This is a genomic window from Pseudomonas sp. TMW22090, assembly GCF_022496665.1.
Lineage (GTDB): Bacteria > Pseudomonadota > Gammaproteobacteria > Pseudomonadales > Pseudomonadaceae > Aquipseudomonas > Aquipseudomonas gregormendelii.
Genome location: NZ_SCFH01000001.1, coordinates 113,044 through 339,127, shown reverse-complemented (window position 1 = coordinate 339,127; position 226,084 = coordinate 113,044). Strand labels below are relative to the sequence as shown.

The window sequence follows — 226,084 nt, the reverse complement described above, 5'->3', positions numbered from 1 at the left end:
TTGCCTGCGGGGGTGGCGGTGTCGACAAGCGGCGCCACAGGTGGATTCGAACTCATAACTTCACCCTTGGATCGAACAGCGGATAAAGCAGATCCACACAAAGGTTGACCAGCACATAGATGAAGGTGATCAGCAGCAGGCAGCCCTGCAGCACCGGATAGTCGCGGGCGAAGATCGCGTCCACCATCAGCCGGCCAATGCCCGGCAGGGTGAACACGGTTTCCAGTACCGCAATGCCGCCCAGCAGGTTGCCAAGGATCAGCCCGACCAGGGTCCAGGTTGGCGCAAAAGCATTGGGCAAGGCGTGCCGCCAGAGAACCGCGCGTTCCGACAGCCCCTTGGCGCGGGCATGGGCAATGTATTCCAGGCGCAGGACTTCAATGGTGCTGGCCCGGGCCATGCGAGTGATCGCGCCCAGCTCCACCAAGGTCAGGGTGACGATCGGCAGTACCAGGTAACTCATGGCCTGCCAGGGTGCCTGGGCAAAGCTGACGTACCCCACCACCGGCAGCCAGCCGAGCTTGATGCCGAACGCGTGGAGCAGGAGCAAGCCAAGCCAGAAGCTGGGAATCGACAGCAGCAAGGTGGCAGTGGTCACCAGCCCCAGGTCCAGCGCGCTGTTCTGTTTCCAGGCGGCGATCAGCCCCACCGGCACCGCGATGAGCGTGGCCAGCAGCACCGACACCAGGACGATAATCGCGCTGACGCTGAAACGCTCCAGAATCAGCGGCAATACCGCCTGTTTAGTACTGATGGAGAATCCCAGGTCACCGCTGAGCACGGCCTTGATCCAGATGAGAAACTGGGTCACCAGGCTGTTATCCAGGCCCAGGTTGCGGCGCATGTCGGCCAGGCTCTGGGGGTCGGCCATGTCGCCGAGCATCAGCAGCGCCGGATCACCGGGAATCAAGCGGATCAACGCAAACACCATCACCGAAATCAGCAACAGGGTCGGTATCGCCATCCCGAGTTTTTGCAGGATAAAACGCAACATGATCAGACTCCGCCTTACTGAGCCGAGAGGCTCACGCCCCACAGGCGTGGCTTGGCCACCGGCCAGGAGTGGTAGCCACGGACGCTGTCGCGCAACGCGCCGATAATGGTGCCGTTGTAGATGATCACCATCGGGGTGTCCTCAATCATCATCTTGTGCAGTTGATCGAACAAGGCCTGGCGCTTGCCCGTGTCACTCTCGCGCACGGCCTCGCGCAGCAAACCCTGGGCCTGGGGGTTGTCCCACACCTTGCGCGGCTCCTTGCTCTTGTCGCCCATCAGCGAATCAAAACCCAGGGCCGGGTCCAGTCGCGATGAGTAGGAGAACGACATCATCTGGTAGTTGCCGCTCTGGTAACGCTCCAGCTGGGTCCCCCACTCCAGGGTTTCCATCTCGATATTCAGGCCGCTGCCCTGGGCCATGGCCTGGCTCAGTACGCCCATGTCGAACATCTGCTGATAGCGCTTGTTGACGATCATCTTGATCGGCTGGCCTTTGTAACCGGCCTCTTTCAACAGACGCTGAGCCTGCTCTGGGTCATATTTGTAGCCTTGTTTCGCCGTGGCGTCGTAGAAAGCACTGGTCTGCGGTATTGCCGAATTGTTCGGCTCGGACAGGCCGTTGGACAAGGCCGTGACCATCTGTCCGTAGTCCAGTGAATGAGCGATGGCCTGGCGAATGCGCACGTCCTTGAGCAGAGGATCGTTGGTCTGGAACAGCAAACCGCAGATCGCCATGATCGGGCTGACCGACACCTGCACGCCCGGCAGTGCCTTGAGCTCCTGGGCATCGCTGGCGGTGACGTCCGGCAGCAGGTCGATGTTGTTCGACAGCAGCGCCGCCTTGGCCGAAGACGCATCGGGAATGATCATGAAGCGCAGCACATCGACCAATGCCTGTTTCTTGCCGGTGAAGCCATCCGGGCCGGCATCGTCACGGGCGCTGTAATCCTTGAAGCGAGCCAGCTCCACCGACTGCCCGGGTTTCCACTCGGCCAGGGTAAACGGGCCGGTACCGATCGGGGCTTTCCACTTGCCATCCGCCGCCACTGAGTCCGGGTGCAGAATGCCACCACCGCCGCAATCAGGACGGGCCATGGAGGCCAGAAACAGTCCGCTCGGCTGATCAAGGGTGAAGACCACAGTCAGCGGATCGGGTGTGGCGATATCGGTGATCTTCGCCCCGCCGCGACCATCGAACTCCGCCAGGCAGCGCCACTGGGTCTTGGGATTGAGGTAGTGCTCCCAGGTCCACTTGACATCAGCCGCCGTCAGCGTCGCCCCATTTTGAAAACGGACCCCGTCGCGCAGCTTGAAGGTATAGGTCTGGCCTTCGTTGGAAACCTGGACTTCCTTGGCCAGCAACGGGCCGACCGATGCATCCTCGCGATGGGCCACCAGGCCCTCGACGATGTGCAGCATCACGGTATCGGTATTCTCGTCACGGTTGACCCCAGGCTCGGTGCTGCGGATATCGGCGTTGAGGCCAACTCGCAAGGTGCCGGCGGCCTGGGCCTGCGCAAAGGCTGCGCCGAGTGCAACCACACTGAGGGCTTGCAGGGTGACGCAGAGGGATCTGTTCAATAAGCGATGCACGGGAGAGGTTCTCCTTCGCTGAAAAGTCCGGCCAGGGGCAGTGCCGGCTTCAAGCCTGTGTTTATGTCGTTTTTGTTATGGCCTGATTGGAATCAGTGCCGCATGCGATTTTGTTTTTTTAAATTCGCACGAACATAATCACAGCATGCATTCTGCTTGTAAATGTTTTTTTATGCATCTAAAAACATTAGATGCATTTTTGGGTGAGACGTCGGTTCAAAAGATCGCGGGCTGTGCCAGCGCCTGCCGCGGCTTCAAAGCCGGAACCTGTTAACCGACTGCGACAACTGCCCTGCCAGGCTCGCCAGCTCATCAGTAGTGTTGGCCGTCTCGCCAATCACACGGCTGTTGCCCTCTGACATCCCGGCAATCATTTCCACCTGATGGGCAATTTCGTTGCTGGCCAGGCTTTGCTCGCCAATGGTGCGAGTGATGTCGTTGACCAGTTGGGTGGTATTGAGCGTGGCATCGAGAATTTCCCGGATCGCCCGCTCGACCTCGGCGGTCACCGCCATCCCCTTGTCGACCTGAGCCACCCCCGCTTCCATGCTGCTGACCGCTTCCCGGGTGCTTTGCTGGATGCGCGCAACCATGCCGGCGATTTCCTGGGTCGACGCACTGGTACGCCCCGCCAGGCTGCGCACTTCGTCAGCGACCACGGCAAAACCACGGCCCTGCTCTCCGGCGCGGGCGGCTTCAATCGCGGCGTTCAGTGCCAGCAGGTTGGTCTGGTCGGCAATGCCCTTGATGACCTGGATGATGCTGAAAATCCCTTCGGACTCTTTGTCCAGGGTGCGGATGACCTGCGCCGACTGCTGCGCCGAGCGAGCGATGCCATCCATGTCGCTGACCACTTGATGGATCACCCGGCCGCCTTCCTTGGCCAGGTTTTCCGCCTGGTTCGCCATGTTCAGCGCACGCTCGGCATGCCGGGTGATCTCCTCGATGCTGGCGGTCATTTCGCTCGCGGCTGCGGCCATGGTACTGGCGGCACTGCTTTGCTGTTGACTGCTGTCAGCGACCTCATGGCAGCCATTGCTTAACCGTTCGCTCATGCCGCTCACGCCGTGGGCGTTGCTGCGCACGACCTCGATCATGCCGCGCAAGTCGCGCTGCATGGTCGCCAGGCTGCGAATCAGGGCGCTGGCTTCATCTTTGCCGGCAGGTTCGGCAATTGCCTCGCTCAGGTGGCCGTGGGCGATGCTGTTGGCGATGCGACTGGCGGTTTGCAGCGGGCCCATGATACTGCGCAGCACCCAGCGCCCCTGCACCAGTAGCAACAACAGGCTGGCGATCAGCACACCACCGAGGGCAAAATTGGCGTTACTGATGGCCTGTTGCGTACCGACGCTGGTGTGCTGGGTATCGGTTTCGATCAGTTCGCTGAGCGCAGCCATCTGGTCTTCGAGCTGGCTGAATGCGGCATTAAAAGTGCCGAGTTCCTGTTGCGCAGCCGAAGGATTTTCCAGCGCCAGCCCGACAATCCGCTCCGCGGCGCTGATGTAGGTATCGAGGCTCGGCTTGATCTGATTGAGGCCAGCCTGGAGGGTGGGGTTGACCGGCAGCTTGAGGTTGTTGCCCAGCACTTCACGGAAACGTCCCGCGTGCTCATCGATGGAGTTGCGCACCTCGGCCTGGCTGCTGTTGCTCTTTCCCAGGCCGACCAGCATCGCCGACAACACGTCGGCGCGCAGGGCGTCATGCATCATGTCGGCTTCAAGATGATTGCGCAGCGCGGCCATGCTGACTTCGTTATCGCTCACCGCCTCCGCCATCTGCGTGTTTCCCATATAACTGACCAGGCTCATGATCAAGGCCGTCAGCAAGCCGGTACCAATCAGCAGTATCAAACGTAATTTTATCGACACTCTGTGCATCCCCGATCAGTTGGGTGCAGCCATGCTGCAGATGGCTGTTCTGATCAGGTTATCGACTGCGCGAAGCGCTAATTGAAGGCTATTTGCAAACGAGCGTTTTGTTGCTCGCCGGGGTGAGTAACGATTGCAGGGCCAAGGCATTGCCCACGGCAAATCCGCTGGCGGTATTGTCAAAGATGCACCAGGCCTCGCGTCCTGCCTGGGTCGCCAATTGCACCTGCTGCGCCAGTGCCTGCAGTCGCGGGATATCGTAGGCGCTGTGGTAAATACGGGGCGAGCCGTGCCAGCGCCAATACTCAATCCCCCGCCAGCCACCCGGCACGTCACCGCCAGGAATGGCCGCTGGATCAGCCGCCACCTGCCCGACCTGCTGCTCGACCAACAACGCCTGAGCGTTTTGCCAACTGGCATGCCGAGGCTCAAGCACCAGGGCCCCGCGGTAACGCAGGCGCAAGGCGCTGAAAAATGCCGTGGCCATGGCTTCGTCGTACGCCAGGGAGGGCGGTAGCTGCACCAGCAAACAGCCCAGGGCATCGCCCAGTGCCGTGCATTGGCCGAGAAACTCGTCCAGCAGCGGCTCGCAATCCTGCAAGCACAGAACATGGGTTATCCGCTTGGGCAGCTTGACCGAGAATCGAAACCCCGCAGGTACCGATTCGGCCCAGCGCTGATAAGTCTTCGGCCGATGGGAGCGATAGAACGAACTGTTGATTTCGACGGCCGTCAGCTGCGATGCATAACGCTGCAAATGAGTGCCTTCAGCAGCAAACATCGGCCACTGGTCTCGGGGCAGATTCCAGCCGGCGCAGCCGATGCAGGCCTGGTAGCGGCTCATTGGCGCGACGCTGCGGTTTCTACATCGATGGTTGCGTGCATTGCGCCCTCCTCGCTATGTGCATCCTTGTTCTTGGAGGAAAGCGGATCAGGCAAGTTCGTTTTTTCCTGCCTCAAACAGCCGGATAGACAATTTCCAGCCAAGGCCAGCGCGCCTGATAGCTGAGCGCTTTCTTTTCGAACAGATCAAATTGATGGTTCACCGGATTGTTTCGCAACAGCCCCTGCTCGATATCATCCAGGCCATAAGGCGCATACACCTCGCCGGTCAGCACATCCACGCCCACGCAGGTGCCCTCGATCAGGTAGCGATCAATGCCCTCCTTTGCGCAATTGAGCTGCGGATACACCCCGCCGAAGCGCTCGCCGTACCACAGGTGGACTCGGGCCTGATTCTTGATTTCAATATTGAGGTCGAGGTCTTGAAACAGCGCCTTGGCCGCCAGGATGACCTCGTTCTCCGCCTCCCAGGACAAGTCCTGGTCAAAGTAGAAGACGTCGTAATCCTTGATGCCCCACGCGGCGGGTTTTGCGTCGTGATGGTTCCACACGGCCTGGAACAGGCAGCCGGCAGTGAGCATGCACTGCTGCAGGCCAAGGGCCGGCAGACGGTCGAGGATCTCGACGTTGGCCGGGTTGGTGCGGGCGATTTTCATCAGACGATCGGGTGTCAGTACCATGGTGAACTCCTTGTCAGCGATCTGATCCCTGGAGTGCGACGATACCGCAGAACAAGCGAGCTTTTCATCCGTGAGGTCTCAAATCAGGGGCAAGGTCACCACAAACTCGCTGCCCTGGCCATCGCCTTCGCTGCGACCGGTCACGCGCCCTCCGTGTGCCTCGACCAGATCGCGCACCACCGTCAGGCCGATACCCAGGCCGGCGCTGTTGAAGCCCATGGCATGATTGTCTTGCACGAACGGTTCGAAGATAAACGGCAGCGCCTGGGCGGAAATACCGATGCCGTTATCACGAATACGGATGATCAGGTTGTGGCCCTGGGCTGTGACGCCCAGCGTGACGACGCCGCCCGCCGGGGTGTACTTGGCGGCGTTGCCCAGCAGGTTGTCGAGGATTTGCGTCAGGCGCACGGCATCACCCTTTATCATCTGGGGCTGCTGCGGCACATCAGCCGTAAAGTGCAGACCGCGATCGGTCATCAACGACCGGCACATTTCGACGGCGTCTTCGATGACCGGGACGATATCAATCAGGCTGCAGTCCAGACGCAGCTTCCCGGAAGTGGCGCGGGAGACATCGAGCAAGTCCTCCACCAGCCGTGACATGTGCTTGACCTGCCCCTCGATCAAGTGCTGCATGCGTGGCAGCTCTGCACTTGGCACCCTCGCCAGGCGCCCGGCAATCATGCTGATGGGCGTCAGCGGGTTGCGCAACTCGTGGGCCACCACCGCCAGGGTGTTGCGTTGCTGCAGCAGCGTGTGTTCGGCCGAGGCTTGCAGTTGTTGCGCGCTCAGGGCGGCAATCACCAGTTGCTCGTTGGCTTCGCGCATCTCCACGAACAGCCGCTGCTCGCGGTCGGTACGCTCGGTGTTTTGGGCGTCGGACTGCGCTGACAAGATTGCCAGCACCAGTTGTTGATTGGCCTCGATCAATTGCTCGACCTGCTGATTGTCCATCAGCTGCGTGTTGGCGTCGCTCAGTTCCTTTTGCAGGGCCCCCAGCACCGCGCGCGCTTCAACGGTCTTCTGACCCAGCACGAACAATTCGCGAGCGGCAGTCGCCAGCGCTTTTTCGTGTCGGCCATCAGCCTCGCTCATGATAATGCTCATCCATTGTCGGGGCCCGAGTGGCGCCGGGTTGGGCGGCCGCCGAGCAAACCTTCCTGATCCGGCAAGCGATCGCCGATCTGCAGCCCGTCGTTGTCTATGCGGTACAGGCGCAGCTCGTCGGAGTGCGCACTGGAACGCACCTTGACCACCGCCATGATGCACAGCAGGCGGCTCTGCACTTCGATGTAGCGCTGCACGATGATCGCGTCGGTGAGAAATGCCGTGCCATAAGGGCTGAATCGCAGGTCGGTGTAGCGGTCTTCCAGCTCGGAAGTCATCAGCACGCTGACCCCGGCACCGGTCAACGCAGTGACCATCCGCGACAGCGACTCGCGGAAATCTTCGCGAAAGGTCGGCGCCAGCGCCAGCTCGAAACCTGACAATGAATCGATCACCACCCGGGTGGCCTTCAGGCGACGGATTTCGCTAAGCAGCAAATGCACAATCTCATCGATGGACAGGTCCGGCGCGCGGCTATCCACCAGGCCGACCTTGCCCGCCTCGATCAGGCCCGCCAGGGTGGCGTTCTGCGAATGATTGGGGCGCTGTTCAAAGACGGCAATCACCCCGGTTTCGCCATTGCGCGCACCTTCTGCCAGGAATGTCGCGGCGAGGATGCTCTTGCCCGAACCCGAAGGGCCGGCCACCAGCAGTGAATAGCCCCGCGGCAGGCCACCGCCGAGCATCTCGTCAAGTTGCGGCACACCCATTTTCAGGCGCTCGCCGACAGGTGGCCGAGCGACCTCGAAGTGCTCGGTCGCAACCGGTGCGAAGACCTTGATCCCCGACGTGGCGATACGGAAGGTGTGCAGTCCAGGCAGCGTCGGCTGGCCGCGCATCTTCATGATTTCCATCTTGCGCACCATGGAGTTGCGCTGCACGCTTTGGCGCAACCAGATCAGGCCGTCGGCCACGGTGAAAATCGGATTGGTATCGGTTTCGGTGAAATACTCGCCAATCAGGAAGGTCGTCGCCTGCCAGGTGGTCATCAACATGCCCAGTTGCTGGACAAACTGCGGCAGGTTGTTGTTCGGGTTGTCCTGGGTCTGGCTGGCCAATACCACCGAGCGGAACGAGTCGACAAAGACCAGGGCCGGCGAGTGGGTTTGCACCTCGCTGACAATGCGCCGCAGCACTTCATCCAGGTCCCCGGCCAGGGTGTCGTCAGCCAGGTTGATATAGCGCACCGAGTGGTTGATAGCCTCACTGTCGAAGAAGTCGAACTGCTGTTGATAGCGCAGCATCTTCAGCGGTGGTTCGCCAAGCACGGTGAAGAACAGCGCCGGTCGCTCAGGGGTGGCCAGGGCGAACATCATCTGATGCGCCAGGGTGGTCTTGCCGCAGCCCGGAGGGCCGGCGATCAGGTTGAACGAAAATTCCGGCAGTCCTCCGCCCAGCACCTCGTCCAGTCCTGGCACGCCCGTGGCCAGACGGTTGATAGTTACTTTGGTGCTCATGGCGAAATTTCCTGCGAAGGGGTGTCGCTCAAGGAAGGTCCCCACACGTCACGAAGCAAACGTGCGGTGAGCGAGGGCCCGATCAGCGTGGTCAACAGCTCGTAGACAGTTGTCAGCATGACTTCGCTGAAGAACAACGCTTGGGCATCGCTCTGCTCGACGAGCACTGACTCGAGGGCAAGCACATCCAGCGACTGCGGAACACTGGCACAAATGACGGCCAAGTGCGGGTGCCTGGCGGTGCAAAGATGCACGCTGCGGCAGTAAAGCGCGACAACCCCCTGCTTGCCGATGATCGGCGCGAGGGCTGCGTCCATATCCTGCAAAGTGGTGGCCAGCGCCTGGGCAATCCTTGCGGAGTCGGCGTCGGGGCCCACACGGTGCGCCAGAGAAGCTACGATCTGGCGGCTCTCTTGGCTTTGCGTGGTCATGGCAAACTGATATCTGATGAGCAGACCTTGATGGTACACCCTATGGACGCGCCGGGAGTCAATTAAGCGCGAGGCTGGCGGGGGATGCCGCATTAATGGGTGACAGCGGCCCATTTAAGCGGCGCCTTGATCTGTAGACGCAAAAAGACTATAACTTGATCTGTAGATTATCAAGTGAGGTGGATTTCATGGCCAACGCCCTTCCTGCACAGGCCTTTTCCAAGGATCAATGCGTGGCCGGCCTGCGGGCGGCAGTCGGGATCATTGAAAAATGGGCAGCGTCCAGCGAGCAGGCCTGCCGGATCCTGCGTATTTCCCGCAGCACCCACACCCGCGCCAAACAGCGTGACGCTGACTGGTCGGTGGCGCTGGATGCCGATCAGATGCAACGCATCAGTTTTATCCTCAACATCCACGCAGCGCTACGCCTGGTATTTGATAACCCGGACAATGTTTATGGCTTCCCCGCCATGGCCAATCACAACGAGTTCTTCAACGGCCGCTCGCCCCTGGAGATCATGTCCCAAGGGGACATGGTCTCGCTCTATGAGACCTTCCGCCGGATCGACGTCCTGCGGGGTGCACAATGGTGACCCTGGACCTCTTGCCGACTCTTGCCGGGGAGCCGGTGCAAGCTTATCGCCTGGTCAATTCGAAGTTCCCGCCCATCGACTTGTTCGATGACGTGGCCGACGCCCGGGAGTTCGAAGCGCTCTATCAGATCCAGGCACTGACCAACCCCAGGCTCAGGAACGAACTCGGTCAGCTGGAGATGATTGCGCGTAGCGAAATCCCCTTCGGCATTCCCGGCTGCTCCTACGCCACTGCCCCCTTCACCCACGTCAACCCGGCCGGCTCGCGCTTCAGCGATGGCAGCTTTGGCGTGTTGTACCTGGCTGCCTCGATGGAAACTGCCCTGGCGGAAGTGCAACATCACCAGAGCCTGTACTGGTCGAACGTCCATGGTTTGAACTATGAACGTTTTGTGTTCCGTGGGTTGTCCTGTTCGTTCGTCGATGCGGCGATGAAAGATGCCGCCACCGTGGCGATGAACGATGCGATTTACGCGCCCGACGATTACGCGTCATCCCAGCGCCTGGGCAAGGCCGTGAAGCTGGCAGGTTGTCCCGGCTTGCGCTACCGGTCGGTGCGCTTGCAGGGTAACCACTGCTGGGCACTGATGACCCCAAGGCCGGTGTTGTCGATCATCCAGACCGCCCATTACGAGATGATCTGGAACGGGCAGATCACCGGGGTCAACCAGATACACGAGGCCTGATCACTGACAGGTCGATACTTGCATCCCGCTCGGTAGAAAGCCGTTCGACGCTATCCGGAAAATGCTGATCACTGTCCATATTCTGCGCACTTTTTTTCCCCGAATCGAACCTCGCAAAAAACAGCAAAAGCCGTGCGATTACCGGTCATTGGCCTTTGCCGCTGCGCGCGCGAGCCCATACCCTTGGGTGCGGCAATGTCTGCCGGATAATAAAAACACAGTGAGAACCTCACCTTGAAACGTCCGATCCTAGCTCCCCTGTACCTGGCATTGTTGACTGCACTTGGCGCCCCTTCGAGCCAGGCGACTGACCTGGACTGGGTGGATTCCGCAGTCAGCTCGGTCAACCAGCAAGTCATCGATCTGCGCCGCACCATTCACCAGCATCCCGAGCTGGGCAACCAAGAGGTCAAGACGGCTGCCCTGGTCGCCGCTCAGCTCAAGGCCTCGAACATCGAAGTGCGCACCCAGGTCGGCAAGACGGGCGTGGTCGGCGTGCTCAAAGGCGCACTGCCTGGGCCCGTGGTGGCCCTGCGCGCCGACATGGATGCGCTGCCGGTCAAGGAGGCGACCAACCTGCCTTTCGCCAGCCAGGCCACCGGTGTGCGGCTGGGCAAGACCGTGCCGGTGATGCACGCTTGTGGCCATGACACCCACACCGCCATGCTGCTGGGTGCGGCCAAGGTACTGGCCGAGCATCGCGAGCAACTGCGCGGCACTGTCGTTTTCCTGTTCCAGCCCGCCGAAGAAGGCGCGGCCGATGTGGACGAGTTCCAGACCGATACCTTGATCGGCGCCCAGGCAATGATTCGCGATGGCGCCATGGACTCGCCCAAAGTCGAGGCGATATTTGCCCTGCACGTGATGGCGGGCTACCCGACCGGGCACCTGTTCTACAAGGCCGGCACGGTGCTCAACAGCAGCGATTCATTCCGCATCCAGCTCAAGGGGCAGCAGACCCATGGCTCTGCTCCCTGGAGCGGCAACGATCCAATCGTCACCAGCCAGGGCATCATTGCCGCGATGCAGACGCTGGTCAGTCGACGCATCGATCTGACCAAGGGAATGGGGGTCATCAGTGTCGGCACGATCAATGCCGGCTCGGCGGCGAACATCATCCCCGAAACCCTGGAGATGACCGGGACCATCCGCACCAACAACGCCGACATACGCGACAGCATCCTGCAGAAAATGCCTCCGCTGGTCAGTGGCATCGCCAGCGCTTATGGAACCGAAGCCAAGTTGCTGCTGGTCAACAATGCCCCGGTGACCATCAACGACCCGACCCTCACCGAAGCCATGGTGCCGGCAATGAAGCTGGCAGCGCCAGGCAAGGTCCAGCGGCTTGAGTCGTCGTTGTCGCCCAGCGAAGACTTTTCCTACTACGCCCAGAAGGTACCCGGCCTGTTCGTATTCCTGGGCGCCACCCCTGAAGGCCAGGACATGTCCAAAGCGCCCAACAACCACAGCCCCTACTTCACCGTCGATGAAGCCACCTTCGCGACCGGGGTGAAGGCGCACGTGCAATTCGTGCTGAACTATCCCGATCGCGTAAAGGGCAAATCCTGAAAATTCACCGCTGAAATCAGGTGACCGAGGCGGCCTCATCGCGGGCAAGCCTTGCTCCTGCAGGGTTATGTGCCACACAAGGTTACGCATGCCCCTGTGGGAGAACGATGTAGTCGTTCCCCTGGATGATCCCGCCGTGCTCACCCTCGACCAGATGGATATACCGCCCGCCCACCAGGTCGATCGGCAGGCAATCATCCACGTCCATCAGCGCATCGGTATGCGACTGGGTCCAGTGTGCCGGCAGTTGGCGCTTGCCCTTGGCAGCGGCTTCTTTCCTGTTCCGGGCGACCACCAGCAGGTAATGGTGAGCTTCACCAAACACCGATGTTTCATAACCACCCAGGTTGATGAAGTACAGGCGTGGTGAATCCGCTGCCGGTGCCAGCGGACTCAACTCGACTTTCCAGCCTTCCACACCATCAACGCGCATCCACGAGTCGATGTGCACGCCGGCTGGATGGCCAAACCAGCCTTCTCGCAATTGCCCATAGGTACCCTGAAGGTCGTCCGCAACGGCAAACACAACATCATGAACCTCAATCCGCGCCCTGGGATGTTTGCCTCCCAGCATCACCACAAACAGCATTACCGTCCTCCTGATTACGCCAGACTACCGCTCCCCTGAGGCGCCGCAGTTGCTATTGCTCAAAGCGTCCAGAAGACTCCCGATCCTGTTCATAGTGCCTGTCCAGCGCAAAGGCGGGCAACCACGACTCACGACGCGAGGTCCAGCTTTCGTAAGTGGGCAGCAGTTGATCAGGGGCGTCCAGGGAGCCCAGGTTCACCTCGATCTCATCAGCGCTGCGGGCGAACACCGATGAACCACAACGCGGACAGAAAAACCGTCCGGCATAGTCGCCGGTTTCGCCCTGGATGGTCACGGCGTCCTCTGGAAATATGGCCGAGGCATGAAACAACGCGCCGTGGTGCTTGCGACAATCGAGGCAGTGGCAGAGGCCGACGCGGTAGGGCCGCCCTCTCGCCTCAAGCCGCACGTTGCCACACAGGCAACCGCCAGTGAACCGGTCCATGTTGCATATCCTCTGAATGCGTTCCTGAAAAAGTAGCAGCTGCGCGCATCACAGCCAGGTTCTTCCCCACACGCCAGCGGCTGTGTACTATCAGCGCGGGCCGATGCTGCCCGCCGCTCGCTTCCGCAAGGAAGGGTGAAAGCATGTATTCATTACCCAAATCCAGTCGCAACTCTTGACGGTCGAGGTTTGGCAACGCGAGCACCAACATGCCTTGATCAAAGGAGCTGTGATGATTTCTATCGAACAAGCCAAGCAAATGGCCAAGCGCCTGCGCGCCTCACTGCAAGCGCACGACCAGCAAGCGTCCCATTCCATGGCGCTGGAACTGGTCGCCCACCAGTTGGGCTACAAGGACTGGAACACCGCTGCGGCGCTGCTGCCTGCGCAAGTCCCGCAAACGGCGGTCACCTTCACTAAAGCCATTCCGATCCTGCGAATGTTCGACGAAACCAAGGCGCGGGAGTTCTACCTCGACTTCCTGGGCTTCAGCGTGGAGTTCGAGCATCGTTTTGAAGCGGACCTGCCCCTGTATCTGGGGATCCAGCGCGGCAGTCTGCAACTGCATCTCTCGGAGCATCACGGCGATGCGAGCCCGGGCGCGACGACCTTTGTCCCGATGGACAATATTGAAATGTTCCGTGACGAACTCCAGGCCAAGCGCTACGGCTATGGCCGGCCCGATATCGTCGAGCAAGGCTGGGGCAAGATCCTTGAAGTCCATGACCCGTTCGGCAACCGCATCCGGTTTTGCCAGGACTGACACTGCCACGGCGGGCCGCTGACAGCGGTCCGCTTCCTCACTGATTCGCCGCGTCGAGACCCGAATCCGGAACATTGAGAAAGGCATTCCACAGCTCATAAGCGTCGTGGTGCCTTTGGGTCGCTTCATCCCACGCAGGCCCGGAAACGCATCGAGCAGATACCAGCAGCATCATGCCCATCGTTGCCGCGTCCAGTTCGATCAGGAGCGCGTGCGATTGTATTCTGAAGTCTTCGACCGATGTCATTGATTGAACCCCGGGCGGATAGCACCGCCATTGCAGAGCAAAGCCCTGTGGAACATCGAGTGCGGGCATCGTGCAAGATTCAACCGGCCTGACCGCCGGTACCCTGCATGCCAGCGCGGCTATTGCCACAACCCGTCCGTGCGCCCCGTGGTTGCCAACCACGCCATCCCGACCTATGGTCCTTTCCATACCTATCGCGATCCACTCACTGACCCTCCATTGCCAATAAACGAGCGAGGTGATGACATGCCAAGCGACTCACGCCCTGCCGTGCTCGAACTGATCGGTAACACGCCCCTGGTGCGTGTCAGCCGATTCGACACCGGCCCCTGCACCCTGTTTCTCAAACTCGAATCCCAGAACCCCGGCGGCTCGATCAAGGACCGCATCGGCCTGGCCATGATCGACGCGGCCGAGCGTGACGGGCGCCTCAGGCCCGGCGGCACGATCGTCGAAGCGACTGCCGGCAACACCGGGCTCGGCCTGGCACTGGTAGGCCGCGCCAAAGGCTACCGGGTGGTACTGGTGGTGCCGGACAAGATGTCTACCGAGAAGGTCCTGCACCTCAAGGCCATGGGCGCCGAGGTGCACATCACCCGTTCCGATGTCGGCAAGGGCCATCCGGAGTACTACCAGGACGTGGCCGCACGCCTGGCCAAGGACATTCCCGACGCGTTCTTCGCCGATCAATTCAACAATCCGGCCAATCCCCTGGCCCATGAATGCAGCACCGCGCCGGAAATCTGGGCGCAAACCCAGCACGACCTGGACGCCATCGTCGTCGGCGTTGGTTCGGCCGGCACCCTGACCGGCCTGACCCGCTTTTTCAAACGGGTGCAACCGGACCTGGAAATGGTCCTGGCCGACCCCGCAGGCTCGGTCATGGCCGAATACAGCCGCAGCGGCACGCTCGGCACGCCCGGGTCGTGGGCCGTGGAAGGCATTGGCGAAGACTTCATCCCCTCCATTTGCGACCTGTCCAGCGTGCGCAAGGCCTACTCGATCAGCGACGAGGAAAGCTTCGATCACGCGCGCCAACTGCTGCGGGTCGAAGGCATTCTCGGCGGATCGTCCACCGGCACCCTGCTCGCTGCCGCACTGCGTTACTGCCGCGAACAAACCCAGCCCAAGCGCGTGGTCAGTTTCGTCTGCGACACCGGCACCCGCTACCTGTCCAAGGTCTACAACGACCAGTGGATGAATGATCAGGGCCTGCTTCAGTACAAACGCTACGGCGACCTGCGCGACCTGATCGCGCGGCGTTTCGAAGACGGCCGGGTGATCAGCGTGGGCCCGGACGATACGTTGCTCACCGCCTTCCAGCGCATGCGCCTGGCCGATGTCTCACAACTGCCGGTGCTGGTGAACGGCAAGCAACTGGTGGGCGTCATCGACGAATCCGACATCCTGTTCGGCATGCAGGAGGACCCCTCGCACTTTCGCCTCAGCGTCGCCAGCGCCATGACCGACAAAGTCCAGACCCTCGCACCCGCTGCCAGCCTGGCGGAACTGCAAGCCGAGCTCGACCGCGGGCTGGTGGCGATCATCGCCGACGCCTCGGGCTTCCACGGCCTGATCACCCGCTTCGACCTGCTCAACCACCTACGGAGATCCCTTGCATGAGCCAGCATGACGAAAACGCCCCGGCCCAAGCCTTCGCCACTCGCGTGATTCACGCGGGGCAGACGCCGGACCCATCCACCGGGGCGTTGATGCCGCCGATCTATGCCAACTCCACTTACCTGCAACAGAGCCCCGGCGTGCACAAGGGCCTGGATTACGGCCGTTCCCACAATCCGACGCGCTTTGCCCTGGAGCGTTGCGTCGCAGACCTCGAAGGTGGCACCCAGGCATTCGCCTTCGCCTCGGGGCTGGCGACCATCTCCACGGTGCTCGAACTGCTCGACGCCAACGCCCACATCGTTTCCGGCAATGACCTGTACGGCGGCACCTTCCGCCTGTTCGACAAGGTTCGCAAACGCAGCGCCGGGCACCGCTTCAGCTTCGTCGACCTGACCGACCTGGCCGCCTTCGAAACAGCCCTGCAGGACGACACGCGGATGGTTATGGTCGAGACGCCGACCAACCCGCTGCTGAGCCTGACCGACCTCACCGCGATTGCCCGCATCTGCCGCGCGCGAGGCGTCATCTGCGTGGCCGACAACACTTTCGCCAGTCCGTGGATCCAGCGCCCGCTGGAACTGGGCTTCGACATCGTGCTGCACTCGACCACCAAATACCTCAACGGCCACTCGGACGTCATCGGCGGCATCGCCGTGGTCGGCCAGAACCCTGAACTTGCCGAGCGCCTGGGCTTCCTGCAAAACGCCGTCGGCGCCATTGCCGGCCCGTTCGACGCGTTCCTCACCCTGCGCGGCATAAAAACCCTGGCCCTGCGCATGGAGCGCCACTGCAGCAACGCACTGGACCTGGCGCAGTGGCTGGAACACCAACCGCAAGTCGCCCGCGTCTACTACCCCGGCCTGCCTTCACATCCCCAGCACGAGCTGGCCAAACGCCAAATGCGCGGCTTCGGCGGCATGATCTCCATCGACCTTAACACCGACCTGGCCGGCGCCAGGCGCTTCCTGGAGAACGTTCACATCTTCGCCCTGGCCGAGAGCCTGGGCGGTGTAGAAAGCCTGATCGAACACCCGGCCATCATGACCCACGCCACCATCCCGCCCGAAACCCGGGCACAACTGGGCATCGGCGATGGGCTGGTGCGCTTGTCGGTGGGGGTTGAGGACGTGGAGGATCTGCGTGCGGATCTGGCTCAGGCGTTGCAGAGGATCGACAACCCAATATAGAAGCTAGCTTGCTCGCGATGTGAGCAAGAGCGATGTGGAAATTCAGGTACGCAGCGCCAGCGTTAACGCCCATCGCGAGCAAGCTCTTACAGTCGATGGGTGCGTCTGTGCAGTGGAATATGAATCAGAAAAATGGCAGGGGCGGCTGGATTCGAACCAACGCATGGCAGGATCAAAACCTGCTGCCTTACCGCTTGGCGACGCCCCTGTATCGATCGCGACGAGTGCTGGGCACTGTCTTTTTTGATGGTGAAGCGGGTGAGCAACGGCGGGCGTTGCTACGTTCGCTGCCAGTCCGCTGAGGCCCTGTGCAGGAATGGGCGCAAATTTACCAACTTCTGCGCCATGTTGGAAGCATAAAGTGGAAATAATTTTGTTTTAAAACAGCTGCTTATCGTATTCGCAGGTTTGCACCGGCGACCTGGCTCATTTGACCAGGCCGCCGGACCGATCGGATTCAGCCCTTGGCCGCCATCGCCGTGACTTCCACGCGCATCCCTTCCACCGCCAGCGAGGCCACGCCGACAGCGGCGCGTACGGGCCATGGCTTGGCGAAAAAGCGCTTGTAGACTTCGTTGAAGGCGGCGCGATCGGCCATGTCGGTGAGGTAGATGGTCAGGTGCAGGACGCGATCCATCGAACTGCCGGCGCGCTCCAGCGCAACCTTGAGTGCCTGCAGGGTGCATTCGCTCTGGCGGGTGATGTCACCCAGCTCCAGACTGCCATCGGCGTGGGTCGGGATCTGCGTGGAAACCAGCAGACCGCCGAAACCGGCCACATCGGAGGAGATGGAATCGGCGTCAGGATCAGGGACGAAGGTGATGTCTTGGTTGGCCATGGGGGTCTCTTTCATGAAGTGATCGGCTGGGGTACGCCTTGAGCGGGCATAGTCTACAGCGGCTGCGCTGTGGTGTGGATGGTTGACGCGGTCGCTCCCACGGGAGACTACGAACGATTAAAGCGTCCACTTCAACGAGAACATCACATTGCGCGGGTCGCCATATGTGCCGCTGCCACTGGCCGTAGGGATACCCTGCCAGTACTTCTCGTCGAACACGTTGTTGAGATTCACCCGCGCATCCCAATGCTCATCCAGGCGATAACCCGCCATCAACCCGAACACCCCGTACGCATCCTGCTCCGCATGACCGGTACCGACCCGGCCGTAGGTCGCGCTCTGTGCAAGTACATCAGCACCAATGCGCATTTTTTCCAGGTTGCCGGTCAAGTGGTAAGTGGTCGCTGCCTTGAACAGGTGCTTGGGCTGACCCGGTGCAAACAACTCGCCTTTCTGATACGTGCGGTCCTTCACGTACTGGCTCAGGACCAGGGTGTAGGCCGCAGACGCCTGCCAGTTCTGCGTCAACGCGCCGCTGATTTCGGTGTCGATACCGCGACTGCGCACTTCACCCGCCGCTTCGTAGCAGGTGCGATTGGTCGCGCGGCAGCTGTCCGGTTGATCCGGGATGGCGTAGGCGCGGTTTTCCTGGGTCATGTCGAACAGTGCCACCGACGCATTCAGCCCACCGTCGAAGTACTCGCCCTTGATGCCGATCTCGTAGCTCTCGCCGGTCATCGGATCCAGCACAGCCCCGGCCACGTCTTGCTGGGTCTGCGGCTTGAAGATTTCGGTGTAGCTGGCATAGACCGAGTAAGTGTCGTTCAGGTCATAGATGATGCCCGCGTACGGGGTGACTTCCTGGGTGACCTTGTAGTCGCCGGGTCCCGAGCGATTGTCGTAGTCGTACCAGCTCAGGCGGCTGCCGAGAATCACATGCAGCGGGTCGATCGGGTTGAAGCGGGCCGCCGCGTAGACGCCCTCCTCGGTCGCGGTGTTTTGGCTCGCGTACGGCGTGCGATCCCCGGCATCCGGCTTGGGAATCACGCCCGGATCGAAGTTGTAGATATCCACGGGAGTGCCGGCGCTCCAGAAGCCGCCTTTCTGGTCAAACTTCTCCTGGCGACGGCTCGCGCCGACGGTCAACTCGTGCTCACGTCCGAACAGTTTGAACGGACCGGACAGCGAGCCGTCAAGGTTGGTCTGCACGTCCGTGGTGTCGTACTGGCCCGAAGCCTGGGTGAAGCCACCGCCTCGGGCAGCGCTGAGGTAGCTGGAGAACGTATGAGACTCCGCCCAGATCCTTGCCATGGCCAGCCTGGAAGTCCAGCCATTGTCAAAGTGCGTGGTCAGGTCGGTGAACAGGGTGACGTTGTCCCGGTCCCAATAGGCCCAGTCGTTGCTCAGGAAGGTCGACCGTGGCAGGTGCAGGTCCTCGCCATTCGGCCCCGCCGGCAGGCTGCCCCAGTCGGAGGTGGCATCGTCACGCTGCTTGGACGCGCCAATGGTGAAGGTGGTCGAGTCGCTGAGGTCGGCTTCGAGGACGCCGTAGAAAGTCTGGCGCTGCTTGTCGCGAACGTCGATGTAACTGTTGCCGTCTTCATAGGCGGCCACTACACGACCGCGCAGCGTCCCGGCCTCGTTCAACTTGTTGGAGGCGTCCACTTCAGTGCGATAGCGATCCCAGCTGCCGGCGCTGGTGGTGATGCTCACCTGCGGAGTCGCGGTGGGCCGCTTGCGCACCAGGTTCAGGGTTGCCGAAGGGCTGCCAGCGCCGGTCATCAGGCCGGTCGCACCGCGCACTACTTCGACCCGGTCGTACATCGCCAGGTCGGCGCCACTGATGGTGTCCAGGGTGAAAGTGCTGAGGCTGGTCGGCAGGCCGTCGTACATCAGGTTGTCGACGGTGAACCCGCGGGCGAGGAACTGCTGGCGATCGCCGCCGAACTTGCGCAAGGTGATGCCCGGCGCGTACTTGACCACGTCATTGAGGTTGTTCATGCCCTGGTCGTCCATGCGCTGGCGTGTGATCACGCTGACCGATTGCGGCGTCTGGCGGATCGACAACGGCAGGCCGGTGGCCGTGCTCATGGCCCCGGTGGTATAGGAGCCGCTGCCCTCGGTGGTGGCGGTGCCGGCAATGCCACCGACCGCGTCGATGTTGACCGCGCCCAGATTCACTGTGCCGGCGTCGGGCTGATACACCGAAGCCGAATTACCCTGCACCGAAGCGCTCAGGCCGCTGCCTGCCAGCAGTTGGTTCAACGCTTGTGCGGGTTCCAGATTGCCCTTCAATGCGGGTGCCTGTTTACCAGCGACCGACTGGGTATCGAAGCTCATCCGAAGACCACTGGCCTGCCCCAACTGGGTCAACGAAGTCGACAGTGGCTGGGCCGGCAGATTCAGGTTGACCGGTGTTGCCAGAACGGCAGTTGAAAGACCCAGAGCCAAGGCACCGGTCAACGTGGGCATAAAAGGACGAAGCATCTCTTGAATCCTGTTCAGGGAATGGAGACGTATCGGCTTTGCTGGGCAGCAAACTCGCATTGAAGGGCGATCGGCATATGGCAAAGAGCTACGACTGCGCGGGATAGTAGCGAATAGATCGCATTTGTAAATAGCAATGATTCACAGATACGTATACGTCTTGTTACATTTATCGCCCTGAAAATCGCCCACAGTCCAGCCCTGCGCGGCTTGCGCCAGAGCGCACAGGGAGGACAGAACAGGAAAAAAATTACGGGAAAAGTAGAACAATTCTGGCAACAGCGGACAGATCAGCCCTTAAGTGCCGCTTCGATCCCGGCAACGTCGATCTTGCCCATTTGCATCATCGCTTCAAATGCGCGCTTGGCTGCTGCCGGATCAGGGTCAGTGATCGCGGCCGTGAGGATGCGCGGCGTGATCTGCCACGACAGCCCCCACTTGTCCCTGCACCAGCCGCATACGCTTTCTTCGCCGCCATTACCGACGATGGCATTCCACAGGCGATCGGTTTCCGCCTGGTCGTCGGTGGCCACCTGGAACGAAAACGCCTCGGTGTGCTTGAACGCATCGCCGCCATTCAACCCCAGGCACGGGATGCCCATCACGGTGAACTCCACGGTCAGCACATCGCCTTGTTTGCCCGACGGGTAATCGCCAGGCGCATGGTGGACGGCAACCACGGCACTGTCCGGGAATGTCTGGGCGTAGAAGGTGGCGGCGTCCAGCGCGGTGCCGTTATACCAGAGACAAATCGTGTTCTTGCTGATCATCATGGCTCTCCAGAAGAAGGTTCTCCAACAAAGGATTAGCCGATTGAGTCTAGCAGCGCGGAGTCATGGCCTATCCTTCCACTCAATTGATCACTGCGAGTAGCGTCATGACCACCCCTGAGTCCGCCCTGCTGCAAAGCTGGCACCACAACGCCCGCGCCTGGATCGACGCTGTCCGCAGTGGCTCGATCGAAAGCCGCCGCCAGGTCACCGACCAGGCCATTTTATTGGCAATCATGGGCCGCCAGCCTGAGCGATTGCTGGACCTGGGCTGTGGCGAAGGCTGGTTACTGCGGGTGCTGGCTGAACGCGGGATCACTGCAGTTGGAGTGGACGGCGATACGACACTGGTCGAGGCCGCGCGGACGGCGGGCAGCCCACAGGTCTACCTGGCGAGCTATGAAACCCTGGTCGATGCGAAGGTCGACATCGGCCGCGACTACGACCTGATCGGCGCCAACTTTGCCCTGCTGCATCAGGACATCATCCCGCTGCTCAGCGCCATGAACGCCCTGCTCGCCCCTGGCGGCGCGCTGGTGATCCAGACGCTGCATCCCTGGGCTGCGGCGGCAGGCGACTATCAGGATGGCTGGCGATCAGAAACCTTCGCCGGGTTTGCCGGGCACTGGCAACCCATGCCCTGGTACCTGCGCACCTTGTCCAGCTGGTTCAACGCGCTGGACATGGCGGGCTTTCAACTGGTGGGCCTGCAAGAGCCGCAGCACCCGCAAAGTCCGGTGCCGCAGTCGTTGCTGATGGTGGCTGAACAGCGTCTCCCGGGCGTTTAAATGGACAGGCGGACCAGCGCGCCGGTCAATTGACCCCGCGTTGGGTCCTGAACTCACTGACGATTAACACCGCCGCCCCGGCCATGATCGCGATATCGGCAATATTGAACACGCCGGTATGCACCGACCCAAGATTGAGGATCAGATAGTCGACCACATGCCCTTCACGAAACACCCGGTCGATCAGGTTGGAGGCGCCGCCCAGGGCAATGACATAAAGCGCCGCGGCCTTGCGTGGCGATTGCGTCCAATGGCGGAAGGCCCACCAGATGGCCCAGCACACCACTGCGCCTACGCCCAGGATGAAAATCAGCTGCTTGATGCCCGGTGCCAGCCCCGCGCCCAGGCTCAGGAATGCGCCAGGATTCAGGCTCAGCGCGACGTCAAGCCAGGCAACGCTGCTGCCAAACCTGAAGCTGTCCATTTGCAGAGAATGCAGTGCCAGAAGCTTCACCAACTGGTCAACGGCAATGAAGACAATGCCGGTCAGCACTGCAAACAACCGGATTCTTGCGATTTGTTCCATGAACGATCCTTTTTCATCACCGCCAATTTAATGCCTGGAACTGCCTGGTGTTAGCGGCGGCAAGATAACGCAGCTCAATCGTCGGGTCTAGCGGCATTGCCACCCTCCACGACCGCCCGGCGCAAGGGCTTTGCTCAAGGTCGTTCATGTTGTTCTTTGCCAGTGCAACTCATTGTGGCCACAGATCGACCGGAAAATATTTCTGCGAGATTTGCGTGTACTTACCCGACTCATGCAATTGCGTGAGTGCCTGGTCGATGCGCTCCTTTAGCGCGGTATCGCTTTTGCGCAGCCCGGCGCCGACGCCCAGGCCGTACAGCAAGGGGTCCATTTTCACGCTGCCGGTGCCTTTCTCTTCATATGCCGCGCCATCTGCGGAGCTCAGAAAAGCAATATCGCCGAGCTTGTCGAGAAACATGACGTCAATACGCCCGGCCAGCAGGTCCGCGTTGCAATCATCCTGGGTGGCATAGATGCGAATCTCGGAGTCCTTGCCGTAGGCGCTGCGGATGAACTCGGCGTTGGTGGTGGAACCCTGCACGCCGATGGACTTGCCGGCCAGGCCTTGTGGGGTCAGCGTCAGCCGGGTGTCCTTGGCCGCGACGAAAATCCCTGTGGTTTCGTAGTACGGACGGGAAAAGGCAATCACCTTCTGCCGTTCCGGGCTGATGCCCATGGAGTTGAACAACACGTCGAACTTGTTGGCGAGCAACGCCGGAATGATGCCGTCCCACGCCACCTCCTTGATCTCGCACTCGGCTTTCATCTGCTCGCACAGTGCCCGGATCAGGTCGGGTTCAAAGCCGGTGAATTGCCCGGTGGGCGTCTTCACCAGGAATGGCGGGTAAGGCTCGGCGGCCACACCAAAGCGCAGCTTGTCCTCGGCTGCACTGGCGGGAGCCGCGAAGGAGCATAACGTCATGCCGACGGCAGCCAACAACGTCAAATTGCGCAGCATTGATTTCATGGTCAGTCCTTTTTTCTCAGGAAAATGGTTCGATAGCACGGCTGGCTACACCCCGGGTGACGGCAATGGCAGCCAGCCCTGGATGTTTTGCCAGTCCGCTTCGAGGGCGGCAAAACGTGACAGCGAGAAGCTCGAGATGTCGGCAAAACTGCAACGCCCGTCGACCACCAGATCGCGAATCGCATGACCGCTCGCCGGCGACAGGCCGAACCCGACCCCCGACATGGTGGCCACCGTCACATTATCCAGCGCGGCGGGCCGGTCGATCACCGGGCGCCCGTCGGGGGTATTTTCGATGAACCCGGCCCAACTGCGGATCACCCGCTTGTGCGCCACTTTGGGAAACAGTTCGGCGAGCCGTCGGGCAATATTGCATTGCAGCGGAGTCGACTGCGCACGGTTGCGGCTGACGTCGCGCAGGTCGACCCACTCATGCGGCCCGCCGCCATACGCCAGGTTGCCGCGCAGGGTCTGACGACCGTACAGGCCATTGCCATCCACCCCGCCCACCTCCAGTAGCGGCAGCGGCTCGGTAACGATCATCTCGGCGCGGGCAGTCACCAACGGAATCTCGACGCCGAGCTGAGCGGCCAGTTCACCGGTATGCGGGCCTGCGGCGATCACCAACTGGTCGCACGAAATCAGCCCCTGGGCAGTGCGCACGCCGGTGACACGGTTACCCTGACGCTCGATGGAAAGAACCGGCGAGTGCTCGAGCAAACGGCCACCCAGATTCTTCAGTGCCCAGGCATAGGCCTGCAAGGTGCGATGCGGATTGGCGTGGCCGCCAAAATGGTAGTAGTAGCCGGCCAATACGTTGTCGCCGGCAATGGGCACCACGTCACGCACCTGTTGGGGGTCGAGCCGGTCGACGCGCAACCCGTACCAGGCGGCTTCGTCGACAACCTTTTCATCGATCGAGACCTGATGCTCGGTCAGATCGATACTGATGCGATCCGGACGATATTCGGTGGGATAACCGAGCAGTTCGTCCATCAGTGGCCACAGCCGTTGCTCTTCGACGAACAGCGGACTGTGGTGGTGGGAACAGCCGCCGCCATTACGGCCCGAGGCGCCCCAACCGATCAGGCCCGCTTCAAGTACCAGCACGTCAACCCCATCGCGGGCCAGCCACCAGGCGGCACTCAGGCCTGTCACTCCTGCGCCGACGACGATCACGGATGCACGGTTGGACGATTTCTTCACTGCGCGCATGGTGTCAGCCCTCCACAGGTGGCGTATGGGTGGTGCCCGTCGGGCGCCGGGCCACTGTTTGTTGCCCGGTGCACAGCCAGAACGGCGTCCACTGGGACGGCATGTCGAACCAGGCATCCCAATGACCGAGCATCTGCGGCGTTTCCTCGACCTGACCCATCTGTCGCATCGACAGCGGCCGCACGGGCGGGCGAAAAGAGGCCAGTGCGATACCGTCGACACTCAAGCCGGCACCGATCCCCAGCAAGGTCGCCACCTGTTCGCGGCAGCGCCGCCCCTGGCACGGGCCCATGCAGGCGCGGGTCAGGCGCTTGGTCACGTCCGGATTCGGCAGCGACGAAGTCATCGCACTCTGCACGGCAGCATCGGCCGGTATCCATTGCAGATAGCGCGGCGGTTGCTGGCCTACAATTTCACTGGCTGTGACCTCTTCGCACAGGCATACGTAAGGCTCATTGCGGGCATGCACAGTGGATGCGCGGACCCACGCAGCACGAATTGCGGCGACATCGAAGACGGGGCCGTCCGGCAATGGCGCGGGCTCGGGCGAAGGTGTGACTACGCCCAGGGCCGCCAGCGCGGTATGCGCAGCCACCCGGCCTTCATGCCTTGCGATGGCATCGTCGAGGCTTTTCGCCGTCCAGGTTCCAGCACAGTCCCCGGCCACCAGGATAAACGGCAACGACGAGCGCTGCGCCCGATCAATGTCGGGGACATGCCCGCCGCGTCCGGCCTGGAAGGAGGTGCGGCAGCCGGCTGCTTCGACCAGTTCGATCGCCGCAATAGCGGCCACGCCGAGCAGTACCGTGTCACATTCAAACTCTGTTGCAACCCCGGGCAGTGGACGCCCCGCCCCATCGATCGCAACAGCAGTGATCCCCTGCACGCCGCGCGCATCTGCGCGCGCCTCGCCAATCACATGCCCGCTCAACACCTGGGCGCCTTGTGCCACCAGCAGGTCGAGTAGCGCAGGGTCAGCGCTGACCCGGTCAGCCTGCTCCACGATGGCCACGATCTGCACACCCTTGGCGATCAGCGCATGGGCCGAGACCAGCGCCTGGGTGTCGCTGCCGAGCAACACTGCACGTTTGCACTCCAGCGCGTCATAGACAGTGGCCAGCCGATGCGCAGCGCTGACCCCCATTACGCCGGGGTGATGCCAGCCGTCAAACGCCAGGCCCATGTCCCGTCGTCCGGCGGCGACTATCACTTGCCTGAAGCGCAGCAGACTGGCGTTGTCTCCGTCGGCCAGGCCGGCAATCGAGCCTTCGATCCAGGCGGTGGTGCGCTGTTGCGGGAACAACCCCCACACCGCTGTGCCCAGTCGCACATCGACCCCGGCGTCGAGCGCCTCGGCGATCTGCGGACGCGCATCAAGCAGGGTCTGCAGCACGCTATTGCGATTGGCGACTGCGGCGCCCATACGGCCACCGAAATGCAGCGGCACTTCTTCTCCCATGGTCTCCAAAGGCAATGGATTTTCGTCTACCAGCGTCACGCGCAGGCCATGCCCGGCCGCAGCCAGGGCGGCAGCGAGCCCTGCGGGCCCCGCGCCAACGATGAGGATATCGGTCTCGTCGCGGACCGGCGGAGCCTTGCCGGCCACCGAAGCGGGATCGTAATAGGTGTCTGGATCGAGAGGTTTTGTCATCGTTGTACCCTCGCAAGGACGTGCACAGTAATTGACTAGAACAGCGAAGAAGGCGGCTTGACATCGCCCTCGGCAAATCGCGACAGGCGCAGCTGGCGCATGTCCAGGCCCGGATTGCCCGAGTCGATCCAGTCCGCCAGGATCTTGCCGACGATGGGCCCCATGGCAAACCCGTGGCCGCAGAAGCCGGTGGCCACTGCCAGGCCGCGGGGCGAGGTGTGCGCGTCGATCACCGGAATACCGTCCGGCAACACATCGATGCCACCGGCCCAGCGATCAACGATCTGCGTATTCACCTGATCGGGAAACGCCGCCTTGAGCGCGCGCATCGCGCTTCCCAGGCCCTTTTCATTGGGCTGCAGCAATGGATTGCGCTGGTGAATCCCGACGCCCAGCCGCGATGCCTCGGACCACGGCATGCGCTGGTGCAGATCGCTCAGGCAGGCGCCGTTGAGGTTGAAGCGAAACGATTTGCGGTGTGCCCACAGCGAAGGCGCATACCAATGCAATGCCCGCAGATGGCCAAGCGTCATGTCGACGTCGACATGAGCGTCGTCAGCCACGTTGAAGCTGCCGTCCAGCCGCTGGCGGAAGCCCACACCGTTGGCAATCGTGGAGATACCGCTCAGGGTCGGCCCGGCGTTGGTACGCGCCACCGTGCCCCGTACCAATTGCTGCGGCAGGGAAATACCCAGCATTTTCAGCAGTCGAAAAGTGCTGGCACCGGCCGCGCACACCACGGTTTTCGCCTTGACGTAGCCACGCTCGGTTTCCACTCCCACCACCTGGCCGGCAGCGACGTCGATGCCTTTGGCACCGCACTGTTCAATGATCTGCGCGCCGAGTTCCCGGGCGCGCACTGCGAAGGCGCGGGCCACACGTGTAGGTTCGGCCTGACCATCGCTGGCGGTATACAGACCGCCAAGCTGCGGCATCGCGTAACCCGGCAGTTTCTGTTGCACCTCCCGAGGCGAAAGCATCACCGTATCGACCGAGAAACTGCGCGCCACTGACAGCCAGGAGGCATAGCCCTCGCGCTCGACCTCGTTGCCAGCGACGAACAGGCAGCCGTCATTGCGCCAGCCCAGGTCGGTCTGCAGGTCGTGCTCCAGCGAACGCCAAAGCCCGATACTGGCCTGCATCAACGGCACTTCGGCTTCGTCACGGGACTGCTGGCGAACGAATCCCCAGGCCCGCGAAGATTGCTGCCCGGCAATGATGCTTTTATCAATCAGCAGAACCCTGGCCCCCGCTTTGCTAAGGTAGTACGCACAGGCACACCCCATCAGGCCGCCGCCGATGATCGCCACGTCGACTGAATCCGGCAGGCGCTGGTCCTGGGGCGCCGAGCGGCTATCGAATGCCATTGCTGGAGTGTTCATGAGGGCCACCGTTCGCTGGAAAAAAGACGCGTAGCGCCGCGTCGTTGTTTCAATCAAGAATGTGCCCCGTACTGGCGAAATAACAGTGATGTATCTGCATTAATCCCATGTGAGGAGCGCATAGAACATGAGCCGCCAACTGCCATCCATCGAGCTTCTGCAGGCCTTCCTGACGGTGGCGAAGACCGGCAATTTCGGCAAGGCTGGCGAGCAGCTCAACCTCAGTCAGAGCGCGGTAAGCCGCCAGGTTGCGCAACTGGAGGCACGCCTGGACAGCCGCCTGTTCGAACGCCACACCCGCAGGATCGTCCTCACCGCCGAGGGCCGCTCGCTGGTGCCGGTGGCCGAACAGGTCATCGGCCTGCTCTGCGATGCCTCGCACATGCTCGCCACCGTCGGCCGTAGTGTCAGCCTGCGTGCTCACCCGACCATGGCAGCGCGTTGGCTGATCCCGCGGCTCACGAGGTTTTATGGTATGCACCCGCAAGTCACCGTGAGCGTGGATACGGTGTATCACCGCTTCCCCGACTTCGCGTTCGAATCCATCGACGCCATGGTCGCCTACGGCACCGCCACCTGGCCGGACTTCGAAGCGTTGCAATTGTGGGAAGAAGAACTGATCCCTGTGTGCTCCCCGGCCTTGCTCGCCGGGACCACTGCGCAAGAACTGCTCAAGAATGCGCGGCTGGTAGACTCGAGCATGGACCGTCTGGATTGGCGGCGCTGGGCTGAGTACTACCCGGACTCAACCGGCACCGATAACGCCCATTTGACCTTTGATACGCTGGAGTCGGCCATCGTCGCGGTGAAATGCGGCCAGGGCATTGCGCTGGTTGATGCGGTGCTGACCGATGACGAGTTGCGCAGTGGGCAGTTGGTGCGAGTGCATTCGGGCCGCATCGTGACCGGGGGGCGGTACACGCTGGTATATCCGCGGCGGGTCAAGCATTCGAGTGGGTTTTCGGAGTTTCTGGCGTGGTTGGGGCAGGAAGCGGGTCTCGACGTTGCCCGCACCTGAGATCCGCTGGCGAATCAGCGATTGCGACCGACCCTTGCAACTCAGTCACGATCCTTCGTTGTGCGGATCAGGTTGTTCCGCAGCTTCACTATCGCTTTCTGCATGTTCACGAAATCCTCCGGATCAAGCCCCGTCTGCGGGAAGCCATCTTTCGACAGCCCTTCACGCAACTTGCGGCCTTCACTGGTCAGATTGATGCGCACCTGGCGTTCATCTTCCGGATCGCGTTGACGGCGCAGATAACCCATGGCTTCGAGCTTCTTCAGGATGGGGGTCAGCGTATTGGATTCCAGAAACAGTTTCTCGCCAAGGCTGCCAACGGTCTGGTTATCCTCCTCCCACAGCGCAACAAGCGTGATGTATTGCGTGTAGGTCAGCCCCAGCCGTTCAAGCATTGGCTTGTAGGCTTTACCGAAGGCCAGGTTGGAGGAATACACGGCAAAGCACAGGAAGTCGGAAAGCTTCAGATCAAGGGCGGCGGTCTTTTCATCGGATTTCATCAGCATTCTCGGTGGTCAGCGACGGAAGGGCACATGCCTGGACTATACATCGCATGCGATGGTGTCGGTAGTGCTCCCCTCCTCCCAGGTCTGAGCGCAATGCGCCAACACCGGCCCGCCAGAATCGATCCTGGCGAGCCGGCGTTGCGGTGGGTTACTCAGTGCGCACGTTGATAGCGACCTCAATGTTGCCGCGGGTGGCCTTGGAGTACGGGCAGATGGCATCGGCGTTATGCGCCAGTTCGGTGGCCACCTCGTGCGTCAAACCGGGTACCCGCAGGGTCAGTCGGGCTTGCAGGAAGTAGGCTGCGCCGGTCTGGCCCAAGTCCACTTCGAGGTCGACGGCCGTATCGGCCGGCAGGGTTACTTTCATTTGCTGGGCGGCCAGGCCTACCGCTGCGATGTAGCAGGCCGACCAGGCGCCGGCGAACAGTTGCTCGGCCTTCGGGTGCGGCTGGACGCCGGTGAACACGTGCTCAGGGGTGGCGTTCGTGGGGGACGACAATTCGATGTCGAGGTTGCCCTTGTTACCGTTGTAGGTGGTGTGGGTTTTGCCGGTGACCAGCACTTTTTCGATCTTGCTCATGATTGAATCCTCAGGACTTTATGTATTTGTACGATTTAATCGCATGCGGTGTATATGACAGAGCTTAAACGGCGGTTCCGATGATCCAGTTATTGCCGTTGTGGCCACGAACAGCAGGGTGAGTGCAGATGGGGCAGTAGCAGGTTCTTTTCGTGTTCATGACCGAGTCTCCAGCGATTGGGTTATTTTCAATCGCTTTCGACTTGGTCGCATGCGATGTAGTTATATTCACGTAAAGCCCCATTGTTGTCAAAGCCTATTTTAAACATCGACGACGAGCGGTCGGCGCGCAACTTTGGCTGCGCGCACTCCACTTGCGAGTTACACCGTTGACTGCAGGGCCTTGGCCGGACGCCCTTTGAAGGCCAGGCCGAAGCAAAAGAATATCGCCAGCGCAAACCCGGCCGGAAACAGCCAGATGCTCGTCCAGTCATGGCCGCCCGTCAGCGCAAAGTGATCCGTCACCTGCCCCGCCACCCAGAAGCCAATCAACATGCCCACACCGTAAGTGGCCAGCGTGATCAGCCCCTGGGCCGAACTCCTGTAACGCTCGGGGGCCTTGGCGTCGGTGTAGATCTGTCCGGAGACGAAGAAGAAGTCGTAGCAGATGCCGTGCAACGCAATGCCGGTGAACAGCATGAACGCCAGGTCGCCGTTGTTGCCGTAGGCGAACAACAGGTAACGCAGCGCCCAGGCGAGCATGCCCACCAGCAGGGCGATCTTGATGCCGAAGCGCTGGATGAACAGCGGCAGGAGCAGCATGAACAACACCTCGGAGACTTGTCCGATGGCCATCTTGGCCGTCGGGTTGGTCACGCCGATTTCGGCCAGGAACGGATTGGCGTTCTGGTAATAAAACGCCAGCGGAATGCAGATCAGGATCGAAGCAATGAAGAACACCAGGTAACTGCGATCCTTCAACAGGCCCAGGGCATCCAGGCCGAGCATCTGCTTGATGCCGCCCTTGCCCGCCTCCGGCTTGAGGGGCGCGGTGCGCGGCAAGGTGAAGCTGTAGAGCCCGAGCACCAGCGAGGCAATCGCCGACATCAGGAAGGTGTTGCGCAGCCCACCCGTGGCGATCATTTCCCGGGAATCCCAGGCAAATACAAAGCTGATCACCAGGCCCGCGACAATCCAGCCGACAGTCCCCCACACGCGGATGCGCGAAAACTCCATGGCCGGGTCGCGCATCTGGCGAAACGCAACCGAGTTCACCAGGGCCAGGGTCGGCATGTAGATGATCATGTAGGCCAGCACGAACGGATAGAACGCGCTGAAGTCCGGGGCCCGGTAAAGTTGATACAGCAGAACCGCGCCCACCAGGTGCAGGACGGCAAGAATGCGCTCGGCATTGAAGTAGCGGTCGGCGATCAGCCCGATCACGAAGGGGGCAATGATCGCACCCCAGGATTGGGTCGAGAACGCCATGCCCACCTGCCCGCCACTGGCGCCCAGGTTGCTGGCGAGGAAGGTGCCGAGGGTGACGAACCAGCCGCCCCAGATAAAAAATTGCAGGAACATCATGGCGCTCAGGCGCGCGTTCATCTTGGTCATAACTGTCAGAATCCTATTGTTGTTTTTGTTGGCGCGCACAGCGAACAGCGGTGTGATTAGGCGTCCGGCAACCCGAGTAATCGGCGATTGGAGCCCGCGTCAGACTGCACACTGGCGAAGTCGTCAAAGGCCTTCTGCGTCCTGGTAATCATCTGCCGCTCGATGAATGCCGCGCCTTCGGCTGCGCCCTGGGCTGCGTCCTTCAGGCAGCACTCCCACTCGAGCACGGCCCAGCCGCTGAAGTTGTATTGGGTCAACTTGCTGAAGATCTGCTTGAAGTCGATCTGACCGTCACCCAGGGATCGGAACCGCCCCGGGCGCTCGACCCAGCCTTGATAGCCGCCGTACACGCCCGATCGGGCATCCGGGCGGAACTCGGCGTCCTTGACGTGGAACATGCGAATGCGCTCGTGATAGCGGTCGATGAAACCCAGGTAGTCCATCTGCTGCAGTAACAGGTGGCTTGGGTCGTACAGGATGGCGGCTCGGGGATGGTGATCAACCGCGTCGAGAAACCGCTCGAAAGAGGCGCCATCGTGCAGGTCTTCGCCTGGGTGAATTTCGTAGCACAGGTCCACACCGGCTTGCTCGAAGCAATCCAGGATCGGCAACCAGCGCCGTGCCAGCTCTTCAAAACCCTGCTCAACCAACCCGCTCGGCCGTTGCGGCCATGGGTAGATAAACGGCCATAGCAAGGCACCGGAAAACGTGGCGTGGGCCTTCAAGCCCAACCGTTGGCTGGCCCGCGCTGCCAGCTTCAATTGCTCGATGGCCCACTCGGTGCGAGCCTGGGGCTGGCCGCGCAGGTGCGTGGGGGCGAAGTCGTCGAACAGGCTGTCGAACGCCGGATGCACGGCGACCAACTGCCCCTGCAAGTGCGTCGACAACTCACTGATCTCGACGCCCGCTTGTGCGCACACAGCGATCAGTTCGTCGCAGTAATCCTGGCTTTCGGCGGCGCGCGCCAGGTCGATGAACTGGGTGCCCAGGGTCGGCAACTGAATCGCCTTGTAGCCTTGGGACGCCGACCAGCGGGCGATATTGGCCAAGGTGTCGAAAGGTGCTTCGGCGGCCATGAATTGCGCGAGGAAAATCCCCGGGCCGCGCATGCCGGTTTGCGAAGGATTGTTCACAGGCAGGTTCTCCAGGTTCATTCAGGGCAGACCAGTGCGGTCCATTTGCTGTCGCCGCGGTGATTGGCCACCGCGGCTTCAATGAAGGCCATGCCACGCAAGCCGACGTCGACACCCGGTACTCCGGGGGCCGCATTGCCTTCGCCTGGGTTGCGAATCGCCCAGGCAAAATCGCCGTAGAGGTTGGCCATCGCCTCCAGATAGCCCTCGGGATGCCCGGCCGGCAGGCGCATGCGCCGGCTCGCGTCAGCGCACAACCAGGGTTGACCGACGCCGGATCGCAGCACCCGCATGGGTTGATCCAGGGCGCGATGGATCAGGCTCGACGGTTCCTCCTGGCGCCACTCCAGGCCGCCCCTGTCGCCGTAGACGCGGATCTTCAGCGGATTCTCCTCGCCCGCGCAGACCTGGCTGGCAATCAACACCCCGCTGGCACCGTCGGCCATCTTAAGCAGCATCGCAGCATCGTCATCCAGTTGCCGGCTGGCCACGTGGGTATTCAACATCGCGCACAGGTGACTGACCGGTTGGTCTGCAACGAATTCGGCGAGGGAAAAGGCATGAGTACCGATATCGCCGATGCAACCGCCCAACCCGGACTGCTCAGGCTGATCGCGCCAGGTGGCCTGCTTGTTACCCTGGCCCGCGACATCCTCGCTCAACCAGCCCTGGGGGTACTCGACCAGCACTTTTCGAAGGGTGCCGATCACCCCGTCGCGCACCATCTGCCGGGCCTGCCAGACCATCGGATAACCCAGGTACGTGTGGGCCAGGCCATAAAGACGATCGCCCGATTGCAGCACCTGTTTGAGCGCCAGCAACTCGGCCAGGCTCAATGCCGCCGGTTTCTCGCTGAACACATGAAACCCAGCCTTCAGCGCTTCACTGGCAATCGGCGCATGCAGGTGGTTGGGGGTGACGATGATCAGCAATTCCATGCGCTGATCGGCGGGCAACCCGCGCTCGACCTCAAGCATCTGCTGCCAGTCGGTGTAGCAGCGGGAACCTGGCAGGCCCAGAGCAGCGCCGGTGTCCTGATTGTTGCGGGCGTCGCGACTGAACGCACCGCACACCAGTTCAAAACAACCGTCGAGTCCGGCGGCCTGGCGGTGAGCCCGGCCAATGAACGCGCCCTGCCCGCCACCGACGAAGCCCATTCTTATTTTTGCCCGTGCATCGTTCATCGCAACGCTTCTCTGCAGGTATTGAATTTGAGTGATGTAACCGGTTACATCGCTGCCGAAATTTAGGCGCTGGCAGGCGAAGTGTCAAACCCCTGAATCAATTCCAGGAAAATTTCAGACCACGGCCCACCTGCGCTAAGCTCGCCGCTGCACAGTTCGATAAAGAGGTGGTCTTGTCCAATATCCGCGAAGTAGCCAGGCTGGCCGGGGTTTCCGTTGCCACGGTGTCCAGGACCCTGCGGTCGCCTGAGCGGGTGCTCCCCGACACCCGCGACAAGGTCAACGCCGCCGTGGAACAAGCCGGTTACCGACCCAACCTGATGGCCGTGCAGTTTCGCTCCCGGCGCACCGGCAACCTGGTGATCCTGGTGCCCACCATCGCCAACAGCTTTTTCGCCAAGGTCATCAGCGGTGCGCAACAGGCCGCCCAGCTCGCTGGCTACCGGCTGTTGCTGTGCGATACCCAGGGCCGCGAGGCCATCGAGCGCGAGTTTGCCGAGCTGGTGTACGCCCACCAGGCCGACGGCGTGATCCAGTTGCGCGCCTATGACCCTTTTGCAGCGCCCTTCCCCGGCGCCGCACTGCCGCCGATCGTCAATGCGTGCGAGGTGATCCACAACGGTCGTCACCCCAGCATCAGCCTCGACAATCGAGCGGCGGCCAAGGCCATGACCGAGCACCTGATCGAGCTGGGTCACCGCCGCATCGGCCTGATCAAGGGCCCGAAAAGCAGCCCGCTGACCCGCGATCGGGTCGCCGGGTATCAGGATGCATTAAACCAGGCCGGCATCGAGGCCGACCCCGCGCTTGTCTGCCATGGTGATTTCAGCCTCAAGGCCGGTGATGACGGAGCCGCAGCCATGCTGGCACTGCCCGACCGCCCCACAGCGCTGTTTTGCGAGAACGATGAAATGGCCATCGGCGCATTAAAACGCATCAGGCAATCGGGCCTGCGGGTCCCCGAGGACATTTCCCTGGTGGGCTTTGACGACATCCCGTTTGCGGCGTATTGCGATCCACCGCTGACGACCATCTCGCAGCCGGCCGCAGCCTTCGGCCAGCGCGCCGTCGAGATGCTGATTGCGCTGATCGAGAAAAAACCGCTGGCCGAACGGCACGTGGTGTTGCCGTTTGAGTTGACCTTGCGCGAGAGCACTGCGCGGGTTCGACAACACTGACCCTCAGCGCCACTCCATATGGGTGGTTTGCCACTGCGGGTCGGGGTCCACGGCGATCACCCGAAAATCACGCTTGCGCCAGAAGTCGATGGCACCCGGCAGGAAGGGATGCGTGTGCAGGTAGATCACCTCGACCCCGGCCTGCACCGCCAATGCCTTCAACGCACTGTACAGCTGGCTGGCCAGCCCCGAACGGCGCAACCCTGGCTGCACGAACAGCCGCACCACTTCCACCACCTTGAGGCCGCGGTACTCGAGTTGTTGAAAACGGTGGTCGTAGGGCAGATAACCAATGGAGGCGACGATCCGGCCTTCATCACGGACCAGCAGAAACTGCCCCCCGCCCTTGAGATAAACCTCTTCGAAATTCAACAGGTCCGCAGGAGTGCCGGTACCACTGAGCTTTGGGAACAGCTCGGCGCGAGCCTGCATGAGGAAGGTTTCGAGCTCGGGAATGTCGGCCCGGGTGGCGGGCTCAATGTTGGCTTGTAGATGCGTGGTCAACTTATGCGCCTTGTCTTAATGCCCATCTTGAGTGCCGGGGTACGTTAGATTTCGGATAGGAAATCAATGGGAAACCACACTGATCCACCGGATGGATCTAGCGCCCGGCAAGTCGGCGGCAGATACCGAATGCCGGCTACAACGAACCAGTGGGAAGCAACTTTTCGGAACGAAAAACGGCGAAAACCGAAAATCTTGAGCGAACTATTCTGGCGAGTTCTGGCGGATCTTGTATCAGTCTACGGGAAGTGGCAGGCGATCATGCGCAAGCGTCAGCAAGGGTTGCAAACCAAGCCTGGGGACTCGATGAGAATCGACCGGCATTCGATCATAAATCACCTGGCGCGCATTGAAGATCGCAATCACAGACACGCAGAAGGCTGGGCGAGTCTGAGCGTTGTATCAGCAACCCGCGTCAATTAACTGCTACTCAACTGAGATTACAAGCCCCAGCAGTAGGGCAACACATCGACTGCGTAGACGTTACTCTGTGAGAGTTGTCGTAGGAAATATCCCTCACAGAAAAAGGAAAACGGACAGCAAATTCCGGACCAATCCTACTTAACAACCATCTCAAATAATGAATAATAATCTCAAATTGAAAGGATGTTATAAATTAAAAGGACGCCCGCATGAATATTAAAGAAGCAACTTTACTAGAGCATGAAATATGCGCAGCAATTGCTGCATGCAAATCAGTTGAAGATTTAAACGAAAAATGTATTGAAGTGACAAAGCGGATGAACTTTGACTATTTTCTGTATCGCATTCAATATCCAACTCCTTTCACAAACCCTCGAACCAAAATATTGGGAAACTACCCCCTTGGAAAACCTACGCCCAAAGCAACCAACCACAGGACTACGGGCCATCTGAAAATAGATTCAGAACAACTGAAATCGTTTAACTCGATGCCAATCACATCGCGTAAAATAGAGTCACACAGTAAAATATACTTTTTTACTCAATCCGCACAGAAGAACGACGGCATACACGAGCAAACCATTATAGCAAGGACCGGCCGTAAGATCACACAACCAGAGCTAGTAGCCGTTCGAGCACTAATTAACAGCATTACGACTGAAATATACAACAAGCTTCTTGCGATTGACGGCCAAAACTCAAAAGCCGTGGTTTTGACGCCGAGAGAGAAGGAAATATTACTCTGGGGAGCAGATGGAAAAACCTCAGAAGAAATCGCAATGATTTTAGGACTTTCGCAAAACTCAGTAAACTTTCACCACAAGACAATTCAGAAAAAACTTGGCACCTCTAATAGGGCGCAAGCAATTGCTCATGCAATAATCAAAGGATACTTATGATCACATGCCGCGAAGACACTATAGACATTCCAAATTTTATTCCTTTCGATAGATCCAAGAGTATTGGTAGGTTTTCTGTTCAACCCTGTGGGTTCGACGCCTGTAACTACCCCAGTCTTGGCCGGAACAGTAAGTGCATATCCCTGTTGTTTGAGTTTGCATACCATCCAATCCTTCGGCTTCTAGCAAATAAAAACAATACATCGGGAGATCCAACCATGCCTCGCCATGGCTGACCGGTGCTCGAAGCCCGCTGTCAACCAATTTTGACCGTTGAGGTTCACGTGACCAAGGTGCTGACCTGCCACACCACAGATGCCCATGTATCTGCTCTATTTTATCAACAAGTTGTGCCCCGACCTCATAGCAACATGATTGTATAGAAGGACCAAACGCAACCCGCAGGCCGCCTAAGGAGACGCCGGCGTGTCGGAAAGTACTGAAGGAATTCTCGATAATTCCAGCCGCCAGTCCTTGCCAACCACCATGTATTGCTGCAACAAACTCATCCGTTTGAGAAGCTATAAGAATGGGCAAACAATCTGCCGTCACAATGCCGATAGGCCGCCCCGTGCGTGTGAACACAGCGTCACCTGCAATGGTACCCGCAGTCTCCTCCTCACCTACTTCAATTACGATAGCACCATGTTTCTGAGCGCAATAGAAAAGTCCCGTAGGCGTACAATTATCACGCACAGCTCCAAATGAATGAGCAACAGGTAAAGCGTTAAGATTATCAGCGAAAAAAGCCATCTTCAACTCCCATTAGAGCCTCAGCCGTATTTATAACAGTACTGGAACTCAGAATCAAAACAGAATTTCCTGTAGACCCGTGCCGTCAGGCGCGAATATACAATTCCAACCAAACTTCAATGCTTGCTCATTGCGCTCGCACAAGTCGTGCCAAACTCAACTACCAAATCTTGTAGGTGCAGCCTCACTGAACTGCATCTATAAACCTACTTACACAAGCAGACCCTGACAATCTTGGTGATATTGACAAAGGTGCAAGGAAGTCCTATGACCCAACATATAGAAAATTTCAAAATACGTTGTGGAAATGTGACGTTGCGCGGCCAGCGTTGGACCTGCAAGAAGCCGAAGAAAATACTGTTGATTATGCACGGAGCAGGAAACTCAAGTGGCAAGGGTTTCTACAACCTCCAAACATACCTACACAGCCACAATTATGACTCGATTACATTTGATTTTCTTGGTCATGGAGAAACCGGTGGAAAACTTAAAAATTCTAGCTTGGAGAGGCGTACGGAACAGGCGTTAGCAGTCGTCCATAGATTTAACCTATACACAGATCTCAACGTCATCGGCTTCAGCATGGGGGCGCATAACGCACTACATATCGCAGCCCAGGCCTACGCGACCCGTTTAGGGCTGGCAATACCAGCAGTATATTCAGAGCAAGCGGAGAAACTGACGTTCGGCGCATCTTTTTCTTCGTGCATTCGTCGCCATCGTAGCTGGGAGGACAGCAAATGCTTTTCCATCATTGAGGACTTTAAAGGCAAATTACTCATTATTTCCGCTGAAAAAGACACCATTATTCCTGCTGAAATTCCTTGCAAACTCATTGAGCGAGCAAGAAATTGCCATGATGCCGAACACCACTGCATCCGTCATGCCGGTCACGATCTGGGCACTCATTTCAGCAAACACCCGCAGAGCAGACACCTAACATTAAATAGCATTCTAAGATGGCTTGCGTAAATTTATTAAGGCTCACCAATGAAAAACACCTTTGACGAACTCTATTTGTATTTTTCGGCAAGCTATTTGACCCATGAGCGAACCCAAAAAGAATGCGATTTGATTGAGCAACTTTGCCGACTCAAGAAAGGTGATCACATACTGGATATTGGTTGCGGACATGGCCGAATCGCTAATGAACTGGCGCGCCGTGGCTATCAGGTAACGGGTATTGACTGGAGCCAGAGTGCATTGGACTTAGCTGCACGAAATGCACATGCCGACAAACTTGATGTCCGCTATGAAAACAAGAATTTTCTGGAGGCAGTGTGGACGGATACATTTGACTGTGCGTTAAGTTGGTATACTTCCTTTGGCTATGCCGATGACGAGACCAGCAACTCGCAGCTGAGAGAAATTTACGCATCATTGAAAAAAGGTGGTCGCCTTTTGATTGATCATATCAATCGAGACCGCTGCCTTAAAGCGCTGCCTGCTTCAACCATTCAAGAGAAAGACGACAATTTCATGATCGACCATTTCAATTACGATACTGAAAACGATCGACTTCAGATCCGACGCCGATTCATCAAGAGCGGAGTAGTAACAGAAGCACCCTATAGCATCCGCCTACTTCCCTACACGGAAATCAAGGGATGGATGAGACAGGCAGGATTCAACAATATTGAAGGATATAATATACAGGGTCAACCCTACAGAATTGATGGCGAAAGAATGATTCTAATTGGAGTAAAATAGCTCATGAAGTTCATTTTCTCAGAATCAAACCCAGACTATAAGAATTACACGTTTCCTTACGCTGTTTGGGCGATCCCGGAATCTGTGAAGGAGGCCGTTGAACTCTACAGCCGTGGTTTTTTACCTACACGCAAACCGATGTTCTGCCTAACTCGAAGCACAAGGGTAGTGCTCGACAGGTTCGAAAACAGCTACCGGAACCGGCAAACACTGAAGCGCTGCGAGGATGTGGTGGTGTCGCTGGTTGCAATCTCAGATGTTGTCATCACTGATGCAATCAAAACCATGTGCCTTAAATGTGCGGACTCAAGATTTGGTAAAGGTGTCGTGGATGAGGAGCGACTTGCTCGGATTTTGCAACCAGACAATGCCACAAGCATTATGCATTTCGCCATTGGCGGGAACACTGTTGGACTGGTCAGCATGAATGTCTTGGATCAGATAGCGCAGTATAATTTTGCTTTTTACGATATCTCCCGCACCGCTAAATCGCTGGGTACTTTCATGATGACTGCAACGATTAACCACTTCAAGGCACGTCGCTACACTCATCTCTATATAGGCACCTGTTACAGCCGAAACTTTTTGTACAAAACACGCTTCTTGGGATTTGAGTTTTTCAATGGCGCTAACTGGTCCTCAAACATAGACGAACTGCAGTTCTTGATTGATCGCCCGCAACAGACAAGACATTTATTTGAGTCAAGTGATTACCTTGAAAAATTTTACACAACGAAACCAGATATCGAGACTGCTGAAGTTGGCAGCGAATACCTGAGCTTCACCGCACTTGGTTTATCGATCAAATTCGAGACTGAAGAATGAAGCACATTTCAGCCCCTCTGTACGCCACTGCCGTTTTTTTCTCAAGAATGGGTTCCGGCTTGTTCTTTTTTATCAATACATGGATCGTCATTCATCTTACAGGAAACTCCGCCAGCGCAGCAATAAGCCTTTTAATTGCGGTGATCCCGAGCATATTTCTTTCAATTATAATTGGCAGTATCGCGGACAAATTCCCGGCGATAAAATTGGTGCTCTCCTCAGAAATCATGCGGTTCTTTATACTTTTTTCATATGCTTCATTGTTTTTTGCCGAGTACGCTACCCCGTTGCTTGCGTACTCCGTCAGTTTCTTTATGTCGATCTGCGCAGAGATACAACTGATGTCTTGGCGGGTGATTTTGGCGAAACACACCAGTCACGAAAATAACTTTAAGCTCAATGCTCTCTCCGTCACCAGTGGCCAAGCAGGCGTAGTAGCGGGTGCAACCTGCTCTGGAATACTTTTTGTATATTTTGGTACCTCGCTGACGATTTACATCGCCAGCGGTACTTTCTTCATATCGAGTATTTGCATTGCTTATCTTGCCAGCACCCTCTACACCCCACGGCCCGAAACAGATATCAAAATAGACGTGCTGAACTCGATATTCTATCACCTGCGATCCATACGAGATGGCTTTGAGTATATCGCCGGACAACCCAACCTAATCGGTTACTATCTTTTGATGCTGTTGAATATAAATATCCTCTATATGTCCAACGCACTGCTGGCGCCATTTGTCAAAGGACCACTCAATCTCACTGCGGAAGCGTATGGAAAGATTGACGCGGCTTATTCTATAGGCGCCATCGCCGGGGGATTGTTCATCGTACGACTCACTCGCCGCCTAGGAGCATTGCGCATAACTTTGCTAGGGCTGGCAATCATGGCCGCGTCGTTATTTAGCTTTGCGCGCTCCGATGATTTTCTCGTAGCCTTTTGCTCATATATTGGCATCGGACTTGGCTGTCAAACCTCTATTGTCAGTCTTAGTCGCGCGCAAAGAATTACCGCCACCGGACTTCACGGTAGATCTTACGCCACGTTCAACACCGTAACCGGTTGCTTTGGTGTAGTGGTCTTTATGTTAAGCACCCAATTTAGCACACCTGAAGAGCTACGAAATATCTTTGAATACCAGGCTATCGCTGTGGTAACGGTTCTACTGATAATAGGCTGTTCAAAAAAATTCAAAAATGCTCTGAACTGAATACAGCGCCTGACATTCCATAGTATGACAACACTTGTACTCGCATCCACTTCAACAGCGAGGTTGAAACAGGGCCAATGGTTGGCGGTCACATCGCAGTACTCGCCAGTCGGGAGGGAAGTGAATGGCCGTTGCGTCCACAAGGTGCGATTGTTTTGCTCGAAGATGTAACGGAACACTCCTTTCGTCTGGATCGATTTTTCCTCCAACTGTCCGCTAGCGGCACACTTGCAGGTGTATCAGCAATCGTGCCAGGTAAGTTTAAGAGGTGTTATGTGCCTGCGGATGCTGTTACACGCCAGCGAACTGGTCTGCGATTTTTTGTGCCTCCTACTATATATTTACCGATCCTCACGGGTGCGAAATTTGAACACGGCATGACTAACCCACCTTGGCCGTATGGCCGCATGGTGACGTTGTCCGATGCGTCTATCATTTTTAGCGGCCATTGAAAATTCCGAGGGCTAGAGTCCGCTGGTGAAAACGCAGAGGTCTATCCGACAACTCGCAATTGCGGGGCAGACATAGTATTTCTGGTAACGTATCGCCTTAGCCCTTCCTATAGCGCCCCCCGAACAAGCACGTATCAACACCACGAGAATACTGCTGAACGACACCAAACCCACGGCAGATCGATATCATCAACGCGACAACCGAGGGGCACAGTATCACCAAAAGATCATTGCTCTCCCCTTCCGCTTCGATCCATACCCGTCGCTTTGCCGTGCTGGATGTGTGAGTTGTGCCGCGTGCCCCTCGCTGCTGGCGCAAAGAATTCGCCCGCGCTCGAATTGTATACGGATCACATTGGGCAAGCTTTTGAACGAGCTTCCAAACAGCGCAGGTTGAATGAGTAAATCTGACTATCGATCAAGAAATTACGATGTGCTTGTCATTGGCCTCTTGGCAACAAGGACGTTGAGATTCTCCACTCTACTGGATCATGCTGAAGGGCATAATTTTAAATTTCTGAGCATTTACCGACAGGAAAACGCGATACAAGGATCAGTCACAGAGCCCCTCACCCAGCACCCTCAGCCCAACAACCAGCGCATCAACCAACACCCGAACCTTGGGCAGCGCCTCGCGACTTTTGCTCCAGGTCAGGTGGATCTCCATCCCGTCGCAGGCCAATTGCGCAAGCACCTCGACCAAGGTCCCGTCTTTGAGCTGCTGCTCCACCAGCCACCGTGGCAACTGCGCGATGCCGCAGCCGGCCAGCGCAGCCATCCTCAAGCCCTCGCCATTGCCCACCACCAGAGGCGGGTTTACCTGGCTCCTGTGCGTTGCGCCCTGTTCGCCCGCAAAGCTCCAGGGATGGATGCTTCCATCCACCCAGCCATAGGCAATGCACTGATGCTTCTCAAGATCGTGTTCGTACAGCGGAGTGCCATGGCGGGCCAGATAGTCGGGGGATGCACAAAAAATATGCCACTCGCGCCCCAGCAGGCGATGCCCGACCGATTCCGGCCAGGTGTTCGCGCCCCCGATGCGCAGCACAACATCCGCGCCTTCCTGCAGCGGATCGATAAAACCATCGCTGAAGGAAATGTGCGGCGTCAGCAAGGGATGATCCTTCGCAAACTGCAAGAGGATCGGCAGCACCCGGGTGCGCCCAAATGCACCCGGCAGGTCAAGGCGCACACGGCCGCGAGGCTCGGTGTTTTCGCTCTGGAGTGACAGCTCAGCCTCTTCGAGATCGGCAAGCACGCCCTTGCACGTACGCAGGAATGCGACGCCTGCGTCGGTCAGCGACAGCCGCCTCGTTGTACGGTGGAACAGTTGCACCCCCAGGCGTTTTTCCAGCCGGGCGATGCCTTTGCTGATGGCCGAGGCCGTCAGGTTCATTTTCTCCGCAGCCGCCGTGAAACTGCCGAACTGTGCGACGCACACAAATACATCGATACCTTTCAAGCGTTCGGAGGAAAACATATGCACCTTGTATTCATGAATTCAGTTCATGTGCCTCGATAAAAAGCATCCTAAATCAGAACCCAGGGCAACAGTAAACTGGGAATCAACACATTGATGATGATTCTCGAATGCTGGCCACGCTTAAACGCTATCCCTCCTCCATTAACCTGCTGCTGGGCGCGTCACTGGTGTTGACCCTTGCCCGCGCCATTACCCTGCCCTATCTGGTCATTTACTTGTCGGGCCACTTTAGCTTGAGCGTCGCCGATATCGGCCTGGCGATCGGCAGCACGCTGATCATCGGCTCGCTGCTGAGCCTGTATGGCGGCTTCCTGGTGGACAGGATGTCCAGTTACCAGCTCATCCTCATATGCTGCGGTGTGTTCAGCGGCGGATTTCTCGGTGCGTATCTGGCACCCGTCCTCTGGCTGTTCTACCTATGCCTGGTGCTGATCAACCTGGCGTATGCCGTTATCGACATCGCAGTGAAATCCGGATTTGGCAGCCTGCTCCCCATGGACCGCCGCAGCGAAGCGTTTTCCATCAAGTACACACTGACCAATATCGGCTACGCCGTCGGGCCATTTCTGGGAGTCGGGGTGGCGGCCCTGGACATCAGCCTGCCCTTTTTGCTGTCGGCGGGACTGGGCGTCGGTTTTTCTCTGGTCTACTTCGTGTGGGGTGACCGGCGCCTGGCGAAGGCCGGGACGAGCCTGCAGCCGACGCCATTCCTGGCAGTCGGCAAGTTGTTGCTGCGTGACTACCGGCTGGTGTGCTTCACCTTCGGCGGGTTGCTCAGTGCCGTGGTTTTCGGCCAATTCACCGCGTATCTCTCGCAATACCTGGTGGTCACCACCACGCCCCAAGAGACGTACAGGATTATCAGTACGGTAGTGGCGACCAACGCCTTGATGGTGATCAGCTTGCAATACAGCATCGGCAAACGGATCAGCCACCGACACCTGAACCTGTGGCTGGCAGGGGGCCTGGGCATGTTCATCCTGGGGCTGGCAGGTTTTGCACTGTCGACCACTTTGCTGCTATGGGTCCTTTCCATGGCCATTTTCACCGTCGGTGAAATCATCGTATTCCCGGCGGAGTACATGTTCATCGACAACATCGCACCGAGTCACCTGCGGGGCATGTACTACGCAGCTCAGAACCTGAGCAACGTCGGCGCAGCACTCGGGCCGGTACTTTGCGGAATGGTTCTGGCAATGCAACCTGCGCACTACATTTTCTACATGCTCGCGATGTTCGTGATAGCCGGTGGAATGCTCTACTTGCTGGGGGTATCCATTTCAGCAGGGGTTACGACCGAAGTTGAGAATTAAATGCCCAAAACCTGCACAATCACCGGCTTTTTTCTCGACAGGAAAACCCCCATGCAAAGGATTGTGATTCTGGGCAATGCCGGTAGCGGCAAATCCACTCTGGCCCGCGCTTTAGGCCAACAGTTGAGCTTGCCCGTTGTGCACCTGGACAAGCTGTTCTGGGAACCCGGCTGGGTCGAGCCAGATGCCGGTCAGTTTCGCGAACGGGTACGGGAGGCGATCGCCACGGATGCCTGGGTGTGCGAAGGCAACTATGCGCGGCGTACCTTTGACCTGCGCTTGCCTCGGGCGGATCTGATCATCTGGCTCGACACGCCGCGCCTCACCTGTTTCAACCGGGTGATTCGGCGCAGTGTCATGAACCGTCCTCGTGCCGACATCCCCGCCGGCTGTTCAGAAAAGCTCGACCGGGAGTTTCTGACCTTCCTCAAGTTCGTGTGGAATTTCGATCGTGGCTATCGCCCCGGCATCGAGGCGGTACGCCTGGCCATAGCACCGCAGATTCCAGTCGTGCACTTGCGTGGTGCCGGGCAAATTGAAGCATTCCTTCATACCCTGGACGCTGCCCCAGGTACCTGCCGCGTTACAACCCGATAGGGCTGCCGCCTGGCAGCTTCAGCGGGCTGGATCGAACCCCTTCCCGCTCCACGGGTCTGCTCTTGTATCACTCCTTTGGAATCACACCCATGTCCGCTCACCAGAGCCTCGTCGTCCTTGCACGGGGCGGTTACGCCGCTCGAGGCGTCATCTATTTGATCATTGGCATCTTCGCCCTGCTCGCCGCCCAGGACTCGACAAAACCCAAGGACAGTCACCGCAGCCTCGAGGCATTGCTGAGTCAGCCATTCGGTTATGTACTGGTCGGCCTGGTGGTGGCCGGACTGCTTGCCTTTGCAGCCTGGCGGGTGCTGCAAGCCGTGCGCGACGTTGATCATCACGGCAGCAACTTCAAGGGGCTGGTGATTCGGGCCGGCTTGCTGGCAGGAGGCCTGGTCAACGGGGCGTTGGCCTTCTTTGCCCTGGGCCTGCTGGTCAGTGGCCTCAAGAGTTCGGGCGGTGATGGCGGTTCGCAAACCAAGGACCTGTTGGCGCAAATGCTGTCCTGGGAACATTCGAACCTGCTGATCTACCTGATCGCCCTCATTCCTTTCGGCGTGGGCATTGCTCACCTGATCAAGGGCTGGAAGGCCACGTTCGAGAAGTACTTCGAAGCCGATGAAGACGTCATGCGTTACGTCCGCCCCGTCTCGCGCTTCGGTTTGATCGCCCGGGGTGTGGTGTTCCTCGAAATGGCTGTTTTGTTGGCGATCAGCGGTTCCAACTACAAGGCCATGGACCCACCGGGCATGAAGGACGCCCTCGATGCCCTGCAGAACTTACCGGCCGGCGCTGTGCTGTTGATGGTGATGGCCCTGGGGTTGATCGCGTTCTCGGTCTACAGCTTTGCCGAAGCTGCATGGCGCAAGATCAACATGGACGTGCCTGGAGTGGCCGGCAGATAGGGTTGGCCATTCGATAATAAGCCTGGGGAACAAGGCTTGCCCGCGATGAGGCCCGGATTTATTGATCCAGGCCTGCCGAAAATTCGGCACAATCGAGCTCTTCCAACAAGAGTCTCCCCCATGCTGATCGATGAAGAGCTAACCCTGAAAAAACTCGAGGTGTTCCTGGCTTTCATGCGCACGGGCAACCTGGCTCGGGCCGCCGCCGAGTTACAGACCAGCAACGTCAGCGTGCACCGCGCCATTCACTCGCTCGAAAGCGCTTTGCGCTGCCCGCTGTTCAAGCATGAGGGCCGCAACCTGACGCCGCTGGAAAGCGCCTATGTGCTGGAAGAGCGCGCGCAGAAGCTGATTCAGGACGTCGTCGAAAGCGTGCGCCTGACCCGTGAAGCGGCAGGCTTTTCCGCCGAACGCTTCAAGTTGGGCTCGCTGTATTCACTGACTGTGAAGACCGTGCCGCAGCTGATCATGGGCCTGAAGATTCGCCGCAGCGAACTCAATATAGACCTGATACTGGGCTCCAATTTCGACCTCTTGTACAAGCTCAAAAACATGGAAGTCGACGCGATCCTGGTGTCACTGGATGACAGTGTCAACGATCCGGACTGCGAGCAGATCCCACTGTTCTCGGACGATATCTTCCTGGCCACGCCCGCCGAGTCGACATTCGCCCAGCGCGCAGAGGTCGACCTGGCAGAGGTACGCGATGAAACGTTCATCACCCTCACCCAGGGCTTCGCTACCCATCAGGACGGCAATCGAGTATTCAAGCAGGCGGGGTTCGAGCCGAAAGTGGCCATGCAGGTCAACGACATTTTCACCCTGCTGAGCATGGTCAGCTCGGGGGTGGGTTATGCGTTGCTGCCGGGGAGGATTGCAGCGGTGTATGAGAATCGGGTGAAGTTGATTCCGTTGCAGGCGCGGTATCGGTTGCAGCAGCACATCGGGGTGGTGTTCCTGAAGGCCAAGGAACGCGACCCGAATTTGCTGGCGTTGCTGGCGGAGTGTCGGATGTATGCCAATCGGCAGGCTTGACACCGGGGTGAATCAATCGCGAGCAAGCTTTGCTACCACATGAGTTGCACTTTACTTCTGTGGGAGCAAGGCTTGCCCGCGATGGCGTCAGAGCGGGTTAACCGACAATCCCCCGAACGATGAAGTACAGCAACGAAGGCCCAAGCAGGCAACCAAGCCCGGTGTGGAAAGTCGCCGTCAGCGCCCCATAAGGCACCAGCCGCCGATCAGTCGCAGCCAACCCTGCCGTCACACCGCTGACCGTGCCTGCCAACCCGCCGAAGACCATGGCTGAGCGCGGATTATCCAGGCCCATCCAGCGCGCTGCCATGGGGGTGCCGACCATCACCAGGATCGCCTTGATCAGGCCGGTGGCAATCGACAGCGCCACCACATCCGAGCTTGCCCCAATGGCCGCGCCGGTGACCGGCCCGACGATGTAGGTCACCGCACCGGCGCCGATGGTGGTCATGCTCACCGCATCGCGATACCCGAAAGCCCAGGCAATGCTCGCCCCGACGATGAATGGCAGGATCGTGCCCAGCAACAACGCAATCACCCCGATCAGCCCGGCTTTTTTTGCCTCGGTGGCTTGCACTTCAAACGCCGTCGCCACGATGGCAAAGTCACGCAACATCGCGCCACCCATCAAACCGATACCGGAGAACAATGCAAGATCCGCCAGGCCTTTCTGCCCGCCTGTGAGGGTGCCTCCGACCCACGCCAGTACCAGCCCGATGACGATGGCAATCGCCGAACCATGGATCCGCCCAAACGTCAGGCGCCTGGACAACACCACCGACACCCACATGATCACGCCAACAAACGCAAAGGCGGTGATCAGTCCGTTATGCTCAAGGCCTTTCTCGATGAGGTCCCACATATCAGCGACCTCCCACTGGCGTGCCGACCGGGCTCAGGGCCTCAGGCTCGTCGGGCAAGGGCTCACCTTTATGAGTCCGGCTGATCAAGGCAATGGTTGCGCCGCAGATCACCACCGAACCGATCGCCGCCAGCACCGCCACCGGGCCACCGTGCAGCGCCGCGACGACGTTCTGTTGGACTGCCATCGCGACCACCACCGGGATGTACATGGCGCCCCAGAAGCCGACGCCCATCTCGCAATCCTTGGTCATGCCGCCGCGTTTTTGCATCCACAAACGTGCGCAGATCAACAGGATCATCGCGATCCCCACACCACCCACGTTGGACTTCACTCCCAGCATTACGCCGAGCATGTCACCCATGATCACCCCTGCCAGCGTACAGATCGCCAGCAACGCCACACCGTAAATAATCATTGTTGTAGTTCCTCAATGTGCATCGTCGAATGTTGTTTTTGTTGTTCGAAGGCCTGAGCGTGGTCTAGGGTTGGCGGCTTCCCTCCTCATGCATCAGCAGCTGCAAGGTGTCGAGGCGCGCACCCTCGAAGGCAATCACCGTGCCCTGTTCAAATACCCGTTTTCCCAGGCCGGTCAGCACCGCACCGGGTGGCATTTCAATCTGCAGGCGCACCCCGCGCTCATAGGCGCTTTGCACGGTGCCGCGCCAATCGACGACGCGGCACATGTTGAAGGCCAGGTCATCACGCAAGGCTTCGGTGTTGATGATTGGCCGTGCGCGGCTGCCACTGAGATAGCTGGTTTTCGGGGCGTTCAATTGCACCTTGGCAAAGGCTTCAGCCAGGGTTGCCGCAGGCCTGTCGAGCAGCGGGCAATGGGAAGGAACGCTGACCGCCAGGCGCTTGACCAGGCCCGCCCCATGAGCCTTCGCCAGTACAGCGACCGCCTGCATGGCGTCATCGCTGCCGGCAATCACCACCTGGTTATCGGCGTTGATGTTGGCCAGATACACCGGCGAGTCGGCTCCGTGAACCTGGGCTACCAGGGTTTCTACCCGCGCCAGATCGAGCCCGATGATGGCGGTCATGCCGTAACCGGCCGGGTAGGCCTGTTGCATCAGTTCACCGCGCAGGCTGACCAGATGCAGTGCATCGGCAAAGCTCAAGGCACCGGCCACAACTGCAGCGGGATAGGCGCCAATGGACAAGCCGGCCACGTAATCGGGCACTGTCGCCAACTGGCGCGAGGCGGCAACTGCAGCGATCAGCAAGCACAGTTGCACCGCCCGCGTCGACTCCAGGGCCTGCACTGAATCCAGCAGCAGGACATCTTCGCCGAGCACTGCACTCGCTTCGAGTACAGTTTCGCGGGGCAGCCGCTGGAGCATCCCCGGCTGCTGGGCGCCCTGCCCCGGAAACACCAGCAAACTGCTCACGCTGCCTGCTCCCGCAGGTTCCATGGATCTGCAGTCAGGCAAGCACCACAGGCCTGCTTGAGCAACACCCGGTCCGAGCGCCCAGCCCATTCACGCAATGCCACCGCGCCCAAGGGGGTCTGCAACTGCATATCCACCGGGCATGCTGCGCTATCCAGAATTTTCAACAGCTCCCGGGCCTGGAGCCGAGGCAAAGGCTCGGGCGTGCGCAGGATCAAGTCCAGGTCACTGCGCGGGTGCAAGGCCAGCGGTGCGCTGGCGAGATGGAACTTGGCGCCGACCAGTTCAAACCCGGCGCTGGCCAGTTCGAACCCGGCGCCGCCGCTCACACCCCAGACCCAACCGCAGTCGTCAAGCATTGGCCGCAGGTGCTTCAGGGCATGCAGCGCTGGCAGGTCGCGTTCGCTCGAAACATGACACAGCGATTCGGGCTGCACCCGCTGGCGAACCGAATCAACCCGCATGACCGCAGCAAAGCGGTGTTCACGCAAACGCCCACGCACCCCGACCGGTATTTCACCCGCGGCACCCAGCGCTCGCCGCACCACCACCGGGTGCCCTGCGCGGATCGAATCGAACACCCACTCAGGCGCGTCTGCCGGCAGCTGCTGCACAGTCATGCCCCAGAGCAGATCGTGGGCCAGGTACACGTTCACCACTGAGCCCTCAGCAACTGGCGAACCTTGCGCGAAGCCTCACGGTTAGTCGCACCCAGACGACTGCTCAGGTCGCGACTGCCGCCAGCCACATCGGCAACCGCCAGACCCAGGCATTCCGCCACCCGCGCCACATCGTTGGCGGTGGGCCGCTCGATCTGCTCCACCGACAGGGTTTCCCACAAAAGACCGAGGCTGGCGTAGCTGTCGATGTCATACGCCATGGGCGGCACACTGGCGGCCAGGGTTTCCAGCTCTTCGACGCTGCGAAGTGTCACCCGGGCGGCCGAAGCCTTGCCCATCGCATGCACCATCACGCCTGGATCACGCAGGGCAATCAAGCGGTTGGCCTGATAGCCGTGGGCCAGAAAAGCCCCGGACATGGCCTTGCCCACCAGCAAGCCAATCACCGTATGACCGGCCAGACGGGCGCGGGCGTAGCTGTCCGCCGCCCCGGCCAATGCCTGGTGAATGCCCAGCGCCTCTTCGCGCCGGCCATAGGCCTGGCTTGGGACATCGACAATGGCGATCACCGCGCGTTTGCAAGGTTTACCCTGATCGGCCGCGATCACTTCATCCACGGCACTCGCCAGGCCCCAACCCTCCAGCAGCCCCACTTCACCGTTACGGGCCCGGGGAAAGCGGTTGTGCGGATCGGCCACTACTGTGATAAAGCGCGCGGCCTTACCACCCAGCTCCGCGTCTGCAACTCGCAACGATGGCGGCAGACCCTCAAGCATTTTTGCGCCTGCACTCAAGGCTTCGAACCAATGCAGGCCGCGTAGGGAATACGAACTCATGAGCGCTCTCCTCGGTACAGGTCGCGAACCGTTGCCGGCTCGATTTGCGGTTCGGTGTCCAGTTGCGCCAGACGATGCAGGAACAGCGCCGCCTGCTGGCTGCGCCGCCGGGCCGGCAAACCCTGTTGGAGTAGTTCACTGATGTGCTGCTGGATCTGCACCACGTCGTCGGCGACATAGCGGTCCACCAGGCCGCTGGCGAAACGTTGTTCGCCACCGGTGAGGCTCCAGATGAAGGGCCGATCGCGGGAATCGTATTCCTCAAGTCCGGCTTCCTGCTCGATCACTTGCGGGCCGTTCAAGCCCAGACGCGCTTCGCGCGTGACCACCAGATAACTGCACAACCCTGCCGCGATCGACATGCCGCCAAAACAGCCGACACTGCCCGCCACCACGCCCACCACAGGCTGGTACTGCTGAAGATCGACAATCGCCGCGTGGATGTCGGCAATCGCCGCCAGGCCCAGGTTGGCTTCCTGAAGCCTCACACCGCCGGTTTCCAGGAGCAACACGGCGCGGGTCGGCACCCCTTTGCGGTTGTCCTCTGCGGCCAGCTCCAGGGCGCCGGCCATTTTTGCGCCGCCGACTTCACCCAGGCTGCCGCCCTGGAAAGCGCCCTCGATGGCGGCAATCACCACTGGCAAACCGTTGAGAAGGCCCTTGGCGATGACCACGCCGTCATCGGCCTGAGGCACCACACCCTGGCGCGCCAGCCACGGCGACATGACTCGCTGGAACGGGTCGAGCAACTCGCGAAAAGTGCCGGTATCGAGCAAAGCTTGCGCCCTTTGCCGGGCACCCAGTTCGACCAGGCTGCATGAGTTGGCCAACGTGGTTAAGTCAGTCATGGCCGATCTCCTCGAAGCCCTGTTCCAGGCGCAAGCGCACCACGCCGGGGGTGGCGCCGAAATCATGTATTTCGATGGCCATTGCCGGGTAAGCCTGCCCCTCGAACATCCGGGCAAACAGGTGCTGCCAACGCTGTTCACTGCCATTGACCGAGGTCTGCACGGCGATGGTCAGTTTGCCGGCCTGACCCGGTTCGATCAGCACTTCAAGGTCCCCGGAGCCGACACAGCCCACCAGGGTACGGCCGCGAGGCGGCTGCCCGGCGGGGAATTCAAACGATAAGGTTTCCATCAGAACGCTCCCTGAATCATGCCGTCGCCAGATTCGATACGGTCGAGCAGCAGGCAGGCTGCGAGCAAGTCCGCGGCGCCGCCGGGCGAGGCATTCAATGCGATGAGTTGTTGGTCGAGTGCGTGCAGACGGCGACGCCCGGCAAGACTGGCGCTGCCACCAGCGTCGAGCACCGCCCGAGCGCCCTGCTGCATGGCGTGTAAACCCGGTTCGCCGGCGCGATAGAGCACGCAGGTATCGGCCAGCTGCGCCATGATCGCCAGCAACGCGTCGAGCCGGGCATTCTGCTCACCATGGCCGGCGTCGCGACTGCGTTGCAGCTGCGGCAAAGCCCGCTGGATCACCGCCGGGAAACCCGCCTGTGCCTCTTCCCGCGCACCGCGAGCACCGTAACGTTGCGCCACCTGGGCGCCGTGGCTGAGCACACGCGGTGCATCAGCGTCATCCAGCAGCGCCAGCCGCGCCGCACGTGCCGCCACCGCATGGGCCGCCCGGGATTGCGGTGCGAGTGCTGCGGAGGTGACCAGCAATCCCAAGGCCCAAATGCCGCCTCGATGAGTATTGATTCCGCCTGTGGTGGCGAGCATCGCTCGCTCGCCGTCCCGGCCAATGCGCCCAATCGCTTCGCGCAGGGGCAGGCCCACTTCGCCGAATTCGATGGCGGCTTCGGCCATTTCCTTGAAGGCCGGCCACAGGGTCAGCGCCGAGGCGTGCATCAGCCCCAGGTGCAGGTCGGTGTGGGCGCCGTTACCGCGACGGTCGACCAGAGCGGGTTTGGGCGACAGGTCCGCTTCATCGATCAACGCCTCGACGGCCAGGTCCGCCAGCCGCTCGGCCAGGGTCACGGGTTTGGCTTGCAGGTTGAATGCGTGCATTACCAGCTCCTGAACTTGGCGGGCGGGTTGTAGAGGCCACCGGACCAATCCACCAGGTCCGCGACACTTTTGGCCGCGAGCAGTTGGCGAGTGGCGTCGGTGCGACGGATGCCGAGGTCTTCAGGCAAGGCGATCAGACCTTCACGGCGCATGCGCGCAGTGTCCTTGGGGTTGTGCCGCAGGCCGATGGCAGTCACCCCGGCAACGGCGGCGATCATCGCCTGGCGCTCTTCCAGGGAACGCGCCTTGTACAGATAGGCGATGCCTTCTTCGGTCAGCAGGTGCGTGACGTCGTCGCCGTAGATCATGATCGGCGCCAGCGGCATACCGCTCTTCCTGGCCACTTCCACTGCGTCCAGGGTTTCGACGAACGTGGGTTTGCCGCCCTCCTGGAAGGTTTCAACCATTTGCACCACAAGCTTCTTGCCGCGTTCGAGCATGGCTTCGGGCGCATCGCCGTGACGCATGTCGAGCCAGGCAGGGGTGTCATGACGACGCCCGCGGGGGTCGTGGCCCATGTTCGGCGCGCCACCAAAACCGGCCAGGCGCCCGCGGGTCACGGTCGAGGAATGCCCGTCACCATCCACCTGCAGGGTCGCGCCGATGAACAGGTCCACGGCGTATTGCCCGGCCAGTTGGCAAAACATCCGGTTGGAGCGCAGGGAGCCGTCGCGCCCGGTGAAAAACACATCCGGCCGCGCAGCGATGTAGTTTTCCATGCCCAGTTCGGTGCCGAAGCAGTGCACGCTTTCCACCCAGCCGCTTTCGATCGCAGGGATCAGGGTCGGGTGCGGATTGAGGGTCCAGTTGCGGCAGATCTTGCCCTTGAGGCCCAGGGACTCGCCGTAGGTCGGCAGGATCAATTCAATGGCGGCCGTGTTGAAACCGATGCCGTGATTGAGCGACTGCACGTTGTGTTTTTCGTAGATGCCGCGAATCGCCATCATCGCCATCAGCACGTGCACCGGTTTGATATGCCGCGGGTCACGGGTGAACAGCGGCTCGATATAGAACGGTTTGTCGGCGACTACGACAAAATCGACCCAGGACGCCGGGATGTCGACGCGCGGCAACTCGCTGACGTCGTCCACCAGTTGATTGACCTGGACGATCACAATGCCGTCGCTGAACGCGGCAGGCTCGATCAGGGCGGGCGTGTCTTCAGTGCTGGGCCCAGTGTAGATATTACCGGCACGGTCGGCCATGAAACCGGCCGAGAGCACGACATTGGGGATCAAGTCCACCACCAGCCGCGCATAGAGTTCGATGTAGGTGTGGATCGCGCCGATTTCCAGCAGGCCGTCTTCCAGCAACTGGCTGATACGCAGGCTCTGGGTGCCGGCAAACGAGAAGTCGAGTTTGCGGGCGATGCCGCGTTCGAAGAGGTCAAGGTGCTCGGACCGCCCCACGCTGGGCATGATCATGTGCAAATCATGCAGTTTTGTCGGATCGACCTGGGCCAGGGAGCGGGAGAGGAAATCCGCCTGCTTTTGGTTATTGCCTTCCAGCACCACGCGATCGCCGGGCAGGATCAACGCTTGCAGGGCTTGGACGATCTTCCCGGTGGGCAGCACCGCGCCGTCGGCTAAATCCTTGACCAGTTCCAGACGCCGCTGCTTCTCGCTGCGCCGCCGCGTCCATCGCGGGTCGGGGGATAGTGTTGTTGTCATGACCACTCCAGAGGTTCGCTGTCGTGGTCTCACCTTAGAAGTGTTGCGGGGGTGCATCAATCAAGCACAGCGACGAACCGTTACGGTTAGCGTAACGATTCATCGCTGAAACAGGCGCTCAGTTGTGGCGCAGTATCGAAAAGTTCAACGCACTGGCTACGCACAGCCAGATGAGATACGGAAACAGAATCAAGCCGGTGACCAGGTCAAGGCGCAAGGCCAGCACGACCATCGCCGCGACCACCAGCCACAGCAGCGAGATGATCACCATCCCGGCGAAGATCCGGTGGGCGCCAAAGAACACCGGAGTCCAAAGCGTATTCAGGGCAATTTGTGCCGCCCACAGGGCCAGCACCACCTGGCTTCCGGGCATCAGGCTCAAGCGATACCCCGCCCAGGCGAGCAACAGATAGATAATCGACCAGGCCACAGGAAACAGCCATTTGGGCGGGGTAAAGCTGGGTTTGTTGAGTTCTTCGTACCATTGCCCGGGTTTGAAAATGATCCCGGTGCTCGCCGCAGCACCGCAGGCTATGAGAAATATTAGAAAGGTCATCATCTGTCCTTAGCTGAGGCCAGCTATCTGGTTTGGGAAAGCCGTGACGGCAGTCTCAGGGTTGGACAACCCGGGTAAGCGAAAAAGTCTGCGGGGGGCAATTGTTTTTCACCCGCCTGGCTCACCCCAGCAACGCGGTGATCCACCGGGCCTGACGGGCCAGGTCTTGCACCTTCTGCTCCGCGACGCCCTTGCGCGCCATGGCGAAGCTGCCCAGGGTCTTGTGCTTTTGCTGCAGCAGACGCTGCCACTTGGCCAGGAACAACGGGCTGCGGGCCTGCATCTGCAGCGGGCCGAAGTACAGCTCCTGGGCAGAATACCGTACCGGTGCATCGCGCTCGGCCACGATGATTTCGTAATAGAAGCGGTTTTCCTGCAGCAGCTCCTCGCAGAGGATGCGGTAACCGTTGTCCATCAGCCATTGGCGCAGCGGCTGCTCGCCGCCGTTGGGTTGCAGGATCAGGCGCTCGTGACCGCCGAGGTGCGCCTTGCCGTCTTCGAGAATGTCGCGAATGGTCTCGCCGCCCATGCCGCAGATGCTGATGGCCGTAATTCCGTCAACCGGCTCGATCGCTGCCAGGCCATTGGCCAGGCGCACGCTGATGTGCTGATCCAGATCACTTTCACGCACCGTGCGCTCAGCCGAGAGGAACGGCGTCAGCGCCACCTCACCCGCGACCGCGGCCGCAATCACGCCACGGCGCATCAAGGCCACCGGCAGGTAGCCGTGATCCGAGCCGATATCCGCCAGGCGCGCCCCGGCCGGCACTTGCGCCGCAACGCGCTCAAGACGCATGGACAGTGTATGTTGGTTCAACTGCGGTTCCTTCTTGCACGGGTATTCGGGCCGTAGCCGGATCAAGAAGAGATTGTGTCGGCCAATGGTATGGATTTCAATAAGCGGCGGTCGTCGGATCAGTGGAACCACTGAAGAGTCAAATTCATCCAACATCGATATGCAAAATCGCCACCGGTTTACGCCGTTCGATTTCAATGATGACTTTCAGGGATTGACGCTTTGAGAAGAACCCGAGCTGGCACGGCGAGCGACACAAGTGATAACCCGGTTACGGCCCAACCACGATCGTGGCGGACATTCGCACTGCCAGGCAGCATTTTCCTGACCGGCGTCGTCCTCTCCGTCACCCTCGGGACCCTGGATTCACGAGAAGAATCCCAGGCAGCGAGAGCCCAGTTGATTTCCACGCTGGCCAATATCAGGGCGCACCTTGAGAGCGAAGTGCGTTCAACGTTTGATGTGACTGAAGGCATCGGCCAGCTGGTGAGAGTAGATGGTGAAATTTCATCTGCTCATTTCGACGGAATAGCCCGGCAGGCGATTTCATCCCAGCCGCATATTCGCCACATCGCGCTGGCGCCTGACGACGTCGTGCGCAATATCTTTCCGCTGGAAGGAAACCGCAAAGTCCTGGGGCTGGACTATCGCAAGCTTCCTGAGCAATACCGGGCGATCGAACGATCTCGCGAACAAAAAGAAGCGCTTTTGGCTGGGCCCGTGCATTTGGTTCAGGGTGGCCTGGCATTCATCCATCGTCGACCCGTTTTCATCAGCCACGCTGGCGGCGAAGACACTTACTGGGGCAATGCTTCAGTCGTCGCAGACGTGCTTCAACTGCTCACTGCCAGCGGTATCGTTGCCAATAAAAACTTGCAACTGGCCCTTCGCGGAGAAGATGCAACAGGTGCAAGCGGCGGGATGATCTACGGTGCGCCTGAAATATTCGAGGGGGACGCAGTCACCACGGTAGTTGATGTTCCAGGTGGCCAATGGGAGCTCGCGGCGCTGCCGCAGCAGGGCTGGCCGGCGAGTTCCCTGTTCAAATCGCCGCTGTTTCTGGTGGCCCTCACCTGCACCGGCTTGTTCACCTTTTTCGCCGCGCAACTGAGCAAGAGCCATCTGCTTGTTCGCCAACGCCATGCTCAATTAGCCCACGAGGTTGAAGAACGGCGGACGCAGAAAGCCCTGCTGCTCGACATCGTCGACAACGCCCCATCACTCATTTACGTCTACGACACGGAGGGCAAACTTCGACTGTGCAACCGCATGTTCGAACAAGCTGCTGGTCTTACTTTCGAGGAAATGGAGGGCAAAACCCGCGAAAGTTATCTGCCCTTCACCGAGGCCAAAACCCTGCGCGAAAACGACCAACACGTGATTTCGAGCGGCGGCAGTTTACGATTTGAGGATCAGGTCAAAAAACAGGGTATGACGCGCACCTACCTGACGACCAAGTGCATTTTGAAAGGGCCAAGTGGGCAGGCTTCAGGGGTGCTGGGGATTTCCACCGACATCACCGAAATCAAACAACGCACCGAACAGTTGCGTCTTGCGGGAATCGTTCTGGATAACACCGCTGACGGTGTGATCATCACCAATGCACGCGGACACATACTCTCGGTCAACGCAGCCTACATGAAGATTTCAGGCTTCAGTGCCGAGGAGTCCATAGGCTTGAAGCCGAACATACTCATCACTGACAAGCAAGACAACGCCTTTTACCGGCAGATTCTCAAAAGCCTGAAGACCACCGGTTTGTGGCGCGGCGAGCTGTGGAATCGGCGAAAAAACGGCGAGCTTTATCCGGAATGGCTGACCATCAACGCTGTTTACAATGACGATGGCAACGTCAATAACTACGTTGCGGTGTTTTCGGACATATCAGCGATCAACCAATCGCAATCCGATCTGGAGCGAATGTCCCATTACGACCCGGTGACCGCCCTGCCCAATCGAGCCTTGTTCAATGAACGGCTGCAGCATTCCCTCGATCTGTCGCTGAGCTATAACCAGTTCCTGGCAGTGGTGGTGCTGGATCTTGATGGTTTTAAAACAGTGAATGACAGCCTGGGGCACTCCCTTGGTGACCTGCTTCTGCAACAGGCATCGTCCAGGTTCCTGGCGTGCGTGCGTTCCGAAGATACGGTGTCCCGGCTGGGAGGTGATGAATTTGCGCTGATACTGAACAATCTTGCCCACCCCACCGACGCCATCATCGTTGCGAAAAAACTCCTGGTATCACTTCAGGAACCCTTCGATTTAAAAGGCACTTCGACCTTGGTGACGGCAAGCATCGGCATATCAGTGGCGCCCCACGACGCCGAGACGCCTGAGCAATTACTCAGGCAAGCGGATACGGCCATGTACGGCGCGAAGGAAGGAGGACGCAACGACTACCGTTTTTACCAGCCTGAAATGACCTTGCGTGCCCAGGAAAGACTCAATGGCGAGCGCTTCCTGAGGCGTGCAGTGCTTAACCATGAATTTGAAGTGTGGTATCAGCCAAAAATCAACCTGCTGGACAATACAGTTGCAGGCGCCGAGGCGCTCGTTCGCTGGCGCGATCCTTTACAGGGCCTGATCTTCCCGGGCGAATTCATACCTTTGGCGGAAAACACCGGTTTGATCATCCAGATCGGCGAGCAAGTGATCGAAATGGTCTGCAGGGATATCAGGCGCTGGGCTGATCTGCAGATAGTGCACGGTGTTATCGCCATCAATGTGGCGCCTCTGCAAATCGACCGCAGCGATTTCGTCGAAACCCTCAAAAGTGCCTTGCGAGCCTTCGACTTGCCCGCGCATGTGCTGGAGGTAGAAGTCACTGAAAGCCTCATGATGGCAAGCCCCGAACATTCCAGGGAAGTCCTGGCTACGTTGCAAGGCCTTGGCATAACCACTTCCATCGACGACTTTGGTACAGGCTATTCCTCGCTGGCGTACCTCAAGCTCTTGCCCATTGACCATCTGAAAATCGATCGCAGCTTTATTTCCGATCTACCCAACGATTCGCGCGATGTGGCGATCACCAAAACCATCGTGGAATTGGGGCATGCCCTGGGCTTCAAAATCATTGCCGAAGGCGTGGAAACCGAAGCGCAGCACAGCTTTCTCAAGCAGACAGGCTGCGATCAGGCACAGGGGTACCTGTATGGCCGGCCAATGCCTGCCGCAGATTATGAGGCCTGGCTGAATGGACGGCAGTAGTCGGTCCTGAATACGTCAACGACACTTTTGAGCTGAGACGTTTCAGCCGTTGCCCGGATAATCGCAGGCTAACGGATGAAACGTCGAGGTTCAGCATGACAAGCGCCGCCGCAGAGCAGGTCAGCCCGAAGACCCTGAGAAAAGTGATAGTCGCCGCCGCTATCGGCAATTTTGTCGAGTGGTTTGATTTTGCCGTCTACGGCTTTCTGGCGACGACCATCGCCCAGCAATTTTTCCCCAGTGGCGATGCCAGCGTCGCACTGCTGAAAACCTTCGCCGTGTTCGCCGTGGCCTTTGCGTTTCGGCCCTTGGGCGGGATTTTCTTTGGCATGCTGGGGGACCGGATTGGGCGCAAGCGCACCCTGGCGATGACAATCCTGCTGATGGCCGGCGCGACGACCCTGATAGGCTTGTTACCCACGTACGCAGCGATTGGTGTCATGGCCCCGGTGCTGCTGAGCCTGATCCGCTGCGCCCAAGGGTTTTCCGCCGGGGGTGAGTACGCGGGTGCCTGCGCCTATCTGATGGAGCATGCGCCTAATGACAGACGAGCCTGGTATGGCAGTTTCATCCCGGTGTCGACCTTTGCGGCGTTCGCCTCGGCGGCGGTGGTGGCTTACGCGCTCGAAGCGTCCTTGTCCGCTGAAGCCATGGGCAGTTGGGGCTGGCGCCTGCCGTTCCTGATTGCCGCGCCACTGGGGCTGGTGGGCCTGTACCTGCGCTGGAGGCTGGATGAAACGCCGGCTTTCCAGGCCGTGACTCAACAGCATGCGGTGGCACACTCCCCGCTCAGGGACACGTTTCGCGACCACGGCAAAGCCATCTGCTGCCTGGGCGCCTTCATCTCGCTAACGGCCCTGTCGTTCTACATGTTCACCACCTATTTTGCGACGTACCTGCAAGTTGCCGGCGGCCTGAGTCGGGCAACAGCGTTGCTGGTGTCACTGATCGCCCTGATTTTTGCCGCGCTGATTTGCCCGCTGGCCGGGTTGTACTCCGACCGGGTGGGCCGACGGATGACCGTAGCGAGCGCCTGCGTGCTGTTGATTGTGGTGGTGTACCCGTCATTTCTGATGGCCAGTTCCGGGTCGTTTGCAGCGTCTATCCTGGGCGTGTTGCTGCTGGCGATTGGCGCAGTGTTGTGCAACGTGGTCACCGCGGCATTGCTCTCGGAAACCTTCCCGACCCGCACTCGCTACACCGCGTCAGCGATCACCTACAACATGGCCTACACCCTGTTCGGCGGCACCGCGCCGCTGATGGCGACCTGGCTGATCAGCACCACCGGTAGCAATCTCTCGCCAGCGTTCTACCTGATCGCCATTGCCCTGCTCGCGCTCGCCGGCGGCCTGGCCCTGCGCGAGACTTCAAGGGTTTCGCTTCACGATATTCCGACAGGCAACGTCTCCAGCAGCGCCTCCAAACTCATCGGTTTGGCAAAATAATATCCCTGGGCTTGCGTCGCTCCCATTTCGCGCAGCAAGTCCAGCGTCGCCTGGTCCTCCACGCCTTCGGCCACCACGCTCAGGTCCAGTGATTCGGCCATGCGCACAATCGCCCGCACGATCGCCCGGCTGCGCGGGCTGGAGGTAAGTTCGAGGATGAACGACTTATCGATTTTCAAGCCACTGAAGCGGTACTGGTGCACATAGCTCAGGGAGGAGAACCCGGCGCCAAAGTCATCGAGCACCACCGACATGCCGTTGTCGGCCAATTGCTGCATGGTCAGGCGGGCTATGGCCGGTTCCGCCACCAGCGCGCCTTCGGTCAGCTCCAGGCAGATGCGCGAAGGCGCGACCTGGTGGCGGGCCAGCAGGGCCAGGACATCACTGGCGAATTCCGGGCGCGTCATGCTGTAGCTGGAGCAGTTAACGTGCACCGGCGGCCAGTTGGCGTGCTCCGGTTGGGCGAGGATCACCGCGATGCAATTGAGCATGTACAGGTCCAGCCGACCGATCAGGCGCAAGCCCTCGACATCCGGCAGGAACTCGCCCGGCCCGATTACCCGGCCCCCAGGCTGATGCCAGCGAATCAGCGCTTCAAGCGCCAGCAGTTCGCCGGTTGCGACGCTGACGATCGGCTGGAAATACGGCAGCAACTCATCGGTGCGCTTGAGCGCGTTGCGCAGCGCCCCTTCGCGCTCGACCTGGTCCGAGACTTCACGGCGCACTTCCTGGTTGAACACCGCAAAGCTGTCGCGCCCGGCACTCTTGACCCGGTACATCGCCGCATCGGCATCGCGCAGCAAGTCCGCCGGCTCGTGATGGAACTGACTGTCGGCGCTGACGATTCCGATGCTGCAGGATGAAAACACCTCAAGACCGTTGATGAAAAACGGCAGGTCGAACGCCACCAGGATCCGCTCGGCGATGTCGATCACCACTTCCAGCGGCGCGTCCGGTGCCAGCACCGAAAACTCGTCGCCGCCCAGGCGCGCCAGCAGGTCAGTTTCCCGCAGGCAACCCCGCAGGCGTTGCGCGGCTTGCATCAACAGCAGGTCGCCGAAGTGATGGCCGAGGCTGTCATTGACCATCTTGAACCGGTCGAGGTCGATGAACATCACCGCCAGATGCCCGCCTTCGCTGCCGAACCGCGACCAGGCCACGCCAAGACGCTGCTGCAGGCAAGTACGGTTGGGCAGCCCGGTCAGCGCGTCGTGCAGGTTCTCGTGCTGCAGCTTGGCGTTGGCGTGATCAAGCTCACGGGTACGGTTCTGTACCCGGGCTTCAAGCTTGAGGTTGGCGGCATGGATCGCCTCGGCTGCCGTGCGACGCGACAACGCCGTGTCGATGTGCCGCGAGACGAACGTCAGCAGCTCCTGATCGCGCAGGGTATAGCGCACCTGCGAGGTATAGCTTTGCACCGCGAGCACACCACGCACGACGTCGCCATCGAACAACGGAATACCGAGCCAGGAGTAGGAACGCATATGCGCCTCGGCCAGTTCGGTTTCATGGGTGGCGGACAAGCGCTCGGCCTCGGCCGAATCCACCAGGCATGGTCGCCGCTGGCGGATCACATACTCGGTCAGGCCCCGGCGCCCACGGCGTGCCAGCGGGCGGGTGGTCTGGCGCTCATCGACATAATAGGGAAAGGTGACTTCGCCGTTGGCGTCGTCGAACAGTGCGATGTAGAAGTTGTGGGCGAACAGCAGTTCACCGACGATGCCATGCAAGGCCTCGAACAGCTCGGTCATGTCCCCCGGCCGGCTCGACAGTTCGGCAATCTGGAACAGCGCGCTCTGCAGGTGTTCGGCGCGTTCACGCTCCGCCACTTCCTGGCGCAGCGCGTCGTTGAGTGCCGACAGCTCAAGGGTCCGGCGCAGCACCGTCGCTTCCAGGTCCTCACGGTGCAGAATGCGGTCCAGCGCCATGGCCACGTGACGGGCTACCACCAGGAACAGCGCGCGGTCCTCAGCGCTGTAGGTGCGGGACACCTCGTAGACCTGCATGGCGAGCATGCCGAACACTTCATCAGAGGCATTTTTCAGCGGCGCGCCCATCCAGAACTCCGGACGGTCTCCCACGCAGTAGAAGCGACCCTCCTCCTGGGCCGCGAGCATGCCGGCCGCGTCGATCAGCAGCGGCTGGCCACTGGTCAACACTTGCCCGGTCAACGACAGGTGCGCGGGGTCCAGGTACTCGTAGTGTTCGGCCTCCACGGCATCCACGTCGATGATGTCGACGTAGTACGGGTAGTCGATCTTGCCCGTGTGCGGGTCGTAGAGCGCGAGATAGAAGTTCTCGGCGTCGATCAGGCTGGCCAGCAGCCGGTGCACCCCCACCAGGAACACAAAACGGTCGCGGGTCGAACTGGCCAGGTAGGTGATTTCATAGAGCACTCGCTGGGTAATCTGCGCGCGCGCCAGGGTGTTGGTCTGCACCTCGATGCCCAGGCGCTGGGCAAACTCGGCCAGCATCGGGTCGGCGGCATCATCCTGGGGCGCCAGTACCCACCCCAGCACGGTTTCACCGCGGCCGGTTGGCCAGCGGTGCAGGCGCCGGGTCAGGCAGAACGCTTCGAAGTCTTCGTTGGCAACAATGGCCGGCCAATGTTCCTGCGGCTCACCCTGCCCGACCAGATGCAGTTGCTCACCGGCGCGGTAAACCGCCCAATGGCCGGTGTGGGCACCGCTGCGCGCCGAATCGAGCAGACGTTCTATCGCGTCATGCCCGCCCGCCGCGGCCCGGCCGAGCGGGTCCGCGTGGCGTGGCGGCTGAGCGGCATCGGCTGCGCGGTCGCTCAATGGCTGCGGGGAGCCCTGCAATGGATCAAAACTCATCAACGCTCCCTGGGCCAGTAAACTGGCGATACCCACCTACCGATTGCGAGCAACGTGCCGGCGAGCATCCCGTTTAAGGCGTTTAGGAGTTTTTTTCAACCGATTTATTCGCTTTGCGCTCAAGTTCGCCCTCGCCCGCACCTGGAAGTACTCCAGCGCTTCAACCCTGCGACGGATCTCGCGCCACTATCGCGGCGCAAATACGACTCCCACGCGCTCGGCATACTGCAACCAGGCCGCCTTCAGACGCTGCACCGTCTCGGGTTGGCTGGCCGCCAGGTCCGTGGTTTCGCCGCGATCCTTAGCTACATCGAACAGTTGCCATTGCGGCGGTTGCCGGTTGTCGCCGAAACCTGCCTGGGGCCGCATACCCAATAACTTCAGGTTGCCTTCGCGGTAGTAAGCATTGCCGAACAATTCGCCCGCCAGGTTATCGTTCAGGTGAGGGCTGCCCTTGCCCGCGAGCATGGGCAGCAGTGACTTACCAGTGATCGGATGCCTGCTCGCCTCTGCCTGCTCCGGCAGCGCGATGCCCGCCAGCGCCAGGAAGGTCGGTGCCAGGTCGTCCACCCGCGCGACACCGTGCTCGATCCCCTGCCGGGCCAGCCCCTTGGGCAGTTGGACAATTGCCGGAACACTGATGCCTCCTTCGGCGGTGGTGCCTTTGAACAGGTGAAACGGAGCAGCACTGACTTCAGCCCAACGCAGGCCGTAGTCGATCTGCGAACCCGGCTTACCCAGGTTGGCGAAGCTGTTATCGGTGTGCGCTCCGGGCGGATAAAACTGCGCGTGATTCTCCGCTGCCGCGCCGTTGTCGGACATGAACACGATCAGGGTGTTGTCGTACTGGCCGCTTTGCCGCAGGTACTCCACCAGGCGACCGATGTTGTGGTCGAGGTTATCGACCATGGCGGCGTAGATTTCCATCTTGCGCGCTTCGATCTTCTGTTGTTCCGGGGTCAACTGGTCCCACCCCGGCAGCTTCGGGTTGACCGGTAGCGGCTGTGCTGGCTGGACTTCGCTGGCGAGCACGCCGAGTTTTTTCATGCGTTCCAGACGCGACAGGCGGACATTGTCGTAGCCCTGGTCAAACCGCCCGCGGTATTTGTCCAGGTACTCCTTGGGCGCTTGCAATGGCCAGTGTGGCGCGGTGTAGGCGGCGTAGGCGAAAAACGGCTTGCCATCCTTCTGGCTGTTTTGCAGGTAGCTGATCAGCTTGTCGGTGTAGAAATCCGTGGAATAAAAGTTCGCCGGCAGCTCCACGGGCTGGCCATTTTCTCGGTAATGCACCTGCTCGATTTTGCCTGGGTTGGTCGCCGCTGGCTTGAAGTGCGTCGCGCCGCCCTCCAGCAAGGTGAAAGATTGCTCAAAGCCGCGCTGGTCCGGGCCCTGATCCGCTTCCAGCCCCAAGTGCCATTTGCCGACCATCAGCGTGTTGTAGCCGCCGGTCTTGAGCAATTCGGCAACCGAATACGCCCGCTGGTTCAGGTAGCCCTCGTAGCCTGGCTTGCCCCGCTGGAACGGTTGCAGGGCTTCGGCCATGGTACCGAGCCCGGCCAGGTGGTTATCGGTGCCGGACATGAGCATGGAGCGCGTGATCGAACAGGTCGGTGCAGCGTACATGCTGGTGAACTGCAGGCCTTGACTGGCCAATTGATCCAGCGTCGGGGTCTGGATGTCGCCGCCATAACTGCCCAGGTCGGAGTAACCCAGGTCGTCGGCGAGAATCAGCAGGATATTGGGTTGCCTTGCCTCACCCGTGGCCGCCATGGCCAGGCCGCTACCCAGTGACAGCGCGCAAAAAAGTGCCGCCGGCGGCATCCGCAAAAGACCCATAAATCCTCTCTTATTGTGTTTGACCAACGTTGATTGATACCGCGGCTCACTCTTCGAAAATCGCCACCGCCCGCACGAATCCTGCCGAGGCGTGCCGGATCTTGTAGGGGAAGCAAGACACCACAAAACCCTTGGCCGGCAGGGTTTCCAGGTTGGCGAGTTTTTCCATTTGCCCGTAACCGATGTCTCGCCCGGCCTTGTGCCCTTCCCAGATGATGGCCGCGTCGCCGTCGGCGGCGAAGCGCTCGCGAGTGTATTTGAACGGCGCATCCCAGCTCCAGGCATCGGTGCCGACCACCCGCACTCCGCGCTCAAGCAAATACAAGGTGGCCTCGCGCCCCATGCCAATGCCGGCATCCAGGTAACCCGGCTGGCCGAACAGTGCGCCGGCGCGGGTATTGACCAGCACGATATCCAGCGCCTGCAGCACGTGCTCAATGCGCGCCAATTCGGCCGCGACCTCGTCGGCCGTCACCACATGCCCATCGGCCATGTGCCGAAAGTCCAGCTTCACACCCGGTTGCAGGCACCAGTCCAGGGGCAATTCGTCGATGCCAAATGCCGGCTGGCCGCCATCGGTGGTGGATGCGTAATGCCAGGGCGCATCCATGTGCGTGCCGCTGTGCGTGGTGATTTGCAGGCGCTCTGCCGCCCAGGATTCGTTGCCGGGCAGCTGCTCCAGTTGCAGTCCGGGGAACATGGCAGCCATTTCCGGCCAACCCTGTTGATGGTCCATGTAGTCGATCCTGGGCAATAGCGGAGGCGGATCGGTGTAGGGATTGTTGTCGAGGGTGACCGACAGGTCGACGAGGCGACGTTCAGACTTCATGAAAGGTCTCTCCGGTGAGCGGTATGTGCCTGGGAGGCGCTGGATTGAGGGAATTGCGAATGAGCGCCGCTACGTTGCCGTCATGGTTGAAGCCGGCAGCACGGGCGAGCGGGGTTTTCAGCGGCGGCAGGCGCCCGAATAGCGCCTCCAGCCGGGCGTCGGCGGCATAGGAAACAAGTTCGCGGCGTTGTTGCCCATAACTGGCCGCCAGGGCGTCAACCACCTGGGCGATGGACAGGTGCAACACCGGTAACTGCCACACCCGCTGACTCAGCAACGGGCCATCGATTTCGGCCGCGTGGATCAGGTTGTTCACGCAGCAACGGGCCGACATCCACCAGGCCGTCGCCTCGGGCGATACCGGACACTCGTAGGCGGCACCCTCGGCAAATGCACGCAGCAGATCGCTCATGAACGCCGAGCGCAAACCGTTGGGCTGCCGCGGCCGCGCCACAATTGCGGGCAGGCGCAGCACCCGACCGTCCACTTCGCCACGCCGGCCGAGGTCGCTGACCACACGCTCGACCATCGCCTTGTGCGTGCCGTAGGACAATTGCGGGTACAACTCGGCCTGCTCGTTCATCTTCGCCGGCAAATCGCCGCCGTACACCGCGACGCTGCTGGCATACACCAGTACCGGCGGCACAGCCTTGTTGCGCAGTTGGTTGAGCAACTCCAGACTCGCCAGCAGGTTGACCTGATAGCCCAACTCGTACTGATCCTCCGCCGCCCCACCCGGAATGCTCGCCAGGTGAAACACCACATCGATGCCGTCGGCCAGCACACGGCGGATCAATGCCGCTTGCGTGATACTGCCGACATGACGGCGCAGCCGCGCATCATCCGGCAAGCCCTGCAGATCGGTATCCAGGACCAGCAGGGAACGGATGACCCGCCCCCGCAGACTGCCCCGCGCCAGCAGGCAACGCACCAGCTCGCGGCCGACGAAGCCATTGGCTCCGGTAATCAACACACGCATATGGCGATCCTCAACCCTGGGCTTCAACGACGCGCTGGTCGATCGCACCGAACAACGACTGGCCTTCGCTTCCCAGGACGTCCATGCGCACGCGATCACCAAAGCGCATGAAGCCGGTTCGCGCAGCGCCGTGCTCGATCATCTCGATCGCGCGGCGCTCGGCAATGCAGGCCGAACCGGCACTGCGCTCGGCATTGGATACCGTCCCGGAGCCGATCAGCGTGCCGGCGCGCAGCCGTCGAGTGAGTGCGGCATGGGCGATCAACTCGCCGAAATTGAAGTTCATCTGCCCTCCGTGGGGGTGACCAAACCACTGGCCGTTCCACTGCACGTGCAGCGGCAGCTGTACGCGACCCTCGCACCAGGCCTCACCCAGCTCGTCCGGGGTAATGGCCAGTGGCGCGAAGCTGGATGACGGCTTAGCCTGCAGAAAGCCGAAACCGCTGCGCATTTCCCGAGGGGCCAGGGCCCGCAGGCTGACGTCGTTGATCTGCAGAATCAGCTTTATATGCGTAAGCGCCTGCCCTGCCCCGCAACCCATGGGCACATCGTCCACCAGCACCACAAACTCGCCTTCGAAGTCGATACCCTGGCTCTCGCTCGGCAACGGAATATCGTCGCGCCCGCCAATGAAATCGTCACCGGCGCCCTGGTACATCAGGGGCGTGCGGTCGGCGCCGTCGATGGGCTCGAGGTTGAACGCCTTCTGCATCAGCTCGCCGTGGCTCAGGAACGCCGAGCCGTCGCACCACTGGTAGGCGCGGGGCAGCGGCGCCATGGCCTGGGCGGGCTCGAAGGCGATCGCGGTACTGCGTTCGCCTTGCTCAAGCTGACGGGCCAGCGCCTGCAGGCGGGGTTCGACGCTGTCCCAATTCTCGATGGCCTGCTGCAAGGTGTGGGCGACGCAGCTGGCGTCCAGCGCCCATTGGTGATCCTGCGAGACCACGACCAGTTGCCCGTCGCGGCTGCCGTTTTTCAGGGTGGCGAGTTTCATGCAGAAGCCTCCGGGCCGTTGCGCAGTTCTGCAGCGAAGCGCCCGTCAAGAAGAATGAAGACCATGCGAGCCATGGCGTCGGTGCGGTTGCTCCAGGCGTGGTGGGTGCCTCGTTGCACCACGATATCGCCGCGCTTGAGGTGCACGTCTTCCTCGTCCAGCACCAGCCACACCTCCCCCTCGGTCACGATGCCGTAGTCGAGGGTTTCGGTGCGGTGCATCAATTTGTGCCGGGCATTGGCCTGGCCAGTGCCCGCGTGGGACTCACCGATTTCGGCAAACACCGCCGCCGCGTTTTCATCGCTGACCTGGTTCTGCACGCTGTCCGGCGGGATGTCTACCACGCGGATCACGCTGCCGTGCGGGTCGGGACTCAGTTGCAGCGGCTTGCTCGTGGGGTCATCGGCGTTATCCAGCAACGCCGGGCTGGCGCTGCTGTTCCACAGTTCATGAAACACCGTGCCGGGCACGGCCAGCAGCGGGAAGACACTGGGCGTAGGCCCGTTGCTGACCACGATGGCCTGGCCGTCTGCTGCGTGGCCGGTGACCACGCGTTTGAAGGGGGGAAGCGCTTGCATGGAAAATCCTCGTTCAATGGCCGTTGCCAATGGTGTTGCGCACGTCCGCGTTGGCGCTGGCCAACAGGCCACCCAACCTGGGCACCGCCAGGCAAAACAGCGCGATCAGGATCTGCAGCCAACCGACGATGGCCAGTGCCTGGGGTAACGCTGAGCTGTCGCCTGCGGTCATGCCCAGCACCGCCAGCGGGCTGATGAATTCACCGGCGAAAATTGCCGCGGTAAAACAGCCGGCCGCGCGGCCACGTTGATCAAACCCGACCTGGGCCATGATCCAGGTGATGAGGGTGGGCAGCATCAGGCCGATACCCAGGCCATTGACCAGCACCGCAACCACTACCTGCGCATGGCTGCCGGCGTTCGCCATCAGCAAGCCGCCGACACCCGCCAGCACATAGGCAATCAGCAGCAAATGCTGGCTGCGCACGCCGCTGAATAAACGAAAGCTCAGCGCACCGACCAGTACCCCCAGCTGATTGGCGCCCATGGTCATGCCTATTTGCTGCGGGGCGTCCACGTGCAGCAGGTTGAGCAGATACCCGGCCTGTACCGGCACGATAAACAGGCTGAGACCGGCCAGCAGTGCCAGGGCATACATGGGTGTGAGGGCGCGCCATGGGAACTTGCCCGGAGTGATGTTCGCCTGGGACTGCCCGGTGCGCGCCAGTGGTTGGGGTTGGGGCTCCCAGAGTTTCCACGCCATCAACGGCAGAAAGATCAAGCCCACGGCATACAGCGCGAATGGGGTGCGCCAGTCGTTCTGCCCGAGGAAGCCACCCAGGGCGATAAACACGGCAGCCGACAGCGACGTGGCGACCATCTGCAAGGCAAACAGGCGCTCGCGCCTGGCCCCGCTGTAGTAGTCGCCCATCAGCGTGGTGCAGCAGGTCATGATGCCCGCTTCGGCCAGGCCGATACCGGCGCGACTGGCCACAATGGCGGGCAGCGACTCGAGCCATAGCGGCAGCACCCCGCATATCACGTACAGCGCCATGCTCACCAACAGCAGCGGCTTGCGCCCCAGGCGGTCAGCGAGCAGGCCGGCAAACGGTGCCAACAGGGCGATCATCAGGGCCGGCAACGTCAGCACGATCGGCACCATGACAGCGCTGCCCGCCACATCGGCAAAGTGCGCCTGCATCCGCGGCAGCACCGGGGCCAGCAACACCGCCCCCAATACAGGCAGGCAGCTGCCCAGCAGCAGGAGCAAGGATTGCGGCAAACCGGCGTGCCGAGGGGGGTTAGAGACAGACTGTTCAGCGACCATGGCAAGGCTCCTCGGCGCGCAGGTGATTAACGTCAGCCACTGGGAGTTTTGCGGCGCTCGTACTCACCGGCACGCCGGCAGTGGCTGCAGTGGCTGCAGCGCTGCGCGCGGGCAACAGGAAGTACGCCAGCGCCGGCAACAACACCAGGGCCCCCACCATGTTCCAGACGAACATGAAGGCCAGCAGCACGCCCATGTCGGCCTGGAACTTGATCGGGGAAAAAATCCAGGTGGCCACGCCAATGGCCAGGGTGATACCGGTCAACATCACCACCTTGCCGGTGGAAACCAGTGCCCGGTAATAGGCTTCGGACAAGCTCGCGCCCTGGCGCAGGTGACCGAGCAGAATGCTCATCACGTACAACGCGTAGTCCACGCCAATGCCGACACCCAAGGCGATTACAGGCAACGTGGCGACCTTGACGCCGATGTTCAGCCAGACCATCAGCGCCTCGCAGAGAATCGAGGTCACCATCAACGGGATCACCGCGCACACCGTCGCACGCCAGGAGCGGAAGGTAATCAGGCACAACACAATCACCGCGCCATACACCCAGAACAGCATCTCGCGATTGGCCTGCTTGACCACGATGTTGGTGGCGGCCTCGATGCCGGCGTTACCTGCGGCCAGCAGGAACTGCACCTCATCGGTGTTATTGGCGGCGGCAAATGCCTCCACATGCTCAACCAGGCGCGTGAGCGTCTCGGCCTTGTGGTCGGTGAGGTAGGCATACAGGGTCAGCAGGCTGCAGTCTTCGTTGTACAGGCCACGGGGCGCGCTGGCGGTGATCATGTTGAGCATCGCCTGGTTGTTCTGCAGCTCATACCACTTCGGGCTGCCTTCACTCAGGCCCACCAGCATGCGGCGGTTGAGCAAGGCCAGCGAGTTGGTCGAGTCCACCCCTGGCAACGCGCGCAATTGCCAGTCCAGGGCATCGACCTTGGCCAGGATGTCGTAGCGCGCACATTGGCCGGCGGGCGTTTTCACCATCACCGCGAACAGATCACTGCTGGCGCCGTAGTGCCGGGTGAGAAAGGCGTCGTCCTGGTTGTACCGCGAGTCGGCGCGCAGCTCCGGCGCACCCGCATCAAGGTCGCCAATCTTCAGCTGCAGGCTGACCAGAAAACCCACTGCGGCCAGGGCCAGGCTGATGGCAATGCACAGGGTCGCCCAGCGGCGCCGGGTGAACAGGTCGAGAAAGCGCCAGAAGGCATGGCGACGCTGGCCAGCCTGTTCGGATTGTTCACTTTTGAGGCTCAACTGCGCCGCCCGGGGCGTGACGCCGACATACGACAGCAACACCGGTAGCAGGATCAGGTTGGTGAAGATCAGCACGGCCACGCCGATACTGGCGATTACCGCCAGGTCCTGGATGACCTGGATCTTGATCAGCATCAGCACCGCAAACCCCACCGCATCGCACAGCAGCGCGGTCAGCCCGGCCAGGAACAGGCGTCGAAAGGTGAACCGCGCCGCCACCACCCTATGCATGCCCCGGCCGATGTCCTGCATGATCCCGTTCATTTTCTGCGCGCCATGGCTCATACCAATGGCGAACACCAGAAACGGCACCAGCACCGAGTACGGGTCCAGCTGGTAATTCAACAGCGGCAGCAAGCCGAGCTGCCACACCACAGCCACCAGGGAGCACAACACCACCAGCAAGGTGCTGCGCAGGCAGCGGGTGTACCAGAACAACACGGCGGTGGTGATGAGGATGGCGACGGCAAAGAACAGCAAAATCTGCTTCAGGCCGGCAATCAGGTCGCCGACTTTTTTCGCGAAACCGGTGATATGGATGTCGATGCTATCGCTTTGGTAAGTGCTGCGCAGCGACTCCAGCTGCTCGGACAGGGTCGAATAATTGAGCGCCTGACCGTCGCTGGTGTTGGCCAACAGAGGCACGTAGATGATGCTGGAAGTCTGGTCCAGGGCCACCAGTTGCCCCAGTTCATTGGAGCGCTGCACGTTGCGTCGCAGTGCTTCAAGGTTGGCTTGGGTGCCACTGTAGTCATCAGGAATCACAGGCCCGCCATCCAGGCCGTCCTCAGTGACCGCCACCCAGCGAGTGGCCGGCGTCCATAAGGACTTCATGTACGCACGGTCGACACCTGGCAGCAGGTAGAGCTTGTCGCTTAAGGCCTGCAGGGTCTTGAGGTACTCGGCGTTGTAGATATCGCCCTGACGGTTGGCCACGACGATGCGCAGCGCATTGCCCAGGCCACTGAGCTGTTTCTGGTGCTCAAGGTAATTGGCAATGTACGGCTGTTCGGTGGGAATCATTTTTTCGAAGCTGGCGTTCAACTCGATACGCGTGGCCTGATAACCCAAGACCAGCGTGGTGACCACACACACCAGCAGCACCCACAACCGATGGTTGAACAAGGTGCGTTCCACCATCGAGCCGGAGCGCGGATCGAAATTCGCCAGGCTTGCCGTGGCGTTGTCGAAAGACTTCATAACCTCACTCCGAAGCAATGGCAGATGGTGGCGATACGCGCGTCAAACCGGTGAAACCTGCCAGCACCAGGCTGCCGTCGGCGGCCTGGACCACGCTGGCGACCGGTTTACCCAGTGGCTTGCCATAAGGCACCAGCGGCGCACCTGGCCGGGCACCGGAGCGAAACAGCGCGCCGCCCTGATTCACCAGCAGCAACTGGCCGTCGGCGGTGCGAATCGCATCGCTGAAAGAAACCGGCATTGGCACGGGCGCTGGCTGGAAGCTGTCGCCGAAGTCGGTCGAGATGAACGCGTTACCCTTGAGCCCGGCCGCCAGCGCCGTGCCGTCCTGGCTGATTTGCAGGGCGAAAAAACTCCCGGGGTAAGGGCTGTCCAGGGCCGCGAAGGTGTGACCGCCATCGTCCGAGCGAGCCAGGTAACCCTGCTCCCCGGCGATCAGCCAGCGCTCGCCCTGGCGTGCAATGGCATAGAGGTGCGCGCCCATCGGATTGTCGATGTGGCCGACCAGCGACTGCCAGCTGCGCCCACCGTCACGAGTCGCGAAGGCCAGGCCATAGGCGCCGACGATCACGGCGTGCTGTTCATCGACGACATTGAGGGCGAGGAACGGTTTGTCCGGCCCGTCACTCACAAGGCGTTCTGCCGTTTGCACTCGTGCAGCAGCGGCGTCCTGGTCGATTGCACCGGGCAGGTCGTCGCGGGCCGCTTGCACCTCCAGTTGCGCGGCACGGCGACCGTCCAGTTGCACCGCCCAGTGCTCGCCACCGTCATGGGAAACCAGCACCACACCGGCATGCCCTACCGCCCAGCCGTTACTGGCATCGGCAAACTGCACCGCCGTCAGGCTGACCGAGACCGGTACTTCGGCCTGACGCCAGCTGCTGCCGTTGTCGTCGGAAAGCAGCACGATGCCCCGCTCGCCGACCGCCACCAGGCGCTCGCCCGCCCGGGCCAGGTCCAGCAGCACGGCGTGCTGTGCCTGGGGCGAACGCATCGCCGGGGTGCTCAAGGTATCGCCCACCGTAGCGGCCTGCACCTGGCCCAACGGACACAGATACGGCAGCGCCAGAAGGCACATCAACCTACCGATTCTATTCATCACTGACCTCGAAAAACCTGTGAAACCGGATCACGGTTGACCCCACCGTGATCCGGTCTGACTCAGCGAACCCCGGCACCCGCCATTGCTGCTGGCGAAAACTCCGAAGCCTTGTAACGATCCACCAAGCCGTACTGTTGCGGCAGGCCGGTGTAGACGTTCTGGATGAACCAGGCGCCGGAGGTCAGGTCGTAGAAACCCGAGGACAGTTGCGCCTGCGCCGGCAAGTCCGGGAGTACGGCGGGCAACGACCACAGGGTCTTGGCCAGTTGGCCGTTGGCGTCCCAGCGGTCGCCCAGCATCGCTTGCCAGGTGTCTTCATCAAGGTAATAGCGGCCCTTGGGCAACTGGTGACGCTTGCCCGGTGCCAGATCGGCTTCAACCACCCACACCCGGTGCAGTTCCCAGCGCACGAAGTCGGGGTTCATGTGGTGAGCAAGAAACAGGTCTTCGGGTTTGGCGGCGGTTTGTACCTTGTTGGTGTTGTAGGGGATGTACATCTCCTGCTTGCCCACCAGCTTCCAGTCAAAACGGTCCATGCGGCCCTGGAACACGCTCAGTTCGTCGAACGACATGACCCCGGCAGTCGCCGGTGTCGGCGTATCGCAACAGGCATTGGGCAGCTTGCGCACCCGACGCTGCCCCGTCAGGTAGACGTGGGCCTGGGACTTGTCGCCGTTGATGTTGGTGCGCCCCATGATCTGCTCGCCGGCACGCAACGGTGGCCCGACGTTGAGCAGGCGAAACAACCAATAGTCGCCGTCGAATGTTTCAGGCGAGCCGTCCTGGTAGTAGTACGGCATCTCCTGGATCGCCTGGCCGTCGGTGGTCATCACCTGCTTGCCATCGGCGGTCATCAGGTAGTGACGAAAATGCATCGACAACGAGGTGCCGCGCCAGTTGAGCAAGTGGTTCCACATGGCCTCTGCGCCGTTGTGTGGCACAGGGAACGGGATGCCGCCAAAAGCGCCTTCAGGCACCGGCCCGGCGCTGCTCTGCACCAGCTTGGCGCGGGTCGCGTTTTTCAGCGTGTTGTCATACACCCACTGCGGGGCGGCTGCCGACCGGCGAGTCGGGTAGACATCGATGCGGTAGGTGTCGGGGAAACGCTTGAACATTTCCTTGGTGCCGTCGGTGAGCTTGCCTGCGTATTGCGCCAGGTTCTTGGAGGTGATGCTGAACACCGGCTTCTCCGCGGCAAATGGATCGCTGCGTTTACCGCCGGGTTTGTAAGAAGGGTCGACCTTGGTGTAACCACCGTCCCAGGCCGGAATGGTGCCATCGGCGTTGCCGGCTCGCTCTGCGCCCATGGGCGTCAGGGTCGTGCCCAACTTGGCCGCTTCCTCAGCCGTGGCGGCGACGGCCCACTGGCTGCAGATAGCCAGGCTGCCAAGCAGCGCGAAACACAGGGTCTTGAGCTTGAATGCCGGATTTTTTTTGTTGGAGGTCATGCGCAAGTCCTCTTAAAACGTGGTCTTGACGGAGAAGGCCAGGTAATCCCGATCCTTCAGCGATTGCTTGTAATTGAACTGGCTGAGCGCATTGAGGTTGGTGTCCTCGGCGCCGTAGTAATGGGTGTAGGTCAGGCCCGCAGTGACGCGATCCAGGTAAGTGGCGGTGATGCCGATGTTGATGTCGCCACCGTTGTCCGGGCCGAACGAGCTGACCACGGCCGATTTGCCCAGGGGGAAGTAGCTGATGCCCAGCGGAATGCTGATATCGATGCCGGAGAACAGTTGGCGATAGGTGGGGGTGTAGACCATCTTGAATCCAAGCCCGTCATCCGTGGCATTCGGGTCCAGGGCAGCGCGGTTTTTCGTGACATTGAGCAGGCGGTTCCAGGCGATTTCGCCGACAAACCCCGACTCCCGGGCCAGGAAGTTCGGCCCGAACGAAGCCAGCACGTTGAGGTTGACGTGGGCGGTGCGTCCAACGGCGTACAGCGCGTCGTCATCGTTGTCGGCCACCACACCCGGCAGCACGGTCTGCCCGTTGGACACCAGCGGCATGTTCCAGCGCATCGACGCTTCACCGGCGAAGCTGTATTCATCCATGGTGGTGGAGAAACTCGCCCCCAGGGCGCGAATATCTTCGGGATAGACCCAGTAGTACTCACCGATTTGTCCGGTGGCGAAATTCGGTGCGCCGGTGGATGGCTTGAGATACAGCTTGGGCGTCTTGTCGTGGTACTGGATCGCGTACAGGCCGTATTCAACGGTTTCGGCGCTGTACTTCAACTGCAGGCCGCCCTGCCCCGAACTGCGCGCTTCCTTGTCATTGCCGTGGAAAAACGCCGCCGGGCTGCTGGGATTCCCACCCAGGAATGCGGGGAACGGCGCGCCGACGATCAGGCGTTCATTGCCTTCGCCAATGGTGTCACTGGTGGAGAAGTAGCTGCCGGCTCCGGGCAGGCGCGTCTGCTCCCATTCGAGCTGGTAGAAGGCGCCGAGGGACACGTCGTCGGTCAGCTGGAGAGTCCCCGACAGCTGGTTGACCGGGCGGGTGATTTCCTTGAACTGGGTGTTGGGGACCGACTGCGCTTTGACCACGTCCACCGGGGCCATGCCGCCGGCAATACCGTTGGCGCCGAAGAACAGGCTCTCACCCCAGATCAGGCCGTGACGACCGGCCCGCACGGAGGTAGCGCGCTCGGCGACTTCGCCGTTCCAGTACACAAATGCATCGAGCAATTCGCCGTCGCCGCCATGCAGGTGCCGCGTGTCATCGGTGAATTCGTCGTACGCCACCGAGCGCTGGTTGGCACGCGCCGGGTCATCGTTGTCATTGTCGTGCTGGTACTCGGTGTCGTACCACGCCGCGCCACTCAACCGTGCGCCGAAACTCTGGAAGGACAGGTCCAGCTCGGAAAGAATATCGGTCCGGTTGGAGATCAGGCCCTTGTTGAACGCCCGGTCGCCATCGTCCTGGTTGAGCGCAACCTGGCCTTGGGTCAGCTTGCTGCTGGGGTTCTGGGTGCGCCATGCTGCGCTGTACTTGACCGTATTATCCCAGCGCAATTTGAAATCGGGATTGCCGGTGTCGACCTGAAAGGCATGCGCCGCCTGGCTGCACAGCACCAGGACCGCGGCCAAACTGAAACCAAAGGGTGCAGACGAGCTGACCTGGCGGCGCGCGAGCGCCGCAGTCTTGGAACTAACCATCGCGTTAACCTCTTGTTTTTATAGTGGTAACTGCTGTGGAAGAACGGCTGGATGGAATCAGATAGGCTCGGCCGTTCGCGAGAGCATCTGCTTGACCAGGCCGATGCGATCGAACTCGCGGTCGTGCTGCATCTCTTTGTCGCCGGCCAGCACCGAGCTTTCGCTGATGTACTTGCAGCGCTCGAAGCGGCGTTGCATGAAGCGCTGCAGCTGCTGCTCGACGCCTGCATCGGTGGTCAGCTCTTCACTGAGCACGATGGCGTCTTCGATCGCCATGCCCGCGCCCTGGCCCAGGTGCGGCGTGGTGGCGTGGGCAGCGTCACCGATCAGCAGCACTCGCCCGCGGTACCAGGGCTCGTTGACGAAGACCACTTCCATGGGTTTGTAGACCACCTGGCTGCTGTCGGTGATCTGCTCGCGCAGCTCGCCGATCAGCCCGGTGAAACCCTTGAGGCGCTCACGCATCTGCTCGGCCATGGTGGCGGGCGCCATCCATGGATTGGACGGCTCGTGAGAGGTCAGGAACATGTACATCAGGTTGCCCGCCAGCGGCACCAGCCCGGCATTGCCGGCGGCACTCTGGTAGTTGGCCAGGTGATCGATCTGCGGGTCGCGCGGGAAGTTGTAGCGCCACACCGCCTGACCGGTAAAACGCGGCGTGTAGGTGTCGCCAAACACCAGCTGGCGCACCTTGGAGAACAGGCCGTCGGCGCCGACCACCAGGTCATAACGCCCGCGACTGTCGTCGGTAAACAGCACCTCTACGTGGTCACCCTGGTCCGCCAGGGACTCCACGCTGAGCCCCAGGCGCACGTTGGCGCCAAGCTCAAGGGCGGTTTCACTGAGCACCTTGTGCAGCGCCAGGCGCGAGATGCCAACGTTGGCCGGGTATTGCGGCCCCGCCAGCCGCTGGCCCGGAATGCGCGCCAGCTGCTGGCCGGCCGGGCCGTAGATGGCCACGTCTTCGAAAGCAAAAGCCGCATCGAGGTAGCCGTCCAGCACCCCCAACTTGGCCATCTCGCGGACCACGTTGCTCTGCTGGATAATCCCGACGCCGTACACCGTCCACTCGGATTTGAGTTCGATCAAATCCACTGCAATCCCTTTGCGGCGCAGCGCGATGGCCGTACACAAACCGCCTATACCACCGCCCACGATCAGAACGTTGTTCACTGCACTCATGGCATTCTCACTTCTTATTCTTGTGATTCGATGCAGCGTCGGGCACTGCGTCGTTGGGTCCAGCTTCCCGGCAAACCAGGGATTTGACTAATCGCGAGTAAGGATGCGATGTATCGCCGTACGCGATACCTCGATCTGTCCCCGCTACGCTGTGCAGCCTGGTGTTTTCAACACCAGCCAGCCCTCCTCCACATTGCACGCGAGTGCCTCCAGTTTCTGGCCCAGGCACGGGCCGTAGACGCATTCACCGGTCTGCGGAAGAAACTGCGCGCCGTGGGCGTAACACACGATCAACTGGCCGTCGGCACTGAGAAACCGGTCTTTGCGGTACTCCATGCGCACGTCCAGATGCGGACAACTGTTGCGATAAACCCGCAGCTGTCCCTGATGCCGCACGGCGAACACACTGTCTTTGCCGCACTGCCATGGATCAAACCCGCGCGCCTGCCCTTCCTCCAGTTCATCCGCGCGGCATAGCCCAATCTCGCGCTGGTTCATCGCTCAAACCCGCCTTCAACCGAGCTTGGGTGGCGGGCCACCGGGTGCCCATTTCTCTTTCGAGCTGAACAGGAACAACTGCGAGTTATCCGCTGACAATGGCGCGCGGCGCGCCTCCCAGGCGTCATCGTGCTTGTCCATGTCGGCGTCGTATTCGATGTGGCAACCCAGCGGGCTGTTGAAGTACCAGAACCAGTTGGAGCCAAACAGATGCCGACCGGGGCCCCAGAAGCTGGTCCAGCCTTTTTGCTCGAAGCGGGTGCCGGCCAACAGCACTTCGGTGCCGCTGCCCATGTGGAAGGTGAAGTGTTCGCAGCCTTTCATGTGCGGCGGGGTCTGGATCATGAACAGGCAATGATGATCATCAGAACCGGCCGGGCGCATGAACGGCCCGGCACCGATGAAGGTGTCGGTGGTCTTGAAACCCAGGCGCTCGGCGTAGAACGCCTCGGCCTTGGCCGCGTCCGGAACGAAATACACCACATGGGACAAAGTGCGCGGCGCCGCGCTCATGTCGAGGGTGATGCCCGGCTGGTTGAGAGGTCGCTGCGGCGCGTGGCCGGCGGCGTTGGTCAGGTCGTCCGGGGCGGTATACGCCCTGCGCACCGTGACCTGGAAGGCGATGGCAAAGCCCATGTCATCGACGCTGTGCAGCACGCCATCGGGGCTGCGGGTGACCTGGCGATCCCGGGCCAGTTCGTCTTCGATCGCGTCGAGGTCAGCGCTGCTGGCGACACCGTATACGGTTTCGCGAATTGACGGCGCCGGGCCGATGGCCGCCGGCAGCCCGGGGTCGTCGGCTCGGCGAATGATCACGGCAGTGCCGTCCAGTGCTTCAAACCGCCCGCCCTCACTGCTCACGGCAACCGGCTCAAGGCCGTAGTCACGCAGGCAATCGGTACAGGCTTGGATGTCATCGACGCCAAAAATCAGGGCATCAAGGCCAATGATGTTCATGGCAACCACTCCATTGAAATTATGATCCGGGAACAGCAGCTGAACGCTCAGCGTCAGGATCAGCCTGGCAACGAACCCGGTGGTGGTGTCGGCTCAAGGTCCGACTGCGGCGAAGATTGACTGGACCCTGGGCAGCTGACTAATCGCATGTCGGGATGCGACCTATCGGCAAACGCGATACCTGATGCCACGTCAGATCGACTTGAGGCAGGCTTGACGCGGCACTGTATTCGTCCGAATGTATCGCGAAAATAAATACAACAATGGACGTGCCTGATGCGTTTCAATCACCTGGACCTGAACCTGCTGGTGGCGCTCGATGTATTGCTCGAAGAGCAGAACATCACCCGCGCCGCCGAACGCCTGCACATGACGCAGTCCGCCACCAGCGGCGTATTGGGACGCCTGCGCAGCTATTTCGAAGACGAGTTGCTGGTGCAGGTGGGGCGCAAGATGCAACCCACCAACTACGCGCTGGAACTGGCCAAGCCGGTACGTGAAGTGCTGCTGACCATCCAGTCGTCCATCACCGCCAAACCGGTGTTCGACCCCACCACCAGCAAGCGCCACTTTCGGCTGGTGACCTCGGACTACCTGATCAGCGTGCTGTTCGCCCAGGTGATTCAGAAAATCCACCAGGAAGCGCCCAACATCACTTTCGAGATGCTCGGCCCCAGCGATAACTCCGGCGAATTGCTGGTTCGCGGCGAGGTCGACCTGATGATCGTGCCGGAGCGCTACACCATCGACGGCCACCCTTCCAAGCTGCTGTTCGAGGAAGAACACGTGTGCGTGGTGTGGCAGGGCAATACGCAAGTGGGGGACAGCCTGACGCTTGAGCAGTACATGGAAATGGGCCACGTCTCAGTCGGTTTCGGGCGCACCCGGCACATGAGTATCGAGGAATGGTTCATGAACCAGTACGGCTTCAATCGCCGCCTGGAAGTGATTACCAACGACTTCAACACCCTGCCGCAGCTGGTCGTCGGCACCCAGCGCATCGCGACCATGCACCAGCGGCTGGCGCGGCTGTACGCCCTGCATCTGCCGCTGCGGATCCTGCAGCCGCCGGTGAAGATACCGGTGATGCGTGAAGTGATGCTGTGGCACCGCAGCGTCGACGGCGACCCCATGCATCGCTGGCTGCGCGATCGCATTAGCGAATTCATCCAGCACCTTGAGGAGCATCCTATCGCCGCTCGCGATACCTCCCATCCCGCGTCACGATTGGCCAAATAGTCGGGTCGTCCTTAACGTGCCGTGGGAACGCCAAGGCAACCACAAGGACAACAAAAACCATGTTCCGCTATTTCCCAACCAACTACGTGTGGAATCTTTCTGTCAACCTGGCCATCGAGATGGGCGCCCGCATGGGCGAAATCGAAGAGATGTGCGCGCCGCTGCAGGAGGCCGCCCGCCAACCCGACGCCGCCGGTACCAAGGCCTTCCGCGAGACCTGGGCGAAAATGGCCGACAAACTCTGCGGGCTGGCCGAGGAAGACGAAACGTCGGGCCGGCTGTTGTCTGCAGGCGAAAAATACAACCGCGCCGCCACCTACTACCTGACCTGCGAGCGCCTGCAGGCCCATGGCGCAGCGGGTCGTACCGAGCTGTACCAGCGCTTCCTGCAGACGTTCAAACGCGGCATCGAACTGTCCCGGGAGAACTGCGAGCGAGTGGAGATCCCCTACGAGGGCGCACATATCTCCGGCTTGCTGGTACGCGCCGAAGGCGTGAGCGGGCCGGCGCCGATCCTGGTGCAGGTCAACGGGCTGGATTCGACCAAGGAAATGAAATACCGCGTCGGCCTCCCCGCCTGGCTGGCCAAACGCGGAGTGTCTTCGCTGATCATCGACCAACCGGGCACCGGTGAAGCCTTGCGCCTGCACAACCTGATTGCCCGTTACGACAGCGAGCACTGGGCCAGCCGCGTCGTCGACTGGCTTGAAACCCGCAGTGATGTAGATGCCCGGCGTATCGGCATGGAAGGTGTCTCGCTGGGCGGTTACTACTGCCCGCGCGCCGTGGCCTTCGAACCGCGCTTCGCTTGCGGCGTGGTATGGGGCGCGAACCACGACTGGCGAGATGTGCAAAAACGTCGCCTGGAAAAAGAAGGCAGCTTCCCGGTACCGCATTACTGGTCGCACGTGTGCTGGGTGTGGGGCGCGAACGATGTCGACGAGTTCATGAGCATCGCCGAGAACGTCCACCTGGACGGCGTGCTGGACCGGATCAAGGTGCCGTTCCTGGTGACCCACGGGGAAAAGGATTCACAGATTCCATTGAAGTGGGCACATCGCACCTACGAGCAACTGGTCAACAGCCCCAAGCGCGAGCTGAAAATATTCACTGAACGCGAAGGTGGGGTGCAGCATTCAAGCTTTGATAACAGCATTAATGCCGGACAGTACATTGCGGACTGGGTGGCTGAAAACTTGGGTGGGCACGTTGCCTGACAGATTGTAAAGCCCGGAACGTGTAGGAGCAGCTTGCTCGCGAAAAACGTCAACGATAACGCGGGACACCTGGATAAACGCGGTGCCTATGAGTTCTTCGCGAGCAAGCTCGCTCCTACAAAAAGCCTTAACTGAATAGGCGAGTAGCGTGGAACGAGCTGATCTGCCAGCCCTTCTCCCCCAAAGCCCACACCTGCGTGGCAAACCCTTCGCCGCGAATCGGCTGGTCGCCGCCACGCTTCTGCAAGGTGTTGCACTGTGGTCCGGTCATGATCGCCAGGCGCTCGCCGTATAAGCGGATCTGCAATTCGCCTCGTTCGATGGCCAGGTATTGCACCGCGCTCCGGGCGTAGTCCAGGTAGTCGGTCTTGCCTTGCACCAGGCCGGTGGTGTGTACGTACACCAGGTCATCGGCGAACAGTTCGGCGACTCGGGCATAATCCTCTTCGACCAGCGCCCGGCGGCGTTCGGTTTCCAATTGCAGCAGTTGGGTTTTCACAGGCATCTTCCTGACTCTCGGTGGGTTGACAAGCGCGCACCATAAACGCCGCACCTGCGCAGTAAAAATCGTCGATGAAGATGCCTGCCATCGTGACTCGCGATACTCTCCCTCCGACACCTTCCATCGTCCACAAGCCAAGTAAACCAAGGCTTGCAGACCTATTGACCCGGTCAATACGTCGCCATCGATGCAATCTGTTGGTGTTGAACCTGCCCGCGCCCCTAGTCTCTTTTCGCATAACAATCAGCCAAGCGAAAAACCCCATGCCTAGCCTGCACCTGAAATGCCAAACACTGTTCGACGGCACCGGCCTCGACACCCGTCAGCAGCAAACCCTGGTGGTTGAAAACGGTCTGCTGAGGTACGTCGGCCCGACCCTGTCCGCGCCTGCACCCCAACCCGGCGACACCGTGGTGGATGCCGGCGACAACTTTGTCATGCCCGGCCTGGTGGATGTGCATACTCATCTGGCATTCGGCAATGCGCAGAGCGAAGAAGACATCGATATCTGGACCAGCGACGAGTTCCGCGCCCTGCGCGGCATGTTCTTCGCCCAGCATGTGCTGGCGGCCGGCGTCACCAGCATGGTGTGCCCCGGTGACAGTGGCCAGCTCAGCATCGCCGTGCGCAACGCCATCGGTGCCGGGTTGTTCGAAGGGCCGCGAATTGCCGCCAGCAGCCGGGTCATCACCAATCGGCAGAGCCTCAACGACTGGTTCCCGAGCCGCATGGGTGCCCCGGAATTTTTCACCGCATGCCTGGTGACCAGCCGCAGCGATGCCTTGGCGGAAATCCGCAAACAAGCCAAGGATGGCGTCGACCTGATCAAAATTGCCATGGACGGCACCCATCGCCGCCCCAACGGTGAAATCATCGCGGCGTTCACCGCCGAAGAAACTTACGAAATGGTGGCCGAGGCCCATCGCCTGGGCTGCAAGGTCGCCACCCATGCCTACGGTCGCGAGGCGGTGATGTACGCCGCGCGCGCCGGCGTCGATCTGGTCTTCCACGCGTTCTACATGGACGACGCGTGCATCGAAGCCTTGCTCGAAGCCGGCAGCATCCTGGCCCCCACCATGACGTTTCCGCAGAACACCGTGGATTTCTGCCAGCCCCACGACCCGGCCATCACCACCGGCTACGCCGGTTACTGCGCTCGAACCCTGGAGATCGGCTCAGCCGTGCTCAAACGCGCGAAAGCGGCCGGCATCCCGTTCGCCTGCGGCAGTGACAGCGGTTTTGCGGTGACGCCTTACGGCGAGTGGCACGCCCGCGAGCTTGAATTGCTGGTGACGCGGCTCGGCTTTACGCCGGCCGAAGCCCTGCATGCAGCCACCAACGTCGGCGCGCGCTGCATGCCACGGGGCGAGACCCTGGGCACTCTGGAAGTAGGGAAACAGGCCGACTTCCTGCTGCTCGACGGCTCGCCATTACAGAACATCCGTCTGCTGCAGGATCGCTCTCGCCTGAAAGCCGTCTACAAGGGCGGCCAGCCGGTGCGTATGGAGCGCAGCCCCTACAACCCCAAGCAGGTCAGCGACTTCAACTCGTTGAAATGGACCGATCTGTACACTCGCGACCGCGTAGCCCAGTTGGGCAAGTGGGCCTTATGAGGACTGCTGACATGCAACAACTCGATCTGCTCACTGCCACGGACCTGGCGAGCCGTGCCATTCGCCTCGCCCGTCAAGCAGGCTTCAAGCCCATGGCCGCAGCCGTACTGGACACCGCCGGTCATCCACTGGCCGTACTGCGCGATGAGCACGCCAGTTTCCTGCGCCCGCAAATCGCCACTGGCAAGGCTCGCGGCTGCCTGGGCATGGGTTTCGGCGGACGGGAACTGGCGCGGCGTGCGCAAGCGATGCCGGCATTTTTTGATGCGATCAACAGTTTGACCGGCGGCGAAGTGATTCCCGTGGCAGGCGGTGTACTGATTCGTAATGCCCAGGGGCAACTGATCGGCGCCATCGGCATCAGTGGCGATACCTCGGACAACGACGAGCGCTGCGCCGTGCAGGCCATCGATCAGGTCGGCCTGATGGCGGACACCGGCGATCAACCTCCAGGCTGATCGAGCATCGCCGCCTGTTCTACCAGCAGTCGGCGCAACCAGCGCATCGCCGGATCATGTTCCTGGTAAGGGTGCCACTGCAGCACTTGGGTAGCGGCGGGAAACGCCAGCGGTGCGCGGTGGATCCGCAGCGGGTAACGCCGGGAAAAACCCTGGGCCTGACGGCGAAATACCGTAGCGATACGCGCGGTACCCATCACAAACTCCGGGATCAGCGCAAAGCTTTCCACGGCCACCGCGACTCGCCGTTGCACGCCAAGCTCCTGCAGGTGCACGGCATCCATCGCCAGGTTTCGCCCGTCGGAGAACTCGCGCACCACATGTTCCGCCGCACAGTAGCTGGCCAGGCTCAGGCCCTCGGCAAACTGCGCCTGCCCCGCGCAAACGATGCAGCACAACTCATCGTTGAGCAGCGGCACGTGGGGGTACGCCGGATTCAAGCGGCGCTGCGGCACTATCACGGCATCACTGCGACGGTAATCCAGCGCCTCGCTGACCACGTCACCGTCGCGCGGTGCAGGCAGGTCGCGCAGGCTCAATCGCACCCCGGGAGCGACTCGTGCCAACTCAAGACTTACGGCAGGCAGGAGTACTCCGACCACGTAATCCGAGGCCACCAACGTGAATTGACGGGTACAGGTGGCGGGGTCAAACCCGACCGGCGAATCGACGATGTCCCGTGTCAGCGCCAGGGCCTCACGCACTTTCGGCAGCAGCTCCAGGCCCAGCGCTGTCGGCTCCAGCCGCCGGCCAACCTGCACCAGCAACGGGTCGTTGAAGTGTTCGCGCAGGCGCCCCAGCGCTGAACTTGCCGCAGACTGGCCCAGGCACAAGCGCTCCGCCGCCCGGCTCACACTGCATTCGCTGAGCAAGGCGTCCAGGGCCACCAGAAGGTTCAGGTCGAGACGTCGATAACGCATACAGCTCCACTACGGCTGAGAATTGCTGCAGCAACCCTAAGCAGACGTTGAGCCGAGGACCAATCGCAAGCTCCGTTACGAGCTATCACGAAAAACACTACATCGCCTGCCAGGGTGCGACTGCGCCGTTACCCCGCCAGGCTCGGCACCTCAAGCCCGACCTTCACCCGGTCCAGTGCCACGATGGTCTTGAACCAGGTCACGTTGGCGTTTTCGGCAAACAATCGCCGGGCCAGGGCCTGGTATTCCTGCATGCTGGCGACGGTCAATATCAGCACAAAATCCACCTCGCCAGTGACGTAATAGCACTGCTGCACCTGCGGCACGGCGAAGTGGGCTTTGATCGCCTCCATGGCCTCGATACTGGTGCGCTCGACCATCACTTCGACAATGATGGTGATCGGCCGGCCGACGGCAGTGGGGTCAACAATGGCCACGTTGCCGGTGATCACGCCCTTCTCTTCCATGCGCTTTATGCGGCGCTGCACGGCGGCCGTGGACAGGTTGACCTGCTCGGCCATCAGCCGCAACGGCGTGGTGTTGTCGCGCTGGACGAGGTCCAGGATCGCACGGTCAAATTTATCCAGCGATTCAAATGCAGCGTCCTTGTTAGCCATGCGAGCCCCGCGAGAAAATTTCCCGAAAACTAGCAGAAAACCGCGACCCTTTATCTAGCCACGAGAAATATTATCTTGCGTGCAGCCTGCCTTCGCAGCCTGACCGGCCACTCACACAGGATATTCGGCATGCTCGCATTGTTTCATCTTTCCCCCGTCCTGCTGGTCACTGCAATGCTGGTGGTGCTGCGCCGCCCGCCGGTGCACGCCGCCCTCGCTGGCACGTTACTGGTGGTGGTGCTGTGGCTGGCGGGTGCTGCCGACGCGTGGCACCTGGGCAGCCTGCTGGCCGCTGCGCAAGATACCGTCGTGCTGTTTGCCAGCACCGCCTTCGTCATCGTGCCGGGGCTGGCGTTCGTGATTTGCATCGAGCGCCTGGGCGTCAATGTGGCGCTCAGCCAATGGGTGCAATCCCTGGGGCTGCGTCGCGGCGATCAACTGGTGTTCATCGTCCTCGGCCTGGCACCGTTACTGGAAGCCATGACCGGTTTTGGCGTGTCGCTGATCGCAACGGTGCCGCTGCTGCTCAGCCTCTTTGAGCGCCGGGTTGCCCTGCGCATCGCCTTGGCCGGCATGGCGATCATGCCGTGGGGCACCCTGGGCCTGGCCTCGGTGATCGGCGCCTCGCTGGCACATCTGGACGCGCCGGCCCTGGCTGCGACTTCGGCCCTCACCAGCGCCCCTGTGTTTCTTGCCCTGAGTGCCATGGCGTTGTGCCTGGCAGGCGTGCGCGAGCTGCGGGAATGGCAGGCGCTGGGCGTTTTCTGGTTGCTGTTCGTGGCCGTGCTCTACGCAGCCAGCCTCTGGTTGGGGCCGGAAGTAGCCGGCGTTGCCGCCGGCCTGTTCACCGCCAGCGCCGTACTGGCTGCCGGCCTGTGGCGGCGGCACAGCGCAACCACCCGCAGCACGGTGCAATGGCCGCGCCAGGCCTGGCCTTATGTGCTGCTGATCGTCTTCATCGTCGGCTTGAAAACGCTGTGGAGCATCACCGGCTGGCAGGATCTCTGGATCGTCCAGGGTGCCCAGGTGACGTGGAAACCCTTGGCTTCACCGGGCGTGGCGCTGATCCTGGTGCTGATCGGCCTGGGCTTCTACACGCGCAACACGCCACGCCAGACGGGGCCGGTCGTTGGTTGGCTGACTGCATTGGCGGTTCGGGCGAAACGCCCCTTGCTGACGATTTTCTTCTTTCTGGCCATGTCACAAATGATGGTAAAAGCGGGCTTTCTGGCGGGCTTGATGCAACTGTTGGCAGGGTTGTCGCCCACCGCTGCGACTTCGCTGGTCGCCCTGCTGGGCGGGCTGTCCGGCTACATGACCGGATCGAACGTGGGCGGTAACGCGATCTTCATGCCGGCCATCGCGATGTTGCCGGAAACCTCCCGCCTGTTGCTGGCCGCCGTGCAGAACAGCGCGGCAGGACATGCCGCACTGGGTTCGCTGTCGATCGTCATGCTGATCCTGGGGCTGGCGAAGACCCAGGCCAGCGAGGAAAGCGCACTGGTGAGGTTTGGCTTCGGGCTGGTTTGCCTGAATACGGCGTTGGTGGCTTTGAGCGCGATGCTGCTGGTGGGGTGGCTTGGGTAACAGCGAGCGATCGCCTCAAACCGCTCTGTCACCCAGATTCCTCGTTCGACGAACGGGGCATGAAAGTCTGGCGATCTGGGCTACATCGATGCCGATGGACATCAGCGCATGCCCGCGCTTTTGGCTGGAACCCGGCGAGATTAAGTTTCACTTAAGGTCGTTTACTTACTCTCGCGCCCACTTACACCGCAGCACAAACCAAGCGCAAACAATAACTGGGCATTCAGGTTATGAAGCATCTTTCAAACAACACGAACACTCCCTTCAGCATTGTTCTGGTTAATTACAAAACACTCGACATCACCAAAGCCTGCCTCGACCTTTTATACAAACACGTGGGGCACCGGAATATCCCGGTCTGGGTCGTTGACAACGACTCCGCGGATGAGAGCGTCCAATACCTGCGTTCGCTGAACTGGATCAACCTGATCGAGCGCAAGTCAGCCGGCCCGGAAGCGGGTCATATGGCGCACGGCAGAGCACTCGACATGGCGCTGGCGCGCGTCACAACCGATTACCTGTTCCTGCTGCACACCGACACCTTCATCTACGATGAATCCGTGTTCGACATGATGTTGAGCAAATGCATCAACGATCCGCAGGTCGCGGCCGCAGGCTGTGTCGAGCAACTGGATCGCGGGGTGATCAGGTCTGCCTGGCGTTATGCTTCGCGGCTGTACAAACACCATTATCGCCGCCTGAAACAAACCTTGGGGCTGCGCTCCAAAGACCCGAAGCCCTGGCGTGAAGTCCACCTGAAGAGTTTTTGCACCCTGTGGAACTGTGGGTTGATGAAGCAGCATGATCTGCATTTCCAGCTGGATGATCGTGTGCCCGGGTACACGCTGCAAGACCGCATGGTCGAGATGGGATACACCGTCGAATTCATTTCGCCCGGCACGATATTCAAGTACCTGGACCACATCCAGGCCGGCACAGTCGCTGCCGCCGGCGGCTACAGCACTGCCCACCGTCGCAGCAAGATGTACAACGAGATGCTCAAACGCATCGGCAAAACCGGCTTTGCGCAATAAGCGCAGACCTCAAGCGCGGGTCACTTGGGAAAATAGAAACGTAATCGATCACGCTGTTGTAAACCCTTTGAAACAACGTTGCTTGCCGTTCAATTAATTACTGGATATTTCATAATTCAAACCTACGCTCTTCCGCGGGGGATCCAAATTTCAGGGTAGCCGGGGGGGCTGTCCTCCGTAGCCAACGAAAGTTCGCAGGATCTCGATATGAACCGGACTAAGCTCAAATTGATGTTCGCTGCCCCCCTGTTGTTATCTGCACTGGTGCTATCGCTCAGTACTCAAGCAGCCGACAAGCCACCTCCTAACATTGTCGTGATCATGGGCGATGATATTGGCTGGTCCAATATCGGTGTCTACAACCAGGGCATGATGGCCGGTCGAACCCCCAATCTTGACCAGCTTGCCGCTGAAGGCATGCGCTTTACCGACTACTACGCCGAGGCCAGTTGCACGGCGGGTCGCGCCAACTTCATTACCGGCGAGCTGCCAATTCGCACTGGCATGACCACAGTCGGCCAGGCGGGCTCACCGATCGGGATTCCCAAAGAAGCGGTCACCATCGCCACCGCCCTCAAATCCATGGGATACGCCACCGGCCAGTTCGGCAAGAACCACCTGGGTGACTTGAACGAATTCCTGCCCACCGTGCACGGCTTTGACGAGTTCTTTGGTTATCTCTATCACCTGGATGCCATGGAAGACCCTGCGCACCCCAACTACCCGCAAGAGCTGCTGGCCACCGTCGGGCCGCGCAACATGGTGCACAGCTGGGCGACGACCATTGACGACACCACCGAAATGCCACGTTGGGGCAAGGTCGGCAAACAGAAGATTGAAGACGCCGGCACGCTCTATCCAGAACGGATGAAAACTGTCGACGAAGAAATTCGCGACAAGGCATTCGCCTTCGTCGACAAGGCCAAGCAGGACAACAAACCCTTCTTCCTGTGGCTGAACCCAACCCGAATGCACATCGTCACTCACCTTTCCGATAAGTACGAGAAGATGCGCAACTCTGAAAATGGCTGGTCGGAACAGGAAGCCGGCATGGCGCAACTCGACGATATCGTCGGCGACGTCATGGCCAAGCTGAAAAAAGAGGGCATGGATGACAACACCATTGTGGTGTTCACCACCGACAACGGCGCGGAAAACTTCACCTGGCCAGATGGCGGTACCACCCCATTTGCCATGGGTAAAGGCACCATCATGGAAGGCGGCTTCCGGGTTCCGGCGATCGTTCGCTGGCCTGGCAAAGTACCGGCCAACACTATCGGAAACGGCATCATGTCCGGCATGGACTGGTTCCCGACCTTTGTTGCCGCGGCGGGTAACCCAAACATCACCCAAGAACTGCTCAAGGGCAAACAACTGGGTGATACCACCTACAAGGTTCACCTCGACGGCTACGACCAGACTCCGATGATCACCGGTACAGGACCATCCAATCGCCATGAAATCTTTTACTTCGGCGAAAGTGCTTTGGGTGCGGTGCGCATCGACGACTACAAATATCGCTTTATTGACCAGCCAGGCGGCTGGATGGGTGCCAAAGTAGCCATGGATGTTCCGATCCTGACCAACTTGCGTCTCGACCCGTTCGAACGCATGGGTTGGCCGGAAAATCAGTCTGCGCAAGGTTCGCAGCAGTATTTTGACTGGTTCAAGTATCAATTCTGGCGCTTCGTGTTCGTGCAACAGCAGGTGGCCAAGCTGGCTGAAACCGCGATTGAATATCCGCCGATGCAAAAAGGCGCGAGCTTCAACCTCGACTCTGTCAAAGCCAAAATCGCAGCGGCTCGTGCAGAGATGGCCAAGTAGGTTCAGCGAATCTCGGGTGGCTGAAACGGCCACCCGCTTTCGTCACGGACGATTTGCTGAGGTATCCACATGTTGAACAAAACAGCGTCTCTGCCCGCCCTCATCCTGCTCGCTTTGTGCTGCCAGCAAGCCCAAGCCGGCGGCATCCTGCTCTACGAGATCGGCACCGATAACGCCGGTCTCGCCAACGCCGGTGCCGCGGCACGGGCTCAGGGTCCCTCGACCATTGCCAGCAACCCGGCGGGCATGAGTTACCTGCCAGGCACGCAGATCACCGGCGGTTTGCAGGTGCTGTACGGCAATCTCAAATTCGATCGCGACAACGACACTAATGTCGCCGGCAGTGGCAGTGGCAATGGCCTCGACCCCATTCCAGGCGGCAGCTTCTTCATCACCCATCAACTCGACGACCACTGGAGCGTGGGCTTTGGCCAGTACGGCGACTTTGGTCTGGCCGTCAACTACGACAATGACTGGTCCGGACGCTACTTCGCGCAAAACTCCAGCCTGCTCGGCTTGTCCATGGTACCCAGCGTGGCATACCGCTTCGATGAGCAATGGTCGGTAGGTGTCGGCGTCAAAGCCATGTACGGGAAGATTCAGGCGCAGACTGCGATCGACCGCTCACCGTTGGGCCTCACCGACCGTGGCGACGGCCAGTTCAAGTACAAGGATGAGGACTGGGGTTTCGGCGCTAATGTCGGTGTGATCTACGCCCCGCAACCCGGCACGCGCATCGGCGTAACCTACACCAGCAAGGTCGACCTGGACTTCGAGGACGGCCTGGACGTCAAAGGCAACGGTCTCGCCCTGAATCGCTTGAATGGCCTCAATACCCAACTCGACATGACGGTGCCGCAAACCGTCACCCTGAGCCTGTTCCAGCAACTGGACCGGCAGTGGGCCCTGCTCGCTTCGGTCAATTGGCAGGACTGGTCAGCGTTCGGCGATGTCGGCGTCCAGGTCGACACGGCGGTAGCCGGTACGCAATCGACCACCATCGACGCCAACTACAAGGACACCTGGCAACTGGCACTCGGCGCGCAGTACCAAGCCACCGAGCAACTGTGGTGGAATCTGGGCGTGGCCTACGACAGCAGCGCGGTTTCGGATAATGACCGCACCGTCACCGTGCCCATGGCCGAATCCTGGCGCCTGGCGACGGGGGCCACCTATGCACTGAACAAGGATACCGACATCAATCTCAGCTGGGCCTTGGTCTGGCTGGGCGACATGCCGGTGGACCAGACCAAATCCCTCTCAGGTGATCGAATCTCCGGTCAATTCGATAGCGCCTGGATTCAAGCCGTGACCGGGAACATGACTTGGCGTTTCTGATTGCCCATATAAAGAACGACTTAATCCAGGGAGCACCGCACCATGAATCTTTCGCAAACAATGCTGATCGGCAGCGCACTAAGCGTTGTCCTGCTCAGCGGTTGCACGTCCCAGGTTACCGAGCGCGAGCAGTATTCCGGTTACCTGTCCAACTACAACAACCTGCAGCAAGTGACCACCACCACCGGTGAGAAAGCGATGCGCTGGGTGAGTCCTTCGTGGAATGCCAATGCTTACGACACGGTCGTGTTCAACGGGTTGGAGCTCTATCCGGCACCCAAGCCCGATGAACGAGTCAACCAGCAGACGCTCAATGACATCCGCAACTACATGAGCGACAAAGCCAGTGGAGTGCTGGGCCAGAAATACCGTGTGGTGTCGAGCCAGGCCAAAGCCCCTCGCGGCTCAAAACCCCTGATTCTGCGCGCGGCCATTACCGGGATAAGCGCTTCCAATGAAGGAATGAAGTGGTATGAGGTCGTTCCGGTAGCAGCCGTGGTCGGCGCGGCGCAAGCCGCCACCGGCCATCGCGACCAGGATACCAACCTGTTCATCGAAGCCGAGTTCATCGACCCAAGCAACAATCAGACGGTGGCCAAAGTGGTGCGTAAGGTGGCTGGCAGCCAACTGTCCAATGCCAGCCAGCAAATCACCGCCAAGGACTTCAAGGCAGCGATCGACAAAGTCAGCGCCGATCTATGGGCCTTCATCCGCAGCTAGGCCAAAGGCAATCACCTATTTTGCCATCTGCCATCCATAACGAGGTGCACGCAAATGAAAGCAATCCATTCCTGGCTAACGCTTACGTTGATGGCGGTGTTGATCAGTGCCTGCTCCGCCGTGAACTCCACCGATGGTGGTGCCGGTGAAGTCGAGATTCGCTCGGGGACCATCGAGCAGATTTCCCTGACGCAGATGCAGACCAACCACGACAGCGGTGTCGGCGCCGTACTCGGCGGCCTTGGCGGTCTGGGCATAGGCAGCCTGATCGGTCGCGGTACCGGCCGCGATGTCGCCATGGTAGCCGGCGTGCTTGCCGGTGCGGTCGGCGGTAATTACGCAGAGAAAAAACAGTACGATCAGCCGGTGGAGGCGCAGCAGATCATCGTGCGGGTAAGAAGCGGCGTGCTGGTATCCGTCACTCAGCCGATCAATTCGTCCTTGAGCAAAGGCATGAAGGTGTACATCCAGGGGTCGGGTAATGACGCGCGGGTAGTACCGCAAGGTGGCTAGGGTTCACACGGAGGATTGCCATGACAAAAGTCGATGTGACATCCCGCTTCGAAGCAAAGCTGCTTCGTCCGGCAAAGCCTGGTGATGATAAGTCGTGGACATTTTTGGTACTGCCCAAAGATGCGAGTGAACAACTGCCGAGGCGAGGAAGGACGACGGTTGAAGGCACGCTCAATGGGCACCCATTCCAGGCAACGCTTGAGCCCGATGGTCAGCTGAGCCATTGGCTGCGGGTCAGTAAGGAATTAAGCGAGGCCGCAGGCGCGGCCGCTGGGGATAGGGTCACGATAGAGCTAAGCCCAGCCAAGAAGGAGCCTGAGCCTGACGTCCCGGCAGATTTCCAGGAGGCACTGGCAGCCAATCCAGAGGCGCGCGAAGTCTGGAACGGTACGACGACCATCGCACGGGTGGACTGGATACACTGGATTACTTCAGCCAAGCAACTCAAGACACGCGCAAAACGAATGGGTGATGCCTGCGAAATGCTTGCATCCGGCAAGAAGCACGTGTGCTGTTTTGATCAGTCTGGTTACTACAGTAAGGCCTTCAGTGCACCTGAGGCCGAAAATTCTTAAAGACTAGTTGTAAGCCCTTCTGGAGATGTCCTCCTTTTCCGCTCCTTATCTTTCGCTGAATTCGGCTGTCGAGCGATCGGACAAATGCGTCCAACCGGTCCGTGTAGGAGCTGTCGAGTGCAACGAGGCTGCGATCTTTTGATCCGACAAAAATTCCGGCGGATCAATCTGCTCCAACACGCGATTCGCCGTGACCTCCACCAGCATGACGCTGTTGGAAATCCCCAGCAGCGCATTGCGGTCTCCCCTCCAGATAGATATATGCTTCATCGCCGACAAGGACATCACCCTGTCACCGAACATGGCTTGCCCCGTCATCCTCTCCGGTATTCCTGGCGCGCACATCCTGCTGTTCCGCCATCCAATTGCAGGCGTACAACTGGTCAAAGGGACAATCGAGAAAGGTGAAACTCCCGCTCAGGCCGCTCTGCGTGAACCAAGCGAAGAATCGGGCATAGCAGCCGCCTCGGTTGTTAGCGATATGGGCTCCTGGGACGCCGGGCATCGTTAGAATCTCATACACCTATTGCACTCACTGCCGAGGAACAGCAATGACGCAGTTTTACGATGCACGTGGCAACATTTATGGGGTCGTCAGCCCGCAGGCGCTGCGTGCCCAGGGTGTTGATCTGCCCCTTGACGCTGAGGCGGCGGCGATGAGACGCCTGGATTGGGCCTCCCAGGCGATCAGCGTCTCATGCACCTGGCCTGAAGGGCAGCAACCTGCAGGGACCAAGGAATATCGTTCGGACGGCCTACTGATCGGACCGTTCCAGCACACGGCGCCTTTTGATCTACTCATCGTGAATACAGACGGCACCCTGGCTGAACGCAGTGGCAATGGGCTGACCATTTTTGCCCAATCCCTTGCCAACAGAGGGCTTGTGCCACACCAAACGACGTTCACGATGCGCGTGCATCACGACAAAAATCACTCTCCGACGGCGGTAATGGTCGAGCGAGCTAATTACGATGATATTGCAGGTTTTTGGCTGGATCTGGGTAAGCCGGAATTCGGGCCGCACGCTGTCGATGCCAACGCCTCCAACATCGATGCTGCTGAGTTAAATGGTCGTGTAGTCAGCTCGGTGAAGCGCTTAAAGCAAATCGACGGAAAATGGGCACACAGTGTGTTCATCAGGATTGGTAATCCACACTGCGTAACGTTGGTATCGGATCGACAAGCGCTGCCCGGTTTCGACTCGCTGAATCGGGAACCCTTGAATAATGTACTGAGAAAAATCGCCTTCGGGGAGGGCGAATTTGGCGTTGGAGAACCATGCGCTGCGGGCATCAATCTTCAATGGGCTTACGTGGTGAACGAAGGCCTAATCGAAGCAAGGATTTTTGAGCGAGGAGAAGGGCCGACAGCATCTTCAGGCACCAGTGCTAGTGCCGTGGCTTGTGCGGCGTGGATGGCCGGTTGGGTCAATGCCGGGCATGTGCGAGTAATAATGCCGGGCGGAACGGCCCCGGTGCGGTTGGTTGAACGAGACGGAATTTTGCAACAGGTGTTTCTGTTCGGTACCACGTATCAAATAGGAGGCGTTTGAGGGAGCGAGATCGAGCATTTCCCGATAGGGCCGGCCATCTTTTTTGTGACGATTGGAGCGTTTCGTTACAGACAGCAGTCGGCCAATTGCAGTCCTTCGCGACAGGCATTAACCGGCCGAAGCGGACGGTCGCTCAAGCGCTGCGCACACTGGCTTGCGTCTACAGGGCGATGGGTAAGACGCGCTCATGAGGAAACTCCATCCCATCTCAATCTAATTGCATTTGCAATCATATTAAGGCGTGCAGTATGGTGCAAGCTTGACGGAACGCACGGAGTTTTTTGGAATATGATCGGCTTTTCCAGCTTCAGCAAAACACCAGATACCCGCCTTGCCGCTCAGGCCTGCATCGATAAAATCCGAACCCCGGCACAGCAATACACCGCTGGCTTCTCCTCTCCGCTCTACACCATGATCGATATCGCCAACCGACTTGAAAGGGATCCGGGAACGGCCAGGCATGTCTGGGTCATCCGGTCCGACAAGCAGTCTCGAGTCGAAAGCTGTCACAGACGTATCAGCGCCTGGCCTCTGCGCTTTAGCCCTATTGCCTGCGCCAGCGAAAAACCGCTGTTGTACCTGACCAGTTCTGCGACATCAGCCGAACTTTGCGCACTTTCAAACGAGTCCGCCCGCCGGGGCATTCTGTGCAATGACATAGAAACCCTGCCCTCCCGCTGGCCTAAAGGCGCTCACCCCTGGGTTCCGCTTTGGCTGGCCGCCAACCCGCACTGCCTGCCTTTCGACCCCGCCAGCGGTGCCGAAGCGCACGCCATTGCGCTAGCTGCGTTGCAAAGTTTGTATGTGGAAGGCAATGCCGGCTTCTATTACATGGCGCTTCACGATGAACCCAATGATTTAGTCGCCCCCATCAGCCAACTGAGTGCGAGCCAGGCCTTCAAGGGCATGTACAAACTCAACGAAATTAATACAGATTCCGGGCATCCCCGAGTCCGCTTGTTGGGCGCGGGGCTGGCCTTGCAGTCGGTGGCCTCAGCGGCGCAGATGTTGCGTGATGATTGAGGCGTCGAAAGCGAGCTTTGGAGTTGCCCCAGCTACACCCGCCTGGCCCGTGATGCAGACAAGGCACAACGCTGGAACCGGATGCATCCCGACAGACCGCAGCGGTCGTCGCATTTGCTCGACTGCCTGAGCGCCGATAATTGCCCGGTGGTGGCTGTGACCGGTTATGCCCAGCATGTCGCCGATCAGATCGGTGGGCATGTCCAGTCACGGTTCGTGGCGCTCGGCGCCGATTCAACCGAAACACCTTCGGGCAAAACGGTGGATAAACGCTGGATCGTGGTACTCGCTCTGCGAGCACTGGCCCAGGAAGGTGTTATCGCGCAGGCGTGCGTTGAACAGGCCATGGACCGTTATCTGCTGCAATGACCAAACAAGGGTCAACCCGCTCGCCCACTGTTGCGCGCTGCCGTTGCGGCCCGCTCAAGCGCGTCACTGAAGAACCGCTGCTGCTCGTCATCGAATTGCGACAAAAACAGCTCGTCCACCGCCCCTTCATAGATTTGCCACATTTTTTTACGCAGCACTTTCCCGCTCTCTGTAATGGCTGCATACGCACCACGGCCATCATCGCTGGCACGGCTGCGTTTCACCAAGCCTTCGGCCTCCAGACGGTCCACCAGCCGGGTGAGGTTGTAGCGCTCGATCGCCATCACGTCAGCCAGTTCGTTCATGCGCCGAGTGCCGTCAGGGCCGCTTTCCAGGCCGCATAACGCGTCGTACCACGCGTAAGCCGGCAGCCCGGCGGCCGCCAGCCGACGCTCGATTTCCCGGATCAGGCAGCGGTGCGCCCTGACGAATCTGAACCACGTATCCGGATCGCTTGAAGACATGCATCACCCTTTTCATGAAATCTATTTAGTTGCAATTGTAGCGTGTAGCAGGCTAAGTTCTCGCAGGTAGTTGCAAATGCAACTACAAATATTCTTTAGGGCTGGCATCGACCCACGCCCCTTAGTCAGGCACCCAACGGCTCGGTGCTGCAGCACTGTTCAGGAGACGACGATGGCACAACAACCCCTGTTTCTCGACGAAGACCCACAAGAAACCCGTGAATGGCTCGAATCCATCGAATCGGTGGCGAGCGTCGAAGGGCGCTCTCGCGCCCACTACCTGATCGATCAGATGCTGGATTTCGATGCCAGCCGCCATGGTAATTTTTACGGGCGCGTCACCACGCCCTACGTCAACACCATTGCGGTCGATCGTCAGCAGCCCTACCCCGGCGACCTGACAATAGAGCGCCGGATCAATGCGTATATCCGTTGGAACGCTTTGGCCATGGTGCTGCGCGCCGGCAAACATTCGAATGTGGGCGGGCACATCGCTTCCTACGCCTCGGCAGCCATTCTGTACGACGTCGGCTTCGAGCATTTCTTCCGGGGGCGCACGGAGCAGTTTGGCGGCGACATGGTGTACATCCAGGGCCACTCTTCACCGGGCATCTACGGGCGCGCCTATCTGGAAGGTCGCCTGAGCGAAGAACAGCTGGACAACTTCCGCCGTGAGACTGACCGCGACGGTGTCTCGTCATATCCACACCCAAGGCTCATGCCGGACTTCTGGCAATTTCCGACGGTATCCATGGGACTCGGACCGATCACCGCTGCGTATCAGGCCAGGTTCATGCGCTACCTCGAAGACCGTGGCCTGAAAGAACATCAAGGACGTAAAGTCTGGGCGTTCCTCGGTGACGGCGAAATGGACCAGCCGGAATCCCTGGCGGCGATTTCCCTGGCGGGTCGAGAGAAGCTCGACAATATTATTTTTGTCGTCAACTGCAACCTTCAGCGCCTGGACGGACCGGTGCGCGGCAACAGCAAGGTCATTCAGGAATTTGAAAGCCTGTATCGGGCGGCCGGCTGGAACGTTATCAAAGTAATCTGGGGTAGCGGTTGGGATGCCTTGCTGGAAAAGGACACAAGCGGCCTGTTGCGTCAGCGGATGATGGAATGCGTGGACGGCGACTATCAAAACTACAAATCCCAGAACGGCGCTTACGTACGTGAGCATTTTTTTGGCAAATACCCTGAGTTGCTGGAACTGGTCAGCGACCTGAGCGATGAGGACATCTGGAAGCTTTCTCGCGGCGGCCATGACCCGGAAAAAGTCTACAACGCCTACGCCGCCGCCATGCGCCACACCGGAGGGCCGACGGTCATTCTGGCGAAAACCGTAAAAGGCTTCGGCATGGGCGAAGCCGGCGAAGGCCAGAACATCAACCATCAGCTCAAGAAGATGGGTGAGGACGCGGTCAAGGCGTTCCGTGATCGTTTCGCGCTGGACCTCACCGACGATCAACTGGGCGACATGCCCTACCTCAAACCGGCAGCGGACAGTGTCGAGGCCCTTTATCTGCAAGCCAGGCGCACCCAACTGGGCGGTTACGTGCCTGCACGCTTCAGTGCGGTCGAGCCCTTGCAGATCCCACCACTGTCGGCCTTGGACAACCAGCTCCAAGGCACCGGCGAGCGCGGGATTTCCACCACCATGGCATTTGTGCGCATCCTCGGCACTTTGCTCAAGGACCCGAATATCGGCAAGCTGATCGTGCCCATTGTCCCGGACGAATCACGCACCTTCGGTATGGAAAGCCTGTTCCGTCAGATTGGCATCCATTCCCACGTCGGCCAGTTGTACACACCTCAAGACGCCGGCCAACTGAGTTATTACAAGGAGGCGCGCGATGGTCAGATCATGCAGGAGGGGCTGAACGAGTCCGGCGGAATTTCTTCGTGGATCGCGGCGAGCACTTCCTACAGTACGCACGGCGTGACGACGGTGCCCTTCTACATCTTTTATTCGATGTTCGGCTTCCAGCGCGTCGGCGATCTGGCCTGGGCGGCAGGCGATGCCCGTGCCCGAGGTTTTCTGCTGGGCGCCACGTCCGGCAGGACCACGCTGATGGGCGAAGGCCTGCAACACGACGATGGTCACAGCCATGTGCTGTCCTCAACCGTACCTTGCTGCGTGTCTTACGACCCGACGTTCGCCTATGAGCTGGCCGTGATCATCCAGGATGGCATGCGGCGTATGTATGTCGAAAACCAAGACATCTATTACTACATCACGTTGCTGAACGAAAACTACGCCCATCCGCCCATGCCCGAAGGTATCGAGCAGGACATTCTTAAAGGCATGTATCGGCTCTCAGCCCCGGCGCAGCCAATCGTAGGCAAGCATGTACAACTGATGGGTTGCGGTTCAATCCTGCAAGAAATCATCGCCGCCGCGCAGTTACTGAAGCAGGACTTCGACGTCAGCAGCGAAGTGTGGAGCGTCACCAGCCTGACCGAACTGCGTCGGGACGGCCAGGATGCCGAACGCTGGAATTTGCTGCACCCTGATGAGGCGCCACGTATCGGTCACGTTGAAAGTTGCCTGCAAGATAAGCAGGGCCCGGTGGTGGTAGCGACTGATTACATGAAGATATTCGCCGACCAGATCCGCCCGTTCGTGCCCATGCGGCGCTTCGTGGCATTAGGCACCGACGGTTTCGGCCAATCGGATACCCGAGAATCGCTGCGCAGGTTTTTCGAAGTGGATCGCCACTTCATCGCGTTGGCGGCCTTGAAAGCGCTGGCCGATGACGGAGGGGTGCCAAGGGAAAAAGTAGCTGAGGCGATTGCGCTTTATGGGATTGACCCGGAGAAACAGAACCCAGCGAAAGTTTGAGTCATATCTGTTGTAACTGCCTCCCACTGTAAAACGGGAGACGGCTTCTGGCCGCTGTGTTTGCAGCGGCCTTTTTATGGACTCTATTAACCTATGTGCTATTTCTTCGCGCAGATACGAAACTTTCCTTGTTTGCGGCCCCTCGCCACAGGCAGAAAACGGCCATGAGCGGCCACTCGAACACATCACCTGGATCAGCTGTTTTGTAGGACGAAGCGGTCACCGATGTTCCGCTGCCAACATTGACCTGAACTGAGAAATGATCTCTGAAGATAGCCCGGCACCTTCGAACACTGCGCAGGTGAAGCTAACGGGTGCAGGGCCTGGAGCAGTTATGATGCGGTCTGCAACCACAGCTACCGGACTGTTTCGATAAAGCGTGCGCCCTTCATAACCTACGGCATTCTGTTTTAAGAAGTCAGCGCTGTTCGAGGTATGAGGAACCGTGTCGAGAAGCCCGGCCCTAGCAAGTGCCAGCGTTCCCCCACAGATACCGGCAATGGTCGCTCCATTTGAACGACTAGCATGAAGAAAGCCTCGAATATCCGGTGCTTCTGCACTTTCCCAGACCATTCCTCCAATGACGACAACAACGTCCGGTTTCCAGTCCAGACATTGTTGCAAACTGCTATCGACAGTTACAGCCAATCCACCCTGCGAGCGGAACTGACCCGTAGCAGGAGCGAAAAACCTGACGTCGATCCCGTAAAACGGGGACGCAGTTCCAGCAATGAAAGCATATTCCCAGTCCGCAAAACCGGGTGTCAGTATCAATCCCACACGTGCCATCAGTCAGAATCCTCCATGAATGCCAATAACATTTTGTGACAATAAACATACATCAAGGGTTGCTTTGGGTCGATTGAAGCCCCTTGCGACAGGCAGCGATCGGCCATAAGCAGCCCTTCATGCTAGCGAACAGGGCCGCATCTCACTACGATCAAGTAATCACATGGAAGGAACTGTTTGAATGGATTGCCAAATTAGGAACGCAATGGATGCGGATGCCCCAACCATCAGTCGGATCATCATTGGCACCCTGCGAGAGTCTAATGCTCAGGACTATTCGCCCGAAATCATCAATCAAGTGGGGCAAAGTTTTTCTCCACAGGCGATTCTTCGTATGTTGACGCAACGCCAGGTGTTCGTAGCAACATATGGAAGTCATGTCGTTGCGACAGCCAGTCTTGACCATGACGTTGTCCGAAGTGTGTTTGTCGAGCCTGCCTATCAAGGGAGGGGTATCGGAAGGCAGCTGATGACAAGAATTCAAGCAATCGCCATAGCCGGAGGGCTCAACGAGCTGCGTGTCCCCTCTTCTATCACTGCTGAAGACTTTTATGCTTCGCTTGGCTTTAAAAAAATCCGAGAGGTATTTCACGAGTCCGAGCGCACCATCATCATGTCGAAGACACTGGTTCGGTAGCTTAACTATCTGGGTCTTACCCCTTCGCTGAGGATCTCTAATGACAACCCAATCCGCTTTTGTCGAGGTGGTTAAAGAAGCCGATCCCGTATTGCTCCAATCCTTGAACGACCTTCTTCCACAGCTTTCAAAAAACGCTCAAGCGATGAAAATGGAGGATCTGAAGCAGATTGTGGATTCAGAGTGCTCCGATTTGTTGGTGGTGAAAGCAGCCGATGGCGGAAGCGTCTTGGGGGCGCTAACCCTAATTCATTTTCGTATTCCGTCAGGTATTCGTGCCTGGATCGAAGATGTCGTAGTAGATGCCAATGCTCGCGGCCAAGGGATTGGCAAGGCACTCATACAAGCTGCAATAGAAAAAAGCCGTGACCTCGGGGCGAAAACACTGGATTTAACCTCCAACCCAGATCGCGAATCTGCTCATCGTTTATACGAGGGCGTGGGATTCTCGGTGCGCACAACAAAGGTCTACCGATATACCAAATAACCAGAGGATCGTTGTTCAACGCATGGCGATCACTCATTTGTACAGCACCGACCTGAACGGCCGCCAAGCGTCGTTTTCTGTCAGTAGTGACAGGTAGAAATCGGCCAAAAGCGGACCCTCGAGCAAGATTCAACGGCACCATAAATCAGAAAAAAGAGTAGCGGAGATGAAAAAGGAATTTACCCTTCGGGCAGCACTGCCAGGAGATGGTCAAGCTATTTTCCATGTCACTCGGCAGTCAATAGCCGAGCTGTCGAACGGACTGTATACCCCAGAGCAACTCAATGGCTGGATGGGCGAAAGAACCCCTGAGTTTTATGAGCAACTGATAAAACAAGGACAATTGGTCGTGGCCCTACAGCTGGGAAAGATCGTTGGCTTTGTGGATTCAGAGCCAGGAGAAGTGACACGGCTTTTTCTTCTTCTCGAGGCTTCCGGTAAGGGGCTTGGTGCTCATTTGCTCAAGACAGGTATTGATAATGCACGTGGGCCCGGGATCCGCTTTATAAAGGTAGAGTCGACTTTGAATGCGGAAGGTTTCTATAAAAAACATGGTTTTGTGACACAAAGGCACGGCTTTTTCAGCCACGGTGTGGGTGGGCAACCCATAGAAATCATTCACATGGAACTTGAGTTGGAGTGATTTATTCTGCCTACGGCCACAGGCGCTTGGAAGAACCAGATTAAATGACGAGAGTCAGTTTTGGGTCGATTTCTGCCCTTCATGACGGCAGCTGTCGACCCAAAGCGGCCAATCATGCTCGAAGCAGTAGCGTGATATGTCAAATCCGGAACACTCGCGCACTGGGTATATCAAGGAACGGTAGTTACCTATGCGCGAGGGAAGGGTGAAAATGGTTCAGCATTTTCAATCAACAGGATTAAGTACCGCGCGCAAAAGAGCTTGCGCCTCGCTGGTGACGCCTTTGCTGATTAGCTTCTCTGGCAAGCTGGAATGATCAAGGAAAAGATCACGCAGACGATTCAAAGGAGCTGGCACACCGTGATACAGACGCCCCAGGAAGCGAGCGAATGCCGTGGTCTGATTGGTGTATTTAACTCTTTGGTCGTCATACCGTCGCAGCCCTATCTCCAGCGCTTTGGGGTCGCTGAGGTCGCGCCCTCGTAAATACTTCGCAAGAAAGTAACCATCTTCGATAGCCATGCCTGCACCGTACGCAGCGTAAGGAGAAGTCGGATGAGCAGCATCGCCCATAATTGTCACTCGTCCCTTTGACCATTGCTTGAGTGGATCCCGATATTTAACGACCCAGCGAAACAGATTATGCGAGGTATCCGTAGCCTCAAGGATCTGCGGAACCGGATAGGAAAATCCGTTGATGCGATCCCGCACGTGCGCTGCTGGATCACGCGGCTCAGCCTGATTTTCTTCGCATTTTTCGACGAACCACCATTCAAAGCAATCCTTGTCCTTGTATCGAAGCGGTGCGTAACCCATCTGGTAGGAGTGTTTGTGCTGAATGACGATTTTTTTGCGCTCAGGCCCCTGTAATTCGCACCAACCTAGCCATACCGCAATGCCAAGGTGTTTCAGCTCTGATGCTCCCCACAACTGCTCACGCACTTTTGACTGAACCCCGTCAGCCCCAATTACTAGATCCGCCTCGTAAGTCTGACCTTCTGCAAAGTGAACAGTCACGCCCCCGGCATGTTCCTGATAATGGCTGAACGTGTGGCTCGGTACGATCATGTCTGCTGGCGCCGCCGCAAGCAGACGCTCGTAAAGTTCGGAGCGCATCATTCCAGATTGCCAACCGGTTACACCGGCCTGCTTCAGCAACTCCATATCAATGTCAAAATTGACTCTTACTCGTCCATCGTGACGGCGAAACTCTGGAAGACCGGCAGCAAAAATATCATCCACCTGTACGCCCAAACCGCGCAAGATGACGATGCCAGTGGCATTAAGAATTATTGCCCCCCCCAGAGGTCGCAGTTCGGAGTGACGCTCGAAGACCTTCACCGAAAAACCTGCCAGGTGCAGTGCAACACCCGCAGCAATACCGCCAGGGCCGGCGCCGATTACAGCAACGCGCTTGCCTTTGATGCCTAAGCTGGAAGTTGCACTAACTTTGAAATCACTCATCTTTGTATACCTCGCTTTTATTGTTATCTGTGCGCTGCTGGTTACGAGCGATAACGCATTGCGAGGTACCATAGCGGCCCTCAGAGTGGCTGCGCCAATCACATACTTCGCTATCAGGCATCGTAAAGTGCGATGCTAGGTATCTGGATTTATCGTTTGTCTTGTGAACACTAAGCCAATGGCATCTGGTTTGAAGGCGATATTCTTCCATCCCTGGCTTGATGCCCAGCTCCGCGAAGGGCTGCTTTTGGCCGATATCTGCCTGTTAGCGCACGCTGCAGAGCGGTGCGATGGAACGCGTCCTGGACGTGTAAGCGGATTAACGTCCGGCATCAAAGTCCACAAAAAACGGGCACCTTCAAGGTGCCCGTTTTGATTTACGCCGACGCCTGCGCCCGTAATCGTTTACCGATCACTTCCAGCAGGTCACAACCATCACGCAGCGGAATGGCCAGCAGTTTGGAAAAGTCCGCCAGCACGACAGTGTCGCAACCAATCTCGGCGCGGAAGGCGATGTTTTCCAGCACCTGAGTGACCGTGCGGATGCGGTAATCGGCCATGGCCAGGAGGACGTCGAGTGGGGCTTGAGTGTCGATGAGCAGCGCGGCCGGAATCTCGTCGAGTCCGGAAAGGGGGGTGTATCGATTCATTTGAAGATCTCTGTTTGAATGGCTCAATGCCGTCACTCAGTCGTCGCCAAACGATTGGGTGGCAGCTGTACGCAGGTTGGCGAACCGGCACAGAGAACACCGGCAGACCCGAAGGTCTCCCGCGCACAGCCGCCATTGAAAGCGGCTTTGCGGGTGCGATGGTCCCTGCAAATAAAGCACATAGGCATCGCATTCTCTGTGATCAAGTCGCCAAACCTGAATCGCCATTAAGGGCGACGGTGCGGACTATAAGCTTCATCGGAACAGCGGGCAAGGTCAGGTCCAATCAAGGGGTCCTCAACCAGGCCCTTTCACGCAAAAACAACGCCTGCGCCGCATTAAACGCTTCGGTCAGCGCGGCATTCACCGTTTGTTCTACGAGGCATTCCGGATGGTCAGTAGACGAGCCAGTGGCGAAAAGCGGGGACGAACCCAGAGCCTGATGGATGTCCAGGGAGACTGAACCATGGTTCAGGTGTTGGAGCACCAGACTTCTGAAAACCTGGCGGCTCACGCAATGGATAAGGTCGTAAAATGCGTGCTTCAGTGCGATAAGGAAATCACCATGTCACCGAACAAAGCTTGCCCCGTCATCCTCTCCAGTATTCCTGGTACACACATCCTTCTATTCCGCCATCCAAGTGCAGGCGCACAACTGGTCAAAGGGACAATCGAGAAAGGTGAAACGCCAGCTCAGGCCGCTCTGCGTGAATTAAGCGAAGAATCGGGCATAGCAGCGGCCTCGGTTGTTAGCGATATGGGCTGCTGGGACGCCGGTCATCTCGATCAGATATGGTCATTTCAACTGTGTTTCACGCCGGCACTTTTGCCCCGGCAATGGACTCATCAAACGCTCGATGACCATTGCCATACCTTCAGCTTTTTTTGGGCTCCGCTCGACAATTTGCCGTTTGCCGACTGTCATCCGGTCTTCCGTCGAGCATTAAGGTTCCTGACTGCAAGGCTGACAGCGCAAGGTTATGCATTGGCTCATGATCAAAGCAAAAACCACCTTGGATGAATCGCTTCATAGGCAGCCCTGCTGAAGTATCATTCCCCTATCGTGACGCCGCGAGCCATGGGGTGACCTCCTTCTGATCAGGGCGGCACTCCACATTTCAAAATTTCAGGGAAGATTTACATCCAATGCGTGAGCGAAAGTCCGCACGATTACTGGTCTTAAGCCCCTCTCGAGATGTCCTCCTTTTCAAGTTTCTTCATAAAGAGGGGGCTTTAGCCGGAAGAAATTACTGGGCCACCCCTGGCGGTGGTCTTGAGGAAGGAGAAACATTCCACGCCGCTGCAATACGTGAACTGCGTGAGGAAACCGGTATTCAGGTCAACGCTGTTATAGGGCCTGTGGCAGATCGGCGCTTTTCAATGCTCCTGCCCAGCGGCGAGACAGTGTTCGCAGTTGAGCAGTATTTCATTGTGCACGCGCAAAACCAGACCGTTTCCAACTCTGAATGGACCTTACACGAGACTCAGGTCATGGCAGATCATCACTGGTGGTCCGCTCACGAGCTGATATCTACTAAAGAAACGGTATGGCCAGAGGCGTTAGTGGAGATGCTGGTGGATGCTGGTGTCTTCAAACCGACTGCGTAACCGCCACCGCGAAGTTACATGTGCGGACGAATACATAAGGAGCGTGTCAGATGCTGCGAGTGGATTGGCTGGATAGTCAAATGGACAAATGCGACGTGATGGCCGAATGGATTTATCGGGAATTCACTTACGAGTTTGCGCAGCAATCTCTTTCGAGTTGGCAACACGAATTCTCTGATGGACAGCGTGATGGCAGTTGGAAGTGCCTGATCGCAACGGAACGAGGCCAGTTGCTAGGTGGCGCTACGCTTGCCAGTAGCGACCTGTCTGACCGGCCAGAGCTAGGTCCATGGCTTGCGTGTGTTTTCATCGCACCTGAAGCTCGATGCAGAGGACTCGCAGCGCAGTTAATCGAAGGCATCTGCGGTCATGCAAGGGATGCTGGATTCACTACCTTGTATTTGCACACCCACAGCCAGAGTAGTTATTACACTAAGCTCGGCTGGGAAGTGCTGGAGCGCTTTGAGGTTTGGGGGAAAGAGCACTGCCTCATGTCACGGAGCTTATAGTTTCAAGCCGACTTCAACTCTGCCGCTGTTTTTTCATTACTGGCAAAACCCTGGCGTGACACTAACGTCCGGTGTCGAAGTCCTAAAAACGGGCACCTTCAAGGTGCCCGTTTTGATTTACGCCGACGCCTGCGCCCGTAACCGTTTACCGATCACTTCCAGCAGGTCACAACCATCACGTCACTCAGTCGTCGCCAAACCTGAATCGCCATTAAAGGCGACGGTGCGGATATAAGCTTCATCGGAACAGCGGGCAAGTTCAGGCCCAATCAAGGGGTGCTCAACCAAGCCCTTTCACTCGTTCGGGAAACGCTCAAATTACGTAAGGCTCGAACAGGCATCGCACATTCACCCTCGCCTTCAGTTTCGCAGCCAGCATATACAACCCACCGACCTTGCGATGCAGAAACAGGACATCCACCGGTGGCGTGTGCCAGAAATCGCGATCGACACCCAGTTGCCACCCTGCATCGCGCAAGCGTCCTGCGAGGTCGGACATCGCAAAGTCATAGGTGCCTTGATGCCGCAGTGGCTCGCAGGCCTGGCAGATGAGGTCAGTCAGGAATAACCGATGCCTGGGCAGGGTTTCAGGCTGAAAGTAGCCGACAGCCAGCGCTGCCTCGGCGATGGCGGCGCGGTCTTCACGCAAGCCCGCAACCAGCAGTTTGCGAAATGCCTCGGTGCTGTTGCGGCTATAAAGGCGCGTGGCACCGAAGTCGAGCAACACTAACTGCCCGGTTTCTGGCTGGTAACGGTAGTTGGCAAAGTTGGGGTCGGTCTGGACGCACTGAAACTCAAACACCTCGCGCAGAAGCAGGCCGAACAGCAGTGTAATGATCCTGTCGCGCTCTGCCTGTGGCGCGTGTTCAAGGGTCTCCAACGGGTCGCCCTCGGCGAAGGACATCACCAGAATGTTCGGCGTACTGAACTCGGCATACTGGCGAGGAACCAGAAAATCCGGACTGTCGGCTAACAGTTGATGAAAGCGCCGCAAGTGCATGCCTTCTTTCAGGTAATCCGCTTCATTTTGCAGTTGAAGCTTGGCCTCTTGCAGCAGCGGTGCGACGTCCATGCCGTGAGGCAGCAGCCCGGACATGCGCAGCAAAGTAGCGACGTTATCCACATCGCTGGAAATACTTTCGCGCACACCTGGATATTGCACTTTGATCGCCAGTCGCTGGCCGTCTTTGCCTTGCGCAGCATGAACCTGGCCGATGGATGCTGCCGCAAATGGCGTGAAGGAAAACCGTTCGAAGCGCCCTTCCCAGCCCTTACCCCAGCTCTCGTCAAGGACCTTTACCAACTGACTCATGGGCATCGGATGCGCGTCGGAACGCAGGCGAGAAAGAATGTCGCTAAGCTCGCTCGGTAACAAATCACCCGCATCCATTGATAACAACTGTCCGACTTTCATGGCCGCACCACGCAATTGCGACAGTTGCTCGGCCACCCGTTGCGCATTGCCCGGCGTCAACAGCAGGTCACTGAACGCCGGACGTTTACCTTGAGCCAACTGCCGCGCCCCTTCGGCCAGCATGCCGCCCACCACGCCCGAGGCCAAACTGCCAAAACGCATCAGCCGCGACAAGCGACTGCCCGGCACTGCAGACGATTCGGGCAGGCGCGGTTTCACGAATAAACAACTAAAGCGACTGCGCCAATGAGCAGGCAAACGCTAGCCACAACAGTCAGGCGCAATCGCAATGGCAGGTACCAGGCTTGCAGGCTCACCACCCGAACCAACTGTCTGTCTTGCCAGAAGTGGACGACAAATCCGACGATCAACAGCAAGCAACCCAATGGCACCGGCAGTAACGTGCTGAGCCAACCGATAAGAGCCGGGATGACGCTCCATATAAGCCGGTCGCGGCGCAGTTCGGCACTCATGTTTTGCACTGACATACCGAAGCCCCAGTGCAAGGCGCCGATGAAGCTCAGGATGACAGCGCCATAGTTGACCAGCGCCTCCGCCCAAAAAGGTCGATATTCTTGAGAAGTGAGGATGAGTAGTGCGAGACCCAAAAACGGTAGCAAACCGCCATAGCCCAGCAGCACGATATGCCTTGGCGGCGAGATCAAAGACGACAGGTTCATTTCAGTTTTTTCCAGTGCCGGATATACAAGACTGTAGACCCAAAAGCTGCGGCCTGATGCCAATGCTTTGCACTAGTACAGTGGTTTAATCCTTTCCTTGATTGACCGGCCGTTTTGGGTCGATTGCAGCGCTTTGCGCCAGGCAGAGAACTGCCAAAAGCAGGTGTTTAAAGTGCCTATCCCCTGAAACGGCTTGCACCTGTTTCACCGTAGCACCGGCGCATGCTCGGCCATCAATTCCATCACCCAGTCGATAAATGCCCGCACCTTGGCGCTGACATGGCGATTCGGCGGAAATGCCAGATACATCGGCATTGGTGGCATGTGCCAGTCCTCAAACAGCGGCAGCAACTCGCCGCTGGCCAGGTGCGGTTTGGCCATGTACTGCGGTAGCCAGAGCATGCCCAGCCCAGCCAGCCCAGCGGCGAGGTAGGCATTGCCGTCGTCGACCGTCAACTGCGGGCGGCCTCGGGCCTCAATGCGCTCCTCACCCCGCTGCATCGCGTAAGGCAAGGTTTTGCCTGTACGAAACCAGAGGAAGCCGACGGTACTGTGCCTGCCCTTATCCAGCTCACGGGGATGCTCCGGCGTACCGAAGCGCTGCAGATAGTCGGGCGCGGCGTAGATGCCCAGTTTCAAATCGCCCACATGCCTTGCCACGAGGAACTGATCGGTGATCTCACCGCCACGCAACACGCAGTCGACGTTTTCGCCAATGATGTCGACGATGCGATCGCTCACGCCCAGGGTCAGCTGGATTTCCGGGTAGCGTGCAAAGAACCCCGGCAAGGCGGGTATCAGCAGCATTCGCGCCAGTGGACTGGGTACATCCACACGCAGCCGCCCGCGCGGTGTCATCGATGCGCTGGACAGGCTGGTCTCGGCGTCGTCCATATCGACCAGTAGCCGGACGACGCGCTCGTAGTAGGCCGCGCCGTCGGCGGTGACATTGACCTTGCGTGTGGTGCGGTTGAGCAGGCGCACGCGTAGCCTCGCTTCCAGCTGCTGAACGAGCTGCGTCACGGTGGTCTTGCTCATGTGCAGGGTGGCTGCCGCCTTGGTGAAGCTGCCGGTTTCCACTACTCGGGCAAAGGCCTGCATTGCATCGAAACGGTCCATTTCACGCCTCTCTCGGGTCTGGATAATTTGGATTCTACAAACAGTCATGACCAGAGTTGCCCGTTTATCCAGGCCTGCCTTCTTTTTACAGTGGCTCCATCGTAAACAGCGGGCCGCGATGGCCCCGAAGGAGCTATGCAATGACCAGCAAACGTGATGTCGTTTTCCCGCCTGACCGCCATGCATTGTACGAATTGCACCGCTACTCGCCGGCGATTCGCTCCAACGGCTTTTTGTTCGTTTCCGGTCAGGTCGGCAGCCGCAAGGATGGCTCGGCCGAGTCGGACCTCGCGGCACAGGTTCGCCTGGCCTTCACCAATTTGAATGCGATCCTGGCCGAGGCCGGCAGTAGTTTCGAGGATGTGGTCGACACGACCATCTTCATCGTAGACCCCGACTCGAAATTCGAAACTATCTGGGAAGTTGCGGCCGAGTACTGGGGCGACGCTCCCTACCCCACGGCGACCGTTATCGGCGTGACCTGGTTGTCCGGCTTTGACTTCGAGATCAAGGTGATCGCTAAACTACACTAGTCTTCGCGCAACAGGTCTTACAGTTCGGCACAGAGCGGCCTGGCAGAAAAATGCGCTGATGCGCGCTCTTTCTGTGTGACCGATTGGCACCCAGCTCGTGGCAAACAACAGGGCTGCGAAAATGCGCGGGAGCTGGCCCGCAACCTCCCGCGCATCCTTCGTGAGCCATCGCGGGCAGGTCTTGCGGGCGTTCGATGTGCACTAGTCTTCGCGCAACAGATCTTCCAGTTCGGTGCTGAGCGGCATGGCAGAAAATGCGCTGATGCGCGCTCTTCCCGTGTTGCCGACTGGGACCCAGATCGTAGAAAACACCAGGGCTGCAACAATGCGCGGGAGCTGGCCCGCAACCTCCCGCCAATCCTTCGTGAGCCACCCCAGTTTCAGCATGAGCCAATGAGATTTCGCGTGAGCCAGCGGGATGCGTTGGGTAAGGATGTGCGCCCGCTCCAACCAGCCGTAGGCCGCCTGAAAGTCCCTGTGCCTCACAGCCAGGCCAGCCTCGCGGAAGGCTTCAGTTATGGCGCTACGCAACGTTTCTTTCATGCCGACCTCGCTCTATTTCTTTAACAGGCGTAACCCATTGATCCCTTGCTTGTAGATGACGCACATACACGGGCGCATGGGCCAATCGCCGGAAGTGAGTAGAATGAAGGTTCTAGCGGCTATAAGGTCAAGGGAAATGAATAAGGCCACTTACACGGTCGGTGCCTTGGCGAAAGCTACCCAGACCAAAGCGGTCACTATCCGTTACTACGAAACCCTGGGGCTAATGCCCCCCTGCCGGTAGATCGCCATCGGGCTACCGCTACTACGCCGATCAGGAGCGTGAGCGCCTGCTGTTCATCCGTGTGAACCCCTGTGTTTTACCGAGGTAGACATCCGCATGAACCAACTCCTGGCGCTGCGCGCCTTTGTCCGGGTCATCGAAACCGGCTCTTTCAGTCGGGCATCCGAACAGCTGGCGCTACCACGCTCCACGGTCAGCAAACTGATTACCGACCTGGAAAAGCACCTGGGCATCAGGCTGATTCAGCGCACCACGCGTGCGCTTACACCCACGCTCGAAGGCCTGGATTACCACCTGCATGCCGTGCGCCTGGTGGCTGAACTGGACGAGCTGGACAACGCTGTGCGCGGGCGAAAACTCAAGGCCCACGGCCACTTGAGAGTGGATGCGCCGGCATCGTTCGCCAATGGCCTGTTGATCCCGGCGCTGGTGGATTTTCACCGAGAGTTCCCGGACATCACCATTGCCCTGGGGATCAGTGATCGGCCGGTCAACATCGTGGGTGAAGGGGTGGACTGCGTAATTCGTGCGGGCAAGCCCGACGATATGGCCATGATCAGTCGCAAAATCGCCGAGCTCGAATACGTCACCTGCGCGGCCCCCAGCTATCTGGCGCGCATGGGCACGCCCCAGTCCCCTGATGACCTGGAAAACAACCATTACCGGGTGGGTTATTTTTTTCCATCGAACACCGCAGAGCCGTTGATTTTCGAGCGAGGGACGACCCGGCATGAGGTGGGCAATTGCGCGTTTACGACTAACGAAGGCAATGGCCTCAAGGAGATGCTGCTCGCGGGCTTTGGCGTCGGGCAGCATTTTCGCTCGATTGTTCAGCATTACTTCGATACGGGCCAGTTAGTGCCGGTACTGGAAAGCTGGTCGCGACCGGCCATGCCGGTCCAGGTCATGTACCCACCCAATCGTCATCAGAATGCTCGCCTCAAAGTGTTTATCGATTGGGTGATTGAAAGGTTCGGCATCAAGGAATGATTGCCGTGACACGGATCTCGATGCGCATGGTCGGCAACCCGAGGGACTCGACCCCGACCTGCGTCCAGATCGGCGCATGGTTGGGCATGTAGTGGCGGTACCACTTGACCATCGCCTCGTTCACTTCGGGAGGAAAACCACCTACATGGTAGGAATTGACGTGAATCACGTGCTCCCAGCCAGCGCCCGCCGCTGCCAAGGTTCTTGTCAGGTTGGCAAACGCCTGGCCGATCTCCTCAGCGAGCGATGGGGGAATGTTGAACTCGTCATCCCAACCGCCCTGGCCCGACGTTTCAATGCGGTTGCCAACTTTGACGGCCTGGGAGTAATGCAGGTTTTCGCGCAGGTAGTCGCCATAACCTGGGGTGACGAAAAATTCGGGCTTGCTCATGGTGTTCTCCGGGTCCAGTTGATTGCCAACGATGCTAGTGGACTGCTCGAAGAAAAATAATCCCTGGTTTTTGACATCACTGTTCACGCACATGGACAGTGAAAATGGGTGCAGGGGCTGCGAGCAATCACGCAACCCCTGCCCCGTTGCCTAACCTCGCAGGAAAGCGAGCAAGTCGGCGTTGATGGTGTCGGCGTTGGTCGTCGGCATTCCGTGGGGGAAGCCCGAATAGGTTTTCAGTGTGCTGTTTTGCAGGAGCTTTGCCGACAAAGGTCCAGAGTCTTCGTACGGCACGATCTGGTCATCATCACCGTGCATCACCAGCACTGGAATGGTGATGCGCTTCAGATCTTCGGTGAAGTCGGTCTGGGAAAAGGCCACGATCCCGTCATAGTGCGCCTTGGCACAGCCCATCATGCCTTGCCGCCACCAATTCAGGATGATCCCCTCGGACGGTTTTGCCCCAGGGCGGTTGTACCCGTAGAAAGGTCCCGCCGGAACGTCATGGTAGAACTGCGCGCGGTTGGCCTTGAGCTGTGCCTGCAGGTCATCGAAAACCGATTTTGGCAAGCCGCCGGGATTGCTCGGGGTCTGCACCATCAAGGGCGGCACGGCGCTGATGATGGCGGCCTTCGACACTCGGTCTTCGCCATGGCGAGCAATGTAATGGATGACCTCGCCGCCTCCGGTGGAATGCCCCACATGGGCTGCGCCTTGTACGCCCAGATGGTCGACGACGGCCGCGGCATCGTCAGCGTAGTGATCCATGTCGTGCCCGTCCCAGACCTGGCTGGATCGCCCGTGGCCACGCCGGTCGTGCGCAATGACCCGATAACCGTTCGCCAGAAAAAACAGCATCTGCGCATCCCAGTCGTCCGCGCTGAGAGGCCATCCGTGATGAAAGCAGATCACCGGGGCATCGCGTGGCCCCCAGTCTTTGTAAAAGATCTCAACACCGTCCTGCGTAGTGACGTAGCCCATGCTCGCATCTCCAGAATGAAATGACGGGCCTCTGCGCGCTGCCTGGCCACCCGGCCTCTTCAGGTTTGCAGTCACTTCAAGGCCAATGGTTTTCCCGGGTGGACCATGAGAATAGGCGAACTGACGACAATCAGCGGACTGCGGTTCTGACTACCCATTGAGCGGCCTGACCACGGCCACGGGCGCGAAGGCACGAAAACCCTAACGATCGGTGATCAGCGTGCCGTCAATGCTCTCGGCAAATCCACCACCGAAGACCTGCGCCGGGGTGGCAAAGCCCGACCGGCGGTCCCCTTGCAGCACTCGGCGGGCGGCTTCGACCGCCGCCAACGGCGTGTACGAGTAACCGTTTACCGTCTCGATCATCGATCTTGCGATCAGGCCATCAGCCCCGGTAATTTCCACCACGGCCCGTGCCCGATGCGCATCCCTCTCCTGGGCCGTCGGCCCATCCGGCAGTTGCGCCAGGTCTCCTTCAGGAAACGCATTGCCGGCGATACGCACGAACATCGCAACGTTGGGGATACCGGTCGAATGCCAAGCGGTCACCAGATCGCCGAACGACAGCGGCACACACAGGACCGGGCCGTCACCAAAATCAAAGTGGCGTGGCTGCGCATCAGGAGTGGCAACCAGCTCGCCATCAACCCTGGCGAGGACGCCCGCGCCAGTGATTTCGCTGACGCTCATGGCCGATCCCCGGGACATCGATCCAGGAACCTGAAGCGCGATATTCAAAGCGCGAGGCTGCTCCACACGTCGGGCGACATGCACTGCCAGCGAGTCTGTCGGGACGACATCCCATCCGACGCCCGGCAACAGCATCACGCCCGCCTGCACCGCTTCAGCGCCCAGCCGCTCGGCCAGCCGGTAGACGTTGATCTCGGCAGTGATGTCCAGGTAGTCGGCCCCGGCCTGGAGACAGGCATGCATCAGGGCGTCGGCGGTTTGTGCGAATGGCCCCGCGAAGTTCAGCAATACATTTATCCCAGACAGAAATGTCTCCGCCCCCGGCCCTGCATCAAATACGCGAAACGGTACCTGCAGTTGCGCGGCAAGGGCGGCGAGCCGGGGCTGATGACGCCCGGCAATTTCAAACTGCAGACCCAAAGCCTTGGCGCGCTCGGCGGCCATGCGCCCGGTGTAGCCTGTGGCACCGTAGATCAGTAGCGTTTTCATTGGGCGTGCTGCCAGTTTTTGTAGACGAATTCCAGGCTGTACCCGTCCGGATCCAGCACATTGGCGGCGTAGTAGTTCGGGTCATAATGCAGGCGTGCGCCAGGCGCGCCGTTATCGACCGCGCCACTGTCAATGGCAGCCGCATAGGCGGCTTCGACCTCAGCCTGGCTGTTGGCCACAAACCCCACGTGCACCGCTGCGCCCTCGACTACCCCTTCGCGCAACCAGAAAAATATCCGGCCATTGGCGCCGAAGCCTTTGAGATCGGGATGACCCGGCGGCCCGTCTTGCCCGTCGTAGTCCAGCCGCACGGTGATACCCAGTGGTGCCAACGTCGCTTCGTAGAAACCGATGGAGCGCTTGATGTCGCTCACTGAAAGAAAAATGTGATCCAGCATGCTGTAGCCCTCGCGTGTTCAGATGTTGTAGCCGCCGGCGACTTCGATGGTCTGGGCATTGATCCAGGCGCCGTCCTCGGACAGCAGCATGGCAATGACCCGTGCCACATCCTCCGGCTCGCCGACCCTGCCGAGCGCTGTTTGTGCTGCCAGCATGGCTTCGAACTCATCATTGAGCCCGCCGCCCAGTTCGGTACGAATAGCACCAGGCGATACGGCGTTGGCACGGATGCCGCGCTCGCCAAATTCCTTGGCCATGTACCGGGTGAGCACTTCCAGCCCTCCTTTGAACGCCGCGTAGGGCGCCACGCCAGAGGTGGCCACGCGGGTCGTGGCGCTGGTCAGGTTGACGATACTGGCGTTGTCCGCCAGCAGTGGCAGCAGCGTCTGGGTGAGGAAAAAAGGGCCTTTGAGGTGGACATTGCACAGGCCATCGAACTGCGCTTCGCTGACGCTGGCCAGGGGATTGAACAGGCCGTACCCGGCGTTGTTGACCAAGCCCGCCAGGGTGGTTGCCTGCCAGGATTCGCGCAAGGCCAGTACCACCGACTCGCGAAACGCCGGGAAGCTGGCTACGTCAGCGACATCAAGCTTGAGCGCGACGGCCTTGCCACCGGCTTGCTCGATGCGCGCTGTGACTGCAGCCGCAGCCTGTGGGTTGGTATTGTAGGTGAGGATCACCCCCAGGCCTGACCGGGCAATGTGTTCGGCGGCACTTGCGCCGATCCCGCGGCTGCCGCCAGTGATTACGATTACGCTCATGTCATGTTCCTCTGTGGTTCAAACGTGCCTCCACAGTACTGATCGCAGCCACCGGGGTCGTACCCGTTCCTGCTCGAAACCTGCCTGTTTCTGCTTTTCGCTTGCACGCCAACCTGCTCTGCCCTCAGCATGCCCGGCATGGATAATCGATTGAATGAGCTGCGATCGCTCGCGGCCGGCGCTGAAAATCGCCGAACCGAGACGGGCATTCCGCGCGTGGCCATGGTGCAGGGTAAAATTCCCGAGCACCTGCTGGCGGCGGTCTACGACCCGATGATCAACCTGATCCTGCAGGGCAGCAAAAGCATGACCGTGGGCGACCGCACGCTGCGGTATGACCCGGCGACCTATTTCGTCATGTCCATAGACCTGCCGGCAGTAGGCTCGGTGCATCCGGCCGAGTCCGGAGAGCCTTATCTGGCCGTGAGCCTGACGCTGGACCCCAGCGTGCTGTCCGCACTCTTTGCCGACCTGCCCAAACCTGGCGCACGCTACGACTACAACCCCGGCTTCAGTGTGGCGTCAGTGACCACCGAATTGATGGATGCCTGGGTGCGCATGCTGCGACTGATGGGCGACCCCCAGGCCATCGCCGCCCTGGCCCCGGTGTATGAGCGTGAGATTCTGTTCCGTGTGCTGCAGGGTCCCCACGGCTGGATGCTGCGCGAGATCGCCGCCCCGGATACCGCCATGGCCCGCATCAGCATGGCTATCCAATGGATTCGCCGTGACTTTGCCCAGCCGATCAGGGTGGAAAGCCTGGCACACCGTGCGTCAATGAGCGTCTCGGCGTTTCATCGGCACTTCAAGGCGGTGACCAATTTGAGCCCGTTGCAGTATCAAAAACGCGTACGCCTGCTCCAGGCGCGGACGCTGATGGTGGCCAATGCCAGGAGCGTGATGGCCGCCGCCTTTGAAGTCGGATACGAGAGCGCAACGCAATTCAGCCGGGATTACGCGCGGGTGTTCGGCCTTCCTCCGGCGCAGGACGCCTCGAGGATTCTGGGCGAGACGAGAGCTCGATAAGCGCGCGTCTCGTCCAGTAAAATCAGGCGGCCGCCCCTCGCTCGACGTTGCTACTGACCTCGAATTGGCCGACGAGCTTTTGCAGTTTGTTGGCATTGAGCCTCACTGTTTCCGCACTGTTTTGCAGCACCACTACGGTCTGGCGCATTTCCAATGAGGACTGGTCGACCTTCTTGATCGTCTTGCCACAGTCGAGGCTGTGCTTGTTGAGTTGTTGAATAATCGCAAACATGCTCTCTACGGCCTGGTGCAACTGTACGTTTTCCGAGGATGCATCTTCGGCCAGGCGCAGGCTGTTATCGACGTCCTTGACGCCCTCCTCCATGAAGCTGACGGCTTTTTGCGTTTCATTCTGCAAACCTTCGACCATCTGCCTGATATCGTCCGCCGCCCGTGAAGTTCGCGAGGCGAGGCTGCGTACCTCGTCGGCGACCACCGCGAAGCCTCGCCCGTGCTCACCCGCACGTGCCGCCTCGATGGCCGCATTGAGTGCCAGCAGATTCGTCTGGTTGGTGATGTCGCTGATCAGGCCGGTGATGTTGCCGATCTGGGTCATGTTGCTGTCGAGCAACTGCACGCTGGAAGAAGAGCGCTGTACCACATCCCGAATGGACTGCGTGCCTTCCTGTACGGCGAGAAATTGTTCACGGGCACGGGAGACCACCTCATCCATCGCCTGCTTCATTTGTTCTGCGCTGGCCGAAGCCTGCTGGATCTCGCCCAGTTGGTCTTCAACGATGATCATCAGGCGATGAACCGCATGCGCGACCTCCGAGGACGTGACGCCGGCCTCCTGGCTGCGCCCGAGCATCATCTGATTGGTGGTGCCGACATTATTGCTGGCCTTCACCACCTGGCCTACCACCGAGTCCAGGTGGTCAATGAAACTGTTGATCAACCGCCCCATGTCCCCGGTTTCATCGTTGGCCATGCGCGTGGTGTCCAGACGCTGTCGCAGGTTGCCCTCACCCTCGGCGATGGTCCTGATCACTCCGGTCATCTCGTTGAGCCTGGCCGCGAGCCGCTTGGGGCCCCACTGGCTGAACAGGAACGTGGCACACAGCATGCTCAGGAGCTCGATGGCATCGATCATGTCCTGGGCCAGGCCGCTGTAATGCTGGACCAGGAAGTTGGACGCCAGCAACGCGGTCATTGTCGCGAGGAAAGGTTTCATCAAGCCATAGCTGAGTGAACGCCGCCGGTAGACCTCCTCCAGATCGGCTTCGCACATCATGCCCCAGCGATCATGGGAGCCTGGCAACTGGAAAGTAACGCCCTTGCCGACGACCGGAATGTGCCGATAGTCCGAGTAGCCAGGATAGGTAACGAACAGATTGGAACCCATGCGGATGGTTTCGCGTACGCCCGGGTGCAACTGTTGCGTTGCCGGGTCGGTAAAGCGCAACTCCAGCTCAGTGTGGCGCTGAATCTGCACGGTCTTCCACGGCGTATTCACCCCGCTTTTCAGATTTTCGCCGTGGGTGAACGTGCCGTCTTCGAAACGTGAGCGTGACAGGGCGGTGCCCGGCTTGATGGCCGGATCAAACCGCGACTGCGCCATAAACAGATAATTATCGCCAGACTCGGCGTACAGGTGCCCGGCCTCACGCTGGATGAGATCCCCCAGCACGTCATTGGGCACGCGACCGCAGAGGCAGCCGAGGACTTTCCCATCGACCTGCACGGGCTGGTAGAACATCAGCGTCACTTCATCGTGAAAGCGCGAGGACGATGGACCGATCTGCAGGGTCAATGGATCAATATAAGGGCCATGGAGAAACGGCGCCTTGAGGCCTTCGACCAATGCCCGGGGATAGGCGAAAGGGGTTTTGCCGCGCCTATTCCATGTCGAGGCAATGAGGTTGCCGCTTGGGTCAACGACAAACAGCTCGGAAAAATCTTCTGCCTGGGCGAGCTTGTCCGTTAACGAAGTGCTGTCGATATGGGCGAAATCCCGACCGATATTATCGGCCAGCTCGGCCAGATGGTCCCACTGCTCGCGCGTCCAGTTTTGCAGGAGTTGAACCCGTGTTTCAGTGATCGCCTCGAAAGTCTGTTCAAGCACCGGGGCGGCAGAGCGATTGAGCCAGCATGACCAGCCCGTCTTGATTTTTCCGGTCTTGCCAAACCAGGGGAGCCAGCGCTTTTCGTTAGGGGACAACTGCATTGAATGACTTGATAGCGACATTTGCTTCACCAACTGCGACTTTCAGATGGCAAATTGATAGCAAAGTCCAAGCCAATTCGTGAGCAGGCTAACAATCTTGGCAGATTGCGTCACTCAGCCCTTGCTCATCAGACCCGCAACTTGCTTCAACCCAGTGCACCGGGCAGAACGCGCTCCATAAGAGCGCCTTCACTCGACGGCGCCACAATCAAGCTGCGGTCGAAGTCAGCTCAGCCTGGATCTGTTGCCGACATGCCCGCGCTCCAGACGGGCGCGGCAGTGCTGCATACCCTTGGCGATCTGCTTTTCGACGGTGCTTTCATTGATGTTCAGTTGTGCGGCGATCTCGCGCTGGGTGAACCCTTCGCAGCGGGCCAGCAGGAACACGGCCCGATATTTCTCCGGGAGATCTCCTAGCGCCAGGGCCAGTAGCTCCAGTTCCTGACGAGTGCCGGCGGCCTTCTCGGGGGGCGCGAGGGGGCACTCGGCCTCCTCGGCCCATTCGCTGTCCCCAAAGTACCGGCAATGGGTCGAATCCTGTCGCTGCTTGTCCAGCAACAGGTTGGTCGCCGTGCGGTAGAGATAGGCCAGGGGCTTGTCCGGCTGCCTGGCGCAATGCCTGGCCGCACGCAGCCAGGTTTCCTGGACAACGTCCGATGCGATGGCCGCAGAGCCGGCCCTGCGCTGGATATAACCCTTGATGTCCTCGTAATGGATCTCAACCAACTGGGTCAGGGTGAGGCGTTCAGGTAGGGCCATAAATCAGCAAACGGTCCAGTTCAGGAGTTAAGACGCTATCACAACTGATAAATGTTCCCAAATAAGTAAAAACCTCATTTCACATATAATTACATTTGCGTATGATAAGGATTCTCAATAACAGCAAACCGAATGAGAATTCGCATGATCGCCCCCATTTCCTCGCGTTCAAAAAACTCCGCCACCCTGCGCTCGCCATCTCAGCTGCGCCCCCTGGCCCTGGCAGTGCACGTTCTTGCTGCCGGTATCGCCCTGACTGCACCCTCGGTGCAGGCGGCGGAACAGACTGAACAAAAAGAGAATGGAAACTCTTTGAACCTGGCTCCGATCGCGATCACCGAGACTGCCGCCCGCGAACGCAGTGCCGTGACCGAAGACACGAACTCCTACACGACAGATGCAGCTCGCACTGCAACGCCTTTGAGCATGTCGCTGCGCGAGACCCCGCAGTCGGTCAGCGTGGTTACCCAGCAGCGCATCCAGGATCAGGATTTGAAGACCATCGTCGACGTGGTCAACAACACCACGGGTGTGTCGGTGAACCGCTACGAGACCAGCCGCGCGCAGTTCAACGCCCGCGGGTTCGAGCTCAACTCGTTGATGATCGATGGCGTGCCCACCATCTACGAGCAGCCGTGGAGTTCGGGGGAGATTTTCAGCAGCCTGGCCATGTATGACCGTGTTGAAGTGGTGCGCGGTGCCAACGGTTTGATGACGGGTGCAGGCGACCCGTCGGCGTCGATCAACATGGTGCGCAAGCGCGCCAGCAGCACCGCCCTGAAAGGTTCGGTGGAACTGAGCGCCGGTACTTGGGACACTTATGGCGTCGAGGCCGATGTGGCCACTGCGCTGAACGAGGAAGGCACGGTTCGCGCGCGTCTGGTTGGCGAGACCAACGAGGGCGACACCTGGATCGACATGAACTCCGACAAGCGCCAGACCCTCTACGGCACCATGGACATCGACCTGACGCCAGACACGACCCTCTGGTTTGGTTTGAGCCACCAGGAAAACAAGACGGACTCGCCAATGTGGGGCGGCCTGCCGGTCTGGTACGCGGACGGCGGCCGGACCAACTGGAGCCGCTCCAAGACTACCTCGGCCAAATGGAGCAAGTGGGACACCACTTACGACACCTACTTCGTCAATCTCGATCACAAATTTGCCAACGACTGGCAGATGAACCTCAGCTACAACCGTGGCGAGCGCACCGGTGACTCTTCCCTGCTTTACCTCTCGGGCAATCCAGGCCGCAACGGCAGCGCGCCCATGTCTTCATTCCCGGCAACCTACAAGACCGAGACCACTCAGGACGACTACGCCATTCGCTTCAATGGGCCGTTCTCGCTGCTGGGCCGCGAGCATGAGCTGGCCTTCGGTTACGTGGACAGCAAGCAGAAATTCGACGCCGACTCACTGGATGCGCAAACCGGTTTTGAGGGCGTGGCCGACTTTGATGCCTACGACGGCAACTTTGCCGAGCCGGTCTGGGGGCCGCGCACCGATTATGGCTACAGCGAGACTCGCCAGAAGGGTCTTTACGCCGCCACCCGCCTGAACGTGACCGACGACTTGAAGGTGATTCTGGGCGCGCGCGAAAGCTGGTACGAAAAGACCAGTGACGACGTGTTCTCGGAAGTCAGCAAGGTGGATGTTGACCATGAATTGACCCCCTATGCCGGCGTGGTCTATGACCTCACCGACAACATCTCGGCCTATGCCAGCTACACCGAAATCTTCCTGCCGCAATCGGTGCGCGACAGCAGTGGCCAGACACTGGAGCCCATCGTCGGCGAGAGCACCGAAATGGGTCTGAAGGGCGAGTTCTTCGGCGGCCGCTTGAACACCTCCGCAGCGATCTTCCAGATCAAACAGGACAACCTGGGCCAAAGCACCGGCGTGCTGATCGATCCTTCGAACCCGGTCGGCGGTTTTGCATACGAAGCCAGCGAAGGTGCAACCAGCAAGGGCTTCGAGCTGGAAGTGTCCGGCGAACTCGCCACCGACTGGAATGCTTCGGTGGGCTACACCCAGTTCACCGCTGAAGATGCCAACGGCGACGACGTGAACACGCTGTACCCAACCAAATTGCTGCGTACCTTCACCACCTACCGCCTGCCCGGCGCGTTCAACAAGTTGACCATTGGCGGCGGCGTCAACTGGCAGGACTCGATCTATACCTACGCCACCAACCCGGCCGGCAACTCCGAGAAGATCCAGCAGGACGCCTATGCATTGGTCAACCTGATGGCGCGCTACGAGATCACCGACAACCTCTCGGCACAGGTCAACGCGAACAACGTCACCGACGAGAAGTACTTCGACATCTTCAATGCCTACGGTGCCCTGACCTACGGCGCCCCGCGTAGCATCACGGCTTCGGCGAAGTACCGCTTCTAACAACCTTGTAGGAGCGAGCTTGCTCGCGATGGAGGATAACGATAACGCGGGGCATCAGGCGCCCCGCAGTGTCCTCAGGTTTTTCGCGAGCAAGCTCGCTCCTGCAAACCAATGGCACAACTCAAGAATACCGTTATAGAATAACATTACTATTCTATCACTACCTGCGATTTCCCCATGACAATCCCTGTCCAGCTACCCGCCGCCACACGCCTGAACCAGCGCCTGCTTTCCATCGATGCCCTCAGGGGATTAGTCATCCTGTTCATGCTGCTCGACCACGTGCGCGAAACGTTTTTCCTGCATCGCCAGGTAGCCGACCCCATGGGCATCGACACCACTGAACCGGCCCTGTTCTTCAGCCGCACCCTCGCCCACCTGTGTGCCCCGGTATTTGTCCTGTTAACCGGGTTGTCCGCCTACCTCTACGGCGAAAAACATCAGGGTAAAAGCGACGTCTCCACCTTCCTGTTCAAGCGCGGCCTGTTCCTGGTGGTGCTGGAATTCACCCTGGTGAATTTCGCCTGGACCTTCCAGCTCCCGCCCAGCGTGATCTACATGCAAGTGATCTGGGCCATCGGCATCAGCATGATTGCCCTTGCCATCCTGGTGTGGCTGCCAAGGCCCGCCCTGTTTGTCGTGGGGGCGCTCATCGTCGCCGGGCACAATCTGCTCGACGGCCTGCACTTCCCGGTCGGCTCAAGCCTGCACGTACCTTGGGCGATCCTGCATGATCGCGGCTGGATCGAAGTGTCCGGGCAACTGAGGTTGCGCACGTCCTATCCGGTCCTGCCTTGGATAGGCGTGATCGCTCTCGGTTACTGCATCGGCCCCTGGTTCGGCGGCTCGGCAAGCGTCAACTCACGCCAACGCAAGCTGCTGGTGGCAGGTTCAGGGGTGTTGCTGGGGTTCTTTGCATTGCGCCTTGTCAATGGATACGGCGAAGCGCAATGGCTCGCCTATGAAGGCACCACTCAAACGTTGATGAGCTTCTTCAACATCACCAAGTACCCGCCTTCCCTGCTGTTTCTTGCCCTGACACTCGGGGTGGGCCTGCTGTTGCTACTGGGCTTCGAGCGCGCCCAGCAACGCAAGTGGATCAGCACCCTGGCGGTGTTTGGTGCCGCGCCGATGTTCTTCTACTTGCTGCACCTTTATGTGCTCAAGGTGCTGTACCTGATCAGCGTCGCGGTGTTTGGCTTGAACCAGGGCAACTACTTCGGCTTCGACAGCATTTGGGCGGTGTGGGTGGCGGCGCTAATACTGGCCGCATCGCTCTATCTGCCAGTGCGCTGGTTTGCGGCATTGAAGGCGCGGCGTCGGGATATTGGCTGGCTGAAGTATTTCTGAGCGGCGGCGATTCAGGTCGGCTTGCCGACCTGATTCACGCGGGGTTGAACGGGTCACCCTGATGACCCCACTGGGCCACTAAACAATCGCAGGATAAACATCACTGCTATCCGGCCAAACCGACAACACTTCAAAGCCATCGTCAGTCACCGCCACCATGTGCTCCCACTGCGCCGAAAGGGACTCATCCTTGGTCACAACGGTCCAGCCATCCGCCAGGGTCTTCACGTGCCGCTTACCGGCATTGAGCATCGGCTCAATGGTGAAAATCATCCCGGCTTTCAACTTCAGGCCCTGCCCCGGATAGCCGTAATGCAGGATCTGCGGCTCATCGTGATAGACCTTGCCGATGCCGTGCCCGCAGTATTCGCGCACTACACTGAAGCCTTCGCGCTCGGCGACCGTTTGAATGGCATAACCAATGTCGCCCAGGGTCGCACCCGGCCGTACAGCCCGAATGCCGGCGCACATGGCGTCATAGGTGGTCTTGACCAGGCGTCGCGCCTCGGGGGCCGGCTCGCCGACAAAGTACATGCGGCTGGTGTCGCCGTACCAGCCGTCCTTGATCACGGCGATGTCGATATTGAGGATGTCGCCGTCTTTCAAAGGCTCATCTGTTGGAATGCCATGGCAGACCACTTGGTTGACGGAAGTGCACACGGTTTTCGGAAAGCCGTGATAACCGATATTGCCGGCTATGGCTTTCTGCACGTTGACGATGTGGTCGTGGCAGAGTCGATCAAGTTCGTTGGTAGTGACACCCGCTTTCACATAGGGAGTAATCATGGCCAGCACTTCGGCTGCCAGTTGTGCAGCTGTGCGCGACTGGGCTATTTGTGCTGCCGTGTTGATCGGGACGATGGCCTTCATTTGCCTGCTCCGCTGGCTGCAGCAAGCTGCAGGCCTGCAGCGTCTTGCGCCAGATCACACAGTTGAAGCAGGTCCAGGCCTCCCGCCAGTTCGGCACGCACCAGCAAGCGGCAGATGTCGCTGTGGTCCAGGTTCGGGTGCAGCTCGGCGAGCATGCCAATGCGCATCCAGTGCTCAGCCTGGGCGTTGATCGAGCGACTCAGCGCGTCGCTGGCGACGCGCAGATTTTCGTGCATGCCTTCGGAGATCTTCACAATACCCATGACTTCAACCATACGAAATATATATGAATCGTATATTAACCGTTTTGCGAATGAAGTCAAAGGTCCGGGGCCCAGCCCCGGCGTCAGTCAGTCCACACCCAGTTCAACCATGCCACTGTTCAAGCGCACCGGCCAAACCCGCAACCGCTGCTGCGCCGACTCCAGGCAGTGGCCATCCTCCAGGCGAAAATGCTGCTTGTAGATGGGCGACGCCACCACCATGTCCCCCTTGATGTTGCCGATCAAACCGCGACCGATCACGTTCGCCCCGGATTGCGGGTCGTGATTGTCGATCGCATAAAGCGAACGGCCCTGGGCCTCAGGCAGGTAGAACAACGCCACTTGCGCGCCCTCGAACCAGACGACGACCCCGGAGTTGCTTACCAGGTCTTGTTCACTGCAAACCGCTTTCCAGGCTGCAAGGTTTGGCTGAGTGTTGGACTGGCTCATCAGGCAATCTCCTCGATGACAGGAATGAGGTTGAGTTCGGTGGCCATGATCGGACGGCGCTGACCGCGCTCCTGGACGAAATGAATATCCGGATCCGGACGCGTGTCGTTGACGAAGGTGCGGAAGCGCTTGAGTTTTTCCGGGTCCTTGAGGGCGTTGGCCCACTCACACTCGTAGCGATCGACCACCAGCTGCATCTGCGATTCGAGTTCGGCGCCCAGGCCCAGGCTGTCGTGGATGATCACCTCCTTGAGGTAATCCAGCCCGCCCTCCAGGCTTTCGCGCCAGACCGAGGTACGCTGCAGTTTGTCGGCGGTGCGGATGTAGAACATCAGGAAGCGGTCGATATAGCGGATCAGGGTTTCATCGTCCAGGTCCGTCGCAAAGAGTTCAGCGTGGCGCGGCCGCATACCGCCGTTACCGGCGATGAACAGGTTCCAGCCTTTCTCGGTAGCGATCACGCCCACGTCCTTGCTTTGCGCCTCGGCGCACTCCCGGGTGCATCCGGACACGGCGAACTTGAGCTTGTGCGGCGAACGCAGGCCCTTGTAGCGGTCCTCGATCGCCAGGGCCATTTTCACGCTGTCCTGCACGCCATAACGGCACCAGGTGCTGCCCACGCATGACTTCACGGTGCGCGTCGATTTGCCGTAGGCATGCCCGGTTTCAAAACCGGCCTCGATCAACTCGGCCCAGATGTCCGGCAACTCGTGCAACTGCGCGCCGAACAGGTCGATGCGCTGACCGCCAGTGATCTTGGTGTAGAGATCGTATTTCTTCGCCACCACGCCGATCGCGATCAGTTTGTCGGCGGTGATTTCGCCGCCCGGAATGCGCGGCACCACCGAGTAGGTACCGTTCTTCTGCATGTTGGCCATGAACGTGTCATTGGTGTCCTGCAACGGCACCAGGGAGGCGTCCATGATCGGCTGGTTCCAGCACGACGCGAGAATCGACCCCACGGCCGGTTTGCAGATACCGCACCCCGTGTGCCCACGGCCATGTTTGGCCAGCAGCTCTTCAAACGTAATCACACCTTCCACCCGCACCAGGGCATACAGTTCCTGGCGGGTGTAGGCGAAGTGTTCGCACAGGCTGGTGTCGACGCTGACGCCACGGGCGATCAACTCGTGCTCGAATACCTGCTTGAGCAAACCTGCACAGCCACCGCAACCGGTGCCCGCCTTGGTCTGCGATTTCAGCAGCCCGAGGTCGGTGCAGCCGCCTTCGATCGCCGAGCAGATGGAGCCCTTGGTGACGTTGTGGCACGAGCAAACAGTGGCGGCCGCAGGCAACGCGCCCGGGCCGAGCACCGGAGCGCCTGCAGACGACGGCAAGATCAGGCTGGCAGGTTCCTTGGGCAGCACAATGCTGTTCTGCATGTATTGCAGCAGGGTGTCGTAGTAGCTGTTGTCGCCCACCAGTACGGCGCCCAACACGTGCTTGCCGGTCGCGTCCACCACCAGGCGACGATAGCTGGCCGTCGCCTCGTCGATGAACTGATAGCTGCGCGAACCCGGCGTGTGGGCATGGGCGTCGCCGATAGAACCAACGTCCACGCCGAGCAGTTTCAGCTTGGTCGACATGTCAGCCCCCATGAACGGCTCGGCGGCCTGCTCGCACAACAGCGCGGCAACGCCCCGGGCCATTTGGTAGCCCGGCGCAACCAGGCCGAACAGGCTGCCGTTCCAGGACGCGCACTCGCCGATCGCGTAGATGTTCGGGTCGATGCTCAGGCACTCGTCGTTGATCACCACGCCCCCACGCGGGCCAATCTCCAGACCGGACTGGCGGGCCAATGCGTCCTGCGCGCGGATACCGGCGGAGAACACGATCAGGTCGGTCTCGAGGAATTCGTCATTGGCAAAATTCATCCGATAACGGTAGTCCGCGCCCGCGCTGATCGATTGAGTGGCACGGGACAAGTGCACGCCCACCCCTAGCCGTTCGATTTGCGTCTTGAGCGCCAGGCCACCCAGGTCGTCCAGTTGCACCGGCATCAAACGCGGGGCGAATTCCACCACGTGAGCTTCAAGGCCCAGGCTTTTCAGCGCGTTGGCGGCTTCAAGCCCCAGCAGCCCTCCGCCCACCACCACGCCCCGGCGGGCGTTGACGGCAGCAGCCCGGATGGCGTCGAGGTCTTCAAGGGTGCGATAGACCAGGCGCGAGTCGCCTTCAGCGCCCTCGATCGGCGGCACAAACGGGTAAGACCCGGTGGCCAACACCAACTTGTCGTAGGCGATGCAACCCTGCGCGGTGACCACCTCACGACGGGCGCGGTCGATTTCCAGCACCGCCACCCCGAGGTGCAGCGTGACACCTGGCGTCTGGTACAGCGACGCATCGGACAACGCCAGGGATTCGGCATCACGTCCGGTGAAGTATTCGGAGAGGTGCACACGATCGTAGGCACGCATCGGCTCCTCACTGAACACATGCAGCCGATAGTGCTCCAGGGCACCGCGTTCGATCAGTTGCTCGACACAATGATGTCCGACCATGCCATTACCGACCACGATCAGTGTTTTCAACTTGTTCAACGCGGCAACATTGGCATTCATATCAAGCACCCGACAAAGCTCATCACGGTTTAAAAAAGCAAAAAAAAACGCCTGAAACCTTACGGTTCCAGGCGTCTTTGCCTGTTCTTATGCGGGATCAACCGGGCGACTTCGCCTGATCCTCCGCTGTTGCCCATGACCTGTCTGGCCGATCGATCGTCGTTGATCGAGGGGGCAGCCTACCCGGATGGTTCCCGGGAGAGCTAATGGGGGACTTGCAGCCTTTGTGCCAGACATTCCTTGAGCACCGTAATCTGCTCTGGAGAAAGAACCGTCGCACCACCGGGTAGTCGTGCGAAGACCTCTGCGTCGGGCCTCCGGGGCGTGGCCGATGCGGTATCTGCTGAATGCCGAGCACAGCTGTCCTACCACCAGCAAACAAAAAGGAGCACTCGTTTTTCGCTTCCAACTGGTGCGCGCCCCCCTTCACCCCGCTTTATAAAAGTGCATCCAACGGTGAATTTCAGCGCCTCTTTGCCCTCAACATGCACAGTGTTCGCTCCCGGCAGATACCTGTAATCTCACGGCTGATCGACGTTAAGCGGTCGATGCCTTTGGTCAAATGACCGCTTCGCAGCCACGACCGGCGCACTCCTCTCAGTTATCGACAAATCATGAGGTTTATCCGATGAGTAAAGCTCCCTACGTCCCGCCGCAGGTCTGGGTGAACAACGCCCCGTCCGGCGGACAGTTCGCCAGCATCAACCGCCCCATCGCCGGCCCGACTCACGAAAAAACCTTGCCGGTGGGCGAGCACCCGTTGCAGCTCTATTCGCTGGCGACGCCCAATGGCGTGAAAGTCACGATCCTGCTCGAGGAGTTGCTGGCGTTGGGACACAGCGACGCTGAGTACGATGCCTGGTTGATCCGTATCGGTGAGGGTGACCAGTTTTCCAGTGGCTTTGTCCAGATCAATCCAAACTCGAAGATTCCCGCGCTGCTGGATCGCAGTGTGCAACCACCGGTTCGTGTATTCGAGTCCGGCGCGATCCTGCTGTACCTGGCCGAAAAGTTCGGCGAGTTTCTGCCGACCGATTTAGCCGGACGTACCGAAACCCTGAACTGGCTGTTCTGGCAGATGGGCGCAGCGCCCTATCTGGGCGGCGGTTTCGGACACTTTTACGCGTATGCACCGGAGAAGTTCGAATACCCGATCAATCGCTTTACCATGGAAGCCAAGCGTCAGCTGGATGTGCTGGATCGCCGCCTCGCTGAAAGCCCGTACCTCGCTGGCGACCGCTACTCCATCGCGGATATCGCGGTGTGGCCCTGGTATGGCCAACTGGTGCGAAACAACGTGTATTCGGCCGCCGAATTCCTGTCGGCCGACCAGTACACCCATCTGCAGCGCTGGGCAGAGGAAATCGCCAACCGGCCTGCGGTCATCCGTGGCCAGCGGGTCAACCGGACCTGGGGTGATGAGGCGAGCCAGGTCGCCGAACGGCATCAGGCTGAAGATCTGGGTTGAGCGGCTGATTGCCTGAGGGAATCCCGCCGATGTCGGCGGGATATCACATCGCCGGCGCTGGTTGATCTAAAGCTGTCGCCAGCAAGCCGCCGACTAAGAGTCCGCTACAACGACTCTTACCCGGTGGCAATCCGAAGGCCCAAGCCTCTGTCCACTTGCCGAGCGAACCTCAATCGGCATCAGGGGCTCCCCGGATGCCTTGTCCAGCAACACGGACCGCGTCTCCCCCGCCTCGAACAAAAACCGCTCGCCCCACTGCCTCATGCTGACCACCAGCGGAAAAATCTCCCGGCCTTTGTCAGTCAACACGTACTCCTTGTACGCGCTGCCATCCGATGCCGGGCACACCTCGAATACCCCGACCTGAACCAGCGTCTTCAAGCGCGACGCGAGGATATTCTTCGCCACGCCCAGGCTCTTCTGAAACTCGCTGAACCGGCGAACATCGTCGAAGGCATCGCGGATGATCATCAGCGACCAGCGATCGCCGATGGCTTCCAGTGTCCTTGCGACCGGACACTCGTTGCCTGTTGGTGAATTGTCATCGAGCATCGTCCTGCCTCTGTGCAATATGGTTGCAATTTAAAACCAGATAACGCCACAATTAAAACCAGTTTTTAATTGCAACCAGCTTAACGCCACGGAGGCGCACATGCCAGTCGATGCCGAATCAGCCACCCTATCAACGGCCAAGGGAATGCCATGCCAGTCTCCAGGTCTTTCTCCAGCGCTTGCCTTACTGTTCTCCGTCACCTGCGCCCTTGCAGTGGCCAACGTCTACTTCGCGCAACCGCTGCTGGATTCGATGGCCCGGAGCCTGGGTGTTGCCTCATCGATGATCGGCATCGTGGTCACTGCGACTCAGGTGGGGTATGCCGTGGGGCTGCTGTTAATCGTGCCGCTGGGGGATCTGGTCAACCGCAAGCGGCTGATCCTGACCCAGGTGCTGTTGTCGGCACTCGCGCTGGCGGCAGTCGGCGCCGCACAGCAATGGCTGGCGCTGTTGAGTGCGATGGTCGCGGTTGGTCTGCTGGCTGTGGTGGTGCAAATACTCGTGGCCTACGCCGCCGTGCTCGCCACACCGTCACAACGCGGGCGGGCCGTGGGCACGGTCACCAGCGGCATTGTGCTGGGCATCCTGCTGGCGCGCTTCACCTCGGGCCTGATTGCCGACATCGCGGGATGGCGCGCGGTCTACTTCATGTCTTCGGGATTGATGCTGAGCATCGCGCTGGTGCTGTGGCAAGTGGTGCCGGTCACCGCGTCGCCGGCGCATCGTGAGTCCTACCTGGGGCTAATCGGTTCGCTGTTCAAATTGTTTGTCACCGAGCCCACCCTTCGTGCCAGGGGCTTGCTCGCCTTGTTGATTTTCGCGGCTTTTTCGGCGCTGTGGACCTCCATGGTGTTGCCCCTGAGCGCCCCGCCACTCGCGCTTTCGCACACGGCCATCGGCCTGTTTGGCCTGGCGGGGGTTGCCGGCGCACTGGCGGCCAGGAGGGCTGGCCGTTGGGCGGATCGAGGCTTGGGCCAACGGGTGACCGGCATTTCCCTGGGGCTGCTGACACTGTCCTGGCTGCCTATCGGTTTTGCCGAGACGTCCCTGATGGCGCTGGTTTTTGGTGTGATCCTGCTTGATTTCGCCGTGCAGGCCGTACACGTCACCAACCAGAGCCTCATTTTCGCCGCACGACCCGACGCCCAAAGCCGCATGGTCGGCGCTTACATGTGCTTTTACTCGGTGGGCAGCGCGCTGGGCGCCGCGGCGGCTACCCATGTTTATGCGCTGTGGGGCTGGCCGGCGGTTAGCCTGCTGGGCGCCTTGATCAGCGCGACGGCGTTGGCGGTGTGGTTGCTCACTGCTGTCTCACGGCCTCACTCAGGGCAGTCGCAAAAGACCCGGCACCTGCGGCACGGTTCAGGGTCTACTCCATCACATCGTGTGGAGTGAAACATGCCTTTTGCCAAAATTGCCCCCGCTGAAGTGGCGCAGATGCGCCAGTTCAACAAGAAGCTCGCCTGGATGCCACGCTTCAAAATACGCAATCGCGTCACGCCGCGAGTGATTCAAGCACTGTTGCGCATGAGCCAACTCGGGGGCGACAAGCAATTGGCCAGGCATGGGCTTACGGCCGAAAACCGCGTGATCAAGGTGGATGGCGTCGCTGTACCCCTGCGGATCATTCGACCCCAGGGGGAGATTCAGGGCCTCGTGCTGGACTTCCATGGCGGCGGATGGGTCATCGGCAATGCGCAGATGGATGATGCCTTTAACCTGGCGATGGTCAAGGCGTGCAATGTCGCCACCGTCTCGGTCGATTACCGCCTGGCAGTGTCGACACCCATTGCAGAGCTGATGAATGATTGCCTGGGCGCCGCTCGCTGGTTGCTTGGCAACGAGTGTGAGGAATTTGCCGGGCTGCCCGTGATCGTGGTCGGCGAATCCGCAGGCGCGCATCTCGCTGCGGCAACCCTGTTGGCGCTCAAGGCCTGGCCGACAATGCTCCGGCGAGTGAGCGGCGCGGTGCTTTATTACGGAGTCTACGACCTGACGGGAACGCCAAGCGTGCGCACGGCGGGCCCGGAAACCTTGTTACTGGACGGTCCGGGCATGGTCGAAGCGCTGCGCAGGCTCACCCCGGGCTTGAGCGATGCACAACGCCGCCAGCCTCCCCTGTCTCCACTCTATGGCGACTTTAGCGGTCTTCCACCAGCGCTGATGTTCGTGGGCGAACTGGACCCTCTTCGGGACGACACCCGGGCTATCGCTGAGCGATGGGACGAAGTTGCGCAGGTTGAGGTGCACCATCTGCCGGAGTGCGCACACGGGTTCATCCATTTTCCGACGGCGCTGGCCGACAGGGTGCTGACGTACAGTCGGGAGTGGATCAACGAGCGGATCCACCGGTTGCCGCGCTGAATGCCGCGGATCGCACACGCTTTGCTTCAACTATCTTTTAGGAGTCAACATGCCTGCCAATAAGCGCGACAGCGCCCGTATCGAACGCCGCCTGGTCGCTACGCTGACCGAAGCCTGCGATACGGCGAAAGCTGAAATCACCGGGTTTGACTGGCTGACCCACACCGTCGACTACGACGCTTTTCCACAAAGCCTCAGGGTGATCTGGGTGTTTGAGACCCGCGCGAGCAAGGAGCAAGCCCTGTCCTGTGGGCAGGACACACGCATGCGGGCACTCACGGCCATTGCGCTGCAAGAAGCGGGTGTCGATTCAGTGCAGTTGGACCGCTGCGTGCGGTTCGACTCTGAAGAGGAATGCAAAGTCCAGCATGGCGGGGATTGGCGTCGGCGTCTGTCAGTGCGCCAGCGTGAGTCGTTGCAGTAGCACCTTCAGACCATGGTCAGCCAATGCGCGGATGCTTTTTAGTGAGCATCGTCCATCGGCTTCGTTTGCGGAACAACAAAGTTCACGGTCGTACGGGTGAGGATCTTGTGGGTCGGGTCTGCCACCTCAAGCAGCACCTTGTGGGCACCCGGGGTCAGGCCAACCAGGATGATCGGGTCTTCGCTGGTGTGCGCCCACGTGCCCTGCCAGTCGTCGACGGTCACGTGAAGGTGAGCCAGACGAGGTGATACCTCAACCGCTGCTTTGCCGAATACCGGCATGATCCTGGCGTGTTCTGCTCGATACTGGATGATCACAACCCCGCGGGCGAGCGGCTCGGCAAGCGGCGGATAGGCGATCAGGGCCGGAGCCGCCTCGGATTCCAGTGGAAGTATTGCCGGTGGGTGATGGGGGTCTGCTTCGCCTTCAGCGGATGCTGCCGTGCAGAACAGGACACCGAGGGCCAGGATGGGTGCATGTGCGAACGCGAGTGGCATGGCGTTTTTCCTCCCGCAGGGTTCCTTTAATCTTAGATCAAATGGGGCAGATATCTCGAAGATGGAGCTGTCCGCATCCAGGGTTTTTCCTTACTCACACACCCGAGCTGCGCTGATGAAACTTACCGTCATCACCGGCAGTCACTAGCGATGCGGAGGTTGAGTCCTTTCCCCAGACCTCGATTACTGAAGATATCGCCTTGGTCAGCCATCAAGATCGCCGTAACAATATCTCGCTGGACAGCGTGAATTTCTTCCTCGCTGATGTGCGCGACGGTCTCGGCCCTTATCTGGCCATCTACCTGTTGGCCGTTCATCAGTGGGAGCCGGCCAGTATTGGCCTGGTGATGACGCTAGCGGGTGTCGCCGCGCTCGCGGCCCAGACGCCTGCCGGAGCGTTGATCGACCGGGCACGTAGCAAGCGGGCGATTATTGCAATTGCGGCCCTGGTGGTGACGGGCAGCTGCCTGCTGCTGCCATTTGTGACCTCGTTCAGCCTGGTGGCCCTGACTCAAGCGATCAGTGCCGTCGCCGCTTCGGTATTCGCCCCTGCGATCTGCGCCATTTCGCTGGGCATCACCGGTCCCCGGGCATTCACCCGGCGGACCGGGCGTAACGAGACGTTCAATCATGCGGGGAACGCTTGCGCGGCGCTGCTGGCAGGCGGTTTTGCGTACCTGTTTGGCCCGGTGGCCGTGTTCTACCTGATGGCAGTCATGGCGCTGGGCAGTGTGGTGGCCGTCACGTTTATTTCAGCCGGGGCGATCGACCACGAGCTCGCGCGAGGCTTCGATCCCGCCGATGCAGGGCACGGAAAACAACCATCAGGATGGTCAGTGCTGCTCACCAACAAGCCACTGTTGGTGTTCGCCATCTGTTGTGCGCTGTTCCATCTGGCCAACGCCGCGATGCTGCCACTGGTAAGCCAGAAGCTGGCCCAGGTCAATCTACAGATGGCGACACCACTGACGTCGGCGTGCATTGTCGCGGCGCAGTTGGTCATGGTGCCGGTTGCCTGGCTGGTGGGTGCCAAGGCGGATGTCTGGGGACGCAAGCCGCTGCTGCTTGCCGGTTTCCTGATTCTGCCGTTGCGCGGCGCACTCTACACCGTGTCCAACGACCCCTATTGGCTGGTCGCCGTGCAGCTGCTAGACGGCGTCGGTGCGGGGATCTTCGGCGCGCTGTTTCCCGTGGTAGTCAAAGACCTCACCAAAGGCACCGGGCACTTCAACATCAGCCTCGGCGCGCTCACGACCGTTTTCGGCCTGGGGGCGGCGTTCAGTAACGGGCTGGCGGGCATTGTCGTGCAAGAGGCCGGCTACAGCGCGGCGTTCCTGACGCTGGCTGGCGTGGCAACGGTGGCGCTGGTTTTGCTCGTTGTGGGCATGCCGGAAACCTTGCCTACTGCCGGGGAGGAAGCGGTGTTGGCGCCTAACCGCCAATCAATCGCATCAACCCGCCATTAAGCCAGCCGCCTTGACGACGGCACGATTTACGCTTTAATGCGCAGGCTGAATCCATTCAAGGAAGATAAAAACAATGAAAAGCGCTATAGGCACCCTTCTGCTCATCTGCCTGGCCACCCGTGCAGTCGCTGACACCACCCATGTCGGCTTCCAGAGCTCCACACTACCTGACACCCAAGACTACCGCCCACTGGAGCTGGCCGTCTGGTACCCCACAGCATCTACCGCAACCCCCGAGTTGATCGCTGACAACCCGGCATTCGTCGGAGTACTTGCAGTGCGCAATGCGCCCGTGGCAGCCGGCGCGCATCCTCTGGTGGTGATCTCTCATGGTTATCGCGGTAACTGGAGCAATCAGGCGTGGCTCGCCACTGCCTTGGCCCATAAGGGCTATATCGTCGCCGCTGTTAACCACCCCGGCACCACCACTCATGAACGTAGCCCCCAGGCCGCAGCACAGTTATGGCAACGCCCTGCCGATTTGAGCCGGGCCATCGATGCAGTGCAGGCTCAGCCGAAAAGATTTGGCGAGGTCGCGACAGGACGGGTTGCCGTAGTGGGCCATTCACTCGGCGGCTGGACCGCGTTGGAAATCGGCGGGGCACGTTTCGATCCCGAGCGCTTCGACCTGGATTGCAAAGTCCACACGACGCTGGCCAGTTGCTCCGTTTACCGACAGATCAACCCTGCCAGCACCCCGGACGCGAGAACCCGACTGGCTGCGGATTTGCGCGATAAACGTGTCACCTCTGTCGTCAGCCTGGACCTGGGCCAGTCACGGGGAATGACCGACGCCAGCCTGGCAGCGCTGCCGGTGCCGACCCTGGTGATCGCTGCCGGCGCTCCATCTGCCGACCTTCCTGCCGAGCTGGAATCTGCCAACCTGGCCAGACGCCTGCCCCCGGCATCCAGTCGTTACATCGAGATCAGCGATGCCAGTCACTTCAGCTTCCTGTCATTGTGCAAACCGGGTGCGGTGGCGATGCTTGAAGAGGACGTACCAGGCGACGGGATCATCTGCCAGGATGGCGAAGGCGGACGCTCTCGAGAGGCAATCCAGCAGCAGGTCGTAGGGCTGATCGATGAGTTCCTGGCGCAGCCATTGATCACAACCCAGCGTTGAGCTGAAGGTGATAGCGAGTCAGCGGTAGTGGCTCGCCATTTTCCTCGAAGGTGCGCTGGCTGGCCGCCTCTGCCGTGAAACCGAGTTTGCGGTAGAAGCGACTGGCGCGCTCGTTGCCGTCCAGCACCCAGGCGCTGACTCGCTGCAAACCCTCACCCACCAGCACCTCGCGCGACACGGCCCACAGCGCCGTGCCGATGCCCTGGCCCCAAGCCTGTGGGTCAAGGTAGATGGCCTTCAGCTCGCCATCGCCTGCGCCGGCATCCTCGTCACGGCTGGACCCGAATGAGCTCCAGCCGACCAGGTTGCCCTCCAGTTCTGCCACTCGAATTGCCTGGCTACCAGCCTCGATGGCTTTGGCCAGAAAGGCCACGCGCCGATCTATGCTGGCGTCCAGCGCACTCAGGTATCCATCCGACAGCAGCCCCCGATAGGTCGCCTGCCAGCTGCGGATGTGCAACGTGGCGATCGCGCGAGCATCGGCGGGAATGGGCAGGCGGATGAGCAACCGTGGAAGCTCGCTGGAGGTTTTGTCCATATGTGGATCTGCCTCAATTTGTAAGCTGATATCATTGATGAACTTACAAGTTGGGCAGAGAAAAATGAACCGGCAGAAAAAAATAAAGCAGTTATTGAAGGCTCACGCGAAAAAGGCCAGCGCCAAATTGGCACCGGCCAAGGCGAAATACATCAGCAAGGCTGACCGCTTGAAAATGGAAGCTGAGGCGGGTCAGGAGCCAAGCACTGCTGCTGAAAGCTGAAAAGTGCAGACACTCCATCCCATGCCTACCGCGCGTGCACAGTCCAGGCCACAAGCCTGGCAACCATTGGCCTTACAACCATTACGCACACAAAAGCAGATGGCATTGCCGCCACGCCTCCTCGGCTAAGCCGCATGAGTTTCTGACTTGCTTAATACATATGGTTATCCGTATATTCGATTATCCATATGTAAAGAGCGCTTGCGATGATTACCCCCCTTGAAATCTTCAAGAGCCTGGCCGACGAGACCCGCGTGCGCGCCACCCTGCTGATCGCCGAGCAGGGCGAGTTATGCGTCTGCGAACTGATGTGCGCACTCGACGATAGCCAACCGAAAATCAGCCGCCACCTCGCACAATTGCGCAGCAACGGCCTGCTGCTGGATCGGCGTCAGGGCCAGTGGGTGTATTACCGTCTTAACCCGCAGCTGCCGGAGTGGGCTCACGAAATCCTGCGAGTGACGGCAAAGGCTAATGCCGATTGGCTCATGGACAACTCCTCACGCCTGCAGAACATGAATGCACGGCCTGTGCGCGAAAGCGCCTGCTGCTGAAGCCCGTTTGATCTGTCCTTTGATGTCCGCCCATAGCGGCTGGAGTACCCCATGCAAGTCCTGTTCATGTGCACGGCCAACAGCTGCCGCAGCATTCTGTCTGAAGCCATGTTCAATCATCTGTCGCCCGCCGGGTTCGAAGCGGTGAGTTCTGGCAGCTTTCCCAAGGGCCAGGTGTTGCCGCGCAGCCTGTCTACCTTGCAGCAGGCCGGTATCTCCATCGATGGTTTGTACAGCAAAGGCAACGACGCCTTCGAAGGACACCCGCCGGATATCGTCATTACGGTCTGCGACAAAGCCGCAGGCGAAACCTGTCCGGTGTACTTCGGCCCGGCGCTGAAAGCCCACTGGGGGCTGGAAGATCCATCCGACGTCAGCGGTGACGAAGCGCTGATCGACGCCGCTTTCCGTGCCACGCTCGCGCGCATCGAAAAACGCTGCAAGGCCTTCCTCGAACTGCCCTTCAACCGTCTCAGCCGCGATGAACTCAAACACGAGCTCGATCGCATCGGCACTCTCTGAGGAGAACAATCCATGTCAGAACACCTGCCCAACCTCGATGCCACCCTGTTCGAAGGTTCGCAAACATCGACCCCGGGCGCCCCCAAACCGCGCATCCTGCTGCTGTACGGATCGAACCGCGAACGCTCCTTCAGCCGACTGCTGGTAGAAGAAGCCGCCCGCCTGCTCGAGCACTTCGGCGCTGAGGTGCGCATCTTTAACCCGTCCGGCTTGCCGTTGCCTGACGATGTTCCGGTCGAACACCCAAAGGTGCAGGAACTGCGCGATCTGGTGGTGTGGTCGGAAGGTCAGGTCTGGTGTTCACCGGAACGCCATGGCGCGATGTCGGCGGTGTTCAAGGCACAAATCGACTGGATCCCGCTGGAGCTCGGCGCAGTTCGTCCGACCCAGGGCAAGACCCTGGCAGTGATGCAGGTGTGTGGCGGCTCCCAGTCGTTCAACGTGGTCAATCAGCTGCGTGTGCTGGGACGCTGGATGCGCATGTTCACCATCCCCAATCAATCGTCAGTGCCTAAGGCCTACATGGAATTCGACGACGCCGGGCGAATGAAACCATCGCCGTTCTATGATCGGGTTGTCGATGTCATGGAGGAGCTGGTGAAGTTCACCCTCCTGCTGCGCGACCGCCAGGATTTTCTGGTCGATCGCTACTCGGAGCGCAAGGAAAGTGCCGAGCAACTGATGGCGCGTGTCAATCAGCGTTCGATTTGAGGAAGAAGCAACGCCGCCAGCCTTGGTAGAACTCATCATGAATCGGCGGCGCAGACCGAACCTTTCCCCCGAAAACAGCGTCCGAGGTAAGGCGTTAATGCTTACCGCTCACCACGAGGTTTCCGTTTGAAAGCTGCCGTCATCAAAAAATACCGACTGATTATCAAGACCATGGGTTATGTGGGCTGGGCGTTGTTCTGGCTGTTGCTCTGGGACATTGCGGTCACCGTGGACTTTATGCTGTTTCTCAACGCCAAGATCAACCTGCCGCTGATGCCCCTGACATTGCTCGGTTCGGCATTGGTGGTGCTGATCAGCTTTCGCAACAGCAGTGCCTACAACCGTTGGTGGGAAGCGCGGACGTTGTGGGGTTCGATGATAAACAACTCTCGCAGCTTCGCCCGTCAAGTGCTGACGCTGCTGGATGACCCTGGCCCAGAGGTCAATCCGGTCAAGTCGACGCTGCTGCGCCGCCACGTGGCATACGTGAATTGCCTGGCGGCGCATTTACAGGGCCATGCTTGTCCGGAGGAAGTCCGCGCGTTTATTCCCGCAGAGGAATTTGCTCGCAGTGGCACCACCAACAACTTTGCCAACGACATCCTCACCGGCTCAGCAGCGTTGCTGGCCCGGGAGTACAAGGCCGGGCGGCTGGACAGCATCCGCCTAGCCCGGCTGGAGTCAACCCTGGTGGACCTGTCCAACAGCCAGGGAGGCATGGAGCGGATCGCCAATACCCCGCTGCCCTACCCTTACGTGTATTTTCCGCGGCTGTTTATCTCGCTGTTTTGCCTGATCGTGCCGGTGGGCCTGGTGGAATCCCTCGGCTGGTTCACGCCACTGGCTTCGACCGTCGTGGGCTTTATGCTATTGGCCATCGAACGCATCGGCACCGACCTGCAAAGCCCGTTCCGCCACAGCGAACACCAGATCCAGATGGAAGACCTCTGCGAAACCATCGAGAAAAACCTGCAGTCGATGCAGCGAGATTCTTTGGGCGATGTGCGCAGGCTGGAGGAGCCTGCTAATGCGCTATGAGCATGGCAGCCAGGAACCGTAGCGCTCGACTGAAAACCGGATAATCACCACGAAGCCACTGCACGCCGTCTTGCGACTGCTAATCTTTCCATTCGCGCTGAGGAAATGTCGCCATGCAAGCAAACACTCATCTGCCAGAAATCCTCGAGAAGCTTTACGAAAACCAGCTCGCGCTTGCCGACGCCATCGAGGCGATAGCGATGTGGGTAGACCAGAGAGGCTCCACAGGCGTATCAAGTACGGCTCTGGGCGCGATCGCCACACTCGACGTGAACGCCGAGGCCATCAGAAGGGGAATTGAGTCACTGAGAAAACCATCAGATGAACCCAATTGAAGAGTAAACTTACGCTTCCGATTCGATGATCGAACTCCTAAAAGGCACGAGCTTTTCTATTTAGGCTTGTGGTTGGCCTGAACCACCGCACGAAAGGACTCAAATGATGCAAATCAGAATCGAAGAAGCGAATACACCCGAAGGCTGGCTAGTATGGATGGACGCCTTGTGCGTCAAATTTCACAGCTATGCAGAAGCCGAAACCTTCGTGAAACAGCTGGAAAACCGTGTCCACTCAGCCCACCCCTTACCTATCAGTGTAAATAGGCCTGTGCTTGAGCTTTCAGAATGAGACATCTTCGCCCACCCAAAATCGTCATCGTTTTGTAACATCCCGGCAGTAATACTTAGTCTATTCAATGCCTGCTGTATTTTCTGCTGCCACTTTGGGCAGCTTTTTTTTTCCTGAAATTTTTGGCAGCAATTTTGCCAGATCGACCAGTTGCGCCTCTGCCTTGTTGAGCGCTGTTGCTGCGCAGCTCTGCCAAGCCTTTTCCAGCGGGCGCAGGTCTGATTCGATCAGCGCCTTTTGACACCATTGATAGTGGTCGTGCCAGGAGCCTAGAGCCGATTGCAGTGCTTTGAGTGAACTTGCCGCTTTCTGTGAGAGAGGTGAAAGCTTAGGAAAAGCTTCCGTGAGGTAGCGCGTGCGCTTAACAAGGATTCTCAACTCGTGGCGATCAAACCCAGCGTCATCCACTGCAGCATGTAAACGGTCGATCTGCTTTTTCAGGGCTTTTTCAATTTTAGGCTGGAGGTTACTTAAACCGCCGTTAACTTCCAATGTGCGGAAGTCGGAAGGCCGTTTATCCAGTTGAATGAACAGGTTCTTGAGGGTCGGGCTCTTTAGGATCATGGAGTAGCTAGAGTCGAGGCGTTTTTTTCTAATCTGAGCTTGACCAGCAAATCCTCTGCCCGCCAATTCCTCAATCATTACCTCGAGATCGCGAGCAGGAGTGGTAAGCCTACCTAAGTCGGCCGCCGCATTATTCAACGCCTCGACCGGTCTCAACGAGCGCATCGGCCGGAGTAAGCTCCTGATTCGCCTTACAACTATCCTGAGATCGTGCAAAGCCTCGCTATCAGTCCGCGCCTCCAATCGAGCATGCGAGTGATACAACGCAACCTGCAGAGCCAATATCTCAGCGACAAATTTGTCCACGAATGACATTCGGTCATCTCTTTGAAATGATATGGACACGAGCTTAGCAGACGCGGCGACAGCCAATTCTTTATCACGCTTGTGAGACGCTAAGCGCTTACTTCACGAAGGACAAATCCGCCTGCAGGCTTAAACGTAAGTGCCTGCTTTGGGTCGATTGCAGCCTTTCGCGACAGGCAGCAATCGGCCAGTAGCGGACCTTCGACTTCGTCCGCTCCGAAAGCAGCCATTCAGAAGGCAAGTGCCCGATGAACCGCCTAGAGCTGCATAACGGCGAGCGCCCTGCGCAGGGGCTCGTCGGATATCTGGATAGGGCCGTGAAATGGCACGTCCATGTCCAATACAAGGTAAACAGAAGCCGCGATGAGCAAGGACGAGATGATGAACATCCCAATCACCATCGAGTTGCGAGGAGCGCGGTATCCAAAACTGGCGAAGATGAGCGTTAACCAGGCAACCAGCATCCCAATCAAAGGGCCCGGAATAGCTCCCTCTGACTGCTCGACGATCCTCCAACGTTGCTCGATGAGCGAATGATATTGCTGCCGGATATCCTGAAGCATCGTTTCATGGAAGCGATCCGGAGGCTTTATACCGGTCAAAGACTTGCCTATGTCATCCAGGTATTGAGCCGCTTCGCTGTTGCGATGCTGCAATGCCTCGTCACCTCGATACGGGGTCTCGATAGCGCGCTCCAGATAGGTGATCAGGCGGTGGCGCGTCTCTTGTGTCGCATCTCCATAGCCTCGTAGCGTGCGGTCAAAAATAATCAGGCTGGTTGCATACCCGTGGAAGTTTGTATCAATGGACTCGAAGGTATTCTTGGCAGAATTAATCATCAGACCAAAGACCAGCGACGTCATCACCACAAAAATGTTGGCTACCAGGCGAATGACGGTGTTGGTGTCGTCATCCCTGTGGTGGGACGCCAGCTTAGGGTACCAATGCATCATGAGAAGCGAGGCGGCAACCAGGCACCCGAAAATGGCCAGTGCGATCCAAAGAGAGTTCATGCATCTGCGCCCTGATCATGTGGAGTCAAGTCTTGAAGAATAGACTGTCAGGTGTTCTCGCAGTGTTGCTCTTCAGGGACAGGTTTGGTTTTGGGGAATGACTGCGATATTCGGTCGATTGCAGCCCTTCATGACAGGCTGTCGTCGGCCGATTCTGTTGAAAAAGTCGGCCATGGTTTGCGCATCAGAAAAGTACGCATCCGAGATTGAAATCTTTACTTCTGGGAGAGGCTTCAGGACTCGGATTTCACGTAGCAGCGTACAAAAAAGCGTTTTCACCAGCCAATGATCAGGCAGTTTGGGCAGACCGACTTTTTCAACAGGATCGGCCAAAAGCAGTCAGTCTGATGCGTTTGGTAAGTCAGGGGCAATGCGTCGCCATTAGAACATGTGATAAAGCACCAGCCCGCCCTCTGCATCCGGGCTTGCGTCAGAAAAGCCTTTGACCGCGTACAGTTGAATCTTCCATTGGTGGCTGAGCTTATGCGTGACGAACAGGGTGAGTTCCTGAATTTGCGAACCGGTGGAGACGACTTTCTGCCTCCAGTCGTAGGAGGCGCCCGCCGTAGTGCGCACAGCCACGGGCATGGCAAAGCCGAGGCTGGCAAATATCGGGTCGTCGAAATTGCTATCGGGTAGGTCGCCAAACTTTTTCCATCCCAGGGTCGCGAAGCCGGTCACCGAGCCGAAGGCCTTGGCGATGTCAACCTGAGCGGTATAGTCGAATTCGCCGGTGCCCAGGCAGTGATCTTCATCTGCGGTGGGGAACTTGACCTTGCCGATCAGATCCAGCATCACGCCCCCCTCACTGCCATCGAGCAACGCATAATCTGCGCTTGTGACGGTATCGCCCAAGCCACTTTCCACATCCCTGCAACCACCGGGCAACGGGTCGCCGTTCGGGCCAACTTCGGGGTTAGTGATGCGCAACCAGGGCACCGTAACCTTGTAGGTCATAGGGCCCGTTTCATACTTTCCCACAACGGGGACATACCAGATTTCCGAAGTGGTGCCGGTGCCATAGTCACCGCTTGAATAGTCCATGCCGATGGCAGTGCTGAAGGTATCGCCCGAGGCCTGCAGGGTAAAGCTTGCCAGCAGGCTGGCAAAAAGAGGCAGCATGGGTCTCATCGTCACCTCAAAGTCCCGTTGAGAAGCGTGATCGAACATACCCAGCCTAGTTGCTTATTCACCGCTTGTAGAATTACCGCAGCGCTTATGCCGAACGGCCAGATCGATCCACTTTCTCTACTTTCTCTACTTTCTCTACCTTTTCGACCTTTTCAGGTAGTTCGACTTTTTCTACCTTTTCTGGGCGCTCTACCTTCTCGACTTTCTCGACTTTCTCTGGCCGCTCTACCTTCTCGACTTTTTCGACCTTTTCGGGGCGCTCTACCTTCTCGACTTTTTCAACCTTTTCGGGGCGCTCTACCTTCTCGACTTTTTCAACCTTCTCAACCTTCTCAACCTTCTCAACCTTCTCAACCTTCTCAACCTTCTCAACCTTCTCTACCTTCTCAACCTTCTCTACCTTTTCAGGCCGTCCACTGTTGCCCTCCTTCTCGGGTTGCTCCACTTTCTCGACATGCTCTGATTTTCCAGACTTGTCCACGGTCTCGGATTTGCCGCTGTTGTTGCGGTCGTCCGCGTGGCTTCCACCGCTGCCGCCCTCACTGCCCTCACTGCCTTCACTACTTTCACTACTTTCACTGTGCGGGCTTACATCGCGCCCACCGTTACCGCTGCTGTTGCTGGCGTTGCCCGAGTCATCGGCACTCTGTTCCGTGTCGGCGCCCGTTCGGTTGTCACGTCCCCCTTGCCCCCTGCCCGAGGTGTCGGCGCGTTCGCTATGTAACTCGACACGGGTTGCCCGTATTTCACGCGTACCACTAAACACGCCGCTCACCCGAACGCGTTGATCCAGTGCCAATGTGCCGGGCTGCTCGCCTACAAACACTGTGTCGTGCCCCAGTGTCACATTAAAGCCTGCGACCACCAGGTGTCGGTCCTGTCGGCTTTGTACCAGACCTTCGATCACGGCCTCATGCACACGGCCGGCAAAAGGCAGGCTCGGGTCACGACTGCTTTGAGCGATCTCCAACTGGTGACCGGACCACTGGCCACGCACCAGCACTTCCTGCCCCGGTGCCACGCGACTTCCCAGTTTCAGCCCCTGGAGGCTGCCGGCAGGATCTATCGAGCCGATGGCACTCGCTTCCCTGAGGGTTGGCGCCCGTTCGATGCGACTAGCAAATACTTCACCATTGGCATCTCGTAGACCGCTGACTCTGACCGGTTCACCCGTGCGTAGCCCTTCAGCAACCCGAGCCCCCACGGCAAGACGCACGGGTTGCCCCATGACCCGCAGCGGCGCCGAAGCAGTGGGTAATGCCGTCAGCGGCCCTTCATAGACGTTCAGGATCGAGATACGTCCGGCTCGCAGGCCTTGTTTAGTGGCGAATGCTTCCACCGCAACAACCTGTCCTATCGCCAGATGAGCGCTACTCGCGGCGACGCCGTTTTCGCTCACCGGTACGTCTTTGCCGAAGTGTACTTCCATTCCATTGACGCAAATCGAAGCGAACCCAGTGATGGTGCCAACGATTCCAGTGCCGCCAACACCTCCCGGATCCAGGATCGGTGCGCCCGTGCCACCCACCCCGCCGTGACCACGATTGATGATGGTGCCATCCACGCCGGCAGCCACCGCGCCCGTACCACCGGTGCCGCCGGGACGCTGCTGGAGCGGCGCGCCGGTGCCACCCACACCACCGCTTTCGGCGTGGATGCCTGTACCGCCCACACCGCCTGTCTTTGCCCCGGTACCGCCAATGCCACCCGGAAACTGCAAGCTCGATGCGCCCGACATTCCCACTTCATCGCGGCTAACGCATGCCGGTGCTGCGTCGACCCGTGAGGGAGTCACCAGGTTCAGTCCGAAAACCAGGACAAGAGTGACAATACTGAGGCAGCGCTTCAGGGAGATCATGGGGCAGGCGTCATCGACGAAACAGGATCGGTGGGCTCAGTGTAGAAATAGAGCCCGATTGTGATGCGTTGACGTTGCTCGATACCTGGCGAATCAAGATTTTCGAGGTCTGCGGCAAGCCGGCTGAAATTGAGCAGGGTTTGCATCCCCTCCTTGGCAACGGCCTCGCGCAAAGTGTCGACACTGACCGCGGCCAGGGCGTCGTAGTGCACGCTGCGCTCGAAGAAAGGCAGGCCTTCCCCGCTCAGGTTATGCACCGCTGCACTGGCGTGATCGTGCAGATTGTGGCCAAAGTACGCGGCTTTCTCGTCGAAGCCCTTCTGCGGCAAGAACGCCTGGGCTTCAAGGTGTACACGGTCACGTTCATCGAGGCGCACGACGCCGAGGCGCAACCATTCATCGAGCACCACCCGCGCGCGGATGTCCGTACTGACCTTCGCCATCAGGGCATCAAAGGAGCACTCACCGCCGACACTGGCCAGTCGCGGCAGCGGTAAAGCCTGGCCAGCATCCGTGCAGAAAGGCCGGCTGTTGGTCCAGGCGTTGACCAGTTGCGCGCTTAAAGTAATGTTCTCCGGCAGCGCAGCGATTGACGCGTCGCTCTCGTTTCGCAGCCGTCGCACATCCTTGCGATGGACCCCCGTGAGCAGGCTGATGCGGCTGTCGCTCGAAACTTTGTCATCCAAGCGAAACTCACGATCAGCCACATCGACAAACACCTCTTTGAGCAGATCGGCGAATACCGTATAGGTGACCCCTTTGCGCAGCATCAGGCGCACCAGCGGGCGCATGACCCGCCGAAGGGCTCCTAACAGAGAGGGAGGTAAAGTGGGCGATTGCATACAGCACATTCCTTGACAGATAAACCCAGTATAACGACGCGGGAAAAAATCCCATACGGGTTGTTACCCACTTTTGCTAGGGATAGGGATAGCTGTAAGCGCTCACTGCACAGGCGTTGAGTGGGAGCTGTATGGGCTGGACCAATCCTCATACAAAACCCGCCCCGAAGGTTTTGTATGAGATCCCATCAGAGTAGGTCAGGTCCTGCTGTTGTCATCCCCTGCTTCGCCTCCGACGTGAATGCCGCGGTCATCACCCGGTTCATTACCCACAGGGTTGCCACGATTATCACCAGGCACACCACCAACGTGATTGCCACGGTCGTCGCCAGGCTCGCCGCCAACATGATTGCCATGATCGTCCCCGGGCTCGCCGCCAACATGGTTGCCATGATCATCGCCAGGCTGACCGCCAACATGGTTGCCATGATCATCTCCGGCTTCAGCATGGTTGCCGCCGCGCCCGGAGTTCGAACTCCCAGCATGGTCCCGACCTGCATCGCCATGGCTGCTACCACTGTTACCACCGCCGTTGCCGGCATGACCACCGCCACCACTGCCACTGCCACTGCCACTTCCGTTGCCGCCGCTGCTTCCACCATGGCCACCTCCACCTCCGTTTCCGCCGCCGTTTCCGCCGTTTCCACCATTGCCAACGTTGCCACCACCGCCTCCGGTTCCACCGCCACCTCCTCCGTTTCCGCCTCCGGTTCCACCGCCACCTCCTCCGTTTCCACCGCCCCCTCCTCCGTTTCCGCCGTGGCCACCGCCTCCACCGCCATGACCGCCACCGTCTTTGGCGTAAGCACTGGAGCTATGAGAAATCGAATCCGGAACCAAAACGATGGACGCCGACAGCACGCCACCAATCGCCATGGCCAATAGAGCCTTCTTGAACAGCCTATGAAATTGCATTTTCCGTCTCCTGGTCATTACCGCGAGAAACGCCAAATCAAGTCGGGAATCGTTATAAATCTTTTGGCATTCTGTGCGTGGGATTTTTTCCCACGCATAATAATTAGACCTCTTTGCGCAGAGGTTCAAGCGGCGCACAGAAAAGTCGACCGGTGGTTGGCTCGCAAGAAAGTTGGAAATGACTTTGAGAAGGGGCGCCTACCGCCATAGGCAGCAGCTGAATGCCAAGATGAAAGAAAAATGACGGCCGGAGGACGTCAATTGAATAGCGATGTACAGTTTGGCCAGCACCTGCTAAATAGCCGACTGAAGTTCCTCATGGTCGACGGGAAACGGTCCCCCTCTACCACTTGCCAACGTCCACTTTGGGCAGATTGCTGCCCGTCACGGGTAGAAATCGGCAAGAAGCGGTCACTCTGTTTGCGTAACACTCCGCACTGTTCAGTAATGCGCCGATCAGTCGATAATTGAACCACCCCTTAGTTATCGGCAACCCCTAATGGATCAGATCCTCTCTTTTCTCTCCGATACCCTTCCAACAGCCCGGACCCTGGAGCAGCTGACGCGCCCCCTGCTGACCCTGCTCAACCAGGTCACCGGCATGGAGTCGACCTACCTGACGACCATTGACACCGACAAGGGTGTCCAGCGTGTCGAATTTGCACGCAACGTCGGTGACATGGTCATTCCCGAAGGGTTGGTCGTGCCTTGGGCGGACACCTTGTGCAAGCGCGCGCTGGACGAAAATCGCATGTACTCGGATAACGTCGCCGAAATTTGGGGTGACTCGGAGGCCGCCGCAGCCTTGGGTATCAGGACTTATGTAAGCGCACCCATCCGATCCCAGAATGGGCAGGTGTTGGGGACCGTATGCGCCGCCAGCTCCGATCAGGTGGCTCGCTCCCCTGAAGTGGAACCCTTGCTGATGCTGCTGGCAGCGTTACTGGGATATGCCCTTGAACGTGGGCTGCTGGTTGAGCAACTCCAGGCCGCCAACACCGAGCTGACCAAGCTGGCCCTGACAGACCCACTCACTGGTCTGGCCAACCGGCGTGCCGTTCTGAACGACGCCGCGCGCCTGTTCGCCCTCGCCCAGCGGGAGAACAAGTACATCCTCATCAGTGTCATCGATCTGGATGGCTTCAAGCTCATCAACGACACCCGCGGCCACTTGGCGGGAGACCGACTACTGTGCGGCGTCGCCGCCCAACTGCAGCATGGCCTCAGGAGCAGCGACATCATCGGGCGTACTGGCGGCGATGAGTTCATCGTGATCGCCCTGGGCACACCTTCCGGCCACTCGGACCAGGAAAAAGACATGCGACATGCCGCCGAACTGCTTCAGGCTCGCCTGGCCAAAGCCACAATCGGGCGATATGAACTGGGCCATGGTCTTGGTGGAATTGAATACACCGGTGCGAGTGTTGGCGTAGTGACCGTGATACCGGGCAACATCACTGTGGACGAGGCCACAAAGCTGGCAGACCGCGAGATGTATAAGGTGAAACAGCAGCGAAACGGTCAACGGTTGTAGAAAAGTCTAAGGTTAGCTTCAGGCCCATAGGCCTGTCGCGAGGCGCGGAAAACGGCCAAAAACGTCCCTTCGTTCACTGTAGATGACGCTCTGAGCGGGTCGGGCGACGAAACAGGCATCGAGATCCGTCAGCTGGTTTTTCAGCTTATGTGCGGGACTCGGAAGGAACAAGGGCGACCAGATCAGTATCGCCTACGTCGACGCCACTTTGTGAAAGCAAAGTCGTTACTTGCCCTCGGTGATGAGTCTGGTGGTTGAAGAAATGCATGACCAAGCCATAAAAGTTCCTGTCAGCGGGGGCTCCCTTCATGCTTGTGTAACTGAGGGGATAATCTAGATCCGACTCTTTGATGGAGCGAGACCACGCGACAATTACCTGATCGAGCCAAACGCGATGTGTCGACAGTTCGCGGATATCCGAGAACAGTAACTGGTCGAGGCTTTGGGGGGGCGGGAGCTGTTGAATCGGCTTCAGAGCCAAGTAGTTCGCTGGGTGCCTGGCAAATCTCTGCAGCCAGACCGTGTCCCCCGCCACCAGGTGGTTCAACGTCCCGAGAATAGAACCGAAGAATGCTTGCCTATCCACTGACAGCTCTTCATCTGTCAGACTTCTGGCCGCCTCATAAACCTTCGCGTTCATCCAATCGTTGTACATCGCCATCAGACAGATATGGTTGGTGCGGTCCATAGTGTTCATCCTTTGAGTGAATGACTGGAAGGCGATCGACGCTCATCTCGGGGCCATTCTAGAGGGATTTTTGAACCGCCCCTCACTTCGTAGATACGCGACCGGCCGCTTTGGGTCGATTGCCACCCTTACTCACCAATAGGCCAATTACAGCCTTCAGGCATCCAAAAACAGATCTCCGCACTGCAAAGAGCGCTGCCTATCGCAGCACCGTATGCAGCACGATAACGTAACTCTGGCACTAACACTCAAAACCATGGCTGATCAATCTAGCCAGCACCTCTCCCGCCTCACTTAATTCCCCTGGGGCCAGCATCAGGCGCAATTCGTGTACGGGCAGCTCAGGGAAGCCGTCGGCGACCGTCAGCACGCGCATGCCTTGGCTTACCCGGGCCCGGTCAACGATGCCAACGGCCAATCCGGCCTCGATGGCGGCTTCCAAAGCGATCACCCCGGCGCTGATGATCACCGTTCGCCAGCGGCGACCCTGCTGACTCAACGCGTCGACAGCCACGCTTCGATAGGGGCAACCCTTGCCGTGCAATGCAAGGGGCACCGGTTTGGCGAGGTCCTGCAGGTAGCCGTGGGCGGCCACCCAGACAGGTTGGGTAATGCCGAAGGTCTTGATGCAGCGCGCCTGCGACACAGCAACATCAGCCGGGGCCACTAACAGCGCCATGTCCAGTTGACCACGCTGCAGGCGCGTGTTCAAACGGCCACTGGAACCCGTTTCAACCTCCAGCTCGACACAGGGAAAATCCGCCGCCAGGTGCGGCAGCGTACAAGCCAGTACCGCGCCGGCGTACTCCTCAGAAATGCCCAGCCTGACTCGTCCACTGGCCACCGGCGCGATAAAACTGGCTAGCAGCCCGTCGTGCAGCCGCAGCAGTTCGGCGCTTTGCAGCGCAAAGCGACGGCCCAGCGGAGTCAGGCTGACTGTCTGGTTATCGCGTTCCAGCAAGCGTCCCCCGGCCACGGCTTCCAGGCGGCGAACGTGCAGGCTGACCGCCGATGGGCTTTTGTTCAAAAAGCTGGCCGCCGCCAGGAATTGCCCAAAGCGCAAGACGGCGTGAAACGTTCGCAGGAGATCGATATCAAGCGCTTCAGCCATGGTTCAGGAATCCTGCATCAGTGGTGCTGATCGTATCGTTTGATTGCATCAGTCAATCATTCATACCATCGAACTCAGCCCCCTGTCAGGTGCCATTCGATGAACGTCATACGCTCACCTATTTTGATCAGCGCCGTGCTGCTGGCGGCCATGGTCGTCAGCTGGAGCTCTGGTTTCATCGGTTACCGCTATGTCGCGGATCAGGGAAGCGTCTACCTGGCCTCCGTGTGGCGTTTTATCCTGGCGGCGGCTGTGTTACTGCCCTTTGCCTGCGCGGGTTTGCGGACGTTGGGCGGCCGTGATGTGGCCCATCAAGCCCTGCTGGGGTTGTTTGCGATTGGCGGCTACATAGGCCCCATCGCCGCATCGATTCAACTGGGTGTCGCGCCGGGCACCGCCTCACTCCTGGCCAATTTGCTACCACTGACCATTGTGGTGCTGGCGGTCAACGTGCCCGGGCAACGCACCCGCGGCTGGCAGTGGGTCGGCCTGGGGTTGTGTTTGACCGGCATGATGGTAGCCAGCGGCGCCAACGTGGAATGGGACGCCGCTGACCTCTGGGTCTACAGCCTGCCACTGCTGGCAGTCCTTTCCCTGGCGGCGGCCACGCTGTATCAGAAAGCCTCGCCTGGCGCATTGATGCCCGCCTCCACTGCGCTGTTCATTCAGGTATGCGCCGTGATCCCGGTGTTTGCCGTGCTGGCGTGCCTCGAAGGAGCGATATTGCCGCCGACCAGCGCCGGCTTTGCCGGGGGCGTGGTGTGGTTGGTGGTCTTCTCGACTCTGGGCGGCTATGGATTTTATTGGCTGTGCCTGCAGCGTTTCAGCATTCAACGCATCAGCGGTGCGCTGTTTCTGACGCCCCCGGTGACCCTGCTGTGGGCATGGCTGCAGTTCGGCGATCCGCTGACCGTGAGTGCACTGGTGGGCGTCGGGTTGACCCTGTTGGGACTGCCATTGCTTGGGATGAACACGGTGAGGGAGCAGGAGATAATCGACCAACAGCCGTCGCTCAAGACCTCATGCGGAAATGAGTAATTCAAGGCTGCACGCTTAAACCAACCCACCCATGGCTAGCGATTGGACGCCTGTTTAGCACCAGTAGTCGCAGAGCACCAACCGCGCCTTGTCCACGCATTGACATATCGGTAAATTTCGATATCCTGAAGCAATGGACTTACTTGAAATTTTCAAAGCACTGTCAAACCGCACCCGGCTCGAAATCCTCAAAGGATTGAAGGATCCGGTGAACAGCTTTCCTGCGCAGGATGAGGGAGATGTGCTTACGGTTGGCGTTTGCGTCAGCAGTATTCAAGAAGGCGTCGGTCTGTCTCAGTCGACGGTGTCTGACTATCTTGCAACGCTGCAACGAGCCGGGCTGGTCGAAGTCAGGCGCATTGGTCAGTGGACCTACTACAAGCGTAACGAAGCAACCATCCGTGCTCTCGCCGAGATCATCGGTACAGAGCTGTAATTTTGTACCGCACGATATCGAGATTTCTCGATATCCCTTTTAACCGAAATAAGACACTGTGAGGGCTAGGAACACACTAGTGATTTTCTCTGCGGATACACATCGATAATTCTCGATATCCCTTTTTCCAGAAGTGAGGTTTCACAATGAAAGCGATGATCATCAAATCCTTCGGTGGCCCGGAATCGTTCGAACTTTGCGACGTGACCAAGCCAGTACCTGGCACGGGACAAGTCCTGGTACGGGTACACGCTACCTCCATCAATCCATTGGATTACCAGGTTCGCCGCGGCGATTATCCCGACCTGGTGCCACTTCCGGCGATAAGCGGGCACGACGTATCTGGCGTTGTTGAGGAAGTCGGGCCGGGCGTCACGGCTTTCGCTCCCGGCGACGAAGTCTGGTACACCCCGCAAATATTTGACGGCTCGGGCAGTTATGCCGAGTACCACGTTGCGGCCCAAAACATTGTCGGCAAGAAGCCCGCCTCCCTGAGCCATCTCGAGGCGGCCAGCCTGAGCCTGGTCGGCGGAACGGCGTGGGAAGCACTGACCGTGCGAGCGGCGCTCAAAGTGGGCGAAAGCATTCTGATCCACGGCGGCGCGGGAGGCGTCGGTCATGTCGCGATCCAGTTGGCAAAAGCCATTGGCGCGCGGGTCTTCACGACCGTGCGCGAAGCGAACTTTGAGTTCGTACGAAGCATGGGTGCCGATGTGATCATCGACTACGAAAAGGAGGATTACGTCGACGCCATCAATCGGGAAACGGATGGCCGCGGAGTCGACGTGGTATTTGACACCATCGGCGGCAACACCTTAGCCCGCAGCCCGGACGCCCTCGCCCAACTCGGCCGGGTTGTCTCCATCGTGGACATTGCCAAGCCACAGAACCTGGTTCAGGCCTGGGGCAAGAACGCGAGTTATCACTTTGTTTTCACCCGGCAAAACCGCGGCAAGCTGGATGAGTTGAGCGCATTGATTGAACGTGGTCAGCTGCGCCCGCACGTTGGCGCCGTCTATTCACTTGCAGACCTTGCGCTCGCCCATGCGCGACTGGAGAGCCCCAACAACGGTATTCAAGGAAAAATCGCGATTGCCGTCGTGCCGTCGCTTCTCACCAGCGCTGAACTCACTCCAGGGGAATCCCATGATTTATGAAATCGCTCTGCTGCCCGTTCACAAAGACCGGATTGAAAGCTTCCGGCATGCATTTGCACAGGTGGCTCCCTTGCTCTGCCGCGCAAAAGGTTACGGCGGGCACATGCTGGCGCATGGGATCGAAACCCCGCAGCAATTCAACCTGATCGTACGTTGGCAATCACTCGAGGACCACGTCCCGGGCTTTGAAGCGAGTGAAGACCATCGGTTGTTCATGACGGGCCTGCAGGAATATTTCTCGGCAGAACCGCAGGTCTATCACATCGAGGGAGCGGCGTTTGCTGCAGGTAATCCTGCTTTCTGAGGCTTGCACAATGCGAGGACCGATCGGGTCAACTGACGTTAGCGCTCACTGGCCCGATACTCGCTCCGCGGCAGATGGCCTCGGATTGGCCCGGCGGCCCATTTGGAGATAGTCTTTGCTCATCCCCATACGAATCGCCAAATCATGACCAGCCCAGAGTTTTCCTCGGATGTAGAGGCCATACGCAGCATAGACGCCGTTCCGGTCATCTTGAGTATGGTCAAACACATCACCGGGATGCGATTTGCTGCGGTGGCGAGAGTGACCGAGCAGAAGTGGATTGCCTGCGCGGTGGATGACTCCATCAACTTCGGGCTCCAGCCCGGTGGAGAGCTGGTGCTGGAATCGACTATCTGCCACGAAATCCGCCAGCACAGAAAGCCGGTCATTTTCGGCCACGCGAGCCAAGACCCGGTTTTTTCGCGACATCACACTCCCAGGATCTACGGCCTGGAAAGCTACATTTCCATCCCCATCATCAAAGCCAATGGCGACTTTTTTGGCACCTTGTGTGCCATCGACTCCGTTACTGCAAAGCTGGACGATCCTGCTATCGAGAAAACGCTTACGCTGTTCGCTCAATTGATCGCCATGAACCTCGATACCCAGCGCGACCTGCATGCTGCGCAAGCCTCGCTGGTGGATGCCAATGAAAGTGCCCGGCTGCGAGAGCAGTTCATTGCCGTGCTCGGACACGATTTGCGTACGCCGCTGAGCGCTATTCGCATGAGTGCTGAACTGCTGCAAACCCAATCGGCCGACAAACGTTCGCTGGGTCTGGTTGCAGCCATCCGCCAAAGCTCCATACGAATGGGAACCCTGATCGAAAACGTGCTGGATTTTGCCAGGGGCCGAATGGGCGGCGGGATACCGTGCAAACGACAGGTGGTAGATGACCTGGAACGCACGCTGCGCCTGACCGTTGATGAAATTCAATCATCCAACCCGGCCGCACGCTTGAGCAGTTCGATAGCCCTACCTGCGGGGGTGTATTGCGATCCGCTGCGCATCAGCCAGTTGCTTTCAAACCTGTTGGGCAACGCAGTCACCCATGGCTCTACGACCGCTGTCATCAGCGTACAAGCCTATGCCGACGCTGATGACATCGTCATCTCCGTGACCAATCAGGGCGAACCCATCCCTGCCAACCTGGTGCCGCTATTGTTCGAACCCTTCACACGATCGGAATCAGGTCAACGTGGCGAGGGCCTCGGATTGGGTTTGTACATCGCATCGCAGATCGCCACCGCGCACAGCGGAAACTTGAAAGTGACTTCGACGCCTGAGTTGGGGACGAACTTCACCGCTCGTTTTTCCGGGAAGCAACAGTGGCCTTGATTTGGCCGGGAGCGTCAGTTCTGATAAATCGCCGGATTCGCCCTGTGAGGGTTGGCAGCACCCGTCGGCGATTTGAAGGTTGCGGCATCTTTGGCCGGGGGCATGCCAAACAGGCGGGCGTATTCGCGGCTGAATTGTGAAGCGCTTTCGTACCCGACGGCAAACGCGATGGACGCAGCATTTCGTGTCTCGAACAGCAGGAGCCAGCGGGCCCTTAACAGGCGCAAACGCTTTTGGTACTGAATAGGCGTCATGGCGGTGATGGCTTTGAAATGACGATAAAACGCCGCAACGCTCATTCCAGTCATCGCGGCGAGTGGTTCCACCCGAAAGGGTTCGGTGTAGTGCTCGGCGATCCATTGTGTGGCACGTCGGACCTGTGCCAGCCGGCCATCTGGACGAGCCATTTCCCGCAATATCCCGCCCAAAGGGCCCTGCAGCAGTCGAAACCGAATCTCCCGCTCGATCATCGGCGCCAGCACGGCCGCCTCGCCAGGTCGGTCAATGAGTCGCAGCATACGCAGCCACGCATCGAGCAATTCCTCCGGTGCAGGCACGGGCGAGAAGCAGCTGAGTGCAGTGCTTTCACTCGATTCGAGCTCCTCGAGCAGCAATGAGGCAATGGTGTCGGCATTCAGCGTCAGGCTGATCGCCAGATACGGCTGGTCCGGCCCACCAGGATGAATTTCGCCGGCAGCAGGCACATCAACGGGCACCAGGAAATAGGTTGCCGGTCCGTAACACACCATCTGATCACCAATGGACAGCGTTTTGGCACCCTGGAGCACCAGGTGCATCATCGGCTGATACACCTGATTCGCACACGCTTCAGCCTGGACCATCGCCACACGCGGTAACCCAGTATCCGTCCAGCGGTTTTCTGCGCGCATCACGATGCGACGTAGTTCATCCATTGCTTCATTCATGCGAACGAACATGAAGCACTGCAGCGGACTTCGCAAGGACGAGAGAAGAATAGTCAAGACTGCGAGAGCAACTGGCAAGCGTCTGGCCGTGCAATGGCTAAATACTAGTGGCCAAGCAGCAAGAAACGCTCAGCCCTGACAGGTGACCTGCCGATCGCGCTGCACAACCCTGTATTTCAGCTAGAAAGGTAATTTATGAAACTTGAAGGAAAAATTGCGCTGGTAACCGGCGCGTCAAAAGGCATCGGTGCCGGTATCGCCAAGGCGCTTGGCGCATCGGGCGCCACGGTGGTGGTGAACTATTCGTCGAGCAAAAACGACGCTGATTCGGTGGTTGCACAAATCCAGGCACAGGGCGGCAATGCTGCTGCCATTCAGGCCGACATGAGTAAGGCGGCAGACGTGGTCCGTTTGTTTGACACGGTCAAGGCCAATTACGGGACTTTGGATATTCTCGTCAACAACGCGGGTGTCGCCGTTTTCCAGATGATTGACGACCTCACCGAAGAAGCCTTTCACCAGCAGTTCAACCTGAACGTACTCGGCTACCTGCTGAGCGTTCGCGAAGCAGTAAAACTCATGGGGCCGTCCGCCAGCATCATCAACATCAGCTCCATCCTGAGCACCGATCCCTACCTGGCTTCAAGTGTGTATTCGGCCACCAAAGGCGCGGTCGATACGCTCACGCTTGCCTTGGCCAGAGAACTCGGGCCACGGGGCATTCGGGTGAACGCCATCTTGCCGGGACACACCAACACGCCTGCCACTGACGGTAATTTTGCCGGCGAGTTTGGCGAAAAACTTATCGCTGGAACGCCATTGGGCCGTTTTGGCGAGCCAGAAGACATCGCGCCATTGGCAGTATTCCTGGCCGGCGAGGACTCTCATTGGGTGACAGGTGAATCCATCAGGGCATCGGGCGGAGTGCGTGGGGTCGGCTACTGAGCCCCTCCTTAACCTAAGCGTAGGCATTGAAGCATTGTAAATACGAAACATTATCATTAAAGTGCAATGCTTTCCGCTGTGTGATCTCCTGCTAATGTCGAGCATGACCACCGAAGAGCTTGAGCTCGCCTTCCGGGCCCATTCCACCGAGTTGCGCTCGTTTCTTCATCGCCAGTTGCGCAATCCCGAGGCCGCTGCCGATCTTGCTCAGGAAACCTACCTGCGCCTGCTCCGTCAGCCGCCACGCAAACCGGTGCTCAATCTGCGAGGTTTTATCTTTAAAATTGCCCGAAACCTGGCAATCGATCATGCCCGCAGCAGGCAAACCCGCGAGCAACTGGGCGAAGGCATTGCCTACCTGTACGAGGTTACGGGGGAAAGCCCGGCGCTGTTCGATGTCGTGGTCGCGCAACAGGATCTCGCGGCCATGGCCCAGGCCCTGGATCGCTTGCCTGCCCAGTGCCAGCAAATATTTACGCTGTGTCGGCTGCGAAACCTTCCCCACAAGGAAGTGGCTCTGCAACTGCAGGTATCGATCAGCACGGTGGAAAAACAATTAGCCATTGCACTCGACTTTCTCAGCCAATGCCTGCAACGATAGCCGGTATGCACGATCAACCCGACACCACCCCGTCCTTTACCGAGGTTCAGCGCACTGCCCAGGCGTGGGTGATTCGCCTCACCTCGGGTTCGGCGCTTGCCTCTGATCAGGCTGCGGCGCGGGCTTGGTGCGAGCAGGCACCGGAGCATCAGCGCGCGTTTGTCGAAGCGCGGCGTGTGTGGTGTTTAAGTGCGCATCTGGCTGAACCTCGCGTCCCGACACGGCCGGCTTCACGTCGAATCTGGGCGATGGGCATCGCCGCATCGATGATGCTCGGTGTCGGCTTGGCATGGGTTCAAGCAATGGCATTGAATGCTGACTATTACACCGGCACCGGTGAGCGGCGACAGGTCGTCCTGGCCGACGGTTCTCGCATCACCTTGAATGCCAACAGCGCCGTTGATGTGGACCTCACTGCCGATGGGCGACGCATAACCCTGCGCAAGGGCGAGGCCCTGTTCGATGTAAAGCCGGACCCGCTGCGCCCGTTCAGTGTGCAGGCGGGCGCCTTGAATGCGACGGCCCTGGGCACCCTCTATGCGGTGCGCCGCGAGGGCGAATACGTCGATGTCACGGTGCGCCGCGGACGTGTCGCCGTCACCGAAGGACTTGAAAAGGTGACGCTCGGCGCTGGCCAGACTGTCGGCGCGCGTGCCGACGGCCTGGGCCCAAAGCAGAATGTGGACGCAGACAAGATGCTGGCTTGGGAACAGGGCCGCCTGGTATTTGAGCTGACACCGCTGTCTCAGGTGCTTGAGCAGGTCGAACGCTACCGCCCGGGAATTATAATGGTACGGGATCCGCGCCTGGGCGCCCTCAAAGTCAGCGGCACCTTCCAACTTGATCACCTGGACGAAGGCCTGGCAACGCTGGAGAAAGTCTTTCCACTCACCATCGATCGCTATACGGACTACCTGCTGGTTGTCTCACCCAAGATTTAACTATTTTTACGGGTGTTGGCGTGTCGCCCGTCTTCCCTCCCTAGAATGATAATGCTTCGTATTAGGGAGAGCACCGATGCACCATCCGTTACCTGAAGGTTTGCGAGTCAAATCTTTGTCCGTAGCCCCAATGACCATGCTGTGCGTGCTGATGTCCAGCCTGGCGGTTGCCGATCCTCTCCAATTCGACATCGCTCCGCAGCCCTTGGCGAGCGCGCTGAACCGCCTGGCCGCGCAAAGCGGTCTACAGGTGATATTCGATGGCACGCTGGTATTAGGCAAGAACAGCCCCGGGATCGTCGGCCACAAAGAGCCAGAGGCCGCACTGTTTGATCTGTTGAAAGGCAGCGGCCTGACCTGGCGGGCAACCGGTGAAAATAGCGTGATGCTGGAGCGCGCCCCCGAATCGAGCGACACCCTGCAGTTGGGGGAGACCGCGATCACGGGTCAGCAGCTGGGCGAGATGACGGAGAACACCGGTTCCTACACCACTGGGGCCATGCAGACTGCCACCAAGCTGCCCTTGACCTTGCGCGAAACGCCGCAGTCAGTCAGCGTGGTCACGCGCAAGCATATGGACGACAAGGCCATGACCAGCATCAGCGATGTCGCCAAAAGTGCGCCGGGTATTTATCTCAATAACTCCGGCGGGGTTGGGCGGCCAACCTTCAGCGCCCGCGGTTTCGACATCGACAACATCATGTACGACGGTTTCCCCACCAGCTTCCTGACCTACCTGCCCAGCGGAGAAGCCAACCTGGCCATGTATGACCGGGTCGAGATCGTTCGCGGCGCCACCGGCCTGGCCCAAGGTGCCGGTAACCCCGCTGGCGCCATCAACCTGGTGCGCAAGCGCCCGACCCATCAATTCCAGGCCACGCTCACCGGCAGTGCCGGCAGTTGGGACGATTACACCGGCACGCTGGATATCGGTGGCCCGCTCAATGACAACGGCACCCTTCGCGCCCGTACCGTGATCTCGCGGGAGGACGCCAGGAGCTTTCGGGACTCGGTGGAGAGTGATGCGGATCTGTTCTACGGCGTGGTCGACGCCGACCTGAGCGACAGCACCATCCTGACTCTCGGTGCGTACCGGCAAAAGAACCACACCAACTTTATCTGGGGCGGTTTGCCCATGGCCCGTGGCGGTGGTCATCTAGGGCTGCCACGCGACACTTTCCTCGGGAATGACTGGGAATACTCGGACAACCGCACCACCGGCTATTTCGCGACCCTGGAGCAGGGCTTGGCCAACGACTGGACGCTGCGTCTGGCAGCCATGCAGTCGAAGACCAACAGCGATGTGCTGGCCTCGTCGGTATGGGAATACAACCGCCACTATCTGTGGACGGAAGCCATGGAGCAGAAGGAAACCGGCTACGACCTGGCCCTCAGCGGCCCCTTCCAGATGCTCGGTCAAGAACACGACCTGACCTTGGGCGTCAGCCGGCGCGAGCTGGATTATCGCTCCGGTGACGCCTGGAGCGACTTCATCGACACGGGCAGCAATCTTTTCGAGTGGGATCCTCGCGGTCATGCCAAGCCGGACTACGTCACGGGCGATAACGGTCTTCCCGAAACCACCACTCAGGACAGCGTCTATGCCAGTACCCGCCTGCGCTTGAGCGAGCCACTGTCGCTGATTCTAGGCAGCCGTCTGGACTGGTACGAATACGAGGACAGCGCAAACAGTGAGGGCAACTACAAGGTCACTCGCAATCTGACCCGTTATGCCGGCGTCGTCTACGACCTGGACGACAACCACTCGGCCTATGTCAGCTATACCGATATCTTCAAGCCGCAGAGCAGCAAAGGCGTGGACCGGAAAGTGATTGCCCCGGTAGTGGGTGAGAACTACGAAATGGGCATCAAGGGCGAGTATTTTGGTGGCGCACTGAATACCAACATGGCCGTTTTTCAGATCGACCAGAAAAACCGTGCCCAGGAGTTGCCTGATGTCAAAGGGTGCGGTTCAGGCGCCGCCAGTGCTTGCTATGAGGCTGCCGGCCTGGTGCGCAGCCGGGGCATCGACCTGGAAATCCAGGGCGCCCTGACCGACAACTGGCAACTCGCCGCTGGCTACACCTACACCCAGACGAAGTACGTCAACGACGCCAACGCAGCCCGGGAAGGCGAGGATTTCGACCGCGCCAAACCGCGTCAGCTGTTTAAGGTGGCGACGATCTACAACCTGCCTGATGAGCTGCAGCGCTGGCGTATCGGCGGTGATGTGTACCAACAGAGCCGCATCCGCACGTCGGGGGGTACCGGTGCCACTGCCTGGAAAAACCAACAAGGCTCGTACACGGTGCTCGGTCTGGTGGCCGGCTACAAAGCCAGCGAGCAATTGGATCTGCAGGTCAACGTAAACAACCTGTTCGACCGTACCTACTACAGCAGCGTGGCCAATGGCGCCTATAGCCCGTATGACATCTACGGCGACCCACGTAATGTGAAACTGACTGCCCGGTACAGCTTCTGAATAGTTGTTCGCCGGCTAATGTCCAGGGAAGGACGTGAGCGGCTTGCGTGAAAGGAGCGTTTGCATCTCACGCTGGCGCGGCCAACGCGGAACGCCGAGCCTTGCAAAGGCTATCGAGTCGCGAGCCGCTGTAGCGGGATTCGCGGAATAAACGCCAGCGCCCGAACAACCCGTAGACATGCCTGATCCTCCCCTGCTCACGATACCCCATACGAATGTGCGCTTTAAGGGCAGGAATGTTGTGCGCCTCACAGACGTCCACCACTTTGTTGCAGCCTTGTGCTTGCATGGCCTGCCACAGACAGATCTGACCATCGACTGACAGTGCCGTACCGAAGTAACGTCGCGTCATCTCGCCCCCGAAAGCGAAGAACTCGCCGTCCTTGACCGGGAACCAGCAGCCGTAATAATGGCGATCATGGTAGTCGCGTTTGCTGCCCCAAATGAATGCTACGGCATCACCCTTTTCGTCCAGGTACATATGCCCGGTATGCCCTTCGGCGGCCAGTTCGCGCATGATTTCCACTCGATCGCCAAAGTGCCTGGCGAACGCATCTGCGTTCCGAGTATCGATCTGGACCAAGCGTAATCCCGAATAGGGCCTGAGCTTTTGAGCTGGAACCGACGTGACCAGGTCACGCTCCATCCACAGTAACTCCCAGTGGAAAAACACATAGCGCTTCCACAGAGTATTAATGGTGCGACGCAGGCCTTTTCGTTTGATTCGCACTCGTAGCTGCTGCCATGCACTCATGAAACCTCCCGGTGGAGTTAGGGGCGATGTTCTAAAGCGTTTGGTGAGTGAATGCGCGATGGAAAAGCAGAAACGGCCATTTAGGGAGGGCGAGCAGCCAATGGGCTCCAACCAATACGACTGTTGCGATGAAGAGCCAACACTTCCATGCGCTTGAAGTGGGTATAGAACAGCGCTGCAAGTGCATGTAAAAAGACAACGCGTAGTTTTGTAACAAAGTATTCCGCTAGCGCTGAATGGGTCCAAGTCATTGTTGCAGATCACTCTTGGCCACTCAGCCCTTCGCGAAAAGCAACAATGACCCATTGGTACGGCAGGCGAATCATTCAGGCGCGGCGATGGTGCGAACCAGTGCCACCCATCACGGCATGCATTGGACGGCCAGAAACTGCCTGTCGATCGCTCAAAGTAACTTACCGCCCTCAATGAAAGAGTAAATCAGGCGGTGAAACCACCGTCAGCGACGATGTCTGCACCCGTAACAAAAGAGGCATCAGGACCTGCAAGAAATGCGACCACACTGGCAATTTCGTGAGACTGACCGTAGCGACCAAGCGCGATGCCGGGTTTCACGATATCACTCACCGGGCCGCCATCCGGGTTCATGTCGGTATCGGTTGGGCCTGGGTGAACAGTGTTGACGGTGATGCCTTTAGGTGCCAAATCACGCACCAGGCTGCGGTTGAAACCAGTGATCGCGCCTTTGGTCAGCGTATAGAGCGAGGCCGTCGGGAACGCTGCGTATCGTGTCATGGAAGAGCCGATATGGATAATCCGGCCACCGTCTTTCATGTAGCGAACGGCTTCCTGCGTGCCGATGAATACGCCCGTGACATTGACGGCGATCATGCGCTGGTACGTTTCAAACTCGATGCCCTCAATCGAGCCCCCGAGCGCGAGGCCGGCGTTGTTTACCAGAATGTCGAGGCGACCAAACATTTCAACGGTGCGTGCAACGGCTGCACGCACGGCTGCCGGATCGCCAGCATCAGCAGAAATCGCAATCGCCTGCCCTCCTTCACTGGCAATGGCTTGAACGACTTCTTCAGCCTGGGCAGGTGAAGCACTGTAAGTCAGCGCAACTGATGCACCATCGGCGGCCAGACGCTTGGCAACAGCCGCACCGATTGAACGGGAACCGCCAGTAACCAGGGCGACTTTTCCAGCGAGCGGGAGAGTTGGGCTAGGCATGAATATTTCACTCTTGGATTAAGGTGAAATCATCATGGCCTCGTGAAGATCAATTGATTAGAGTGTAATGACTTGAATCATTTTCAAGCATCAGTATCAGGTGAACCATGGAAACGCTGGCCAACCTCGAGTGTTTCGCCCGCAGCGCAGAGACTGGCAGTTTTTCGGCCGCTGCACGTCAACTGGCGCTAACCCCTGGCGCTGTCAGTCGTAATGTAGCCATCCTTGAGCGAAACATCGGCGTACGATTGTTTCATCGGTCGACTCGAAAATTGACGCTGACCGAAGCCGGCGAGCACTTTCTGGCGTCCATTGGCGGTCACCTGGACGCCCTGCAAAATGCCATCAACTCAGTCGCGACAGATCAAGGCGAACCGGCCGGCCTATTGAAAGTAAGCATGGCACCCACCTTTGGTATCAGCCAGATATTGCCATTACTCCCGGAGTTTCTGGCCAAGTACCCGCTGATTCGTCCTGAATGGCATTTCGAGAACAGGCAAGTCGATCTGATTGCCGAAGGGTTCGACGTGGCTATTGGAGGAGGGTTTGAACTGGCCCAAGGTGTGATCTCCCGCCCACTGGCCCCCGCTCATGTTATTGCAGTCGCTTCGCCAGCCTTCATGCGTGGAAGAACACTACCGATGAATCCGGGAGCACTCGAAGACCTGGAAGGAATCGTCATGCGCTCCGGTCGTACTGGCCGTGTCCGGCACTGGAGTATGCGTGACAAACGCGGCGTGGAAATGGCTGCCCGTGTGCGGGAAAGCTTTATCGTCAACGACCCTGCCGCCATGCGCGAGGCAGTCCTGCTTGGACTCGGTGTCGGATTCCTCGTGGTGGCGGATGTGCAGCGCTGGATAGAGCGAGGAGATCTATTGCGCCTGGTCCCGGACTGGTACGCCGATGCGGGAACCATTGCCATGTACTTCGCCACCCGCTCACTTATGCCAGCCAAGACCCGGGTGTTCATCGATTTCGTCAGCGAGAGATTTGAGCAGCAAAAGCTCGCCCACCGCTTTTCAGCAGTGAAAGCACCTAAGAGTTGAATGAACGGAGCAATAGATGGAAATCAAGATTGATACGTTGGATTCTCCAACAGAACAGGATCAAAAAGCTCTGGACAATAGGTTTACAGAATATCTTCGAATTCAATATCCCAATCTACAGCCAGAGTCGGAAGATAAAAAATTTATGGTGGTTGCACACGATGAAACAGGCGACTACATCGGTGCAATAAGCTGTAATTGTTACTGGAATGGCTTGGAAATTGACACGTTTTGGGTGAAGGAATCGCATCGCGGGAGAAAAGTAGGCTCTAAGCTATTGGAAAAAGCAGAAACGATTGGCGTCAGCAAAGGGGCAGAAGTTGCATTCCTAAAAACCTTTGACGCTAAACAGTTCTATGAACAGCATGGATACGAGATTTATGGTGTTCTTGAGGATCGACCAATCGGGACCAACCTGTATCACTTAAAAAAACGGCTAACAAAACATGCATGAAGACCGGTTCAAACCGTTCGCTTCGCTCACAGGGACGGGCTTAACCAGAGGCTGGTCAGCGTCCCCATTGGGTCGGATACTGCCTGAGGCACTATCGGCAAAAAATAGACGCTTCGCCGGAAGCCCGTTTTTGGTCACTAGCAGTGTCTAAGCCCCCCTCTTTCCGGACGCATGACCTGCCTTTTTAGCATGACTCATTAACCTTTCTCATATTGCAGCCGATGTCCATGGCTTAGGGCATAGGAGCAATACAGATGAGAAACAATCAACCGGTTACGCAGCGCGAGGTTGCCCTTGGGCCTCAACAAAAACTCATCTCGACAACGGATGCACGGGGCGTCATCACGTACTGCAATGACGCCTTCGTCGAAGTCAGCGGTTTTAACAAATCCGACCTGATCGGCGCGCCTCAAAACATCGTTCGCCACCCCGACGTGCCTTCCGCCGTCTTTGCGCATATGTGGGGTGCGCTCAAGCTTGGCAAGCCGTGGATGGGCATCGTCAAGAATCGCTCGAAAAATGGCGACCACTACTGGGTCAACGCCTACGTCACGCCGATTTTCCAGGGGCAAGAGGTTGTGGGCTATGAATCGGTCAGGGTCAAGCCGACGGCCGAGCAGATCCGTCGCGCCGAAGCGCTCTATAAACGCCTTAGCCTGGGCAAGTCGGCCGTCCCGGTCAGTGATCAATGGCAACCCGCCCTGCTCGCCTGGCTGCCGGTGTTGACCATGGGCCTGGTGGGTGCATGCGGCGGCGTGTTCCTCGGTATGTCGGAGGCGATCATTCTGGCTGTCGGGGTATCGGTGCCGCTCGGGCTATGGGTGTCGAGTCGACAGAACCGCGGCGCGCTGCGTCTGCTGAAAATGGCTGAAGCCTCAACCTGCGACGCGTTGCTGGCAAAAATGTACAGCGACGAACGTGGCCCCCAGGCAAGCCTTGAAACGGCGTTTATCAGCCAGGCCGCCCGGCTCAAGACGTGCCTCACCCGGTTGCAGGATACGGCGGAACAACTGACTGGCCTGGCCGGCAGATCCGACGGCCTCGCCACCGAAAGTTCCCGTGGGCTCGACCGCCAACGGGTCGAGACCGAGCAGGTGTCGGCCGCAGTCAATCAAATGGCCGCCACCACACAGGAAGTCGCCAGCCACGTCCAGCGCACCGCCGACGCGACCCAGGAAGCCAATGTGTTGACCGGGCGTGGACGCGAAGTGGCCCGGGACACCCGAGAAGCCATCCAGCGCCTCTCGGTGGTGGTGGGTGAAACCGGGATGACCGTCGCGCAACTGGCCAGGGACAGCAATGAAATCGGCACGGTAGTCGATGTGATCAAGGGCATTGCCGACCAGACCAACCTGCTGGCGCTGAACGCCGCCATCGAAGCTGCGCGAGCGGGCGACATGGGTCGAGGCTTTGCGGTAGTCGCCGATGAAGTGCGCCAGTTGGCGCAGCGCACGACGGAGTCTACGGCGCAAATCCACGGGCTGATTTCCAAGCTGCAGGTCTCGTCGAACAATGCGGTGAAAACCATGGAAAGCGGTCATCGCCAGGCCGAAGAAGGCGTGGCGTGGGTGCTTGAAGCAGATAAAGCATTAGTCGGGATCAGTGAAGCGGTGGCAAACATCACGGACATGACTACCCAGATTGCCGCAGCGACCGAAGAGCAGACCGCCGTAGCCGAGGAAATCAGCCGCAATATCACGACCATTGCCAATCTGGCAGACCAGACGTCTGAACAGGCCAGGCATTCGGCAGAGCTGAGCAAGGAACTGACCCAGACCGCTAAAATTCAGTATTCATTGGTCGAGCGATTCAACCGATAACCCGTCGATGGCTGCCCGTCCCGACGGGCAGCCATAAGCGGACGTTCGGTGATGACTGTTTACGACCCAAAGCTGCTCCGCTCGTGAAAGGAAGCTGACGGCCAAAAGCGGATTTTCACCATTTAATTGCTCAGAGTGGTTTGCGCCAATGGTAAATGGCTGCCACATCTAAAAGCGCCGCTGAACCGCCTCAGTGAGTTTCCCACGCAAGGCTGACCACCCAGCCCTTGAGATTCAACGCGTCATGATCGGCCGCAGCAGCGCCTGCCCTTCGTACAGCGTCGACAGATACCGCTCGCGCATGTCCTCAACAGTCATGCGCGATGCGTGAGTAGTCAGCGTCAGCGTTGCCTGTAATTGCCCTTTCCAATCAATCAGAGGCACGCTCAACACCCGCATGCCCACTTCATATTCCTGATCCACCATCACGTAACCACGCTCGCCCGCCAAGATGATTTCGCGGCAGATCAGTGCTTCATCGGTGAGCGTATAAGGCGTAATGGCCCGGGGCGGGTTGCGTTTGAAATATGCGCAAAGCGCCTCCTGCGAAAAACTCGCCAACCACAACCGTCCGCTGCCGGTGCAATACATCGGCACTCGTGAACCAGGGCGGATGGACATCGAGGTGATGTGGCTATAGCGACTACGCACCACATGCACAATGTCATCACCGTCGCGAACACCTACCGATACATGCTCCTGGGTGGTTCGTGCCACTTGTTCGACGATGGGCCTCAGCATGCGCGGCAGCACCGCGGAATCGACATAAGCCTGGCCGATTCGCAAGGTCTTGGCGGTCAGCCAGTAATGGCGACCGTCGGTCTGCGCAAAGTCGTCATGCACCAGAGTCAGCAGAAAACGCCGGGCGGCGCTCTGGGTCATATCGGCCATTCGCGCCACTTCCGGTACGCTCAGGCGCGGATGCTCCTGGGAAAACAACTGCAATAGCGCCAAGCCTTTTTGCAGGCCGACGATCAAATCCCGCTGGTGGATCGTAGGTTGCTTCATCACTTGACTCTTTATTGCGCATAGACCGCGATTATCGCACTGGCGATGCGATTATCAACCGAATCATGCACAAGCTCGATTGTTCGCCGCATTCACCGCTTGCAGTATCGGCCTTACAACAAAGCCAATACGCGGGTACCTCTCATGATTCAGGGTTCGACTGAACTAGTCGCCATCGTCGGCTCGCCTGTAGCCCAGGTGAAATCGCCGGAAAACTTTAATCGCTGGTTCGCCGACCACCAGCAGAACGTCTCCATGCTCGCCATTGACCTTGCACAGACCGCCCTGGATAACTTCGTCCAGACCCTGCGCGGCTGGCAAAACTTGCGCGGATGTGTGGTCACCGTCCCTTACAAACAACTGTTGGCCACCTGCCTGGATAGCGTCAGTGAACGCTCGGCGGCGCTACGCTCGGTCAATGTGATACGCCGCGAAGCCGACGGTCGACTGGTGGGCGATATCGTTGACGGCGAGGGGTTTCTCAACGCTACGCGCAAACACGGTTTCAGCCCCGAGGACACACAGGTTCTGGTGATCGGCACCGGCGGCGTCGGCAGCGCGATTGCGTACTCGTTGTGCCAGGCCGGGGTCAGCCACTTGGCCATCAGCGACATCAGCCACGAGCGCGTCGAGGTGCTCGGCGACCTTCTGCGCAACGCTTTCCCGGAAATTACGATCAGCGCAGGACCGGACTCACTTAATCACTTCGACCTTGTCGTCAACGCCTCGCCAGTCGGCATGAGTGCAACCAGTGATGACGGCCCGATGCCGTTGCCGACCGCGCTGATGCAAACCCTTAATGCCACAACCCTGGTGGCCGATGTCGTGACATCACCCGCGGTGACACCTTTTCTCGCCTTGGCCCGAAGACTGGGGTGCCCGATTCAGACCGGACCGGAAATGGCATTGGCGCAGTTGGGCAACCTCGGTCACTTCATGGGTGTGACGCCGCTGGAGATCTGACCCTCCGGCGCGTCCTTGACAGGCGATAACAATGAACACTACGACTTTCCTGCATTCTGCCAATGCCGAGCTGACTTATGATGTGATCGTCCTGGGCAGCGGCGCAGCCGGATTCGCTGCAGCGGTGACTGCCAGTTGCCGCGGCCTTAAAGTTCTATTGGTAGAAAAGACCGAGGCCTTCGGCGGTACGTCGGCGATTTCCGGTGGTGCGGTGTGGCTGCACGATACCGACCAGGCCCGTGCTGCCGGGCATCACCTGCCCGCCGAACAGATGCGCATTTACCTGAAAGAGGTGATCGGTACGGGCTACAACCCGCAATTGATCGATGCCTTCATCGAGCAAGGCCGCGAAGCCCTGCGGTACCTGGAAACCCACAGCGAACTCAAGTACAGCCTGAGACCGTTGTCGCCCGACTACTACCCGGACTTGCCGGGTGGCACGCAAACAGGTCGAGCGCTGGAAATCGACGAGTATGACGGTCGTCGCCTCGGCGAGCATTTCAAAGACCTCAAGCGCCCCCCGGATGGCATGCTGCTTTTCGGCGGCATGATGGTCAATCGTGTCGACATTCAGCACTTCCTCAGCTTCAAGCGTTCGCCGAAATCCCTCTGGCACTGCCTTAAACTGATCGGACGCTACGCCGTCGACCGCCTCAGCCACCCACGCGGCACCCGCCTGACAGTGGGCAATGCCTTGATCGCGCGCCTGGCCACCAGCGCTATGGCCAACGGCGTAGATCTATGGCTGCAAGCGACGGCCGAGGCGCTGATCGTCGAGCAGGGCTCGGTAAAAGGTGTGCAGATTTCCATGGGCGGAGTGCCCCGTTCCGTGTTCGCTCGTGGCGGCGTGGTGCTGGCCATGGGGGGGTTTGCCGCTGGGGCACAAGCCGCAGAACAGCGGCCTTGCACGGGTTCGGAGCATTGGAGCATGTCACCGCCTGCCAACGTCGGTGACGGGCAACGCTTGGCCGGCTCGGTCGACGCGGCAATTGGCGACAACCTGTCGGCGAATTTCTTCTGGGCTCCGGTTTCGGTGCTGCACAAGACCGACGGAAGTGTGGAACGCTTTCCGCATCTGGTCACCGATCGCGCTAAACCCGGAGTCATCGCGGTCAACCGTGCCGGTCGGCGTTTCGTCAATGAAGCCAATTCCTATCACTGTTTCGTCGAAGCCATGTTCGCCGAAGGCGGCGCCAATGCTCCCTGCTGGCTGATCTGTGACAGCGAAGCACTGAACAACTACGGCATGGGTTTGGCGCGTCCGCGCCCCGTCGACAACAGCGCACTGATCGACGCCGGTTATCTGTTGCGTGCCGACAGCCTCGCCGAACTGGCGCGCATGGCCGGACTGGATGCGCATTCTCTGGAGCAAACCCTGGCGCAATACAACGACGATGCCGAACGAGGCGTCGACCAACAGTTCGGCAAGGGAAGTACGGCCTACAACCGCTACATGGGTGATCCACTGTATCAACCCAATCCATGCCTGAAACCCCTGCGCAAGGCGCCGTTCTACGCGGTGCGTTTATTTACCGGCGATCTCGGTTCAGCCCGTGGCCTGGTCACCAATGGCCAGGCCAACGTGCTGAATCGCAGCGGAGCGCCGATCCCCGGCCTCTACGCTGCTGGCAATGAAATGAATTCAATCATGAACGGTACTTATCCTGGTCCCGGAATCACCCTTGGCCCAGGCATCACTTTCGGTTACCTCGCCGCCAGCGATATCGCTCGCCGGCTCGAACACAGCACTGCACAACCATCCCGCACTGGAGAACACCATGTACTACGAACTGCGCACCTACACGATTAAACCAACCAAGCTCGGCGACTGGCTGGCCCTGTACAAAAGCGCCGCATTGGCCGTGCAGCAAGAACACTTGGGCAACCTGGTCGGCTTCTTCACCACCGAAATAGGTGAAGTCAATCAAGTGGTGCACATCTGGGGCTACGCCAGCCTTGACGACCGCATGACACGCCGCAATGCCATGGCGGCCGATCCACGCTGGCAGGACTTCGCGCGGCAGAACAAGGAACTGGACGCCGTGGTCACGCTGGATTCACGACTGCTGCGTCCGACCGACTTTTCCCCGCTCAAATAACCTTTTCGCCGCGTTGCGCTGCTTCTGATCGGGAGCGGCCAACCTCATTCCCTCTCGCGGTAATTCTTATGTACATCAGCGATCCCCTGCTTTGTGATGTTCTGGTCGTCGGCTCTGGTGCCTCTGGCCTGGCAGCGGCGGTGACTGCAGCACAACTGAACCTCGACGTCATCGTTGTGGAGAAGGAGCCGCAGCTAGGCGGCACCAGCGCCTGGTCGGGCGGTTGGCTATGGATTCCGCGCAACCCATTGGCCATCGCCGACGGCATCGTTGAAGACCTGGAACAGTCGAGGATTTACCTGCGTCATGAACTGCGCAGCGAAGTGCTCGACCCGCGCGTAGAAACGTTCCTGGAACAAGGGCCGAGGATGATCGACTTTTTTCAACGCCATACCGACGTGCAGTTTTTCTCCGGCAGCAAAATGCCTGATTTTCACGCCAGCGAAGGCCATGTAAAAGGTGGTCGCTCGGTCTGTGCGCAACCATTTGACGGTCGTCGCCTGGGCCCTTGGATCAACAAACTCCGACGCCCGCTCGACATCATCAGCCTCGCGGGAATGGGCATCGCCGGCGGTGCCGACCTCAATCATTTTCTCAACGCCCGCCAGTCGCCGTCCTCATTGCTCTACGCCGGCAAGCGTCTGTTGCGCCATGCCCGCGACCTGCTGTTTCATGGCCGGGGCCTGCACCTGGTGAACGGCAACGCACTGGTTGCCCGCCTGCTGAAAAGCGCGCTGGATCGTAAAGTTCGCCTGCTGACCGACACGCCCGTACGCGAACTGCTGCGTGACGGTGAGCGCGTGTTCGGAGCGCGTGTCGAATCTGCCGGGCGCCTGATCGAGATCCGCGCTCGACGAGGCGTGGTGCTCGCTTGCGGTGGTTTCCCCCACGACCAGCAGCGCATCGCCCGCCTGTTCGGGCATGCCCCCAATGGCACCGAACATTTGAGCGCAGCGCCCAAAGGCAATACCGGCGATGGCTTGCGCCTTGGCGAAAGCGTCGGGGCGTGCGTGGCATCCGACTTGACCCATGCCGCAGCGTGGGCACCGGTGTCCCGAGTGCCACGTGAAGATGGCGGTTTCAGCGGTTTTGCGCATCTGATGGAACGCGCCAAACCCGGATTCATCGCCGTGCGCCAAAATGGCCAGCGCTTTGTCAACGAGGCCGACTCCTACCACGACTTCATGTGCGCACTGTTTGAGGCAACGGAACCTGGAGAATGCCCTGTGTCCTGGCTGATCTGCGATCACCGCACACAACGTCGCTATGGACTGGGCTGGTCCAAACCCTTTCCGTTTCCGACCGCCAGGTATGTGCGCGAGGGCTATCTGTTCAAGGCCCCGACGTTGGTCGAACTGGCACTCCAATGTGGCATCGATGCGCAGCAGCTCAAAGAGACCGTCAGCGCTTTCAACCTGGGCGCGGAACTCGGTCACGACCCACTATTTCAGCGTGGTGAATCGTTGTACAACAGAGCTCAGGGGGAAGTTTTACATGGGCCAAACCCGTCCCTCGGCAGTCTGCGCAGAGGGCCGTTCTATGCGGTGAAGCTGGTGCCCGGCAGCCTCGGCACCTTCGCCGGTCTCAACACCGATGCCTGTGCCCGCGCATTAGATGAACACGGCGCGCCGATCCCGGGGCTATTTGCCGTAGGCAATGACATGAACAGCATCATGAACGGCAATTACCCAAGCGGCGGCATCACGCTCGGCCCTGGAATGACCTTCGGTTACATCGCCGCAAGAGTTCTTGCCGGTCAGGCAGACGACGGAAATCAGCCGGTCGACATGAGCTTTTCCAAGGCAGAATAAATCGCCGGGGCAGATGAGCGTATGCGAAGTGATCAAGAAAAATTATCGGGAGTCTGCAATGAAAAATACACCTAGCAAGGCAATGCCTTCACGCTTGGCGTCCAGCTACCCAGATGTCCAATATGCATTGGACGCGAGCATCCCAAGCAAAAAAATGGACGTGGCAACTCGTATCGTCTTGTGGGCAGCAAATGAAGCTGGCCTGAACAGGGCCGATATAGTTGTCGCACTCTCAAAAAGAGACCCAGAGCTATTCGACGACCTTTTCGCCGAAATGGAGGAGCAGCAATTTAAACTGTTTGAGCGCGGAGACGAGATGCACCTATCGTTTTTCAGCAAGGCACGCGTATATAACGCTAGCGCTTGGTTGGCTCGTGGAGCCCCACATGAAGCAATATACGAGTCAACTTTTGCGACGGAAAAAACGCTCGTGGTTGCTGATTTTTTCTAGCACATAAACGGCTATGCAAGGATCTTGAGAACCACGGTTGGTGAGTGAGCTTTCAGTCAGCTTGTGGCGCCCTCGATGACGTTACTATTCCAGGGCTGATTGGCCATTGGTTGGCCCGCTGCTGGCCTTCAAACCCTGGGCATTAACGATGTGCGTCACGGTCGATCTCTTATTCATAAGTAGTGATGCCGGCGATATGGCGCGCGGCGATGTAGCCGAAAGTCAGCGCCGGCCCCAGGTTGATACCGCCAGCGGGGTAGTGGCCGCCCATGATGCTGGCCATGTCACCTCCCGCCGCATACAGGCCGGTGATGGCCCGGCCCGAGTCGTCGAGGACCTGGGCGTGTTGATTGACCTTGAGCCCGGCGAAAGTGCCGAAACAACCCGGTTCTACTTTCACGGCATAGAACGGCCCTTGTTCAATAGGCGCGACGCAGGGATTGGGCTGCTGCAGCGCATCGCCCTGTTTGCGGTTGTAGGGCGTCGAGCCTCGGCCGAACTGCGGGTCCTGGCCATTGCGCGCGTGGCGGTTGTAGTCCGACATGGTGGTGCGCAAGCCAACTGGGTCGATGCCGCAGGCCAGTGCCAATTCCTCCAGGGTCTTGCCGCTTTTCAGATAACCGCTGCGGATGAAGGATGACAGCGGTACCGGAAACGGCCGAGACATACCCAAGCCATAACGTCGCTGAAAGCCATGACTGCAGATTAACCAAGAGGCCACTGCTTCGCCGGGCGGGGAGCAGGCGACCATGGCCGTCACATAGTCGTAGTAGCCATTGGCTTCGTTGACGAAGCGCTGACCGTTGCTAAGCACACCGATGATCCCCGGCTTGCCGCGCTCGATGATGTGCGGAAAATGGCCGCTGCTGCCATCGCGGTGTGGCACTCGTGAAACCGGTGCCCAAGCCACAGGCGACACCTGCTGGGTGTCGACTCGGGCGCCGGCGCTCTCGCCCAACCGCAGGCCATCGCCAGACACGCCGAGGGGCGGCAGTGCCAAGTGTTCGTGTCCGGTCGGTGTGCGGGGGAACAGGGCCTTGCGCCGTTCGATGTCATTGGCAAAACCGCCGGCCGCGAGCACCACCGCCCTGCGAGCCTTGATGCGAATCGAACCTTTGGCGGTGCGAACCACAGCGCCCTGTACCTGATTGTTCTCGCGCAACAACTCGGTAACCGGTGCCGATTCCCACAGCAGCACGCCAAGATCGTCGGCGGATTTCGCCAGGCGCGCTACCAGCGCCACGCCGTTGACCAGTTGCATCGCCCGACCATGCACGGCGAGGTCTAGCAAATGGCGAGTGAAACGCCGTGTAACGTGCCAGGCCGCCGACCAAGAGCGGGTGAGGTTGAGAAACGCGGTAAGGTCTGCGCCCGCCATGATCGGCATGCCCATGAAGGCTGTTTCACGCATGGTTTTGCGCAGGCGCTTGAGCAAGTTGCCGACGTTGCGCGCGTCATAGGGCGCGGCGATCACCGAACGCCCGCCGGTACCGGCCCCCGGCGTGTCCCCATGAATGTCGGCAATCGAGTTGCCATCGGCGAATTGCAGCGAGGTGTGTTGTTCGAAGAACGCCACCATGCGCGGTGCGGCCTCAAGGAAGGCATCGATCATCTCCGGGTCATACCGATCGCCCAGTTCGTGTTCTAAGTAAGTGCGCGGTTGTTCAACGTCTTCAACGATGCCGGCACGTCGGGCCAAGGGATTGCACGGTACCCACGCCCAGCCACCGGACCAAGCTGTGGCGCCGCCGAAAACCGGGTCTTTTTCCACCACTATCACTTTCAGGCCATGCCATGCCGCCGTCACGGCCGTTGCCAGGCCGGCTGCACCGGAACCGACGATTAGTACATCGCAGTCGATGTCAGGGAGGCAGTACGGTTGGACAGGCATGGTTTGAGCTCCGACGCTTATTTATTGGAATTTGATTCCGAAAAATATAGTAAGCCGGAAAGAGGCGGCAAGTCGCTGATGCGCAAATTGGGCGGTTATCGGACACACAGCTCCAGATTTCGTATTTTTATGATGTCTTTTAGACATCGAGCAAATTTTGCGTGGATATCTTCATGGCGGGCGGTCAGATCTAACGTGTCTTCAGTGCGCTTGAAAGTCTCTCCAAGGACCCTCGGGGCCTGCCGATGCAGGTGCTGGCGGAGCAACTAAGTTGTGCGCTGTTCGAACACTTTCAAAGTACGCCTGTGTAAGAAACTGGAATCAGGTTCTAAATTGTTGAAATTCACCTTCCAACAATAAGTACAAGAGGACCGCTGCATGAGTTTGCCCCTTCGAATAGCCCTCATCGGTGCTGGCACCATGGGCCAGCAGCATTACCAGCATCTGAAAAACCTGACTGAAGCGACGTTGTGTGCAGTGGCCGACCCCGGGCCCCAAGCACCAGGTCTCGCGAAGGAGTGGGGTGTGGAATATTTCGCCGATCATCGTCAGATGCTGGAGCAGGTAAAGCCTGCCGCCGTCATTGTCGCCAACCCGAATGCGCTGCACGTCAGCACCGCGCTCGATTGCCTGGCTGCCGGCGTCCCGGTGTTGCTGGAAAAGCCAGTGGGCGTGCACCTGGATGAGGCCCGTGAGCTGGTGACTGCCTCGAAGTCGAGCGGCGTTGCGGTGTTGGTCGGCCATCATCGACGCCACAATCCCTTGATCGTGCGCGCCCATGAACTTGTCCACAGCGGCGCGTTAGGGCGGTTGAGCACCGTGACGGCGCTCTGGCAACTGCGCAAACCCGATAGTTATTTCGAGACAGCCTGGCGCCGCAAGCCCGGTGCGGGCATGTTGTTGACTAACCTGATCCATGATCTCGATCTGCTCAGGCATCTGTGCGGCGAAGTTCGCCAGGTGCAGGCCATCACCAGTAACGCCGTGCGTGGGTTTGCCAACGAGGATTGCGCGGCCGTGCTGCTGCAATTCGAAAACGGTGCGTTGGGCAGTCTGACCGGGGCCGATGCGGTGGCGGCACCCTGGAGCTGGGAGCTGGGTTCCGGGGAGAACCCGGTATATCCACGCCAAGCCGACCAACCGTGCTATTTGCTTGCGGGCACTGCGGGAGCGCTGAGTATCCCGCAACTCAAACGCTGGCACTACACGCAAGCGGACGGTGGATGGCATCAACCCTTGGTGCCGACTGACGAGCCTTACAGTGTCGATCAAGCGCTGCGCTTGCAGTTGCAGCACTTCGTGCGCGTTGCGCGTGGAGAGGTCGAACCGCTGGTCAGCGCCGCCGATGCAGCCCGCACCCTGGCGCTGGTCGAAGCGATTCGCCAAGCCGCTGAAACTGGGCGCGCCTGAGCACCCGCCTTGATCGAGGGTTGACCATGAGTGTACGAATTTTTTCCCTGGCCAGTCTGACTGTGCTGGAGTTGTCACCGCCGGACATGGTCGAAGTTGCGGCGCGGGCCGGTTACAGTCATGTCGGCTTGCGCCTGTTGCCGGCGACCCCAGAGGAACACCATTTTGCGCTGGTGGCCGATGCCGATCTGCGGCGCCAAACCCTGGCACGTCTGCGCAATACCGGCATTCGTGTCTTGGATATTGAAATCCTGCGGCTTAAACCGGACACCGTTGTTGATGATTTCGAGCGGGTACTGGCAGTGGGAGCCGAATTCGGTGCCAGCGAGTTGCTGGTGGCTGGTAATGATCCTGACGAGGAGCGCCTGACAGAAAACTTTGCCCGGCTATGCGATCTGTCAGCGCCCTACGGACTGCATCCGCACTTGGAATTCATGCCCTGGACCGACGCGCGTGATCTGCAGCAAGCCGTGCGCATCGTTGAAAAGGCCGAACGTGAAAACGCAGCAGTGCTGGTCGACGCGTTTCACTTCGATCGCTCTGGGTCACGGCTGGAAGATCTGGCCAAGGTTGCCCCCTCGCGCTTGCGGTATGCGCAGTTGTGTGACGTAGCGGGTCCCAGGCCTGCAGACATGGCCGAGATCTTACGGCAGGCGCGTAATGAACGGCGTTTTCCAGGCGATGGCAATTGTGATCTGCCAGGGCTGTTGCGGTGTCTGCCGGCTGACATCCCTTTGAGTCTGGAGATTCCCACCGCGAAACTGCTGGAGCAGGGCGTGAGTGGGCTGGACCGGGCGGAGATGGCATTGAGTAAAACCCTTCAATTGCTAGCGCGACTGACTTAGCTCCCGCGAAGTTTTTCACTATGAACTGGGCCCCCAATTACCATTAGCGCCCCGCTTCCGGTGTCGATCAGCTATTGCCAGAAGGTGTACGCCAGCCTGCTTGGCTGGCTATTGCTTTCCCACCACCCGCCCCTGACCAAACAGGCAACATCAGCCCAATTGAGCCTGGATCTGTTTCACTACGCCCTGCATCGCCGACAAGTAGCGACGAGCGGCTTCCTCAATGGGCATCGCTTTAGCGATGTACACCAGATTCAGGCAGCCCATCACCTGCTCCTCGTGCATGACCGGGATGGCAATGGCGGCGATCTTGCGTTCCAGGCCCCAGTGCGAGTTGTTTTCGCCATACCCCTTGGCCCGCGTGTGCTCCACCAGCCGATCGACAAAACGACGATCCGCGGCAAGCACCGATTGTTCGTCTTCGCGGCTGATCATGAATTCGATCAGCTCTTCCCGCTCGGCGGGTGGGCAGAACGCAAAGTACGCACGCCCGGTCGCGGTCATTAGCAAGGGCAGGCGCCGACCCACCATGGAGCGGTGAAACGACAGGCGGCTGAAACGATGAGTCGTCTCGCGAATGACCATGGCATCGCCGTCCAGCGTGCACAGGTCGGTGGGCCAGATGACTTCCTGCAACAACTCTCCGAGCAAGGGCGCGGCGATGGAGGAAATCCATTGCTCATCGCGAAAACCTTCACTGAGTTCGCGCACTTTCAACGTCAGACGATAGCTGTCATCCGACTCGCTACGCCGCACATAACCCTCAGCCTGCAAGGTCTCCAACAGCCTGCGCACAGTGGTGCGATGCAGCCCGCTCTGCTCAGCCAGTTGCGCGGTGCTGGCGCCGCCGTCGAAGCGGTTCAAGCCATTAATCAGTGCCAAACCTCGCATCAGGCCACGTACGGCTTTGTATTCGGTCTCGCTCATGGCTGGATCCTTTATCGTTGAAAATCAATCATGTGCACCCAGTGCACACTAACAAGGGTTGTCGTTGTCGACCAGCCCCGCGATTTCCATACTGGGCCCAATAAGAAATCCAAAAGCGCTGTACGGAGATGACCATGAGTTCTGCACCCACTCCTTCCTCATTGGACCTGACCACCGATGTCGCGATTATCGGCGCCGGCCCGGTTGGCCTGATGATCGCCAACTATCTGGGTCAATGTGGCGTGAACGTCACCGTGGTGGAAAAGCTCGAGAGACTGATCGACTATCCCCGCGCCATCGGTCTGGACGACGAAAGCCTGCGTACTTTTCAAGCAGTCGGCTTGGCCGACAACGTGCTGCCGCACACCACGCCGTGGCACGCCATGCGCTTCCTGACGCCCAAGGGTCGCTGCTTTGCCGATATTCAGCCGAAAACCGACGAGTTCGGCTGGTCACGCCGCAACGCGTTCATTCAACCCTTGGCCGACCGTGTTTTGTTCGAAGGTCTGGCGCGTTTTGCCAACGTCAAGGTGTTATTCAGTCGAGAACTCGAAGGCTTCGAGCAAAGCGACAGTGGAGTGGCGCTCACCCTCAAAAATTCAGAGGGTCGTGGCGAACGCTTGCAGGCCAAGTACCTGATTGGCTGCGACGGCGGCAACAGCCTGGTGCGGCGCAGCCTGGACATCAGTTTCGAAGGCAAGACCGCACCCAATCAGTGGATCGTGGTAGACATTGCCAACGACCCGCTGGCCACGCCCCATGTTTATCTATGCTGTGACCCCGTGCGTCCTTACGTGTCCGCCGCGCTACCCCATGGCGTGCGTCGATTCGAGTTCATGGTGATGCCCGGCGAAACAGAGGCAGAGCTGAGCAAGCCCGAGAACATGCGCAAGCTACTGGCCAAGGTATTGCCGAACCCGGACCACATCGAGTTGATCCGCAGCCGCGTCTATACCCATAACGCTCGTCTGGCCGGTCAGTTCCGTCAGGGCCGGGTGCTGCTGGCGGGCGATGCCGCGCATATCATGCCGGTGTGGCAAGGCCAGGGGTACAACAGCGGCATGCGCGATGCCTCGAACCTGGCGTGGAAGCTGTCGCTGGTGATCAAGGGGCTGGCGGCCGACAGCCTGCTCGACAGCTACGAACAGGAGCGCCGCGACCACGCCAAGGCAATGATCAATCTTTCCGTGCTCGCCGGCCACGTGCTGGCACCGCCGAAACGCTGGCAAGGCACCCTGCGCGATGGCGTGTCTTGGCTGCTCAACTACTTGCCGCCGGTCAAACGCTACTTCGTGGAAATGCGCTTCAAACCGATGCCGCAATACACTCGGGGCGCCTTGATCATGCCGAGTAAGAGGGGCTCGCCGGTAGGCAAGATGTTCATTCAGCCGAAGGTGTTGACTGACGCCGGCACCACTGTGTTGCTGGATGAAGTGATCGGCGAAAACTTTGCGATTATCGCCTGGGGCTGCGATCCGACGTGGGGCCTGACACCAGCGCAGATTACGCAATGGAAAGCCCTGGGCACCCGCTTTATTCAAGTGTTGCCGGATGTCCAGCTCAAAGCACCGAGTGATGCCGGCCCCGACGTGATCCGCGTCGGAGACAGCACCGGTCGTCTCAAGGAATGGTTCGCTCGCGGCACTTCGTCCATCGCCCTGGTGCGTCCAGACCGCTTCCTCGCCGGCCAGGCCATCCCCCAAACCGTTGACCAAGCCTGCGATGAATTGGCCCGTGCGCTCAAAGTCCTGCCGCAGCCGGCTGCGAAAGCTGTTGTCAGCAAGGTGGCTTGAGATGAATGCCTATGTGCATTGCTTATCTCACACACCACTGGTGGGCTACGTAGACCCAGAGCCACAAGTGCTGGCTGAGGTCGATGGCATGATCAGCGATGCCCGTGAACGCATCGCCCGCTTCGACCCGGAGTTGGTTGTGTTGTTTGGCCCCGACCACTACAACGGGTTTTTCTACGACATGATGCCGGCCCTCTGCATCGGCATGGCGGCCGACGCCATCGGCGATTTCGACACCGCCGCCGGTCCCCTGGACGTGCCCAAAGCGCTGGCTGAATCTTGCGCCCAGGCGGTGTTGGATGCAGGTGTCGACGCCGCTGTGTCTTATCGCATGCAGGTCGACCATGCGTTCGCCCAGCCGCTGGAACTATTGCTGGGTGGCTTACAAGGATGCCCCGTGATCCCGGTGTTCATCAATTCGGTCGCCGTGCCCCTGCCCGGCTTCAAGCGTGCCCGTCTGCTTGGTGAATCGATTGGCCAGTGGGCGCAGTCGCTGAACAAACGCGTGCTGTTCCTGGCTTCCGGAGGGTTGTCCCATCAACCTCCGGTGCCGGAACTGGCCAAAGTCGATGCGCGCATGGCCGATCGGCTGATGGGCAGCGGTCGCCAATTGCCAGCTGATGAGCGACAGGCGCGCCAGGAACGAGTCATCCAGGCTGCTCGGGATTTCGTTGAAGACCAACGCAGTCTGCACCCGCTAAATCCGGTTTGGGACCAGCAGTTTCTCGACACCCTTGAACAGGGCCGCCTGAGCGACCTCGATGCGCTGGGCAATGACGAGCTGTCGGCATTGGCCGGCAAGTCCACACATGAAGTGAAAACCTGGGTCGCCGCCTTCGCCGCCCTTAATGCCTTCGGCCCGTATCAAACCGAAGGTCGCTACTACCGTCCTATTCCCGAGTGGATTGCAGGCTTCGCCGCCCTCGGCGCACAGCCGCTGAACAACCACCATTGAATTCAAGGAACACTGCCATGACAGCCACTGCATTTACAGAAACTTCCACCAGCCGCTTTGCCCGTATCAAGGAAGGCGATCTGGACCTGCAACTGCACTACAACGACGTTGGCGAAGGTGCCGAAACCGTGGTCATGCTTCACGGCTCCGGCCCGGGCGCCAGCGGCTGGGCCAACTTCCATCGCAATATCGAACCGCTGCTGAATGCCGGTTACCGCGTGATCCTGATGGACTGCCCAGGCTGGAGCAAAAGCGACACGATCGTCAGCGAAGGCTCGCGCTCGAACCTCAATGCGCAAGCGCTCAAGGGCCTGCTCGATGTGCTGGAACTGGACCGCGTACACATCATCGGCAACTCGATGGGTGCCCACAGCACAGTCGCCTTCGCCCTGGAATATCCTGAGCGGATCGGCAAACTGATCCTGATGGGTGGCGGTACCGGCGGCCCAAGCGCGTTTGTTCCCCAGCCCACTGAAGGCATCAAGCTGATCGGCGCGCTGTACCGCGAGCCGACCATCGAGAACCTGAAGAAGATGATGAACGTCTTCGTTTTCGATGCCAGTGGCCTGACCGACGAACTGTTCCAGACCCGCCTGGACAATATTCTGGCGCGCCGCGATCACCTGGAAAACTTCGTCAAGAGCAGCACTCTCAACCCCAAGCAATTTCCGGATTTCAGCCACCGCCTGCACGAAATCACCGCCGACACCCTGATCGTCTGGGGCCGTGAGGACCGCTTCGTGCCGATGGACACCGGCTTGCGCTTGCTGGCCGGCTTGCCCAAAGCGCAACTGCACGTGTTCAACCGTTGCGGCCACTGGGCGCAGTGGGAACACGCCGAGAAGTTCAACCGCATGGTCCTGGACTTCCTGACCCATTGATCACCGAGGCCGACATGAACCTGACTCAAGACACACTGCGACAGCTCGCCGCTGACCTGCGCCAGGCCGAAGCCCAAGGCGAAGCCATCGGGCCACTGCGCGAGCAGATCGGCGAAAACAACGCCGAAGCCGCTTACAGCATTCAGCGCCTCAACGTCGACCACGGCGTGGCAAACGGCCGTCGCGTGGTCGGCCGCAAGATCGGCCTGACCAATCCCAAGGTGCAGGCGCAGTTGGGCGTCGACCAGCCAGACTTCGGCACCCTGTTCGCCGACATGTGTTACGGCGATAACGAAAGCTTGCCGGTGAGCCGCGTGCTGCAACCGAAGATCGAGGCCGAAATCGCCTTGGTCCTCGAACGCGATCTACCCCGCGCGGACACTACATTTGCCGACGTAGTGGCCGCCACTGGCTGGGTCGTCCCGGCACTGGAAATCGTAGGCAGCCGCGTGCAGAACTGGAACATTCGCTTCGTCGATACCGTGGCGGACAACGCCTCCAGTGGCTGCTTTGTATTGGGGGGGCCGGCTCGACGCATCGACGGACTTGACCTGCGCCAAGCCGGCATGCGCATGACCCGCAACGGTGAAGAAGTCTCCAGCGGCAGCGGCGCCGAGTGCCTTGGGCATCCGCTCAACGCGGCCGTCTGGCTGGCCCGGACCATGGCTCGCCTCGGCGATCCGCTGCGGGCGGGCGACATCATTCTGACCGGCGCACTCGGGCCGATGGTGGCGGTGGCCGGTGGTGATCGTTTCGAAGCTGAAATTGAAGGCATCGGCAGAGTCGGTGTGGACTTCACGGTAGACAGTAGCGCCGAGTGATCGGCGACTTGCGTGCACATGAGGCAAAAACAATGAATAAACTCAAAGTCGCCATCATTGGTTCCGGCAACATCGGCACCGACCTGATGATCAAGATCCTGCGTAACGCCAAGCATCTGGAAATGGCGGTGATGGTTGGCATCGACCCGGCCTCGGACGGCTTGGCCCGCGCCTCGCGCCTGGGCGTGGCGGTGACCCATGAAGGCGTTGAAGGCCTGACCCGCATGGACATCTTCAAGGACATCGACTTCGTGTTCGATGCAACCTCGGCCGGTGCCCACGTCAAGAATGACGCTTTCCTGCGCTCGATCAAACCTGGTATCCGCCTGATCGACCTGACCCCGGCAGCCATCGGCCCGTACTGCGTACCGGTAGTGAATCTGGAGCAGAATCTGGATCAGCTCAACGTCAACATGGTCACCTGCGGTGGCCAGGCGACGATCCCGATGGTCGCGGCCGTATCGCGCGTGGCCAAGGTGCATTACGCCGAAATCGTCGCCTCGATCGCCAGCAAGTCCGCCGGCCCCGGCACTCGCGCCAACATCGACGAGTTCACCGAGACCACGTCTAAAGCCATCGAAGTGATCGGCGGCGCCGCCAAGGGCAAGGCGATCATCGTGATGAACCCGGCCGAGCCGCCGCTGATGATGCGCGACACGGTGTTTGTGCTGTCTGAAGCGGCCGACCAGGTGCTGGTCGAGGCGTCCATAGTGGAGATGGCGGCGGCGGTGCAGGCCTATGTGCCGGGCTATCGTCTCAAGCAGAAAGTGCAGTTCGACATCATCCCCGAAGACGCGCCGCTGAACATTCCCGGCCTGGGCAGATTCTCCGGACTCAAGACCTCGGTGTTCCTCGAAGTGGAAGGCGCAGCCCATTACCTGCCGGCTTACGCCGGTAATCTCGACATCATGACCTCCGCTGCCTTGGCTACCGCCGAGCGCATGGCGCAGTCGATGCTCAACGCCTGAGGAGACCGACATGACCTTCAATCCCGGCAAAAAAATCTACATCTCCGACGTGACCCTGCGCGATGGCAGCCACGCGGTTCGCCATCAGTACTCGCTGCAGAACGTGCAGGACATCGCCCGCGCTCTGGACAAGGCCAAGGTCGATTCGATCGAAGTTGCCCATGGTGATGGCCTGCAAGGTTCCAGCTTCAACTACGGCTTTGCGGCGCACACTGATCTGGAATGGATCGAAGCCGCCGCCGACGTGATCAGCCACGCCAAAATCACCACCTTGCTGCTGCCCGGCATCGGTACGGTTCATGACCTGAAAGCCGCGTACAACGCCGGTGCCCGGGTAGTACGCATCGCCACCCATTGCACCGAAGCGGATGTCTCGAAACAACACATCGAGTACGCCCGCGAGCTGGGCATGGACACCGTCGGCTTCCTGATGATGAGTCACATGATCCCGGCCGAGCAGTTAGCCGCGCAGGCCAAGCTGATGGAGAGCTACGGCGCGACCTGCGTGTACATGGCCGACTCCGGTGGCGCGATGAACATGCAGGACATTCGTGACCGTTTCCGCGCGTTCAAAGCCGTGCTCAAGCCGGAAACCGAAACCGGCATGCACGCGCACCACAACCTGAGCCTGGGCGTGGCCAACTCCATTACCGCGGTCGAGGAAGGCTGCGACCGCATCGACGCCAGCCTTGCCGGCATGGGCGCCGGCGCCGGTAACGCACCGCTTGAAGTTTTCATTGCCGCCGCCGAACGCCTGGGCTGGAACCACGGCACCGACCTGTACACGCTGATGGACGCCGCCGACGACATCGTGCGCCCGCTGCAGGATCGGCCAGTGCGGGTCGATCGCGAGACCCTGGCCCTCGGTTACGCCGGGGTCTATTCGAGTTTCCTTCGCCACGCCGAAATCGCCGCTACCAAGTACGGCCTCAAGACCCTGGACATCCTCGTCGAACTGGGCAAACGGCGAATGGTCGGCGGTCAGGAAGACATGATCGTCGACGTGGCGCTGGATCTGCTCAAACGCTGAACCGCGCATCACCCCCGGCTGGTCGCCCACGCAGCGGCCGGACGGGTTTGCTTTGCCCACTACAAAAATAAAACGGGTATTCCACATGACATCGCTAAACGTGATAACACCGTTACACATGGCGCGGACCATCGGTCTGTGTTTCCTCGTCGCCCTGATGGAAGGCCTGGACCTGCAAGCCTCGGGGATCGCCGCCCAAGGTATGGCGGCGGCTTTCCAACTGGATAAATTGCACATGGGCTGGGTCTTCAGCGCCGGCATTTTCGGCCTGCTGCCCGGTGCCTTCCTGGGCGGCTTGCTGGCTGATCGTATCGGCCGTAAACGTGTATTGATGGCGTCGGTAGCCCTGTTTGGATTGTTCTCGCTGGTCACTGCAATGGCCTGGAACTTCAACAGCCTGTTGGTTGCCCGCTGCCTCACGGGCGTGGGCCTGGGCGCCGCGTTGCCTAACCTGATCGCCCTGAGCAGTGAAGTGGCAAGCCCGCGCCTGCGTGGCACCGCCGTGAGCCTGATGTATTGCGGCGTGCCGTTGGGTGCTGCACTCGCAGCCACAATTGGCATCGCCGACCTGGCCGGTGGCTGGCAAGTGGTGTTCTATGTCGGCGGAGTGGTGCCGCTGTTGATTGTGCCGCTGTTGGCACTTTATCTGCCCGAGTCGGCACAGTTTCTCCAGCGCGGCCAGAACGTCGCTCCGACCGGCGTGGTCCGGGGGCTGTTTCGCGAGGGTGCGGCCCTGCCGACCGCGATGATCTGGGTCAGCTACTTCTTCACGCTCATGGTGGTCTACATCCTGATCAATTGGCTGCCCAGCCTGTTGATCGGCCAAGGCTTCAGCGGTACCCAGGCCAGCTGGGTGATGCTGGCGCTGCAATTCGGCGCAGCGACCGGCACCTTGCTGCTGGGCTGGGTCATGGACCGCTTGCCGGCCTGGGCGCTGTCGGCGCTGATCTATCTCGGCATTCTCGCTTCGCTGACCGCCCTGGGTCTGGCCAGTCAGCTGCAGAGCATGCTGGTGGCCGGGTTCGTTGCCGGCTTTTTCGCGACGGGCGGGCAATGCGTGCTGTATGCCCTGGCACCGCACTTCTATCGTCCGTCCGTGCGTGCGACAGGCGTCGGCTGCGCGGTCGCCATCGGCCGATTGGGCGCCATGAGCGGCCCATTGGTGGCCGGCAAGATGCTCGCGCTGGGCACCGGCACCGCCGGGGTGATGCTGGCCTCGGCACCGGGGATTGTCATAGCGGCGCTGGCAATGTTTTACCTGTCAGTGCAGCGCAACGGCTCGCAAGCCGACTGACTTTCTACCCGTTACACCCCGCGTCGCGATGGGCGCGGGCTTACTCCAACAACAATAAAAGTGAACACTGCCATGCTCAGGAATTCTCTTGCGGCGCTCAGCGCCTGCGCCTGCGTTTTGTCCCTTGGTCAGGCTGGTGCCAGCGGTTTTGTCGACGACAGCCACGCCGATCTGGTGATGCGCAACTATTACTTTGACCGCAACTACGTGAATGCCACGTCTCAGACCGCGGCCCGCGAATGGGCGCAGGGCTTCATTCTCAATGTGCGTTCCGGTTTTACGGAAGGGCCGGTGGGGTTCGGCCTTGATGCTCAAGGTTTGCTGGGTGTGCGCCTGGATTCCTCACGCGCCCGCGCCGGTACCGGCCTGCTACCGTATAGCGCCACCACCCGTGAGCCGGCCGATGAATATTCGGAGCTGGGCCTGACGGCCAAAGTCAGGGCTTCAAAAAGCGAGCTGCAATTGGGCACCATCAGCACGTTCCTGCCGATCGCTTTCGCCAGCCCTACTCGCCTGCTGCCACAGACGTTTCGCGGCGCGTACCTCAAGTCCCAGGAAATCGACAAGCTGACCCTGCACGGCGGCTGGCTCGACCGCATCAACCTACGCGACTCCACCGACTACCAGAAAATGTCGGTGGCCTCGCCCAACGGGCGCTTCAACGGTGCGGCTGAGTCCGACCGCTTTTCCTTCCTCGGAGGCGACTACGCCTGGTCACCGCAACTGACGCTAAAGTACTACCACGCAGAACTCGCGGACCTGTACCGCAAGGACTTCTATGGCGTTGTCGACAATCGGCCGATAGGCCCCGGCAGCCTGAAAAGCGACTTCCGTCTGTTCGTCACGGATGAGGACGGCGCGGCCAAAGCAGGCACAGTGGAGAACCGCAACGCAGCCCTGATGCTGACTTACAGCCTGGGAGCCCACAAATTCGGCGCCGGCTACATGCAACTGAGCGGCAAGACAGGCATGCCGTACCTGTTCGGCACCGAGCCGTTGGTGATCACCGAGGGCTCCCTGAGCTCCGACTTTCTGAATCCCAAGGAGCGCAGCTGGCAGCTGCGCTATGACTACAACTTTGTCGCACTGGGTCTGCCCGGACTCAATGGCGTGCTGCGCTACGTCAGCGGAGATAATATCGAGTTGCCCAAGTTGGGCGGCAGCAACCTGAAGGAAAGCGAAAAGGACATCGAACTGAACTATGTGCTTCAGGGCACGCCTCTCAAAGGCCTGGCCCTGCGGGTGCGCAACGCCTGGTACCGCAACGACTTCAGCGCCCAGGCCAGTCATCGGGATGACAATGAGCTGCGGGTGAATGTCGATTACACATGGAAGTTATGGTGAGTTCCGGCCGGTTCCCGGGTGAGGCGCCAATACTTGCATCACGAAGATGTGCGAACTCCGTCATTGGATCAAGCCGCGTCCACAGGTCAGATTCCTAGTTTGCAGGTAGCGCCAAGTGCTTGCTACGGGTCGATTTCGGCTCGTCGTGACCGATTTTCATGTTCCGAGAGCCCTGCTTCAGATCCAAAGCCGGTATTGAAACCGAGTCAGTTTATAGTGCTAACTGGCAACAGGGCTGCGGCAGGTCGTCAACGCTGATTAAGCTAAGAGGCCCGACAATTGTCGGACCAACAACAGGTGTTTCTACCGATTAACTTCAGATTGTAAAACTTATTTTATTTACATCTGAAGTTACAGTTGATAGCGCCTCCACACGGCTAATGAAATTCAAAAAGTGAGGCGTGTACATATGTGCATCCAAATCGGCTTGACTTCTCCACACCTCGTGAATCACGAAAGATCTCTCTTCAAATGTATCACGATACAAACTATATTCCATGCAGCCGGCTTCCAATTTTGTCGCACAAACAAGTTCATGTAATGCACTTAGTAAACTGGGAGCTTCTTTTTCACTGACAGCCAACCTGGCAATAACATAAACAGGTGGAGCTGAAACAATATCGCTACTTTTCATAATATCCTGACGCCCGCTCTTAATATAATTAATCAGTTCGCTCGATGATGACTTTTCCTATTGCATTACCTGATTCCATGCGAGCGTGAGCAGCTCGCACGCCATCTACGGTAAAGTCAAATCTGCTATCGATCAATGTCTTGATCTGGCCGCGATCCACTAGAGATGCTAAACGCTCAAGAATGTTACCGTGATGGGCACGCCCGACATTGTGAATAATTGATACAGCCATAAATACAACGTCTAACCTCAACGCTTTGAAGTGCATATCCGTAAGATCGTAGGTGTCGTAACCAATAGTCGAAATCACATGGCCTTTCAGCTTTGCAACGCGCAAGGAGTGTTGAAGAACTTGCCCGCCTAATGTGTCAAATACAACATCAAATCCATCACCCTTGGTGATGCGTTGATGATAATCATCAGGAGACTCATCCTTGTAGAAAATAATTTCGTCTGCTCCCAGCCTGCGGGAAATTTCCGCTTTCTCCTGGTTGGAAACAGTTGTCGAAACACGAGCACCTAAAACCTTTGCCAACTGTATGCCGATGTGCGCTACACCACCAGTTCCACCATGAACCAGTACGTTATCGTCGGGCTGGATTGCGGCTTTGTCTACAAGTGCTTCCCACGCCGTAATCGCCACCAATGGCAGACTTGCCGCCTCACCAAAAGAAAGAGCTTTCGGTTTGAGAGCGAGCATTTCGGCATCAGCCTCCATCTGCTCTGCGAGTGCGCCGGGGATACCTACAATACCTCCGAAACAGCCGTACACCTCGTCGCCGACTTTAAAGCGAGTTACGCCAATCCCGACCGAACTGACGACTCCGGCCACGTCGATATGAAGGATGGCTGGGAATTTCAGCCCGGCGGTGCCTTCGCTGCCCTTGCGAATCTTGGTATCGACCGGATTCACACTTGTGGCACGAACATCGATAAGCACGTGCCCTGGTCGAACCGCCGGAGTCTCAACATCTATTTCTGTGAAGACCTCTGTGCCGCCATGAGCATAGATCGCAATAGCTTTCATTGAATGTTTCCAGTGCAAGGAGAAAGTCCAAATTAGCACCGTTTGCCGGTTGTGAATATGCTATAGTTCTTGATTGTTTCGGTCTTGTTGGTTGTGAATCTTATGATTGATTCCGTTGATGAACTACGCTTATTCATTGCCGTTTATGAGTCTGGATCCTTACGTGGCGCCTCTGAACATTTACGATTGACTCCAGCGGGCGCCAGCAAACGTCTGCTTACACTGGAAAATCGTCTGGGTCGGCGCTTGTTTAACAGGACCACTCGCAAGCTAAGTCCGACGACGGATGGTGAAATTTTGTATCGTTATGCCCAGAAGATATTGATATCGGTGAATGATGCAGAAAAGTTATTTCTTAATCGCACTGAGTTGGAGGGGCATCTAAGAATTACTGCGTCTGCAACATTTGTACAAAGCTATTTATCGCCGGTTGTTAGTGAATTTCTTCGGGCCTACCCCAAGGTCATAATGGATATTATCCCGACGGATCAAGTGATGGATCTGGCAAAAGGTGGAATTAACCTTGCGATACGACATGGATTTCTTGCTGACTCAAATTTGATTGCGCGGAAAATTTCCATTTCTCGGCGTTTGATATGCGCCTCTCCAGAGTATTGGGGAAATCATGGTTTTCCGGAAAAACCAAATGACCTCATTTCATTGGATGGAGTTATTGTTGGGAAGGACTCGAGCTGGACGGTTTCGAAGGGAGATACACATCATCTCGTTAAACTAAGGAATCGATTTTCTTCTAGTTTTGGAGAAGTCGTGCGTCAAATGGCAATCGCCGGCCATGGCGTTGCACTACTTATGGATTGGCATGTGCGCGAAGATTTAGAGAGAGGAACTCTTGTAGAGGCTCTTCCAGATTGGATAGTTGAGCCTCCTGTCGGTATCTACGCTGTCTATCCGTCAAGGGAAAATATATCTCCAGTAGTAGAAGTCTTTGTAGATCATCTTCAAAAATGGATCAAAGGGCACCCACTGTAAAATTTTGCTTCTTCGACCTGCGCGCAAACTTCTCTCCGTCGAGTAAGAAAAACTATAAGGGACGTGTCTATGTGTATTGCTCTAGCTGCTGGAGTGCTAAGGCGTCACCCAATGACTGTTTTGGCTGGTTTATGCCTGTCGCCGCCATCCGTTTTAGGTCGAAAACGGCCATTCCTAAAGGCAGCGATCGGCGAATAACGGACGTTTCATCCCGGTCCGTTAACCGCCCACAAGCAGGCTTTCAAATTGCTGTCGCATTTACAGAAAACGGAGCGAACTTTAAAGCGCACTGAGGCTTTAACATTCGATCATAGGCTTAACAGGGCAACAACAAGCCCGTTCCGTAAAGGCCGGCTCCAGCAATTCAGAGGGGTATGGAATAACTGAGGATTAAGCGATTCTCGTCGATGTCACTACCAAAATTGGTCGAGCGTACTGTCGCGTTGCGCCATTTTATACCGACGTTTTTCAGAGGTCCGCCCTGTATTACGTAGGCAATATCCGTATCACGCTCCCACTCCTTCCCTTCTGGACGATTCGCTCCCAGGTCGATGTTGTCCCCGGTCAGATAGCGGGTCATAAACGTCAGTCCAGGCAAGCCCATTGCTGCGAAGTTATAGTCGTATCTCGCTTGCCAAGAACGCTCAGAAACGTTGGCGAAATCATTAACCTGTACAAAGTTCACCAAGAAAGCATCAGTACCGCTTATATAAGCGTAACCGCTGTCTCCGCTCATGCGCTGATGACCCAAGCCAAAAGCCTGTGAGCCCAACGTATAGGTAAACATCGCTTCCAACGCACGGTTATCAACCTGACTGGAACTTAATTCAGTGGAACGTGCGAACCGGACATCACTCTTAAAGGTGCTTCCTCCGGACAACGGCGCTACATGGTTCAATGTAAAAACATGTTGATCGTAAACGTTGTCCAAGTGACCATAACCGTAGCCAGCGGTTAACTGATCTGTCCATTTATAGCTAAAGCTCGCAAAATCAAAATTATTACTGGCAAGCTGCTGAGGCTTGAAGTTCTTTACACCGACAGTTGAGATACTAATATCTTCATTGTCTGTAGAATCACGCTGATTTACCTTTGTGAGCCGTCCGGCGTCCACTGTCAGACCGAGCACTTCCAACGAATTAAGTTGACCGCCCCTAAAAGTTTGCGGCAGCAGCCTCGAATCGTTCGCCTGAAGGAGCGGCAACTTGGGAGTCAAAGTGCCTACCTTCAACACGGTTTTAGAAATTCGCATCTTAGCGGTGACGCCCAGTTCGCCGTATTCATCTTGCGCCCTGCGTGGGGACTCACGATCACGTAGGAGCAACCCGCTACCGGACCTGTCTGGGCTCGAATCCAGCTTAACACCCACTAGGCCAAGCGCATCAAATCCGAAGCCGACTGTGCCGGCCGTAAACCCGGACTCATATCGCAACAGGAATCCCTGCGCCCACTCCTCCGCCTTGGACTGCGGGGCATTGTCCTGGCGAAAGTCTCGATTCATATAAAAATTTCGCGTATCGAGTGATGCTTTTGTATCCTTCAAAAAATCTGCATTCGCATAGAAAGATGACAGGGCGCTACCCGCGAAAACCATTCCACTTACCCATATGCTGCAATTCATATTTCTGCCTCTTTTATTGTTTTTGATGGGACAGCCGTATTGAAAAATGTGAAAGCAGATGACATGCAGACGCCATCCGCTCCTTATTTAATTCCAAGGACGGAATCTACATATCGTCGCGCAATCACGAAACAGACAACTTAGAGGTCATCCACACCCCTCTCGCGTCGCTTTCACTCAGACAAACAAAAACTCCTCATTGGACATATCCATCGTGACCTGACTCGAAGTACTAATCACTTTGTAATGATATTCTGACTTCGGCAGTGTTTGTTTGAAGAAAAAATTACCTGTCTTTACCTTCGCTTGAGCGAAGCCGAAATCTGCGGCATCGGTTAGTTGCAATGAAGCGCGAACGATTTTCGCCCAAGCAAATCCCATGGCAACGAGCCCGAACAGCTGCAAATAGTGATGACTGGCGGCGCCATTCAAATGCTCATCATTCTGAGCATTTGACGTGACGTAACGCGTTGCACTACGCAAGTAGCTGAGCGCGTTGCCCAGCAACTCAGCCAAGTCCGTACGGACTACCGAGAGCGCATTTACTTCCTTGTCGATTAACTCAAAGAAACTATTTACCGTCCTACCATCGTTCATCTGTATCTTGCGATGGATCAGATCGAGCCCCTGGATACCGTTCGTACCTTCATAAAGCGAAATGATTCGCCCATCTCTGACGAACTGCTCAATGCCAGTTTCTCTGATGTAACCATGTCCACCAAACACCTGTACCGCCGCATTCGTCGCTTCGAAAGACTGATCGCTGAAAAATGCTTTCAGAACCGGCGTCAGCAAGGCCAGTAGGTCTTCACATTCAGCCCTCACCTCCAAGTCAGGATGGTGGTGACGGCGATCAAGGTGAATACCGGCCCACATCCAGAGTGCTCGGGCACCCTCGACGAATGATTTGCCAATCAGAAGATTTCTACGAACGTCCGGATGGTTGATGATCGCAATAGGGTTGCTACCAGGCGGGTGACCGGGCTCACGACCTTGAAGCCTCTCGGTCGCATATTCCGTCGCTTTTTGAGATGCCGCTTCAGCCAAGCTAACCGCTTGTACCGAAACACCCAGACGTGCGCCGTTCATCATCGTAAACATAGCCTTCATGCCCCGATGCGGCTGCCCAACCAGCCACCCTTGCGCACCTTCAAAAGCCAGGCTCGCGGTCGCAGAAGCGCGCATCCCCATTTTATGTTCGATGCCCGTGCAAACGACGTTGTTGTGCTGTGACCAAATCCCATCGGCGGTCGGTAAAAACTTAGGTACAGCGAACAGCGAAATACCCTTAACACCCGGTGGCCCATCGGGTAGCCGAGCGAGAACGAGATGGACAATATTCTGAGAAAGATCATGCTCGCCCCCGGTCACGAAAATTTTGGTCCCGGTAATTTTATAGGAGCCAGAATCATCCAGCTCAGCACGGGTTTTGAGCAACCCCAGATCTGAACCGCAATGTGGTTCAGTCAGGCACATGGTCCCCGTCCAATTGCCGTTCACCAAGCGGGGCAAAAACGTGTCCTTGAGTTCTTTAGAACCGTGAGAGTAAATCGCTTGGTATGCGCCCTGGGTTAACCCCGCGTAGGTACCGAAAGAGCTATTCGCCGCACTGGTTATCTCGCGAATGATCAGGCCAATCACGTGTGGCAATCCCTGCCCTCCGTACTCGTGCGCTGCCACCAGTCCCGTCCACCCGCCTTCTCGATAAAGCTCAAACGCGGCCTTAAACCCCCTAGGCGTACGTACTTGGCCGTTATCCCAAACACACCCTTCTTCATCACCGGTGCGGTTGAGTGGTGCCAATTCGTTTTCTGCGAGACGTGCACCCTCCGAGATGATTGCTTCGATGAGTTCGGGCGTGAAATCTTCATAACCTGGAAGCGACAGCACCAGGCCGGCATAATCCAATACGTTATTCAGGAGGAAGTTATAGTCGTCTACCGGTGCAGCATAACTGGACATCGAAGTTCTCCACTCGATTGGAAGTCTAAATGCGTATCGAAATAGCGGAACACGTAAGGTTAGGATTCGCTTCGATAATCGGCGCTAACGCTTCCTACGTTTTAATAAAACTTTTGAGGCGCTCAGCGTCTCGCTCGGGATGAACAAAAATCCCCACCGCTAAACCGCCTACAACCAATGCGATACCTAAAATTTGATAAGCTAAGGAATAGCCGGCCAGGGGGTTAGCGGCGTGATCCACCAATATCCCCACCATTGAAGGCGCGATAAGTCCCGAGACATTCTGCAAGGCTAAGAAAATCCCTAATGTACTCGCCAGCTGTCCAGCAGGGGTTATTTGAGAAATAACTGCGTTCATCATTGGCAACGCCACGCTGGCGCACCCGTAACCAAAGATCAGGACGCCCACGACTAGATATGGTGTTTGGATAAACGGCAAACTGCAAAGTGTTAACCCGCCGATCAACAGGAAACCTGCTGTCGTCAAGGCGCGGGTGACGCGCGCGCTGTGATTGCGGCTTGATAAGCGATCAGCAATGAACGTTGATCCGAACATCATGATTAGAGAGGCAATGCTAGGAAGCCCGAACATAAGGCCGGAGTGAAGCCTTGAATAACCGAGGCCCGCTTCCAGGTAGGACGGGATCCACGTTATTGAGGCAGCCACCAAAGCGTATACCGTGAACGTTCCGAAAAGCGCGCCGAGAAATGAAGGGGTCAGCAAGATTTTCCTCAACGGCACTCGCTCGGCGACAACCTCTGCGGCCTGTCCTGGCACGATAGCTGTGGTTCGACTCCTGCGCGCGTACGGACCTTCTTTGCCAATCATCAGCCACAAGACGCACCATAGAACGCTGACAACCCCCATGACAATGAAGCACGCTCGCCATCCCCAGGCAGCGAGTATGAGCGCGAGCATTGGAGCGACAGCGATCTTTGCGATCGACGACCCTGAAGTCACAAGAGCAGAAGGAAAACTACGCTTTTCAGGGGGAAACCATTGAAAGACTGCCGTGTTAGCCATCGCCGTCGCCGGTCCTTCTGCTGCACCGAGCAAAATACGAGAAATGAGTAGTACAGTGAATGTCCCGGAAATCAGAATAGGTAGCTGTATTAAGCCCCACAACAAAGCGAGAGCCAGGAGGATCCAGCGGACCTGAAAACGGTCACCGAGAAACCCAACTGCCGCACCGCTGATACTGAACAAAAAGAAGAAAGCGCTGCCGGTATAGCCAATTTGAGATGCCGTCAGGCCCAAATCCTCTTGGAGCGCACGAGCTACAATTCCGATGATTGCTTTGTCCGCCCAGTTGATGGTTGCAAACATAACAACCATAAGGGTGACCGACCAAGCTCGGCGTTTGTAGTTTTCGAGCCGAGTTGATTTCGCCAGATCCGCTTGCGATGTTTCTATGCTAATTCCCATGAAACGCGTCTCCAATTCTTGTTTTTATTGTACTCGTGATTGTCTCTTTGCTTGGTGAGCCTTGCTCGGAATCACTTATCGCGTGCGAGCCAATACGTTGGCCGAATGCAGCGCAGCCAGGCTTAGTGACTTATATTTCGAAAATGGTCCGGTTCAACAACGCACTAACTTCTAGTGGATATATACACTGCTCGCATACCTTGCTGAACCGCTTATAGCTTTTTTTAAAGTCGAAAATCAGATCGTCATCGTCCGGTAAAATTTGCTGGTCGACGGTCAATGAATGATTTGCGGCCTTCTACGGCATCTTCAGATGACAGGAGCGCAACCAAATCTGGAACCAACTGTTTCGACGCGGAGATTTCCCCCTCCCGCACGGCACGCGTTGCTGATTTCAGTGCAGTTTGGACACCCAGCGGTGCTTGAGTCGAAATAGTCTTGGCAATTTCAATGGCACGCAGAAGTTGGCCATTAACGGCCGTAACTTCTTGAACTAACCCGATCCGCAGCGCTTCCTGCACGTCAAAGGTGTCGCCGGTCAAGATCCAGCGCATTGCGTTGCCCCAGCCCACCTCTCTAGGAAAACGAATTGTCGCGCCGCCGAATGGATAGATCCCCCTGGAAACCTCCATTTGGGAAAATTTGGTGTCTTCCGCGGCGACGCGTATATCGGTGGCCAAAGCAATCTCAATCCCTAGGGTGAGGCACCAGCCCTGGAGCGCGCAGACCACTGGTTTTGTCCGCGGAGCGGTAAAGAATCCTCTCCAATCAACCCCCCCTTCCGGTATTCCGCCGTTGCCGCCTTGTAGCGCGTCACTGACCTGGGCAAGGTCGAGACCACCCGTAAAATGTTCTCCATGTGCATAGAGCACACCGCATCGTATTTCCTCATCCCGCTCCATTTCACCGTAGGCAAGCGCAAGTTGCTCACGCATATCAACATCGAATGCATTGCGCTTGTTAACTCTGTTCAGACCAATTAAAAGCAAATGGCCAACTTTGTGCCGAGTTACGGTACGCGAGTCTCTGCTTAAATCGACATCATCGATGATCATGCGCTTATCTCCGCATTGGGCTGAGTATGTGATGTAAGTAGCTGCTGCTTATCTATTTTCCCCACCGCTGTTCGTGGAAGCATGGCAACAACTTCGACGACCGTTGGCACCTTGAAAGGTGCGAGTTCAGCTCGGCATCGTTCAATTACAAAGTGTTTGTCGAGGTTGGCTCCCTGATTGGCAACTATCACGGCTTTAACTGTCTCGCCTCGATAATCATCCGGGATACCAATTACGGCCACCTCAGCGACGCCCTCGATCTGCCCAATCACCCGTTCAATTTCAGCGGGGTAAATGTTGTAGCCGCTGGCTACAATTAATTCTTTGAGGCGGCCCACCACGTAGACATAGCCATCCTCATCAATCTTGGCGATATCACCTGTAAGTAGCCAGCCATCCCTTAGCGCTTGGGCGGTGAGACCCGGCTCTCTCCAATAGCCTTTCATTATTTGCGGGCCTTTGATGGCAAGCTCACCGCTCTCGCCCGGAGAAACGTCGATAAGCTCTCCGCTGATCGTCGTGACGATCCTGGCTTCAGTGAAAGGCACAGGGATTCCGGCACTTCCATTTCGTCGTTGTAAAAACGGAGGATTGGTGTGAGTGGTAGGCGAAGATTCACTCATTCCAAACCCATCAAGTACTTTTGAACCAGATCGCAATTCAAATTGTGCAAGATGAGCGGGTGGCATTTGTGCACCCGCTGAATTGAAAATCGATACGTGATCCAAACCAAACGATTCCAGATCTGGTTCCCGCAGAAACGCCGCATACATCGTAGGAACGCCAAAGAAAGCGAAAGGCCTGGTCTCTTTGATCAAGTCGAGAACTGCTCGCGAGTGAAATCTCGGAACGATCAACTGATTCATGCCCATCGCCACGCTCATGAGTGTTACGCACGTCAGGCCGAATACGTGACACATGGGTAAGGTGTTAACTACCTTTGCCTCTGGTGGAACTTCCAGAACCTTGAAAGTCAGACGCAATCGCTGCTCGATGTTGGACAGGATGTTTTCATGGGTGAGCATTACAGCCTTGGGCAGCCCGGTCGTACCACCGGTGTATTGCAGCACCGCAATTTCGGAACTCACATCTGGGAAATCCGACCCAGACAGATTGTCATCTGCGGCGTGGGAAATTACTGCCGGGGCGCCGTCCCCAACCAGGCAGACTGCGCATTTAATCTCCTTGCCGCTTTCGCGAAGTTTGGCCATCTGTTCTGGGGTGGTGACGAGTAATGACGTCCCCGAGTGTTCAAGGATACGCACGACCTCTGCAGCGACATATGCTGCATTCACCTGCACGACAATTCCACCAGCTAGCCAGGTGGCAAAAAGTGTTGCGACATATTCCGGCAGATTCGGCAGGTAAATTGCGACCCGATCACCCGCGGCGACTCCTGCACTCTTGAACAGCTCGGTCATGAGCTGAGATTCTGCCTCTAAGCGCTCAAACGTCCAGCTGCCTGTGGGCGAGGTGAGTGCGGTACGGTCACGATATTTTCTAGTCGCGTTTTCCAAAAGCTCGGTCAATTTTTTGTTCGATACATCCAACGGTTCCGTAGCACCCGAGGGATAATATTTGACCCAAGATTTGTTATTCATGGGACTACGCCTCAGACATTAATTGGATGCCCGTTCGCATCCCGCCGAATGGAGTGAGTCTTCCCGCTAGCCTTGAATTCCTTCGCTTCCTCGCTGAAGTGACTAAGCATGTGGGAGTCAAAGTGAGCTCGCAACGCCTGCTCACGCCCCATGATGTCGTAAGTACGATTGATAGATTTTTTGAGAACCTTCAACGCGAAGGCCGGCGCCTGAGCGATCTGATTCGCCAAACCCAATACAGCGTCGTCCAGTTCAACAACTGGAACGACTCGGTTCACCATTCCAGCCGCCAAGGCATCAGCCGCTGTCATACGCTGTCCAGTAAACAGCATTTCCTTAGCCTTGCGCGATCCCAGCACCCAAGGGTGGATCAGCACTTCTACTGCCGAAACCGCCATCGTATGTACGACCGGATCAGCGAAGAATGCATTTTCAGATGCGACCATTAGATCGCACATGTTCGCGACCATAAAACCGCCAGCGATGCACGCGCCGTCGACCTGCGCAATGGTGGGCTTGTGGCAATTCAAGAGATTCAAGCAGTAGGTCAGGTAGTACTGGTCCTCATAGGCCCAGCGCTCTTCAACACTGAAATTTGCGCGAAGTGCGCGTCCTTCTTTCAGGTCATGGCCAGCGGAGAAATGTCCGCCCTTACCCGCCAGCACGATTACACGCACCTCACTATCAGCTTCCGCCTCAGCAAGAGCGCTATTCAGCTCCTCAAGAAGCTGAGTGTTCTCGGCATTTCTCATTTCTGGTCGGTTGTGCCACAGACGTGCAACAGGGCCGATCTTTTCGTACACGATATCTTGATAAGTCGTCATCGCTAATACCTGGGGGAAAGAGTTGCGGTTGCTGAATGCTCGATGCAGAGCAATCTTGACAGTGATAAGACCATCCAATTTGTTCAGTGTCAAGATTGGATTTTGGGCGAGTGAGGTTGCGTTTCACCTAAGCGCGAATCAGAATCGAGGTATTCAAACAGGTGACTAAATGATGAACTCAGCGGACTCCCCGGCAACTCTGAAAGCAAGCTCCAAGCAGGAGCGCAAGCCTTCATATCATCATGGGAATCTGAGGGAAGCCCTTATCGAGGGGGGGCTGGCTCTGCTGGAGGAGTACGGAGCCGCCGACTTGAGCCAGCGTTTGCTAGCCCGTCAATTAGGCGTTTCGCAGACTGCTCCGTATCACCATTTTGGGGACAAAAACGCTCTTCTAGCTGCTCTCGCAACTGAGGGATTTCGACGCTCGGCAAATGTTTTGAAGACTGCCACCATCGAAAACCAGTCGTTAGAGCGACGAGTCCGTGGCCTGTGTGCTGGCTACGTGCGATTTGCACGAGAAAAGCCAGAGCTGTTTCGCCTGATGTACGGCACTGCGGTGCAGCGCAAGAGCGAGTATCCGGAATTGGTTGCGGCTTCAACTGAGGCTTTTGAGGCTTTAGCAACAAAAGTGGCAGAGATGATTACGGATTTCGACATCACGCACGTTGATGCCAGGCAGGCCACTACCTCACTATTAGGCCTTAGCCATGGTCTCGCTCACCTAATTGTGGACCGTCGAGTTTCGCCCATCTTGTCAGAGCTTATCGATGACGAGCGTGTGGTGGTTGAGCAAGCTGCCAGGTTGTTCGTTAAAGGTTTCCAACCCTCGGCAGAGTGAACTCAAATTTTTGTGATTCAAACTCTCAACGGATATTGAAGCGCCGGCCGCTGCCATACGCCGCCTACTGGATCTCAGGGTTCGTTCATCCTTCCCTATTAGATCGCTACTCGAATACTGCTCCTGAGCGCGGAGTGCATCACCGCTTATCGCTCTTGCGAATAAGTTCAGTTCTGCGGCTATTGCGGTTCGTCGCTGTTCTGATCGTGAAGCCTGAGTGAATACTCAGACTGGATATTTATAGCGTTCGATTCGCTAGACACGACCTTTACTACCGACAAGCAGCAACATATCGAAGTCACGTCCAGGCGCCCTGATATGAAATCCAGGGATTGGTGGCCACCGCCTCGATGACAGATTCGGGTCAACTGCTACCAGCCCTCGAAAAAACGCGCGTGCTGAACGGTCAATCCAAACCTGCGACAATGCTAGCTCTTTGGGCTTCGTAGCTTGCGCGGCAAATGCTCAGGTATTTGAATAACAAAATCGCGGGGAGCAGCCACATTGGAATTGAGACAACTGCGCTATTTCGTAAAAATCATCGAGCTTGGCAGCCTGGGGCGTGCGGCACTTGAACTGGATGTTGGCGTTTCAGCCCTTAGTCAGCAAATCTCCAAGCTGGAAAGCGAACTGTGCACTCGCCTCCTGAATCGAACCTCTACCGGCGTGACGCCCACCAGTGCCGGATTCGCGTTTTTACACCATGCCCAATTGACACTACGCCAGGCGGAAAACGCAATCATGGCCGCCCATCGCGGGCGAATGAGCGGTTACGTCAGCGTTGGCTTACCACCGACTACCGCGACGGTGCTCGCGTTGCCGTTGATCAACGCAATGCGTGCGCGTTATCCGGACATACAACTGCATTTGGTGGAAATGCTTTCCGGCCACTTGGCGGCGCAGCTCAACGCACGGCAAATTGATCTGGCCATCCTCTTTCAACTGGAAGGGGGTAAACGCTGGAGCGTGACTCCGCTGCTGGATGAAAAGCTGTTCGTCATCGCCTCGCCCAGCCTGCCCCAAGCGCCTTCTGGTGACAGCGTGCAATTAGCAGACCTCGGCGGCCTGCCGCTGGTGATGCCCAGCGCGCAACATGGATTGCGCTCGGCATTGATGAGCGCGTTCGAACGGGTCGGGCTGACACCCAATGTCATTATGGAAGTCGACGGTCTCGCTGTTTTGATGAACGCCGTGCGGGCCGGTCATGCGGCAACGATACAACCGGGGGCGGCCGCTGCATTGAAAGACGGGTCCGGACTTTCACTGATCAGGATTGCCGATCCCCATGTGGGCCGGCGTAATCTTCTGGCGACGCTGGCTGATGACGAACTCTCTCCGGCGGCGCTGGCAACGCGGTTGGTCATTGTCGATGTGGCGCGACAGTTGGTCCTCGACAAGCAATGGCCTGGCGCTACGTGGCTAGAAGGGGTAGACGCGTAATCTTCCTTCAACCCAGGACACGTAAGTTTTTCCTGACGACAACGCCTTTAGAAAAACTAAACACCCCGCGTCAAAAGCAGCCTTTCGGCCACTGCTTCCCCACCCTATCGTTCTCCCTAATCGAAAGGAGCACTTCGTTCCCGCTTCCCCAGTTTGTTTACAAGGCCAAAACCGACGATACACCCGCACGGTGTAGGATGGAGCGGTTTTTGGGGGGATCTATCAGGCCTACCCCAGTATCTCGCTGGCCACGTGATCGACCGCGCTTTTGGTGATGTCGACGATCAGATCGGCTTCTTCCTTGGTCAGGATCAGCGGAGGTGCAAAGCCGAGAATGTCGCCATGGGGCATCGCCCGGGCAATCATGCCGCGCTCAAGACAGGCTGCTGATACTTTCGGACCGACCTTCAATGCAGCATCGAAGGGTGTACGTTGCTCACAATCGGCCATGAACTCGACCGCGGCCAGCATGCCGTCGCCGCGCACTTCACCCACCAGCGGATGGCCTTCCAGTGTTTCGCGCAACCGACGGTTCAGGTAGCTGCCGACCTTCTCGGCGTTGGCCGTCAGGTTTTCCCGCTCAAGGATGTCGAGGTTAGCCAAGGCCGCTGCCGCACATATCGGATGCCCAGAGTACGTCCACCCATGCCCCATGGCACCTTGGGATTCTGAGGCCTTTTCGATCACGTCCCAGACCTTTTCACCGACGATCACTGCCGACAAAGGCGCATAGGCGCTGGTCAGGCCTTTGGCCGTGGTGATCAGGTCCGGACGCATGCCGTAGCGTTGACTACCCATCTTCGAACCCAGGCGACCGAAGGCGCACACCACTTCGTCGGCGATCAACAACACGTCGTACTTGTTCAACACCGCTTGAGTGGCGGCCCAGTAGCCGGCCGGTGGGACGATGATGCCGCCAGTGCCCATCAGTGGTTCACCGATGAACGCGGCCACGGTGTCCGGCCCTTCGGCCAAGATCATTTTCTCCAGTTCGTCGGCGCAATAGCGCACGAACGCCGCTTCATCCATGCCGGCCGGTGCCTTGCGGTACCAGTGCGGGCAAATCGTATGTTTTACGCCTTCTACCGGCAGGTCAAAATGCTGATGGAAGGTCGGCAGGCCGGTCAGACTGCCGGTCATGATGCCCGAGCCGTGATAACCGCGATCACGGGAGATGATTTTCTTCTTGTGCGGACGACCCAATACGTTGTTGTAGTACCGCACCAGTTTGACCTGGGTTTCGTTGGCGTCGGAACCGGAAAGGCCGTAGTAGACCTTCTTCATCCCCTCCGGAGCCCAGTCTATGATGCGGCTAGACAGCTCGATAATTGCCTCGGTCGAGTGCCCAACATAGGTGTGGTAATAGGCCAGTTCCTTGGCCTGCTTGTAGATTGCATCGGCGACTTCAGTGCGCCCGTAGCCGATGTTCACGCAGTACAACCCGGCAAAGGCGTCGATGAAGTCACGGCCTTCGTGATCGCGGATACGAATGCCTGACGCACTCTTGATGATGCGTCCCTTGAGCGCGCCGCTGGCGTGGTCATGGGCATGGGTGGACGGGTGCATGAAGTGCGCGCGGTCTTGTTCGAACAACGAATCGAGTTCTTGGCTCATGGCGGATCTCCTTAGAACTGGCCTTGGTGGTGCAGGCAAAAGTATTTGGTTTCGACAAAGGCTTCGAAGCCCTCGGTGCCACCCTCGCGGCCGAGCCCCGAGGCTTTCATGCCACCGAACGGGATCGGGTGGCCGGTGAACTTGACGCCGTTGACCGCGACCATCGCATGGTCGAGGCGGCGAATCAGGGGGTAGATCAGGTCCAGGCGGTTGGAACAAATATAAGCAGCCAGACCATATTCGGTGTCGTTGGCCATTTCGATGGCCTGCTCCAGCGTGTCGAACGGCATCACCCCGGCGATTGGCGCAAAATTCTCTTCGCGGTAGATACGCATCTGCGGCGTAACGTCGGCCAATACCGTCGGCTGATAGAACAACCCGCCAAGTGCATGCACTTCGCCACCCACTAGACGTTTTGCGCCGAGTCGCAGGGCGTCTTCGACACGTTCAGCCGTGACATCAAGCGCGGCCTGATGCATCAGCGGGCCGATGTCGACGCTTTGCTCCTGATCACCCACCAGCGCCGGGCCGACCCGCAGCGCACGGACGGCGGCGGCGAAGCACTTGAGAAACTCCGGGTAGATCGAACGCTCTACCATGATCCGGTTGGCTGCACAGCAATCCTGTCCGGAGGTCTGGAACTTGGCCTCCACCGCGACCTTCACCGCCAGTTCCAGGTTGGCATCAGCGCAGACAATGAATGGCGCGTTGCCGCCCAGCTCCAGCGACACCTTCTTCACATCCTGGGCCGCCGCTTGCAGAACCAACTTACCGACACGGGTTGAGCCGGTGAAGCTGACCGAGCGCACACGGCGGTCTTGCACCAGGGTTTGCATGGTCATTTGCGGTTCGCCCAGTACAACGTTGAACACGCCGGCCGGGAAGCCCGCCTCCTCGGCCAGTTGCGCCAGAGCCAATGCGGAAAACGGTGTTTCATGGGCCGGTTTGATCACCACGGTGCAACCGGCAGCCAGTGCTGCGGCGGCTTTACGGGTGATCATCGCCGAAGGGAAATTCCATGGGGTCAGCAGCGCACAGACGCCGACGGGTTCCTTGACGGTGCCCAAGTGCGCCCCATGGATATGGCTGGGTATGTTCTGCCCGTAAAGGCGCCGCGCCTCTTCGGCAAACCACGGAATGAAACTGGCGGCGTAGGCGATTTCGCCGCGTGACTCGGCCAGGGGCTTGCCTTGTTCCTGGCTGAGGATGTGCGCCAGGTCTTCCTGATGCTCAAGAATCAATGCCGCCCAGCGCCGCAGAATCGTCCCGCGGGCATCCAGGCTCTGCTCACGCCAGGCTGAAAATGCCCGGTGTGCGGCATCAACGGCGGCGATGATCTGTGGCTGATCGAGCATCGGCACATGACCGATCAACGTCTGATCGGCCGGGTTGTGCACGGCGACGCTGTGGCCGCTGTCACTGTGGACCCAGTGCCCGTCGACGTAGCAAAGCGCTTTGAACAACAGCGGATGTTTGTATGTCATGGCGTTCACTCCGAACCGTGTGCGTGAGTCCATGCTAGGCCAGCGCAGCCCGGGTGATTTGGCGTTTGGCGGGGCGTAACCCCCGTTTTTTTCTGATTGTGCACCGCAAACAGGGGCTTTTTGCGGTGAGGGTTTTGCCACGGTTTATGGCTGTTGCGCCAGCTCGGTCGGCAGGGCACCCGCGGTCTTGATGGTTTTGGTCACGATGTAGGTGAAGTAGCGCTCAATGCCAAGGTCATCAAGCAACAACTGGTCGATAAACCGCTGGTAGTGGTCGATGTCCGGCGCCTGAATCATCGCCATGTAATCCACGCCGCCACCGGTGGCGTAACAGAACGCCACTTCGGCGGCCTCGTTCATGCGTTGCTCGAACCGCCGCATGTCTTGGGCGGTGTGCCGGGCCAGGGTGATTTCCACCAGTACCTGCTGACTTTTGAACACCGCGTTCCAGTCGATCTGCGCCCGGTATCCTTTAATCAGCCCGAGCGCCTCCAGCTTGCGAACCCGCTCCCATGCCGGCGTCACGGAAAGATTGATCGCCTCGGCCAGGCTCGACTTGGTGATCCGACCGTCCTCGGCGAGGATTCGCAGGATATTCAGGTCATAGCGATCGAGCTTGTGCATGGTCCGGGGATCTCCGGTTGATTAGAGAGGTTAGGCTGGAACACTGACCTGTCGGGTTAATACATCGGCGATGACCGCAACGGTGTCGCCGCAGCGCACCAACCCGGGAAAATGCCGCGCCGCCAGTAAACCACTGCGAGCGGCGCGATACTCCACTGGGGCTACGCCACTGCGAGTGGCGTCGTAAACGCGGGCGATCACCTCGCCCTTTTCCACGTTGTCACCCAGATCGCGGCACATTTCCAGCAAGCCGTCATGCTCGCTGGCGACGAAACAATCGGCATCGGGCATGTCGAGTATGATTGACTCCGTGGTCTGGATCTCACCTGCCAGAATCCCCGCGTGTATCAAAAGATTGCGCACCCCGCGCTCGGCAATCGCCACACTGCGCGCCGTGGACGTACCACCGCCACCCAGCTCGGTTGTGACAAATACTTTGCCCTGACGCTCGGCAGCGGTGTCGTACATCGCACCGGCATCGAGTTCCAGCATGCGCATGCTGTAGGGAGCATTGAATGCGCGCATGCCCGCTTCGCATTGCGCCTGCTGTTTTTTATCGGGCAGCACATGACAAGCCGCGAACGGCAGGAAATCCAGGGTGCGGCCGCCGGAATGAATGTCCAGCACGATGTCGGCCAAGGGCAACAAGGTCCGGTTGAAGTAATCGGCGATTTTCTCGGTCACGGTGCCGTCCGGCTTACCCGGAAAACTGCGATTGAGATTGCCCTTGTCGATCGGCGACGTGCGCCGCCCGGCACGGAACGCCGGGGTGTTCATGAACGGGACGATAATGACCCGCCCCGTGACATCGGCGGCCGTCAGGCCCTGGGCCAGTTTGCTCAGCGCGACCGGGCCTTCGTATTCGTCACCGTGGTTACCGCCCGTAAGCAGCGCGGTCGGCCCCTGACCGCGTTGAATTACCGTGACCGGAATCATCACCGAGCCCCAGGCCGAGTCGTCCCGGGAATGCGGCAATTTGAGGAACCCGTGCTGCACCCCTTCGCGGGCAAAATCCACCGTGGCACTGATCGGATTGTCTGGCAATTCGCTCATGGCTCAATCCTTCACGAACAGTTGGCGTGGCACGTTGCACAGCGTCTCGACGCCGGTCTCGGTGATCAGAATGCTTTCGGTGATTTCCAGCCCCCAATCGTCCATCCACAGGCCCGGCATGAAATGGAACGTCATGCCCGGTTGCAGCACGCTGGTGTCGCCGGGACGCAGGCTCATTGTGCGTTCGCCCCAGTCAGGCGGATAGCTGATGCCGATCGGGTAGCCGCAACGACTGTCCTTGTGGATGCCGAACTTCTCCAGCACCTTGAAAAACGCGACGGCAATGTCGCCGGTGGTGTTACCCGGTTTGGCCGCCTCCAGCCCGGCGGCGATGCCTTCGACCACGGCTTTTTCGCCGTCCAGAAAGTGCTGCGGTGGTTTGCCCAAATAAATCGTGCGCGACAGCGGGCAGTGATAGCGCTTGTAACAACCTGCGATTTCAAAGAAGGTCCCGGCGCCTTTTTCGAACGGCGAATCGTCCCAAGTCAGGTGCGGCGCACTGGCGTCGGCACCGGTCGGCAATAGCGGCACGATGGCCGGGTAATCGCCACCATGGCCATCGGCGCCGAGGATCCCGCTGCTGTAGATTTCAGCCACCAGCTCATTTTTGCGCATGCCCGGCTCGATCCGTTCGAGGATCCGCCCGTGCATGTTCTCGACGATGCGCGCAGCGATGCGCATGTAGGCTATTTCCTGGGGCGACTTGATCGCCCGCTGCCAGTTGACCAACCCGACCGCATCAATCAGAGTGGCCTTCGGCAAGTGTTTCTTCAGCGATAAATAGGCGGCGGCGCTGAAGTAATAGTTGTCCATTTCCACGCCGATGGTCAGCGCGTCCCAACCCCGGGCACTGATGACTTCCCGCGACAGGTAATCCATCGGATGGCGTTCCCGGGACTGCACGTAGTTGTCCGGGTAACCGACGATGTTCTCGTGCTGCATGAATACGGTGCGCTTGGCGCCGTTGGCGTCTTGGCCGCGACCGAACCAGACCGGCTCACCGTCGAGCGCCAGCAACACGCATTGGTGGACGTAAAACGACCAACCGTCATACCCGGTCAGCCAGGCCATGTTCGACGGATCGGTGACCAGCAACAACTCGATGCCCTGAACCTGCATCGCCACTCGAACCTTGGCCAGACGCTGGGCGTATTCCTCCCGCTCGAACGGGAGATTGACGACTATCTGAGACATGCACATGCCCTCTGATGAATGACGCACGGATGAAAAAACCGGTTAGCTGCCGAACTGAAAACCTTTGCCGGCCGAACGCGCGCGCTTGAAGGCCAGATTGGCCATGGCGGTGTCCTGGGCGCCGGTGCCGGTGAGGTCGCACAAGGTGACTTGCGCATCGCTGGTGCGCCCGGGGCGCTGGCCCGCGAGCACTTGCCCCAGTTCGGCCAGGCCCGATTCGTCGGCTATAACGCCGGCCGCCAGGGCGTGATGAAACTCGCCGAGGATGCGCGTCTGGCTCAAGCGATCCGCCACGTAGCGGTCGACCTGCGCCAGCGCCTGGGGGGAGATTTCGTTTTTGTGTTCCGCGTCCGAGCCCATGGCCGTGATGTGCAGGCCGGGGTGAAGGTGACGCGATTCGATCAAGGGCTCGCGACTCGGGGTACAGGTGATCGCGATGTCCACGCAGGCCATGGCCTCGTCGATGCTCGCGCAAGGCGTGACCGTCAGACCGCTGTCGCGCGCCAGCTCGGCGCTGAAGGCTTCGGCCTTGGCGTAGTTGCGGGCCCAGACCCGCACGTGTTCAATCGGCCGCACCAGACGCAACGCCTGAAGCTGTAACGCGGCCTGTTCGCCAGCCCCGATCAGCGCGACGCTGCGACTGTCGACCCGCGACAGGGCTCGAGCCGCAACAGCGCCCGCCGCGGCTGTGCGTACGGCGGTCAGATACCCGTTATCCAACAGCAAGGCGTCGAGCAAACCGGTGTGTACCGACAGCAACATCATCATGCCGTTGAGGCTCGGCAAGCCGAGTTTCGGATTGTCGAAAAAACCCGGGCTGACCTTGATCGCAAAACGCTCAAGGCCTGGCAGATAGGCCGTCTTTACGTCCACTTCGCCGTTGTGTTCGGGGATGTCCAGACGCAAGATCGGCGGCATCGCCACCGCCGCTGTTGCCAGCAGCACGAAGGCTTGTTCGATGGCTTCGATGCTCGGCAGGTCCAGTGCCACGCAGGCACGCAGATCCGCTTCGCTCAATAAGGTGATGTCACTCATCAATGCGGCACTCCATTGAGTTGTTATTGTTTGGGTTCACGCCTCTGCGCCCGCAAGGACGCGCAGGTGCTGATTGATGTCGACGTTACGGCCACTGACCACCACCACGATCGGCCCGCGTGGCGCGATCAAGCCGTCGAGCAATGCTGCGATGCCGACCACTGCTGCGCCTTCCAGCACCAGACGCTCTTCGCGATAGGCATGGCGGATGGCATTGGCGATGGATGCTTCGCTGAGCAGGTGCAGGTGATCACAGAGGTCGCGGGTCATGTTGAAGGTGTAACGGTTGTCCAGGCCGATGCCGCCGCCGAGAGAGTCGGCCAGGGTCGGGAGCTCTTCGACTTCCACCGGATGCCCGGCCGCCAGGCTGGCGTGCATGGCGGCCCCACGCTGCATGCTGATGCCATGCGTGACGATGTGTGTACCGGCGCTTTTGATCGCCAGCGCCACGCCGGAAAATAACCCGCCGCCGGACAACGGCACGAGGATTTGTGCCACGTCCGGTTGCTGTTCGAGGATTTCCAGACCGAGGGTGCCCTGCCCGGCGATGATGGCGGGATGATCGAACGGCGGCAGCAAGGTCGCGCCCTGCTCGCCGGAAATCCGTTCGGCTTCACGCTGGGCATCGTCTTGGGACTGCCCGACGATGCAGACTTCGGCACCCAGATCACGAATGGCTTGAACCTTGTTCACCGGCACCAGGTGCGACAGGCAAATCGTCGCCTTCACGCCTTGCCGGGAAGCGGCATACGATAGAGCACAACCGTGATTACCGGTTGACGCCGCCACTACGCCACGTGCTTTCTGCTCGGCGTTGAGCTGGGCGACGGCATTGCTCGCGCCGCGCAGTTTGAAACTGCCGGTGATTTGCTGGGATTCGAGTTTGAGGTAAACCGCCACGCCCAATCGCTGCGAAAGGCTCGGCGAATATTCCATGGCGGTACGCCGCACCAGCGATGCGATTCGCTGGCGAGCGAGGTAAATATCGTTTAGCTGCAGCGCTGACATGACCACGTCCCGATTGAGGTGTTGGACGCAGTCTAAGAGGGCTGGATTGTCGCGATGAATGTACTAGGGCAATTTAGCCGACAAACTTTTTCGGTTTTTTTATCCGCTCAAAAATCATGGATTTGCGGGTACTGACTGAAAATCTCGCGCATGCCGATCAGCGCGTCGCGCATTTCTTCGTCGCTGCATTCGGCGCCGACACACATCCTCACCGCCCGGGCCCGAGGCGTGCCGCGCACGGTGAACGGATCAGGTGACGTGACGGCAATGTGCCGGTGACGCAGGGCCCGCACCAGGCTGTCGACCTCCCAATGCGGGGGGATGCCGACCCACGCATTCAATGCATGAGGATGCTGGCCAAGCAGGTATTCACCCAGGTATTCGCTGACCATCGCCTGACGGCCGGCCAACAGTTTGCGCTGCAAACGCACGAGCGTGTCGGCGCGACCGTCGCGAATCCAGCGTGCGGCGATTTCGGAGACCATCGGCGTGGCCATCCAGCTGTTGACCCGCAGGATGCTTTCGGTCCGCAGCGCCAAACGCTTGGGCATCACCAGGTAACCGATGCGTAAACCGGTCAGCACCGACTTGGTCATACTGGTGCAATAGAACGACAGCTCCGGCAGGTAATGACTGATGGGCGGCGCGCGATGCTCATCCAGCAACGGCCCATACACATCGTCCTCGATGATGTGCACACCGAAACGCCGGGAGATGTCGGCAATCTCTCGCCGACGACTGTCCGGCATCAGGCTGGTGGTCGGGTTGTTCAGGTTCGGCGTGCACACCAACGCGGTGATGCGCTCGTTGCTGCACATGTCTTCGAAATGTTCCGGATCAATGCCGTAACGGTCCATCTCCAGGCCTTTGAGGGTAAATCCCAGCACCTGGGAGTTGCCGATCACGCCGTGGTCGGTCATGCCTTCACAGAGCACCACGTCATCGGGACCGGCCAGCGAGGCCAGCGCCAGGAAGATGCCGTGGGCCGCGCCGTTGGTGATCAGGATATCATCGCGCTCGACCCGCAAACCTTGCCGTGCGATCCAGTGCATGGCCGCTTCGCGGTGCGATTCGAAACCAGCAATCGGACGAAACGCATGAATCCACGGTTGGTCCTCTTCAGTGCTGAGCTCCCGGCAGGTGTCACGCCAGAACTGGTCGTGTTCGCGGGTATGCAAGATCCGCGCGATGGAAAAATCCACCAGCGCCCGTTCGGGACTATCGAGAATGTAGGTGGCGACCCTATCGCTCATGCGCCTAGAGACAAAGCTGCCGCGCCCGACTTCGCAGCGCACCAGCCCCTGACGCTCCAGCTCCTTATAGGCGTTGGTGACCGTTTGCACGCTGATGCCCATGGCATCGGCAACGTTTCGCTGGGGCGGCAGGCGCTGATCGTTGGCCAAGACACCCTTTTCGATATCGTCGGCAATCGCCTGCACCAGAATCTTGTATTTGGACTCGCCGCTGCGGGCGATTTGCAATGCTGCTTTCCACTTGTCCATCAGCGCTAAAACCCGCGTCTGTGCTCGTCGGGACAGCATCCCGCGAGAATCCATGCAAAGCAATTGTCCTAGTGCAATGCAATGAGGCTCAGGGCTTTTGTATGCTCGGTTCAAGGTCGATAGCCGGGCACGCTTCAAGCCCCCACAACAAAACCAGTCGACCTGTACCGGAACTGTGTCCCGCTCCATGGGATCAGTCCTTTGTACGCTTTGCTCTTGTAACACTGCCTCCTACCACAGAGCCGTCACCGACGGGTCCACAAGAAACAGGAGATTTTATCGATGAGCAATTTCCCCTCCGGCACCACCCATGCTTTGCGTCGCCTATTCGTGGCTTGCGCGATGTTCGGCCTGGCCGCCAGCGCCCAAGCCGCTACAACACTGGAAACCGTCAGACAAAACAGCAGCATCCGTATCGGTTATGCCAACGAAACCCCGTTCGCCTATACCGAAACCGATGGCAGGGTCACCGGTGAGTCTCCGGAAATCGCCAAAGCCATCTTCGCCAAAATGGGCATCAAACAAGTCGATGGCGTATTGACCGAGTGGGGTTCGTTGATTCCAGGCCTGCGCGCCGGTCGCTTCGATGTGATTGCCGCCGGTATGTACATCACCCCGGCGCGTTGCAAGCAGGTGCTGTTTACCGATCCGCAGTATCAACTACCGGACGCGCTGCTGACCGCCAAAGGCAACCCTAAGGGCCTGCACAGCTACGAAGACATCGCCAAGAATCCCGAAGTGAAACTGGCGATCATGGCCGGTACGGTGAACCTGGCGTATGCGCGGGATTCGGGCGTGAAAGATGCACAAATCCTGCAGGTTCCGGACACCACCGCCCAGTTGCAAGCCGTGCGTGCCGGCCGTGCCGATGCCGCCGTGGGGACTCAACTGACCATGAAAGGCCTGGCGGCCAAGGGTGGCGAAAAAGTCGAAGCGGTCACTGCGTTCAAGGACGACCCTTCGCACATTGGTTATGGTGCCCTCGCCTTCCGTCCGGAAGACAAAGACCTGCGCGATGCGGTCAACGCAGAACTTAAAAAGTGGCTGGGCTCCGAAGAGCACCTCAAGGCGGTCGCCCCTTTCGGGTTCGACAAATCCAACGTGACAAGCAAAACGGCTGCCGAGCTCTGCGCTCAATAGTCGAAACAGGCATGGCGCCACGGCGCGATGCCTATTTCCCTGCTTAATCCGGATGGCCAGGTTTAAACCATGGGTGAATTACTTCCGCTATTGATACAAGGTGCCTGGGTGACGCTCCAGGTGACCATCTTCGGTTCGCTGCTGGCGACTGTCGCGGCGATTCTCGCAGCTCTGGGGCGCATGTCGCCATGGCGGTCATTGCGCTGGTTTTCCATTGCCTACATTGAAGTGTTTCGCGGCACGTCGTTGCTGGTGCAGTTGTTCTGGCTGTTTTTCGTGTTGCCGCTGCCGCCGTTCAACCTGGAGTTGAGCCCCTACAGCGTGGCCATCGTCGGCCTTGGGCTGCACATCGGCGCTTACGGCGCCGAGGTAATGCGCGGTGCGATCAGTTCGGTCGCCAAGGGTCAGTACGAAGCGTCCACGGCACTGAACTTCAGCGGCTACAAACGCTTTCGCCGCATCATTCTTCCGCAGGCACTGCTGGCGGCTATCCCGCCGGGCACCAATCTGCTGATCGAGTTGCTGAAGAACACCTCGCTGGTGTCGCTGATAACTTTATCTGACTTGAGCTTTCGGGCGCGTCAACTGGATCAGGCAACCTTCCAGACGCTGGAAATTTTCAGCCTGGCGCTGGTGATGTACTTCATTCTGGCACAGGCGATCAACCTCGGCATGCGGCGCATTGAGCGCCATCTGGCTCGCGGGCGGATGCGTGGAGGTCTGTCATGACACTGTTCGACTGGACCTACGCCTGGCAAATCCTCCCCGATTTGCTGCGTGCTTCGCTCAACACCGTGGGGATCACTCTGATCGGCTTTCTGATCGCCATTGTGCTGGGGCTGTTCCTGGCCATTGGCCGACGCAGCCGCCGAGTCTGGCTGTCGTGGCCGGCCACTGCAGTGATCGAGTTCATTCGCAGCACACCGCTGCTGATCCAGGTGTATTTCCTCTACTACGTTCTGCCCAACTACGGCGTCAGCATGACCGCCATGCAAGTGGGGATTCTGGGCATCGGCCTGCATTACGCATGCTACATCGCCGAGGTCTATCGCGGCGGCCTCGACGCCGTACCGCGGGCGCAATGGGAAGCGGTCACAGCGCTGAACATCGCTCCGTACAGCGCCTACCGCAACATCATCTTGCCCCAGGCCCTGCGGCCAATCCTGCCGCCTTTGGGCAACTACCTGGTAGCGATGCTAAAGGACACGCCGGTGCTGTCGGCAATAACCGTGGTGGAAATCATGCAACAGGCCAAGAACATCGGCTCCGAGAACTTCCGCTACCTGGAACCGATCACCATGGTCGGTCTGTTTTTCCTCGCCCTGAGCATCGCCCTGGCTTATCTGGTACGGCGCCTTGAAGTGCGCCTGGAGCTACGCTAATGACCTCTCCACTCTCGACACCCAACGACCTTTCCCGGCACAGCAACCCGACCCCGCTGCATCCGCAGGAGGCCACGGCCATGCATGAAACCAAACCGGTCATGCCGATCGTCAGCTTCCAGGATGTCACCAAGAGCTACGGCAACTTTACCGTGCTCGATCACTTGAACCTTGACGTCACGCCGGGTGAGAAAGTCGCGATCATCGGCCCCAGCGGCTCGGGCAAATCCACATTGTTACGGGTCCTGATGACGCTCGAAGGCATCGATGACGGGTTAATCCGCATTGAGGACGACTTACTGACCCACATGCCCAATCGCAATGGTGTATTGGTGCCAGCCAATGACCGGCACATCCGCCGGGTGCGTGGAAAGATCGGCATGGTGTTCCAGAGTTTTAACCTGTTCCCGCACATGACGGCGTTGCAAAACGTCATCGAGGCGCCCGTCCAAGTTCTCGGCATGAAACCAGCCGAGGCACGTGAACGTGCGGCGGACTTACTGGAACTGGTCGGTCTGGGCAGCAAACTCGGGCATTACCCGTCGCAGTTGTCCGGAGGCCAGCAACAACGGGTGGCGATCGCCCGGGCATTGGCCATGCGCCCGAAAGTCATGCTGTTCGACGAAGTAACCTCGGCGCTCGACCCGGAACTGTGCGGTGAAGTGCTCAGCGTGATCCGCAAGCTCGGCACCGAACACAACCTGACCATGTTGATGGTCACACACCAGATGGGTTTCGCCCGGGAATTCGCTGATCGTGTGTGCTTTTTTTACAAAGGGCAGATTCACGAACAAGGCACCCCGGCGCAAATCTTCGAACACCCGCAGCAGGAACGCACGTGCGCGTTTCTCAGTGCGGTAAAAGAAGCCAACTAGGCAAAGTTCGCCAGCCCTAGCCACCCGTCGGGTAGATTACGCGTTGGGATTTTTGTTCATCGTCCCGCGGCGGGATTTGGCAAAGCCAAAAGAAGTTGTGCATGGTGCTTGATTTGTGGTGAGTCTGCGGCGGGCGTTGAAAAATTGATGGTAGGAGCCAGACACCGGCTATGTGAAGAAAATAAAAGCAAGGAGAAAATAATGCGGAAAATCGTTTCGTTTGTGCATATGTCACTGGATGGTTTTGTTGCCTCCACCGATGAGGGAATGGCTAGCCTGGGCTGGATAAGTCTGAGCGACGATTTGTTTGGATATGTGGAGCAGCGGATTCAGCAGACTGACACCGCGTTATACGGGCGCGTCACCTACCAGATGATGGAGTCGTACTGGCCAACCGCTGCCGAGCAGCCCAACGCCAGTGCGCATGACCACGCGCATTCGCGCTGGTATAAAACCGCCCGCAAAATTGTGTTGTCGAAGACCCTGCTGGAAAAAAAACATCCTGGTACCAAAATCATCAGTAGCAATCTAAGCGATGAAATCAGCAAGCTCAAGCAAAGCGCGGGCAGCGAGATTTTAGTGTTCGGCAGCCCATGCGCCACTCACGCGCTGATGACGGAGAACCTCATCGACGAGTATTTGCTATTCATCAATCCGATTCTGCTTGGGCAGGGTATTCCCTTATTCAAAAACATTAAGGACAGAACCGCGCTCACGCTGGTGAACAGTATGTTTTTTGCGTCAGGCGTGGTGTGCCTGAACTACGAGGTAAAACAAAATCAATGATGCAGGTTGTGATTTTTCATGCTGGTCATTCTTTTGAGTCTGCACCTCTGGCACTTCATTTTTTGGCAACCATCGAACATTTGATCTTGCCATCCTCTTTCAGCTTGAAGGGGGTAAACGCTGGAGCGTGACTCCGCTGCTGGATGAAAAACTTTTTGTCATTGCCTCGGCTGCCTGCCACTAGTGATGCCCAGTGCGCAACATGGATTGCGCTCGGCATTGAAGAGCGCGTTCGAACGGGTCGGGCTGACACCCAAGGTCATTATGGAAGTCGACGGTCTCGCTGTTTTGATGAACGCCGTGTGGGCCGGTCATGCGGCAACGATACAACCGGGGGCGGCCGCTGCATTGAAAGACGGGTCCGGACTTTCACTGATCAGGATTGCCGATCCCCATGTGGGCCGGCGTAATCTTCTGGCGACGCTGGCTGACGACGAACTCTCTCCGGCGGCGCTGGCAACGCGGTTGGTCATTGTCGATGTGGCGCGACAGTTGGTCCTCGACAAGCAATGGCCTGGCGCTACGTGGCTAGAAGGGGTAGACGCGTAATCTTCCTTCAACCCAGGACACGTAAGTTTCTCCTGACGACAACGCCTTTAGAAAAACTAAACACCCCGCGTCAAAAGCAGCCTTTCGGCCACTGCTTCCCCACCCTATCGTTCTCCCCACTCGCAAGGAGCACTTCGTTCCCGCTTCCTTGCAAATCGAGGAGCGATAATGATCGATGTCTTAATCATAGGGGGTGGCAACGCTGCCTTGTGCGCCGCCCTGATGGCGCGAGAAGCGGGCGCCAGCGTGATGCTGCTGGAAGCCTCTCCGAAAATCTGGCGCGGTGGCAACTCCCAACACACCCGTAACCTGCGGTGCATGCACGACGAACCGCAGGACGTGCTGATCGATGCCTATCCGGAAGAAGAATACTGGCAAGACCTGTTGAAGGTCACCGGCGGCCTCACCGATGAAAAGCTTGCACGCATTGCCATTCGGGCATCTTCCTCTTGCCGGGATTGGATGCGTTCACACGGCGTGCATTTTCAGCCACCGCTGTCCGGCGCGCTGCACGTGGCGCGGACCAATGCATTTTTTATGGGCGGCGGCAAAGCGCTGGTCAATGCGTATTTCCGCAGCGCCGAGCGCCTGGGTGTAAAGGTTCGCTACAACACGCAAGTGACCGACATCGAGTTGGATCAGGGGAAATTCGTCGCCGCCCATGTGGCCGAACATGAGGTCGATGGCCAGCGTTTCGCCGCCGAACGCATTGAAGCCCGGGCCTGCGTATTGGCGGCCGGCGGCTTCGAATCCAATCGTGAATGGCTGCGCGAAGCCTGGGGTCAGAACGAACGCGGTGAATGGCCATCGGACAATTTCCTGATCCGGGGCACCCGATTCAACACCGGTATTTTGCTGCGGCGCATGCTCGACCTTGGCGCCGATGTGATCGGCGATCCGACGCAAGCACACATGGTCGCCATTGATGCCCGCGCGCCACTCTACGACGGTGGCATCTGCACCCGAATCGACTGCGTATCGCTGGGTGTGGTGGTCAATCGTGATGGCGAGCGCTTCTACGACGAAGGTGAGGATTTCTGGCCAAAACGTTATGCGATCTGGGGGCGTCTGGTGGCCGGACAACCCGGTCAGCAGGCGTATTCGATCATCGATCAACAAGCCATCGGCCGCTTCATGCCGCCGGTCTTTCCCGGCACCACCGCCAATACGCTGCAAGACCTGGCCCGCCAGTTGAAGCTGCCTCAAGCAACATTCGTCAAGACGGTCGAGGACTACAACAGCGCCTGCCGCGTTGGCACGTTCGACCACACGGCGCTGGACGACTGCCACACCCAAGGACTGACGCCCGCCAAAACCCATTGGGCGCGGCCATTGGAGAAACCACCTTTCTACGCCTACCCGCTTAAACCGGGTGTCACGTTCACTTACCTCGGCCTCGCCACCGACGAAACCGCTGCCGTGCATTTCAACGGCAAAGCGAGCCCCAACCTGTTCGTCGCGGGAGAAATGATGGCCGGCAACGTTCTGGGCAAGGGCTACACCGCCGGCATCGGCATGGCCATCGGTACCGCGTTTGGCCGCATCGCCGGCGTGCAGGCAGCCGCGTCCGTGGGCTTTGGCGTTTCCTCTGCAAACTCGGAGTCTCGACATGCAACTGTTTGATCCCCAAGCGTCGGGCGGTTTGATCCCGGTGTTGAATCTTGACGAAAGTGAAGTCCAGCGGCAGATGACCATCTGCAATGCCTGCCGTTATTGCGAAGGCTTTTGCGCCGTATTTCCGGCGATGACCCGGCGCCTGGAATTCACTCAGGCTGACATCCACTACCTGGCGAACTTGTGCCATAACTGCGGCGCGTGCCTGCACGCCTGCCAGTACGCCGCCCCACACGAATTCGAAGTCAACATACCCAAAGCCATGGCCAAAGTGCGCCTGGATACTTACGCCGAATACGCTTGGCCGCAGGTGATGGGCAGGTTGTATCAGCGCAACGGCCTGACACTGGCACTGGCTTCCGGTGGGGGGCTGGCGTTGTTTTTATGCCTGACCCTGATGCTCATGGGCAACCTGTTCACGGCCATTCCCGGAGGCGACTTCTACAAGATTTTCCCGCATAACACCCTGGCCCTGATGTTCGGCTCAGTGTTCGGCTTTGCCGTACTTGCCCTGACCATGGGTGTACGGCGCTTCTGGCGCAACGTTTCACCGGTTGCAGCGCCACTGCCGTTGAAAACGTCCGCTGCACTGGAGGCTACGGCCAACGTCGCGAAGCTCAAATACCTGGACGGTGGCCACGGCGCAGGCTGCAACAACGCCGACGATCAATTCACCTTGTGGCGACGCCGATTCCACCACCTCACCTTCTACGGCTTCATGCTGTGCTTCGCCGCCACCGGTGTCGCCACTCTCTTTCACTATCTGCTGAACTGGTCGGCGCCTTATCCGATCTTCAGCTTGCCGGTGATGCTGGGTATTGCCGGTGGCATCGGCCTGCTGATCGGCCCGGCGGGTCTTCTTTGGCTGAACCTGCGTCGCAATCCTGCTCACGGCGACGAGAACCAGAAACCCATGGATCGCGGCTTCATTGCGCTGCTGTTTCTGGTCAGCGCAAGCGGCCTGGCCCTACTGGCTTTGCGTGAAACCAGCGCCTTGGGCTTGATGCTGGCCATCCATCTCGGCCTGGTCATGGCGTTTTTCCTGACCATGCCCTACAGCAAATTCGCCCATGGAATATTCCGCAGCGCAGCGCTGCTCAAACACGCCATCGAGAAGCGTCAACCCAATCCGATCAACGCCGGCAGCGACTGACGGTTAAAGCACTCATTCCAAAAACAATAGTGAGCAAAACGGTAGCCATGATGAAAACGACAACGGCAACAACCCGAGCCAAGGGGTCCAAATTGGGCGCCATCTTGCGGGTCACCAGCGGCAATTTTCTCGAGCAGTTCGACTTCTTTCTGTTCGGGTTCTACGCGACCTACATCTCCCAGACCTTCTTTCCAGCCACCAGCGAGTTTGCCTCGCTGATGATGACCTTCGCGGTTTTCGGCTCCGGATTCCTGATGCGTCCGCTGGGCGCCATTGTGCTGGGGGCGTACATCGACAAGGTGGGCCGTCGCAAGGGGCTGATCGTGACGCTGTCGATCATGGCAGCCGGTACGGTATTGATCGCCCTGGTACCGGGCTATGCCACCATCGGCGTGGCGGCACCAATTCTGGTGTTGTTGGGCAGGCTGCTCCAGGGCTTCTCCGCCGGCGCGGAAATGGGCGGTGTATCCGTGTATCTGGCGGAAATTTCTACCCCCGGTCACACCGGTTTCTACACCAGTTGGCAATCGGCCAGCCAGCAGGTGGCGATCGTCGTCGCGGCCGCGTTGGGCTACACGATCAATGCCACGATGCAAGCCGCTGAAATCGCCGATTGGGGCTGGCGTATCCCGTTCTTCATTGGCTGCGTAATCATCCCGTTCATTTTCATTATTCGCCGTTCACTGGAAGAAACCGCTGCGTTCACTGCTCGCAGCCATCGTCCAACAACTCGCGAAGTGTTTCGCTCGATGCGTGACAACTGGCGCACCGTCCTGGCGGGCGGCTTGCTGGCGTCGATGACCACCACCACGTTCTACCTGATTACGGTCTACACCCCGACGTTTGGCAGGACAGTACTGAACCTGAGCACCACCGACAGCCTGGTTGTGACACTGCTGGTCGGCATCAGCAACTTTATCTGGCTGCCTATTGGCGGCGCTCTCTCCGACCGCATTGGCCGTCGGCCACTGTTGCTGGCAATATCGTTACTGTGCATTTTCACCGCCTATCCCGCCATGCACTGGCTGGCAGAGGCGGCGAGTTTCGAACGACTGCTCGCTGTCCTGCTGTACTTCTCATTCTTCTTTGGCATTTACAATGGCGCCATGGTCGCGGCACTGACCGAAGTCATGCCACAGAACGTGCGGGTAGTCGGGTTCTCACTGGCCTTCAGCTTGGCCACTGCGGTGTTTGGCGGTTTTACTCCGGCAATTTCGACACTGCTCGTCCAGGCCACCGGCGACAAGGCATCACCCGCCTACTGGCTGATGTTCGCGGCGGTGTGCGGGTTCACGGCGACGACGATCCTGTATCGTCGGCAAAAAACGTTGGCAGTCAGCACCGTTTAGTTCCCTAATCGCTGATCGCTTAGAGCTCTTCGATCTACGGTGGAAACCGAACTAGAGTCGCATGAGGTCGATTACAGCCTTTCGTCAGGGCAGTAATCGGCCAGTAGCGAACGGTCACGGTGAGAAGCGCAACCTGTTTCACAATCACATATTGGTCTGCGCCAACGGAATATTTGTATGGCACACCTGTGATCAAAAAGTCATCGGGAGAAAGGATCATGGCCCTACTGCCTACCGGTTCAAATGTCGCCACTGCGCCACGCTGGGCGCTTATCAAGACAACATTGACGCCCAAAGTTGAAGCCTATGAATAAAACCGAATGGCAGGCCCTTAAGCTCAGGCTTAAAAAGTACTTCGCAATTATCTTCATGCTCTGCTTTGTGGGGGCACTTACCTATGGCTACGTGCACAAACCGGAGCTTGCTCCGCAAATAGTCCTGAAACAAAACTTCATACCTGGGGAGTGGCTTTATATCGTCGAAGGCGCCAGGGACCGCTCAGACCCCAAGTCGCTAAGGTTCTATATGGATCACCGTGAATCGACTGACGAAACGATGAGGGTACTCCTGGGCAAGACGCCGCCCTTCCTTGTCTCGGACACCGACTTGAAAGACGTGGTCATCCAACCCGTCGCCAACGGCCTGCACATCAAACTCAAAGGCGCGGTCAGCACTTACCGGAGCAATCTCTACCTGAAGGACGGCGACACTTACACCACCTACCGTGTAAGCCTCGAACAGGTCGAAACCCGACCGCCCTTGTCGAGCGGTCGGTAAGCTTATTTCAGCAAGGCGATCTCGCCCTGTCGGGATGGACTAAAATCGGTGATTCGACAGGAGTGATCGTCATGCGCAGTTTTTCAATTCAACGTATAGACCATGTTGTACTTAGGGTGCAGGACATTGAGCGCAGCCTCGCGTTTTACACATCAGTCCTGGGATGTGAGGTCAACAAGCGCCGTGACGACCTTGGCATGATTCATCTGAGTGCAGGCGCATCCATGATTGACCTGGTTGATGTGAACGGGCTGATTGGTCGTCAGGGTGGTCAGCCGGCGGGCGGGCAAGGACACAACGTCGATCACGTCTGCCTTCGAGTTGAGCCGTTTGATGAACAGGCCATTCTCCGCCACCTGGCTGAACGCGGGGTATCCGCGGAGAAGGCGCAGATGCGCTATGGCGCAGACGGAACAGGGTTGTCCATTTACCTCAATGACCCTGATGAAAATCAAATCGAGTTGAAAGGCCCGGCTGTGCAATCTTGATGACATTCGCCAGGCCGATGAACGTGTGAACGGCGCGCTTCATCGAAACAGGAAGAACATCGGTGACCGCGTCGCCCCTGCATATCGGGCACATTCTCAGGAGATGATTGATGAGCGCTGATGACGTGCCCGTTGGGCAAGTGATACGAGGCTACGTAACCTTTCTGGGGAGTGAGGGACCGTGGATCGGAGCAAGGTTCATGAGCTTCAGCTATAGCGTCAATGGCAAGCGGTATCACAGGTCTCTCAACGAAACCATTGACGCGTGGTCAACCGAAACCCTCAAAAAAGCCTCGTACGGGTTGAAGGTCGGCGACCCGGTTTCGGTCTGGTGCTCTCTCAGCGACCCGCATGTGTGTTGCATCGGAGAACAACCCGCCGAAAAACCAGCATTGTTGCGCTTGCTTGAGTCTTTGGCACCGTTCGGTTTTTTATGAAATCGATCCGCACAGTTCAGGCCGAAGTCCTGTTTTGTGATTGTTTCTGAGGCATTTGCTGTAGGGTTGCACGGATCATCCGATGCCTGAATCTCGGCGGACAATGGCCGATGCAGCCAATAACCGCCATCCACGAACGGACGCTAGTATCCCTCTGCGGCAGATTGGAATCGGCCCATAGCGGCCTTGCAAGCGGCCTCACTATACTTGAAGGAATCGATCGGGCCGGCATGGGCTAAGCGCGCTGGATACCTTGTCGTCGATGATTTCCTCGCTGGCAAGACGTCCCACTATCGCCGCCAAAGTGACTCCAGGATGCATGACACACACATAGACGCCGCCCACTTTGGGTAGATAACCGATGATGGGTAAGCCATCCGCAGGCATGGGTCTAAGTCCGACACAAGCCAATTGCACATCGATGGAACCCGTCCCATGGAGTTGGTTCCGGATTGTCTTGGCAGTTCGAAGCGCGATCGCTGCGGGCTGATTCTCGATGGCGTCGTCCAGATAATCTTCTGCCGCCAGCAACGCCCCCTCCGCACTTTGTCGCACTTCCATCTCAGCGCTGGATATGAGGGTGTGCACGAGTCCGGGTTGAGACTTGTAACGTATGAAAATGGCAGGCGAGGCCTCTATTGGAAGAGACACCTCAAGCCTATCAGTCAAGGTCGTGATGCCTGTTCCGGCCGCAAGTACGACCACATCAGCATCGATGATACCCATTGTCGTTTCAACGCCCGTCACCGTGGCGCCCCGGGTTACAAAGCCCAGAACACGCGTCTGAGTGAGAATCTTCACCCCATTTGCCTGGGCACCTGCGATCAACGCATGGGTCGCTGCCACTGCGTCCAGCGCCCCTTCATCAGCTGCATACACAGCAGATTGAGGAGGATTCCTGAGATTTGGTTCAAGGCCGAGAATCTGCGATCGATCTACCAGATTTGCCGAAACCTGATGACCTGAATCTGGCAGCGCTTCACTCGCCGTCGCGTTGAAAGACAAAGCACCTGTCCATCGTATGTTCAGGTCAGGTAACCGGGATTCGAGTCGGCGATAGGCCTCGATTGCAGCTGCGCGCAGTTTTGCAATGGGGTCGGGTTTTCCGTGCTGGGTGTTGATCCATGCGAATGAAGTTCCAGTCACTCCCGACGCGATATCTTCAGCCTCAACCACGGTGATATTTGCGCCTTTATCAGCCAAATGATACGCCAGCGAAGCACCCACGATGCCTGCACCAATGACAACGACTCGTTTGTCCTGAGCATTTCCCATATCAACCTCCATTCTGTCGACCTGCCCATGGTACGACGGCTGGAGCATTTCACCACCTGAAAACCTGATCGTTCAGAACCCGGTTTCAGTGTCTGCACCTGGCCAGCTGCAGCCCGTCGCGACGGGCAGAAAACGGCTGTGGATTGGACCAGTCCGCAACATCTCGCCCTTTGGGTCTCGCATAAACAGCCTTTGAGGTGTTTGAAAAACGGCCGGAAAGCTGAGATGAACTCCGAAACTTCCAACCAGTCCACGATAACCGAGCGCATGTCTGCTAATGGTCAATAACTATGCGGTAGCCACTGCGTTCCTGCCGGGTTTTCAAACTGTTGAAGATAGGCATTAGTGCTATCCGTTTCACGCGAACCTTCCAACGGTGCAGATGCCGCTCTGTTTTCTTCAAGCAAGAACATGCTGATATCAGCTATCCACTGAGACACCCGCCTATCACCAGCCTCAAATAAAATAGCCATGGACACTACCAACAGCCAAACCAGCGCAAATCCGTCGTTGATGAACACCAGCACTCCGAAGGTGCGACCAAGCATGCACGCGGTCAGCATCGCGGACTCGCCATAGCCCACCACTGGGTTGTCCAGCAGGCTGGGCTTTTCCTTGAGCGCCGGCTCCGGCAGCGTACTGATGGCGTAGGCATCGAACCCCTGATCCTGGGCGTTGATGCCCGCCGCCATGAACTGCAGGCCATGCAAGTACTGCAGCGCTGAATACTTGATGTCATCGCCGGGATAGTTGTTGCGGTACGTGCCAGGGAGCATCCCGTGCATATGGATTTGCGTGCCTGGGCGGGCAACCTTGCGAAAATGTGCGCGCAACGCTTCGTCGTAAGCACCGAGGTCGCTTAGAACAGTGAGACTTTGATGCCAGATACGGATGCTCATAGGTGTCCTCATTCAAGAGCCAGGTCCTGGGTGTGCCAACCTTGCGGCCAACTCACTGAAACACCCTGGCGAATAGTTGATGAGGAATTATTAGCGGACCGCCACAAGACTGAGTAGGCGCTGAGGTTGAACGGGCCTTTCAAAAAAACTGCAAGATCGAAAAAGGCCCGTCTACGAACACACCCATCGTCAGGATGCTCATCGAATACCTGGACACGCGCAATTTACTTTAACGCGGCTACCACGGCATCGAAGAATACCATCGGGTCGATCGGCTCTTTATCAACCGGCTTGGGCTGGGCACCGAAGGTGACAATTACCACGTTATTGGCGGGGTTGATGTAGATGTTCTGGCCTTGGATACCTACCGCGGAATAGGCGCCGTCTTTCACCGACGGCTCGGTCCATGCCGTCCACCACATGTAGCCATAGTCCAGGGATTTGCCGCCTTTGAGGGTAGTCGGCAGCGTCGCCTCCTTGACCCAACCCTCGGGTAAAATCGACGCTCCATCGATCTTGCCGCCGTTCATGAAAAACAGCCCGAAGCGTCCATAATCGCGCAGCGTGGCGCTGATACCGCTGCCACCGATTTCCACGCCGTCGGGTGAATCGAGCCACCAACTGGCATCACTCTCCATACCGAACGGCTGCCAGATCTTCTTCGACAGATAATCGGCCAGCGGCATCTTCACAGCGCCACGAACGATTTCTCCGAGTACCTGCGTTTCGCCAGTGCTGTAATTGTTGGTCGTGCCGGGCTCAGCGGCTCGCGGCAAACTTGCCATCAACGCCATGGCCGAACCCGGTTTTTGCGATATTTGCGCTTTGAGTAGCGCGCGACGGTCAGACGCAGGATCGGTGTAGGTCTCGTTCCACTTCACCCCCGACGACATCATCAGCACGTTGCGCACGGTCACGCCTTCGTAGGCGCTGCCCTTTAGTTCCGGAACGTAATCCACCACCTGCGCATCGAGGTCCTTGATAAGGCCGTCTTTGATCGCTGCAGCCGCCAGCGTGGAGGTAATGGATTTAGCCATCGACATCGACATCCAGCGGGTTTTCTCGGTGTTGCCACGCTGATAGGTCTCGAACACGACCTTGCCGTCCTTGAGCACCAGCATCGCCGTAATGCTGTCCAGTGCCACGAAGTCATACAGGTCGTACTTTTTGTCCCCTACCGTGAAGCGAACGTTGGGCAACTGTTTGTCCGATTTCACCAGCGCATACGGGTGATCGCCGGCCTTGATCCTGTGGGTCGGGAACAGCCGGTCGATGTTGCGGTAGGTACTGACCGCAAGATCGGGGAGCATGGCGCCGTCATAGATCTGCTCGACGGTGCCAATCGGCTCCTGGGAGTGGGGATAGTCGTCAGCCCATGCGCCCGAGGTGATACCCGCAGCGAGCAGACCCAGCGAGAGAAGGAGCGACCGACCAGGCGCAGCCGGACGAAAAATAACGGATGAGTGCATAACCTCTCCTTTTTTGTTTTTGCCGTTCACGAACATTGGGACACGTGCGCGCTTGAACCATAGCCTACTCGTTGGGAATGCGCCGCATGGGCAGCGCTGATGGAATGGCGGATATGTTTCACGTTTATTTCTTTGCGCTCAATCGGCCACCCGCGCTTAAACCACAGATGCCTGGTATAGCGCTCGATACGCCGCCGCCAGTTGCTCCAGATTGAAAGCCAGATTACGTCCACTCGGGTTCGGCAGAATCCACACGGCCGCGCCAGCAAACGTCTCTGCCTGAAGCCCCCATTGCAGCTGTTTTCGCCCGGACAATCCGGCGTATGCAGCTTTACCAAGAAACGCCACGTAGCGAGGCGCGCAGCGGGCGATCTTCTGCTTGAACCCGACAGCTACACCGCTGAATTCATCAGCCGACAACTGATCCGCCCGCGCCGTCGGCCGTTCGACGACGGCGGTCAATCCGCAGCCGTATTGCAGAAGCGAGTGGTCGTCTACCGCGCACACTACATGCGGGGTGAACCCGGCCAGATGCAATGTGCGCCAAAAGCGATTGCCCCGCCCTGCGAAGTGATGCCCCTGGGCGGCGGCCAACAGTCCGGGATTGATCCCGCAAAAAATCACTGACAGTCCTTCGGCCAGAATGTCCTCAAGCCCCTCTCCCACCTGACACCTCTCAGCCGCAGATAACGCGAACGGCATTACGAGCCTGCGCGCTCAGTTCCTCGCGAGATTTGCCGGCGCGGGCGCGGATCGAAATGCTGTGCAGCAACGATGACGCCAGTACCGCCAAGGATTCGGCATCGACATCGCCTGGCAATTCGCCGGTGGCGACGGCCTTGCGCAACCGCGCTTCCAGATCAGCATCCAGTTGACTGAGTCGCAGTGACAGCACTTCGCGGATCTGCAGGTCCTCGACCGCTTCAGTGGTCGCCGTGCCAATCGCAAAACAGCCACGAGGCTGGCCGTCACCCGAGAAGTAAATCGCCAGTTGCCCCTCATAGAAAGCTATCAGCGCTTGCTCCAGCGTCAGGTCGCTGTTGTTCAGCGCGGCCTGCATTGTGGCATGGGCAGTTTCCCAATACTGGTCGAGCGCCTTTATATACAGCGCGTGTTTATCGCCGAACGCGGCATAGAGGCTCGGCCGGTTCATTCCGGCGGCGCTGGCGATGCTGTCCAGCGAAGCCGCCGAATAGCCGGTATTCCAGAACACACCCAGCGCCTGGTTCAGCGCGGTCTGCGGATCGTAGGCGCGGGGACGGCCGCGGCCTTTTCCTTCCGTCGGTTTATTTTGTGCCATGTCGTACAAATTCCTTGCAGGAAGAATCGGTCACCCATATTCTTACACCATCGCACAAAATTAAGGAATCACAAATTCCTTGATTCGCAGTTTGTTGTAGCGGAGCTCGAACCGGGTCTGGCGACGACGAAAACAGCGGCAATGGAGCCACCCTCCCCCCGCCGCGCAGGGGCTTGATTACTCACGGCAATGATGACGTCGGGCCGCTGGCGATTGCGCACAGGTCGGCCCGATTTCCCGGTTACAGGTGGATTCGATTATGACTACGCAATTCGATCTCTCGGCAACAAACGCCCAACAACATCCAGGCCTTGACCTGGCTGACACCTCACCCAAAAAGCCGTTCAAGCAGAGACTTCGACCGCTGCTCATGGCCGGCGTCCCGGCGCTGTTTGCAGCGCTGGGCTGCAACTATTACCTGGCCAACGAGCCCTTCGTTTCCACTGATAACGCCTACGCCCGGGTCGCAAAAGCCTCGATCAATGCGCGGATTTCCGGGCAAGTGGTCGAGATCGCGGTGGAAGATAACCAATCGGTGCATAAGGGCCAGGTGCTGTTTCTCATCGATCCGGCGCCGTTACAGATCGCCGTCGACCGCGCCGAAGCCCAACTGGGCAACGCCCGGCTGCGCATCGACAGCCTCAAGGCCAGCTATCGCCAGCAACAGGCCGAACTTCAATCGGCCAGGGCGTCGGAGGATTACGACCAGAAAGAGTTCGTCCGCAAGAAAGCCCTGGTAGCCGCCGACTTCGTCTCACGAGCGGTATACGAACGGGCAGAAACCGACCTTAAAGTCACGCGCCAACGCATCGCATCGATTGAACAACAAATCGCCAGCACCGTGGTTGCGCTGAACGGCAACGCGAACATCGCTGTCGACAGCCACCCGACCGTGCGCGAGGCCAAGGCGCAGCTCGATGAAGCGCGACTGTACCTGTCCTACGCCACCGTGACCGCGCCGGACGACGGAATCGTTGCCAAGGTCGACGATCTACAAGTCGGCAACTACCTCAACAGCGGCGCGCCGGCGTTCGCATTGATTTCCGACCGTGAGATCTGGGTCGAAGCCAACTTCCGCGAGACGCAAGTCACGCACATGCGTCCCGGGCAGGCCGCGACCATTTCGATCGATACCTATCCGGATCGTCAGTTCAAGGCCCACGTCATCAGTATGAGCCCGGGCGCAGGTTCCGACTTTGCTCTGCTGCCACCGGAGAATGCTACTGGTAACTGGGTGAAAGTCGTGCAACGGGTGCCGGTACGGTTGGAGTTGGATGAGCTCGATCCGAGCCTGCCGCTGTTTTCCGGTACCAGCGCCACGGTCCGGGTCGACACCGGGCACCGCACGCCATGGTGGCATCCCCTCAAGTCGTTGCTGAGCGCAGGTGACTCCTGATGAATACCACCACTTCGGCGGCAGCAGACGCCCGCGCCCTGCGCTTCGTCGCCCTGCTTGCCACCTACCTCCAGTCGGCCAACCTGCCGCTGCCCAACGCGGCACTGCGCCTGATTCAGGGCAGCCTGTCGATGACCGACGACCAGGCCGGGTGGATCTTCACCGCGTACCTTGCCGCCAGCGCCATCACCACGCCGGTCGCACAATGGCTGGCCGGACGCTTTGGTTTGAAGCTTGTCTATCAGACTGCGCTCGCCACGTTCGCCATGGGCCTGTGGCTCGGTACCCTGGCTGACACGCCGCTGGCGTTCATCGCCGCGCGCATCCTGCAAGGCCTCGCCGCCGGCGTGCTGGCGCCGTTGTCGATGGCTATTGCCATGGAGACGTTGCCCGCCGCACGCCGCCCGGGCTTCGGCCCGAAATGGACGGCGCTGGTATTGTTCGGGATCGTCAGCGGTCCGAGCATCGGCGGTGTGATCTGCGAGCACTTCGACTGGCGGCCGATGTTTTACCTCAGCCTGCCCCTGACCGCTTACATCTTCATGGTCGTAACGTTGTTGCTCGCCGAGAAGAAAGCCGCCCAGCGCCCTGCATTCGATTTCTTCGGCTTTGCCAGCTTCACCCTCGGCATGATCGGCCTGCAAATGCTCCTCGACCGTGGCGAACGGCTGGATTGGTTCGACTCGCCGGAGATCTGGATCGAAGCGCTGGCCAGCGCGCTCGGGCTGTACCTGTTCGTGGTGCATGTGCTGACGCGCCAGGTGCATTTCCTCAGAAAGGGTTTGTTCGCCGATCCCAACTTCCGGTGCTCGACCGTAATCTTCTTCGCCCTCGGTTTCGTGTTGCTTTCGACCATGGCGCTGACCTCACCAATGCTCGATGAAATCCTCGGTTACCCGCCAGACACCACAGGGTTCCTGACCATACCGCGCGGCATTGGACTGGTCGGCGCTTTCCTGCTGATGGGACGGGCGCCGACGCGGATCGACCCTCGGTTGTTTGTTGTCCTCGGCATCGCGCTCGTGGTGTACGCCAACTGGCTGATGCTCGGCTACTCGCCACTGATGGACTGGACGCCCGTGGCCGTCAGCGGATTCGTCCAGGGCGCCGGACTCGGCATGTTGATGCCGGCCTTGAGCAAAGTCGCCTTCAGCACCCTTGATCCGCAGCTGCGCCCGGAAGCCACCGGTTTCTTCAACCTGATGCGCGTCTACGGCAGCACGCTTGGCGTGGCGGTGGTACAGATCTACTTCTTCAACAACACCCAGGCCATGCACTCGGCGCTGGCCAGCCAGCTGACGCCCTATCGCCATTCGCTGACGACGTCCCCGCCAGCGCTCGAGGGCTT

Annotated in this window: 217 protein-coding genes, 1 tRNA gene and 6 pseudogenes (2 of these 224 running past the window's edge); 107 read left to right on the top strand and 117 right to left on the bottom strand. The window is 58.9% G+C overall.

The window, feature by feature from the left end; all coding sequences use genetic code 11:
- The 9 genes from EQV97_RS01660 to EQV97_RS01620 all read right to left on the bottom strand — a co-directional run.
- A protein-coding gene (locus EQV97_RS01660) for an ABC transporter permease (protein ID WP_240888248.1) crosses the window boundary here: on the bottom strand, positions 1–56 show its 5' end (the start). 820 nt of this gene lie to the left of the window's left edge; only the first 56 of its 876 coding nucleotides appear in the window; the start codon lies at positions 54–56; its stop codon lies beyond the left edge, outside the window.
- The gene (locus tag EQV97_RS01655) at positions 53–994 is read right to left on the bottom strand and encodes an ABC transporter permease (protein ID WP_225570988.1); all 942 of its coding nucleotides are present in this window, start codon (positions 992–994) and stop codon (positions 53–55) included. Before EQV97_RS01655 ends, EQV97_RS01660 begins: the two co-directional genes overlap by 4 nt.
- 14 nt (positions 995–1,008) lie before the next feature.
- The gene (locus EQV97_RS01650) at positions 1,009–2,538 is read right to left on the bottom strand and encodes an ABC transporter substrate-binding protein (protein ID WP_240888666.1); all 1,530 of its coding nucleotides are present in this window, start codon (positions 2,536–2,538) and stop codon (positions 1,009–1,011) included.
- A 305-nt stretch (positions 2,539–2,843) separates the two neighbouring features.
- Positions 2,844–4,457 (bottom strand): methyl-accepting chemotaxis protein, encoded by a 1,614-nt coding sequence (locus EQV97_RS01645; protein WP_240888247.1) that lies wholly within the window; start codon positions 4,455–4,457, stop codon positions 2,844–2,846.
- Between the two features lie 88 nt (positions 4,458–4,545).
- On the bottom strand, positions 4,546–5,301 hold the full coding sequence (locus tag EQV97_RS01640; RefSeq protein ID WP_240888246.1) for a DUF72 domain-containing protein: 756 nt from the start codon (positions 5,299–5,301) through the stop codon (positions 4,546–4,548).
- 112 nt (positions 5,302–5,413) lie between these two features.
- A complete protein-coding gene (locus EQV97_RS01635; RefSeq protein ID WP_240888245.1) occupies positions 5,414–5,980 on the bottom strand; it encodes a nucleotidyltransferase family protein in 567 nt (188 codons plus the stop codon).
- 78 nt (positions 5,981–6,058) lie between these two features.
- Entirely contained in the window at positions 6,059–7,078 is a 1,020-nt protein-coding gene (locus EQV97_RS01630; RefSeq protein ID WP_240888244.1) for a HAMP domain-containing sensor histidine kinase, read from the bottom strand.
- Positions 7,079–7,086: 8 nt separating this feature from the next.
- Positions 7,087–8,547 (bottom strand): ATPase domain-containing protein, encoded by a 1,461-nt coding sequence (locus EQV97_RS01625; protein WP_240888243.1) that lies wholly within the window; start codon positions 8,545–8,547, stop codon positions 7,087–7,089.
- Complete coding sequence (locus EQV97_RS01620) at positions 8,544–8,978, bottom strand: hypothetical protein (protein WP_240888242.1); 435 nt, start codon at positions 8,976–8,978, stop codon at positions 8,544–8,546. The genes EQV97_RS01625 and EQV97_RS01620 overlap by 4 nt, the downstream gene beginning before the upstream one ends.
- A 188-nt stretch (positions 8,979–9,166) precedes the next feature.
- On the opposite strand from EQV97_RS01620, the gene EQV97_RS01615 reads away from it, so the two are divergent.
- From EQV97_RS01615 to EQV97_RS01605, 3 genes are all read left to right on the top strand, one after another.
- A complete protein-coding gene (locus tag EQV97_RS01615) occupies positions 9,167–9,571 on the top strand; it encodes a hypothetical protein (RefSeq protein WP_122840324.1) in 405 nt (134 codons plus the stop codon).
- A complete protein-coding gene (locus EQV97_RS01610; protein WP_122840323.1) occupies positions 9,565–10,257 on the top strand; it encodes an RES family NAD+ phosphorylase in 693 nt (230 codons plus the stop codon). The genes EQV97_RS01615 and EQV97_RS01610 overlap by 7 nt, the downstream gene beginning before the upstream one ends.
- Before the next feature lie 234 nt (positions 10,258–10,491).
- Positions 10,492–11,826, top strand: a complete 1,335-nt coding sequence (locus EQV97_RS01605; protein ID WP_240888241.1) for an amidohydrolase — start codon at positions 10,492–10,494, stop codon at positions 11,824–11,826.
- Between the two features lie 82 nt (positions 11,827–11,908).
- Here the strand turns inward: EQV97_RS01605 and EQV97_RS01600 are convergent, their stop codons facing one another.
- Together EQV97_RS01600 and EQV97_RS01595 are read right to left on the bottom strand one after the other, a co-directional pair.
- Positions 11,909–12,415, bottom strand: a complete 507-nt coding sequence (locus EQV97_RS01600) for a DUF1543 domain-containing protein (protein WP_122840321.1) — start codon at positions 12,413–12,415, stop codon at positions 11,909–11,911.
- Positions 12,416–12,467: 52 nt separating this feature from the next.
- Positions 12,468–12,860: a GFA family protein gene (locus tag EQV97_RS01595; RefSeq protein ID WP_122840320.1), complete on the bottom strand. Its 393-nt coding sequence runs from the start codon at positions 12,858–12,860 to the stop codon at positions 12,468–12,470.
- 232 nt (positions 12,861–13,092) lie between these two features.
- Here EQV97_RS01595 and EQV97_RS01590 point away from each other — a divergent pair, with 232 nt between their 5' ends.
- The gene (locus EQV97_RS01590; RefSeq protein ID WP_122840319.1) at positions 13,093–13,623 is read left to right on the top strand and encodes a glyoxalase superfamily protein; all 531 of its coding nucleotides are present in this window, start codon (positions 13,093–13,095) and stop codon (positions 13,621–13,623) included.
- Between the two features lie 37 nt (positions 13,624–13,660).
- On the opposite strand, the gene EQV97_RS01585 is transcribed toward EQV97_RS01590, so the two are convergent.
- Positions 13,661–13,939 (bottom strand): hypothetical protein, encoded by a 279-nt coding sequence (locus EQV97_RS01585; RefSeq protein WP_346769708.1) that lies wholly within the window; start codon positions 13,937–13,939, stop codon positions 13,661–13,663.
- Positions 13,940–14,116: 177 nt separating this feature from the next.
- Here EQV97_RS01585 and EQV97_RS01580 point away from each other — a divergent pair, with 177 nt between their 5' ends.
- Entirely contained in the window at positions 14,117–15,493 is a 1,377-nt protein-coding gene (locus EQV97_RS01580) for a pyridoxal-phosphate dependent enzyme (protein ID WP_240888240.1), read from the top strand.
- Positions 15,490–16,680: a PLP-dependent aspartate aminotransferase family protein gene (locus EQV97_RS01575; RefSeq protein WP_240888239.1), complete on the top strand. Its 1,191-nt coding sequence runs from the start codon at positions 15,490–15,492 to the stop codon at positions 16,678–16,680. The genes EQV97_RS01580 and EQV97_RS01575 overlap by 4 nt, the downstream gene beginning before the upstream one ends.
- 133 nt (positions 16,681–16,813) lie before the next feature.
- Here the strand turns inward: EQV97_RS01575 and EQV97_RS01570 are convergent.
- The 4 genes from EQV97_RS01570 to EQV97_RS01555 form a co-directional block, all read right to left on the bottom strand.
- Positions 16,814–16,888: transfer RNA gene (locus EQV97_RS01570), tRNA-Gln, on the bottom strand.
- 249 nt (positions 16,889–17,137) lie between these two features.
- Entirely contained in the window at positions 17,138–17,518 is a 381-nt protein-coding gene (locus tag EQV97_RS01565) for a RidA family protein (RefSeq protein ID WP_225570978.1), read from the bottom strand.
- Between the two features lie 117 nt (positions 17,519–17,635).
- The gene (locus EQV97_RS01560; protein ID WP_240888238.1) at positions 17,636–20,005 is read right to left on the bottom strand and encodes a TonB-dependent siderophore receptor; all 2,370 of its coding nucleotides are present in this window, start codon (positions 20,003–20,005) and stop codon (positions 17,636–17,638) included.
- A 290-nt stretch (positions 20,006–20,295) separates the two neighbouring features.
- The gene (locus tag EQV97_RS01555) at positions 20,296–20,775 is read right to left on the bottom strand and encodes a VOC family protein (RefSeq protein WP_122840315.1); all 480 of its coding nucleotides are present in this window, start codon (positions 20,773–20,775) and stop codon (positions 20,296–20,298) included.
- A gap of 107 nt (positions 20,776–20,882) precedes the next feature.
- Here EQV97_RS01555 and EQV97_RS01550 point away from each other — a divergent pair, with 107 nt between their 5' ends.
- Entirely contained in the window at positions 20,883–21,563 is a 681-nt protein-coding gene (locus EQV97_RS01550; protein ID WP_240888237.1) for a class I SAM-dependent methyltransferase, read from the top strand.
- Positions 21,564–21,588: 25 nt separating this feature from the next.
- Here the strand turns inward: EQV97_RS01550 and EQV97_RS01545 are convergent, their stop codons facing one another.
- The 5 genes from EQV97_RS01545 to EQV97_RS01525 all read right to left on the bottom strand — a co-directional run bounded on the left by EQV97_RS01545 (position 21,589) and on the right by EQV97_RS01525 (position 27,304).
- Entirely contained in the window at positions 21,589–22,089 is a 501-nt protein-coding gene (locus EQV97_RS01545) for a signal peptidase II (protein ID WP_240888236.1), read from the bottom strand.
- A gap of 169 nt (positions 22,090–22,258) precedes the next feature.
- A complete protein-coding gene (locus tag EQV97_RS01540; RefSeq protein ID WP_240888235.1) occupies positions 22,259–23,056 on the bottom strand; it encodes a transporter substrate-binding domain-containing protein in 798 nt (265 codons plus the stop codon).
- A gap of 45 nt (positions 23,057–23,101) precedes the next feature.
- The gene (locus tag EQV97_RS01535; RefSeq protein WP_122840312.1) at positions 23,102–24,271 is read right to left on the bottom strand and encodes an FAD-binding oxidoreductase; all 1,170 of its coding nucleotides are present in this window, start codon (positions 24,269–24,271) and stop codon (positions 23,102–23,104) included.
- A 4-nt stretch (positions 24,272–24,275) separates the two neighbouring features.
- Positions 24,276–25,922, bottom strand: coding sequence for an FAD-dependent oxidoreductase (locus EQV97_RS01530; RefSeq protein WP_122840311.1), 1,647 nt, complete (start codon positions 25,920–25,922; stop codon positions 24,276–24,278).
- Positions 25,923–25,957: 35 nt separating this feature from the next.
- Positions 25,958–27,304, bottom strand: a complete 1,347-nt coding sequence (locus tag EQV97_RS01525; RefSeq protein WP_240888234.1) for an FAD-binding oxidoreductase — start codon at positions 27,302–27,304, stop codon at positions 25,958–25,960.
- A gap of 127 nt (positions 27,305–27,431) precedes the next feature.
- On the opposite strand from EQV97_RS01525, the gene EQV97_RS01520 reads away from it, so the two are divergent.
- Positions 27,432–28,322, top strand: coding sequence for a LysR substrate-binding domain-containing protein (locus EQV97_RS01520; RefSeq protein WP_240888233.1), 891 nt, complete (start codon positions 27,432–27,434; stop codon positions 28,320–28,322).
- A 41-nt stretch (positions 28,323–28,363) separates the two neighbouring features.
- Here the strand turns inward: EQV97_RS01520 and EQV97_RS01515 are convergent, their stop codons facing one another.
- From EQV97_RS01515 to EQV97_RS01495, 5 genes are all read right to left on the bottom strand, one after another.
- Positions 28,364–28,822, bottom strand: coding sequence for a MarR family transcriptional regulator (locus EQV97_RS01515; protein WP_122840372.1), 459 nt, complete (start codon positions 28,820–28,822; stop codon positions 28,364–28,366).
- Between the two features lie 154 nt (positions 28,823–28,976).
- Positions 28,977–29,408 (bottom strand): Ohr family peroxiredoxin, encoded by a 432-nt coding sequence (locus tag EQV97_RS01510; RefSeq protein ID WP_205892212.1) that lies wholly within the window; start codon positions 29,406–29,408, stop codon positions 28,977–28,979.
- A gap of 321 nt (positions 29,409–29,729) precedes the next feature.
- Positions 29,730–30,962 (bottom strand): nucleoside permease, encoded by a 1,233-nt coding sequence (locus EQV97_RS01505; RefSeq protein ID WP_240888232.1) that lies wholly within the window; start codon positions 30,960–30,962, stop codon positions 29,730–29,732.
- A 56-nt stretch (positions 30,963–31,018) separates the two neighbouring features.
- Positions 31,019–32,116 (bottom strand): sugar phosphate isomerase/epimerase, encoded by a 1,098-nt coding sequence (locus EQV97_RS01500; protein ID WP_240888231.1) that lies wholly within the window; start codon positions 32,114–32,116, stop codon positions 31,019–31,021.
- The gene (locus EQV97_RS01495) at positions 32,113–33,252 is read right to left on the bottom strand and encodes a Gfo/Idh/MocA family oxidoreductase (RefSeq protein ID WP_240888665.1); all 1,140 of its coding nucleotides are present in this window, start codon (positions 33,250–33,252) and stop codon (positions 32,113–32,115) included. Before EQV97_RS01495 ends, EQV97_RS01500 begins: the two co-directional genes overlap by 4 nt.
- Before the next feature lie 200 nt (positions 33,253–33,452).
- On the opposite strand from EQV97_RS01495, the gene EQV97_RS01490 reads away from it, so the two are divergent.
- Positions 33,453–34,457: a LacI family DNA-binding transcriptional regulator gene (locus EQV97_RS01490; RefSeq protein ID WP_240888230.1), complete on the top strand. Its 1,005-nt coding sequence runs from the start codon at positions 33,453–33,455 to the stop codon at positions 34,455–34,457.
- Between the two features lie 3 nt (positions 34,458–34,460).
- Here the strand turns inward: EQV97_RS01490 and EQV97_RS01485 are convergent, their stop codons facing one another.
- Positions 34,461–34,889, bottom strand: coding sequence for a GNAT family N-acetyltransferase (locus EQV97_RS01485; protein WP_225570836.1), 429 nt, complete (start codon positions 34,887–34,889; stop codon positions 34,461–34,463).
- A gap of 704 nt (positions 34,890–35,593) precedes the next feature.
- On the opposite strand from EQV97_RS01485, the gene EQV97_RS01480 reads away from it, so the two are divergent.
- Positions 35,594–36,283 (top strand): LuxR family transcriptional regulator, encoded by a 690-nt coding sequence (locus tag EQV97_RS01480; RefSeq protein ID WP_122840302.1) that lies wholly within the window; start codon positions 35,594–35,596, stop codon positions 36,281–36,283.
- A 36-nt stretch (positions 36,284–36,319) separates the two neighbouring features.
- On the opposite strand, the gene EQV97_RS01475 is transcribed toward EQV97_RS01480, so the two are convergent.
- Complete coding sequence (locus EQV97_RS01475; RefSeq protein ID WP_122840301.1) at positions 36,320–37,036, bottom strand: polyphenol oxidase family protein; 717 nt, start codon at positions 37,034–37,036, stop codon at positions 36,320–36,322.
- 267 nt (positions 37,037–37,303) lie between these two features.
- Here EQV97_RS01475 and EQV97_RS01470 point away from each other — a divergent pair, with 267 nt between their 5' ends.
- The 4 genes from EQV97_RS01470 to EQV97_RS01455 are packed head-to-tail and all read left to right on the top strand — an operon-like array spanning position 37,304 to position 40,782.
- Entirely contained in the window at positions 37,304–38,008 is a 705-nt protein-coding gene (locus EQV97_RS01470; RefSeq protein ID WP_122840300.1) for an alpha/beta fold hydrolase, read from the top strand.
- An 18-nt stretch (positions 38,009–38,026) separates the two neighbouring features.
- Positions 38,027–38,746: a class I SAM-dependent methyltransferase gene (locus EQV97_RS01465; RefSeq protein ID WP_240888229.1), complete on the top strand. Its 720-nt coding sequence runs from the start codon at positions 38,027–38,029 to the stop codon at positions 38,744–38,746.
- Between the two features lie 3 nt (positions 38,747–38,749).
- The gene (locus EQV97_RS01460; protein WP_122840298.1) at positions 38,750–39,571 is read left to right on the top strand and encodes a hypothetical protein; all 822 of its coding nucleotides are present in this window, start codon (positions 38,750–38,752) and stop codon (positions 39,569–39,571) included.
- The gene (locus EQV97_RS01455) at positions 39,568–40,782 is read left to right on the top strand and encodes an MFS transporter (RefSeq protein WP_122840297.1); all 1,215 of its coding nucleotides are present in this window, start codon (positions 39,568–39,570) and stop codon (positions 40,780–40,782) included. Before EQV97_RS01460 ends, EQV97_RS01455 begins: the two co-directional genes overlap by 4 nt.
- 1,005 nt (positions 40,783–41,787) lie before the next feature.
- On the opposite strand, the gene EQV97_RS01450 is transcribed toward EQV97_RS01455, so the two are convergent.
- Complete coding sequence (locus EQV97_RS01450; RefSeq protein WP_240888664.1) at positions 41,788–42,714, bottom strand: LysR family transcriptional regulator; 927 nt, start codon at positions 42,712–42,714, stop codon at positions 41,788–41,790.
- Between the two features lie 110 nt (positions 42,715–42,824).
- Here EQV97_RS01450 and EQV97_RS01445 point away from each other — a divergent pair, with 110 nt between their 5' ends.
- The 4 genes from EQV97_RS01445 (at position 42,825) to EQV97_RS01430 (ending at position 46,567) form a co-directional block, all read left to right on the top strand.
- Complete coding sequence (locus EQV97_RS01445) at positions 42,825–44,030, top strand: MFS transporter (RefSeq protein ID WP_201147158.1); 1,206 nt, start codon at positions 42,825–42,827, stop codon at positions 44,028–44,030.
- 51 nt (positions 44,031–44,081) lie between these two features.
- Complete coding sequence (locus tag EQV97_RS01440) at positions 44,082–44,627, top strand: AAA family ATPase (protein ID WP_201147157.1); 546 nt, start codon at positions 44,082–44,084, stop codon at positions 44,625–44,627.
- Between the two features lie 89 nt (positions 44,628–44,716).
- Positions 44,717–45,532, top strand: coding sequence for a DUF1206 domain-containing protein (locus tag EQV97_RS01435; protein WP_240888228.1), 816 nt, complete (start codon positions 44,717–44,719; stop codon positions 45,530–45,532).
- A gap of 120 nt (positions 45,533–45,652) precedes the next feature.
- A complete protein-coding gene (locus tag EQV97_RS01430) occupies positions 45,653–46,567 on the top strand; it encodes a LysR substrate-binding domain-containing protein (RefSeq protein ID WP_225570828.1) in 915 nt (304 codons plus the stop codon).
- 97 nt (positions 46,568–46,664) lie between these two features.
- Here the strand turns inward: EQV97_RS01430 and madM are convergent, their stop codons facing one another.
- The 11 genes from madM to EQV97_RS01375 all read right to left on the bottom strand — a co-directional run bounded on the left by madM (position 46,665) and on the right by EQV97_RS01375 (position 55,337).
- Positions 46,665–47,429: a malonate transporter subunit MadM gene (gene madM / locus EQV97_RS01425; protein WP_122840291.1), complete on the bottom strand. Its 765-nt coding sequence runs from the start codon at positions 47,427–47,429 to the stop codon at positions 46,665–46,667.
- 1 nt (position 47,430) lies between these two features.
- A complete protein-coding gene (madL, locus tag EQV97_RS01420; RefSeq protein WP_240888227.1) occupies positions 47,431–47,847 on the bottom strand; it encodes a malonate transporter subunit MadL in 417 nt (138 codons plus the stop codon).
- Between the two features lie 64 nt (positions 47,848–47,911).
- On the bottom strand, positions 47,912–48,823 hold the full coding sequence (gene mdcH, locus EQV97_RS01415; RefSeq protein WP_240888226.1) for a malonate decarboxylase subunit epsilon: 912 nt from the start codon (positions 48,821–48,823) through the stop codon (positions 47,912–47,914).
- Entirely contained in the window at positions 48,820–49,482 is a 663-nt protein-coding gene (locus EQV97_RS01410) for a malonate decarboxylase holo-ACP synthase (protein ID WP_240888225.1), read from the bottom strand. Before EQV97_RS01410 ends, mdcH begins: the two co-directional genes overlap by 4 nt.
- Entirely contained in the window at positions 49,476–50,279 is an 804-nt protein-coding gene (gene mdcE / locus EQV97_RS01405) for a biotin-independent malonate decarboxylase subunit gamma (RefSeq protein WP_240888224.1), read from the bottom strand. Before mdcE ends, EQV97_RS01410 begins: the two co-directional genes overlap by 7 nt.
- Positions 50,276–51,127: a biotin-independent malonate decarboxylase subunit beta gene (locus EQV97_RS01400; protein WP_240888223.1), complete on the bottom strand. Its 852-nt coding sequence runs from the start codon at positions 51,125–51,127 to the stop codon at positions 50,276–50,278. The genes mdcE and EQV97_RS01400 overlap by 4 nt, the downstream gene beginning before the upstream one ends.
- Positions 51,120–51,419 (bottom strand): malonate decarboxylase subunit delta, encoded by a 300-nt coding sequence (locus tag EQV97_RS01395; protein WP_045059594.1) that lies wholly within the window; start codon positions 51,417–51,419, stop codon positions 51,120–51,122. Before EQV97_RS01395 ends, EQV97_RS01400 begins: the two co-directional genes overlap by 8 nt.
- Positions 51,419–52,294, bottom strand: a complete 876-nt coding sequence (locus tag EQV97_RS01390; RefSeq protein ID WP_240888222.1) for a triphosphoribosyl-dephospho-CoA synthase — start codon at positions 52,292–52,294, stop codon at positions 51,419–51,421. Before EQV97_RS01390 ends, EQV97_RS01395 begins: the two co-directional genes overlap by 1 nt.
- Complete coding sequence (gene mdcA / locus EQV97_RS01385; RefSeq protein WP_122840283.1) at positions 52,294–53,964, bottom strand: malonate decarboxylase subunit alpha; 1,671 nt, start codon at positions 53,962–53,964, stop codon at positions 52,294–52,296. The genes EQV97_RS01390 and mdcA overlap by 1 nt, the downstream gene beginning before the upstream one ends.
- Before the next feature lie 118 nt (positions 53,965–54,082).
- Positions 54,083–54,520 (bottom strand): TspO/MBR family protein, encoded by a 438-nt coding sequence (locus EQV97_RS01380; RefSeq protein WP_122840282.1) that lies wholly within the window; start codon positions 54,518–54,520, stop codon positions 54,083–54,085.
- A 121-nt stretch (positions 54,521–54,641) separates the two neighbouring features.
- Positions 54,642–55,337 (bottom strand): tRNA (adenine(22)-N(1))-methyltransferase TrmK, encoded by a 696-nt coding sequence (locus tag EQV97_RS01375; RefSeq protein ID WP_346769707.1) that lies wholly within the window; start codon positions 55,335–55,337, stop codon positions 54,642–54,644.
- Between the two features lie 378 nt (positions 55,338–55,715).
- On the opposite strand from EQV97_RS01375, the gene EQV97_RS01370 reads away from it, so the two are divergent.
- Both EQV97_RS01370 and EQV97_RS01365 read left to right on the top strand, forming a co-directional pair.
- Positions 55,716–58,523, top strand: coding sequence for an EAL domain-containing protein (locus EQV97_RS01370; RefSeq protein ID WP_240888221.1), 2,808 nt, complete (start codon positions 55,716–55,718; stop codon positions 58,521–58,523).
- Between the two features lie 95 nt (positions 58,524–58,618).
- Positions 58,619–59,968, top strand: coding sequence for an MFS transporter (locus EQV97_RS01365; protein ID WP_201147145.1), 1,350 nt, complete (start codon positions 58,619–58,621; stop codon positions 59,966–59,968).
- Here the strand turns inward: EQV97_RS01365 and EQV97_RS01360 are convergent.
- From EQV97_RS01360 to EQV97_RS01295, 14 genes are all read right to left on the bottom strand, one after another.
- Positions 59,905–62,805, bottom strand: a complete 2,901-nt coding sequence (locus EQV97_RS01360; protein WP_201147144.1) for an EAL domain-containing protein — start codon at positions 62,803–62,805, stop codon at positions 59,905–59,907. The two genes, EQV97_RS01365 and EQV97_RS01360, sit on opposite strands and share 64 nt — an antisense overlap.
- Before the next feature lie 186 nt (positions 62,806–62,991).
- On the bottom strand, positions 62,992–64,641 hold the full coding sequence (locus tag EQV97_RS01355; RefSeq protein ID WP_240888220.1) for an arylsulfatase: 1,650 nt from the start codon (positions 64,639–64,641) through the stop codon (positions 62,992–62,994).
- 46 nt (positions 64,642–64,687) lie between these two features.
- Positions 64,688–65,470 carry a cyclase family protein gene (locus EQV97_RS01350; protein WP_240888219.1) on the bottom strand — a complete coding sequence of 261 codons (783 nt, stop codon included), beginning with the start codon at positions 65,468–65,470 and terminating at the stop codon, positions 64,688–64,690.
- On the bottom strand, positions 65,460–66,449 hold the full coding sequence (locus EQV97_RS01345; protein WP_240888218.1) for an NAD-dependent epimerase/dehydratase family protein: 990 nt from the start codon (positions 66,447–66,449) through the stop codon (positions 65,460–65,462). The genes EQV97_RS01350 and EQV97_RS01345 overlap by 11 nt, the downstream gene beginning before the upstream one ends.
- Positions 66,450–66,459: 10 nt before the next feature.
- Complete coding sequence (locus tag EQV97_RS01340) at positions 66,460–67,443, bottom strand: fumarylacetoacetate hydrolase family protein (RefSeq protein ID WP_240888217.1); 984 nt, start codon at positions 67,441–67,443, stop codon at positions 66,460–66,462.
- Complete coding sequence (locus EQV97_RS01335) at positions 67,440–68,021, bottom strand: cupin domain-containing protein (RefSeq protein WP_240888216.1); 582 nt, start codon at positions 68,019–68,021, stop codon at positions 67,440–67,442. The genes EQV97_RS01340 and EQV97_RS01335 overlap by 4 nt, the downstream gene beginning before the upstream one ends.
- A gap of 13 nt (positions 68,022–68,034) precedes the next feature.
- Entirely contained in the window at positions 68,035–69,288 is a 1,254-nt protein-coding gene (locus tag EQV97_RS01330; RefSeq protein ID WP_240888215.1) for an MFS transporter, read from the bottom strand.
- Positions 69,278–71,749 (bottom strand): MMPL family transporter, encoded by a 2,472-nt coding sequence (locus EQV97_RS01325; RefSeq protein WP_240888214.1) that lies wholly within the window; start codon positions 71,747–71,749, stop codon positions 69,278–69,280. The genes EQV97_RS01330 and EQV97_RS01325 overlap by 11 nt, the downstream gene beginning before the upstream one ends.
- Before the next feature lie 4 nt (positions 71,750–71,753).
- The gene (locus EQV97_RS01320) at positions 71,754–72,848 is read right to left on the bottom strand and encodes a YCF48-related protein (protein WP_240888213.1); all 1,095 of its coding nucleotides are present in this window, start codon (positions 72,846–72,848) and stop codon (positions 71,754–71,756) included.
- 62 nt (positions 72,849–72,910) lie between these two features.
- The gene (locus EQV97_RS01315) at positions 72,911–74,299 is read right to left on the bottom strand and encodes a DUF1329 domain-containing protein (protein ID WP_122840269.1); all 1,389 of its coding nucleotides are present in this window, start codon (positions 74,297–74,299) and stop codon (positions 72,911–72,913) included.
- A gap of 12 nt (positions 74,300–74,311) precedes the next feature.
- Complete coding sequence (locus EQV97_RS01310) at positions 74,312–76,009, bottom strand: DUF1302 domain-containing protein (RefSeq protein ID WP_240888212.1); 1,698 nt, start codon at positions 76,007–76,009, stop codon at positions 74,312–74,314.
- 57 nt (positions 76,010–76,066) lie between these two features.
- Positions 76,067–77,191, bottom strand: coding sequence for an FAD-dependent oxidoreductase (locus tag EQV97_RS01305; RefSeq protein ID WP_240888211.1), 1,125 nt, complete (start codon positions 77,189–77,191; stop codon positions 76,067–76,069).
- A gap of 144 nt (positions 77,192–77,335) precedes the next feature.
- Positions 77,336–77,689 (bottom strand): Rieske 2Fe-2S domain-containing protein, encoded by a 354-nt coding sequence (locus EQV97_RS01300; protein WP_201147139.1) that lies wholly within the window; start codon positions 77,687–77,689, stop codon positions 77,336–77,338.
- Positions 77,690–77,704: 15 nt separating this feature from the next.
- Positions 77,705–78,646, bottom strand: a complete 942-nt coding sequence (locus EQV97_RS01295) for a VOC family protein (RefSeq protein WP_240888210.1) — start codon at positions 78,644–78,646, stop codon at positions 77,705–77,707.
- A gap of 276 nt (positions 78,647–78,922) precedes the next feature.
- Here EQV97_RS01295 and EQV97_RS01290 point away from each other — a divergent pair, with 276 nt between their 5' ends.
- Together EQV97_RS01290 and EQV97_RS01285 are read left to right on the top strand one after the other, a co-directional pair.
- Positions 78,923–79,885, top strand: a complete 963-nt coding sequence (locus tag EQV97_RS01290) for a LysR family transcriptional regulator (RefSeq protein ID WP_122840264.1) — start codon at positions 78,923–78,925, stop codon at positions 79,883–79,885.
- A gap of 59 nt (positions 79,886–79,944) precedes the next feature.
- Complete coding sequence (locus tag EQV97_RS01285) at positions 79,945–81,102, top strand: prolyl oligopeptidase family serine peptidase (protein WP_122840263.1); 1,158 nt, start codon at positions 79,945–79,947, stop codon at positions 81,100–81,102.
- Between the two features lie 127 nt (positions 81,103–81,229).
- On the opposite strand, the gene EQV97_RS01280 is transcribed toward EQV97_RS01285, so the two are convergent.
- A complete protein-coding gene (locus EQV97_RS01280; protein ID WP_122840262.1) occupies positions 81,230–81,607 on the bottom strand; it encodes a nuclear transport factor 2 family protein in 378 nt (125 codons plus the stop codon).
- Between the two features lie 260 nt (positions 81,608–81,867).
- Here EQV97_RS01280 and EQV97_RS01275 point away from each other — a divergent pair, with 260 nt between their 5' ends.
- The gene (locus EQV97_RS01275; RefSeq protein ID WP_240888209.1) at positions 81,868–83,217 is read left to right on the top strand and encodes an amidohydrolase family protein; all 1,350 of its coding nucleotides are present in this window, start codon (positions 81,868–81,870) and stop codon (positions 83,215–83,217) included.
- A gap of 11 nt (positions 83,218–83,228) precedes the next feature.
- Complete coding sequence (locus EQV97_RS01270; protein ID WP_240888208.1) at positions 83,229–83,675, top strand: heme-binding protein; 447 nt, start codon at positions 83,229–83,231, stop codon at positions 83,673–83,675.
- Here EQV97_RS01270 and EQV97_RS01265 read toward each other — a convergent pair.
- Both EQV97_RS01265 and EQV97_RS01260 read right to left on the bottom strand, forming a co-directional pair.
- Positions 83,660–84,595 (bottom strand): LysR family transcriptional regulator, encoded by a 936-nt coding sequence (locus EQV97_RS01265; RefSeq protein ID WP_201148724.1) that lies wholly within the window; start codon positions 84,593–84,595, stop codon positions 83,660–83,662. The genes EQV97_RS01270 and EQV97_RS01265 overlap by 16 nt on opposite strands.
- A 128-nt stretch (positions 84,596–84,723) precedes the next feature.
- Positions 84,724–85,212: an Lrp/AsnC family transcriptional regulator gene (locus tag EQV97_RS01260; RefSeq protein WP_240888207.1), complete on the bottom strand. Its 489-nt coding sequence runs from the start codon at positions 85,210–85,212 to the stop codon at positions 84,724–84,726.
- Between the two features lie 129 nt (positions 85,213–85,341).
- Between EQV97_RS01260 and EQV97_RS01255 the strand changes: the two genes are divergently transcribed.
- From EQV97_RS01255 to EQV97_RS28965, 11 genes and pseudogenes are all read left to right on the top strand, one after another.
- Positions 85,342–86,799, top strand: coding sequence for an L-lactate permease (locus EQV97_RS01255; RefSeq protein WP_240888206.1), 1,458 nt, complete (start codon positions 85,342–85,344; stop codon positions 86,797–86,799).
- Between the two features lie 230 nt (positions 86,800–87,029).
- Positions 87,030–87,833: a glycosyltransferase gene (locus tag EQV97_RS01250; protein ID WP_201148727.1), complete on the top strand. Its 804-nt coding sequence runs from the start codon at positions 87,030–87,032 to the stop codon at positions 87,831–87,833.
- Between the two features lie 207 nt (positions 87,834–88,040).
- On the top strand, positions 88,041–89,657 hold the full coding sequence (locus tag EQV97_RS01245) for an arylsulfatase (protein WP_240888205.1): 1,617 nt from the start codon (positions 88,041–88,043) through the stop codon (positions 89,655–89,657).
- Positions 89,658–89,726: 69 nt separating this feature from the next.
- Positions 89,727–90,995: an OmpP1/FadL family transporter gene (locus EQV97_RS01240; protein ID WP_240888204.1), complete on the top strand. Its 1,269-nt coding sequence runs from the start codon at positions 89,727–89,729 to the stop codon at positions 90,993–90,995.
- 42 nt (positions 90,996–91,037) lie between these two features.
- Positions 91,038–91,715 carry a DUF3313 domain-containing protein gene (locus EQV97_RS01235; protein ID WP_240888203.1) on the top strand — a complete coding sequence of 226 codons (678 nt, stop codon included), beginning with the start codon at positions 91,038–91,040 and terminating at the stop codon, positions 91,713–91,715.
- A gap of 54 nt (positions 91,716–91,769) precedes the next feature.
- Complete coding sequence (locus tag EQV97_RS01230) at positions 91,770–92,228, top strand: glycine zipper 2TM domain-containing protein (protein WP_240888202.1); 459 nt, start codon at positions 91,770–91,772, stop codon at positions 92,226–92,228.
- A gap of 20 nt (positions 92,229–92,248) precedes the next feature.
- Entirely contained in the window at positions 92,249–92,803 is a 555-nt protein-coding gene (locus tag EQV97_RS01225) for a YdeI/OmpD-associated family protein (RefSeq protein WP_240888201.1), read from the top strand.
- A gap of 289 nt (positions 92,804–93,092) precedes the next feature.
- Positions 93,093–93,308, top strand: a pseudogene (locus EQV97_RS01220) (NUDIX domain-containing protein); the annotation flags it as partial.
- Between the two features lie 46 nt (positions 93,309–93,354).
- Positions 93,355–94,356 carry a diaminopimelate epimerase gene (locus tag EQV97_RS01215; RefSeq protein ID WP_240888200.1) on the top strand — a complete coding sequence of 334 codons (1,002 nt, stop codon included), beginning with the start codon at positions 93,355–93,357 and terminating at the stop codon, positions 94,354–94,356.
- A 288-nt stretch (positions 94,357–94,644) separates the two neighbouring features.
- Positions 94,645–95,379, top strand: coding sequence for a hypothetical protein (locus EQV97_RS01210; RefSeq protein WP_346769706.1), 735 nt, complete (start codon positions 94,645–94,647; stop codon positions 95,377–95,379).
- 81 nt (positions 95,380–95,460) lie between these two features.
- Complete coding sequence (locus EQV97_RS28965) at positions 95,461–95,748, top strand: hypothetical protein (RefSeq protein WP_346769705.1); 288 nt, start codon at positions 95,461–95,463, stop codon at positions 95,746–95,748.
- An 11-nt stretch (positions 95,749–95,759) separates the two neighbouring features.
- On the opposite strand, the gene EQV97_RS01205 is transcribed toward EQV97_RS28965, so the two are convergent.
- Positions 95,760–96,212 carry a MarR family transcriptional regulator gene (locus EQV97_RS01205; protein WP_240888199.1) on the bottom strand — a complete coding sequence of 151 codons (453 nt, stop codon included), beginning with the start codon at positions 96,210–96,212 and terminating at the stop codon, positions 95,760–95,762.
- Between the two features lie 172 nt (positions 96,213–96,384).
- Between EQV97_RS01205 and aceE the strand changes: the two genes are divergently transcribed.
- Positions 96,385–99,054, top strand: coding sequence for a pyruvate dehydrogenase (acetyl-transferring), homodimeric type (gene aceE, locus EQV97_RS01200; RefSeq protein WP_240888198.1), 2,670 nt, complete (start codon positions 96,385–96,387; stop codon positions 99,052–99,054).
- 219 nt (positions 99,055–99,273) lie between these two features.
- Here aceE and EQV97_RS01195 read toward each other — a convergent pair whose 3' ends face one another.
- Entirely contained in the window at positions 99,274–99,843 is a 570-nt protein-coding gene (locus EQV97_RS01195; RefSeq protein ID WP_225570815.1) for a DJ-1/PfpI family protein, read from the bottom strand.
- 181 nt (positions 99,844–100,024) lie between these two features.
- On the opposite strand from EQV97_RS01195, the gene EQV97_RS01190 reads away from it, so the two are divergent.
- From EQV97_RS01190 to EQV97_RS01180, 3 genes are all read left to right on the top strand, one after another.
- On the top strand, positions 100,025–100,480 hold the full coding sequence (locus EQV97_RS01190; RefSeq protein ID WP_240888197.1) for a GNAT family N-acetyltransferase: 456 nt from the start codon (positions 100,025–100,027) through the stop codon (positions 100,478–100,480).
- A gap of 40 nt (positions 100,481–100,520) precedes the next feature.
- Positions 100,521–100,967, top strand: a complete 447-nt coding sequence (locus tag EQV97_RS01185) for a GNAT family N-acetyltransferase (RefSeq protein WP_240888196.1) — start codon at positions 100,521–100,523, stop codon at positions 100,965–100,967.
- 166 nt (positions 100,968–101,133) lie between these two features.
- On the top strand, positions 101,134–101,610 hold the full coding sequence (locus EQV97_RS01180; protein WP_225570803.1) for a GNAT family N-acetyltransferase: 477 nt from the start codon (positions 101,134–101,136) through the stop codon (positions 101,608–101,610).
- A 225-nt stretch (positions 101,611–101,835) separates the two neighbouring features.
- On the opposite strand, the gene EQV97_RS01175 is transcribed toward EQV97_RS01180, so the two are convergent.
- The 3 genes and pseudogenes from EQV97_RS01175 to EQV97_RS01165 form a co-directional block, all read right to left on the bottom strand.
- Positions 101,836–103,074, bottom strand: coding sequence for an NAD(P)/FAD-dependent oxidoreductase (locus tag EQV97_RS01175; RefSeq protein ID WP_240888195.1), 1,239 nt, complete (start codon positions 103,072–103,074; stop codon positions 101,836–101,838).
- A 377-nt stretch (positions 103,075–103,451) separates the two neighbouring features.
- The gene (locus tag EQV97_RS01170; protein ID WP_240888194.1) at positions 103,452–103,724 is read right to left on the bottom strand and encodes a hypothetical protein; all 273 of its coding nucleotides are present in this window, start codon (positions 103,722–103,724) and stop codon (positions 103,452–103,454) included.
- A 286-nt stretch (positions 103,725–104,010) separates the two neighbouring features.
- Positions 104,011–104,178, bottom strand: a pseudogene (locus tag EQV97_RS01165) (hypothetical protein); the annotation flags it as partial.
- Positions 104,179–104,289: 111 nt separating this feature from the next.
- Here EQV97_RS01165 and EQV97_RS01160 point away from each other — a divergent pair.
- The 3 genes from EQV97_RS01160 (at position 104,290) to EQV97_RS01150 (ending at position 105,841) form a co-directional block, all read left to right on the top strand.
- Positions 104,290–104,745, top strand: a complete 456-nt coding sequence (locus tag EQV97_RS01160; RefSeq protein WP_240888662.1) for an NUDIX domain-containing protein — start codon at positions 104,290–104,292, stop codon at positions 104,743–104,745.
- 125 nt (positions 104,746–104,870) lie between these two features.
- The gene (locus tag EQV97_RS01155) at positions 104,871–105,332 is read left to right on the top strand and encodes an NUDIX domain-containing protein (RefSeq protein ID WP_240888193.1); all 462 of its coding nucleotides are present in this window, start codon (positions 104,871–104,873) and stop codon (positions 105,330–105,332) included.
- A 50-nt stretch (positions 105,333–105,382) separates the two neighbouring features.
- The gene (locus EQV97_RS01150; RefSeq protein WP_122840000.1) at positions 105,383–105,841 is read left to right on the top strand and encodes a GNAT family N-acetyltransferase; all 459 of its coding nucleotides are present in this window, start codon (positions 105,383–105,385) and stop codon (positions 105,839–105,841) included.
- Between the two features lie 313 nt (positions 105,842–106,154).
- Here the strand turns inward: EQV97_RS01150 and EQV97_RS01145 are convergent, their stop codons facing one another.
- The 3 genes from EQV97_RS01145 to EQV97_RS01135 form a co-directional block, all read right to left on the bottom strand.
- Complete coding sequence (locus EQV97_RS01145) at positions 106,155–107,474, bottom strand: AarF/ABC1/UbiB kinase family protein (protein ID WP_240888192.1); 1,320 nt, start codon at positions 107,472–107,474, stop codon at positions 106,155–106,157.
- Positions 107,471–107,935: a DUF3429 domain-containing protein gene (locus EQV97_RS01140; RefSeq protein ID WP_240888191.1), complete on the bottom strand. Its 465-nt coding sequence runs from the start codon at positions 107,933–107,935 to the stop codon at positions 107,471–107,473. The genes EQV97_RS01145 and EQV97_RS01140 overlap by 4 nt, the downstream gene beginning before the upstream one ends.
- Before the next feature lie 204 nt (positions 107,936–108,139).
- The gene (locus tag EQV97_RS01135) at positions 108,140–109,054 is read right to left on the bottom strand and encodes a LysR family transcriptional regulator (RefSeq protein WP_240888190.1); all 915 of its coding nucleotides are present in this window, start codon (positions 109,052–109,054) and stop codon (positions 108,140–108,142) included.
- Positions 109,055–109,194: 140 nt separating this feature from the next.
- Between EQV97_RS01135 and EQV97_RS01130 the strand changes: the two genes are divergently transcribed.
- The gene (locus EQV97_RS01130) at positions 109,195–109,587 is read left to right on the top strand and encodes a RidA family protein (RefSeq protein WP_122839997.1); all 393 of its coding nucleotides are present in this window, start codon (positions 109,195–109,197) and stop codon (positions 109,585–109,587) included.
- Here EQV97_RS01130 and EQV97_RS01125 read toward each other — a convergent pair.
- Together EQV97_RS01125 and EQV97_RS01120 are read right to left on the bottom strand one after the other, a co-directional pair.
- A pseudogene (locus EQV97_RS01125) lies at positions 109,579–109,743 on the bottom strand (DUF3703 domain-containing protein); the annotation flags it as partial. The gene EQV97_RS01130 and the pseudogene EQV97_RS01125 sit on opposite strands and share 9 nt — an antisense overlap.
- Positions 109,744–109,788: 45 nt before the next feature.
- The gene (locus EQV97_RS01120) at positions 109,789–110,130 is read right to left on the bottom strand and encodes a DUF3703 domain-containing protein (protein WP_225570795.1); all 342 of its coding nucleotides are present in this window, start codon (positions 110,128–110,130) and stop codon (positions 109,789–109,791) included.
- 136 nt (positions 110,131–110,266) lie between these two features.
- Between EQV97_RS01120 and EQV97_RS28960 the strand changes: the two genes are divergently transcribed.
- Both EQV97_RS28960 and EQV97_RS01110 read left to right on the top strand, forming a co-directional pair.
- Positions 110,267–110,374 (top strand): MerR family DNA-binding transcriptional regulator, encoded by a 108-nt coding sequence (locus EQV97_RS28960; RefSeq protein WP_346769704.1) that lies wholly within the window; start codon positions 110,267–110,269, stop codon positions 110,372–110,374.
- A 96-nt stretch (positions 110,375–110,470) separates the two neighbouring features.
- Positions 110,471–111,364, top strand: a complete 894-nt coding sequence (locus EQV97_RS01110; RefSeq protein WP_240888189.1) for a LysR family transcriptional regulator — start codon at positions 110,471–110,473, stop codon at positions 111,362–111,364.
- Here the strand turns inward: EQV97_RS01110 and EQV97_RS01105 are convergent.
- The 5 genes from EQV97_RS01105 to EQV97_RS01085 form a co-directional block, all read right to left on the bottom strand.
- Positions 111,354–111,755 carry a RidA family protein gene (locus EQV97_RS01105; RefSeq protein ID WP_240888188.1) on the bottom strand — a complete coding sequence of 134 codons (402 nt, stop codon included), beginning with the start codon at positions 111,753–111,755 and terminating at the stop codon, positions 111,354–111,356. The genes EQV97_RS01110 and EQV97_RS01105 overlap by 11 nt on opposite strands.
- Positions 111,756–111,905: 150 nt before the next feature.
- Positions 111,906–112,736, bottom strand: coding sequence for an alpha/beta hydrolase (locus tag EQV97_RS01100; RefSeq protein WP_225570791.1), 831 nt, complete (start codon positions 112,734–112,736; stop codon positions 111,906–111,908).
- A gap of 201 nt (positions 112,737–112,937) precedes the next feature.
- Entirely contained in the window at positions 112,938–113,915 is a 978-nt protein-coding gene (locus EQV97_RS01095; RefSeq protein ID WP_240888187.1) for a saccharopine dehydrogenase NADP-binding domain-containing protein, read from the bottom strand.
- The gene (locus EQV97_RS01090) at positions 113,912–114,313 is read right to left on the bottom strand and encodes a VOC family protein (RefSeq protein ID WP_122839991.1); all 402 of its coding nucleotides are present in this window, start codon (positions 114,311–114,313) and stop codon (positions 113,912–113,914) included. Before EQV97_RS01090 ends, EQV97_RS01095 begins: the two co-directional genes overlap by 4 nt.
- A gap of 18 nt (positions 114,314–114,331) precedes the next feature.
- Positions 114,332–115,075, bottom strand: a complete 744-nt coding sequence (locus EQV97_RS01085; RefSeq protein ID WP_240888186.1) for an SDR family oxidoreductase — start codon at positions 115,073–115,075, stop codon at positions 114,332–114,334.
- 138 nt (positions 115,076–115,213) lie between these two features.
- On the opposite strand from EQV97_RS01085, the gene EQV97_RS01080 reads away from it, so the two are divergent.
- Positions 115,214–116,101, top strand: coding sequence for an AraC family transcriptional regulator (locus tag EQV97_RS01080; protein ID WP_122839989.1), 888 nt, complete (start codon positions 115,214–115,216; stop codon positions 116,099–116,101).
- Positions 116,102–116,123: 22 nt separating this feature from the next.
- On the opposite strand, the gene EQV97_RS01075 is transcribed toward EQV97_RS01080, so the two are convergent.
- Positions 116,124–118,289, bottom strand: a complete 2,166-nt coding sequence (locus EQV97_RS01075) for a methyl-accepting chemotaxis protein (protein WP_240888185.1) — start codon at positions 118,287–118,289, stop codon at positions 116,124–116,126.
- Between the two features lie 204 nt (positions 118,290–118,493).
- Complete coding sequence (locus EQV97_RS01070; RefSeq protein ID WP_122839987.1) at positions 118,494–119,027, bottom strand: RNA polymerase sigma factor; 534 nt, start codon at positions 119,025–119,027, stop codon at positions 118,494–118,496.
- Positions 119,028–119,171: 144 nt separating this feature from the next.
- Here EQV97_RS01070 and EQV97_RS01065 point away from each other — a divergent pair, with 144 nt between their 5' ends.
- Both EQV97_RS01065 and EQV97_RS01060 read left to right on the top strand, forming a co-directional pair.
- Positions 119,172–121,427 (top strand): TonB-dependent siderophore receptor, encoded by a 2,256-nt coding sequence (locus EQV97_RS01065; protein ID WP_240888184.1) that lies wholly within the window; start codon positions 119,172–119,174, stop codon positions 121,425–121,427.
- Positions 121,428–121,604: 177 nt separating this feature from the next.
- The gene (locus tag EQV97_RS01060; protein ID WP_240888183.1) at positions 121,605–122,777 is read left to right on the top strand and encodes a DUF1624 domain-containing protein; all 1,173 of its coding nucleotides are present in this window, start codon (positions 121,605–121,607) and stop codon (positions 122,775–122,777) included.
- Positions 122,778–122,855: 78 nt separating this feature from the next.
- On the opposite strand, the gene map is transcribed toward EQV97_RS01060, so the two are convergent.
- The 4 genes from map to nirB form a co-directional block, all read right to left on the bottom strand.
- Positions 122,856–123,647, bottom strand: coding sequence for a type I methionyl aminopeptidase (gene map, locus EQV97_RS01055; RefSeq protein ID WP_122839984.1), 792 nt, complete (start codon positions 123,645–123,647; stop codon positions 122,856–122,858).
- Positions 123,644–123,910 (bottom strand): ParD-like family protein, encoded by a 267-nt coding sequence (locus EQV97_RS01050; RefSeq protein WP_240888182.1) that lies wholly within the window; start codon positions 123,908–123,910, stop codon positions 123,644–123,646. The genes map and EQV97_RS01050 overlap by 4 nt, the downstream gene beginning before the upstream one ends.
- An 87-nt stretch (positions 123,911–123,997) precedes the next feature.
- A complete protein-coding gene (nirD, locus tag EQV97_RS01045) occupies positions 123,998–124,360 on the bottom strand; it encodes a nitrite reductase small subunit NirD (RefSeq protein WP_122839982.1) in 363 nt (120 codons plus the stop codon).
- A complete protein-coding gene (gene nirB / locus EQV97_RS01040) occupies positions 124,360–126,921 on the bottom strand; it encodes a nitrite reductase large subunit NirB (RefSeq protein WP_240888181.1) in 2,562 nt (853 codons plus the stop codon). The genes nirD and nirB overlap by 1 nt, the downstream gene beginning before the upstream one ends.
- Positions 126,922–127,549: 628 nt before the next feature.
- Between nirB and yghU the strand changes: the two genes are divergently transcribed.
- Positions 127,550–128,389, top strand: a complete 840-nt coding sequence (gene yghU / locus EQV97_RS01035) for a glutathione-dependent disulfide-bond oxidoreductase (protein ID WP_122839980.1) — start codon at positions 127,550–127,552, stop codon at positions 128,387–128,389.
- Between the two features lie 93 nt (positions 128,390–128,482).
- On the opposite strand, the gene EQV97_RS01030 is transcribed toward yghU, so the two are convergent.
- A complete protein-coding gene (locus EQV97_RS01030) occupies positions 128,483–128,941 on the bottom strand; it encodes a helix-turn-helix domain-containing protein (RefSeq protein WP_201149413.1) in 459 nt (152 codons plus the stop codon).
- 145 nt (positions 128,942–129,086) lie between these two features.
- Here EQV97_RS01030 and EQV97_RS01025 point away from each other — a divergent pair, with 145 nt between their 5' ends.
- Genes EQV97_RS01025 through EQV97_RS01015 form a run of 3 tightly spaced genes read left to right on the top strand, consistent with a single transcriptional unit; the run spans position 129,087 to position 131,730 of the window.
- Positions 129,087–130,337 (top strand): MFS transporter, encoded by a 1,251-nt coding sequence (locus EQV97_RS01025; RefSeq protein ID WP_240888661.1) that lies wholly within the window; start codon positions 129,087–129,089, stop codon positions 130,335–130,337.
- Between the two features lie 3 nt (positions 130,338–130,340).
- On the top strand, positions 130,341–131,306 hold the full coding sequence (locus tag EQV97_RS01020; RefSeq protein ID WP_240888180.1) for an alpha/beta hydrolase fold domain-containing protein: 966 nt from the start codon (positions 130,341–130,343) through the stop codon (positions 131,304–131,306).
- Between the two features lie 49 nt (positions 131,307–131,355).
- A complete protein-coding gene (locus tag EQV97_RS01015) occupies positions 131,356–131,730 on the top strand; it encodes a hypothetical protein (protein WP_240888179.1) in 375 nt (124 codons plus the stop codon).
- 38 nt (positions 131,731–131,768) lie between these two features.
- Here EQV97_RS01015 and EQV97_RS01010 read toward each other — a convergent pair whose 3' ends face one another.
- Positions 131,769–132,227 (bottom strand): DUF6130 family protein, encoded by a 459-nt coding sequence (locus EQV97_RS01010; RefSeq protein WP_240888177.1) that lies wholly within the window; start codon positions 132,225–132,227, stop codon positions 131,769–131,771.
- 200 nt (positions 132,228–132,427) lie between these two features.
- On the opposite strand from EQV97_RS01010, the gene EQV97_RS01005 reads away from it, so the two are divergent.
- Both EQV97_RS01005 and EQV97_RS01000 read left to right on the top strand, forming a co-directional pair.
- Positions 132,428–133,693, top strand: coding sequence for an MFS transporter (locus EQV97_RS01005; protein WP_240888175.1), 1,266 nt, complete (start codon positions 132,428–132,430; stop codon positions 133,691–133,693).
- Positions 133,694–133,766: 73 nt separating this feature from the next.
- A complete protein-coding gene (locus EQV97_RS01000; protein WP_240888173.1) occupies positions 133,767–134,816 on the top strand; it encodes an alpha/beta fold hydrolase in 1,050 nt (349 codons plus the stop codon).
- Here the strand turns inward: EQV97_RS01000 and EQV97_RS00995 are convergent.
- Positions 134,800–135,354 carry a GNAT family N-acetyltransferase gene (locus tag EQV97_RS00995; RefSeq protein WP_240888171.1) on the bottom strand — a complete coding sequence of 185 codons (555 nt, stop codon included), beginning with the start codon at positions 135,352–135,354 and terminating at the stop codon, positions 134,800–134,802. The genes EQV97_RS01000 and EQV97_RS00995 overlap by 17 nt on opposite strands.
- On the opposite strand from EQV97_RS00995, the gene EQV97_RS28955 reads away from it, so the two are divergent.
- Positions 135,317–135,577: a DUF2986 domain-containing protein gene (locus tag EQV97_RS28955; RefSeq protein WP_318653921.1), complete on the top strand. Its 261-nt coding sequence runs from the start codon at positions 135,317–135,319 to the stop codon at positions 135,575–135,577. The genes EQV97_RS00995 and EQV97_RS28955 overlap by 38 nt on opposite strands.
- 25 nt (positions 135,578–135,602) lie before the next feature.
- On the opposite strand, the pseudogene EQV97_RS00985 reads toward EQV97_RS28955, so the two are convergent.
- Positions 135,603–135,686 (bottom strand): annotated as a pseudogene (locus EQV97_RS00985) (hypothetical protein); the annotation flags it as partial.
- 97 nt (positions 135,687–135,783) lie between these two features.
- Between EQV97_RS00985 and EQV97_RS00980 the strand changes: the two are divergent.
- The 6 genes from EQV97_RS00980 to EQV97_RS00955 all read left to right on the top strand — a co-directional run bounded on the left by EQV97_RS00980 (position 135,784) and on the right by EQV97_RS00955 (position 139,029).
- The gene (locus EQV97_RS00980; protein WP_240888169.1) at positions 135,784–136,131 is read left to right on the top strand and encodes a metalloregulator ArsR/SmtB family transcription factor; all 348 of its coding nucleotides are present in this window, start codon (positions 135,784–135,786) and stop codon (positions 136,129–136,131) included.
- 51 nt (positions 136,132–136,182) lie between these two features.
- Positions 136,183–136,653 (top strand): arsenate reductase ArsC, encoded by a 471-nt coding sequence (locus tag EQV97_RS00975; RefSeq protein ID WP_240888166.1) that lies wholly within the window; start codon positions 136,183–136,185, stop codon positions 136,651–136,653.
- Positions 136,654–136,665: 12 nt separating this feature from the next.
- Entirely contained in the window at positions 136,666–137,364 is a 699-nt protein-coding gene (gene arsH, locus EQV97_RS00970; protein ID WP_122839969.1) for an arsenical resistance protein ArsH, read from the top strand.
- A gap of 126 nt (positions 137,365–137,490) precedes the next feature.
- Complete coding sequence (locus tag EQV97_RS00965; protein WP_122839968.1) at positions 137,491–138,402, top strand: bestrophin family ion channel; 912 nt, start codon at positions 137,491–137,493, stop codon at positions 138,400–138,402.
- Between the two features lie 113 nt (positions 138,403–138,515).
- Positions 138,516–138,737, top strand: a complete 222-nt coding sequence (locus EQV97_RS00960; RefSeq protein WP_240888164.1) for a hypothetical protein — start codon at positions 138,516–138,518, stop codon at positions 138,735–138,737.
- Positions 138,738–138,843: 106 nt separating this feature from the next.
- Entirely contained in the window at positions 138,844–139,029 is a 186-nt protein-coding gene (locus tag EQV97_RS00955; protein WP_240888163.1) for a hypothetical protein, read from the top strand.
- 60 nt (positions 139,030–139,089) lie between these two features.
- Here EQV97_RS00955 and EQV97_RS00950 read toward each other — a convergent pair whose 3' ends face one another.
- The 6 genes from EQV97_RS00950 to EQV97_RS00925 form a co-directional block, all read right to left on the bottom strand.
- Entirely contained in the window at positions 139,090–139,908 is an 819-nt protein-coding gene (locus EQV97_RS00950) for a CHAD domain-containing protein (protein ID WP_240888162.1), read from the bottom strand.
- Positions 139,909–140,156: 248 nt separating this feature from the next.
- A complete protein-coding gene (locus EQV97_RS00945) occupies positions 140,157–140,912 on the bottom strand; it encodes a DUF4239 domain-containing protein (RefSeq protein ID WP_122838594.1) in 756 nt (251 codons plus the stop codon).
- Positions 140,913–141,293: 381 nt separating this feature from the next.
- On the bottom strand, positions 141,294–142,034 hold the full coding sequence (locus EQV97_RS00940) for a hypothetical protein (RefSeq protein ID WP_240888660.1): 741 nt from the start codon (positions 142,032–142,034) through the stop codon (positions 141,294–141,296).
- Positions 142,035–142,128: 94 nt separating this feature from the next.
- Positions 142,129–143,901, bottom strand: coding sequence for a DUF5666 domain-containing protein (locus tag EQV97_RS00935; protein WP_240888161.1), 1,773 nt, complete (start codon positions 143,899–143,901; stop codon positions 142,129–142,131).
- Entirely contained in the window at positions 143,898–144,743 is an 846-nt protein-coding gene (locus EQV97_RS00930; RefSeq protein WP_240888160.1) for a DUF6502 family protein, read from the bottom strand. Before EQV97_RS00930 ends, EQV97_RS00935 begins: the two co-directional genes overlap by 4 nt.
- Before the next feature lie 198 nt (positions 144,744–144,941).
- Complete coding sequence (locus EQV97_RS00925) at positions 144,942–145,658, bottom strand: hypothetical protein (protein ID WP_240888159.1); 717 nt, start codon at positions 145,656–145,658, stop codon at positions 144,942–144,944.
- 499 nt (positions 145,659–146,157) lie between these two features.
- On the opposite strand from EQV97_RS00925, the gene EQV97_RS00920 reads away from it, so the two are divergent.
- Entirely contained in the window at positions 146,158–147,192 is a 1,035-nt protein-coding gene (locus tag EQV97_RS00920; protein ID WP_122838588.1) for a GGDEF domain-containing protein, read from the top strand.
- A gap of 145 nt (positions 147,193–147,337) precedes the next feature.
- Here the strand turns inward: EQV97_RS00920 and EQV97_RS00915 are convergent, their stop codons facing one another.
- Together EQV97_RS00915 and EQV97_RS00910 are read right to left on the bottom strand one after the other, a co-directional pair.
- Positions 147,338–147,880 carry a DinB family protein gene (locus tag EQV97_RS00915; protein WP_240888158.1) on the bottom strand — a complete coding sequence of 181 codons (543 nt, stop codon included), beginning with the start codon at positions 147,878–147,880 and terminating at the stop codon, positions 147,338–147,340.
- Between the two features lie 241 nt (positions 147,881–148,121).
- The gene (locus EQV97_RS00910) at positions 148,122–148,991 is read right to left on the bottom strand and encodes a LysR family transcriptional regulator (protein WP_122838586.1); all 870 of its coding nucleotides are present in this window, start codon (positions 148,989–148,991) and stop codon (positions 148,122–148,124) included.
- A gap of 99 nt (positions 148,992–149,090) precedes the next feature.
- On the opposite strand from EQV97_RS00910, the gene EQV97_RS00905 reads away from it, so the two are divergent.
- The 5 genes from EQV97_RS00905 to EQV97_RS00885 all read left to right on the top strand — a co-directional run bounded on the left by EQV97_RS00905 (position 149,091) and on the right by EQV97_RS00885 (position 153,264).
- Positions 149,091–150,029: a DMT family transporter gene (locus tag EQV97_RS00905; protein WP_240888157.1), complete on the top strand. Its 939-nt coding sequence runs from the start codon at positions 149,091–149,093 to the stop codon at positions 150,027–150,029.
- Positions 150,030–150,162: 133 nt separating this feature from the next.
- Positions 150,163–150,465: a metalloregulator ArsR/SmtB family transcription factor gene (locus tag EQV97_RS00900; protein WP_045057854.1), complete on the top strand. Its 303-nt coding sequence runs from the start codon at positions 150,163–150,165 to the stop codon at positions 150,463–150,465.
- A 146-nt stretch (positions 150,466–150,611) separates the two neighbouring features.
- Entirely contained in the window at positions 150,612–151,622 is a 1,011-nt protein-coding gene (locus EQV97_RS00895) for a zinc-dependent alcohol dehydrogenase family protein (protein WP_240888156.1), read from the top strand.
- On the top strand, positions 151,612–151,926 hold the full coding sequence (locus EQV97_RS00890) for an antibiotic biosynthesis monooxygenase (protein ID WP_240888155.1): 315 nt from the start codon (positions 151,612–151,614) through the stop codon (positions 151,924–151,926). The genes EQV97_RS00895 and EQV97_RS00890 overlap by 11 nt, the downstream gene beginning before the upstream one ends.
- A 144-nt stretch (positions 151,927–152,070) precedes the next feature.
- Positions 152,071–153,264, top strand: a complete 1,194-nt coding sequence (locus EQV97_RS00885; protein WP_240888154.1) for a GAF domain-containing sensor histidine kinase — start codon at positions 152,071–152,073, stop codon at positions 153,262–153,264.
- A 14-nt stretch (positions 153,265–153,278) separates the two neighbouring features.
- Here EQV97_RS00885 and EQV97_RS00880 read toward each other — a convergent pair whose 3' ends face one another.
- A complete protein-coding gene (locus tag EQV97_RS00880; RefSeq protein WP_240888153.1) occupies positions 153,279–154,178 on the bottom strand; it encodes an AraC family transcriptional regulator in 900 nt (299 codons plus the stop codon).
- Positions 154,179–154,385: 207 nt separating this feature from the next.
- On the opposite strand from EQV97_RS00880, the gene EQV97_RS00875 reads away from it, so the two are divergent.
- From EQV97_RS00875 to EQV97_RS00860, 4 genes are all read left to right on the top strand, one after another.
- Positions 154,386–155,135: a glucose 1-dehydrogenase gene (locus EQV97_RS00875; RefSeq protein ID WP_122838580.1), complete on the top strand. Its 750-nt coding sequence runs from the start codon at positions 154,386–154,388 to the stop codon at positions 155,133–155,135.
- 94 nt (positions 155,136–155,229) lie between these two features.
- Positions 155,230–155,736 (top strand): RNA polymerase sigma factor, encoded by a 507-nt coding sequence (locus EQV97_RS00870; RefSeq protein ID WP_122838579.1) that lies wholly within the window; start codon positions 155,230–155,232, stop codon positions 155,734–155,736.
- A 5-nt stretch (positions 155,737–155,741) separates the two neighbouring features.
- A complete protein-coding gene (locus EQV97_RS00865; protein ID WP_240888152.1) occupies positions 155,742–156,677 on the top strand; it encodes a FecR family protein in 936 nt (311 codons plus the stop codon).
- 76 nt (positions 156,678–156,753) lie between these two features.
- Positions 156,754–159,159: a TonB-dependent receptor gene (locus EQV97_RS00860; RefSeq protein WP_240888151.1), complete on the top strand. Its 2,406-nt coding sequence runs from the start codon at positions 156,754–156,756 to the stop codon at positions 159,157–159,159.
- 67 nt (positions 159,160–159,226) lie between these two features.
- Here EQV97_RS00860 and EQV97_RS00855 read toward each other — a convergent pair whose 3' ends face one another.
- Together EQV97_RS00855 and EQV97_RS00850 are read right to left on the bottom strand one after the other, a co-directional pair.
- Positions 159,227–159,913: an N-acetyltransferase gene (locus EQV97_RS00855; RefSeq protein WP_240888150.1), complete on the bottom strand. Its 687-nt coding sequence runs from the start codon at positions 159,911–159,913 to the stop codon at positions 159,227–159,229.
- Positions 159,914–160,351: 438 nt separating this feature from the next.
- Positions 160,352–161,104 carry a 3-oxoacyl-ACP reductase family protein gene (locus EQV97_RS00850; RefSeq protein ID WP_240888149.1) on the bottom strand — a complete coding sequence of 251 codons (753 nt, stop codon included), beginning with the start codon at positions 161,102–161,104 and terminating at the stop codon, positions 160,352–160,354.
- A gap of 107 nt (positions 161,105–161,211) precedes the next feature.
- Between EQV97_RS00850 and EQV97_RS00845 the strand changes: the two genes are divergently transcribed.
- The 3 genes from EQV97_RS00845 to EQV97_RS00835 all read left to right on the top strand — a co-directional run bounded on the left by EQV97_RS00845 (position 161,212) and on the right by EQV97_RS00835 (position 164,424).
- Positions 161,212–162,150 (top strand): LysR family transcriptional regulator, encoded by a 939-nt coding sequence (locus tag EQV97_RS00845; RefSeq protein WP_240888148.1) that lies wholly within the window; start codon positions 161,212–161,214, stop codon positions 162,148–162,150.
- Positions 162,151–162,166: 16 nt separating this feature from the next.
- Positions 162,167–162,604: a GNAT family N-acetyltransferase gene (locus tag EQV97_RS00840; RefSeq protein WP_201149785.1), complete on the top strand. Its 438-nt coding sequence runs from the start codon at positions 162,167–162,169 to the stop codon at positions 162,602–162,604.
- Positions 162,605–162,858: 254 nt separating this feature from the next.
- Entirely contained in the window at positions 162,859–164,424 is a 1,566-nt protein-coding gene (locus EQV97_RS00835) for a PAS domain-containing methyl-accepting chemotaxis protein (RefSeq protein WP_122838572.1), read from the top strand.
- Between the two features lie 234 nt (positions 164,425–164,658).
- On the opposite strand, the gene EQV97_RS00830 is transcribed toward EQV97_RS00835, so the two are convergent.
- Positions 164,659–165,432, bottom strand: a complete 774-nt coding sequence (locus tag EQV97_RS00830; RefSeq protein WP_240888147.1) for an IclR family transcriptional regulator C-terminal domain-containing protein — start codon at positions 165,430–165,432, stop codon at positions 164,659–164,661.
- Positions 165,433–165,576: 144 nt separating this feature from the next.
- Between EQV97_RS00830 and EQV97_RS00825 the strand changes: the two genes are divergently transcribed.
- From EQV97_RS00825 to EQV97_RS00805, 5 genes are all read left to right on the top strand, one after another.
- Positions 165,577–166,395, top strand: a complete 819-nt coding sequence (locus tag EQV97_RS00825) for a shikimate dehydrogenase (RefSeq protein WP_240888146.1) — start codon at positions 165,577–165,579, stop codon at positions 166,393–166,395.
- A gap of 31 nt (positions 166,396–166,426) precedes the next feature.
- On the top strand, positions 166,427–168,205 hold the full coding sequence (locus EQV97_RS00820) for an FAD-dependent oxidoreductase (RefSeq protein ID WP_240888145.1): 1,779 nt from the start codon (positions 166,427–166,429) through the stop codon (positions 168,203–168,205).
- Positions 168,174–168,494, top strand: a complete 321-nt coding sequence (locus EQV97_RS00815; protein ID WP_045057867.1) for an NIPSNAP family protein — start codon at positions 168,174–168,176, stop codon at positions 168,492–168,494. Before EQV97_RS00820 ends, EQV97_RS00815 begins: the two co-directional genes overlap by 32 nt.
- 68 nt (positions 168,495–168,562) lie before the next feature.
- Entirely contained in the window at positions 168,563–170,305 is a 1,743-nt protein-coding gene (locus tag EQV97_RS00810; protein WP_240888144.1) for an FAD-dependent oxidoreductase, read from the top strand.
- 58 nt (positions 170,306–170,363) lie between these two features.
- Positions 170,364–170,756 carry a hypothetical protein gene (locus EQV97_RS00805; RefSeq protein WP_240888143.1) on the top strand — a complete coding sequence of 131 codons (393 nt, stop codon included), beginning with the start codon at positions 170,364–170,366 and terminating at the stop codon, positions 170,754–170,756.
- 169 nt (positions 170,757–170,925) lie between these two features.
- Here the strand turns inward: EQV97_RS00805 and EQV97_RS00800 are convergent, their stop codons facing one another.
- Positions 170,926–172,647, bottom strand: coding sequence for an FAD-dependent oxidoreductase (locus tag EQV97_RS00800; RefSeq protein WP_240888142.1), 1,722 nt, complete (start codon positions 172,645–172,647; stop codon positions 170,926–170,928).
- Positions 172,648–172,820: 173 nt separating this feature from the next.
- On the opposite strand from EQV97_RS00800, the pseudogene EQV97_RS00795 reads away from it, so the two are divergent.
- The 3 genes and pseudogenes from EQV97_RS00795 to EQV97_RS00785 form a co-directional block, all read left to right on the top strand.
- A pseudogene (locus tag EQV97_RS00795) lies at positions 172,821–172,916 on the top strand (IclR family transcriptional regulator); the annotation flags it as partial.
- Positions 172,917–173,025: 109 nt separating this feature from the next.
- On the top strand, positions 173,026–174,057 hold the full coding sequence (locus EQV97_RS00790; RefSeq protein ID WP_240888141.1) for a Gfo/Idh/MocA family oxidoreductase: 1,032 nt from the start codon (positions 173,026–173,028) through the stop codon (positions 174,055–174,057).
- Positions 174,058–174,083: 26 nt separating this feature from the next.
- Positions 174,084–174,902, top strand: a complete 819-nt coding sequence (locus tag EQV97_RS00785; RefSeq protein ID WP_240888139.1) for a sugar phosphate isomerase/epimerase — start codon at positions 174,084–174,086, stop codon at positions 174,900–174,902.
- A gap of 150 nt (positions 174,903–175,052) precedes the next feature.
- On the opposite strand, the gene EQV97_RS00780 is transcribed toward EQV97_RS00785, so the two are convergent.
- A complete protein-coding gene (locus EQV97_RS00780; RefSeq protein ID WP_240888138.1) occupies positions 175,053–175,829 on the bottom strand; it encodes a DNA-binding transcriptional regulator in 777 nt (258 codons plus the stop codon).
- A gap of 134 nt (positions 175,830–175,963) precedes the next feature.
- Here EQV97_RS00780 and EQV97_RS00775 point away from each other — a divergent pair, with 134 nt between their 5' ends.
- The 8 genes from EQV97_RS00775 (at position 175,964) to EQV97_RS00740 (ending at position 184,915) form a co-directional block, all read left to right on the top strand.
- On the top strand, positions 175,964–177,622 hold the full coding sequence (locus tag EQV97_RS00775; protein WP_240888137.1) for a bifunctional 3-(3-hydroxy-phenyl)propionate/3-hydroxycinnamic acid hydroxylase: 1,659 nt from the start codon (positions 175,964–175,966) through the stop codon (positions 177,620–177,622).
- A gap of 1 nt (position 177,623) precedes the next feature.
- Entirely contained in the window at positions 177,624–178,577 is a 954-nt protein-coding gene (mhpB, locus tag EQV97_RS00770) for a 3-carboxyethylcatechol 2,3-dioxygenase (RefSeq protein ID WP_240888136.1), read from the top strand.
- Positions 178,578–178,594: 17 nt separating this feature from the next.
- Entirely contained in the window at positions 178,595–179,458 is an 864-nt protein-coding gene (locus tag EQV97_RS00765) for an alpha/beta fold hydrolase (protein ID WP_240888135.1), read from the top strand.
- Positions 179,459–179,472: 14 nt separating this feature from the next.
- Entirely contained in the window at positions 179,473–180,279 is an 807-nt protein-coding gene (gene mhpD / locus EQV97_RS00760) for a 2-keto-4-pentenoate hydratase (RefSeq protein WP_240888134.1), read from the top strand.
- A gap of 32 nt (positions 180,280–180,311) precedes the next feature.
- Positions 180,312–181,247, top strand: coding sequence for an acetaldehyde dehydrogenase (acetylating) (locus EQV97_RS00755; protein ID WP_240888133.1), 936 nt, complete (start codon positions 180,312–180,314; stop codon positions 181,245–181,247).
- A gap of 10 nt (positions 181,248–181,257) precedes the next feature.
- Positions 181,258–182,277, top strand: a complete 1,020-nt coding sequence (gene dmpG / locus EQV97_RS00750; RefSeq protein WP_240888132.1) for a 4-hydroxy-2-oxovalerate aldolase — start codon at positions 181,258–181,260, stop codon at positions 182,275–182,277.
- Between the two features lie 85 nt (positions 182,278–182,362).
- Positions 182,363–183,571, top strand: coding sequence for a 3-(3-hydroxy-phenyl)propionate transporter MhpT (gene mhpT / locus EQV97_RS00745; RefSeq protein WP_240888131.1), 1,209 nt, complete (start codon positions 182,363–182,365; stop codon positions 183,569–183,571).
- 72 nt (positions 183,572–183,643) lie between these two features.
- Entirely contained in the window at positions 183,644–184,915 is a 1,272-nt protein-coding gene (locus EQV97_RS00740; protein WP_240888130.1) for an OprD family porin, read from the top strand.
- 316 nt (positions 184,916–185,231) lie between these two features.
- On the opposite strand, the gene EQV97_RS00735 is transcribed toward EQV97_RS00740, so the two are convergent.
- Positions 185,232–185,549, bottom strand: coding sequence for a putative quinol monooxygenase (locus EQV97_RS00735; RefSeq protein WP_240888129.1), 318 nt, complete (start codon positions 185,547–185,549; stop codon positions 185,232–185,234).
- Positions 185,550–185,577: 28 nt separating this feature from the next.
- The gene (locus EQV97_RS00730; RefSeq protein WP_240888128.1) at positions 185,578–186,576 is read right to left on the bottom strand and encodes a zinc-dependent alcohol dehydrogenase family protein; all 999 of its coding nucleotides are present in this window, start codon (positions 186,574–186,576) and stop codon (positions 185,578–185,580) included.
- A 102-nt stretch (positions 186,577–186,678) separates the two neighbouring features.
- On the opposite strand from EQV97_RS00730, the gene EQV97_RS00725 reads away from it, so the two are divergent.
- On the top strand, positions 186,679–187,566 hold the full coding sequence (locus EQV97_RS00725) for a LysR family transcriptional regulator (protein WP_240888127.1): 888 nt from the start codon (positions 186,679–186,681) through the stop codon (positions 187,564–187,566).
- Between the two features lie 364 nt (positions 187,567–187,930).
- Here the strand turns inward: EQV97_RS00725 and EQV97_RS00720 are convergent, their stop codons facing one another.
- The 6 genes from EQV97_RS00720 to EQV97_RS00695 all read right to left on the bottom strand — a co-directional run bounded on the left by EQV97_RS00720 (position 187,931) and on the right by EQV97_RS00695 (position 196,055).
- Complete coding sequence (locus EQV97_RS00720; RefSeq protein ID WP_240888126.1) at positions 187,931–189,187, bottom strand: OprD family porin; 1,257 nt, start codon at positions 189,185–189,187, stop codon at positions 187,931–187,933.
- Between the two features lie 177 nt (positions 189,188–189,364).
- Positions 189,365–191,149, bottom strand: coding sequence for an acyl-CoA dehydrogenase C-terminal domain-containing protein (locus EQV97_RS00715; protein WP_240888125.1), 1,785 nt, complete (start codon positions 191,147–191,149; stop codon positions 189,365–189,367).
- Between the two features lie 94 nt (positions 191,150–191,243).
- A complete protein-coding gene (locus tag EQV97_RS00710) occupies positions 191,244–192,575 on the bottom strand; it encodes an MFS transporter (RefSeq protein ID WP_240888124.1) in 1,332 nt (443 codons plus the stop codon).
- Positions 192,576–192,820: 245 nt separating this feature from the next.
- Positions 192,821–193,630 carry a crotonase/enoyl-CoA hydratase family protein gene (locus tag EQV97_RS00705; RefSeq protein ID WP_240888123.1) on the bottom strand — a complete coding sequence of 270 codons (810 nt, stop codon included), beginning with the start codon at positions 193,628–193,630 and terminating at the stop codon, positions 192,821–192,823.
- Positions 193,627–195,231 carry an AMP-binding protein gene (locus EQV97_RS00700; protein ID WP_240888122.1) on the bottom strand — a complete coding sequence of 535 codons (1,605 nt, stop codon included), beginning with the start codon at positions 195,229–195,231 and terminating at the stop codon, positions 193,627–193,629. Before EQV97_RS00700 ends, EQV97_RS00705 begins: the two co-directional genes overlap by 4 nt.
- 11 nt (positions 195,232–195,242) lie before the next feature.
- Positions 195,243–196,055 carry an enoyl-CoA hydratase gene (locus EQV97_RS00695; RefSeq protein ID WP_240888121.1) on the bottom strand — a complete coding sequence of 271 codons (813 nt, stop codon included), beginning with the start codon at positions 196,053–196,055 and terminating at the stop codon, positions 195,243–195,245.
- A gap of 169 nt (positions 196,056–196,224) precedes the next feature.
- Between EQV97_RS00695 and EQV97_RS00690 the strand changes: the two genes are divergently transcribed.
- Both EQV97_RS00690 and EQV97_RS00685 read left to right on the top strand, forming a co-directional pair.
- Positions 196,225–196,893 carry a TetR/AcrR family transcriptional regulator gene (locus EQV97_RS00690; RefSeq protein WP_240888120.1) on the top strand — a complete coding sequence of 223 codons (669 nt, stop codon included), beginning with the start codon at positions 196,225–196,227 and terminating at the stop codon, positions 196,891–196,893.
- Positions 196,894–197,397: 504 nt separating this feature from the next.
- Positions 197,398–198,333, top strand: a complete 936-nt coding sequence (locus EQV97_RS00685) for a LysR substrate-binding domain-containing protein (RefSeq protein WP_122838571.1) — start codon at positions 197,398–197,400, stop codon at positions 198,331–198,333.
- A 228-nt stretch (positions 198,334–198,561) separates the two neighbouring features.
- Here EQV97_RS00685 and EQV97_RS00680 read toward each other — a convergent pair whose 3' ends face one another.
- The 8 genes from EQV97_RS00680 to EQV97_RS00645 all read right to left on the bottom strand — a co-directional run bounded on the left by EQV97_RS00680 (position 198,562) and on the right by EQV97_RS00645 (position 207,847).
- Entirely contained in the window at positions 198,562–199,947 is a 1,386-nt protein-coding gene (locus EQV97_RS00680; RefSeq protein ID WP_240888119.1) for an aspartate aminotransferase family protein, read from the bottom strand.
- Positions 199,948–199,958: 11 nt separating this feature from the next.
- The gene (locus tag EQV97_RS00675) at positions 199,959–201,431 is read right to left on the bottom strand and encodes an NAD-dependent succinate-semialdehyde dehydrogenase (protein ID WP_240888118.1); all 1,473 of its coding nucleotides are present in this window, start codon (positions 201,429–201,431) and stop codon (positions 199,959–199,961) included.
- A gap of 144 nt (positions 201,432–201,575) precedes the next feature.
- Positions 201,576–202,055, bottom strand: coding sequence for an Lrp/AsnC family transcriptional regulator (locus EQV97_RS00670; RefSeq protein ID WP_240888117.1), 480 nt, complete (start codon positions 202,053–202,055; stop codon positions 201,576–201,578).
- A 30-nt stretch (positions 202,056–202,085) separates the two neighbouring features.
- Positions 202,086–203,108, bottom strand: a complete 1,023-nt coding sequence (doeB, locus tag EQV97_RS00665; protein WP_240888116.1) for a N(2)-acetyl-L-2,4-diaminobutanoate deacetylase DoeB — start codon at positions 203,106–203,108, stop codon at positions 202,086–202,088.
- A gap of 3 nt (positions 203,109–203,111) precedes the next feature.
- Positions 203,112–204,302 carry an ectoine hydrolase DoeA gene (gene doeA / locus EQV97_RS00660; protein ID WP_240888115.1) on the bottom strand — a complete coding sequence of 397 codons (1,191 nt, stop codon included), beginning with the start codon at positions 204,300–204,302 and terminating at the stop codon, positions 203,112–203,114.
- A gap of 42 nt (positions 204,303–204,344) precedes the next feature.
- On the bottom strand, positions 204,345–205,337 hold the full coding sequence (gene eutC / locus EQV97_RS00655) for an ectoine utilization protein EutC (protein ID WP_240888114.1): 993 nt from the start codon (positions 205,335–205,337) through the stop codon (positions 204,345–204,347).
- A gap of 36 nt (positions 205,338–205,373) precedes the next feature.
- Complete coding sequence (gene eutB / locus EQV97_RS00650; protein ID WP_240888113.1) at positions 205,374–206,345, bottom strand: hydroxyectoine utilization dehydratase EutB; 972 nt, start codon at positions 206,343–206,345, stop codon at positions 205,374–205,376.
- Between the two features lie 107 nt (positions 206,346–206,452).
- Positions 206,453–207,847 (bottom strand): PLP-dependent aminotransferase family protein, encoded by a 1,395-nt coding sequence (locus EQV97_RS00645; RefSeq protein WP_240888112.1) that lies wholly within the window; start codon positions 207,845–207,847, stop codon positions 206,453–206,455.
- 282 nt (positions 207,848–208,129) lie between these two features.
- Between EQV97_RS00645 and ehuB the strand changes: the two genes are divergently transcribed.
- The 12 genes and pseudogenes from ehuB (at position 208,130) to EQV97_RS00585 (ending at position 218,397) form a co-directional block, all read left to right on the top strand.
- Positions 208,130–208,987, top strand: a complete 858-nt coding sequence (gene ehuB, locus EQV97_RS00640) for an ectoine/hydroxyectoine ABC transporter substrate-binding protein EhuB (protein ID WP_240888111.1) — start codon at positions 208,130–208,132, stop codon at positions 208,985–208,987.
- Positions 208,988–209,056: 69 nt separating this feature from the next.
- Positions 209,057–209,716 (top strand): ectoine/hydroxyectoine ABC transporter permease subunit EhuC, encoded by a 660-nt coding sequence (ehuC, locus tag EQV97_RS00635; RefSeq protein WP_240888110.1) that lies wholly within the window; start codon positions 209,057–209,059, stop codon positions 209,714–209,716.
- Positions 209,713–210,369 (top strand): ectoine/hydroxyectoine ABC transporter permease subunit EhuD, encoded by a 657-nt coding sequence (ehuD, locus tag EQV97_RS00630; protein ID WP_240888109.1) that lies wholly within the window; start codon positions 209,713–209,715, stop codon positions 210,367–210,369. The genes ehuC and ehuD overlap by 4 nt, the downstream gene beginning before the upstream one ends.
- An 80-nt stretch (positions 210,370–210,449) precedes the next feature.
- Positions 210,450–211,244 (top strand): ectoine/hydroxyectoine ABC transporter ATP-binding protein EhuA, encoded by a 795-nt coding sequence (gene ehuA, locus EQV97_RS00625; protein ID WP_240888659.1) that lies wholly within the window; start codon positions 210,450–210,452, stop codon positions 211,242–211,244.
- 201 nt (positions 211,245–211,445) lie between these two features.
- The gene (locus tag EQV97_RS00620; protein ID WP_240888108.1) at positions 211,446–212,030 is read left to right on the top strand and encodes a dihydrofolate reductase family protein; all 585 of its coding nucleotides are present in this window, start codon (positions 211,446–211,448) and stop codon (positions 212,028–212,030) included.
- An 82-nt stretch (positions 212,031–212,112) separates the two neighbouring features.
- Positions 212,113–212,579 (top strand): annotated as a pseudogene (locus EQV97_RS00615) (LysR substrate-binding domain-containing protein); the annotation flags it as partial.
- A gap of 168 nt (positions 212,580–212,747) precedes the next feature.
- Positions 212,748–214,202: an FAD-dependent tricarballylate dehydrogenase TcuA gene (gene tcuA, locus EQV97_RS00610; protein WP_240888107.1), complete on the top strand. Its 1,455-nt coding sequence runs from the start codon at positions 212,748–212,750 to the stop codon at positions 214,200–214,202.
- Positions 214,189–215,346 carry a tricarballylate utilization 4Fe-4S protein TcuB gene (gene tcuB / locus EQV97_RS00605; RefSeq protein ID WP_240888106.1) on the top strand — a complete coding sequence of 386 codons (1,158 nt, stop codon included), beginning with the start codon at positions 214,189–214,191 and terminating at the stop codon, positions 215,344–215,346. Before tcuA ends, tcuB begins: the two co-directional genes overlap by 14 nt.
- 47 nt (positions 215,347–215,393) lie before the next feature.
- Positions 215,394–216,695, top strand: a complete 1,302-nt coding sequence (locus EQV97_RS00600) for an MFS transporter (RefSeq protein WP_225568648.1) — start codon at positions 215,394–215,396, stop codon at positions 216,693–216,695.
- A gap of 306 nt (positions 216,696–217,001) precedes the next feature.
- Positions 217,002–217,472: a hypothetical protein gene (locus EQV97_RS00595; RefSeq protein ID WP_240888105.1), complete on the top strand. Its 471-nt coding sequence runs from the start codon at positions 217,002–217,004 to the stop codon at positions 217,470–217,472.
- Positions 217,473–217,543: 71 nt separating this feature from the next.
- On the top strand, positions 217,544–217,960 hold the full coding sequence (locus EQV97_RS00590; protein WP_240888104.1) for a VOC family protein: 417 nt from the start codon (positions 217,544–217,546) through the stop codon (positions 217,958–217,960).
- A gap of 110 nt (positions 217,961–218,070) precedes the next feature.
- Positions 218,071–218,397: a hypothetical protein gene (locus tag EQV97_RS00585; RefSeq protein ID WP_201148256.1), complete on the top strand. Its 327-nt coding sequence runs from the start codon at positions 218,071–218,073 to the stop codon at positions 218,395–218,397.
- Between the two features lie 201 nt (positions 218,398–218,598).
- Here EQV97_RS00585 and EQV97_RS00580 read toward each other — a convergent pair whose 3' ends face one another.
- From EQV97_RS00580 to EQV97_RS00560, 5 genes are all read right to left on the bottom strand, one after another.
- The gene (locus tag EQV97_RS00580; RefSeq protein WP_346769703.1) at positions 218,599–219,684 is read right to left on the bottom strand and encodes an FAD-binding oxidoreductase; all 1,086 of its coding nucleotides are present in this window, start codon (positions 219,682–219,684) and stop codon (positions 218,599–218,601) included.
- Between the two features lie 269 nt (positions 219,685–219,953).
- A complete protein-coding gene (locus EQV97_RS00575; protein WP_240888103.1) occupies positions 219,954–220,571 on the bottom strand; it encodes a hypothetical protein in 618 nt (205 codons plus the stop codon).
- Positions 220,572–220,795: 224 nt separating this feature from the next.
- Positions 220,796–222,040 carry a serine hydrolase gene (locus EQV97_RS00570; RefSeq protein ID WP_240888102.1) on the bottom strand — a complete coding sequence of 415 codons (1,245 nt, stop codon included), beginning with the start codon at positions 222,038–222,040 and terminating at the stop codon, positions 220,796–220,798.
- Positions 222,041–222,196: 156 nt separating this feature from the next.
- Positions 222,197–222,742 carry a G/U mismatch-specific DNA glycosylase gene (gene mug / locus EQV97_RS00565; protein ID WP_240888101.1) on the bottom strand — a complete coding sequence of 182 codons (546 nt, stop codon included), beginning with the start codon at positions 222,740–222,742 and terminating at the stop codon, positions 222,197–222,199.
- A complete protein-coding gene (locus tag EQV97_RS00560; protein WP_201148275.1) occupies positions 222,717–223,340 on the bottom strand; it encodes a TetR/AcrR family transcriptional regulator in 624 nt (207 codons plus the stop codon). Before EQV97_RS00560 ends, mug begins: the two co-directional genes overlap by 26 nt.
- Positions 223,341–223,599: 259 nt before the next feature.
- On the opposite strand from EQV97_RS00560, the gene EQV97_RS00555 reads away from it, so the two are divergent.
- Together EQV97_RS00555 and EQV97_RS00550 are read left to right on the top strand one after the other, a co-directional pair.
- Entirely contained in the window at positions 223,600–224,736 is a 1,137-nt protein-coding gene (locus EQV97_RS00555; RefSeq protein ID WP_201148276.1) for an HlyD family secretion protein, read from the top strand.
- Positions 224,736–226,084, top strand: partial view of a DHA2 family efflux MFS transporter permease subunit gene (locus EQV97_RS00550; RefSeq protein ID WP_240888100.1) — the 5' portion only. Its footprint extends 127 nt past the window's final position; the window shows 1,349 of its 1,476 coding nt (coding positions 1–1,349); it begins with the start codon at positions 224,736–224,738; its stop codon lies off the right edge, out of view. The genes EQV97_RS00555 and EQV97_RS00550 overlap by 1 nt, the downstream gene beginning before the upstream one ends.

Bases quoted from the DNA above. Each gene is read 5' to 3' on its own strand.
- EQV97_RS01330 (WP_240888215.1), bottom strand. From the start codon at position 69,288: ATGGTCGCTGAACAGTCTGTCTCTAACCCCCCTCGGCACGCCGGTTTG.
- EQV97_RS00915 (WP_240888158.1), bottom strand. From the start codon at position 147,880: ATGGACCGCACCAACCATATCTGTCTGATGGCGATGTACAACGATTGG.
- EQV97_RS00725 (WP_240888127.1), top strand. From the start codon at position 186,679: ATGATTGATTCCGTTGATGAACTACGCTTATTCATTGCCGTTTATGAG.
- tcuB (WP_240888106.1), top strand. From the start codon at position 214,189: ATGCAACTGTTTGATCCCCAAGCGTCGGGCGGTTTGATCCCGGTGTTG.
- EQV97_RS00880 (WP_240888153.1), bottom strand. From the start codon at position 154,178: ATGGATGAACTACGTCGCATCGTGATGCGCGCAGAAAACCGCTGGACG.
- EQV97_RS00865 (WP_240888152.1), top strand. From the start codon at position 155,742: ATGCACGATCAACCCGACACCACCCCGTCCTTTACCGAGGTTCAGCGC.
- EQV97_RS01460 (WP_122840298.1), top strand. From the start codon at position 38,750: ATGAAGTTCATTTTCTCAGAATCAAACCCAGACTATAAGAATTACACG.
- EQV97_RS01235 (WP_240888203.1), top strand. From the start codon at position 91,038: ATGAATCTTTCGCAAACAATGCTGATCGGCAGCGCACTAAGCGTTGTC.
- EQV97_RS00830 (WP_240888147.1), bottom strand. From the start codon at position 165,432: ATGAAGCAACCTACGATCCACCAGCGGGATTTGATCGTCGGCCTGCAA.
- EQV97_RS00810 (WP_240888144.1), top strand. From the start codon at position 168,563: ATGTACATCAGCGATCCCCTGCTTTGTGATGTTCTGGTCGTCGGCTCT.
- mhpD (WP_240888134.1), top strand. From the start codon at position 179,473: ATGAACCTGACTCAAGACACACTGCGACAGCTCGCCGCTGACCTGCGC.
- aceE (WP_240888198.1), top strand. From the start codon at position 96,385: ATGGCACAACAACCCCTGTTTCTCGACGAAGACCCACAAGAAACCCGT.
- EQV97_RS00585 (WP_201148256.1), top strand. From the start codon at position 218,071: ATGAGCGCTGATGACGTGCCCGTTGGGCAAGTGATACGAGGCTACGTA.
- EQV97_RS00850 (WP_240888149.1), bottom strand. From the start codon at position 161,104: ATGCCTAGCCCAACTCTCCCGCTCGCTGGAAAAGTCGCCCTGGTTACT.
- EQV97_RS01595 (WP_122840320.1), bottom strand. From the start codon at position 12,860: ATGGACCGGTTCACTGGCGGTTGCCTGTGTGGCAACGTGCGGCTTGAG.
- EQV97_RS01065 (WP_240888184.1), top strand. From the start codon at position 119,172: ATGATCGCCCCCATTTCCTCGCGTTCAAAAAACTCCGCCACCCTGCGC.
- EQV97_RS01135 (WP_240888190.1), bottom strand. From the start codon at position 109,054: ATGGACCGTTTCGATGCAATGCAGGCCTTTGCCCGAGTAGTGGAAACC.
- doeB (WP_240888116.1), bottom strand. From the start codon at position 203,108: ATGAGCGAATTGCCAGACAATCCGATCAGTGCCACGGTGGATTTTGCC.
- EQV97_RS01025 (WP_240888661.1), top strand. From the start codon at position 129,087: ATGCCATGCCAGTCTCCAGGTCTTTCTCCAGCGCTTGCCTTACTGTTC.
- EQV97_RS00730 (WP_240888128.1), bottom strand. From the start codon at position 186,576: ATGAAAGCTATTGCGATCTATGCTCATGGCGGCACAGAGGTCTTCACA.
- EQV97_RS00675 (WP_240888118.1), bottom strand. From the start codon at position 201,431: ATGACATACAAACATCCGCTGTTGTTCAAAGCGCTTTGCTACGTCGAC.
- EQV97_RS00950 (WP_240888162.1), bottom strand. From the start codon at position 139,908: ATGTCATTCGTGGACAAATTTGTCGCTGAGATATTGGCTCTGCAGGTT.
- EQV97_RS01555 (WP_122840315.1), bottom strand. From the start codon at position 20,775: ATGATCAGCAAGAACACGATTTGTCTCTGGTATAACGGCACCGCGCTG.
- EQV97_RS01225 (WP_240888201.1), top strand. From the start codon at position 92,249: ATGACAAAAGTCGATGTGACATCCCGCTTCGAAGCAAAGCTGCTTCGT.
- yghU (WP_122839980.1), top strand. From the start codon at position 127,550: ATGAGTAAAGCTCCCTACGTCCCGCCGCAGGTCTGGGTGAACAACGCC.
- eutC (WP_240888114.1), bottom strand. From the start codon at position 205,337: ATGAGTGACATCACCTTATTGAGCGAAGCGGATCTGCGTGCCTGCGTG.
- EQV97_RS01210 (WP_346769706.1), top strand. From the start codon at position 94,645: ATGATCGGCTTTTCCAGCTTCAGCAAAACACCAGATACCCGCCTTGCC.
- arsH (WP_122839969.1), top strand. From the start codon at position 136,666: ATGTCAGAACACCTGCCCAACCTCGATGCCACCCTGTTCGAAGGTTCG.
- EQV97_RS01530 (WP_122840311.1), bottom strand. From the start codon at position 25,922: ATGACAAAACCTCTCGATCCAGACACCTATTACGATCCCGCTTCGGTG.
- EQV97_RS01170 (WP_240888194.1), bottom strand. From the start codon at position 103,724: ATGAATCGATACACCCCCCTTTCCGGACTCGACGAGATTCCGGCCGCG.
- EQV97_RS01335 (WP_240888216.1), bottom strand. From the start codon at position 68,021: ATGCAAGCGCTTCCCCCCTTCAAACGCGTGGTCACCGGCCACGCAGCA.
- EQV97_RS01360 (WP_201147144.1), bottom strand. From the start codon at position 62,805: ATGAGTTTTGATCCATTGCAGGGCTCCCCGCAGCCATTGAGCGACCGC.
- EQV97_RS01090 (WP_122839991.1), bottom strand. From the start codon at position 114,313: ATGCTGGATCACATTTTTCTTTCAGTGAGCGACATCAAGCGCTCCATC.
- EQV97_RS01030 (WP_201149413.1), bottom strand. From the start codon at position 128,941: ATGCTCGATGACAATTCACCAACAGGCAACGAGTGTCCGGTCGCAAGG.
- EQV97_RS01100 (WP_225570791.1), bottom strand. From the start codon at position 112,736: ATGGGCTACGTCACTACGCAGGACGGTGTTGAGATCTTTTACAAAGAC.
- EQV97_RS01485 (WP_225570836.1), bottom strand. From the start codon at position 34,889: ATGCAGGCTCGCGCCGAGCTGTTCCCAAAGCTCAGTGGTACCGGCACT.
- EQV97_RS00910 (WP_122838586.1), bottom strand. From the start codon at position 148,991: ATGGCTGAAGCGCTTGATATCGATCTCCTGCGAACGTTTCACGCCGTC.
- mhpB (WP_240888136.1), top strand. From the start codon at position 177,624: ATGAATGCCTATGTGCATTGCTTATCTCACACACCACTGGTGGGCTAC.
- EQV97_RS00705 (WP_240888123.1), bottom strand. From the start codon at position 193,630: ATGATCATCGATGATGTCGATTTAAGCAGAGACTCGCGTACCGTAACT.
- EQV97_RS28955 (WP_318653921.1), top strand. From the start codon at position 135,317: ATGAGCAACCGTGGAAGCTCGCTGGAGGTTTTGTCCATATGTGGATCT.
- ehuD (WP_240888109.1), top strand. From the start codon at position 209,713: ATGACACTGTTCGACTGGACCTACGCCTGGCAAATCCTCCCCGATTTG.
- EQV97_RS00790 (WP_240888141.1), top strand. From the start codon at position 173,026: ATGAGTTTGCCCCTTCGAATAGCCCTCATCGGTGCTGGCACCATGGGC.
- tcuA (WP_240888107.1), top strand. From the start codon at position 212,748: ATGATCGATGTCTTAATCATAGGGGGTGGCAACGCTGCCTTGTGCGCC.
- nirB (WP_240888181.1), bottom strand. From the start codon at position 126,921: ATGAATGCCAATGTTGCCGCGTTGAACAAGTTGAAAACACTGATCGTG.
- EQV97_RS01495 (WP_240888665.1), bottom strand. From the start codon at position 33,252: ATGGGCTTCGTCGGTGGCGGGCAGGGCGCGTTCATTGGCCGGGCTCAC.
- EQV97_RS01635 (WP_240888245.1), bottom strand. From the start codon at position 5,980: ATGGTACTGACACCCGATCGTCTGATGAAAATCGCCCGCACCAACCCG.
- EQV97_RS01180 (WP_225570803.1), top strand. From the start codon at position 101,134: ATGAAAAAGGAATTTACCCTTCGGGCAGCACTGCCAGGAGATGGTCAA.
- madL (WP_240888227.1), bottom strand. From the start codon at position 47,847: ATGATTATTTACGGTGTGGCGTTGCTGGCGATCTGTACGCTGGCAGGG.
- eutB (WP_240888113.1), bottom strand. From the start codon at position 206,345: ATGTCAGCGCTGCAGCTAAACGATATTTACCTCGCTCGCCAGCGAATC.
- EQV97_RS01450 (WP_240888664.1), bottom strand. From the start codon at position 42,714: ATGTTTTCCTCCGAACGCTTGAAAGGTATCGATGTATTTGTGTGCGTC.
- ehuB (WP_240888111.1), top strand. From the start codon at position 208,130: ATGAGCAATTTCCCCTCCGGCACCACCCATGCTTTGCGTCGCCTATTC.
- EQV97_RS00995 (WP_240888171.1), bottom strand. From the start codon at position 135,354: ATGGACAAAACCTCCAGCGAGCTTCCACGGTTGCTCATCCGCCTGCCC.
- EQV97_RS01060 (WP_240888183.1), top strand. From the start codon at position 121,605: ATGACAATCCCTGTCCAGCTACCCGCCGCCACACGCCTGAACCAGCGC.
- EQV97_RS00945 (WP_122838594.1), bottom strand. From the start codon at position 140,912: ATGAACTCTCTTTGGATCGCACTGGCCATTTTCGGGTGCCTGGTTGCC.
- EQV97_RS00815 (WP_045057867.1), top strand. From the start codon at position 168,174: ATGTACTACGAACTGCGCACCTACACGATTAAACCAACCAAGCTCGGC.
- EQV97_RS00935 (WP_240888161.1), bottom strand. From the start codon at position 143,901: ATGATCTCCCTGAAGCGCTGCCTCAGTATTGTCACTCTTGTCCTGGTT.
- EQV97_RS01160 (WP_240888662.1), top strand. From the start codon at position 104,290: ATGTCACCGAACAAAGCTTGCCCCGTCATCCTCTCCAGTATTCCTGGT.
- EQV97_RS01275 (WP_240888209.1), top strand. From the start codon at position 81,868: ATGCCTAGCCTGCACCTGAAATGCCAAACACTGTTCGACGGCACCGGC.
- EQV97_RS00620 (WP_240888108.1), top strand. From the start codon at position 211,446: ATGCGGAAAATCGTTTCGTTTGTGCATATGTCACTGGATGGTTTTGTT.
- mhpT (WP_240888131.1), top strand. From the start codon at position 182,363: ATGACATCGCTAAACGTGATAACACCGTTACACATGGCGCGGACCATC.
- EQV97_RS00835 (WP_122838572.1), top strand. From the start codon at position 162,859: ATGAGAAACAATCAACCGGTTACGCAGCGCGAGGTTGCCCTTGGGCCT.
- EQV97_RS00785 (WP_240888139.1), top strand. From the start codon at position 174,084: ATGAGTGTACGAATTTTTTCCCTGGCCAGTCTGACTGTGCTGGAGTTG.
- EQV97_RS00600 (WP_225568648.1), top strand. From the start codon at position 215,394: ATGATGAAAACGACAACGGCAACAACCCGAGCCAAGGGGTCCAAATTG.
- doeA (WP_240888115.1), bottom strand. From the start codon at position 204,302: ATGTCTCAGATAGTCGTCAATCTCCCGTTCGAGCGGGAGGAATACGCC.
- EQV97_RS01015 (WP_240888179.1), top strand. From the start codon at position 131,356: ATGCCTGCCAATAAGCGCGACAGCGCCCGTATCGAACGCCGCCTGGTC.
- EQV97_RS00680 (WP_240888119.1), bottom strand. From the start codon at position 199,947: ATGAGCCAAGAACTCGATTCGTTGTTCGAACAAGACCGCGCGCACTTC.
- EQV97_RS01585 (WP_346769708.1), bottom strand. From the start codon at position 13,939: ATGCCCGCACTCGATGTTCCACAGGGCTTTGCTCTGCAATGGCGGTGC.
- EQV97_RS00800 (WP_240888142.1), bottom strand. From the start codon at position 172,647: ATGCCTGTCCAACCGTACTGCCTCCCTGACATCGACTGCGATGTACTA.
- dmpG (WP_240888132.1), top strand. From the start codon at position 181,258: ATGACCTTCAATCCCGGCAAAAAAATCTACATCTCCGACGTGACCCTG.
- EQV97_RS01445 (WP_201147158.1), top strand. From the start codon at position 42,825: ATGCTGGCCACGCTTAAACGCTATCCCTCCTCCATTAACCTGCTGCTG.
- EQV97_RS01640 (WP_240888246.1), bottom strand. From the start codon at position 5,301: ATGAGCCGCTACCAGGCCTGCATCGGCTGCGCCGGCTGGAATCTGCCC.
- EQV97_RS01600 (WP_122840321.1), bottom strand. From the start codon at position 12,415: ATGCTGTTTGTGGTGATGCTGGGAGGCAAACATCCCAGGGCGCGGATT.
- EQV97_RS01185 (WP_240888196.1), top strand. From the start codon at position 100,521: ATGACAACCCAATCCGCTTTTGTCGAGGTGGTTAAAGAAGCCGATCCC.
- EQV97_RS01565 (WP_225570978.1), bottom strand. From the start codon at position 17,518: ATGGCCAACCAAGACATCACCTTCGTCCCTGATCCTGACGCCGATTCC.
- EQV97_RS00930 (WP_240888160.1), bottom strand. From the start codon at position 144,743: ATGCAATCGCCCACTTTACCTCCCTCTCTGTTAGGAGCCCTTCGGCGG.
- EQV97_RS00980 (WP_240888169.1), top strand. From the start codon at position 135,784: ATGATTACCCCCCTTGAAATCTTCAAGAGCCTGGCCGACGAGACCCGC.
- EQV97_RS01285 (WP_122840263.1), top strand. From the start codon at position 79,945: ATGTTCCGCTATTTCCCAACCAACTACGTGTGGAATCTTTCTGTCAAC.
- EQV97_RS01305 (WP_240888211.1), bottom strand. From the start codon at position 77,191: ATGAGTGCAGTGAACAACGTTCTGATCGTGGGCGGTGGTATAGGCGGT.
- ehuC (WP_240888110.1), top strand. From the start codon at position 209,057: ATGGGTGAATTACTTCCGCTATTGATACAAGGTGCCTGGGTGACGCTC.
- EQV97_RS01620 (WP_240888242.1), bottom strand. From the start codon at position 8,978: ATGACCACGCAAAGCCAAGAGAGCCGCCAGATCGTAGCTTCTCTGGCG.
- EQV97_RS01610 (WP_122840323.1), top strand. From the start codon at position 9,565: ATGGTGACCCTGGACCTCTTGCCGACTCTTGCCGGGGAGCCGGTGCAA.
- EQV97_RS01625 (WP_240888243.1), bottom strand. From the start codon at position 8,547: ATGAGCACCAAAGTAACTATCAACCGTCTGGCCACGGGCGTGCCAGGA.
- EQV97_RS01615 (WP_122840324.1), top strand. From the start codon at position 9,167: ATGGCCAACGCCCTTCCTGCACAGGCCTTTTCCAAGGATCAATGCGTG.
- map (WP_122839984.1), bottom strand. From the start codon at position 123,647: ATGAAGGCCATCGTCCCGATCAACACGGCAGCACAAATAGCCCAGTCG.
- EQV97_RS00870 (WP_122838579.1), top strand. From the start codon at position 155,230: ATGTCGAGCATGACCACCGAAGAGCTTGAGCTCGCCTTCCGGGCCCAT.
- EQV97_RS01350 (WP_240888219.1), bottom strand. From the start codon at position 65,470: ATGAAGTCTGAACGTCGCCTCGTCGACCTGTCGGTCACCCTCGACAAC.
- EQV97_RS01465 (WP_240888229.1), top strand. From the start codon at position 38,027: ATGAAAAACACCTTTGACGAACTCTATTTGTATTTTTCGGCAAGCTAT.
- EQV97_RS01515 (WP_122840372.1), bottom strand. From the start codon at position 28,822: ATGAAATCCGATGAAAAGACCGCCGCCCTTGATCTGAAGCTTTCCGAC.
- EQV97_RS01080 (WP_122839989.1), top strand. From the start codon at position 115,214: ATGGATAATCGATTGAATGAGCTGCGATCGCTCGCGGCCGGCGCTGAA.
- EQV97_RS01260 (WP_240888207.1), bottom strand. From the start codon at position 85,212: ATGGCTAACAAGGACGCTGCATTTGAATCGCTGGATAAATTTGACCGT.
- EQV97_RS01315 (WP_122840269.1), bottom strand. From the start codon at position 74,299: ATGACCTCCAACAAAAAAAATCCGGCATTCAAGCTCAAGACCCTGTGT.
- EQV97_RS00735 (WP_240888129.1), bottom strand. From the start codon at position 185,549: ATGAAAAGTAGCGATATTGTTTCAGCTCCACCTGTTTATGTTATTGCC.
- EQV97_RS01325 (WP_240888214.1), bottom strand. From the start codon at position 71,749: ATGAAGTCTTTCGACAACGCCACGGCAAGCCTGGCGAATTTCGATCCG.
- EQV97_RS00690 (WP_240888120.1), top strand. From the start codon at position 196,225: ATGATGAACTCAGCGGACTCCCCGGCAACTCTGAAAGCAAGCTCCAAG.
- EQV97_RS01300 (WP_201147139.1), bottom strand. From the start codon at position 77,689: ATGAACCAGCGCGAGATTGGGCTATGCCGCGCGGATGAACTGGAGGAA.
- EQV97_RS01020 (WP_240888180.1), top strand. From the start codon at position 130,341: ATGCCTTTTGCCAAAATTGCCCCCGCTGAAGTGGCGCAGATGCGCCAG.
- EQV97_RS01400 (WP_240888223.1), bottom strand. From the start codon at position 51,127: ATGACTGACTTAACCACGTTGGCCAACTCATGCAGCCTGGTCGAACTG.
- EQV97_RS00755 (WP_240888133.1), top strand. From the start codon at position 180,312: ATGAATAAACTCAAAGTCGCCATCATTGGTTCCGGCAACATCGGCACC.
- EQV97_RS01010 (WP_240888177.1), bottom strand. From the start codon at position 132,227: ATGCCACTCGCGTTCGCACATGCACCCATCCTGGCCCTCGGTGTCCTG.
- EQV97_RS00740 (WP_240888130.1), top strand. From the start codon at position 183,644: ATGCTCAGGAATTCTCTTGCGGCGCTCAGCGCCTGCGCCTGCGTTTTG.
- EQV97_RS01075 (WP_240888185.1), bottom strand. From the start codon at position 118,289: ATGTCGCTATCAAGTCATTCAATGCAGTTGTCCCCTAACGAAAAGCGC.
- EQV97_RS01500 (WP_240888231.1), bottom strand. From the start codon at position 32,116: ATGAACCTGGAGAACCTGCCTGTGAACAATCCTTCGCAAACCGGCATG.
- EQV97_RS01250 (WP_201148727.1), top strand. From the start codon at position 87,030: ATGAAGCATCTTTCAAACAACACGAACACTCCCTTCAGCATTGTTCTG.
- ehuA (WP_240888659.1), top strand. From the start codon at position 210,450: ATGCATGAAACCAAACCGGTCATGCCGATCGTCAGCTTCCAGGATGTC.
- EQV97_RS00890 (WP_240888155.1), top strand. From the start codon at position 151,612: ATGATTTATGAAATCGCTCTGCTGCCCGTTCACAAAGACCGGATTGAA.
- EQV97_RS01575 (WP_240888239.1), top strand. From the start codon at position 15,490: ATGAGCCAGCATGACGAAAACGCCCCGGCCCAAGCCTTCGCCACTCGC.
- EQV97_RS00860 (WP_240888151.1), top strand. From the start codon at position 156,754: ATGCACCATCCGTTACCTGAAGGTTTGCGAGTCAAATCTTTGTCCGTA.
- EQV97_RS01475 (WP_122840301.1), bottom strand. From the start codon at position 37,036: ATGGCTTTTTTCGCTGATAATCTTAACGCTTTACCTGTTGCTCATTCA.
- EQV97_RS01230 (WP_240888202.1), top strand. From the start codon at position 91,770: ATGAAAGCAATCCATTCCTGGCTAACGCTTACGTTGATGGCGGTGTTG.
- EQV97_RS01155 (WP_240888193.1), top strand. From the start codon at position 104,871: ATGCGTGAGCGAAAGTCCGCACGATTACTGGTCTTAAGCCCCTCTCGA.
- EQV97_RS00955 (WP_240888163.1), top strand. From the start codon at position 138,844: ATGCAAATCAGAATCGAAGAAGCGAATACACCCGAAGGCTGGCTAGTA.
- EQV97_RS00845 (WP_240888148.1), top strand. From the start codon at position 161,212: ATGGAAACGCTGGCCAACCTCGAGTGTTTCGCCCGCAGCGCAGAGACT.
- EQV97_RS00820 (WP_240888145.1), top strand. From the start codon at position 166,427: ATGAACACTACGACTTTCCTGCATTCTGCCAATGCCGAGCTGACTTAT.
- EQV97_RS01440 (WP_201147157.1), top strand. From the start codon at position 44,082: ATGCAAAGGATTGTGATTCTGGGCAATGCCGGTAGCGGCAAATCCACT.
- EQV97_RS01280 (WP_122840262.1), bottom strand. From the start codon at position 81,607: ATGCCTGTGAAAACCCAACTGCTGCAATTGGAAACCGAACGCCGCCGG.
- EQV97_RS01240 (WP_240888204.1), top strand. From the start codon at position 89,727: ATGTTGAACAAAACAGCGTCTCTGCCCGCCCTCATCCTGCTCGCTTTG.
- mug (WP_240888101.1), bottom strand. From the start codon at position 222,742: ATGCCGTTCGCGTTATCTGCGGCTGAGAGGTGTCAGGTGGGAGAGGGG.
- EQV97_RS01130 (WP_122839997.1), top strand. From the start codon at position 109,195: ATGACCAGCAAACGTGATGTCGTTTTCCCGCCTGACCGCCATGCATTG.
- EQV97_RS00905 (WP_240888157.1), top strand. From the start codon at position 149,091: ATGAACGTCATACGCTCACCTATTTTGATCAGCGCCGTGCTGCTGGCG.
- EQV97_RS00940 (WP_240888660.1), bottom strand. From the start codon at position 142,034: ATGCTGCCTCTTTTTGCCAGCCTGCTGGCAAGCTTTACCCTGCAGGCC.
- EQV97_RS00765 (WP_240888135.1), top strand. From the start codon at position 178,595: ATGACAGCCACTGCATTTACAGAAACTTCCACCAGCCGCTTTGCCCGT.
- EQV97_RS01265 (WP_201148724.1), bottom strand. From the start codon at position 84,595: ATGCGTTATCGACGTCTCGACCTGAACCTTCTGGTGGCCCTGGACGCC.
- EQV97_RS01070 (WP_122839987.1), bottom strand. From the start codon at position 119,027: ATGGCCCTACCTGAACGCCTCACCCTGACCCAGTTGGTTGAGATCCAT.
- EQV97_RS01270 (WP_240888208.1), top strand. From the start codon at position 83,229: ATGCAACAACTCGATCTGCTCACTGCCACGGACCTGGCGAGCCGTGCC.
- EQV97_RS01150 (WP_122840000.1), top strand. From the start codon at position 105,383: ATGCTGCGAGTGGATTGGCTGGATAGTCAAATGGACAAATGCGACGTG.
- EQV97_RS00700 (WP_240888122.1), bottom strand. From the start codon at position 195,231: ATGAATAACAAATCTTGGGTCAAATATTATCCCTCGGGTGCTACGGAA.
- EQV97_RS00925 (WP_240888159.1), bottom strand. From the start codon at position 145,658: ATGCAATTTCATAGGCTGTTCAAGAAGGCTCTATTGGCCATGGCGATT.
- mdcE (WP_240888224.1), bottom strand. From the start codon at position 50,279: ATGAGTTCGTATTCCCTACGCGGCCTGCATTGGTTCGAAGCCTTGAGT.
- EQV97_RS01580 (WP_240888240.1), top strand. From the start codon at position 14,117: ATGCCAAGCGACTCACGCCCTGCCGTGCTCGAACTGATCGGTAACACG.
- EQV97_RS01120 (WP_225570795.1), bottom strand. From the start codon at position 110,130: ATGAAAGAAACGTTGCGTAGCGCCATAACTGAAGCCTTCCGCGAGGCT.
- EQV97_RS01095 (WP_240888187.1), bottom strand. From the start codon at position 113,915: ATGAAAACGCTACTGATCTACGGTGCCACAGGCTACACCGGGCGCATG.
- EQV97_RS01655 (WP_225570988.1), bottom strand. From the start codon at position 994: ATGTTGCGTTTTATCCTGCAAAAACTCGGGATGGCGATACCGACCCTG.
- EQV97_RS01365 (WP_201147145.1), top strand. From the start codon at position 58,619: ATGACAAGCGCCGCCGCAGAGCAGGTCAGCCCGAAGACCCTGAGAAAA.
- EQV97_RS01290 (WP_122840264.1), top strand. From the start codon at position 78,923: ATGCGTTTCAATCACCTGGACCTGAACCTGCTGGTGGCGCTCGATGTA.
- EQV97_RS00900 (WP_045057854.1), top strand. From the start codon at position 150,163: ATGGACTTACTTGAAATTTTCAAAGCACTGTCAAACCGCACCCGGCTC.
- EQV97_RS01190 (WP_240888197.1), top strand. From the start codon at position 100,025: ATGGATTGCCAAATTAGGAACGCAATGGATGCGGATGCCCCAACCATC.
- EQV97_RS01255 (WP_240888206.1), top strand. From the start codon at position 85,342: ATGCTCGCATTGTTTCATCTTTCCCCCGTCCTGCTGGTCACTGCAATG.
- EQV97_RS01195 (WP_225570815.1), bottom strand. From the start codon at position 99,843: ATGGCACGTGTGGGATTGATACTGACACCCGGTTTTGCGGACTGGGAA.
- EQV97_RS01245 (WP_240888205.1), top strand. From the start codon at position 88,041: ATGAACCGGACTAAGCTCAAATTGATGTTCGCTGCCCCCCTGTTGTTA.
- EQV97_RS01175 (WP_240888195.1), bottom strand. From the start codon at position 103,074: ATGAGTGATTTCAAAGTTAGTGCAACTTCCAGCTTAGGCATCAAAGGC.
- nirD (WP_122839982.1), bottom strand. From the start codon at position 124,360: ATGAGCCAGTCCAACACTCAGCCAAACCTTGCAGCCTGGAAAGCGGTT.
- EQV97_RS01455 (WP_122840297.1), top strand. From the start codon at position 39,568: ATGAAGCACATTTCAGCCCCTCTGTACGCCACTGCCGTTTTTTTCTCA.
- EQV97_RS28965 (WP_346769705.1), top strand. From the start codon at position 95,461: ATGCATCCCGACAGACCGCAGCGGTCGTCGCATTTGCTCGACTGCCTG.
- EQV97_RS01380 (WP_122840282.1), bottom strand. From the start codon at position 54,520: ATGACCTTTCTAATATTTCTCATAGCCTGCGGTGCTGCGGCGAGCACC.
- EQV97_RS00885 (WP_240888154.1), top strand. From the start codon at position 152,071: ATGACCAGCCCAGAGTTTTCCTCGGATGTAGAGGCCATACGCAGCATA.
- EQV97_RS01345 (WP_240888218.1), bottom strand. From the start codon at position 66,449: ATGCGTGTGTTGATTACCGGAGCCAATGGCTTCGTCGGCCGCGAGCTG.
- EQV97_RS00960 (WP_240888164.1), top strand. From the start codon at position 138,516: ATGCAAGCAAACACTCATCTGCCAGAAATCCTCGAGAAGCTTTACGAA.
- EQV97_RS01340 (WP_240888217.1), bottom strand. From the start codon at position 67,443: ATGAAACTCGCCACCCTGAAAAACGGCAGCCGCGACGGGCAACTGGTC.
- EQV97_RS01435 (WP_240888228.1), top strand. From the start codon at position 44,717: ATGTCCGCTCACCAGAGCCTCGTCGTCCTTGCACGGGGCGGTTACGCC.
- madM (WP_122840291.1), bottom strand. From the start codon at position 47,429: ATGTGGGACCTCATCGAGAAAGGCCTTGAGCATAACGGACTGATCACC.
- EQV97_RS01320 (WP_240888213.1), bottom strand. From the start codon at position 72,848: ATGAATAGAATCGGTAGGTTGATGTGCCTTCTGGCGCTGCCGTATCTG.
- EQV97_RS01545 (WP_240888236.1), bottom strand. From the start codon at position 22,089: ATGGAACAAATCGCAAGAATCCGGTTGTTTGCAGTGCTGACCGGCATT.
- mdcA (WP_122840283.1), bottom strand. From the start codon at position 53,964: ATGACAACAACACTATCCCCCGACCCGCGATGGACGCGGCGGCGCAGC.
- EQV97_RS01505 (WP_240888232.1), bottom strand. From the start codon at position 30,962: ATGACCAAGATGAACGCGCGCCTGAGCGCCATGATGTTCCTGCAATTT.
- EQV97_RS01470 (WP_122840300.1), top strand. From the start codon at position 37,304: ATGACCCAACATATAGAAAATTTCAAAATACGTTGTGGAAATGTGACG.
- EQV97_RS00895 (WP_240888156.1), top strand. From the start codon at position 150,612: ATGAAAGCGATGATCATCAAATCCTTCGGTGGCCCGGAATCGTTCGAA.
- EQV97_RS00575 (WP_240888103.1), bottom strand. From the start codon at position 220,571: ATGAGCATCCGTATCTGGCATCAAAGTCTCACTGTTCTAAGCGACCTC.
- EQV97_RS00825 (WP_240888146.1), top strand. From the start codon at position 165,577: ATGATTCAGGGTTCGACTGAACTAGTCGCCATCGTCGGCTCGCCTGTA.
- EQV97_RS00580 (WP_346769703.1), bottom strand. From the start codon at position 219,684: ATGGAGGTTGATATGGGAAATGCTCAGGACAAACGAGTCGTTGTCATT.
- EQV97_RS01085 (WP_240888186.1), bottom strand. From the start codon at position 115,075: ATGAGCGTAATCGTAATCACTGGCGGCAGCCGCGGGATCGGCGCAAGT.
- EQV97_RS01630 (WP_240888244.1), bottom strand. From the start codon at position 7,078: ATGAGCGAGGCTGATGGCCGACACGAAAAAGCGCTGGCGACTGCCGCT.
- EQV97_RS01355 (WP_240888220.1), bottom strand. From the start codon at position 64,641: ATGGGTCTTTTGCGGATGCCGCCGGCGGCACTTTTTTGCGCGCTGTCA.
- EQV97_RS01525 (WP_240888234.1), bottom strand. From the start codon at position 27,304: ATGAACACTCCAGCAATGGCATTCGATAGCCGCTCGGCGCCCCAGGAC.
- EQV97_RS01390 (WP_240888222.1), bottom strand. From the start codon at position 52,294: ATGCACGCATTCAACCTGCAAGCCAAACCCGTGACCCTGGCCGAGCGG.
- EQV97_RS01395 (WP_045059594.1), bottom strand. From the start codon at position 51,419: ATGGAAACCTTATCGTTTGAATTCCCCGCCGGGCAGCCGCCTCGCGGC.
- EQV97_RS01295 (WP_240888210.1), bottom strand. From the start codon at position 78,646: ATGAACATCATTGGCCTTGATGCCCTGATTTTTGGCGTCGATGACATC.
- EQV97_RS01540 (WP_240888235.1), bottom strand. From the start codon at position 23,056: ATGAAATCAATGCTGCGCAATTTGACGTTGTTGGCTGCCGTCGGCATG.
- EQV97_RS00560 (WP_201148275.1), bottom strand. From the start codon at position 223,340: ATGGCACAAAATAAACCGACGGAAGGAAAAGGCCGCGGCCGTCCCCGC.
- EQV97_RS00840 (WP_201149785.1), top strand. From the start codon at position 162,167: ATGGAAATCAAGATTGATACGTTGGATTCTCCAACAGAACAGGATCAA.
- EQV97_RS28960 (WP_346769704.1), top strand. From the start codon at position 110,267: ATGAATAAGGCCACTTACACGGTCGGTGCCTTGGCGAAAGCTACCCAG.
- EQV97_RS01105 (WP_240888188.1), bottom strand. From the start codon at position 111,755: ATGAGCAAGCCCGAATTTTTCGTCACCCCAGGTTATGGCGACTACCTG.
- EQV97_RS00695 (WP_240888121.1), bottom strand. From the start codon at position 196,055: ATGACGACTTATCAAGATATCGTGTACGAAAAGATCGGCCCTGTTGCA.
- EQV97_RS01215 (WP_240888200.1), top strand. From the start codon at position 93,355: ATGACGCAGTTTTACGATGCACGTGGCAACATTTATGGGGTCGTCAGC.
- EQV97_RS00590 (WP_240888104.1), top strand. From the start codon at position 217,544: ATGCGCAGTTTTTCAATTCAACGTATAGACCATGTTGTACTTAGGGTG.
- EQV97_RS01000 (WP_240888173.1), top strand. From the start codon at position 133,767: ATGAAAAGCGCTATAGGCACCCTTCTGCTCATCTGCCTGGCCACCCGT.
- EQV97_RS01550 (WP_240888237.1), top strand. From the start codon at position 20,883: ATGACCACCCCTGAGTCCGCCCTGCTGCAAAGCTGGCACCACAACGCC.
- EQV97_RS00855 (WP_240888150.1), bottom strand. From the start codon at position 159,913: ATGAGTGCATGGCAGCAGCTACGAGTGCGAATCAAACGAAAAGGCCTG.
- EQV97_RS01110 (WP_240888189.1), top strand. From the start codon at position 110,471: ATGAACCAACTCCTGGCGCTGCGCGCCTTTGTCCGGGTCATCGAAACC.
- EQV97_RS01535 (WP_122840312.1), bottom strand. From the start codon at position 24,271: ATGCGCGCAGTGAAGAAATCGTCCAACCGTGCATCCGTGATCGTCGTC.
- EQV97_RS01310 (WP_240888212.1), bottom strand. From the start codon at position 76,009: ATGGTTAGTTCCAAGACTGCGGCGCTCGCGCGCCGCCAGGTCAGCTCG.
- EQV97_RS01140 (WP_240888191.1), bottom strand. From the start codon at position 107,935: ATGAACCTGTCGTCTTTGATCTCGCCGCCAAGGCATATCGTGCTGCTG.
- EQV97_RS00805 (WP_240888143.1), top strand. From the start codon at position 170,364: ATGAAAAATACACCTAGCAAGGCAATGCCTTCACGCTTGGCGTCCAGC.
- EQV97_RS00715 (WP_240888125.1), bottom strand. From the start codon at position 191,149: ATGTCCAGTTATGCTGCACCGGTAGACGACTATAACTTCCTCCTGAAT.
- EQV97_RS00645 (WP_240888112.1), bottom strand. From the start codon at position 207,847: ATGGACAAGTGGAAAGCAGCATTGCAAATCGCCCGCAGCGGCGAGTCC.
- EQV97_RS00875 (WP_122838580.1), top strand. From the start codon at position 154,386: ATGAAACTTGAAGGAAAAATTGCGCTGGTAACCGGCGCGTCAAAAGGC.
- EQV97_RS01510 (WP_205892212.1), bottom strand. From the start codon at position 29,408: ATGAGCAAGATCGAAAAAGTGCTGGTCACCGGCAAAACCCACACCACC.
- EQV97_RS00780 (WP_240888138.1), bottom strand. From the start codon at position 175,829: ATGAGCGAGACCGAATACAAAGCCGTACGTGGCCTGATGCGAGGTTTG.
- EQV97_RS01205 (WP_240888199.1), bottom strand. From the start codon at position 96,212: ATGTCTTCAAGCGATCCGGATACGTGGTTCAGATTCGTCAGGGCGCAC.
- EQV97_RS00570 (WP_240888102.1), bottom strand. From the start codon at position 222,040: ATGCACTCATCCGTTATTTTTCGTCCGGCTGCGCCTGGTCGGTCGCTC.
- EQV97_RS01560 (WP_240888238.1), bottom strand. From the start codon at position 20,005: ATGCTTCGTCCTTTTATGCCCACGTTGACCGGTGCCTTGGCTCTGGGT.
- EQV97_RS00670 (WP_240888117.1), bottom strand. From the start codon at position 202,055: ATGCACAAGCTCGATCGCTATGACCTGAATATCCTGCGAATCCTCGCC.
- EQV97_RS00555 (WP_201148276.1), top strand. From the start codon at position 223,600: ATGACTACGCAATTCGATCTCTCGGCAACAAACGCCCAACAACATCCA.
- EQV97_RS00775 (WP_240888137.1), top strand. From the start codon at position 175,964: ATGAGTTCTGCACCCACTCCTTCCTCATTGGACCTGACCACCGATGTC.
- EQV97_RS01590 (WP_122840319.1), top strand. From the start codon at position 13,093: ATGATTTCTATCGAACAAGCCAAGCAAATGGCCAAGCGCCTGCGCGCC.
- EQV97_RS00920 (WP_122838588.1), top strand. From the start codon at position 146,158: ATGGATCAGATCCTCTCTTTTCTCTCCGATACCCTTCCAACAGCCCGG.
- EQV97_RS00975 (WP_240888166.1), top strand. From the start codon at position 136,183: ATGCAAGTCCTGTTCATGTGCACGGCCAACAGCTGCCGCAGCATTCTG.
- EQV97_RS01480 (WP_122840302.1), top strand. From the start codon at position 35,594: ATGAATATTAAAGAAGCAACTTTACTAGAGCATGAAATATGCGCAGCA.
- EQV97_RS01050 (WP_240888182.1), bottom strand. From the start codon at position 123,910: ATGGGTATTGTGAAGATCTCCGAAGGCATGCACGAAAATCTGCGCGTC.
- EQV97_RS00710 (WP_240888124.1), bottom strand. From the start codon at position 192,575: ATGGGAATTAGCATAGAAACATCGCAAGCGGATCTGGCGAAATCAACT.
- EQV97_RS00720 (WP_240888126.1), bottom strand. From the start codon at position 189,187: ATGAATTGCAGCATATGGGTAAGTGGAATGGTTTTCGCGGGTAGCGCC.
- EQV97_RS00595 (WP_240888105.1), top strand. From the start codon at position 217,002: ATGAATAAAACCGAATGGCAGGCCCTTAAGCTCAGGCTTAAAAAGTAC.
- EQV97_RS01430 (WP_225570828.1), top strand. From the start codon at position 45,653: ATGCTGATCGATGAAGAGCTAACCCTGAAAAAACTCGAGGTGTTCCTG.
- EQV97_RS01520 (WP_240888233.1), top strand. From the start codon at position 27,432: ATGAGCCGCCAACTGCCATCCATCGAGCTTCTGCAGGCCTTCCTGACG.